General features: G+C 71.3%; 197 protein-coding genes, 3 tRNA genes and 1 pseudogene (2 of these 201 cut by a window edge). 121 read left to right on the forward strand and 80 right to left on the reverse strand.

The window, feature by feature from the left end:
- The 5 genes from gyrA to ACZ63I_RS00510 form a co-directional block, all read left to right on the forward strand.
- Positions 1-1,688 carry the 3' portion of a DNA gyrase subunit A gene (gyrA, locus tag ACZ63I_RS00490; protein ID WP_469333927.1) on the forward strand. Its footprint begins 997 nt before the window's first position, so 1,688 of the gene's 2,685 nt are visible here — the last part of the coding sequence; its start codon lies off the left edge, out of view; the stop codon is at positions 1,686-1,688.
- Between the two features lie 87 nt (positions 1,689-1,775).
- Positions 1,776-2,447 carry a DUF3566 domain-containing protein gene (locus ACZ63I_RS00495; RefSeq protein ID WP_469333929.1) on the forward strand — a complete coding sequence of 224 codons (672 nt, stop codon included), beginning with the start codon at positions 1,776-1,778 and terminating at the stop codon, positions 2,445-2,447.
- Positions 2,448-2,505: 58 nt separating this feature from the next.
- Positions 2,506-2,579 (forward strand) — tRNA-Ile (locus ACZ63I_RS00500).
- A 215-nt stretch (positions 2,580-2,794) separates the two neighbouring features.
- Positions 2,795-2,929, forward strand: coding sequence for a DLW-39 family protein (locus ACZ63I_RS00505; protein ID WP_003958712.1), 135 nt, complete (start codon positions 2,795-2,797; stop codon positions 2,927-2,929).
- Between the two features lie 284 nt (positions 2,930-3,213).
- Entirely contained in the window at positions 3,214-4,533 is a 1,320-nt protein-coding gene (locus ACZ63I_RS00510; RefSeq protein ID WP_469333931.1) for a hypothetical protein, read from the forward strand.
- A gap of 7 nt (positions 4,534-4,540) precedes the next feature.
- On the opposite strand, the gene ACZ63I_RS00515 is transcribed toward ACZ63I_RS00510, so the two are convergent.
- Together ACZ63I_RS00515 and ACZ63I_RS00520 are read right to left on the reverse strand one after the other, a co-directional pair.
- Positions 4,541-5,935, reverse strand: a complete 1,395-nt coding sequence (locus ACZ63I_RS00515; RefSeq protein ID WP_469333933.1) for a serine/threonine-protein kinase — start codon at positions 5,933-5,935, stop codon at positions 4,541-4,543.
- Positions 5,936-5,977: 42 nt separating this feature from the next.
- Positions 5,978-6,526 (reverse strand): helix-turn-helix domain-containing protein, encoded by a 549-nt coding sequence (locus tag ACZ63I_RS00520; protein ID WP_469333935.1) that lies wholly within the window; start codon positions 6,524-6,526, stop codon positions 5,978-5,980.
- Positions 6,527-6,710: 184 nt separating this feature from the next.
- On the opposite strand from ACZ63I_RS00520, the gene ACZ63I_RS00525 reads away from it, so the two are divergent.
- The 8 genes from ACZ63I_RS00525 to ACZ63I_RS00560 all read left to right on the forward strand — a co-directional run bounded on the left by ACZ63I_RS00525 (position 6,711) and on the right by ACZ63I_RS00560 (position 24,851).
- Positions 6,711-6,783 (forward strand) — tRNA-Ala (locus ACZ63I_RS00525).
- Positions 6,784-7,947: 1,164 nt separating this feature from the next.
- Positions 7,948-8,265, forward strand: coding sequence for a MerR family transcriptional regulator (locus tag ACZ63I_RS00530; protein WP_469333937.1), 318 nt, complete (start codon positions 7,948-7,950; stop codon positions 8,263-8,265).
- Between the two features lie 410 nt (positions 8,266-8,675).
- On the forward strand, positions 8,676-15,809 hold the full coding sequence (locus ACZ63I_RS00535; RefSeq protein WP_469333939.1) for an SDR family NAD(P)-dependent oxidoreductase: 7,134 nt from the start codon (positions 8,676-8,678) through the stop codon (positions 15,807-15,809).
- Between the two features lie 122 nt (positions 15,810-15,931).
- Entirely contained in the window at positions 15,932-20,650 is a 4,719-nt protein-coding gene (locus tag ACZ63I_RS00540; RefSeq protein ID WP_469335488.1) for a type I polyketide synthase, read from the forward strand.
- Positions 20,640-20,963: an acyl carrier protein gene (locus ACZ63I_RS00545; RefSeq protein ID WP_469333941.1), complete on the forward strand. Its 324-nt coding sequence runs from the start codon at positions 20,640-20,642 to the stop codon at positions 20,961-20,963. The genes ACZ63I_RS00540 and ACZ63I_RS00545 overlap by 11 nt, the downstream gene beginning before the upstream one ends.
- Positions 20,964-20,967: 4 nt before the next feature.
- Positions 20,968-21,813, forward strand: a complete 846-nt coding sequence (locus ACZ63I_RS00550) for an alpha/beta fold hydrolase (RefSeq protein ID WP_469333943.1) — start codon at positions 20,968-20,970, stop codon at positions 21,811-21,813.
- Positions 21,810-23,000, forward strand: coding sequence for a glycosyltransferase (locus ACZ63I_RS00555; RefSeq protein ID WP_469333945.1), 1,191 nt, complete (start codon positions 21,810-21,812; stop codon positions 22,998-23,000). The genes ACZ63I_RS00550 and ACZ63I_RS00555 overlap by 4 nt, the downstream gene beginning before the upstream one ends.
- A 27-nt stretch (positions 23,001-23,027) precedes the next feature.
- The gene (locus tag ACZ63I_RS00560) at positions 23,028-24,851 is read left to right on the forward strand and encodes an ABC transporter ATP-binding protein (protein WP_469333947.1); all 1,824 of its coding nucleotides are present in this window, start codon (positions 23,028-23,030) and stop codon (positions 24,849-24,851) included.
- A gap of 82 nt (positions 24,852-24,933) precedes the next feature.
- Here the strand turns inward: ACZ63I_RS00560 and ACZ63I_RS00565 are convergent, their stop codons facing one another.
- A complete protein-coding gene (locus ACZ63I_RS00565; protein ID WP_469333949.1) occupies positions 24,934-25,773 on the reverse strand; it encodes an SGNH/GDSL hydrolase family protein in 840 nt (279 codons plus the stop codon).
- Positions 25,774-25,981: 208 nt separating this feature from the next.
- Here ACZ63I_RS00565 and bla point away from each other — a divergent pair, with 208 nt between their 5' ends.
- From bla to ACZ63I_RS00580, 3 genes are read left to right on the forward strand one after another with little or no spacing between them, the layout of a single operon-like run.
- Entirely contained in the window at positions 25,982-26,914 is a 933-nt protein-coding gene (gene bla / locus ACZ63I_RS00570) for a class A beta-lactamase (RefSeq protein ID WP_469333951.1), read from the forward strand.
- 33 nt (positions 26,915-26,947) lie between these two features.
- On the forward strand, positions 26,948-28,291 hold the full coding sequence (locus tag ACZ63I_RS00575; RefSeq protein WP_469333953.1) for a sensor histidine kinase: 1,344 nt from the start codon (positions 26,948-26,950) through the stop codon (positions 28,289-28,291).
- 26 nt (positions 28,292-28,317) lie between these two features.
- Positions 28,318-28,968, forward strand: coding sequence for a LuxR C-terminal-related transcriptional regulator (locus ACZ63I_RS00580; RefSeq protein ID WP_469335490.1), 651 nt, complete (start codon positions 28,318-28,320; stop codon positions 28,966-28,968).
- A 21-nt stretch (positions 28,969-28,989) separates the two neighbouring features.
- Here the strand turns inward: ACZ63I_RS00580 and ACZ63I_RS00585 are convergent, their stop codons facing one another.
- Both ACZ63I_RS00585 and ACZ63I_RS00590 read right to left on the reverse strand, forming a co-directional pair.
- A complete protein-coding gene (locus ACZ63I_RS00585; protein ID WP_469333955.1) occupies positions 28,990-29,838 on the reverse strand; it encodes a hypothetical protein in 849 nt (282 codons plus the stop codon).
- 84 nt (positions 29,839-29,922) lie between these two features.
- Positions 29,923-30,321 (reverse strand): VOC family protein, encoded by a 399-nt coding sequence (locus ACZ63I_RS00590; RefSeq protein WP_469333957.1) that lies wholly within the window; start codon positions 30,319-30,321, stop codon positions 29,923-29,925.
- Between the two features lie 101 nt (positions 30,322-30,422).
- On the opposite strand from ACZ63I_RS00590, the gene ACZ63I_RS00595 reads away from it, so the two are divergent.
- The 4 genes from ACZ63I_RS00595 (at position 30,423) to ACZ63I_RS00610 (ending at position 33,102) form a co-directional block, all read left to right on the forward strand.
- Entirely contained in the window at positions 30,423-31,427 is a 1,005-nt protein-coding gene (locus ACZ63I_RS00595) for a helix-turn-helix transcriptional regulator (RefSeq protein WP_469333959.1), read from the forward strand.
- 44 nt (positions 31,428-31,471) lie between these two features.
- A complete protein-coding gene (locus ACZ63I_RS00600; protein ID WP_469333961.1) occupies positions 31,472-31,873 on the forward strand; it encodes a VOC family protein in 402 nt (133 codons plus the stop codon).
- Positions 31,870-32,505 (forward strand): TetR-like C-terminal domain-containing protein, encoded by a 636-nt coding sequence (locus ACZ63I_RS00605; protein ID WP_469333963.1) that lies wholly within the window; start codon positions 31,870-31,872, stop codon positions 32,503-32,505. Before ACZ63I_RS00600 ends, ACZ63I_RS00605 begins: the two co-directional genes overlap by 4 nt.
- Before the next feature lie 180 nt (positions 32,506-32,685).
- The gene (locus tag ACZ63I_RS00610; protein ID WP_469333964.1) at positions 32,686-33,102 is read left to right on the forward strand and encodes a DUF6344 domain-containing protein; all 417 of its coding nucleotides are present in this window, start codon (positions 32,686-32,688) and stop codon (positions 33,100-33,102) included.
- 76 nt (positions 33,103-33,178) lie between these two features.
- On the opposite strand, the gene ACZ63I_RS00615 is transcribed toward ACZ63I_RS00610, so the two are convergent.
- A complete protein-coding gene (locus tag ACZ63I_RS00615; RefSeq protein WP_469333966.1) occupies positions 33,179-33,934 on the reverse strand; it encodes a DUF5324 family protein in 756 nt (251 codons plus the stop codon).
- 362 nt (positions 33,935-34,296) lie between these two features.
- On the opposite strand from ACZ63I_RS00615, the gene ACZ63I_RS00620 reads away from it, so the two are divergent.
- Positions 34,297-34,824, forward strand: a complete 528-nt coding sequence (locus tag ACZ63I_RS00620) for a peptidylprolyl isomerase (RefSeq protein WP_469333968.1) — start codon at positions 34,297-34,299, stop codon at positions 34,822-34,824.
- Between the two features lie 116 nt (positions 34,825-34,940).
- Entirely contained in the window at positions 34,941-35,843 is a 903-nt protein-coding gene (locus tag ACZ63I_RS00625; RefSeq protein WP_469333970.1) for a rhomboid family intramembrane serine protease, read from the forward strand.
- A 258-nt stretch (positions 35,844-36,101) separates the two neighbouring features.
- On the opposite strand, the gene crgA is transcribed toward ACZ63I_RS00625, so the two are convergent.
- Positions 36,102-36,359 carry a cell division protein CrgA gene (gene crgA / locus ACZ63I_RS00630; RefSeq protein WP_469333972.1) on the reverse strand — a complete coding sequence of 86 codons (258 nt, stop codon included), beginning with the start codon at positions 36,357-36,359 and terminating at the stop codon, positions 36,102-36,104.
- 141 nt (positions 36,360-36,500) lie between these two features.
- Between crgA and ACZ63I_RS00635 the strand changes: the two genes are divergently transcribed.
- The 5 genes from ACZ63I_RS00635 (at position 36,501) to ACZ63I_RS00655 (ending at position 40,470) form a co-directional block, all read left to right on the forward strand.
- Positions 36,501-37,313: a DUF881 domain-containing protein gene (locus ACZ63I_RS00635; RefSeq protein WP_469333973.1), complete on the forward strand. Its 813-nt coding sequence runs from the start codon at positions 36,501-36,503 to the stop codon at positions 37,311-37,313.
- 112 nt (positions 37,314-37,425) lie between these two features.
- On the forward strand, positions 37,426-37,605 hold the full coding sequence (locus ACZ63I_RS00640) for a hypothetical protein (RefSeq protein WP_469333975.1): 180 nt from the start codon (positions 37,426-37,428) through the stop codon (positions 37,603-37,605).
- Positions 37,602-38,246 (forward strand): aminodeoxychorismate/anthranilate synthase component II, encoded by a 645-nt coding sequence (locus ACZ63I_RS00645; protein ID WP_469333976.1) that lies wholly within the window; start codon positions 37,602-37,604, stop codon positions 38,244-38,246. The genes ACZ63I_RS00640 and ACZ63I_RS00645 overlap by 4 nt, the downstream gene beginning before the upstream one ends.
- Positions 38,243-39,628, forward strand: coding sequence for a class E sortase (locus tag ACZ63I_RS00650; protein WP_469333978.1), 1,386 nt, complete (start codon positions 38,243-38,245; stop codon positions 39,626-39,628). The genes ACZ63I_RS00645 and ACZ63I_RS00650 overlap by 4 nt, the downstream gene beginning before the upstream one ends.
- Before the next feature lie 47 nt (positions 39,629-39,675).
- Positions 39,676-40,470 (forward strand): class E sortase, encoded by a 795-nt coding sequence (locus tag ACZ63I_RS00655; protein WP_469333980.1) that lies wholly within the window; start codon positions 39,676-39,678, stop codon positions 40,468-40,470.
- Between the two features lie 103 nt (positions 40,471-40,573).
- Here the strand turns inward: ACZ63I_RS00655 and pknB are convergent, their stop codons facing one another.
- The 7 genes from pknB to ACZ63I_RS00690 all read right to left on the reverse strand — a co-directional run bounded on the left by pknB (position 40,574) and on the right by ACZ63I_RS00690 (position 48,887).
- Entirely contained in the window at positions 40,574-42,604 is a 2,031-nt protein-coding gene (pknB, locus tag ACZ63I_RS00660; protein ID WP_469333982.1) for a Stk1 family PASTA domain-containing Ser/Thr kinase, read from the reverse strand.
- Positions 42,605-42,771: 167 nt separating this feature from the next.
- Positions 42,772-44,232 (reverse strand): peptidoglycan D,D-transpeptidase FtsI family protein, encoded by a 1,461-nt coding sequence (locus tag ACZ63I_RS00665; RefSeq protein ID WP_469333984.1) that lies wholly within the window; start codon positions 44,230-44,232, stop codon positions 42,772-42,774.
- Positions 44,229-45,641 carry an FtsW/RodA/SpoVE family cell cycle protein gene (locus ACZ63I_RS00670; protein ID WP_469333986.1) on the reverse strand — a complete coding sequence of 471 codons (1,413 nt, stop codon included), beginning with the start codon at positions 45,639-45,641 and terminating at the stop codon, positions 44,229-44,231. Before ACZ63I_RS00670 ends, ACZ63I_RS00665 begins: the two co-directional genes overlap by 4 nt.
- Before the next feature lie 27 nt (positions 45,642-45,668).
- The gene (locus ACZ63I_RS00675; protein ID WP_469335492.1) at positions 45,669-47,216 is read right to left on the reverse strand and encodes a Stp1/IreP family PP2C-type Ser/Thr phosphatase; all 1,548 of its coding nucleotides are present in this window, start codon (positions 47,214-47,216) and stop codon (positions 45,669-45,671) included.
- Positions 47,217-47,369: 153 nt separating this feature from the next.
- On the reverse strand, positions 47,370-47,885 hold the full coding sequence (locus tag ACZ63I_RS00680; protein WP_041987466.1) for an FHA domain-containing protein FhaB/FipA: 516 nt from the start codon (positions 47,883-47,885) through the stop codon (positions 47,370-47,372).
- A gap of 10 nt (positions 47,886-47,895) precedes the next feature.
- Positions 47,896-48,753, reverse strand: a complete 858-nt coding sequence (locus tag ACZ63I_RS00685) for an FhaA domain-containing protein (protein WP_469333988.1) — start codon at positions 48,751-48,753, stop codon at positions 47,896-47,898.
- Positions 48,741-48,887, reverse strand: a complete 147-nt coding sequence (locus ACZ63I_RS00690) for a hypothetical protein (protein WP_469333990.1) — start codon at positions 48,885-48,887, stop codon at positions 48,741-48,743. Before ACZ63I_RS00690 ends, ACZ63I_RS00685 begins: the two co-directional genes overlap by 13 nt.
- A 219-nt stretch (positions 48,888-49,106) precedes the next feature.
- On the opposite strand from ACZ63I_RS00690, the gene ACZ63I_RS00695 reads away from it, so the two are divergent.
- Positions 49,107-49,190, forward strand: a tRNA-Leu gene (locus tag ACZ63I_RS00695).
- Positions 49,191-49,293: 103 nt separating this feature from the next.
- Here ACZ63I_RS00695 and ACZ63I_RS00700 read toward each other — a convergent pair.
- Complete coding sequence (locus ACZ63I_RS00700) at positions 49,294-49,908, reverse strand: FMN-dependent NADH-azoreductase (RefSeq protein WP_469333992.1); 615 nt, start codon at positions 49,906-49,908, stop codon at positions 49,294-49,296.
- A 152-nt stretch (positions 49,909-50,060) separates the two neighbouring features.
- Here ACZ63I_RS00700 and ACZ63I_RS00705 point away from each other — a divergent pair, with 152 nt between their 5' ends.
- The 4 genes from ACZ63I_RS00705 (at position 50,061) to ACZ63I_RS00720 (ending at position 53,347) form a co-directional block, all read left to right on the forward strand.
- Complete coding sequence (locus ACZ63I_RS00705; protein WP_469333994.1) at positions 50,061-50,411, forward strand: winged helix-turn-helix transcriptional regulator; 351 nt, start codon at positions 50,061-50,063, stop codon at positions 50,409-50,411.
- A gap of 189 nt (positions 50,412-50,600) precedes the next feature.
- Positions 50,601-52,037 carry a DUF2252 domain-containing protein gene (locus ACZ63I_RS00710; RefSeq protein WP_469333995.1) on the forward strand — a complete coding sequence of 479 codons (1,437 nt, stop codon included), beginning with the start codon at positions 50,601-50,603 and terminating at the stop codon, positions 52,035-52,037.
- A gap of 31 nt (positions 52,038-52,068) precedes the next feature.
- Positions 52,069-52,959: a hypothetical protein gene (locus tag ACZ63I_RS00715; RefSeq protein ID WP_469335494.1), complete on the forward strand. Its 891-nt coding sequence runs from the start codon at positions 52,069-52,071 to the stop codon at positions 52,957-52,959.
- 43 nt (positions 52,960-53,002) lie between these two features.
- Positions 53,003-53,347 (forward strand): rhodanese-like domain-containing protein, encoded by a 345-nt coding sequence (locus ACZ63I_RS00720; protein WP_469333997.1) that lies wholly within the window; start codon positions 53,003-53,005, stop codon positions 53,345-53,347.
- A 187-nt stretch (positions 53,348-53,534) separates the two neighbouring features.
- On the opposite strand, the gene ACZ63I_RS00725 is transcribed toward ACZ63I_RS00720, so the two are convergent.
- Genes ACZ63I_RS00725 through paaA form a run of 5 tightly spaced genes read right to left on the reverse strand, consistent with a single transcriptional unit; the run spans position 53,535 to position 57,116 of the window.
- Complete coding sequence (locus ACZ63I_RS00725) at positions 53,535-54,605, reverse strand: 2Fe-2S iron-sulfur cluster-binding protein (protein ID WP_469333999.1); 1,071 nt, start codon at positions 54,603-54,605, stop codon at positions 53,535-53,537.
- The gene (gene paaD, locus ACZ63I_RS00730) at positions 54,606-55,139 is read right to left on the reverse strand and encodes a 1,2-phenylacetyl-CoA epoxidase subunit PaaD (RefSeq protein ID WP_469334001.1); all 534 of its coding nucleotides are present in this window, start codon (positions 55,137-55,139) and stop codon (positions 54,606-54,608) included.
- Positions 55,133-55,843 (reverse strand): 1,2-phenylacetyl-CoA epoxidase subunit PaaC, encoded by a 711-nt coding sequence (paaC, locus tag ACZ63I_RS00735; RefSeq protein WP_469334003.1) that lies wholly within the window; start codon positions 55,841-55,843, stop codon positions 55,133-55,135. The genes paaD and paaC overlap by 7 nt, the downstream gene beginning before the upstream one ends.
- Positions 55,840-56,130 carry a 1,2-phenylacetyl-CoA epoxidase subunit PaaB gene (gene paaB, locus ACZ63I_RS00740; RefSeq protein ID WP_469334005.1) on the reverse strand — a complete coding sequence of 97 codons (291 nt, stop codon included), beginning with the start codon at positions 56,128-56,130 and terminating at the stop codon, positions 55,840-55,842. The genes paaC and paaB overlap by 4 nt, the downstream gene beginning before the upstream one ends.
- Positions 56,127-57,116 (reverse strand): 1,2-phenylacetyl-CoA epoxidase subunit PaaA, encoded by a 990-nt coding sequence (gene paaA / locus ACZ63I_RS00745; RefSeq protein WP_469334007.1) that lies wholly within the window; start codon positions 57,114-57,116, stop codon positions 56,127-56,129. Before paaA ends, paaB begins: the two co-directional genes overlap by 4 nt.
- A gap of 113 nt (positions 57,117-57,229) precedes the next feature.
- On the opposite strand from paaA, the gene ACZ63I_RS00750 reads away from it, so the two are divergent.
- From ACZ63I_RS00750 to ACZ63I_RS00760, 3 genes are read left to right on the forward strand one after another with little or no spacing between them, the layout of a single operon-like run.
- Positions 57,230-57,967: a DUF5819 family protein gene (locus tag ACZ63I_RS00750; RefSeq protein ID WP_469334008.1), complete on the forward strand. Its 738-nt coding sequence runs from the start codon at positions 57,230-57,232 to the stop codon at positions 57,965-57,967.
- Positions 57,964-59,184 carry an HTTM domain-containing protein gene (locus tag ACZ63I_RS00755; protein WP_469334010.1) on the forward strand — a complete coding sequence of 407 codons (1,221 nt, stop codon included), beginning with the start codon at positions 57,964-57,966 and terminating at the stop codon, positions 59,182-59,184. Before ACZ63I_RS00750 ends, ACZ63I_RS00755 begins: the two co-directional genes overlap by 4 nt.
- A gap of 4 nt (positions 59,185-59,188) precedes the next feature.
- Positions 59,189-59,947, forward strand: a complete 759-nt coding sequence (locus ACZ63I_RS00760) for a TrmH family RNA methyltransferase (protein ID WP_469334012.1) — start codon at positions 59,189-59,191, stop codon at positions 59,945-59,947.
- 13 nt (positions 59,948-59,960) lie between these two features.
- Here ACZ63I_RS00760 and paaN read toward each other — a convergent pair whose 3' ends face one another.
- Positions 59,961-61,655, reverse strand: a complete 1,695-nt coding sequence (gene paaN / locus ACZ63I_RS00765) for a phenylacetic acid degradation protein PaaN (protein ID WP_469334014.1) — start codon at positions 61,653-61,655, stop codon at positions 59,961-59,963.
- A 157-nt stretch (positions 61,656-61,812) separates the two neighbouring features.
- Between paaN and ACZ63I_RS00770 the strand changes: the two genes are divergently transcribed.
- Both ACZ63I_RS00770 and ACZ63I_RS00775 read left to right on the forward strand, forming a co-directional pair.
- Positions 61,813-63,339, forward strand: coding sequence for a 3-hydroxyacyl-CoA dehydrogenase (locus tag ACZ63I_RS00770; protein WP_469334016.1), 1,527 nt, complete (start codon positions 61,813-61,815; stop codon positions 63,337-63,339).
- Complete coding sequence (locus tag ACZ63I_RS00775; RefSeq protein WP_469334018.1) at positions 63,336-63,926, forward strand: TetR/AcrR family transcriptional regulator; 591 nt, start codon at positions 63,336-63,338, stop codon at positions 63,924-63,926. Before ACZ63I_RS00770 ends, ACZ63I_RS00775 begins: the two co-directional genes overlap by 4 nt.
- 46 nt (positions 63,927-63,972) lie before the next feature.
- On the opposite strand, the gene ACZ63I_RS00780 is transcribed toward ACZ63I_RS00775, so the two are convergent.
- Entirely contained in the window at positions 63,973-64,527 is a 555-nt protein-coding gene (locus ACZ63I_RS00780) for an Lrp/AsnC family transcriptional regulator (protein ID WP_469334020.1), read from the reverse strand.
- A 174-nt stretch (positions 64,528-64,701) separates the two neighbouring features.
- Here ACZ63I_RS00780 and pdhA (ACZ63I_RS00785) point away from each other — a divergent pair, with 174 nt between their 5' ends.
- Genes pdhA (ACZ63I_RS00785) through ACZ63I_RS00810 form a run of 6 tightly spaced genes read left to right on the forward strand, consistent with a single transcriptional unit; the run spans position 64,702 to position 71,648 of the window.
- Positions 64,702-65,856, forward strand: a complete 1,155-nt coding sequence (gene pdhA, locus ACZ63I_RS00785; RefSeq protein ID WP_469334022.1) for a pyruvate dehydrogenase (acetyl-transferring) E1 component subunit alpha — start codon at positions 64,702-64,704, stop codon at positions 65,854-65,856.
- Positions 65,853-66,869 (forward strand): alpha-ketoacid dehydrogenase subunit beta, encoded by a 1,017-nt coding sequence (locus ACZ63I_RS00790; protein ID WP_469334024.1) that lies wholly within the window; start codon positions 65,853-65,855, stop codon positions 66,867-66,869. Before pdhA (ACZ63I_RS00785) ends, ACZ63I_RS00790 begins: the two co-directional genes overlap by 4 nt.
- Positions 66,869-68,239: a dihydrolipoamide acetyltransferase family protein gene (locus tag ACZ63I_RS00795; protein WP_469334025.1), complete on the forward strand. Its 1,371-nt coding sequence runs from the start codon at positions 66,869-66,871 to the stop codon at positions 68,237-68,239. The genes ACZ63I_RS00790 and ACZ63I_RS00795 overlap by 1 nt, the downstream gene beginning before the upstream one ends.
- An 18-nt stretch (positions 68,240-68,257) precedes the next feature.
- Complete coding sequence (locus tag ACZ63I_RS00800) at positions 68,258-69,145, forward strand: NTP transferase domain-containing protein (protein WP_469334027.1); 888 nt, start codon at positions 68,258-68,260, stop codon at positions 69,143-69,145.
- Entirely contained in the window at positions 69,142-70,563 is a 1,422-nt protein-coding gene (locus ACZ63I_RS00805) for a molybdopterin molybdotransferase MoeA (RefSeq protein ID WP_469334029.1), read from the forward strand. Before ACZ63I_RS00800 ends, ACZ63I_RS00805 begins: the two co-directional genes overlap by 4 nt.
- Positions 70,560-71,648 carry a potassium channel family protein gene (locus tag ACZ63I_RS00810; protein WP_469334031.1) on the forward strand — a complete coding sequence of 363 codons (1,089 nt, stop codon included), beginning with the start codon at positions 70,560-70,562 and terminating at the stop codon, positions 71,646-71,648. The genes ACZ63I_RS00805 and ACZ63I_RS00810 overlap by 4 nt, the downstream gene beginning before the upstream one ends.
- Before the next feature lie 4 nt (positions 71,649-71,652).
- On the opposite strand, the gene ACZ63I_RS00815 is transcribed toward ACZ63I_RS00810, so the two are convergent.
- Positions 71,653-72,597, reverse strand: coding sequence for a ribose-phosphate diphosphokinase (locus tag ACZ63I_RS00815; RefSeq protein WP_469334033.1), 945 nt, complete (start codon positions 72,595-72,597; stop codon positions 71,653-71,655).
- Between the two features lie 129 nt (positions 72,598-72,726).
- On the opposite strand from ACZ63I_RS00815, the gene ACZ63I_RS00820 reads away from it, so the two are divergent.
- Together ACZ63I_RS00820 and ACZ63I_RS00825 are read left to right on the forward strand one after the other, a co-directional pair.
- The gene (locus ACZ63I_RS00820; RefSeq protein WP_469334035.1) at positions 72,727-73,707 is read left to right on the forward strand and encodes an NAD(P)H-quinone oxidoreductase; all 981 of its coding nucleotides are present in this window, start codon (positions 72,727-72,729) and stop codon (positions 73,705-73,707) included.
- An 89-nt stretch (positions 73,708-73,796) separates the two neighbouring features.
- Positions 73,797-74,342 carry a bacterial proteasome activator family protein gene (locus ACZ63I_RS00825; RefSeq protein WP_469334037.1) on the forward strand — a complete coding sequence of 182 codons (546 nt, stop codon included), beginning with the start codon at positions 73,797-73,799 and terminating at the stop codon, positions 74,340-74,342.
- A gap of 131 nt (positions 74,343-74,473) precedes the next feature.
- On the opposite strand, the gene ACZ63I_RS00830 is transcribed toward ACZ63I_RS00825, so the two are convergent.
- The 5 genes from ACZ63I_RS00830 to ACZ63I_RS00850 all read right to left on the reverse strand — a co-directional run bounded on the left by ACZ63I_RS00830 (position 74,474) and on the right by ACZ63I_RS00850 (position 81,062).
- The gene (locus tag ACZ63I_RS00830; protein WP_469334038.1) at positions 74,474-77,317 is read right to left on the reverse strand and encodes an ABC transporter permease; all 2,844 of its coding nucleotides are present in this window, start codon (positions 77,315-77,317) and stop codon (positions 74,474-74,476) included.
- Positions 77,314-78,117: an ABC transporter ATP-binding protein gene (locus ACZ63I_RS00835; protein WP_469334040.1), complete on the reverse strand. Its 804-nt coding sequence runs from the start codon at positions 78,115-78,117 to the stop codon at positions 77,314-77,316. The genes ACZ63I_RS00830 and ACZ63I_RS00835 overlap by 4 nt, the downstream gene beginning before the upstream one ends.
- Positions 78,118-78,207: 90 nt before the next feature.
- Positions 78,208-78,846 (reverse strand): PadR family transcriptional regulator, encoded by a 639-nt coding sequence (locus tag ACZ63I_RS00840; RefSeq protein ID WP_469334042.1) that lies wholly within the window; start codon positions 78,844-78,846, stop codon positions 78,208-78,210.
- Between the two features lie 87 nt (positions 78,847-78,933).
- Entirely contained in the window at positions 78,934-79,368 is a 435-nt protein-coding gene (locus ACZ63I_RS00845; RefSeq protein ID WP_469334044.1) for a hypothetical protein, read from the reverse strand.
- A 65-nt stretch (positions 79,369-79,433) separates the two neighbouring features.
- Positions 79,434-81,062, reverse strand: coding sequence for a protein kinase domain-containing protein (locus ACZ63I_RS00850; protein ID WP_469334046.1), 1,629 nt, complete (start codon positions 81,060-81,062; stop codon positions 79,434-79,436).
- Between the two features lie 335 nt (positions 81,063-81,397).
- Here ACZ63I_RS00850 and ACZ63I_RS00855 point away from each other — a divergent pair, with 335 nt between their 5' ends.
- A complete protein-coding gene (locus tag ACZ63I_RS00855; RefSeq protein ID WP_469334048.1) occupies positions 81,398-83,014 on the forward strand; it encodes a protein kinase domain-containing protein in 1,617 nt (538 codons plus the stop codon).
- 426 nt (positions 83,015-83,440) lie between these two features.
- On the opposite strand, the gene ACZ63I_RS00860 is transcribed toward ACZ63I_RS00855, so the two are convergent.
- The 3 genes from ACZ63I_RS00860 to ACZ63I_RS00870 form a co-directional block, all read right to left on the reverse strand.
- On the reverse strand, positions 83,441-84,475 hold the full coding sequence (locus ACZ63I_RS00860; protein WP_469335496.1) for a phosphotransferase: 1,035 nt from the start codon (positions 84,473-84,475) through the stop codon (positions 83,441-83,443).
- Between the two features lie 54 nt (positions 84,476-84,529).
- Positions 84,530-84,964: a pyridoxamine 5'-phosphate oxidase family protein gene (locus ACZ63I_RS00865; protein WP_469334049.1), complete on the reverse strand. Its 435-nt coding sequence runs from the start codon at positions 84,962-84,964 to the stop codon at positions 84,530-84,532.
- 118 nt (positions 84,965-85,082) lie between these two features.
- Entirely contained in the window at positions 85,083-85,742 is a 660-nt protein-coding gene (locus tag ACZ63I_RS00870; RefSeq protein WP_041987537.1) for a response regulator, read from the reverse strand.
- 320 nt (positions 85,743-86,062) lie between these two features.
- Here ACZ63I_RS00870 and pdhA (ACZ63I_RS00875) point away from each other — a divergent pair, with 320 nt between their 5' ends.
- The 3 genes from pdhA (ACZ63I_RS00875) to ACZ63I_RS00885 are packed head-to-tail and all read left to right on the forward strand — an operon-like array spanning position 86,063 to position 89,693.
- Positions 86,063-87,256 (forward strand): pyruvate dehydrogenase (acetyl-transferring) E1 component subunit alpha, encoded by a 1,194-nt coding sequence (gene pdhA / locus ACZ63I_RS00875; protein ID WP_469334052.1) that lies wholly within the window; start codon positions 86,063-86,065, stop codon positions 87,254-87,256.
- Positions 87,257-87,258: 2 nt separating this feature from the next.
- Positions 87,259-88,239 carry an alpha-ketoacid dehydrogenase subunit beta gene (locus tag ACZ63I_RS00880; protein ID WP_469334054.1) on the forward strand — a complete coding sequence of 327 codons (981 nt, stop codon included), beginning with the start codon at positions 87,259-87,261 and terminating at the stop codon, positions 88,237-88,239.
- Positions 88,240-88,253: 14 nt separating this feature from the next.
- Positions 88,254-89,693: a dihydrolipoamide acetyltransferase family protein gene (locus ACZ63I_RS00885; RefSeq protein ID WP_469334056.1), complete on the forward strand. Its 1,440-nt coding sequence runs from the start codon at positions 88,254-88,256 to the stop codon at positions 89,691-89,693.
- Positions 89,694-89,774: 81 nt separating this feature from the next.
- Here ACZ63I_RS00885 and ACZ63I_RS00890 read toward each other — a convergent pair whose 3' ends face one another.
- Positions 89,775-90,914, reverse strand: a complete 1,140-nt coding sequence (locus ACZ63I_RS00890) for a hypothetical protein (RefSeq protein ID WP_469334058.1) — start codon at positions 90,912-90,914, stop codon at positions 89,775-89,777.
- Positions 90,915-91,072: 158 nt separating this feature from the next.
- Between ACZ63I_RS00890 and ACZ63I_RS00895 the strand changes: the two genes are divergently transcribed.
- Positions 91,073-91,798, forward strand: a complete 726-nt coding sequence (locus ACZ63I_RS00895; RefSeq protein ID WP_469334060.1) for a histone protein — start codon at positions 91,073-91,075, stop codon at positions 91,796-91,798.
- 6 nt (positions 91,799-91,804) lie between these two features.
- Entirely contained in the window at positions 91,805-92,734 is a 930-nt protein-coding gene (locus tag ACZ63I_RS00900) for an SRPBCC family protein (protein WP_469334062.1), read from the forward strand.
- 42 nt (positions 92,735-92,776) lie between these two features.
- Here ACZ63I_RS00900 and ACZ63I_RS00905 read toward each other — a convergent pair whose 3' ends face one another.
- Positions 92,777-93,592 (reverse strand): TrmH family RNA methyltransferase, encoded by an 816-nt coding sequence (locus tag ACZ63I_RS00905; RefSeq protein WP_469334064.1) that lies wholly within the window; start codon positions 93,590-93,592, stop codon positions 92,777-92,779.
- A gap of 48 nt (positions 93,593-93,640) precedes the next feature.
- Positions 93,641-94,816 carry an MFS transporter gene (locus tag ACZ63I_RS00910; RefSeq protein WP_469334066.1) on the reverse strand — a complete coding sequence of 392 codons (1,176 nt, stop codon included), beginning with the start codon at positions 94,814-94,816 and terminating at the stop codon, positions 93,641-93,643.
- A 60-nt stretch (positions 94,817-94,876) separates the two neighbouring features.
- Here ACZ63I_RS00910 and ACZ63I_RS00915 point away from each other — a divergent pair, with 60 nt between their 5' ends.
- Entirely contained in the window at positions 94,877-95,848 is a 972-nt protein-coding gene (locus tag ACZ63I_RS00915) for an ArsR/SmtB family transcription factor (protein WP_469334068.1), read from the forward strand.
- A 164-nt stretch (positions 95,849-96,012) separates the two neighbouring features.
- On the opposite strand, the gene ACZ63I_RS00920 is transcribed toward ACZ63I_RS00915, so the two are convergent.
- From ACZ63I_RS00920 to ACZ63I_RS00930, 3 genes are all read right to left on the reverse strand, one after another.
- Entirely contained in the window at positions 96,013-96,936 is a 924-nt protein-coding gene (locus ACZ63I_RS00920; RefSeq protein WP_469334070.1) for a BRO-N domain-containing protein, read from the reverse strand.
- 104 nt (positions 96,937-97,040) lie between these two features.
- Positions 97,041-97,415 (reverse strand): VOC family protein, encoded by a 375-nt coding sequence (locus tag ACZ63I_RS00925; RefSeq protein ID WP_469334072.1) that lies wholly within the window; start codon positions 97,413-97,415, stop codon positions 97,041-97,043.
- A 50-nt stretch (positions 97,416-97,465) separates the two neighbouring features.
- Positions 97,466-98,134 carry an SDR family NAD(P)-dependent oxidoreductase gene (locus ACZ63I_RS00930; protein ID WP_469334076.1) on the reverse strand — a complete coding sequence of 223 codons (669 nt, stop codon included), beginning with the start codon at positions 98,132-98,134 and terminating at the stop codon, positions 97,466-97,468.
- 131 nt (positions 98,135-98,265) lie between these two features.
- Between ACZ63I_RS00930 and ACZ63I_RS00935 the strand changes: the two genes are divergently transcribed.
- Together ACZ63I_RS00935 and ACZ63I_RS00940 are read left to right on the forward strand one after the other, a co-directional pair.
- Complete coding sequence (locus ACZ63I_RS00935) at positions 98,266-98,919, forward strand: GntR family transcriptional regulator (RefSeq protein WP_469334078.1); 654 nt, start codon at positions 98,266-98,268, stop codon at positions 98,917-98,919.
- A 134-nt stretch (positions 98,920-99,053) separates the two neighbouring features.
- Positions 99,054-100,349 (forward strand): MFS transporter, encoded by a 1,296-nt coding sequence (locus ACZ63I_RS00940; RefSeq protein ID WP_469335498.1) that lies wholly within the window; start codon positions 99,054-99,056, stop codon positions 100,347-100,349.
- A 46-nt stretch (positions 100,350-100,395) separates the two neighbouring features.
- Here ACZ63I_RS00940 and ACZ63I_RS00945 read toward each other — a convergent pair whose 3' ends face one another.
- Positions 100,396-101,220 carry a maleylpyruvate isomerase family mycothiol-dependent enzyme gene (locus ACZ63I_RS00945; protein WP_469334080.1) on the reverse strand — a complete coding sequence of 275 codons (825 nt, stop codon included), beginning with the start codon at positions 101,218-101,220 and terminating at the stop codon, positions 100,396-100,398.
- Between the two features lie 175 nt (positions 101,221-101,395).
- On the opposite strand from ACZ63I_RS00945, the gene ACZ63I_RS00950 reads away from it, so the two are divergent.
- Positions 101,396-102,199, forward strand: coding sequence for a carbon-nitrogen family hydrolase (locus tag ACZ63I_RS00950; protein ID WP_469334082.1), 804 nt, complete (start codon positions 101,396-101,398; stop codon positions 102,197-102,199).
- A 182-nt stretch (positions 102,200-102,381) separates the two neighbouring features.
- Positions 102,382-105,078, forward strand: coding sequence for an MXAN_6230/SCO0854 family RING domain-containing protein (locus ACZ63I_RS00955; protein ID WP_469334083.1), 2,697 nt, complete (start codon positions 102,382-102,384; stop codon positions 105,076-105,078).
- 45 nt (positions 105,079-105,123) lie between these two features.
- On the opposite strand, the gene ACZ63I_RS00960 is transcribed toward ACZ63I_RS00955, so the two are convergent.
- On the reverse strand, positions 105,124-105,624 hold the full coding sequence (locus tag ACZ63I_RS00960) for an LURP-one-related/scramblase family protein (protein WP_469334084.1): 501 nt from the start codon (positions 105,622-105,624) through the stop codon (positions 105,124-105,126).
- A gap of 122 nt (positions 105,625-105,746) precedes the next feature.
- Positions 105,747-106,439 (reverse strand): phosphotransferase, encoded by a 693-nt coding sequence (locus tag ACZ63I_RS00965; RefSeq protein ID WP_469334086.1) that lies wholly within the window; start codon positions 106,437-106,439, stop codon positions 105,747-105,749.
- Positions 106,440-106,493: 54 nt separating this feature from the next.
- Here ACZ63I_RS00965 and ACZ63I_RS00970 point away from each other — a divergent pair, with 54 nt between their 5' ends.
- Positions 106,494-108,347 (forward strand): NHL domain-containing thioredoxin family protein, encoded by a 1,854-nt coding sequence (locus tag ACZ63I_RS00970; RefSeq protein WP_469334088.1) that lies wholly within the window; start codon positions 106,494-106,496, stop codon positions 108,345-108,347.
- Between the two features lie 76 nt (positions 108,348-108,423).
- Here the strand turns inward: ACZ63I_RS00970 and ACZ63I_RS00975 are convergent, their stop codons facing one another.
- The 3 genes from ACZ63I_RS00975 to ACZ63I_RS00985 form a co-directional block, all read right to left on the reverse strand.
- On the reverse strand, positions 108,424-108,666 hold the full coding sequence (locus ACZ63I_RS00975) for a hypothetical protein (protein WP_469334090.1): 243 nt from the start codon (positions 108,664-108,666) through the stop codon (positions 108,424-108,426).
- Between the two features lie 168 nt (positions 108,667-108,834).
- On the reverse strand, positions 108,835-110,169 hold the full coding sequence (locus ACZ63I_RS00980; RefSeq protein WP_469334092.1) for a M18 family aminopeptidase: 1,335 nt from the start codon (positions 110,167-110,169) through the stop codon (positions 108,835-108,837).
- A 291-nt stretch (positions 110,170-110,460) separates the two neighbouring features.
- Positions 110,461-112,287, reverse strand: coding sequence for an acyl-CoA dehydrogenase (locus ACZ63I_RS00985; RefSeq protein WP_469334094.1), 1,827 nt, complete (start codon positions 112,285-112,287; stop codon positions 110,461-110,463).
- 180 nt (positions 112,288-112,467) lie between these two features.
- Between ACZ63I_RS00985 and ACZ63I_RS00990 the strand changes: the two genes are divergently transcribed.
- Positions 112,468-112,998, forward strand: a complete 531-nt coding sequence (locus ACZ63I_RS00990; RefSeq protein WP_469334096.1) for an SseB family protein — start codon at positions 112,468-112,470, stop codon at positions 112,996-112,998.
- Between the two features lie 101 nt (positions 112,999-113,099).
- Here the strand turns inward: ACZ63I_RS00990 and ACZ63I_RS00995 are convergent, their stop codons facing one another.
- Together ACZ63I_RS00995 and ACZ63I_RS01000 are read right to left on the reverse strand one after the other, a co-directional pair.
- Positions 113,100-113,714: a hypothetical protein gene (locus ACZ63I_RS00995; protein ID WP_469334097.1), complete on the reverse strand. Its 615-nt coding sequence runs from the start codon at positions 113,712-113,714 to the stop codon at positions 113,100-113,102.
- A 64-nt stretch (positions 113,715-113,778) separates the two neighbouring features.
- The gene (locus ACZ63I_RS01000) at positions 113,779-114,384 is read right to left on the reverse strand and encodes a hypothetical protein (protein ID WP_469334099.1); all 606 of its coding nucleotides are present in this window, start codon (positions 114,382-114,384) and stop codon (positions 113,779-113,781) included.
- Between the two features lie 389 nt (positions 114,385-114,773).
- On the opposite strand from ACZ63I_RS01000, the gene ACZ63I_RS01005 reads away from it, so the two are divergent.
- The 6 genes from ACZ63I_RS01005 to ACZ63I_RS01030 all read left to right on the forward strand — a co-directional run bounded on the left by ACZ63I_RS01005 (position 114,774) and on the right by ACZ63I_RS01030 (position 120,823).
- Positions 114,774-115,727, forward strand: coding sequence for a pirin family protein (locus tag ACZ63I_RS01005; protein WP_469334100.1), 954 nt, complete (start codon positions 114,774-114,776; stop codon positions 115,725-115,727).
- 805 nt (positions 115,728-116,532) lie between these two features.
- Positions 116,533-116,850: a restriction system modified-DNA reader domain-containing protein gene (locus ACZ63I_RS01010; protein WP_469335500.1), complete on the forward strand. Its 318-nt coding sequence runs from the start codon at positions 116,533-116,535 to the stop codon at positions 116,848-116,850.
- On the forward strand, positions 116,847-117,626 hold the full coding sequence (locus tag ACZ63I_RS01015; protein WP_469334102.1) for a class I SAM-dependent methyltransferase: 780 nt from the start codon (positions 116,847-116,849) through the stop codon (positions 117,624-117,626). The genes ACZ63I_RS01010 and ACZ63I_RS01015 overlap by 4 nt, the downstream gene beginning before the upstream one ends.
- An 875-nt stretch (positions 117,627-118,501) precedes the next feature.
- Positions 118,502-119,650 carry an LLM class flavin-dependent oxidoreductase gene (locus tag ACZ63I_RS01020; RefSeq protein WP_469335502.1) on the forward strand — a complete coding sequence of 383 codons (1,149 nt, stop codon included), beginning with the start codon at positions 118,502-118,504 and terminating at the stop codon, positions 119,648-119,650.
- Between the two features lie 5 nt (positions 119,651-119,655).
- Positions 119,656-120,324 (forward strand): FMN reductase, encoded by a 669-nt coding sequence (locus ACZ63I_RS01025; protein ID WP_469334104.1) that lies wholly within the window; start codon positions 119,656-119,658, stop codon positions 120,322-120,324.
- Between the two features lie 61 nt (positions 120,325-120,385).
- Positions 120,386-120,823: a universal stress protein gene (locus ACZ63I_RS01030; protein WP_469334106.1), complete on the forward strand. Its 438-nt coding sequence runs from the start codon at positions 120,386-120,388 to the stop codon at positions 120,821-120,823.
- Positions 120,824-120,897: 74 nt separating this feature from the next.
- Here the strand turns inward: ACZ63I_RS01030 and ACZ63I_RS01035 are convergent, their stop codons facing one another.
- On the reverse strand, positions 120,898-122,076 hold the full coding sequence (locus tag ACZ63I_RS01035; protein WP_469334107.1) for a MerR family transcriptional regulator: 1,179 nt from the start codon (positions 122,074-122,076) through the stop codon (positions 120,898-120,900).
- Between the two features lie 134 nt (positions 122,077-122,210).
- Positions 122,211-122,681: a hypothetical protein gene (locus tag ACZ63I_RS01040; RefSeq protein WP_469334109.1), complete on the reverse strand. Its 471-nt coding sequence runs from the start codon at positions 122,679-122,681 to the stop codon at positions 122,211-122,213.
- 154 nt (positions 122,682-122,835) lie between these two features.
- On the opposite strand from ACZ63I_RS01040, the gene ACZ63I_RS01045 reads away from it, so the two are divergent.
- From ACZ63I_RS01045 to ACZ63I_RS01060, 4 genes are all read left to right on the forward strand, one after another.
- The gene (locus tag ACZ63I_RS01045; protein ID WP_469334111.1) at positions 122,836-123,675 is read left to right on the forward strand and encodes a hypothetical protein; all 840 of its coding nucleotides are present in this window, start codon (positions 122,836-122,838) and stop codon (positions 123,673-123,675) included.
- A gap of 64 nt (positions 123,676-123,739) precedes the next feature.
- A complete protein-coding gene (locus ACZ63I_RS01050; RefSeq protein WP_469334113.1) occupies positions 123,740-124,273 on the forward strand; it encodes a DUF7144 family membrane protein in 534 nt (177 codons plus the stop codon).
- 129 nt (positions 124,274-124,402) lie between these two features.
- Positions 124,403-124,660, forward strand: a complete 258-nt coding sequence (locus tag ACZ63I_RS01055) for a DUF2630 family protein (protein WP_469334114.1) — start codon at positions 124,403-124,405, stop codon at positions 124,658-124,660.
- Between the two features lie 168 nt (positions 124,661-124,828).
- On the forward strand, positions 124,829-126,850 hold the full coding sequence (locus ACZ63I_RS01060) for an FUSC family protein (RefSeq protein ID WP_469334116.1): 2,022 nt from the start codon (positions 124,829-124,831) through the stop codon (positions 126,848-126,850).
- An 11-nt stretch (positions 126,851-126,861) separates the two neighbouring features.
- On the opposite strand, the gene ACZ63I_RS01065 is transcribed toward ACZ63I_RS01060, so the two are convergent.
- Positions 126,862-127,071 (reverse strand): hypothetical protein, encoded by a 210-nt coding sequence (locus ACZ63I_RS01065; protein ID WP_469334118.1) that lies wholly within the window; start codon positions 127,069-127,071, stop codon positions 126,862-126,864.
- A gap of 211 nt (positions 127,072-127,282) precedes the next feature.
- Here ACZ63I_RS01065 and ACZ63I_RS01070 point away from each other — a divergent pair, with 211 nt between their 5' ends.
- On the forward strand, positions 127,283-128,410 hold the full coding sequence (locus ACZ63I_RS01070) for an AI-2E family transporter (RefSeq protein WP_469334129.1): 1,128 nt from the start codon (positions 127,283-127,285) through the stop codon (positions 128,408-128,410).
- On the opposite strand, the gene ACZ63I_RS01075 is transcribed toward ACZ63I_RS01070, so the two are convergent.
- Positions 128,353-130,593: an ATP-binding SpoIIE family protein phosphatase gene (locus ACZ63I_RS01075; RefSeq protein ID WP_469334131.1), complete on the reverse strand. Its 2,241-nt coding sequence runs from the start codon at positions 130,591-130,593 to the stop codon at positions 128,353-128,355. The two genes, ACZ63I_RS01070 and ACZ63I_RS01075, sit on opposite strands and share 58 nt — an antisense overlap.
- Positions 130,594-130,761: 168 nt before the next feature.
- On the opposite strand from ACZ63I_RS01075, the gene aspS reads away from it, so the two are divergent.
- On the forward strand, positions 130,762-132,534 hold the full coding sequence (gene aspS / locus ACZ63I_RS01080; RefSeq protein WP_469334133.1) for an aspartate--tRNA ligase: 1,773 nt from the start codon (positions 130,762-130,764) through the stop codon (positions 132,532-132,534).
- A gap of 231 nt (positions 132,535-132,765) precedes the next feature.
- The gene (locus ACZ63I_RS01085; RefSeq protein ID WP_469334135.1) at positions 132,766-133,575 is read left to right on the forward strand and encodes a L,D-transpeptidase family protein; all 810 of its coding nucleotides are present in this window, start codon (positions 132,766-132,768) and stop codon (positions 133,573-133,575) included.
- A 78-nt stretch (positions 133,576-133,653) separates the two neighbouring features.
- On the opposite strand, the gene metG is transcribed toward ACZ63I_RS01085, so the two are convergent.
- Entirely contained in the window at positions 133,654-135,258 is a 1,605-nt protein-coding gene (metG, locus tag ACZ63I_RS01090) for a methionine--tRNA ligase (RefSeq protein ID WP_469334137.1), read from the reverse strand.
- A 177-nt stretch (positions 135,259-135,435) separates the two neighbouring features.
- Here metG and ACZ63I_RS01095 point away from each other — a divergent pair, with 177 nt between their 5' ends.
- Together ACZ63I_RS01095 and ACZ63I_RS01100 are read left to right on the forward strand one after the other, a co-directional pair.
- On the forward strand, positions 135,436-136,089 hold the full coding sequence (locus ACZ63I_RS01095; RefSeq protein ID WP_469335504.1) for a response regulator transcription factor: 654 nt from the start codon (positions 135,436-135,438) through the stop codon (positions 136,087-136,089).
- A gap of 68 nt (positions 136,090-136,157) precedes the next feature.
- On the forward strand, positions 136,158-137,378 hold the full coding sequence (locus tag ACZ63I_RS01100) for a sensor histidine kinase (protein WP_469335506.1): 1,221 nt from the start codon (positions 136,158-136,160) through the stop codon (positions 137,376-137,378).
- 11 nt (positions 137,379-137,389) lie between these two features.
- Here the strand turns inward: ACZ63I_RS01100 and ACZ63I_RS01105 are convergent, their stop codons facing one another.
- The 3 genes from ACZ63I_RS01105 to ACZ63I_RS01115 all read right to left on the reverse strand — a co-directional run bounded on the left by ACZ63I_RS01105 (position 137,390) and on the right by ACZ63I_RS01115 (position 141,792).
- Entirely contained in the window at positions 137,390-139,036 is a 1,647-nt protein-coding gene (locus ACZ63I_RS01105; RefSeq protein WP_469334138.1) for a VWA domain-containing protein, read from the reverse strand.
- A gap of 175 nt (positions 139,037-139,211) precedes the next feature.
- Positions 139,212-140,255, reverse strand: a complete 1,044-nt coding sequence (locus tag ACZ63I_RS01110; protein ID WP_469335508.1) for a hypothetical protein — start codon at positions 140,253-140,255, stop codon at positions 139,212-139,214.
- Between the two features lie 58 nt (positions 140,256-140,313).
- Positions 140,314-141,792, reverse strand: coding sequence for an APC family permease (locus ACZ63I_RS01115; RefSeq protein WP_469334140.1), 1,479 nt, complete (start codon positions 141,790-141,792; stop codon positions 140,314-140,316).
- A gap of 186 nt (positions 141,793-141,978) precedes the next feature.
- Between ACZ63I_RS01115 and ACZ63I_RS01120 the strand changes: the two genes are divergently transcribed.
- The 6 genes from ACZ63I_RS01120 to ACZ63I_RS01145 all read left to right on the forward strand — a co-directional run bounded on the left by ACZ63I_RS01120 (position 141,979) and on the right by ACZ63I_RS01145 (position 150,004).
- On the forward strand, positions 141,979-144,552 hold the full coding sequence (locus ACZ63I_RS01120; RefSeq protein ID WP_469334142.1) for an ABC transporter permease: 2,574 nt from the start codon (positions 141,979-141,981) through the stop codon (positions 144,550-144,552).
- A 121-nt stretch (positions 144,553-144,673) separates the two neighbouring features.
- Complete coding sequence (locus ACZ63I_RS01125) at positions 144,674-145,072, forward strand: RNA-binding S4 domain-containing protein (protein WP_469334144.1); 399 nt, start codon at positions 144,674-144,676, stop codon at positions 145,070-145,072.
- Positions 145,073-145,257: 185 nt separating this feature from the next.
- A complete protein-coding gene (locus ACZ63I_RS01130; protein ID WP_469334146.1) occupies positions 145,258-146,154 on the forward strand; it encodes a D-alanyl-D-alanine carboxypeptidase family protein in 897 nt (298 codons plus the stop codon).
- Between the two features lie 154 nt (positions 146,155-146,308).
- Positions 146,309-146,878: an N-acetyltransferase gene (locus tag ACZ63I_RS01135; RefSeq protein ID WP_469334148.1), complete on the forward strand. Its 570-nt coding sequence runs from the start codon at positions 146,309-146,311 to the stop codon at positions 146,876-146,878.
- A 166-nt stretch (positions 146,879-147,044) separates the two neighbouring features.
- A complete protein-coding gene (locus ACZ63I_RS01140; RefSeq protein WP_469335510.1) occupies positions 147,045-148,619 on the forward strand; it encodes a pyridoxal phosphate-dependent decarboxylase family protein in 1,575 nt (524 codons plus the stop codon).
- A complete protein-coding gene (locus ACZ63I_RS01145) occupies positions 148,616-150,004 on the forward strand; it encodes a lysine N(6)-hydroxylase/L-ornithine N(5)-oxygenase family protein (protein ID WP_469334150.1) in 1,389 nt (462 codons plus the stop codon). Before ACZ63I_RS01140 ends, ACZ63I_RS01145 begins: the two co-directional genes overlap by 4 nt.
- Here ACZ63I_RS01145 and ACZ63I_RS01150 read toward each other — a convergent pair.
- The 3 genes from ACZ63I_RS01150 to ACZ63I_RS01160 all read right to left on the reverse strand — a co-directional run bounded on the left by ACZ63I_RS01150 (position 150,001) and on the right by ACZ63I_RS01160 (position 152,415).
- Positions 150,001-151,029, reverse strand: coding sequence for an ABC transporter substrate-binding protein (locus tag ACZ63I_RS01150; RefSeq protein WP_469334151.1), 1,029 nt, complete (start codon positions 151,027-151,029; stop codon positions 150,001-150,003). The genes ACZ63I_RS01145 and ACZ63I_RS01150 overlap by 4 nt on opposite strands.
- A 113-nt stretch (positions 151,030-151,142) precedes the next feature.
- The gene (locus tag ACZ63I_RS01155) at positions 151,143-151,982 is read right to left on the reverse strand and encodes a glycosyltransferase family 2 protein (RefSeq protein WP_469335511.1); all 840 of its coding nucleotides are present in this window, start codon (positions 151,980-151,982) and stop codon (positions 151,143-151,145) included.
- A gap of 202 nt (positions 151,983-152,184) precedes the next feature.
- Positions 152,185-152,415: a hypothetical protein gene (locus tag ACZ63I_RS01160; RefSeq protein WP_469334153.1), complete on the reverse strand. Its 231-nt coding sequence runs from the start codon at positions 152,413-152,415 to the stop codon at positions 152,185-152,187.
- A gap of 274 nt (positions 152,416-152,689) precedes the next feature.
- On the opposite strand from ACZ63I_RS01160, the gene ACZ63I_RS01165 reads away from it, so the two are divergent.
- Positions 152,690-153,565: a helix-turn-helix domain-containing protein gene (locus ACZ63I_RS01165; protein WP_469334155.1), complete on the forward strand. Its 876-nt coding sequence runs from the start codon at positions 152,690-152,692 to the stop codon at positions 153,563-153,565.
- Here ACZ63I_RS01165 and ACZ63I_RS01170 read toward each other — a convergent pair.
- Positions 153,559-154,653 carry an acyltransferase family protein gene (locus tag ACZ63I_RS01170; protein ID WP_469334157.1) on the reverse strand — a complete coding sequence of 365 codons (1,095 nt, stop codon included), beginning with the start codon at positions 154,651-154,653 and terminating at the stop codon, positions 153,559-153,561. The genes ACZ63I_RS01165 and ACZ63I_RS01170 overlap by 7 nt on opposite strands.
- Positions 154,654-155,036: 383 nt before the next feature.
- Here ACZ63I_RS01170 and ACZ63I_RS01175 point away from each other — a divergent pair, with 383 nt between their 5' ends.
- From ACZ63I_RS01175 to ACZ63I_RS01210, 8 genes are all read left to right on the forward strand, one after another.
- On the forward strand, positions 155,037-155,573 hold the full coding sequence (locus tag ACZ63I_RS01175) for a GNAT family N-acetyltransferase (RefSeq protein ID WP_469334159.1): 537 nt from the start codon (positions 155,037-155,039) through the stop codon (positions 155,571-155,573).
- Positions 155,570-156,238 carry a class I SAM-dependent DNA methyltransferase gene (locus ACZ63I_RS01180; RefSeq protein ID WP_469334160.1) on the forward strand — a complete coding sequence of 223 codons (669 nt, stop codon included), beginning with the start codon at positions 155,570-155,572 and terminating at the stop codon, positions 156,236-156,238. The genes ACZ63I_RS01175 and ACZ63I_RS01180 overlap by 4 nt, the downstream gene beginning before the upstream one ends.
- Positions 156,239-156,247: 9 nt before the next feature.
- The gene (locus ACZ63I_RS01185; RefSeq protein ID WP_469334162.1) at positions 156,248-157,048 is read left to right on the forward strand and encodes an inositol monophosphatase family protein; all 801 of its coding nucleotides are present in this window, start codon (positions 156,248-156,250) and stop codon (positions 157,046-157,048) included.
- Positions 157,049-157,139: 91 nt separating this feature from the next.
- Positions 157,140-157,991, forward strand: a complete 852-nt coding sequence (locus ACZ63I_RS01190) for an ABC transporter ATP-binding protein (RefSeq protein WP_469334163.1) — start codon at positions 157,140-157,142, stop codon at positions 157,989-157,991.
- A complete protein-coding gene (locus ACZ63I_RS01195) occupies positions 157,988-158,872 on the forward strand; it encodes an ABC transporter permease (protein WP_469334164.1) in 885 nt (294 codons plus the stop codon). The genes ACZ63I_RS01190 and ACZ63I_RS01195 overlap by 4 nt, the downstream gene beginning before the upstream one ends.
- Complete coding sequence (locus ACZ63I_RS01200) at positions 158,830-160,167, forward strand: sensor histidine kinase (RefSeq protein WP_469334166.1); 1,338 nt, start codon at positions 158,830-158,832, stop codon at positions 160,165-160,167. The genes ACZ63I_RS01195 and ACZ63I_RS01200 overlap by 43 nt, the downstream gene beginning before the upstream one ends.
- Positions 160,164-160,829: a response regulator gene (locus tag ACZ63I_RS01205; RefSeq protein ID WP_469334167.1), complete on the forward strand. Its 666-nt coding sequence runs from the start codon at positions 160,164-160,166 to the stop codon at positions 160,827-160,829. The genes ACZ63I_RS01200 and ACZ63I_RS01205 overlap by 4 nt, the downstream gene beginning before the upstream one ends.
- 54 nt (positions 160,830-160,883) lie before the next feature.
- The gene (locus tag ACZ63I_RS01210) at positions 160,884-161,402 is read left to right on the forward strand and encodes a metallophosphoesterase family protein (RefSeq protein ID WP_469334169.1); all 519 of its coding nucleotides are present in this window, start codon (positions 160,884-160,886) and stop codon (positions 161,400-161,402) included.
- A gap of 10 nt (positions 161,403-161,412) precedes the next feature.
- Here ACZ63I_RS01210 and ACZ63I_RS01215 read toward each other — a convergent pair whose 3' ends face one another.
- The 3 genes from ACZ63I_RS01215 to ACZ63I_RS01225 all read right to left on the reverse strand — a co-directional run bounded on the left by ACZ63I_RS01215 (position 161,413) and on the right by ACZ63I_RS01225 (position 163,832).
- Entirely contained in the window at positions 161,413-161,853 is a 441-nt protein-coding gene (locus ACZ63I_RS01215) for a TIGR03668 family PPOX class F420-dependent oxidoreductase (RefSeq protein ID WP_469334171.1), read from the reverse strand.
- A gap of 7 nt (positions 161,854-161,860) precedes the next feature.
- The gene (locus ACZ63I_RS01220) at positions 161,861-162,688 is read right to left on the reverse strand and encodes an LLM class F420-dependent oxidoreductase (RefSeq protein WP_469334173.1); all 828 of its coding nucleotides are present in this window, start codon (positions 162,686-162,688) and stop codon (positions 161,861-161,863) included.
- A 124-nt stretch (positions 162,689-162,812) separates the two neighbouring features.
- Positions 162,813-163,832, reverse strand: a complete 1,020-nt coding sequence (locus tag ACZ63I_RS01225) for a trypsin-like serine peptidase (protein WP_469334174.1) — start codon at positions 163,830-163,832, stop codon at positions 162,813-162,815.
- Positions 163,833-164,260: 428 nt separating this feature from the next.
- Here ACZ63I_RS01225 and ACZ63I_RS01230 point away from each other — a divergent pair, with 428 nt between their 5' ends.
- Positions 164,261-164,728 carry a hypothetical protein gene (locus ACZ63I_RS01230; RefSeq protein WP_469335513.1) on the forward strand — a complete coding sequence of 156 codons (468 nt, stop codon included), beginning with the start codon at positions 164,261-164,263 and terminating at the stop codon, positions 164,726-164,728.
- Positions 164,729-164,781: 53 nt separating this feature from the next.
- A complete protein-coding gene (locus ACZ63I_RS01235; RefSeq protein WP_469334176.1) occupies positions 164,782-165,246 on the forward strand; it encodes an SRPBCC family protein in 465 nt (154 codons plus the stop codon).
- Between the two features lie 5 nt (positions 165,247-165,251).
- On the opposite strand, the gene nadE is transcribed toward ACZ63I_RS01235, so the two are convergent.
- The 4 genes from nadE to ACZ63I_RS01255 form a co-directional block, all read right to left on the reverse strand.
- Positions 165,252-166,121 (reverse strand): ammonia-dependent NAD(+) synthetase, encoded by an 870-nt coding sequence (gene nadE, locus ACZ63I_RS01240; RefSeq protein ID WP_469334177.1) that lies wholly within the window; start codon positions 166,119-166,121, stop codon positions 165,252-165,254.
- A 148-nt stretch (positions 166,122-166,269) separates the two neighbouring features.
- Positions 166,270-167,310, reverse strand: a complete 1,041-nt coding sequence (locus ACZ63I_RS01245; RefSeq protein ID WP_469334179.1) for a chitinase — start codon at positions 167,308-167,310, stop codon at positions 166,270-166,272.
- A gap of 132 nt (positions 167,311-167,442) precedes the next feature.
- Positions 167,443-168,717 (reverse strand): FAD-dependent monooxygenase, encoded by a 1,275-nt coding sequence (locus ACZ63I_RS01250; protein WP_469334181.1) that lies wholly within the window; start codon positions 168,715-168,717, stop codon positions 167,443-167,445.
- A 137-nt stretch (positions 168,718-168,854) separates the two neighbouring features.
- Entirely contained in the window at positions 168,855-172,436 is a 3,582-nt protein-coding gene (locus ACZ63I_RS01255) for a choice-of-anchor D domain-containing protein (protein WP_469334183.1), read from the reverse strand.
- Positions 172,437-172,985: 549 nt separating this feature from the next.
- Here ACZ63I_RS01255 and ACZ63I_RS01260 point away from each other — a divergent pair.
- The 5 genes from ACZ63I_RS01260 to ACZ63I_RS01280 all read left to right on the forward strand — a co-directional run bounded on the left by ACZ63I_RS01260 (position 172,986) and on the right by ACZ63I_RS01280 (position 176,216).
- Positions 172,986-173,423 (forward strand): helix-turn-helix domain-containing protein, encoded by a 438-nt coding sequence (locus tag ACZ63I_RS01260; RefSeq protein WP_469334185.1) that lies wholly within the window; start codon positions 172,986-172,988, stop codon positions 173,421-173,423.
- A gap of 83 nt (positions 173,424-173,506) precedes the next feature.
- Positions 173,507-173,983 carry a hypothetical protein gene (locus tag ACZ63I_RS01265; RefSeq protein WP_469334187.1) on the forward strand — a complete coding sequence of 159 codons (477 nt, stop codon included), beginning with the start codon at positions 173,507-173,509 and terminating at the stop codon, positions 173,981-173,983.
- Complete coding sequence (locus ACZ63I_RS01270; RefSeq protein WP_469334189.1) at positions 173,976-175,223, forward strand: MAB_1171c family putative transporter; 1,248 nt, start codon at positions 173,976-173,978, stop codon at positions 175,221-175,223. Before ACZ63I_RS01265 ends, ACZ63I_RS01270 begins: the two co-directional genes overlap by 8 nt.
- Positions 175,220-176,035, forward strand: a complete 816-nt coding sequence (locus ACZ63I_RS01275) for an oxygenase MpaB family protein (protein WP_469334190.1) — start codon at positions 175,220-175,222, stop codon at positions 176,033-176,035. Before ACZ63I_RS01270 ends, ACZ63I_RS01275 begins: the two co-directional genes overlap by 4 nt.
- 1 nt (position 176,036) lies before the next feature.
- Positions 176,037-176,216: a hypothetical protein gene (locus ACZ63I_RS01280; RefSeq protein ID WP_469334192.1), complete on the forward strand. Its 180-nt coding sequence runs from the start codon at positions 176,037-176,039 to the stop codon at positions 176,214-176,216.
- A 44-nt stretch (positions 176,217-176,260) separates the two neighbouring features.
- On the opposite strand, the gene ACZ63I_RS01285 is transcribed toward ACZ63I_RS01280, so the two are convergent.
- Complete coding sequence (locus ACZ63I_RS01285; protein ID WP_469334194.1) at positions 176,261-176,965, reverse strand: DUF998 domain-containing protein; 705 nt, start codon at positions 176,963-176,965, stop codon at positions 176,261-176,263.
- Between the two features lie 98 nt (positions 176,966-177,063).
- On the reverse strand, positions 177,064-177,741 hold the full coding sequence (locus ACZ63I_RS01290) for a type 1 periplasmic-binding domain-containing protein (RefSeq protein WP_469334196.1): 678 nt from the start codon (positions 177,739-177,741) through the stop codon (positions 177,064-177,066).
- Between the two features lie 172 nt (positions 177,742-177,913).
- Between ACZ63I_RS01290 and ACZ63I_RS01295 the strand changes: the two genes are divergently transcribed.
- The 3 genes from ACZ63I_RS01295 (at position 177,914) to ACZ63I_RS01305 (ending at position 182,539) form a co-directional block, all read left to right on the forward strand.
- Complete coding sequence (locus ACZ63I_RS01295; protein ID WP_469334197.1) at positions 177,914-179,131, forward strand: HupE/UreJ family protein; 1,218 nt, start codon at positions 177,914-177,916, stop codon at positions 179,129-179,131.
- A 136-nt stretch (positions 179,132-179,267) separates the two neighbouring features.
- Positions 179,268-181,241 (forward strand): purple acid phosphatase family protein, encoded by a 1,974-nt coding sequence (locus ACZ63I_RS01300; protein WP_469334199.1) that lies wholly within the window; start codon positions 179,268-179,270, stop codon positions 181,239-181,241.
- Between the two features lie 212 nt (positions 181,242-181,453).
- Positions 181,454-182,539: a WxL protein peptidoglycan domain-containing protein gene (locus ACZ63I_RS01305; protein WP_469334200.1), complete on the forward strand. Its 1,086-nt coding sequence runs from the start codon at positions 181,454-181,456 to the stop codon at positions 182,537-182,539.
- Positions 182,540-182,610: 71 nt separating this feature from the next.
- Here the strand turns inward: ACZ63I_RS01305 and ACZ63I_RS01310 are convergent, their stop codons facing one another.
- Complete coding sequence (locus ACZ63I_RS01310; protein WP_469334202.1) at positions 182,611-183,960, reverse strand: arabinofuranosidase catalytic domain-containing protein; 1,350 nt, start codon at positions 183,958-183,960, stop codon at positions 182,611-182,613.
- A 411-nt stretch (positions 183,961-184,371) separates the two neighbouring features.
- On the opposite strand from ACZ63I_RS01310, the gene ACZ63I_RS01315 reads away from it, so the two are divergent.
- The 7 genes from ACZ63I_RS01315 (at position 184,372) to ACZ63I_RS01345 (ending at position 192,007) form a co-directional block, all read left to right on the forward strand.
- Complete coding sequence (locus ACZ63I_RS01315; RefSeq protein WP_469334204.1) at positions 184,372-185,124, forward strand: Crp/Fnr family transcriptional regulator; 753 nt, start codon at positions 184,372-184,374, stop codon at positions 185,122-185,124.
- Between the two features lie 120 nt (positions 185,125-185,244).
- Positions 185,245-186,036, forward strand: a complete 792-nt coding sequence (locus ACZ63I_RS01320; protein WP_469334206.1) for a Crp/Fnr family transcriptional regulator — start codon at positions 185,245-185,247, stop codon at positions 186,034-186,036.
- Between the two features lie 273 nt (positions 186,037-186,309).
- The gene (locus tag ACZ63I_RS01325) at positions 186,310-186,882 is read left to right on the forward strand and encodes a hypothetical protein (RefSeq protein WP_469334208.1); all 573 of its coding nucleotides are present in this window, start codon (positions 186,310-186,312) and stop codon (positions 186,880-186,882) included.
- Positions 186,875-189,007: a hypothetical protein gene (locus tag ACZ63I_RS01330; RefSeq protein WP_469334209.1), complete on the forward strand. Its 2,133-nt coding sequence runs from the start codon at positions 186,875-186,877 to the stop codon at positions 189,005-189,007. Before ACZ63I_RS01325 ends, ACZ63I_RS01330 begins: the two co-directional genes overlap by 8 nt.
- Positions 189,008-189,229: 222 nt before the next feature.
- Positions 189,230-190,141: a hypothetical protein gene (locus tag ACZ63I_RS01335; protein ID WP_469334211.1), complete on the forward strand. Its 912-nt coding sequence runs from the start codon at positions 189,230-189,232 to the stop codon at positions 190,139-190,141.
- Positions 190,134-191,423: a DUF4407 domain-containing protein gene (locus tag ACZ63I_RS01340; RefSeq protein WP_469334213.1), complete on the forward strand. Its 1,290-nt coding sequence runs from the start codon at positions 190,134-190,136 to the stop codon at positions 191,421-191,423. The genes ACZ63I_RS01335 and ACZ63I_RS01340 overlap by 8 nt, the downstream gene beginning before the upstream one ends.
- A gap of 74 nt (positions 191,424-191,497) precedes the next feature.
- Positions 191,498-192,007 carry a Pycsar system effector family protein gene (locus tag ACZ63I_RS01345; protein WP_469334214.1) on the forward strand — a complete coding sequence of 170 codons (510 nt, stop codon included), beginning with the start codon at positions 191,498-191,500 and terminating at the stop codon, positions 192,005-192,007.
- A 90-nt stretch (positions 192,008-192,097) separates the two neighbouring features.
- On the opposite strand, the gene ACZ63I_RS01350 is transcribed toward ACZ63I_RS01345, so the two are convergent.
- A complete protein-coding gene (locus tag ACZ63I_RS01350; RefSeq protein ID WP_469334216.1) occupies positions 192,098-193,771 on the reverse strand; it encodes an esterase-like activity of phytase family protein in 1,674 nt (557 codons plus the stop codon).
- 238 nt (positions 193,772-194,009) lie between these two features.
- On the opposite strand from ACZ63I_RS01350, the gene ACZ63I_RS01355 reads away from it, so the two are divergent.
- Both ACZ63I_RS01355 and ACZ63I_RS01360 read left to right on the forward strand, forming a co-directional pair.
- Complete coding sequence (locus tag ACZ63I_RS01355; protein WP_469334217.1) at positions 194,010-195,383, forward strand: PP2C family protein-serine/threonine phosphatase; 1,374 nt, start codon at positions 194,010-194,012, stop codon at positions 195,381-195,383.
- Positions 195,380-195,814 carry an NUDIX domain-containing protein gene (locus ACZ63I_RS01360; RefSeq protein WP_469334219.1) on the forward strand — a complete coding sequence of 145 codons (435 nt, stop codon included), beginning with the start codon at positions 195,380-195,382 and terminating at the stop codon, positions 195,812-195,814. The genes ACZ63I_RS01355 and ACZ63I_RS01360 overlap by 4 nt, the downstream gene beginning before the upstream one ends.
- 209 nt (positions 195,815-196,023) lie before the next feature.
- Here the strand turns inward: ACZ63I_RS01360 and ACZ63I_RS01365 are convergent.
- Positions 196,024-196,146 (reverse strand): annotated as a pseudogene (locus ACZ63I_RS01365) (TetR family transcriptional regulator); the annotation flags it as partial.
- Between the two features lie 212 nt (positions 196,147-196,358).
- Here ACZ63I_RS01365 and ACZ63I_RS01370 point away from each other — a divergent pair.
- Entirely contained in the window at positions 196,359-197,993 is a 1,635-nt protein-coding gene (locus ACZ63I_RS01370; protein ID WP_469334221.1) for a hypothetical protein, read from the forward strand.
- Between the two features lie 19 nt (positions 197,994-198,012).
- Here the strand turns inward: ACZ63I_RS01370 and ACZ63I_RS01375 are convergent, their stop codons facing one another.
- Positions 198,013-200,403: a PAS domain-containing protein gene (locus ACZ63I_RS01375; protein ID WP_469334223.1), complete on the reverse strand. Its 2,391-nt coding sequence runs from the start codon at positions 200,401-200,403 to the stop codon at positions 198,013-198,015.
- Positions 200,404-200,461: 58 nt separating this feature from the next.
- Positions 200,462-201,313, reverse strand: a complete 852-nt coding sequence (locus ACZ63I_RS01380) for a TetR/AcrR family transcriptional regulator (RefSeq protein ID WP_469334224.1) — start codon at positions 201,311-201,313, stop codon at positions 200,462-200,464.
- A 126-nt stretch (positions 201,314-201,439) separates the two neighbouring features.
- Here ACZ63I_RS01380 and ACZ63I_RS01385 point away from each other — a divergent pair, with 126 nt between their 5' ends.
- From ACZ63I_RS01385 to ACZ63I_RS01405, 5 genes are all read left to right on the forward strand, one after another.
- A complete protein-coding gene (locus ACZ63I_RS01385) occupies positions 201,440-202,504 on the forward strand; it encodes a medium chain dehydrogenase/reductase family protein (protein WP_469334225.1) in 1,065 nt (354 codons plus the stop codon).
- A gap of 245 nt (positions 202,505-202,749) precedes the next feature.
- On the forward strand, positions 202,750-204,051 hold the full coding sequence (locus ACZ63I_RS01390; protein ID WP_469334227.1) for a TetR/AcrR family transcriptional regulator: 1,302 nt from the start codon (positions 202,750-202,752) through the stop codon (positions 204,049-204,051).
- Between the two features lie 113 nt (positions 204,052-204,164).
- Entirely contained in the window at positions 204,165-204,758 is a 594-nt protein-coding gene (locus ACZ63I_RS01395; RefSeq protein ID WP_469334229.1) for an SRPBCC family protein, read from the forward strand.
- Between the two features lie 905 nt (positions 204,759-205,663).
- Positions 205,664-207,352 carry a serine/threonine-protein kinase gene (locus ACZ63I_RS01400; protein ID WP_469334230.1) on the forward strand — a complete coding sequence of 563 codons (1,689 nt, stop codon included), beginning with the start codon at positions 205,664-205,666 and terminating at the stop codon, positions 207,350-207,352.
- Positions 207,353-207,564: 212 nt separating this feature from the next.
- On the forward strand, positions 207,565-208,743 hold the full coding sequence (locus ACZ63I_RS01405) for a hypothetical protein (protein ID WP_469334232.1): 1,179 nt from the start codon (positions 207,565-207,567) through the stop codon (positions 208,741-208,743).
- Here the strand turns inward: ACZ63I_RS01405 and ACZ63I_RS01410 are convergent.
- Together ACZ63I_RS01410 and ACZ63I_RS01415 are read right to left on the reverse strand one after the other, a co-directional pair.
- Positions 208,641-210,710 (reverse strand): tetratricopeptide repeat protein, encoded by a 2,070-nt coding sequence (locus tag ACZ63I_RS01410; RefSeq protein WP_469334233.1) that lies wholly within the window; start codon positions 210,708-210,710, stop codon positions 208,641-208,643. The two genes, ACZ63I_RS01405 and ACZ63I_RS01410, sit on opposite strands and share 103 nt — an antisense overlap.
- A gap of 51 nt (positions 210,711-210,761) precedes the next feature.
- Positions 210,762-211,292, reverse strand: coding sequence for a GNAT family N-acetyltransferase (locus ACZ63I_RS01415; RefSeq protein ID WP_469334235.1), 531 nt, complete (start codon positions 211,290-211,292; stop codon positions 210,762-210,764).
- Positions 211,293-211,379: 87 nt separating this feature from the next.
- On the opposite strand from ACZ63I_RS01415, the gene ACZ63I_RS01420 reads away from it, so the two are divergent.
- The 3 genes from ACZ63I_RS01420 (at position 211,380) to ACZ63I_RS01430 (ending at position 215,799) form a co-directional block, all read left to right on the forward strand.
- Positions 211,380-212,183 (forward strand): DUF1963 domain-containing protein, encoded by an 804-nt coding sequence (locus ACZ63I_RS01420; protein WP_469334237.1) that lies wholly within the window; start codon positions 211,380-211,382, stop codon positions 212,181-212,183.
- A 125-nt stretch (positions 212,184-212,308) separates the two neighbouring features.
- Entirely contained in the window at positions 212,309-214,777 is a 2,469-nt protein-coding gene (locus ACZ63I_RS01425) for a tetratricopeptide repeat protein (protein WP_469334239.1), read from the forward strand.
- A gap of 239 nt (positions 214,778-215,016) precedes the next feature.
- A complete protein-coding gene (locus ACZ63I_RS01430; protein WP_469334241.1) occupies positions 215,017-215,799 on the forward strand; it encodes a polysaccharide deacetylase family protein in 783 nt (260 codons plus the stop codon).
- Between the two features lie 23 nt (positions 215,800-215,822).
- Here the strand turns inward: ACZ63I_RS01430 and ACZ63I_RS01435 are convergent, their stop codons facing one another.
- From ACZ63I_RS01435 to ACZ63I_RS01460, 6 genes are all read right to left on the reverse strand, one after another.
- Positions 215,823-216,212: a hypothetical protein gene (locus ACZ63I_RS01435; protein ID WP_469334242.1), complete on the reverse strand. Its 390-nt coding sequence runs from the start codon at positions 216,210-216,212 to the stop codon at positions 215,823-215,825.
- Between the two features lie 144 nt (positions 216,213-216,356).
- A complete protein-coding gene (locus ACZ63I_RS01440) occupies positions 216,357-216,770 on the reverse strand; it encodes a hypothetical protein (protein WP_469334244.1) in 414 nt (137 codons plus the stop codon).
- A gap of 37 nt (positions 216,771-216,807) precedes the next feature.
- Positions 216,808-216,963, reverse strand: a complete 156-nt coding sequence (locus ACZ63I_RS01445) for a hypothetical protein (protein ID WP_469334246.1) — start codon at positions 216,961-216,963, stop codon at positions 216,808-216,810.
- A gap of 102 nt (positions 216,964-217,065) precedes the next feature.
- Positions 217,066-217,773 carry a response regulator gene (locus ACZ63I_RS01450; RefSeq protein ID WP_469334247.1) on the reverse strand — a complete coding sequence of 236 codons (708 nt, stop codon included), beginning with the start codon at positions 217,771-217,773 and terminating at the stop codon, positions 217,066-217,068.
- Positions 217,770-219,059: an ATP-binding protein gene (locus tag ACZ63I_RS01455; protein ID WP_469334249.1), complete on the reverse strand. Its 1,290-nt coding sequence runs from the start codon at positions 219,057-219,059 to the stop codon at positions 217,770-217,772. The genes ACZ63I_RS01450 and ACZ63I_RS01455 overlap by 4 nt, the downstream gene beginning before the upstream one ends.
- Before the next feature lie 117 nt (positions 219,060-219,176).
- Positions 219,177-219,653, reverse strand: a complete 477-nt coding sequence (locus ACZ63I_RS01460; protein WP_469334250.1) for a hypothetical protein — start codon at positions 219,651-219,653, stop codon at positions 219,177-219,179.
- Positions 219,654-220,153: 500 nt separating this feature from the next.
- Between ACZ63I_RS01460 and ACZ63I_RS01465 the strand changes: the two genes are divergently transcribed.
- Genes ACZ63I_RS01465 through ACZ63I_RS01485 form a run of 5 tightly spaced genes read left to right on the forward strand, consistent with a single transcriptional unit; the run spans position 220,154 to position 227,411 of the window.
- The gene (locus ACZ63I_RS01465) at positions 220,154-221,410 is read left to right on the forward strand and encodes a hypothetical protein (protein ID WP_469334252.1); all 1,257 of its coding nucleotides are present in this window, start codon (positions 220,154-220,156) and stop codon (positions 221,408-221,410) included.
- Positions 221,400-223,343, forward strand: coding sequence for an AAA family ATPase (locus ACZ63I_RS01470; protein ID WP_469334254.1), 1,944 nt, complete (start codon positions 221,400-221,402; stop codon positions 223,341-223,343). Before ACZ63I_RS01465 ends, ACZ63I_RS01470 begins: the two co-directional genes overlap by 11 nt.
- Positions 223,331-223,996 (forward strand): 4Fe-4S single cluster domain-containing protein, encoded by a 666-nt coding sequence (locus ACZ63I_RS01475; protein ID WP_469334255.1) that lies wholly within the window; start codon positions 223,331-223,333, stop codon positions 223,994-223,996. Before ACZ63I_RS01470 ends, ACZ63I_RS01475 begins: the two co-directional genes overlap by 13 nt.
- Entirely contained in the window at positions 223,984-224,517 is a 534-nt protein-coding gene (locus tag ACZ63I_RS01480; RefSeq protein WP_469334257.1) for an FHA domain-containing protein, read from the forward strand. The genes ACZ63I_RS01475 and ACZ63I_RS01480 overlap by 13 nt, the downstream gene beginning before the upstream one ends.
- A 29-nt stretch (positions 224,518-224,546) precedes the next feature.
- A complete protein-coding gene (locus tag ACZ63I_RS01485) occupies positions 224,547-227,411 on the forward strand; it encodes a protein kinase domain-containing protein (protein WP_469334259.1) in 2,865 nt (954 codons plus the stop codon).
- Positions 227,412-227,474: 63 nt separating this feature from the next.
- Here ACZ63I_RS01485 and ACZ63I_RS01490 read toward each other — a convergent pair whose 3' ends face one another.
- Positions 227,475-229,533: the final stretch of a CHAT domain-containing protein gene (locus tag ACZ63I_RS01490; protein WP_469334261.1), read on the reverse strand. Its footprint extends 3,149 nt past the window's final position; only the last 2,059 of its 5,208 coding nucleotides appear in the window; the start codon falls outside the window, past its right edge; the stop codon is at positions 227,475-227,477.

A 229,533-nucleotide genomic window follows, 5' to 3' on the forward strand; every position in this document is an offset into this window, starting at 1 on the left:
ACGTCCGCGACGAGACGTCGTCGCGCACCGGCCAGCGTCTTGTCATCGTCCTGAAGCGGGACGCGGTCGCCAAGGTCGTGCTGAACAACCTCTACAAGCACACCGATCTGCAGAGCAACTTCAGCGCGAACATGCTGGCGCTGGTCGACGGCGTGCCGCGCACCCTGTCGCTGGACGCGTTCATCCGGCACTGGGTGACGCACCAGATCGAGGTCATCGTCCGCCGTACGCGCTTCCGGCTGCGCAAGGCCGAGGAGCGGGCGCACATCCTGCGCGGTCTGCTCAAGGCGCTCGACGCGATCGACGAGGTCATCGCGCTGATCCGGCGCAGCGACACGGTCGAGACCGCGCGCGAGGGCCTGATGGGCCTGCTGGAGATCGACGAGATCCAGGCCAACGCGATCCTGGAGATGCAGCTCCGCCGGCTCGCCGCGCTGGAGCGGCAGAAGATCGTCGCCGAGCACGACGAACTTCAAGCCAAGATCAACGAGTACAACGCGATCCTGGCCTCGCCGGAGAAGCAGCGGCAGATCGTCAGCGAGGAGCTGGCCGTCATCGTCGACAAGTTCGGTGACGACCGGCGCTCCAAGCTGGTGCCCTTCGACGGCGACATGTCCATCGAGGACCTGATCGCCGAGGAGGACATCGTCGTCACGATCAGCCGCGGCGGCTATGTGAAGCGGACGAAGACCGACGACTACCGCTCGCAGAAGCGCGGCGGCAAGGGCGTGCGGGGCACGAAGCTGAAGGAGGACGACATCGTCGACCACTTCTTCGTGTCGACGACCCACCACTGGCTGCTGTTCTTCACCAACAAGGGCCGGGTGTACCGGGCGAAGGCGTACGAGCTGCCCGACGCGGGACGCGAGGCGCGCGGCCAGCACGTGGCCAATCTGCTCGCTTTCCAGCCGGACGAGCAGATCGCGGAGATCCTCGCGATCAGGGATTACGAGGCCGCCCCGTATCTCGTTCTGGCCACCAAGGCGGGACTGGTCAAGAAGACCCCGCTCAAGGACTACGATTCACCGCGGTCGGGGGGTGTCATCGCGATCAACCTCCGGGAGACGGAGGCGGGTGGCGACGACGAGCTGATCGGCGCCGAGCTGGTGTCCGCCGAGGACGATCTGCTGCTCATCAGCCGTAAGGCGCAGTCGATCAGGTTCACCGCGACGGACGACGCACTGCGGCCGATGGGCCGTGCCACATCAGGTGTCAAGGGGATGAGTTTCCGTGCGGGAGACGAACTGCTCTCGATGAATGTGGTCAGGCCCGGTACCTTCGTCTTCACGGCGACGGACGGCGGGTACGCGAAGCGGACCCCCATCCGGGAGTACCGCGTCCAGGGCCGTGGCGGCCTGGGCATCAAGGCTGCGAAGATTGTGGAGGACCGCGGATCTCTCGTCGGAGCGCTGGTGACCGAGGAAACGGATGAGATCCTCGCCATCACGCTGAGCGGCGGTGTGATTCGCACGCGAGTCAACGAAGTCAGGGAGACGGGCCGTGACACCATGGGCGTCCAACTGATCAACCTGGGCAAGCGTGATGCCGTCGTCGGTATCGCTCGTAACGCCGAGGCAGGCCGAGAGGCCGAAGAGGTCGACGGGACCGATGACCCGGGGACCGAAGAGGCCACAGCGGCCGATGCCGCCGAGGGCACGGAGCCTTCGGCCGGGGAGCACGAGGAGTAAAGCGTGAGTGGAGCCACGGGCGCCGGGTCGGCCGCTTCCGGAGCGAACGGTGCCCGTGGCCCTGCCACGGACTCCCAGGGGGTTACGGTGACGGACAGTCGGGGGCAGCAGCCCCCGTACGAGACGTACGGCGCTGAGCAGTCCCAGCAGGCGGGGCCTCAGCCGTACCACCCGCCGCAGGCGTACGCAGCGCCGCAGGGCGGGACTCAGGGCGGTACCCAGACGGCGGGCGGTCAGTCCGGCAGGCACGGCGGCGCCCAGCCGGCGCAGGCCGGCCCAGCGGCGGCCGGATCGGCCGGATCGGTGGGATCGGTGGGATCGGTCGGTCCCGTCACCGCGCCGCCGGCCGCGGTGCGCAGGCCGCGTACGGGAGCGCGTACGACACCGCGCACCCGCAAGGCGCGGCTGCGGGTGGCCAAGGCCGACCCGTGGTCGGTGATGAAGGTCAGCTTCCTGCTCTCCATCGCCCTCGGCGTGTGTACGGTCATCGCCGCCGCCGTGCTGTGGATGGTCATGGACGCGATGGGCGTCTTCTCGACCGTCGGCGGCACGATCAGTGAGGCGACCGGTTCCAACGAGGGCAACGGGTTCGACCTCCAGTCGTTCCTCTCGCTGCCGCGCGTGCTCATCTTCACCGGCGTCATCGCCGTGATCGATGTGGTGCTCGCGACGGCCCTGGCCACGCTGGGATCGTTCATCTACAACCTCTCGGCGGGCTTCGTGGGCGGCGTTGAGCTGACCCTCGCCGAGGACGAGTGAGGACCGGATACCGATTTTGGGGCTGGCCGTGAAGTGCGCTAATCTTCAGGGGCAGCGCGGGGCTATAGCTCAGTTGGTTAGAGCGCATCCCTGATAAGGATGAGGCCCCAGGTTCAAATCCTGGTAGCCCCACCGCGACAATCGGCCCGCACGGTATGCATACCGTGCGGGCCGATTGCATTCTCCGTTCTTATGACCGGCTGTTCCGGCCGGCTGTTCCGACCGGCTCTCCTTTCTGCCTGATGAGGCCCGGAGTTGGCGGGCGGCCAGGTCACTGATCGGTATCGGTCGGTGTGTATAGTCGGGCGCCAGAAGACTCCTACGTCAAGGAAAGACGAGGTCGCGCGGTGAAGAAGCTTCTCTTGGTCGCACTGGCCGCCATCGGCGGGCTCCTCGTGTACCGCCAGATCCAGGCGGACCGCGCCGAGCAGGATCTGTGGACGGAGGCGACCGACTCCGTGCCCGCAGGTTCGGGTGTGTGAGACGCGGCAGTCCCGATAGTCGAATGCGAGCCCCGGTCGCCGAGCGGCCGGGGCTTCGTGCTGCCTTGGGCGTGCTGCCTTGGGCGGGCTGACTTACGCGCGCCGTCTTGGCCGTGCTTCTTGGCCGCGCAAACCCGTGCCAGGTTCGGTTCGGGCGGTGCAGGATGGACCGGCACCGTGACCGGTGCGGGGCGATGAATGGGGGAAAGCGCGTGAGGCGCGTGCGGCGCTTGAAGAGGCAGCGGCAGAGGCCGGCGGGGCGACCTCGTGGCCGGGCGGGGGCGGTGGCGGCCGGGGCCCTGCTGCTGGCGGCGGTGGCGGGACAGCCGGCGGTCGCGGCCGACGGGCCGGGCTCGTACGCCTTCGAGCCAGGGGCGCAGCGGATCGCGGGCGCGGCCACGACGAGCGACGCGAAGGCGATCCGGGCCGGGTCCACATACCGCGACACGATCAGGCTGAACGGCAAGCTCATCTACCGCGTCGACCTGGACACGGGGACCAACGCCTACGTCTCCGCCGTCGCGGTGCCGGGGGCGGCAGCGAAGGTCGCTTACGGGGACAAGATCGAGGTGTCGCTGCAGAATCGTGACGGCATCAACTGCAGCAACAACACTGCCCAGTTCGGGCCGTCCACGGAGTACCCCAGGCCGCTGGCCGCCTACGCGTACCGGACGGTCGACCCGACGTCGTCGCTGTGCCAGGAGGCCGGCACGTACTACGTCGTGATCGAGCGGACCGGCGGGGACGACGCGGCCGACGATCCGTGGGAGCTGGAGATACGCGACGTCGCAGAGCCGGGGCTCAGCGCGGCCGGACCGACCAAGCCGCCGGAGAACTGGCCCAGCGCTTCCCCCGCGCCGCTCGTCTCCGAACCGCGGCAGCGGGCCGGCGGGGCCGGTTTCTCCGATGCGACGTCGCTGACGCGCGGCGAGTGGGCGACGAAGATCGAGCCGGGGCAGTCGCTGTTCTACCGGGTGCCGGTCGACTGGGGGCAGCAGCTCTTCACCAGCGTGGACCTGAGCAGTTCAGGGGGGACGGGCTATGTCGGCGGGGCGCTGTCCGTGGCGCTGTACAACCCGGCGCGCGGCCTCGTCGACAGCAGCGACTCGCTCTCGTACGACGGGAAGCAGAAGACGACGTCGCTCCCGCCGCTGCCGCCGGTGGCGTACGAGAACCGCTTCGATCCGGCGTCGGGCGACAAGGACATGCGGTTCGCCGGCTGGTACTACCTGCGGGTCAGTCTCAGCCCCGAGGTGGGCAAGACCTTCGGCGACAAGGCGTACGGGCTGACGCTGGAGACGAACGTCAAGGGCAACGCCACCGCCGGGCCGGGATACGCGGGTCCTGCGGGCGACTTCGCGGTGACCGAGGACGACCGCGATGCGGCGGCGGACGGGCGGCGCGGGGGGCCGGCGGCGGGGCCCGACGGGACGATGCTGCTGGTCGGGGTCGCCGGGATCGGCGCGGGCACCGTGCTCGTCCTGACGCTCGGGGTATGGACGCTGCTGGCGAGGCGGCGGGCGGCGGGCGCGGCCGGTCCGTCGGGTCCTTCGGGTCAGGAACCGGGCGCGGGGCAGGGGTTCGGGCCGCCGCCCGCTTGGTGAGACAGGGTCAGGCCTGGGTCAGTGCCCAGATGCCCACGGCGAAGCAGACAAGAGCGAGCAGCAGGACCGGGACCGTCACCTTCGGGGGCGGTCCCGTTCGCGTGGGGCGGGCCCGGTGGGAGGTCGGGGAGGGAACCTGCGGGCGCTGGGCGGTGTAGGGACGGGTGGCGGCCGAGTGCACGGGCGTGGAAGGCGTGGGCTGCTGCTGCGGGTACGGGGCCTGCTGCGGGAGGTGTCGCTGATCGGTCTGCCGCTGCGGCGGGGGCGGGAGGTGGAAGCTGCCGGTGTCCGACATGGCGGAGGCGTACGCGGCGGGTGTGGGCGGTGTGACGGGTGTGGCGGCCACGGTCGGCGGGTGCGCGGGCGGCGGCGGGGTCGGTGTCGGGGTGGGCGTGGGGTCCGGTGACCGGTCCGGCTGCGGGAGCGCCTGGTTCACCTGCTGCTGACCGGACTGCTGACCCGACTGCTGACCTGAGCGCGGGTCCGGCTGAGCACCTGACTGGGGGCCCATGGGGGGACCCGCCGGGGGACCGGACGGGCCGAAGGGGGCCGGCAGCGGCCCGATCTGGTCGAAGACCTCGACCGGTTCGTCGTCGGGTCCTGGCTCGGGGAGCTGGTGTACGGCCGTCGACAGGGCCTTGAGCGTGCCTGCGGCCGTCCGGAACCGGAGGTTCGGGTCCGGTTGCAGCAGGCCCGCCAGCACGTGCCACAGCGGCTCGGGGATGCCCTGCGGCGCTCCGGGGGTGCCGTGCGCCGCGAAGTACTCGATCAGGGCCTTGGCGTCGGGTTTCTGACCCTGCAACAGGTAGAGCGCGACCAGGCCGACGGCGAAGAGATCGGCGGGGAAGTCCGGCTCGGCGCCCATCATCTGCTCGGGCGCGAAGTAACCGGGCGTCCCCACCACGTAGTTGGTCTCGGTCAGGCGCGGTTCGCCCTTGCGCATGGAGATGCCGAAGTCCGACAGGCGCAGATGCGGCCGGGCCGTGCCGGTGGCCTCCAGCAGGATGTTCGCCGGTTTGATGTCGCGGTGCACGACCCCCTCGGCGTGCACGGCGGCGAGTCCGGACAGGAGTTGTTCGAGGAGCGTGCAGACGAAGCGGGGCGGCAGCGGCCCGTAGTCGCCTATGAGATGCCCCAGCGAGCCGCCGCTCACCAGGTCCATGGTGAACAGCACCTTGTCGTCGTCGGCCGCCCAACTGGCCGGCGCGAGGACATGGGGATGATCGATCCGCAGGGCCTGTTCCCTGACGAAGCGCAGCAGGGTGTGCGCGTCGCTCTGCTGGAGGACCTTGGCCGCCACGTACCGTCTGCGCCGCTGGTCCCAGGCGCGCCAGACCGCGCCGACACCGCCGCGCCCGATCGGGTCGATCAGTTCGTACCGTCCGGCGAAGACCTCACCCATCGCGCCGCGCCCGCCCCCCGTCGTCCTCGGTGTCGTCCTCGGTCAGCCCTGGTGCGCCTCGTAGTGGGCGACCGCGTCGGCGGTGCGCCCGGCGCCGTACACCCGGAGGAACTCTGCCAGTTCGGGCTGGGTCAGGGCGAGGGAGTCGGCCGCGTCGATGATGTCCCCCGCCGCGGCGACGGACCGCAGCAGGGACTGGATCTCGCGCACCACGCGGCGGACCGTCGGCGCGCCCGAGCTGTTCGTCGTCTGGCTGGTGCCGGTGAGGACGGAGCCGCCCTGCGACTTCTTGATCGCTTCCATCCGGTCCGTGGCCTCCACGGCGCCGACGCTGCCGTCGGCGACCTGTCCCGCCAGGTCCTGCAGCGCCTGGACGCGCTGGACGACGGCGGGGTTGCCGATCTTCGCCCGCTGACCGCTCATGAGCTGGGAGAGCATCGGGGCCGAAAGCCCGAGCACCGCGGCCAGCCGGGCCTGGTTGAGGCCCAGATCGTCGATGAGCCGGCGGAACAGAGCGCCGAGCGGCTCTCCGTACCAGCTTCTCTGCAGCTCTCTCGCTCTGGCTGTGGATTCCTGCTGTGCGGCGTCCATCGCGTCTCCCCATCGCATCCCCTTCGCGGCAGCTTCGCTGCTGCGAACCTCGTGGGGCATCCTACGGAGCGCGGTAGCGGACGGGGAGTCCCAATCCCTTTGCGGGATCCCCCGCAACACCCGGTACGCTGGTCCCGGTACTGCCGAGCGGCTCTCCGCAGCTCAGCCGTACCCGACCTGTCCAGGGGCCTTAGCTCAGTTGGTAGAGCGCTGTCTTTGCATGGCAGATGTCAGGGGTTCGACTCCCCTAGGCTCCACCTCGATACACCCCATCCGGCCTGCGGAAACGCGGATCGGGTGGGGTGTTTTTCCGTTGTGGTGGGCGACGGGTGGGCGGAGCCGGAGGTTCGAGCCCTTCGCCCTCATCCTCGCCCTCGCCGAGCGCGGCAGTGTCCTCCGCTTCCTGCCCCGACCCGACTTCACCGAGGACGAGGAAGAGATCGTCTTCCTCGAACGCGAAGGACGGGCGTGGATCCAAGACCCCGCTCCCTCTTCCCACGGACTGCACGGACCGCACGGACCGCACGGACTGAGTTCCGGGCCCCGGGTGTCTTTGCGTCTTTGCTGGAACTGGAGGACCAACACACCCGTTGCGTCAGGGTTCTCGTTGGGTCGGCGTTGCGGGTGCAACGCTGCTCACAGGCGTCAGGGAGACCGTGGCCCTCGGAGGCCGGGTGAGGTTAGCTCCGTCTCGGGCGACGCAAAATCTATGTCGGTCGGAGTAGACATTGGTGGGCGGTGTGGTTATGGTTTCTCTCGTAGCCGAGATCAGCAAGGCCCGGCAGGGACGAACTGCCAGGCAGTAGTACAGGTAGTAGCAGTACGCAGGACGGTGCGGTGGTGGAGTTTCGAAGCCAGGTTTTTGCAGGACGGCGACGGGGCTGACGACCGGACCGGGTGGCCCGCAGTCATCAGGGGCCGCCGCGAGCGGACCGCAACGGCGGTCGCGCAGGTGAAGTTCGCAGTACCAGCAGCGAAGACAGTGAGCAGCACCTTGGTGAAGGCGCCGGCTGCGGGCGCGCGCACCGGGAAGTTCGGCAGTGGGGTTCCAAGCCAGAGCAGACGCAGGACGGGCAACGGGGCTGGCTGCCGAAGAGCGGCGCTTGTGCCAGGTCGCCAGAGGTATCCGCAGTACGCAGTACCCGTTATGAGTAGTTGATCCAGAGGGAAGAACGGAGGAGCCAGGCGCCATCAGGATCGCCCGGGTGGATGACGTGAGCCCGGGTACCGCAGGACATCGATAGTGAGGTGGTCTCCGGTCAAGCAACCGCGATCCCCGCAGTCCCCATCCTCCCCCGGGTGGGCATGCGGACACAGAAGGCCGGCGCGGTAGTCGGCCGGCAGATGGTGTAGCAGTTCCTTCGGGGCCTTGGTGCCGTACGGCACCAAGGCCCCTCCAGCGTGTTCCACAGAGAGGCGAGATGACAGCAGACGACTCGTTCAGCCGTCTTGACGACGACGACTACCCCGCCTACACGATGGGCCGGGCCGCCGAGATGCTCGGCACCACCCAGGGCTTCCTCCGCGCCATCGGCGAGGCCCGCCTGATCACCCCCCTGCGCTCCCAGGGCGGACACCGCCGCTACTCCCGCTACCAACTGCGCATCGCGGCGCGCGCCCGGGAACTCGTCGACCAGGGCACCCCGATCGAGGCCGCGTGCCGCATCGTCATCCTCGAAGACCAGCTCGAAGAAGCGAAACGCATCAACGCCGAATACCGCCGCGCCGAAGCCGGTTGACTGTCGCGGCGGTTGTGGGGGCTTCGCCGGTGCTTTGCCGGTGGAAACGGCAGTTCGGAGGGCTTTTTTTCGTGTCCTCGGTCCGTTCCCGCTGTTCCCTCGCTACAGAGAGTGTGTGACCTGGGCCGCGCTCGGCTGGAGCGTTAAAAAAAAGCGTGATCTGCCACACAGTCCGATGAGGTCGTTGCAACATCTGTGTTGCTGCCACATGACACATTCACTCGCCGGGCGTTGCGCGGTCGCGAGGTGTTCAGGAATGTCTCAGGTGGCACCCCGCGTGCGCGGTTTTCGACGTTCGTGAGGGGGTTACCCGCGTAGAACAGGGGTGATCGTGACTGTCGGTCACGGGTTGACCGCTTGTCATGACCACAGTTGACTACGGCGGACCACTCCCCCCACAGGAGACTCTCATGCGGACGCTCGACACCCCTGCGCCCTCAGAGGCACCGACAGACGCCGTCTTCGCGGTCAACCCGCTGCACCGCCCATCCCCCCGCCTGACGGCGGCGGCCGGCCGGGCAGGCGCGCTCGGCGTGCTCGAACTGCCCGGACGCCGCCGCGAAGCCGTCGAGGTCCTGGAGCGCACCGCCCGCTGGTCCGGCGGCCGGCCCTTCGGGGTGCGGGTGCGGCCCGGATGTCCGGTCGGGGTCGCCGACCTTCCCGAGGGCGCCACGACCGTGCTGCTCGCCGATCCCGCGCTCACCGCAGCCGACTTCCCGGGGCGCCGCGTGCTCGTCGAGGTCAGCAGCCTGGCCGGGGCCGCCGACGCCGTACAGGCGGGCGCCGCAGGGCTGTTGGCGCGCGGCAGCGAGTGCGGCGGCCGGGCCGGTGAGCTGAGTACGTTCGTCCTGCTGCAAGGGGCGCTCGCCGATCCGGGGATCACCGTCCCCGTCTGGGCCTGGGGCGGCATCGGTCCGCGCACGGCCGCGGCCGCCGTCGCCGGCGGAGCGGCAGGCGTGGTGCTCGACGTCCAGCTCGCGCTGCTCGACGAGGCCGAACCGGACGCCGAGACGGTCGAGGCACTGGGCTCGCTGGACGGTTCCGAGAGCGTCCTCCTCGACGGGGTGCGCTTCCTGCGCCGCCGCGGCCCGCGGGCACCTGAGCCGCCCGCCGACAGCGCCGCCGCCGAACGCGCCTTCGCCGAAGCCGATCCCGCGCGGCGGCTGCTGCCGGTCGGTCAGGACGGCTACCTGGCAAGCTCCTTCGCCGCCAGGGCCACCACCGTCGCCGAAGCGGTACGAGGGGTGCGCGACGCGATCGGCCGGGCCACCGCAGGGGGGCAGGCGGGCGCCGCGCTCACCGAGGGGTCCGCAGGGGCCCGCGCGCTCGGCACCCGACTGCCCGTCGCCCAGGGCCCGATGACGCGGGTCAGCGACGAACCCGCCTTCGCGGCCGCCGTGGCCGCCGACGGCGCCCTGCCGTTCCTCGCGCTCGCCCTCGCCGACGCGGCGCGGACCCGGGCCATGCTGGAGCGCACCCGGGACACGCTGCCCGACGGCGCCTCCTGGGGCGTGGGCATCCTGGGCTTCGCCGACGAGCAGGTCAAAGAGGCCCAGCTCGCCGTCGTACGGGAGGTGAAGCCCAGGCACGCGATCATCGCGGGCGGCCGTCCCGCCCAGGCGGCGGCGCTGGAGGCGGAGGGCATATCGGCCTTCCTGCACGTCCCGTCGCCGGGGCTGCTGCGGCAGTTCCTCGCCGCCGGCGCCCGCAAGTTCATCTTCGAGGGCGCCGAGTGCGGCGGCCACATCGGGCCGCGCAACAGCTTCCCGCTGTGGGAGGCGCAGACCGAGGTGCTGCGCGAGTTCCTCGCCGGGCAGCACCCCGCGGCGGCCGGCGAGCTGACCGTGCTCTTCGCGGGCGGCATCCACGACGCCCGGTCGGCCGCCATGGCCGCGACCGTCGCCGCGCCGCTGACCGAAGCGGGCGCCGCCTTCGGCGTACTGATGGGCACGGCCTACCTGTTCACCGCCGAGGCCGTCGGCGCGGGCGCCATCCGGCCGCTGTTCCAGCAGCGGGTCATCGCCGCCGACCGCACCGATCTGCTGGAGACCGCGCCGGGCCACGCCACCCGGTGCGCGGCCAGCGAGGTCACCCGCGACTTCGCCGCGCTGCGGGACGACCTCACCGCCCAGGGCGTGCCGGACCGCGATGTCTGGGAGCGCCTGGAGCGGTTCAACGTCGGCCGGCTGCGGATCGCGTCCAAGGGCGTCGAGCGGATCGGCGACGACCTGCGGGCGGTGGACGAGGAACGCCAGGGCGCAGAGGGCATGTTCATGGCCGGCGAGGTCAGCGTGCTGCGCGCCGCGGCCACCACCGTCGCCGCGCTGCACCGGGAGGTGACGGAGGGCGCCGCCGGCTGGCTCGCCGAGCGCGCCGCCGCGGTCCCCGCCCCCGCCGACGCACAGGCACCGGCGCCGCTGCGCGTCGCGGTGATCGGCATGGCCGCGATGTTCCCCGGCGCCCGCGACCTGGGCGAGTTCTGGGCCAACGTGATGTCCGGCACCGACAGCGTCACCGAGGTGCCCGCCGAACGCTGGGACCCCGAGCTGTACTACGCGCCCGACGGCGACGGCGAGCGCACCCCCTCGCGCTGGGGCGGCTTCCTGCCCCGCATTCCGTTCGACCCGCTGAGCTACGGCATCCCGCCCGCCTCGCTGCCCAGCATCGAACCCGTGCAGCTCCTCGCCCTGGAGGCGGCCCGGCGCGCACTCGCCGACGCCGGGTACGAGGGGCCGGACGCCGACCACCGCCGTACGTCGGTGATCTTCGGCGCCGAGGCGGGCAGCGACCTCGCCAACGCCTCCACCCTGCGTACCGTGCTGCCCGCCTACGTCGGCGCGCTGCCTGCCGGGCTCGACGAGCAACTGCCCAAGCTGACCGAGGACTCGTTCCCCGGCATGCTCGCCAACGTCATCGCCGGGCGCATCGCCAACCGGCTCGACCTCGGCGGCGCCAACTACACCGTCGACGCGGCCTGCGCCTCCTCGCTCACCGCCGTCGACGCCGCCTGCAAGGAACTCGTCACCGGCACCAGCGACCTGGTCCTGTGCGGCGGCGCCGACCTGCACAACGGCATCAACGACTACCTGCTCTTCTCCTCGGTGCACGCGCTGTCGCCCACCGGCCGCTCGGCCACCTTCGACGCGAGCGCCGACGGCATCGCGCTCGGCGAGGGCGTCGCCTGCGTGGCACTCAAGCGCCTCGCCGACGCCGAACGCGACGGCGACCGGATCTACGCCGTCATCGACGGCGTCGGCAGCGCGAGCGACGGCCGCGGCCTCGGCCTGACGGCGCCGCGCCCCGAAGGCCAGCGCGCCGCCCTGACCCGCGCCTACGCCAACGCCCGTGTCTCACCGGCCGAGGTCGGCCTGGTCGAGGCGCACGGCACCGGGACCGTCGTCGGCGACCGCACCGAACTCGCCACCCTCACCGAGGTGTTCCAGGAGCACGGCGCCGAACCCGGCTCCTGCGCCATCGGTTCGGTCAAGTCGCAGATCGGGCACACCAAGTGCGCGGCGGGACTGGCCGGACTGATCAAGACGACGCTCGCGCTCCACCACGGCGTCAAGCCGCCCACCCTGCACCTCAGCACCCCCAACCCGGCCTGGGAGCAGGCCACCAGCCCGTTCGCCTTCCACACCTCGGCCGCCCCCTGGGCCGTCGAACCGGCGGACCGGGTCGCCGGCGTCAGCGCCTTCGGCTTCGGCGGCACCAACTTCCACGTCGTCCTGCGCGCCCACGACCAGGCGCCCGCAGCGCACTCCCTGGACGCCTGGCCCGCCGAGCTGTTCACCTTCCGGGGCCGCGACGAGGAGGCAGCCGCCAAGGCGGTCCGCGCCCTGCTCACCCTGATCGAGCAGGACGGCGGCCACAGCCGGCTGCGCGACCTCGCGCACCACGCCGCCCACCGCAGCGACCAGGCAGCCGTGCGCGGCGAACCCGTACGGATCGCCGTCGTCGCCCGCACATCGGCCGAGCTGCCGGAGCTGCTGCGCCGGGCAGCCGAGGGCGAACACGCCCCCGCCGACGGCATCCACCTCGCCGCCGCCGTGCCGCAGGAGGTCGCCGACGGGCAGCTCGCGCTGCTCTTCCCCGGCCAGGGCAGCCAGCGCCCCGGCATGCTCGCGCCGCTCTTCGCCGCCTTCCCCGCGCTCCACCGCCCGCTGCACATCGGCGCCCGCTGGGCCGGCGCGATCTTCCCGCCCGCCGCGCTCGACGCGGAAGGCGCGGCCCGCGCACAGGCCCGGCTCACCGACACCGCCGTGGCCCAGCCCGCGCTCGGCATCACCGCGCTCGCCGCCACCCACCTGCTCAGCTCGCTCGGGGTGCGCCCCGCGATGGCCGGCGGCCACAGCTACGGCGAACTCGCCGCGCTCGCCGCCGCCGGAGTCTTCACCCCCGAGGAGCTGCTCGCCGCCAGCGCCGCCCGCGCCGAGGCCATCCTCGGCCGGGTCCCGGACGGCGACGCGGGGACCATGGCCGCCGTCGGCGCCTCGGCGGAACAGGTCCAGGAGGTGCTGCGCCTCGCGGAGCTGGCCGCCGATGTCGTGGCCGCCAACCACAACTCGCCCACCCAGACGGTCATTTCCGGCCCGAGCGAGGCGGTCGCCGCCGCCGTCGCGCAACTGAAGGACGCCGGCTACACCGCCAAGCCGCTGAAGGTGGCCTGCGCCTTCCACAGCCCGCTGCTCGACGGAGCGGGCGCGGACTTCGGCGCCCACCTCGCGGGGCTCGACCTGCCGGCCCCGGCCTTCCCCGTCTGGGCCAACCGCACAGCGGCCCGCTACCCCGACGACGCCGACGGCATCCGCGCCGAACTGACCGCCCAGATCGGCTCCCCGGTCCGCTTCGCCGAACAGATCGAGGCGATGTACGAGGCAGGAGCGAGGGTCTTCGTCGAGGCCGGGCCTGGCCGGGTGCTCAGCAACCTGGTGGCGAACGTGCTCGGGGACCGCCCGCACCGCACCGTACCGCTGGCGGAGAACCGCGACGCCGGACTGCCCGCCTTCCTGACCGCGCTCGCCCAACTCGCCGTCAGCGGTACGGAACTGCGTACCCGGCCGCTGTTCACCGGCCGCGACAGCGTCGACCCCGCCACCGCCAAGGGCGTCCGGCGGGCCGGGTTCACCGTCGACGGCCACCTGCTGCGCCGCGCCGACGGCGCCTTCCCGCCGCACGCCCTGCTGCCCGCCCGACCCGTGACGGAGTTCACCGTGTCCGACCCGCGCCATCTCCCCGTGCCTGCCGCCGGTCCCGAAGCGCTTATCGCGGAATTCCTGCGCAGCAGCAGGGAGATGGTCTCCGCCCAGCGCGACGTGCTGCTCTCCTACCTGGGGGCACCCGAACCACCGCCCGGCACCACCCAGTTGGCGACGCAGGTGATCCCCGCCGCGCATGTCGTCCCGGCGCTCACCACAGCGCAGGCCGCCGCCCCCGCACCGGCCGCCGCGCCCGCCGCCTCCGCGGCTCCGGCCGGCTCGGTCCTGGACACCGTCCTCGCCGTGGTCGCCGAGCGCACCGGTTACCCGGTGGAGATGCTGGAGCCGGGTCTCGATCTGGAGGCCGACCTCAGTATCGACTCGATCAAGCGCACCGAGATCGCCGGCGAACTCGCCGTCAGGCTGGGCATCCCCGCCGAAGGCGGCGAGCAGTTGGAGGAGCTGAGCGGGGTCCGTACCGCCGAGGGCATCGCCACGCTCCTCGCCGCCCGGCTCGGCAGCAGCACCGTGGCGCTCCCGTCCGCCGCCTCCGCACCCGCCGCGACCGGCGCGCAGGACCGTACCCTGCCGGTCCTGGACACCGTGCTCGCCGTGGTCGCCGAGCGCACCGGTTACCCGGTGGAGATGCTGGAGCCCGGCCTCGATCTGGAGGCCGACCTGAGCATCGACTCGATCAAGCGCACCGAGATCGCCGGTGAACTCGGCGCCCGGCTCTCGCTGGACGCGGCCCAGGCGGACCTCGAAGCGCTCAGCGCGGCCCGTACCGTCGCCGCGCTCAGCGCACTGCTGGAAGCGGCGGTCGGCTCCGGTCCCGCGGCCGAGCCCGCCCCCGCCCTGCCGTCGGCGCCCGCCGAGACCGCCGTCGAAGGACCGCGCCCGGAGATCACAGCCCCGCAGCGGCTGCTGTTCACCGAACACCTCCTCGAACCGGTCACCGCCCGCCCGGAGCCGGGCCGCCGGGTCCAGCTCGTCGGCGGCGGCGAGACCGCCACCGCACTGGGCGCGCTGCTGGCCGAGGCCGGAGTCGAGACCGAGCTGGTCCCCGACGGCGAAGCGCCGGCCGAGGGCGCCGACACGGTGGTCCACCTGACGCCGCTGGACGCCGAAGAACCCGTACTGCCCGGCGCCTTCCCCCTCTACCAGCGGATCCTCGCCGCAGGGCCGCGCCGGCTGCTCGCCGCCGACCGGCGCGGCGCCGGGGCGCCCAGCGGGCTGCGCGGCTTCTTCCGTACGGTGGCACGCGAATACCCCGAGACGCACGCCACGCTCGCCGAGGTCCCCGACGGGGCGAGCGCCGTCGAGGCCGCCGCCGCCCTCTTCGCCGAACTCGCGGCGCCCAAGGACGAACCGGTGGTGCTGCTGGACGAGGGCGGCACGCGCCGCGCCCCGCGACTGCGGCTCACCCCGCTCGGCACGATCGCCACCAGCGGCGCGGGACCTGCCGGTGACGGCTCCGCCGAGGCCGAGGCCGTCGGACTCGACCGCGACGCGGTGGTCCTGCTCGTCGGCGGCGCCCGGGGCATCACCGCCCGGTTCGCCCGTACCCTCGCCTCCGCCGCCCGCTGCCGGCTCGTCCTCTTCGGCCGCACCCCGCAGCCCGCGCCCTTCGAGGACCCGGTCACGGCAGCCGCCACCGACCGCGCCTCGCTGCGCGGGGCCCTCGTCGCCGCGAAACTCACCACCACGCCCGCCGAGACCGAGCGCCGGGTGTCGGCGATCCTCGCCGAGCGCGAGGTGCGCGCCACCCTGGCCGCCCTGCGGGAGGCGGGCAGCGAGGTCGAGTACCAGCGGGTGGACGTGCTGGACACGGAGGCCGCGGGCGCCGCCGTCAAGCAGGTGTACGCGCAGTACGGACGGCTCGACGGACTGGTCTACGCGGCCGGGCTCATCGAGGACAAGCTGATCGCCGAGAAGACCCCGGAGTCCTTCGCCCGGGTCTTCACCACGAAGGCCGACGGTGCCCGCACCGTCCTCGAAGCGGTGGACCGGCTGCCGGTGAGCCCGCGCTTCGCCGTGCTCTTCGGCTCCATCGCCGCCGCGCTCGGCAACCGCGGCCAGAGCGACTACGCGAGCGCCAACGACACCCTGGAAGAGCTGGGCCGCCGCTGGTCGGGGGCCGAGCGGCGCGGGCTGACCGTGCACTGGGGCCCGTGGGCCGCCTCCGAGACCGGCGGCGGCATGGTCGGCCCTGAGCTGATGCGCTCGTACGCGGCGCGCGGCATCAAACTGATCGACCTGGAGGAAGGCCCGCTCAGCCTGCTGCGCGAACTCGCTTACGGCGCCCCGGACGAGCACACCGTCGTCTACACCGCGTCGGGCTGGTGACCGCGATGTCCTCCGCCGCACCCCTCGAACCCGTACCCCTTGAACCTGCACCCCCTGAACCCGCATCCCTCGTGCCCCTCGAAGAGCCCGCGGCGGGGGCCGAGCCGGTCGCCGTCGTCGGCATGGAGGTCTTCTTCCCCGGCGCCCCCGACCTGGCGACCTACTGGCGCAACATCGAGGCCGGCGTGGACTCGATCACCGAGGTGCCCGCCGACCGCTGGGACCCGCTCTTCTACGATCCGGCCCTGGCGACCGACCCGACGGCCGGGCGCCGCAGCGACCGCTTCTACTGCCGGCGCGGCGGATTCGTGGACGGGGCGGCCGAGTTCGACCCGACCCGGTTCGGGATCATGCCGAAGTCGGTGCCCGCGACCGACCCCGACCAGCTCATCGCGCTCGACGTGGCGTACCGCTCCCTGCAGGACGCGGGCGGCGACTCGGTGCTGCCCGCCCGTCGCGAACGCGCCGGGATCGTCCTCGGCCGGGGCGGCTACCTCACGCCGGGGCTGGTCCGCCTGGACCAGCGGATCCGCACCGCCAACCAGCTCGTGCAGACCCTGCGCGAGCTGGCGCCGCAACTCGACGAAGCCCAACTGGAGTCGGTACGAGCCGGATTCAGCGAACGGCTCGGGCCCGAGGAGCCGGAGTCCGCGATCGGGCTCGTGCCCAATCTGGTCGCCTCCCGGGTCGCCAACCGGCTCGATCTGCGCGGCCCCGCCTACACCGTGGACGCGGCCTGCGCCTCGTCGCTGGTCGCCGTGGACCACGCGGTACGCGAACTCACCTCCCGGCGCTGCGACGTGATGCTCGCGGGCGGGGTGCACCACTGCCACGACCTCACCCTGTGGAGCGTCTTCACCCAGCTCGGCGCGCTCTCCCCGAGCGAGCGCATCCGCCCGCTGCACCGGGACGCCGACGGTGTCCTGATCGGCGAGGGGACGGGTGTGGTCGTCCTCAAGCGGCTCGCGGACGCGCAGCGTGACGGGGACCGGATCTACGCGGTGATCCGGGGGACGGGAGTGGCCAGCGACGGCCGCTCGGCGAGCCTGTTCAACCCCGACCCCGGCGGCCAGATCCGGGCCGTACGCCAGGCGTGGGAGGCCGCCGGGCTCGACCCGCGCGCCGCCGACGCGCTCCAGCTCCTCGAAGCCCACGGCACCGCGACGGCGGCCGGGGACGGCGCCGAACTCGCCACCGTGGCCGAGGTGTTCGGCCCGGCGCCGACGGACTCCGCGACGGCCGACCCGGCAACGGCGGGCTCAGCTACGGCGGGCCCAGCTACGGCGGGCCGCGCGGTCATCGGCTCGGTGAAGTCGCAGATCGGGCACACCATGCCGGCGGCGGGCGTGGCCGGTCTGATCAAGGCGGCGCTCGCCCTGCACCACGAGACGCTGCCGCCCACCCTGCACTGCGACGACCCCAATCCGGCGCTCGAAGCGACCCGGTTCCGCACGCTCGCCACGGCCCGCCCCTGGGACGCGGTCGCCGGCGGCGCCCCGCGCCGGGCCGCCGTCAACGCCTTCGGCTTCGGCGGCATCAACGCGCACATCATCATCGAACAGCCCGCCGCACAGCCCGCCGCTGTCCCCGGCCGCCGCCCCCGGGTCACCGTCGGCGAGCCGGAGCGCGTCCTGCGGCTGGCCGCCAGGACCCCCGGCGAACTGGCCGCCCTGCTCGACGCCGACGACAGCGCCGTGCTCGCGGCGAGCCTCCCCGAGACGGGCGGGCCCGCGGCGGGACCGGTACGGCTCGGCATCGTCGACCCCACGGCACGCCGGCTGAAGCTGGCGCGCAAGGCGGTCGCCAAGGGCGAGCCCTGGCGCGGGCGCGGCGACGTGTGGTTCACCCCGCGCCCGGTCCTCGGCCCGGCGGGCGGCCGTATCGCCTTCGTCTTCCCGGGCCTGGAGGCCGAGTTCACCCCGAGGGTCGGCGAACTCGCCACCCGGCTCGGCCTGGACTGGTCGTACGACGAGGAGGCCGAGGTCGGCGACGTGGGCCGGCACGGCGCCGCCGTCTTCCAGCTCGGCCGGCTCCTCGACACCGCGCTGCGCCGCCTGGACGTGGCGCCCGACGCGGTGGCCGGGCACAGCGTGGGGGAGTGGACGGCGATGGCGGCGGCCGGGGTGCACGCGCCCGAGGAGGTGGACGCCTTCCTGGCCGGTTTCGACCCGGACGCGCTGCGGGTGCCGGGACTGGCCTTCGCCGTGCTCGGCACCGCCGCCGAACGGGTCCTGGACCGGCTGGCGGGCCGCGACGACGTGGTCCTCAGCCACGACAACGCCCCCAACCAGTCGATGATCTGCGGACCCGAGGAGGCCGTCGCCGAGCTGGTGACCGCCTTCCGCGCCGAGGGTGTCGTCGCGCAGGTGCTGCCCTTCCGCTCCGGCTTCCACACCCCGATGCTCGCCCCCTACCTGGACCCGATCCGCGAAGCGGCGGAGCGGTACACGCTGCACCCGCCGCACACCCCCGTGTGGTCGGCGACGGTCGCCGCGCCCTTCCCCGCCGAACCGGCGGCGGTAAGGGAGCTGTTCGTACGCCATCTGCTCGAACCCGTCCGCTTCCGCGAACTCGCCCTGGCGATGTACGAGTCGGGCTTCCGCGCCTTCCTGACGCTGGGCGCGGGCCAGCTCGGCTCCCTCCTGGACGACACCCTCGCGGGCCGCGACCGCCTGGTGGTCTCCGCGCACTCGACCTCGCGTGACAGCCTCGCCCAGCTCCGCCGGGTGACGACAGCGCTGTGGACGGAGGGCGCGGCCCCGGACGTCACCCCGCTGGGCGCCCCTGCCGGGACGACGACGGGGACGGAGACGGGGGTGAGGACCAGGGTGAAGGCCGCGATGAGGCTCGACCTCGGTGGCGCCCTGGTCACCTTGCCCGCCGCCGGGCACGGCCTCCTCGCCGCGCCCGCCGCCGCCCCCGCGCCCGTACCCGCCGCCGCCCTCGCCGCCGTCCCGTCCGGCAGGACCGAGGCCCACGCGGACGCGCTCGACCGGCTCGGCAGCGCCGGTGGACACCACGCGGTGGCCGCCGAGTTCTCCGCGCTGCTCACCCACTCCAACGCGGCCGCCGCGGAACTCCTCGACGCGCTCGGGCAGCGCCGCGGTCCGCGCGTACCGGCCCGGCGCAGGCCGCCGGCCGTACGATCCGCAGCCGCCGCATCGTCACCTGCCGCATCGTCACCTGCCGCATCGTCACCTGCCGTACCGTCACCCACCGAGCCTCTGTCCGCCCCGCCGCCGCCCGCCGCGGTGCCGGCGGCCGACCTCGCGACCGTCCCCGCCACCCTGCGGATCGACGTCGAACGGATGCCGTACCTGCTCGACCACTGCTTCTTCCGGCAGCGGCCCGGCTGGCCCGACGAGGCCGACCGCTGGCCGATCGTGCCCGCGACGACCGTCATCGACCACCTCGTCCGTATCGCGGAACAGGCGATGCCCGCACAGAGGCCACAGGAGACGCAGCGGGTGGCCGCCGTGCACAAGGTCCGGCTCCAGCGGTGGATCGAGGCCATGCCCGCCAGCGACGTACCCGTCGCCGTGCGCCGCTCGGCCCAGGACCGGATCGAGGTCGGGCTCACCGGATTCGCGGGCGCCGAGGTCGAGTTCGCCGCCGGCCCCGGCACCCCGCCCGCCGTCTGGCCGGTGGACCCGGCCGCCGAACGCGTCCCCGAACTGACCGCCGAACAGCTCTACTCCGAGCGGTGGATGTTCCACGGCCCTGACTTCCAGGGCGTCACCGAACTCACCGCGATCGGTGACCGGCACGTACGCGGCGTCCTCACCGCGCCCGGCGCGCCCGGCGCGCTCTTCGACAACGTCGGCCAGCTCCTCGGCTACTGGATCATGGCCAGCCTCACCGAACGCACCACGGTCTTCCCCGTCGGTATGGCCCGGATCGACTTCTACGGCCCGGAACCGGCGGCGGGCACCGCCCTGGACTGCCACATCCGCCTCACCGAGGTCACTCCCCTCACCATCACCGCCGACATCCAACTCGTCCTCGACGGCCGGGTCTGGGCCGAATGCACGGGCTGGACGGACCGGCGGTTCGACACCGACCCCGGCATCCGCCTGGTGGACCGCTTCCCCGGCCGCAACACCCTCTCCGAGGCGCGTCCCGAGGGCTGGCACGTGGTGCACGAGCGCTGGCCCGATCTCGCCACCCGCGACCTGATCATGCGCAACATGCTCGGCGGCGCCGAGCGGGAGCGCTACGCCACCCGGCCCCCGACCCGCAGGCGCGGCCATCTGCTCGGCCGGATCGCCGCCAAGGACGCGGTGCGCGCACTGCTCTGGGCGGAGGGCGCCGAGGACGTCTACCCGGCCGAGATCGCCCTGCACAACGACGCGGCGGGGCGGCCCGTGGTGTCCGGGGTGCACGGCCGCGACATCGGTACCGGCCTGACGGTCTCCCTCGCGCACAGCGCGGAGGCGGCGGTCGCGCTGGCCCGGCGCGGCCCCTGCGGCATCGACATCGAAGAGGTCACCGCCAGGCCGGCCGGCACCGTCGCCGCCGCCTGCGGCCCCGAGGAGCGCGCGCTCCTCGCCCGTACCGTCGCCGCGGGCGACGAGGGCGAAGACCTGTGGTTCACCCGCTTCTGGGCGGCCAAGGAAGCCGTCGCGAAGGAGCGCGGCACCGGCCTCGGCGGCCGGCCGCAGGACTTCCGGGTCGTCGAGGCCCGCGCGGGTCTGCTGCGGGTGGAGCACGCGGGCGGCGCCTGGGAAGTGCGCTGCGACCAGGTGGCGGCCCCCGAGGGGCTGCCCGAACGGAACTACGTCGTCGCCTGGACCACGGGCGGCACCGATCCAGTCAGTCAGGAGAGCCAGCATGACCAGTGAGGCCCCCACCCCCACGGCCACCGGCGTCGACGAGGAGACCGTCCTCGCGCAGATCGCCGCGACGCTGCGCGAGCTGCCCGAAGCCGGTCTTGAGGATGCCGAGATCGACCGCGGGACGCTCTTCCACGACGACCTGGAGCTGGAGAGCATCGACCTGGTCTCCCTCGCGGGCCTGCTGCGCGAGCACTACGGCGAGCGCGTCAATCTCGCCCTGTTCATCGCAGACCTGGAGCTCGACGAGATCATCGAGCTGACCGTGGGCCAGCTCGCCGACTACGTCGCGGCCTCGCTCCGCGCCACCGAGGAGAGCTGACCGGATGGCGAAGAAACTGACCGGCGACATCACCACCCATGTGCAGCAGCTCCCCGCGGGCGCGGCCGGCGGCTCGGCCCCGCGCCCGGCAGGCGGGGAGGAGCCCCCCGTCGTCGTCCTCGTGCACGGTCTGCTCACGGACTCGCTCGCCAGCTACTACTTCACCCTCGGCCCCGCGCTGTCCGCCGCGGGCATCGACACCGTGATGTACGACCTGCGCGGGCACGGCCGCACCGACCGGCCGCCCACCGGCTACCGCCTGGAGCACTTCGTCGAGGACCTGGCGCGGCTTCTGGACGCCCTGGGCGAGCACCGCCAGGTGCATCTGGTCGGCAACTCCTTCGGCGGCACGGTCGCCGCGGGGTTCGCCGCCTGGCACCCGGAGCGCACCGCCACCCTCACCATGCTGGAGTCCGAGCCGCCGGTCGCCGCCTGGGCCGGCCATATCGCGGACGGTCTCGCCCACGCCCGCCGTGACCTGGTCCGCGACGAGGCCATCGAGTGGATCAAGGAGCGGCACGGCGCGCACACGGCGCGGCTCTCCCGTAAGGCCGCGCACATCCTGGCGACCACCACGCTCGCCGACGACATCCCGGCGGGGCGGCTCATCGACGACGACCTGTCGGCGCTGCGCTGCCCGCTGCTCGCCGTCTTCGGCGCCGACTCCGGGCTCAGCGCCCAGGTGCCGGAGCTGGAGGCCAAGGTCGAGCGGTGCCGCACGGTGGTCCTGCCCGACCAGGGGCACTCGGTCCTGGTCGAGCAGCCCGCCCGTACCCTCGACCTGGTCCTCGACTGGGTGCGCGAGCACCACGCGCGCCGGGCGGACGCCTGGGCCGGAGCGGCCCGGTGAGCCGTTTCCTGCTGGTCGTACCGCCGCTGACCGGGCACATCAACCCGCTGGTCGCCGTGGCGGCCGAACTGACGGCGCGCGGCCACGAGGTCGAGTGGTGCGGTTACGCGGACCGCATCCGGGCGGCTGCGGGTCCCGCGGCCGTCGTCCACGAGTGCGTCCTGCCGGAGACCAGCGAACTGGTCCGGCCGCCGACCCTGAAGGGTCCTGCCGCCTTCCGCTTCCTCTGGGCGGACTTCTTCATCCCGCTCGCCGAGGCGATGGCGCCGGTCGTGGCGAGCGCGGTGGAGTCCTTCCGCCCGGACGCGGTCGTCACCGACCAGCACGCGGTGGCCGGCGCGCTGGTCTGCGAGCGCCTCGGCGTCCCGTACTTCACCTCGGCCAGCACCTCGGCCGAACTGGTCGACCCGCTGGCCGACCTGCCCAAGGTGGCCGGTTGGCTGACCGGCCGGCTGGACGCGCTGCGGGAGGCGATCGGCGACCCGGCCGCCACCCACGACCCGCGGTTCTCCCCGTACGGCGTCCTCGCCTTCACCAGCCGGGCACTCGTCGGCGACACGGCCGACCTGCCCTGGGAGCGGGTCCATCTGGTCGGCCCCGCCATCGCGGAGCGGCCGGCGGACCCCGGCTTCCCGTGGGACGCCCTCGACCCGTCACGTGAGCTGGTCTTCGTCTCGCTCGGCACCGCCAACACCGACGCGGGCGCCCGCTTCCTGCACGAGGCCGCCGCGGCCCTCGCCCTGCTCGCCGACCGGGTGCAGGGCGTCGTCGCCGACCCGGGCGGCCAGCTCACCGACCCGCCGCCCGGCGTCCTGGTGCGCGGATACGTACCCCAGCTCGAACTGCTGCCCCGGGCCAGGGCGGTGGTCAGCCACGGCGGCCACAACACCGTCTGCGAAGCCCTCTGGAACGGGCTGCCGCTGGTGCTCGCGCCGATCCGCGACGACCAGCCGATCGTGGCCCGCCAGGTGGCCGAGGCCGGCGCCGGGATCCGGGTGCGCTTCGGACGGGTCGACGCGCCGAAGCTCGCCGACGCGCTGCGCACCGTCCTGGACGACACCGGCGGCCACCGCACCGCCGCCGAGGCCATCGGCAGGTCGCTCCGCGCCGCCGGCGGCCGGCGCGCCGCCGCCGACCACATCGAACAGCTCGCCACGGCGCACCCGGTGGCATCCGCAGGCCGCTGAGCGCATCCCCCCACCCCGGAGCACCCCATGACCACCACAGACCGTCCGACGTCCGCGCCGGAGGCGCCGAACCCCGTGGCCGACGGGCCGCCGGACCCCGGCATCCGCCCGCTGCGGGCCCTGCTCCAACAGGCCCGCCCGCACCGGTTCGTCCTCCTCGGCTCGCTCCTGCTCGCCCTGGTCGCCAGCGGCTGCGGACTGGTCCAGCCGCTGGTGGCGCAGTCGGTGCTGGACGCGCTCGCCGACGGTACGACGGTCACCGGCGCGCTGGTCCTGCTCGGCGTGCTGGTGGTGGCAGGCGCCGTCCTGACCGGTCTTCAGTCCTGGTGGCAGCAGCGGACGTCGGAGCAGGTGGTCCGCTCCATCCGCCGCGAACTGGTCTTCCGGCTGATCCGGCTGAAGGTCCCCGAGCTGGACCGGCGCCCGCCCGGCGATCTGGTCGCCCGGGTCACCTCCGACAGCGCCCTGGTGCAGAACGCGGCCACCCAGGGCCTCGTCATGATCACCAACGGGCTGCTCACCGTCGCAGGCGCCGTCGTCCTGATGGCCACGGTCAGCCTCGTCCTGCTCGGCGTCACCCTCGCCGTCCTGCTCGGCACCGGTGCGCTCCTCGGGCTCGTCCTGCCGCGCATTCGCGAGGCCGTCGCCCGCGCCCAGAGTTCCGTCGGCGCCATCGGCGCCGCCCTGGACCGGTCGCTCGGCGCGGCCCGCACCGTCAAGGCCAACGGCGCCGAGGGCCGGGAGACCGCCCGCGCCGAGGCCGCCGTCCAGGAGGCGTACGAGGCGGGTCTGACCGGCGCCAAGTACGTCGCCCTGGTCCAGGTGCTCTCCGGCGTCGCCATCCAGGCGGCCTTCCTGGCGGTGCTCGGCGTCGGCGGCGCGCTGGTCGCCTCGGGGGACCTCGACGCCTCCCAGCTCATCGCCTTCCTGCTCTACGTCTTCTACCTGGCCAGCCCGATCGCCTCGCTCCTCGGCGGCCTCGGCATGCTCCAGCAGGGCCTCGGCGCCATCGTCCGTATCGAGCAGATCAGGCATCTGCCGGCCGAGGACGACGTGGACCTGCCCGAGCGGGAGGCGCCGCCCGCCGAGCGGCCCGCACCGGCGCCCCCGGTCGAGTTCGACGCCGTCCACTTCGGCTACCCGGGGCGCGGCCCCGCCCTGCGCGGCATCAGCTTCACCGTGCCGGGCGCCACCCGTACCGCCCTGGTCGGACTGTCCGGCGCCGGCAAGACGACGATGTTCGCGCTGCTCCAGCGCTTCTACGAGCCGCACGCGGGCACCATCCGGATCGGCGGCCAGGACATCGCCGGCCTGCCACGCGCCGAGGTGCGCCGCCGTATCGCCTACGTCGAGCAGGAGTCCCCGGTCATGGCGGGCACCCTCGGCGACAACCTCCGCTACGCCGCGACCGGCGCCGGTGACGAGGAGATCGCCGAGGTGCTGCGGCTGACCCGGCTCGACTCCCTGATCGCCAGGCTGCCCGAAGGGCTGGAGACCCAGGTCGGCAACCGGGGCGTCACCCTGTCCGGCGGGGAGCGCCAGCGCCTCGCCATCGCGCGCGCCCTGCTGCGCAGGCCCGAGGTGCTGCTGCTCGACGAGGCCACCGCCCAGCTCGACGCGAGCAACGAACAGGCCCTGCGGGAAGCGGTGGACCAGGCGGCGCGGCGCTGCACGGTCATCCTGATCGCCCACCGGCTGTCCACGGTCACCGACGCCGAGCAGATCATCGTCCTGGAGGACGGCGGGATTCGCGCCTCGGGCTCGCACGGCGACCTGGTCGGCGCCGACACCCTCTACCGCGATCTCGCCGCCTCCCAGATGCTGGTGGCCGCCGTGGACGACCGCCCCTGACATCCGCACGCTGCTGACTGACGGACGCAAACGAACGGTGGCGCGGATCCGAGGATCCGCGCCACCGTCATGTTTCCCGCGATCAGCCCGTGATGGCGTTCAGCGCGGGCAGGTAACCCCCGCTGTGTCCGGCCGGGTTGGGGTGGTACGACTCGTCCAGCTTGTCCCACTCCAGGCTCGTCACCCAGACGTCGTTGCCCGAGCAGATGGAGTGCGCGTCGAAGGCCGGCCTCGGGTCGAGGAAGGTGAAGCCCGCGTTCGCCGCCGCCTGCGCGAGGACGCCGTCGAGGACGTCGGCCGCCGAGTTCAGCGCGCTGCGCTCGGTGTCGCTCAGCCCGAAGATGCCGCAGTTGCCGCCGATCGTGTACAGCCGGGGATACCCGACCACGACGACCTGCGCGCTCGGCGCCGCCGCCCTGATGGACGCGTAGGTGTCGGCGAGCGTGCCCGGCAGGAGGCCGGTGGCGGCGGCCTTGGCCGCCTCCACGCCGTTGACGCAGTCCTGGTCGTCCAGTGTCAGGACGCAGTTCTCCAGGACGCTGACGAAGCCGACGTCGTTGCCGCCGGCCTGCACCGTCACCAGCGTCGTGTCCGCGGTGAGCTGCGGCACCTGCTGGGTCTTGATGTCCGCGGCGGTCGCCCCTGAGCAGGACGCCTCCACGAAGGAGTACGAGGCGGCGTGCTGCGACGCCCAGAGCCGGGGGTAGGCCAGCGGCCCGCGCCGGCAGGCGTCGTTCGGGTCGTCGTAGGTGCGGGTGCCGGGCCCGACGGCGTACGAGTCGCCGAGCGCGACGTACTTCCCGGCGGCCTCGGCGCCGGCCGGGGCGGCCTGCGCGGCCGGGGCGGCGGCGAAGGCGAGAGCGGCGGCGGCGACCGCGGAGACAAGTGCGGCCAGTGGTCTGCGTGCGCGTGTGGGACGCATGCGAACTCCCGTGTACGTGGGGGGAAAAAGTGACCACACCTGACTATCAGCCGAATGAGTCGGAATCTATAACTCCGTTAAAAATCCAGGGTATTCGGCAGACGTCGCACCGCGGGACCCGTCGCTTCCCCGGCGGGAGCAGATTCGACATGGGCGTCATGGGCGGGTTTGACTGCGGGACGAAACCGAAAAGGAGAGTCGGTACCCCATGCCCCCCACGCACACCCGGACCCCCTTCTCCCGGCGTACCGCGCTCGCCGCGCTGGCCGGGGCGGCGGCCCTGCCGCTCGCCGGCTGCGGTGACAGCGATCGCGGAGAACAGGTCGCCGCCAAGTCCTCGGCGCCGCGGCCCGCCGCTCCTCGTACGGAGGGCGCGTTCGGCGGCCTTGAGCGGGAGTTCGACGCGCGGCTCGGCGTGTACGCGCTCGACACCGGCAGCGGCAGGACCGTCACACACCGGCCGGACGAACGCTTCGCCTACGCCTCCACCTGCAAGGCGCTGCTCGCCGGCGCCGTCCTGGACCGGTACTCGCTCCGGCAGACCGAGCGGCTCGTACGCTACGACCGCGCCGATCTCGTGTCCGCTTCGCCGATCACCGAGAAGCACGTCGGCACCGGCCTGACCCTGCGTGAGCTGTGCGACGCCGCGATCCGCTACAGCGACAACACGGCGGCCAACCTCCTCTTCCGCCACATCGGCGGCCCCCGGGCCCTCCAGGACGCGCTGCGCGCGCTCGGGGACAAGGTCACGCGATGCGACCGCTACGAGGTCGCGCTCAGCGACGCGGTCCCTGGAGACGTACGCGACACCAGCACGCCCCGCGCCCTCGCCGCCGGTCTGCGGGCGTACGTACTCGGCGCCGCGCTCCCGGCGGACAAGCGCGCCGTGCTGACCGACTGGCTCAAGCGCAACACCACCGGCGCCACCACGATCCGGGCCGGCGCCCCCGACGGCTGGCAGGTCGGCGACAAGACCGGTACGGGCGGCTACGGGACCCGCAACGACATCGCCGTCCTCTGGCCGCCCGCCGCCCCTCCCGTCGTCCTCGCCGTCATGTCCCGCCGGGACACCAAGGACGCCGAACGCGACGACGCGCTCATCGCGCGGGCAGCGAGGATCGCGCTCGGTGCGATCGTCTGAGGACCGCGCCGGGGCGACATTAAGCTGTGGGGCATGGCTCAGTCGTCGCTCTCCGTGGTCGCGGGTCGGTGGCGGCCGGGCGGCCGGTCCACCGCCCGCTTCGGGCGCCGCACGCTCGTGGAATCGCTGTATCTCCTCACCGCGCCGGTCAGCGCCGTGGCCGGTCTGCTGCTGGTGACCGGCGCTCTGTGCGCCGGAGCGGCCGCCTCGCTGCTGCCGCGCGGCTCGCGCCTCGCGGCCCGCGCGCTGGCGACGGCGCGGTGGCCGGGCGATCTGGAGTGGTGGCGGATCGGCGCCGCCCGGTCCCAGGCGGGCAGGACGGGGGCGACAACAGCGGCCCGGCGGCCGGGGCCGAAGGGGACGCCCGAAGCGGCCGACCCGGGGCTGTGGCTCGACCTGGCGCACGCCGTACTGGTGCTGCCCGTCGTGCTCGTGACCTCGGCGGTCACCGCGCTGTGGTGGTTCGCGGGCGTCGCGACCGCCACGTACCCCCTGCGCAGCCAGGTCACGCCGGGATCGCTGCGGCCCATGACGCTGTACGCGGGCAGCGAGCGCTCCCACGTCGCCCTGAGCCTGGGGCTGACGTCGCCGGGCGGGCGGCTCGCCTTCGCGCTCACGCTCGCCGTCCTGCTGCTGGCCACCCTGCCGCTGGTGACCCGGGTGTGCGTGGCCGCGCAGGCCGGTCTGGGCCAGGCGCTGCTGTCCGACATGTCCGCGCTGCACCGCAGGATCAGCGGTCTTGAGCGGGAGCGGGACACCGCACGCGCGCAGGCCGTCGCAGCGGTGACGGCCGAGGCGGCGGCCCTGCGCCGGCTCGAACGCGACATCCACGACGGGCCCCAACAGCAGCTCGTCCGGCTCGCGATGGAACTGGGCCGCGCCCAGCACCACTTCGACCGTGATCCGGAACTGGTACGGGCGGCACTGGCCGACGCCGTCGTGCAGACCCAGGAGGCGCTGGACGAGCTTCGGGCGCTGTCACGCGGCATCGCCCCGCCGATCCTCGCCGACCGGGGGCTGCGGGAGGCGCTGTCGGCGCTGGCGGCGCGCTGTGTCGTACCCGCCGCACTCGACGCCGGTCCGACGGACGGCCGGCTGGACCCCGCCGTGGAGACGGCCGCCTACTTCGTGGTCGCGGAGGCGCTGACGAACGTGGCCAAGCACAGTTGTGCCGGCAGTTGCACCGTCGGCATGCGGCACGCGGAGGGCACCCTGCGGGTCTGGGTGACGGACGACGGGGTGGGCGGCGCGGCTCTGGCCAAGGGCCACGGACTCAGCGGGCTGGCCGACCGGGTGCAGGCGGTCGGCGGCCAACTCCGGGTCGACAGCCCGGAGGACGGCCCTACGACGGTCAGCGCGGCGCTGCCATGTCGCTGACCTCCGTCCCGGCCGCCCGGGACCCGCTGCGGATCGTCGTCGCCGACGACGCCGTGCTGCTGCGCGAGGGGCTGGTCCGGCTGCTCGCCGAGGACGGTCACGAGGTGGTGGCCGCCGTCGGTGACGGCCCCGCCCTGGTCGAAGCGGTGCTCGCACACCGCCCGGACGTCTCGGTCGTCGACGTACGGATGCCGCCGACGCACACCGACGAGGGGCTGCGGGCGGCGATCACCGCGCGCGGACAGCTGCCGGGCTCCCCCATGCTCGTGCTCAGTCAGTACGTGGAGGTGTCCTACGCCGCCGAGCTGCTCGCCGACGGGTCCGGCGCCGTCGGCTATCTGCTGAAGGACCGGGTCGCCAAGGTCGAGGAGTTCCTGGACGCCCTGGCGCGCGTCGCCCGTGGCGCGACGGTGCTCGATCCGCAGGTGGTCGCCCAGGTGCTGACCGGCCGGCGCCGGGACGACCCGCTGGCCGCGCTGACCCCGCGGGAGCGGCAGCTACTGGGGCTGATGGCCGAGGGGCATTCCAACACGGCCATCGCCCGCCGGCTCGTGCTGTCCAACAGCGCGGTGGAGAAGCACATCGGCAACGTCTTCGCGAAGCTCGGGCTGCCGCCCGACGACGCCCAGCACCGCCGGGTGCTCGCCGTCCTCGCCTATCTCAACCTCAGCGCCTGACCGCCTGTCACCAGCCGCCTGTCACCAGCCGCCTTCGAAGAAGGCCAGCAGGGCGGGCGCCGGATCTGCCGTGACGGTCACATTCGCCACGGCGATGACGACGAAGGGGACGGCGACCACGGCCCAGCCGAGGCCGAACGACCTGAACAGCCGCCGCGCCCGCCGGTCGGAGGCGTCCGTCCGGACAAACCGCTTCCACGCCACCACGCTCAGCGCGACAAGGACGGCCACCACCGTCGTCGCGGCGACGGCTATCACTACGTGATAGCGGGCGAAGTCGTCGACCATCACCCTGAGGGCGGGGGGAGTTCCGGCGCCGGTCTCCGGATAGTCGGCCAGCCGCCGGCGTATGTCGTGGACGGCGTCGGCGAGTGCTCCGTGCGGCGGACGGTCCAGCAGCGAAAGGAGTGAGGAGAAGGGGGCAATCGCGCCCTGGACATTGGCCATGAGCAGCACGACGGAGAAAAGCGCGAGCGCCGTGACGACTGCCCCGGCCGACGCGACAGCGGTTCTTCTCCCCTTTCCCGCAGTCCGCTGTCCCGTAGTCTGCGGAAACGCCTTCCGGAGGAGAATTCCGAGCGCGACGAGCACACCCAGCAGCAGTGCGGCGGCCACCGCCTTCACCACGTGATAGGCGGACCAGTAGTCGACGACCCTCGCCAGGTCCGGGGTGTATCGCCGGTCGCCGGAATTCCAGTAACCGACGAACGTCTCGGAGAAGCTGTCGGTGAGATCGCCCTGACTGCCGTAGTCGTGGCCGGAGACGGCGGCGGCCAGCGGGCGGGGAGCGTAGACGAACGCGGGGACGAGGGCCACAGCGAGGGCGGTGAGCACGCCGAACGTGCTGGTGGGACGGGATGGTGATCGCATACGGACGACCATGTCGCAGCGCCGCCGCCGGGTCATTGCAGTACGCCATCCACTTGGAGTGTGGCCAGCCACACCCCGACTGCCTCAGCGGTCCTGCCTGCGTACCGCGTCGGCGGTGACGGGCGTGAAGAGATTCAGCAGATTTCCGTCCGGGTCCCTGAGCAGCAGCGAACGGTTGCCCCACGGCATGGTCGTCGGGGTCTGTACCAGCTCGCAGTCGAGGTCGGTCAGCCGCCGGTATTCCGCGTCCACGTCGGCGACCCGGAATTCGATGATCACCGTACGGTTGGCGGCCGGCTCGGCGGTGCCGGCGCCGAACAGGGCCACGGTGGGGGTCCCGGCGACGGCCAGCGTGCACGACGGCGTGACGAGTTCGGCGAATTCGGGGGTCGACCACGCGGCCGGGACGGCGATGACCTTTTCGTAGAACGTGACGAGACGAGCGACGTCGTCGGTGATGACCCGGACCGATACGAAATTCATGAGTGGCTCCTGTCAGAGCTGGCGCTGAACGTGCGGACATCTCGAACGCTACGTCCGATACCGGACAGGATCCGCCCGGTATCCGAGGCAGACTTGCCGGTGTGACCACATCGACCGCCCGGGTGCTCGCCCTGCTGGAGATCCTGCAGAGCGGCGGGCTGCGCACGGTGCCCGACCTGGCCGCCCGGCTGGACGTGGACGAGCGCACGGTGCGCCGCTACGTCGGCCATCTGCTGGAGCTGGGGGTGCCCGTCGACTCGGTGCGTGGCCGCTACGGCGGCTACCGGCTCGCGCCCGGCTACCGGATGCCGCCGCTGATGCTCACCGACGAGGAGGCGCTGGCCGTGCTGCTCGGTCTGCTGGCCGGTCAGCGGGCGGGTCTGGTCACCACGTCGGCGGCGGCGGGCGAGAGTGCGGCGGCGAAGCTGCGGCGGGTGCTGCCCCGGGCGCTGGGGCAGCGTCTTGAGGCGCTGCTGGCGACGGCCGACTTCACCGCGCCGCCACGGCCCGGCGTCGCCCCCGAGACGGATGTGCTGCTGGAGCTGGCCGAGGCGGCGCGCGGGCGGCGGCCGGTGGCGATCAGCTACACCGACCGGACGGGGCAAGGCAGCGAACGCACCGTGCTGCCGTACGGACTCGTGGCGCATTCCGGGCGGTGGTACCTGACCGGCGCCGATCCGGACAGCGGTGAGGTGCGCACCTTCCGGCTGGACCGGATCGCCGCCCTGCGCGTACAACCCGGTTCTTTCGCCGTGCCGGCCGGCTTCGATCCGGCGGCCACCGTGGTGGACAGCCTCGCCAGGACCCCGTGGGCCCATGACGTGTCCCTGCGGATCAAGGGCAGCGCCGAGCACATCCGCCGCCGGCTCCCGGCCGGTATCGCCACCCTGTCCGCCGTCCCGGCGGGGCCCGACGGGGACACCGGCTGGGTCCAGGTCCGGATCAGGGCCGAGCGGCTGGACTGGATTCCCCCGGTGATCGCCGCTCTCGACTGCCCGTTCGCCGTCGAGCGCCCGGCCGAGCTGCGCGATCTCGTACGCGCGCTGGCCCGCAGGCTGGACGAGAGCGCCGGACGGGATTACGATCCGGACCGGTCCGGATCGTAATCCCGTCCGGCGGAAGCGACCACAGAGGAACCACAGGGGGAGCCATGCGCGTCAAGGACTTCGATCATCTGGTGCTCAACGTGCGGGACGTGGAGCGCGCCCTGGCGTTCTACTGCGGGCCGCTCGGCCTGGAACCCGTCCGGGTGGCGCAATGGCGGGCGGGAAAAGTGCCCTTCCCCTCCGTACGGGTCAGTCCGGTCACGATCATCGACCTGGTCGACCGGCCGCGCGGCGAGTCGAACGTGGACCATCTCTGCCTGGTCGTCGAGCCGTTGGACTGGCAGGAGGTCATCGACTCCGGGCTCTTCACCGTCCTGGAAGGACCCGTCGGACGCTACGGGGCGCGCGGCGAGGCGCAGTCCGTATACGTGGAGGACCCGGACGGCAACACGGTCGAGCTGCGCTGGTACCCGCAGGACGCCGGACGGCAGGACGCCGAGCGATGAGCCCTCCGGCGCCCGGCCGCCCCCGCGATCCGGCCATCGACGCCGCCGTCCTGGCCGCCACCCTCGACGTGCTGCGCGAGAGCGGATACGCCGGGTTCGCGCTGGAGAAGGTGGCCGCCCGCGCGGCGACGACGAAGGCGGCGATCCGCAGGCGCTGGCCCGTACGGCAGCACTTGCTCATCGACGCGCTCGCGTCGGTCCTCGTCGTCCCGCCGGCCCCCGACAACGGCTGCACCCGCTGCGATCTGATCGAGAGTGTCGAACTGCTCGCCGACGCGCTGCACGAACGGCTGCCGTCCGGGGTGCTGGCCGCGCTGATCGCGGACTGCGCCCCCGACGCCGAACTGCACGGCAGGCTGCTCGACGAGCTGCTGCGGCCCAGCCGCCAGGCCGCCACGACAGCGGTCGCCCGCGCGGTCGACCGGGGCGATCTGCTGCCCGACGTGGATCCCGCGCTGCTGGTCGACCTGCTCGCGTCGACGGTGTATCAGCGGGCCCTGTTCGGCGACGCGTCGGTCGGCAGGGGCGCGGCGGGACCGCTGGTGGACCTGCTGCTGCGCGGCGTCGCCGTCGACTTCGACCGGCTCGTACGGATCAGCCGGCAGCCCGCGCACCTGCGGCACCGGGCCTGAACCAGGGCGCCGGGACCGGCCTGACGGAGGCCCAGATCCGGATTCCCGCAAGGTCATTGGACCGTAAGAGTGGTGTTCATCCTAAGAGCTGCGCACGGGCGGCGTCGCTCCGTGGATTCCCGAAATGCGTACTCATCATAAGGAAGGTAAGTAGATCGCCCAACCCGAAAGCGAGGGGTCATGGCCGCCTTCAAGGTCAAGAGTCTGTGGACCGTCTTCCTCACCGCGTTCTTCGCGGTGCTCACCTCACTGGGGCTCACCGCCCCCGCCACCGCGGCCGGTGGCGCTGTCCAGCAGCCCGCCGAGCAGCCGGCCGACCAGCCGGTTCCCGCGCCCTTCGGCACGACCCACCGGGAGGAAGGTGCGGCCCGGTCGGGCTGGGCAGCACTGCCCGCCCCGCTGGCGCGTGACCGCTCGCTGCCGCCCACGATCAAGCAGCGCATCCGCGCCGAGGCGCACGGCTCCTCACCGTCGGTCCGGCACCTGCCCGCAGGCATCGACGACGCCGACGGTACGTCCGGTACGTCCGGTACCGCTGAGACGGCGGCGGCCGACGAGGACGCGTACGCCGCTCAGGCCGCGCTCGTCGCAGCGTGAGGCGCCGGGATACCCGCGGTCTCCCGGCGCCCTGTGAACGCGCTGTCACCGCGGCTTGTCACACCGCGGCGCACGATCAGGAACGGTCCTCCCGATCAGCCTTCCGAGCCGCAGCCTCAGCTTCCGCCTCGGCCTGCTTGGCCTGGACCTCGGGATCGAGCGGATCCACCACGTGGGCACCCGTACTGCCGTCGACGGACGTCAGCGGAGCCCGGTCGTCAGAGACCTCGGTAGCGGCGGGCGGCTCGACCAGCCAGTCCGGATTGGCCTGCTTGTCCCACCACTTCCACGCGGCGAAGGCACCACCGGCCAGTACACCGACGACGGCGAGGCCCTTGGCCAGCCGGCCGGCCCTGGCCCGGCGCTCGTGCTTGCGCACCAGCTTGTTGATCTCCTTCACCGTCACCTGTCCACGCAGCGCGGCGAGAGCGGCAGCGGAACGTGCCGCGGCCTCCTCGGCTACCGGCTGCGCGGTGGCCACGGCCTGTTCGACCCGCGGCACCGTGTAATCAGCGGCCTGACGCGTGTATTCGGCAGCCTGACGGGCCGCCTTGCGCGTACTGACCGCGGCCCGATGCGCGGCGACATCGACCTTTGGGGGCACATGGGGCGCCACCCTGGCGTCGTACTGGATACGCGCCTGCTTGGCCTGAATACGGGCCTGCTTGGCGGCCTTTGACATTGTCGGGGCGAGCCGTACGCGCGCCTCGTGCGCGTACTGAGCGGCCTGCTCCTTGGCCGTGTCGGCGTAAGGGGCCACCGCTTCCGCGGCGTGCTGCACGCTCTCCTTCGCCGAACCGGTAGCGGCGCGCACGCTGTCCATGCGGGTCACAGGATCATCCTCCTCGGTGGCGTTCGTTATGTCGCCTGTCCACCCTTTTCGAAATCATGCCTGCTGGGCTCGGCCTCGGCATGCCATACGGGCATCCGTGTCATGCCCGTGTTTCCGGCGCGACCTCGGTCACCTCTTCTGCACACCTGTCCGCCGACGGCGGACTCACACACGTCGGTGCCCCCGGAATCGCCCGCCGGCCGCGCCGCGCGTCGCTTCGGCGACCCCTCGGCGACCCCTCGGCGCCGTTCCCGCGTCCCTTCGGCGCCTCTTCGGCGACCCTTCCTGGCCATGCCCGGCCGACCGCCGCACCTTCCGTGCGAGGATCGTGAGAGTCAGTGACGACTCATGGAAGGCACATCGTGGCCGAGCAGCTTTACGCCACCCTGAAGACCAATCAAGGCGACATCGAGATCCGGCTCCTGCCGAACCACGCGCCCAAGACGGTCAAGAACTTCGTGGAGCTCGCCCAGGGCGAGCGCGAGTGGGTCCACCCCGAGACCGGCAAGAAGACCACGGACCGGCTCTACGACGGCACGGTCTTCCACCGCGTGATCAGCGGATTCATGATCCAGGGCGGCGACCCGCTGGGCAACGGCACCGGCGGCCCCGGCTACGAGTTCGGCGACGAGTTCCACCCCGACCTCGCCTTCGACAAGCCGTACCTGCTGGCCATGGCCAACGCGGGTCCTGGCACCAACGGCTCGCAGTTCTTCATCACCGTCTCGCCGACGACCTGGCTGACCCGCAAGCACACCATCTTCGGCGAGGTCAGCACGGACGAGGGCAAGAAGGTCGTGGACGCCATCATCGCCACCGAGACCAACCCGCGCACCGACCGCCCCGTGCGGGACGTCGTGATCGAGTCGGTCGAGGTCGAGACCCGCTGACCGGCCGGTGCGGGTTCGGTTCCCCGTTCAGGGGAACCATCCCGCCCTGCCCGTCCGTACTGCTTACGTACCGGACGGGACGCAGCACCGAGGACCGAGGGGAGCACGAGGGACCGATGGAGCAGCCGCCCGACGGCCATGGAGGCCAGGACCAGCCCGCCGTCAGCGACGCACCGCCCGGCTGCTACCGGCATCCCGACCGGGAGACCGGCATACGGTGCGTCCGCTGCGACCGGCCCATCTGCCCCGAGTGCATGGTCAGCGCCTCGGTCGGCTTCCAGTGCCCGAACTGCGTGCGGGAAGGCTCGGGTACGGGCCATCCGGCGGCCGCCACCCGGCCGCGCACCCTGGTCGGCGGTTCGATCACCGCCGACCCCCGGCTGGTCACGAAGCTGCTGGTCGCGGTCAACCTCGTGGTGTTCCTGCTGATCAAGGTGGTCGGCACGCGGCTGGGCGACGATCTCGGTCTCGTCGGCTACGCGGCCGACGGGCACGGCCAGCTCATCGGGGTCGCGGACGGTGAGTACTACCGGCTGTTCACGTCGATGTTCACGCACGAGGCGTATCTGCACATCGGCTTCAACATGCTCAGCCTGTGGATGATCGGCGGGCCGCTGGAGGCCGCGCTCGGCCGGGCGCGCTATCTCACGCTCTATCTGGTCTCGGGCCTCGCGGGCAGCGCGCTCACGTATCTGCTCGCCAGCCAGTACCAGCTCACGGTCGGCGCCTCCGGCGCGATCTTCGGCCTGTTCGGCGCGACGGTCCTGCTGGTGCGCAAGCTCAACTACGACATGCGGCCGGTCATCGCGCTGCTGGTGATCAACCTGATCATCACCTTCGGCTGGGCCGGGATCGCCTGGCAGGCGCACGTCGGCGGGCTCGTCGCCGGCACGCTCATCGGCATCGCGATGCTGTACGCACCGCGCGCGCACCGGGCACTCATCCAGTACGGCGCGAGCGGGCTGATGCTGCTCGTGACGGTCGCGATCGTCGTCTACAGAACCGCCGCGCTCACCTGATGTGACCGTGAGGGCCGAGCTGAGGCCAAGGTTGTCCACAGAGTGTGCCGGATCTTGTGCAAACTGTGGGGAACATCTGTACCCCTTGTCGCCGATGTGGGTCTGACCAGCGGCGACAAGGGGCGACCGGAACGGCGCGACGGCCGACGCAGTCACACCGGCGTCAACAAACCGTGGAGTTATCCACAGATCGTCTGACCTTTTCCCCTGCTTGTGGACAGTGCTGTGGATAACTCCACGTCACGCCGGTGAGGCGTGCTACTTCCACTGGGTGGAGAAGCCGAACCCGGCCGCGATGAAGCCGAAACCGACCACGATGTTCCAGTTGCCGAAGGGCTTCAGCGGCAGATCGCCCTCGGTCACGTAGAACAACACGATCCACGCGAGCCCCACCAGGAACATCGCGAGCATGAGTGGTGCTACCCAGCTACGGTTGGACAGCTTTATGGCCGTCGGCTGCGTCGCCGACGGCGGCGGCGTGAAGTCGGCCTTCTTGCGGATACGTGACTTCGGCACGAGGAACTCTCCTGTCGATGCGCTGCGTGACCGCGCAGGGAATGGAACGGGGTGCCGGGGGCGGAGAACAGGGGGAACACCGCCTCCCCCGGGCGTCCGTTAGCGTAGTGCTTCCGTGGCGCCTAGGGAGATAAGGGTACGTTGACCAATTCCGCCGACTTCCCCGAAGGCCCGGACAAGGCCCCCGACCCGGCCCCCGGCCGCGCTCCGGACCCCTCGCCCGCCCGGCGCCACCTCCGGCCGGTGCGGCTGCTCACGATCGCCGTCTTCGCGCTGGCCGGGCTGATCTTCGTGACGAGCTTCAACACGGCCAAGGGCACCAACATCCGTACCGACACCTCCCTGCTGAAGCTCTCCGACCTCATCCAGGAGCGCAGCCGCAAGAACGGCGAGCTGGACAGGTCGACCGCCACCGTCCGCACGGACGTCGACACCCTCGCCGGACGGGACGACGGCTCCACCGCTGCCGAGGACGCCAAGCTGCGCGCGCTGGAGAAGGCCGCGGGTACGCGCAAGCTCACCGGCCGGGCCGTCACCGTCACCCTCAACGACGCCCCGCCGGACGCCACGGCCAACCCCGGCTACCCCGACCCGCAGCCCAACGACCTCGTCATCCACCAGCAGGATCTGCAGGCCGTCGTCAACGCCCTCTGGCAGGGCGGCGCCCAGGGCATCCGCGTCATGGACCAGCGGCTGATCTCCACCAGCGCCGTCCGGTGCGTGGGCAACACGCTCATCCTCCAGGGCCGGGTCTACTCACCGCCGTACAAGATCACCGCGATCGGCGACCCCGACAAGCTCCACAAGGCGATCAACGCGTCGCCGCCGATCCAGAACTACCTGCTGTACGTCCAGGCGTACGGCCTCGGCTGGAAGGTCGACGACGACGGCAGGACGACGCTCCCCGGCTACTCGGGCCCCGTCGATCTGCACTACGCGCGGCCCGCGCTGTGACGAACGGCAAACCCCGGCGGCCCGCGAGCTGACCCGTCGCCGCCCACGTGTCCGCGGCGACCTTTAGTCTGGTGCGGTGCCGCCTGGTGCGGTACCGAACGGAAGGGACAGCATGTACGGCTGGTTCTGGCGACATCTGCCGGGCAACGTGTGGGTACGGGCGGTCATCTCGCTCGTCCTCGCGCTCGGCGTCGTGTATCTGCTGTTCCAGTACGTCTTCCCGTGGGCCGAGCCGCTGCTGCCGTTCAACGACGTGACGGTCGACGGCGGAGGATCGGGGGCCGCCGGATGAGCCCCGCCCGCATCCTCGTCGTCGACAACTACGACAGCTTCGTCTTCAACCTCGTCCAGTACCTCTACCAGCTCGGCGCCGAGTGCGAGGTGCTGCGCAACGACGAGGTGACGGTCTCCCACGCCCAGGACGGCTTCGACGGCGTGCTGCTCTCGCCGGGGCCCGGCACCCCCGAAGAGGCCGGTGTCTGCGTCGAGATGGTGCGGCACTGCGCGGAGACCGGCGTGCCCGTCTTCGGCGTCTGCCTCGGGATGCAGTCGATGGCCGTCGCGTACGGCGGGGTCGTCGGCCGGGCCCCCGAACTGCTGCACGGCAAGACATCGCTGGTGACGCACGAGGGCGGGGGCGTCTTCGCCGGGCTGCCCTCGCCGTTCACCGCGACGCGCTACCACTCGCTGGCGGCCGACCCCGCCGAGCTGCCGCCCGAGCTGGACGTCACGGCCTGGACGGCCGACGGCATCGTCATGGGCGTACGCCACCGCGAACTGGCCGTCGAGGGCGTGCAGTTCCACCCCGAGTCGGTGCTCACCGAACACGGCCATCTGATGCTGGCCAACTGGCTGGCGCAGTGCGGCGATCCGGCGGCGGTGGCGCGGTCGGCCGGTCTCGCGCCGGTGGTGGGCAAGGCAGTCGTCGCGTGACCGCCCTCCGCCCCGAACACGAAGCCGGGATCGGCGCCGGCATCTCCCACGGGCCGCAGCAGCCGTACGGGGACGACAACGCGTTCGAGGCGGCCGTCGACGGCCTGGCGGATCCACTGACCGACCCGCTCCCCGGGCAGCGGCCCGCGGCGCACGCCGCGCAGCCGGGCGGCGGTGGCGGGGGCGGCAAGCACGCCCGCAAGCCGGAGGCCGAGCCGATACCCGCGGCGCCCGCCCAGCCGGCGGCCCCTGCTCAGCCGGCGGCCCCTGCGCAACCGGCCACTCCCGCTCAACCGGCAACCCCTGCTCAACCGGCAACTCCGGTGCGGCCGGTGGCTCCCGCACCGGCTACCGAGCCCCTACCGCCGGTACGCGTCCAGCCCGCCGTGCCCGGCCAACCCGCCCCGCCCGTAGGGCCCGTGGCGCCCGTGCTGGACGACGAGACCGTCGGGCTGCGGACGGCCGATCTGCGCCGCGCCGTCGCGGCGCAGCAGGCGGCGGACGCGGCGAGTGCCTCCGCGGACCCTGAGCCGCGCCCTGGAGGCCGCGCGGAGCGCCGGAAGGCGGCGAAGGGTGGCCGGGGCCGCACACGGCCCCCACAGGCGGCGGCAGCCGCCGCCACGGCCGCCGGGGGCGCGGCCGCCGGGGGCGCGCCCGCCCGCCCGCTGTCCCGGGTCGAGGCGCGGCGCGCCGCGAAGGCGCTGAAGGACAGCCCGGGGGTCGTCGCCAGCCGCGCCGTCGGTGAACTGTTCATCACCTTCGGCGTGCTGATGCTGCTCTTCGTCACGTACCAGCTCTGGTGGACGAACGTGGCGGCCGACCAGTACGCGGGCAAAGAGGCGAACAAGATCCAGGACACCTGGAAGAACAACAAGGGCCATCCGGCGGGCGCCTTCGAGCCGGGCCAGGGCTTCGCCATCATGCACATCCCGAAGCTGGACGTCGTCGTGCCGATCGCCGAGGGCACCAGCAAGTCGAAGGTCCTCGACCACGGGATGGTCGGCCACTACTCCGAGGGCAGCCTCAAGACGGCGATGCCGTCCGACAAGACGGGCAACTTCGCGGTGGCGGGCCACCGCAACACCCACGGCGAACCGTTCCGCTACATCAACCGGCTGAAGCCGGGCGACGAAGTGGTCGTCGAGACGCAGGACACGTACTACACGTACGACGTGACAAGCACGCTCCCGCAGACCCCTCCGTCGAACGTCAGCGTGATCCAGCCGGTGCCGCAGGGCTCCGGTTTCACCGGACCCGGGCGGTACATCACGCTCACCACCTGTACCCCGGAATTCACCAGTACCTATCGAATGATCGTGTGGGGCAAGATGGTCGGCGAACAGCCACGCAGCAAGGGCATGCCCGACGCTCTCGTGGACTGACCGCCCGTCGACCGGGCGGACGGACGAATGGGACGGGGACGGTTGCGGTGGCAGCGACGACCGAGAGCGACGAACAGCCCGACGCCGACGCCGACGCTGACGTCGAGAGCGGCACCGAGACCGGCACCGAGACCGGCACCGACCCCGTCCGCGTGACCCGCGGCCCTGCCGCGACGGTGGTCAGCGTCTTCGGTGAACTGCTCATCACAGCGGGCCTGGTGCTCGCCCTCTTCGTCGTCTACTCGCTGTGGTGGACGAATGTCCTCGCCGACCGCGAGGCCACCAAGCAGGGCAACCAGGTGCGGCACGACTGGGAGGCGGGCGGCGGGGGCGGCGACAAGGGGCCGCCGCCGTTCAACACCAAGGACGGCATCGGCTTCCTGCACGTCCCCGCGATGAAGAACGGCGAAGTCCTCGTCAAGAAGGGCACCGACACCAAGACCCTGAACGAGGGCGTCGCCGGCTACTACGACGCGCCGGTCAAGTCGGCGCTCCCCTGGGACAAGAAGGGCAACTTCACGCTGGCGGCGCACCGCGACGGCCACGGCGCGAAGTTCCACAACATCCACCAGGTCGACGTGGGCGATCCGGTCGTCTTCGAGACGAAGGACACCTGGTACGTCTACAAGGTCTACAAGGAGCTGGAGAAGACCTCGAAGTACAACGTGAACGTGCTTCAGCAGGTCCCCAGGGAGTCCGGCAAGACCAAGCCGGGCCGCTATCTCACCCTCACGACCTGCACGCCGATCTACACGTCGGACTACCGCTTCGTCGTCTGGGCCGAGCTGGTGCGTACGGAGAAGGTCGACGCGGACCGCACCCCGCCCCCCGAACTGCGCTAGGGCCTGTCGTTTGGATCAGGCCCTGGGCCCTGTCCGGTCCGCCAGGTACGAAGAAGCCCCGCCGCCCATCAGGGCGGCGGGGCTCTCCCGTAACTGCCGGGCGTCAGTCCTCGGTGCGGTACGCGACGCCGTTCGGGCCGCCGAAGAAGCCGCCGCCTCCGCCGCCGTTGTCGTTACCGCCGTTGTCGCCTCCGCCGCCGCCCGGGGCACCCACGGTGTTCAGCGTCACCTTGGAGCCCTTGGGGGCCTGCTGGCCGGGGCCCGGGGTGCTGTTGATCACGATGGCGTTGTCGTCGCCCGGCTGGCCGGCAGCGACCTCGGGGGTCAGTCCGAGACTCCCCAGCAGCGCCTTGACCTCGCCCAGCGGCCTGCCCTGGATCTGCTGGTTGGCCGGCAGCGTGACCATTTCCTGCTTCGGGCCCTTGGAGACGTCCAGGGTGACCTTGCTGCCCTTGTCCGCCTTGGTGTTGCCCTCCGGGTCCTGCTTCACGACCTGGCCCGCGGGCTGGTCGCTGTCCACGTCGTTCCTGGCGACCTCGAAGCCGGTCCCCTGGAGCTGGGCCGTCGCGGCGTCGATCTGCTTGCCGACCACCGGCGCCACGTTGACCTGGGTCTTCTTCGCGATCTTCAGCGTGATCTCGGAGTTCTTCTCGGCCTGCGCGCCGCCCGCCGGGTCCTGCGAGACGACCGTGCCCGGGTCCTGGTCGTCCGACTCGACCTGCTTCGTGTCGACCTTGAAGCCCTTGTCCTCCAGGATCGAGGTGGCGTTCTCCTCGGTCTTCTCCGTGACGTCGGGCACCTCGATCTTGGGGGCGCCCTCGGAGACGACGACGTTGATCGTGTCGCCGGTGTTCATCTTGCCGCTCGCCGGATCCTGGCTGCAGATCGCGCCCTTGGGCTGGTCGCAGCGCTCGGAGCCGGACTGGGCGACCTCCACGTCGGCGTTGGTCGCGAGTGTCTGCGCCTCGCTGAGCGGCTTGCCGACCAGGACGGGCACCGGCACCTGCGCGGTGTCGTCCCCCTTGCCGCTGAAGACGGACTTGCCGATCAGGATCGCGCCGACGAGCACGAGGATGCCCGCGGCCACGAGCAGGATCGTGGAGGTGTTGGACTTCTTCTGGCGGCGCCGGTCGGGCCGGTCGTCGTAGCCCTGGTACCCGCCGTCGTCCGGGTTGGCCGGCGGCAGCATCGACGTCTGGCCCGCCGGGTCTGTGGGGCGCAGCGCCGTCGTCGGCTGGTCCTGGCCGCCGTAGCCGTAGCCGACGGAGCCCATGGCGGCGGTGGCGGCGACGGGCTGGCCGTCGAGGCACGCCTCGATGTCGGCGCGCATCTCGTCGGCCGACTGGTAGCGGTAGTTCGGGTCCTTGACGAGGGCCTTCAGCACGATCGCGTCCATCTCGGGCGTGATCTCGGGGTCGTAGACGCTCGGCGGCTGCGGCTCTTCCCGTACGTGCTGGTAGGCGACGGCGACCGGGGAGTCGCCGACGAACGGCGGCCTGACCGTGAGCAGCTCGTAGAGCAGGCAGCCGGTCGAGTAGAGGTCGGAGCGCGCGTCGACCTGCTCGCCCTTGGCCTGCTCGGGGGAGAGGTACTGGGCGGTGCCGATGACGGCCGCCGTCTGCGTCATGGTCATGCCGGAGTCGCCCATGGCGCGCGCGATGCCGAAGTCCATGACCTTGACCTGGCCGGTGCGCGTCAGCATGACGTTGGCCGGCTTGATGTCGCGGTGGACGATCTGGGCGCGGTGCGAGTACTCCAGCGCCTGGAGGATGCCGACGGTCATCTCAAGGGTGCGCTCGGGCAGCAGCTTGCGGCCGGAGTGGAGCAGTTCCCTGAGGGTCGACCCGTCGACGTACTCCATGACGATGTACGGGATGGAGACCCCGTCGACGTAGTCCTCACCGGTGTCGTAGACCGCGACGATCGCCGGGTGGTTGAGCGAGGCGGCCGACTGGGCCTCACGGCGGAACCGGGCCTGGAAGGACGGGTCGCGGGCCAGGTCGGCCCGGAGCGTCTTCACGGCGACGGTGCGGCCGAGCCGGGTGTCATGGGCGATGTAGACCTCCGCCATGCCACCACGGCCGAGCACCGAGCCCAGCTCGTACCGGCCGCCGAGGCGACGCGGCTCTTCCATAACGTTCCGGCCCTCTCCGTCAGTCCCGACCGCACCGGTGTGTGGTCCGGCGGTGTGCTGTTCGCGCATACGCTACCGGGCACGGCGTGTCCGTTCCGCCGGTGGCGGTGACCCGATATACGACCGGTATCGCAATGTGCAGATATGGGCGTGAGCAGTGACCCGTGTCACTTCTCGCTGTCGATGACCGCCTTCATGACGTCCGTCGCGATGGGGGCCGCGAGGCCGCCACCGGAGATGTCGTCCCTGCTGGCGTCGCTGTCCTCGACGACGACCGCCACGGCCACCGGCGATCCCGAGCCGGTCTTCGCGTACGAGATGAACCAGGCGTACGGGTTCTGGTCGTTGTTCTCGCCGTGCTGAGCGGTACCGGTCTTGCCACCCACTGTGACGCCCGGGATCTGGGCGTTGGTTCCCGTGCCCTGCTTGACGACGGTCTCCATGATCGACTGGAGCTTCTGCGCGTTCTCCTGGCTGAGCGGGCGGCTCAGCTCCTCGGGCTCGGTCTTGCTGATGAGGTCGACGTTGGGCGCGCGCAGCTCGTCGACCATGTACGGCTTCATCAGCTTGCCGTCGTTGGCGACGGCCGATGCGACCATCGCCATCTGGAGGGGGGTGGCCCGGGTGTCGAACTGGCCGATGGAGGACAGCGCCGTCTGGGACGCGTTCGGGTCCTCGGGGAAGATCGAAGCGTCGGCGCGTACCGGCGTGAACTGCTCGGCGTTGAAGCCGAACTTCTTCGCCGTTTCCAGCATCTTGTCCTTGCCGAGCTGCTCACCGAGGTGGCCGAAGACGCTGTTGCAGGAGACCTCGAGCGCCTTGCGCAGGGTGGCGTTCTTGCAGGGCAGATTGCCCTCGTTCTTCAGCTCGGTGGTGGTGCCCGGCATGATGTACGGCAGCGGCGAGTCGGTCGGCTTGTCCACGTCGGTGACCACGCCGTGCTCCAGTCCCGCCGCTGCCGTGACGACCTTGAAGGTCGAGCCAGGCGGGTAGGTCTGGCGCAGCGCCCTGTTCAGCATCGGGTCGTCGGGGTTGTTCTTCTTGTCGAGCGCGACCCAGGCCTTCTCGTCGTTGCTGCCCGCGATGGTGGACGGGTCGTAGCTGGGCGTGGAGGCGAGGGCGAGGATCTTGCCGGTCGTCGGGTCGAGGGCGGCGACGGCGCCCTTCTTCTTGCCGAGCCCCTCGAAGGCCGCCTTCTGGGCGTCCGGGTTGAGGGTGGTGATGACGTTGCCGCCCTTCTTCTCCTCGCCCGTGAACATGGACATGGTGCGGTCGAAGAAGAGCCGGTCGTCGTTGCCGCTGAGGATGCCGTCGTCGATCTGTTCGAGCTGGTTGGCGCCGTAGACCTGGGAGGCGAAGCCGGTGACGGGCGCCCACATGGCGCCGTCCTTGTAGGTCCGCTTGTACTTGAAGTCGGTGCCCGTCGTCGCCACGGAACCGGTGATCGGCTTGCCGTCGACGATGATGTTGCCGCGCGGGTGGCTGTACCGCTCGATGCCGGTACGGCGGTTGAGGGCGTTCGTGTTGAGGCTGTCGGCCTGGACGTACTGCACCCAGTTGTCCCGTACGAGCAGAGCCAGCACGAGCAGGGCGCAGAAGATCGCGATCCGGCGGAGGGGCTTGTTCACGGGCGGACCACCTGGGTCATCTCGGCGTCGGAGGTCGGCGCTGGGGCCGGTGCGGGCCTGCGCGCCGTGTCGCTGATACGGATCAGGATGCCGATCAGGCCCCAGTTGGCGATCACGGACGAACCGCCGGCCGCCATGAACGGCATGGTCATACCGGTCAGCGGGATGAGGCCCATCACACCGCCGGTGACCACGAAGACCTGGATGGCGAAGCCGCCGGAGAGGCCGATGGCGAGCAGCTTGCCGAACGGGTCGCGGGCGGCGAGGGCCGTTCTGACGCCGCGCTCCACGATCAGGCCGTAGAGCAGCAGGATCGCCATCGTCCCCGCCAGGCCCAGCTCTTCGCCGACGGTGGAGAGGATGAAGTCGGCGTTGGCGGCGAAGCCGATGAGGTCGGAGTTGCCCTGGCCGAGCCCGGTGCCGATGGTGCCGCCCGCGCCGAAGGACATCAGCGACTGGGCGATCTGGTCGCTCTGGGCGAGGGTCTTCTCGGCGAAGGGGTGCAGCCAGGCCTGGACGCGCTGCTCGACGTGCGGTTCGAACGAGGCGACGCTGACGGCGCCGACGGCGGACATCAGCAGACCGAAGACGATCCAGCTCGTGCGCTCCGTCGCGACGTACAGCATGACGACGAAGACGCCGAAGAAGAGCAGCGAGGAACCGAGGTCGGTCTCGAAGATCAGGATGAGGATGGACAGGGCCCAGACCACGAGGATCGGGCCGAGGTCGCGTCCGCGGGGCAGGTACAGGCCCATGAAGCGGCGGCTGGCGAGCGCGAGCGCGTCCCGTTTCACCATCAGGTAGCCGGCGAAGAAGATCGAGATGATGATCTTCGCGAACTCCCCTGGCTGGATGCTGCCGACCCCGGGGATGCGGATCCAGATCCGGGCGCCGAACTGGGCGGGGAAGAAGACCGGCAGGATCAGCAGCACCATCGCCACGACCATGGAGATGTACGTGTAGCGCTGCAGGATGCGGTGGTCCTTGAGCAGGATCAGCACGCCGACGAAGAGCGCGACGCCGATCGCCGAGAACAGCATCTGCTTGGGCGCCGAGGGCGAGAACGCCCCGTAGATGCTCTTGGCCCGGTCGATCAGCCGCTGCGACTGGTCGAGGCGCCAGATGAGCACGAGCCCGATGCCGTTGAGGAGCGTCGCCAGCGGGAGCAGCAGCGGGTCGGCGTAGCGCGCGAACTTGCGTACGACGAGGTGCGCGACACCGGCGAGCGCGGCGAGACCGAGCGCGTACCCGAGCACCCCCGCCGGCACCTCGCCGTCGAGCGCGAGCCCGACGTTCAGGTACGCGAAGACGGCGATGGCGACGGCGAAGGCGAGCAGGGCGAGTTCGGTGTTGCGCCTGCTCGGAGCTTCGATCGCACCGATGGTGGTGGTGTTGGTGACAACGCTCATGGTGGTGAAAAGGCCCCCTACGGCCGGCTACTGCTTCGAGCAGTTCGAGACCAGCTTCTGCTCTTCCCCGGTGAGGCTGGGGCCTGGAGAGGGAGCTGCTTTCGGCGTGGTGTCGGTGGTGTGGGTGGCGGTGTTCGCGCCGGTCGTGCCGGGTTTGGCGCTGGGCGTGGTGGTGCCGGGCTTGGCCGTGCCGGGCTTGCCCGCCCCCGCGGCCACGCCGGCTTCCTGGTCGGCCTTGCGCCGCAGCTCGTCCTTCCGGCAGGCGGATGCCTGGGTGGCGAGTTCGGCGATCTTCTCGTGCGCGTTGCCGAGGCTGCCCTCGGCGATGGTGTCCTCGACCTGCTTGCGCTGGTACGGCGGTAGGTACTTGAGTTCGATCTCACCGTGGTCGCTCTGCACCTTCGAGAGCGAGACCCAGGCGAGGTCCTGGCTGATGCCCCGGTACAGCGCGACATGCTCCCCGTTGGAGCCGACGAAGTACTGGGTCTGAGTCCAGCGGTACCCGCCGTACAGACCGCCGCCGACGACGGCGAGGACGAGGACCGTGTACAGCGACCGCTTGAGCCACTTGTGGCCCTGCCGCGGCTTGGTCAGGTCGCCCGCGTACTCGTCGCTGTACGCCCCGAAGCCGTCGCCGGACGCCGCGCCGTAACCGGCGTGCTGGCCGCCGCTGCCGGGCGGGCCGAAGCCGCCGGACGGCTGCGGCGGTACGGCCCTGCCGAGGCCGGCCGCGCGGCCGGCCGGGGTCTGCATCGACGGGTCGTCCTGGCCGCCGTTGAGCTGCTGGTTCTCCGCCACGGCGCCGACGACGACCGGGGTGTCGTTGAGCTGGGCGGCGAGGGTGTCGTTGGAGTCGACGTCGAAGACGTCGGCGACGATGCAGGTGATGTTGTCGGGACCGCCGCCGCGCAGGGCGAGCTGGATGAGGTCCTGGACGGTCTCCTGCGGGCCCTGGTAGTCGGCGAGCGTCTCCTCGATCGTCTGGTGGGAGACGACGGCCGACAGGCCGTCGGAGCAGATCAGATAGCGGTCGCCGGCGCGGACCTCACGGATCGACAGATCCGGCTCGACGTGGTCGCCGCTGCCGAGCGCGCGCATCAGCAGCGAGCGCTGCGGGTGCGTGGTGGCCTCTTCCTCGGTGATCCGGCCCTCGTCGACGAGCCGCTGGACCCAGGTGTGGTCCTGGGTGATCTGGGTGAGGACGCCGTCCCGCAGCAGATAGGCGCGGGAGTCGCCGACATGGACCAGGCCCAGGCGCTGGCCGGTCCACAGGAGGGCGGTGAGCGTGGTGCCCATGCCCTCCAACTGCGGGTCCTCCTCGACCATGAGGCGCAACTGGTCGTTGGCGCGCTGCACAGTCGTACCGAGCGAGGTGAGGATGTCGGAGCCCGGGACGTCGTCGTCGAGCTGGACCAGGGTGGAGATCACCTCCGACGAGGCGACCTCGCCCGCGGCCTGGCCGCCCATGCCGTCGGCGATGGCCAGCAGCCGGGGACCGGCGTAGCCGGAGTCCTCGTTGCCTTCCCGGATCATGCCCTTGTGCGATCCGGCGGCGAAACGCAGCGACAGACTCATGCGCACCTCTCCCGTCGGCTCGCCCGTCGACCCCGACTCCGGGGCCAGCCGGTCTCTCGATCGAGCCACACTGCCCACCCTCCGGTCGGGAGCCAGCCCTGGTCCGCTGTCGGGACCGCTGCGGCTCGCTCGCTCCGCTCGCTCATTGTCGTACTACTTCCGCAGCTCGATGACGGTCTTGCCGATGCGGATCGGAGCACCCAGGGGGATCGGGGTCGGGGTGGTGAGTCGGGTCCGGTCGAGATACGTGCCGTTGGTGGACCCGAGATCCTCGACGATCCACTGGCCGTCACGGTCCGGGTAGATCCTGGCATGCCGGGAGGACGCGTAGTCGTCGTCCAGCACGATCGTTGAATCGTGGGCGCGGCCCAGCGTGATGGTCTGCCCCTGGAGGGCCACCGTGGTTCCGGTGAGGATGCCCTCGGAGACGACCAGCTTGCTCGGCGCTCCCCGGCGCTGCCTGTTTCCCCCCTGCTGCTGGCGCTGTTGCGGCGGAGCCGCGTTCTGGCGGGCCTGTTGCGGTCTGGCGTCGCTGTTGCGGCGTGAGCCGCGCTGCGTGACGCGCGTTCCGAACAGGTCGCTGCGGATGACCTGCACGGCCACGATCACGAACAGCCACAAGACGGCCAGGAAACCTAGCCGCATGACCGTCAGGGTCAGCTCTGACATTGCCCCCGCTTCACCCTTCGGCTTGCCGATAAACGATGGTGGTTTGGCCCACGACGATCCGGGAGCCGTCGCGGAGCGTAGCGCGGGTGGTGTGCTGTCCGTCTACCACGATGCCGTTGGTGGACCCGAGATCCTGGATGGTCGAGGGCGTTCCGGCCCGGATCTCGCAGTGCCGGCGCGATACGCCGGGGTCGTCGATCCGCACGTCGGCGTCGGTGCTGCGGCCGAGCACCAGCGTCGGACGGGAGATCTGGTGGCGGTTGCCGTTGATCTCGATCCACCGCCGGACCTGGTTGTTCGGCAGCGCGCTCGGCGCCTGCGGCGGAGCGTGCCGGCCGGCCGCCGGCGGCTGGTGCCGGGCGCCGGGCGGCGGGGCCGCCGGCATGGGCGGAGCCGCGGGCACGGCGCTGGGCGGATAGCCGTAACCGCCGGGAGCACTGGCCTGCAGGCCTGCCGGGCCGCCGTTGCCGCCGCCGGGTCCCGCCTGCGACGTACTTGAGGCGAGGGTGCGGCTGCGCACCCGGTAGAGCCCGGTGTCGAGGTCGTCGGCCTTCTCCAGATGGACCTTGATCGTGCCCATGAAGGTGTAGCGCTGCTGCTTCGCGTAGTCGCGCACCAGACCGGCCAGTTCGTCGCCGAGCTGGCCGGAGTACGGGCTGAGGCGCTCGTAGTCGGGCGTGCTCAGCTCGACGATGAAGTCGTTCGGTACGACGGTCCGCTCGCGGTTCCAGATCGTTGCGTTGTTGTCGCATTCGCGTTGCAGGGCGCCGGCGATCTCGACCGGCTGGACCTCGGACTTGAACACCTTCGCGAAGGTGCCGTTGACCAGACCTTCGAGGCGTTGCTCGAACTTCTTCAGGACTCCCATGAGGCACCTCCTCGGTAGTTCTCGGCGTCGGTGGCCGGATCGGCGTTGACGCTGCCGCTGTCGTGCTTACTGATCGTATCCACGCGTCGGGAAATCGGCTGGTTCCCCTTGTCTGCCCCGTCGATGAGTGTCACCTCTCACACGGATCGTAGAGGGGGCCTCCTGACAGTGTCCCGCACCCCGGGTGCACTCAGGAGGAGTGGGGGGCGACGGCTCTCCGTTCCCTGTTCCGAGTTCGGACCGCTCAAACAATTGGATGTGAACCCACCCTCCGCTGCGTGCTAATCTTCTCGATGTCGCCAGGAGCGCGCACCGGCAAGACCGCAGGTGAAGCACCGGACGGCACACCCAATGCGCGGGTGGCGGAATAGGCAGACGCGCTGGATTCAGGTTCCAGTGCCCGAAAGGGCGTGGGGGTTCAACTCCCCCCTCGCGCACAGATGGAAGCCCCGTAGGTCATCGACCTACGGGGCTTCTTCGTGCTACCGGGGCTTCTTGGCCCTCCGGGGCCTCGTGCTCCGGGATTCTTCGTGCTGGGGATCAGGCGGCGAGCCGGGAGGCGAGGGCCTTGGCCTTCGACTCGGCGTCCTCGCGGGCCTTGGCGCGGGAGGCCTCGGCGAGCGGGATCAGCTCGGTCATCGCGGGCACGGTGTGGGCCAGCGTCAGCTCGGGGACGATGAACTCCAGGTCGGTGACGCCGAACATGCCGGTCAGGACCTTCTGCAGGTAGTTCTGGACGAACTCGAAGTCCTCGCGCGGGGTGCCGGGGGCGTACGAGCCGCCGCGGCTGGCGACGACGGTGAAGGGGGTGCCGGCGATCGGGCTGTTCTCACCGGCGTTGTGGCCGTTGATGATGACCAGGTCGAGCCATGCCTTCAGGGTGGAGGCGATCGTGAAGTTGTACATCGGGGCGCCGATCAGCACCGCGTCGGCGGCGGCCAGCTCGTCGGCCAGCTCGGCGCGCAGGGCGTGGCCCGCACCGGCCGAAACGGCGGCGACGTCGAGGTGCGGCAGCGGGGAGGCGGCGAGGTCGCGGTAGACGACCTTGCCCTCGGGGTGCTGCTCCAGCCAGCTCTTGACGAACACCGAGGTGATGTCGCGGGAGGCGGAACCCTCGGGGAAGACGGCGGAGTCGATGTGCAGCAGCGTGGCCATGGGGATCTCCATACGTGGGGAACGGCGGGAAACAGGGGGGGAACGTGGGAAAACGCGGGCTGAGCAGTGAGCGGATTTTCCGTTCGTACCTATGAATAACATAGTCGCTTACTTTTTTTCATCCCGGGTCGGGAGGCCAGTACTCTGTGGACATGACGGAGCACAGCGAGGGCGCGTGCAAGAAGGTCGACGTGGGGATCTCCCGCGTCTTCGAGCTGTTCGGCAAGCGTTGGACCGGCCCGATCGTCTCCGTCCTCATGGAGCGCGCCGTCCACTTCGCCGAGCTGCGGCGGGCGATCCCCGGCATCAGCGAACGCATGCTCTCGGACCGGCTGACCGAGCTGGGGGCCGCGGGTCTCGTGCTGCGCGAGGTGGACGAGGGGCCGCCGCTGCGGGTCTCGTACCGGCTGACGGAGGCGGGGGCCGCGATGGAGCCCGCGCTGAAGGAACTCTCGACGTGGGCGCAGTCGTATCTGCGCGAGCCGCCGCAGGCGCCCTGCTAGGCGGCGGGGGCGCGGGGGCTGCGGGACCGGTGGAGTCTGCGGGACCGGCGGGTCGGTGGACCCTGTGGACAACCGTCTCCACCGGGTTGTCCACAGGGGGCGACGGCTTTCCTTGACCGGCGGTACGGTCAGGGGCAGTTGATGTTGGTCCGGCGCAGGCCGGCCGAGTACGGGGGGAGGCGGCGCGCCATGGGCGAGGTCGGATCGGTGGGGGCCGGGCGGATCCCGGCGGTGCCTGGCTTCGCGCCGCCGGTGGCGGCGGGTTCGCCCAAGGCGGCCGGGCACGAGCTGCGCAGCAGGGTGCCCCGCTCCTCGCACGACTCGGTGGTGTTCGCGGCGTCCCGGCCCGACGCCGTGCGTGCCGTCGAGGAGTCCAGCAGGGGCCGGGTGCCGGGGCTCGCGCCGCTGCGGGTCGGCAGGATGGCGGCGTCGCCCTTCGCCTTTCTGCGCGGCGCCGCCGGGCTGATGGCCCATGATCTGGTCGGCACCCCCGTTACCGGGGTCGGCGCGCAGATCTGCGGTGACGCGCATGCGGCCAACTTCGGCCTGTACGGCGATTCGCGCGGCCATCTGGTGATGGACCTCAACGACTTCGACGAGACCGCGGCCGGTCCGTGGGAGTGGGACGTCAAACGCCTCGCCGCGTCGCTGGTGCTGGCCGGGCGGGAGGCGGGCGCGGACGAGGAGAGCTGCCGGGGCGCCGCGTACGACGCGGTGGGGGCCTACCGGCGCACGATGCGGCTGCTGGCCAAACTGCCCGCGCTCGACGCGTGGAACGCGATCGCCGACGAGAAGCTCGTCTCGCACGCGGACGCCCGCGATCTGATGGGCACGCTGGAGCGGGTGTCCGAGAAGGCGCGCAAGAACACCAGCGCCCGGTTCGCCGCCAAGTCGACCGAGGCGGTCCCCGAGGAGGACGGGTCGCCCGGCGGGCGCGGGGCGCGGCGGCGCTTCGTCGACGCGCCGCCCGTGCTGCGCCGGGTGCCCGACGCGGAGGCGGCGGCCGTGGCCGGCTCGCTGGAGGGGTACGTGGGCACCCTCGCCGACGACCGGCTGCCGCTGCTCGCCCGGTACGCGATCCATGACGTGGCGTTCCGCGTCGTCGGCACCGGCAGCGTCGGAACGCGGTCGTACGTGGTCCTGCTGATCGACCACAGGGGGGAGCCGCTGGTGCTCCAGGTGAAGGAGGCGCGCGCCTCGGCGCTGCTGCCGTCGCTGGCGGCCATCGGGTTCCGGTCGCCCGCCGTCGCGCACGAGGGTCGCAGGGTGGTGCTCGGGCAGAAGCGGATGCAGGTCGTCAGCGACAGTCTGCTGGGCTGGACCACGGTCGACGGCAGGCCGTTCCAGGTACGGCAGTTCAGGAACCGCAAGGGGAGCGTGGACCCGGCGGCGCTGGCGGACGGACAGCTCGACGACTACGGCCGGATGACCGGCGCGCTGCTGGCCAGGGCGCATGCGCACAGCGTCGACCCGCGGCTGATCGCCGGCTACGCGGGCAAGAGCGACGAGCTGGACTCGGCGGTGGCCGCCTTCGCCGTCACATACGCCGACCGTACGGAGGCGGATCACGCGGAGCTGCTGGCGGCGGTCAGGAACGGGCGGATAGCGGCCGAGCTGGGGGTGTGACCCCCGGACGGCCCCGTAGGCTGGTGCGGTGATGCAGGACGTCCCCGGGGAGCCGACGATCCGTAACGACGACAAGCAGGACGTGCCAGACGTGCCGGATGTGACGCAGCCCACGACCCCGTCCACGACGCCGTCGCCGGATGCCCCGCCCCGGCCGGAGGCCCGGCTGGAGAAGGCGGTGCGGGCGGCCGAGCAGGCGCTCATCGAGTTCGAGATCGCGCTGGAGACCTTCCGGGTCGAGGTGGAGAACTTCTCCCGGCTGCACCACCAGCGGCTCGGCCCGATGTACTCCAGGCTGGACGAGCTGGACGCGCTGATCGCCGAGGCGAAGGCGAAGCACTCCGGCGACCCGGAGGATCTGCGCAAGGCCCAGGAGGCCCGTGCGATGGTCCAGCCGATGCCCGGCGTCGAGGAGCTGTTCCACGACTGGCTGGACTCCGACGGCCTGTCGCCCGAGGCGGCCGCCATGCTGACCGATCAGCCGGTCCGGCCGCCCAAGCGGGTGCGGCCGAGCGACGAGGCCCGCAAGCTGTACCGCGATCTGGCCCGCAAGGCTCATCCCGACCTTGCGCAGGACGAGCCGGAGCGGGAGCGGCGTGAGGAATTCATCACACGGGTCAACGCGGCGTACGGGCGCGGCGACGAGCCGCTGCTGCGGGAGCTGGCCGAGGAGTGGGCGGCGGGCCCTGCCCCCGCCGAGCCCCGGCTGAGCGAGAGCGACGAGCTGTACGCCCGGCTGGACTGGCTGTCGCAGCGCAAGGAGCTGCTGACGCTGGTCGCCAAGGATCTTGAGGAGGGCGCGATCGGCTCCATGCTGCGGATGGCGCCCGACGACCCCGACCGGCTGCTCGAAGAGATCGCCGAGCAGTTGCTGGCGCAGGTCGCCGAGCGCGAGGCCGAGCTGGCGGCGCTGGTGGGTTAGGTTTTTTGCGGACGTTTTTCCCGTACGAGAGAAGGCACCACCCATGAACTTCGCCCCGCTGCCCTCGGTCGATGTCGCGGCGGTCCCGTCCGACGGTTTCCTGCTGGACGTCCGCGAGGACGACGAATGGGCGGCCGGTCATGCCGAAGGCGCCCTGCACGTCCCGATGAGCGACTTCGTGGCGCGCTTCGGCGAGGTCACCGAGGCGGTCTCGGACGGCCGCAAGGCGTACGTCGTCTGCCGGGTCGGCGGTCGCTCGGCGCAGGTCACCCAGTATCTGGTCCAGCAGGGTGTGGACGCGGTGAACGTGGACGGCGGAATGCTCGCCTGGGACGGCGCGGGACGCCCGATGGTGACGGACGACGGCAGCCCGGCGTTCGTGCTCTGAGCGCCCGTCAGGGGCCCCCAGGACACGAACGACGGCCCGGGGGCCGGTCGTTGGGACAGCGCGCGGCCCGCGTGCCGCCCGCGCCGGACGTCGCGGGCCGGACACCGGCCGCTGCCGGGATCGGTCCGACAACGAGGCCGGTTGCCGTGCCGTGCGGCACGGGCTTGCGACGCACGGCCGGACAGCCCTAGCGGTCGAAGTCCAGCTCCACCTCGGCGGTCGCCGGGTGGGACTGGCAGGCCAGTACGTAGCCCGCGTCCGTCTCCTCCGGCTCCAGCGCGAAGTTGCGGTCCATCCTGACCTCGCCCGAGACCAGGAACGCCCGGCAGGTGCCGCAGACGCCGCCCTTGCAGGCGTACGGGGCGTCGGCGCGGCTGCGGAGCACCGTCTCCAGCAGGGATTCGCCTTCCCTGACCGGCCAGTTGCCCGAGCGGCCGTCGAGCGTCGCGGTGAGCGTGCTGCCCTCGGGCGCCCGCGCCGCCGCTGTCGAGGGGGAGTCGGCGATCGCGGTGCCGCCGGCCGTCTCCTCGTCGACGTGGAAGATCTCCTGATGGATCAGGCTCCGGGGGACGCCGAGCCCGCGCAGCGCGCGGTCCGCGCCGGCGACCAGGCCGAGCGGTCCGCACAGGAACCAGCCGTCCACGTCGGCCACCGGCAGCAGCGCGGGCAGCAGTCCGGCCAGCCGCTCCTGGTCGAGCCGTCCCGAAGGCAGCCCGGTCTGCTGCTCCTCGCGTGAGACGACGGTGACCAGTTGGAAGCGGTCGGGGTAGCGGTCCTTGAGGTCGGCGACCTCCTCCAGGAACATCGTCGACGCCACGGACCGGTCGGCGCGTACCAGGCAGAACCGGGCGGCGGGCTCCCGCGCCAGCAGCGTGGCCGCGATCGACAGGACCGGGGTGATGCCGCTGCCGCCGACGACGGCGGCGAAATGCCCCGCGCGCGGCTCCAGGACGAACCGGCCGGTCGGCTCCATGACGTCGACCGTGTCGCCCGCGGTCAGTTCCTTGAAGGCGTACGTCGAGAACTCGCCGCCGTCGACCAGCCGGATCCCCACCCGCAGCAGGGGCTCGGCCCCCGCGGGCGCGCAGATCGAGTACGTACGCCGGATCTCCGCGCCCTCCACCGTCCTGCGCAGGGCGACATGCTGGCCCGGGGTGTGCCGGAACGTCTCGCGCAGCGCGGGCGGTACGGCGAAGGTCACGGCCACCGCGTCGTCGGTGAGCCGCTCGACCTCGCTGACCCGGAGCGGATGGAACATCTACAACTCCTTGAAGTGGTCGAACGGTTCACGGCAGGCCGCGCAGCGGCGCAGCGCCTTGCACGCGGTGGAGGAGAACCTGCTGAGCAGTTCCGTGTCGGTCGAGCCGCAGTGCGGGCAGCGGATGGCCAGCGAGAGCGGCACGGGGCCTGCCGCGCCCTGCGGGCGGGGCGGCGCGATGCCGGACTCGGCGAGTTTGCGGCGGCCTTCGGCGCTGATGTCGTCCGTCGACCAGGGCGGGGAGAGCACCGTGACGACGGCGACCTCCGGCATCCCGCGCGCGTGCAGCACCTGCTCGATGTCCGCGGACATCGTCTCGATCGCCGGGCAGCCGGTGTACGTCGGGGTCAGCTCGACCCGGACGGAGCCCGGTCCGCTGACCCGCACGGCGCGCAGGACGCCCAGCTCCTCCAGCGTGACGACGGGCAGTTCGGGGTCGGGTACGGCACCGGCGAGCCGGCGCAGCTCGGCCTCCAGCGCCGTCGGGGCGGTCGGGGCGGTCGCCGACGCCGTAGCCGCGGGGGGATTCACCATGACGCCCCCGGGTGGCTGCGGTGCAGATGCTGCATCTCGGCGAGCATCCGGCCGAACGGCTCGGTGTGCAGCCCCTGCCGCCCGGCGCCCGCCGTCCACGCCCCGGAGTCGGGTCCCTCCGGTACGGACAGGGTGGCCCGCTTCAGGACGTCCGTGACGGACTCGGTCCAACCGGCCCGCAGGGCGCTCCAGTCGACGTCGAGCGTTTCGAGTCCGGCCGCCGGGCGGAACATCTCCCCGGTGAAGCGCCAGAGCGCTGCCAGGCCGCGCGTCATCCGCTCGTGGCTCTCCGCCGTGCCGTCGCCGAGCCGCAGCGTCCACTGCTCGGCATGGTCCCGGTGGTAGGTGACCTCTTTGACGGCCTTCGCGGCGAGCGGGGCCAACTCGCCGTCCCCGGCGGCCAGCTCCCCGTACAGCAGGAGCTGGTAGGTGGAGAAGTAGAGCTGGCGGGCGATGGTGTGCGCGAAGTCGCCGTTCGGCTGCTCGACCAACTGGAGGTTGCGGAAGGCGCGTTCCTCCCTGAGGTAGGCCAGCTCGTCCTCGTCGCCGACGAGGGAGAGCAGTATCCGGGCCTGGCCCAGCAGGTCGAGCGCGATGTTGGCGAGCGCCACGTCCTCCTCCAGCACCGGGGCGTGGCCCGCCCACTCCCCCAGCCGGTGCGAGAGCACCAGCGCGTCGTCGCCGAGGGCGAGGGCCGCGCTCACAGGTGCTTCACCCCGTCCGGGATCTCGTAGAAGGTCGGATGCCGGTACACCTTGTCGGCGGCCGGGGCGAAGAACGGATCCTTCTCGTCGGGCGACGACGCCTCGATCGCGCTGGACGGCACGACCCAGATCGAGACGCCCTCGCTGCGCCGGGTGTACAGGTCCCGGGCGTTGCGCAGGGCCATCTCGGCGTCCGGGGCGTGCAGGCTGCCCGCGTGGGTGTGCGAGAGGCCGCGCCGGGAGCGTACGAAGACCTCCCACAGGGGCCAGTCGGTCGAGCCGCTCATGCCGCTGCCTCTCCGCCGTGCGCCCGGGGTCCCGTGTGCTTCGCCGCGTAGGCAGCGGCGGCGTCCCGGACCCAGGCGCCCTCGTCGTGCGCCTGCCGGCGCTGGGTGAGCCGCTGCTCGTTGCAGGGGCCGTTGCCCTTCAGGACCTGCTGGAACTCCGTCCAGTCGATCGCCCCGAAGTCGTGCTTGCCCCGCTCCTCGTTCCAGCGCAGGTCAGGGTCGGGGAGGGTGAGACCGAGGGACTCGGCCTGCGGGACCGCTATGTCCACGAACCGCTGGCGCAGCTCGTCGTTGGAATGCCGCTTGATGCGCCAGGCCATGGACTGCGCCGAGTGCGCCGACGCGTCGTCGGGCGGGCCGAACATCATCAGCGACGGCCACCACCAGCGGTCCACCGCGTCCTGCGCCATCGCGTGCTGGGCGGGGGTGCCCTTGCTCAGGGCCAGCAGCAGCTCGTAGCCCTGGCGCTGGTGGAAGGACTCCTCCTTGCAGATCCGGACCATCGCGCGTGCGTAAGGCCCGTAGGAGCAGCGGCAGAGCGGGACCTGATTGGTGATCGCGGCGCCGTCCACCAGCCAGCCGATCGCGCCGACGTCCGCCCAGGTCAGCGTCGGATAGTTGAAGATCGACGAGTATTTCTGGCGGCCGGAGTGCAGCTTGTCCAGCAGCTCGTCGCGGCTCGTGCCGAGCGTCTCCGCCGCGCTGTAGAGGTAGAGGCCGTGTCCCGCCTCGTCCTGGACCTTGGCCATCAGGATCGCCTTGCGGCGCAGCGAGGGCGCGCGGGTGATCCAGTTGGCCTCCGGCTGCATGCCGATGATCTCCGAATGGGCGTGCTGCGCCATCTGGCGGACCAGCGAGGCCCGGTACGCGTCCGGCATCCAGTCGCGCGGCTCGATGCGCTCCTCGGCGGCCACGGCCGCGTCGAACGCGGCCTCGAACGCCTCCGCCACTCCCGCCGCCGTTTCCGGCGCGGCCTCTGCCGTCATCAGGACTCCTACCGACCGATCGTTCGGTTCATGGACTTCAATGGTGGGTCGGCGGCCCGTAGGGTGTCAACCCTTGGACGGCTCGCGGGGGGCGCGACGGCGATCGGGGCGGGATGGTTTCGTACGACGACGAGGGTGCGCGGGACGCGCCGCCCCCGCCAGGCCCTGGCATAGCGGGGCTCTCCTTCCCCTTCCAGGTGGCCGCCGCCGTCGCGCTCGCCGTCGTGGGACTGCTCGGCTGCGCGCATCTGGCCATGGTGTTCCTGTACGTCGCCCCCTCGAACACGGTCACCAAGGAGCACGGCAAGGCCGTCGCCGAGTGGGTCAATCCCGAGTTCGAGCAGAACTGGAAGCTGTTCGCCCCCAACCCCCTCCAGCAGAACATCCACGTCCAGGCGCGCGCCGAGGTCGAGACCGCGGCGGGGGAGCGCACGCTCAGCCGCTGGATCGACCTCTCGGCCGAGGACGGCGCCGCGATACGCGGCAATCCGCTGCCCAGCCATGTCGACCAGAACGAGCTGCGCCGCGCCTGGGACTTCTACACCGGCTCGCACGACGACAAGGACCGCCCGGTCGGCACGCGCGGCCAGCTCTCCGAGGGCTACGTCCGGCGCATCGTGATGCTGCGGCTGGCCGGACACGACCTGGGCGGGACCGTGGCCCGCGTCCAGCTCAGGTCGGCCACCAGCACCGTGGCCGCCCCGCCGTGGAGCGACGAGAAGATCGACACCCGGCCCGTCCTGCACACCTACTCCTGGTGGACGGTGAACTCCGCCGACCTGCCGGCCGGCGCCGGTACGGCTGCCAGTGCGGACGGCAGTACGGGCGCCGGTACGAGGGCGGCGCGGTGAACGCGGCGCGCGCGGTCCAGCGGATCACCGGCGCCGCCCTCGGCCCGTACCAGAGCGCGGTCGTCCGGATCGGCTTCGCCGCCACCTGGCTGGCCTTCCTGCTGCGCGAGCTGCCGCACCGCCGCGAGCTGTACGGACCCGGCGGGCCGTGGAGCTGGGACATGGCGAGCCAGCTCATCGCGGGCAACGGCGCCTTCAGCGCGCTCATGTGGTCGCGGAGCACGGCGTGGTTCGAGATCGTCTACGCCGTCGCCGTCGTGTCGGGACTGCTGCTGATGCTCGGCTGGCGCACCCGCGCCATGTCCGTGGTGTTCATGCTCGGCGTGCTGTCGCTGCAGAACCGCAGCGTCTTCGCCGGGGACGGCGGCGACAACGTGATCCACGTGATCGCGATCTACCTCGTCTTCACCCGCTGCGGCCAGGTCTGGTCGCTGGACGCCCGGCGCGCGGCGCGTGCCGCGCGTGCCGCTGGGGAGCGGGGCAGCGAGCCAGGCATGGAGCAGGGCAGGGACCGGGCGGGGCCCGTGCTGTGGGCGGTCCTCGGGGCCGTCCTGATCGGCGCCACGCTGCTGGGCAAGGTCCAGGGGGAGAGCTGGCTGCGGGTCCTGCTCTGGGGGCTGTGGGGCATGGCCGCGCTGTGGTGGGCGCTGAACCGCTACGCGCCCGGCGGCCAGCCGCGCGCCCTGCTGGACGTCCTCGCCAACATCCTCCACAACACGGCCCTCGCCGTGATCATGGGCCAGGTCTGCCTCGTCTACGCCACGGCCGGCTGGTACAAGATCCAGGGCTCCCGCTGGGGCGACGGCACGGCCCTGTACTACCCGCTGAAGCTCGACTACTTCACGCCCTGGCCCGCCCTCTCCGACCTGCTCGCCGCCAACGGCACGATGGTGATGCTGCTGAGCTACGGCACCGTCATCGTCCAGGTCGCCTTCCCGTTCACGCTGTTCAACCGGCGCGTCAAGAACGTGCTGCTGGTCGCGATGATGCTGGAGCACGCGGGCATCGCCGTCCTGCTGGGGCTGCCGTTCTTCTCCTTCGCGATGATCGCCGCCGACGCAGTGTTCCTGCCGACGGGCTTCCTGCGCAGGCTCGGCGGCTGGGCGGAGACCGGCCGCGGCCGGCTGCTCACCCGGGGCCGGGCCGTACTGCCCGGTCAGCGCGGCGGCAGCGAAGAGCAGCCCCGCACGCTCGCCGACGAGCGGCCCGTAGGCTGAGGCGATGAACGACGCTGACGCCGCCGCCCGCGCCGTACGGCAGTGGCGGGAGGCCGGCCCCGAACTGGTGGTGCTCGACGGCTTCCACGCGCTGAAGCACGCGCTGCGCTTCGGCGCCGACGTACGGTCCGCCGTCACCAGCGACAAGGCGGCGGCCCTGGCGCTGGCCGCCGAACTCGCCGACGACCTGACCGAGGCGATCGGCGACCGGCTCGTGGAGGTGCCGGCCCAGGTCCTGAAGGAGCTGGTGCCCCGGGTCCACGCCACCCGGATCGCCGCCCTGGCGGTCAGGCGCGAGCGGCGCGTCAATCTGGCGAAGCTGGCCGCGCTGCCCCGCCCGTCCCCCGTGGTCGTCCTGGACAATCCGCGCAATCTGGGGAACGTCGGCGCCGTGGTCCGGCTCGCGGCCGGTTTCGGGGCGACCGGGGTGGTCACCACCGGCGATCTGGACCCCTGGCACGCCAACGCCGTACGGGCGGGCGCGGGGCTGCACTTCGCCACCGCCGTCGAACAACTGCCCCTCGACGACTTCCCTCCGGGCCCGCTGTACGCGCTCGACCCGGAGGGGGCCGACATCAGGTCCATGACCCTCCCGGACGGCGCCCTGCTCGCCTTCGGCTCCGAGCGGCACGGGCTCTCGGCCGAGGTGCGGAGCAGGGCGGCCGGACTGCTGTCGCTGCCGATGCGACCGCAGGTGTCCAGCTACAACCTCGCGACCAGCGTGGCCATGACGCTGTTCCACTGGACGGGCCCCAAGGTCTGAGCCGCGGCCGCCGTCAGGCCTGGCGGCGCACCTCCACCACCCGGAAGCGGTTCGCCACGAACGCCGCGTCGCACAGCGCCGCGTTGGCCGCGGGGTTGCCGCCCGAGCCGTGGAAGTCCGAGAAGGCCGCCGTCTGGTTCACATAGACCCCGCTGGTGAGATTGAGCGAGAGCTGTGCGCGCTCCTCCAGGCAGACGTCCTCGATCGCCCGCTCGACCTCCTCCGACGTCGTGTACGCGCCGACGGTCATCGCGCCCCGGTCGCGGACCGTGCGCCGCAGCAGCTCCACCGCGTCGTCCGTGGAGTCCACGGCGACGGCGAACGACACCGGGCCGAAGCACTCGGCGAGATACGGGACGTCCTCCTCGCTCTCCCACACCTTGCGCGCGCCGTCGCTCTTCACGATCACCGGCGTACGGACCACGGCCTCGGGGAAGTCCGGATGGGCGATCTCGCGGGACGCAAGCGCCACCTCGCCGAGACCGGCCGCCGCTTCCAGCCGGGCCTTCACGTCGGGGTTGACCAGGGCGCCCAGCAGGGCGTTGGCCCGCGCGTCGTCGCCGAGCAGCCCGCCGACCGCGGCGGCGATGTCGGCCACCACCTCGTCGTACGACTTCTCGCCCGCGTCCGTCGTGATCCCGTCGCGCGGGACGAGCAGATTCTGCGGGGTGGTGCACATCTGGCCGCTGTAGAGCGACAGCGAGAAGGCGAGATTGGCGAGCATGCCCCGGTAGTCGTCGGTCGAATCGATGACGACGGTGTTGACGCCCGCCTTCTCCGTGTAGACCTGCGCCTGCCGGGCGTGGGTCTCCAGCCAGTCGCCGAAGGCCGTCGAGCCCGTGTAGTCGATGATCCGGATCTCGGGGCGCACGGCGAGCGTCTTGGCGATGCCCTCGCCGGGCCGCTCCACGGCGAGCGCCACCAGATTCGGGTCGAAACCGGCCTCGGCGAGCACCTCGCGGGCCACCCGGACGGTGAGCGCGAGGGGCAGCACGGCCCGCGGGTGCGGCTTGACCAGGACCGGGTTGCCGGTGGCCAGGGAGGCGAACAGGCCCGGGTAGCTGTTCCACGTCGGGAACGTGTTGCAGCCGATCAGCAGGGCGATACCGCGCGGGACGGCCGTGAAGGACTTCCGCAGCTCCAGCGGGCCGCGCTTGCCCTGCGGCTTGGACCAGTCGGCCACGGCGGGCGTGCGGGTCTGCTCCTGGTACGCGTACGCCACGGCCTCCATGCCGCGGTCCTGCGCGTGCGGTCCGCCGGCCTGGAACGCCATCATGAACGCCTGGCCGCTGGTGTGCATGACCGCCTGCGCGAACTCATGCGTCCTGGCGCTGATCCGCGCCAGGATCTCCAGGCAGACCAGCGCGCGGGTCTCGGGCCCCGCCTGCCGCCAGGCGGCGCCGCCCGCGCGCATCGTGGGCAGCAGCACGTCGATGTCGGCATGCGGATACTCGATGCCGAGCGCGGGCCCGTACGGCGAGATCTCGCCACCCGCCCAGCCGTCGGTGCCCGGCTGGTCCAGCTCGAAGCGGGTGTCGCGCAGCGCGTCGAAGGCGGCGAGCCCGTCGGCGGGGGCGCTCTCGCCGTACGCCTTCGGGTGCTCGGGATGGGGGGACCAGTAGGCGCGGCTGCGGATCGCTTCCAGCGCCTGGTCGAGCGTGGGCCGGTGGGCCTCGGCGAGCTTCTGGGGGGTGAGCTGAGCGGCCATGACGGACCAACTCCTCATCGAGCTGGGGCAGGGACACGTGCAGGGACACGATCGGAAGGACAGAGTTAGAGTAACCGAACGATCGGTCGGTGCCAGGGGGCCCGCAGAATCTGTGGACAACTCACCTGTGGATCAGGCATGCGAGAGGATCGCGACCATGACAGCTATCGAGACCTCGCGGACCGTCGCGGTCGTCGGGGCGGGCACCATGGGCCAGGGCATAGCCCAGGTGGCACTGGTGGCGGGCCATCCCGTACGGCTCCACGACACCGCCCCGGGCCGCGCCGAGCAGGCGGCGGCCGCCATCGTGGGCCGCCTCGACCGGCTCGTCGACAAGGGCAGGCTCAGCGCGCGGGAGCGTGACGCGGCGCGGGACCGGCTGCGGCCGGCCGCCGACATCGCCGAGCTGGCCGGCGCGGCGCTCGTCGTGGAGGCCGTCGTGGAACACCTCCCGGCCAAACAGGAGCTGTTCGCGGCCCTGGAAGCCGTCGTCCCCGACGACTGCCTCCTCGCCACCAACACCTCGTCCCTGTCCGTCACGGCCGTCGCCGGCGCGCTGCGCCTGCCGGGGCGGCTGGTGGGACTGCACTTCTTCAACCCCGCCCCGCTGCTCCCCCTGGTCGAGGTCGTCAGCGGCTTCGCGACGGACGAGGCGGCGGCGGACAGCGCGTACGCGACAGCGGCCGCGTGGGGCAAGACACCGGTGCGCTGCGCCGACACCCCCGGCTTCATCGTCAACAGGATCGCCCGGCCCTTCTACGCCGAGGCGTTCCGGCTCTACGAGGAGCGCGCGGCCGACCCCGCCACCATCGACGCGGTGCTGCGCGAGGGCGCGGGCTTCCGGATGGGGCCGTTCGAGCTGACCGACCTGATCGGCCAGGACGTCAACGAGGCCGTGACGCGCAGCGTGTGGGACTCCTTCTTCCACGACCCGAAGTTCACGCCCTCGCTCGCCCAGCGCCGGCTCGTCGAGTCGGGCAGGCTCGGCCGCAAGACGGGCCACGGCTGGTACCCGTACGGCGAAGGCGCCCCGGCCCCCGCACCGCACACGGCCGAGCCCTGCGACCCCCCGGCGGCCGTCGGGATCCGGGGCGATCTCGGACCCGCCGCCGCGCTGCCCGCGATGATCGCGGAAGCCGGGATCAAGGTCAGTGACGACGAGCGGGAGTACGGGCCGGACAGCCTGATCGTGCTGCCCGGCGGCACGTATCTCGGCCTGGCCTCGGGGGCCTCCGCCTCGGACGGCGTCGACGGGACGTACATCCACTTCGACCTCGCCCTCGACTACCGCTCCTGCGCACGGGTGGCGCTCGCCCCGGGCGCGGGCGCCGATCCGGCGGACCTGCGGGCCGCCGTCGGGCTGTTCCAGCGGCTCGGCAAGAAGGTGAGCGTCATCGAGGACGTCCCCGGCATGATCGTCGCCCGTACGGTCGCCATGCTGATCGACTTCGCCGCAGACGCCGAGGGGCGCGCGGTGGCGAGCGCGGCGGACATCGACACCGCCATGAAGCTCGGCGTCAACTATCCGGGCGGTCCCGGGGAGTGGTCCGAGCGGCTCGGCGCGCACTGGGCGCAGGATTTCCTCACCGAACTCGCGCAGATGTATCCGGGGGGCCGCTACAGCCCGTCCCGGGCCCTGGTCAGGCGCGGCGGGAACCGGCGGCAGGGCGGTGAAGGCTCATGACCACCGCGCGGCGCGACACCTACACGCCGGAGACCCTGCTGACGGTCGCCGTGCGGGTCTTCAACGAGCGTGGCTACGACGGCACCTCGATGGAGCATCTCTCCAAGGCGGCCGGGATCTCCAAGTCGTCGATCTACCACCATGTGGTCGGCAAGGAGGAGCTGCTGCGGCGGGCGGTGAGCCGCGCCCTGGACGGCCTGTTCGGGATCCTGGACGACGAGGGGGCGACGAAGGGGCGGGCGGTGGCGCGCGTCGAGTACGTCACGCGCCGCATGGTCGAGGTGCTGATCGCGGAGCTGCCGTACGTGACGCTGCTGCTGCGGGTGCGGGGCAACACCGAGACCGAACGCTGGGCCATGGAGCGGCGGCGCGAGTTCGACCAGCGGGTGGCCGGGCTGCTGAAGGCGGCGGCCGCCGAGGGCGATCTCCGCGACGACCTGGACAGCAGGCTGGCGACGCGGCTGCTGTTCGGCATGGTCAACTCGCTGGTGGAGTGGTACCGGCCGCACGCGCCGGGCGGCTACGAGGGCCGGCAGGTCGCCGACACGGTCGTCCGGCTGGCCTTCGACGGCCTGCGCAAGCCATAAGAGGCTCCCGCGCGAGCCGTAAGGCTCCCGTGCGAGCCCTGACTGCTCAGAACGCGGGACCCGGGTCCAGGTCCGTCTCCTCGAAGACCAGCAGCGTGCGGGTCGAGAGCACTTCCGGCATGGACTGGAGCCGGGTCAGGACCAGCTCGCGCAGGGTCCTGTTGTCCGGGGTGTGCACCAGCAGCAGGACGTCGAAGTCCCCGCTGACCAGCGCGATGTGCGCGGCGCCCGGCAGCTCCTGGAGCTGTTCGCGCACCGTGCGCCAGGAATTCTGGACGATCTTCAGGGTGATGTAGGCCGAGGCGCCCTGACCGGCCCGCTCGTGGTTGATCCGGGCGCTGAAGCTGCTGATCACGCCGTCGTCGAGCAGGCGGTTGATCCGGGCGTACGCGTTCGCGCGGGAGACATGGACGCGCTCGGCGACGGACCGTATCGAGGCGCGGCCGTCCGTCTGCAGGATGCGCAGGATGTCGCGGTCGATGTCGTCCAGCGGGCGCGGCGGCTCCGGCGGACGCGGCGGCTCCGGCGCGCGCGGCGGCGCGGGTTCGGTTCGTTCGCCGCGCGCTCCGCCGTCGCCTTCGGCCATTTGTTCAGCCGCCATGTCCCCCTGCCTCTCCGTCGTGGACGCCCTGTGTCCATCCCAAGCTGTGCAGAACCGTTTGTCCACAGGCTGGCGGCCCATGTAGCCAAAATGCGCCCGCGACCGAACAATCGGTAGGTGAGACGTGCCACATCCCGGCACTGCCCTCGCCCACTCCCAAGAGGAGGTGCACGCGTGAAGAAGAGCAGTACGTCGGTCCAGGAACCGCCGGGCGCTGCCGCGTCCCGCCCGCCCACCCCGCCCCCGGCGTGGCAGCCGCGTACGGCCGCCGCGCCGCTGCTGCCGGACGCCGAGCCGTACCGCGTGCTGGGCACGCGGGCCGCAGCAGGCGCCGATCCCGCGCTGCTGCTGCGCCTCTACGCCGAGCTGGTGCGCGGCCGCAGGTTCAACGCGCAGGCCACAGCCCTGACCAAGCAGGGCAGGCTCGCCGTCTACCCGTCGAGCACCGGCCAGGAGGCGTGCGAGATCGCAGCCGCGCAGGTCCTGCGGGAGCAGGACTGGCTCTTCCCCAGCTACCGCGACTCGCTGGCGGCGGTGGCGCGCGGCATCGACCCCGTCGAGGTGCTCTCGCTGCTGCGCGGCGACCGGCACACCGGCTACGACCCGTACGAGCACCGCGTCGCCCCGCTGTCGACGCCGCTCGCCACCCAGCTCCCGCATGCCGTGGGCCTCGCGCACGCCGCCCGCCTCAAGGGGGACGACGTGGTCGCGCTCGCCCTCGTCGGCGACGGCGGGACCAGCGAGGGCGACTTCCACGAGGCGCTGAACTTCGCCGCCGTGTGGCAGGCGCCGGTGGTCTTCCTCGTCCAGAACAACGGCTTCGCGATCTCCGTACCGCTCGCCAAGCAGACCGCGGCGCCCTCCCTGGCCCACAAGGCCGTCGGGTACGGCATGCCGGGCAGGCTGGTCGACGGGAACGACGTACTGGCGGTGCACACGGTGCTCGGCGAGGCCGTGGACCGCGCCAGGCGCGGCGGCGGACCGACCCTGGTCGAGGCCGTCACGTACCGCATGGAGGCGCACACGAACGCCGACGACGCGACCCGCTACCGCGACGACAGCGAGGTGGAGGCGTGGCGCGCGCACGATCCGGTCCGGCTGCTCGAACGGGAGCTGAGGGAGCGCGGAGTGCTCGACGACGCAGGCGCGGACCAGGCGGCGCGGGCCGCCGACGAGATGGCGGCGGGGCTGCGTGAGCGGATGAACGCCGACCCGGTGCTGGACCCGATGGACCTCTTCGCGCATGTCTACGCCGAGCAGACCAGCCAGCTACGCGAGCAGGCCGAGATGCTCCGCGCCGAGCTGGACGCCGCGGGTGAGCCGCGATGACCACGGCAGCGGTGAAACCGGCGCTGAAGCCCGCCACGATGGCGCTGGCGCTCCAGCGCGCCCTGCGGGACGCCATGGCCGACGACCCGTCCGTGCATGTCCTCGGTGAGGACGTGGGCACGCTCGGCGGGGTCTTCCGCATCACCGACGGCCTCGCGGCCGAGTTCGGCGACGACCGCTGCACCGACACCCCGCTCGCCGAGGCGGGCATCCTCGGGACGGCCGTCGGGATGGCGATGTACGGGCTGCGGCCCGTCGTGGAGATGCAGTTCGACGCCTTCGCCTATCCGTCGTTCGAGCAGCTCATCAGCCATGTGGCGAAGATGCGCAACCGCACCAGGGGCGCGATGCCCCTGCCGATCACGGTGCGGGTGCCGTACGGCGGCGGGATCGGCGGCGTCGAGCACCACAGCGACTCGTCAGAGGCGTACTACATGGCGACTCCGGGGCTCCATGTCGTGACGCCCGCGACGGTCGACGACGCGTACGGCCTGCTGCGCGCGGCCATCGCCTCCGACGATCCGGTGGTCTTCCTGGAGCCGAAGCGGCTCTACTGGTCGAAGGCGTCCTGGTCGCCGGACGAGCCGCCGGCGGTCGAGCCGATCGGCCGGGCCGTCGTGCGGCGTCCCGGCAGCAGCGCCACGCTCATCACGTACGGGCCCAGCGTCCCGGTCTGTCTGGAGGCCGCCGAGGCGGCGCGTGCCGAGGGCTGGGATCTGGAGGTCGTCGACCTGCGCTCCCTGGTGCCGTTCGACGACGAGACGGTCGCCGAGTCCGTACGGCGTACGGGCCGGGCGGTCGTCGTGCACGAATCCAACGGATTCGGCGGGCCCGGCGGTGAGATCGCCGCCAGGGTCACCGAGCGCTGCTTCCACCATCTGGAGGCGCCGGTGCTGCGGGTGGCGGGGTTCGACATCCCGTATCCGCCGCCGATGCTGGAGAAACACCATCTGCCGGGCGTCGACCGGGTGCTGGACGCGGTCGCGCGGCTCCAGTGGGAGGCGGAGAGCTGATGCCCCAGGTGCTCGAATTCAAGCTGCCCGACCTCGGCGAGGGACTGACCGAGGCGGAGATCGTGCGCTGGCTGGTGTCGGTGGGCGATGTCGTCGCCGTCGACCAGCCGGTGGTCGAGGTCGAGACGGCCAAGGCGACGGTCGAGGTGCCCTGCCCGTACGGCGGCGTCGTGACGGCGCGGTTCGGCGAGGAGGGCAGCGAACTGCCCGTCGGCGCCGCGCTGATGACGGTGGCGGTGGGGACGCCGGACGGCGCCTCGGCCGAGCCGTCCGACGGCGAGGGCGAGGGCGACGCGTCGGGCAATGTGCTGGTCGGTTACGGCACCGGCGCACCGGCCCCCCGCAGGCGCAGGGTCACCCGCGAGCCGATCGGCGCCGCGAGCCGTGTCATCGCGCACCCCGCACCTGTACCCGCACCCGCGCCCGCGTCCCCGCCCGTCCCCGTGCCCGCTTCTGTGGCCGCAGTGAACGGTACGGCGGTCGGCGCTGCGACCGCGGGCGCCGGTCCTGTCGCGGTCATCTCGCCGCTCGTGCGGCGGCTCGCCCGGCAGAACGGGCTCGATCTGCGGGCGCTGACCGGTTCGGGCCGCGAGGGGCTGATCCTGCGCTCCGACGTCGAGCAGGCGATCGTCCGGGCAGCAGAGGAGCGCGAGGCGCCGCAGCCGGCCGCCCCGGCGGCGGGCCAGGTACGGATCCCGCTGCGCGGGGTGCGCGGCGCGGTCGCCGAGAAGCTCTCCCGCAGCCGGCGGGAGATCCCCGAGGCCACCTGCTGGGTCGACGCCGACGCCACGGAGCTGATGGCGGCCCGTACGGCCATGAACGCGGCCGGCGGACCGAAGGTCTCGCTCCTGGCGCTGCTCGCCCGGATCTGCACGGCGGCGCTGGCGCGGTATCCGGAGCTCAACTCGTCGGTGGACATGGCGGCGGGGGAGATCGTCCGGTGCTCCGAAGTGCATCTCGGCTTCGCCGCGCAGACCGAGCGCGGCCTGGTCGTCCCCGTCGTCCGCGACGCGCACACCCGCTCCACCGAAGCGCTGAGCGCCGAGTTCGGCCGGCTGACCGAGGCAGGCCGGTCGGGCACGCTGACCCCGGCCGACCTCACCGGCGGCACGTTCACGCTGAACAACTACGGGGTGTTCGGGGTCGACGGCTCGACGCCGATCATCAACCACCCGGAGGCCGCGATGCTCGGGGTCGGCCGGATCATCCCCAAACCGTGGGTGCACGGAGGCGAGTTGGCGGTCCGTCAGGTCGTCCAGCTCTCGCTCACCTTCGACCACCGCGTCTGCGACGGCGGCACGGCGGGCGGCTTCCTGCGCTTTGTGGCGGACTGCGTCGAACAGCCGGCGGTGCTGCTGCGCACGCTGTGACAGGACCATACTTCTGTCATGACCGCGTATGACGCCATCGTGCTGGCCGGAGGCGCCGCCAAGCGGCTCGGCGGCGCCGACAAGCCAGGGGTACGGGTCGGTGGCCGGGCGCTGCTCGACCGGGTGCTCGGCGCCTGCGCCGGCGCCAGCCGTACCGTCGTCGTCGGCGGCAGACGGCCCACCGTACGGCCGGTGAGCTGGGCCCGTGAGGAGCCGCCGGGCGGCGGTCCGCTCGCCGCGCTCGAAGCGGGCGTGCGGCACGTCGAGGCACCGGCCGCGCTGGTGCTCTCGGCGGATCTGCCGTTCCTTCGAACGGCGACCGTGGACCGGCTGATCGGGGCCCTCGCGGCAGGTGACGCCGAAGCGGCGCTGCTGACCGACGCCGAAGGCCGGGACCAGCCGCTCGTCGCCGCGTACCGCACGGAGCCGCTGCGTCGCGAGATCGCGCTGCTGCGCACCGAGTACGGCAGCCTCGCCGGGCTGCCACTTCGCCTGCTCCCGGCCGAACTTGACCTGGTACGCGTCGAAGCGGGACCGCTGGCCTCGTTCGACTGCGACACCTGGGAGGACATCTCCACGGCCCGCGCCCGGATCAGGGAGCATGGGACCGTGCTGGACGAATGGATCACCGCAGTCAAGGACGAACTCGGCATCGAGCTGGACGTCGACACGGGCGTACTGCTCGACCTCGCCCGCGACGCCGCGCACGGCGTCGCCCGGCCCGCCGCCCCGCTGACGACCTTTCTGGTCGGGTACGCGGCGGGGCAGGCGAGCGGGGACGGACCGCAGGCCGTCGCCGAAGCGGCCCGCAAGGCGGCGGCGCTCGCGCTCCGCTGGGCGGAGGAGGTCGATAGCGCCGAAGGAGCCGAAGGAGCCGAAGGAGCCAAGGGGGACGAATCCGGATGACGGCTCCGGACCGCGGGACGGGGGCCGCGGCCAGGCCCGAGCCGGCCGGTGCCGAGCCCGCCGGTGCCGAGACCGACGGTGCCGAGACCGACGGGGTCGAGGAGGCGCTGGCCCTGGTCGGCAGGCGACCACCGGACGGCCGGTCACCGGAGGGGGACGGCGCCGACCCTGAGCGGCATCTCGCCCTCCCCTGGGCGGCGGCCCGCGCCGTCGCGCAGCGCTCCGGCCGGCAGGGCGCCGCGCCGGACGCGCGAAGTCGCCGGGTGCCGCTCGACCAGGCCCTCGGCGAGGTGCTCGCCGAGCCGTTGGCCGCGCTCACCGACCTGCCGTCCTTCGACACCTCCGCCATGGACGGCTGGGCGGTCTCGGGTCCCGGACCCTGGTCCGTGATCGGCCCCCTCGGCGGTGACCACGACAGTCCCGGCCGCGACGGCATCCTCGCCGGGCGCGGCGCGTGCGAGCCGCTGCCCGACGGCCTGGCCGTACGGATCGCCACCGGCGCCCGGGTCCCGCCCGAGGCGACGGCCGTGATCCGCAGCGAACATGCCCGCACGGACGCGGGCGGCCGGCTCCACCCCGAGGGCCAGGTGGTGCAGGGTCAGGACATCCGGCCGCGCGGCCAGGAGTGCCGCTCCGGCGACCAACTGCTGCCCGCGGGAACGCCGGTGACCCCGGCGGTCCTGGGTCTCGCCGCCGCCGCCGGTTACGACGACCTGCGTACCGTCCCCCGGCCCCGGGTCGAGGTGCTGGTCCTCGGCGACGAACTGCTCACGGAGGGCCGCCCGCACGACGGACTCATCCGCGACGCCCTCGGCCCGATGATCGGCCCCTGGCTGCGGACCCTCGGCGCCGAGATTGTCGCCACCCGCCGGATCGCCGACGACGCGGGCGCGCTGTACCGTGCCGTCACGCGCTCCACCGCCGATCTCGTCATCACCACGGGCGGCACGGCGTCAGGGCCCGTCGACCATGTGCATCCCGTGCTCCGCAAGGCGGGTGCCGAGCTGCTGGTGGACGGCGTCACCGTCCGGCCGGGCCATCCCATGCTGCTCGCCAGGCTGGCCCCCGGACGCCATCTGGTGGGGCTGCCGGGCAACCCGCTCGCCGCCGTCTCCGGGCTGCTCACCCTCGCCGAGCCGCTGCTGTGCGCCCTGGCCGGGCGGCGGACACCGCAGGCGTATCGCGTGCCGGTTCGGGACGAGATCCAGGGGCACCCGTCCGACACGCGCCTTGTACCCTTCGTCCACCGGGCCGAGCGGCTCGTACCCCTGCACTTCAGCGGTCCGGCGATGCTGCGCGGTATCGCCGCCGCGGACGGTCTCGCGGTTGTTCCGCCGGGCGGCGCGCTGCCGGGCACCGAGCTGGAGGTTCTTGATTTGCCCTGGACGGCCGCAGTCGAGGGCGGGTGTTTCACGTGAAACTTCCCGGCCATGACGCGATGGCGCGGAACGCGGACGAGCATCTGGTCACCGCCCGGGTCGAACTGCCCCGCCGCCAGGTCAACAAGCCGCTGGTGCAGGTCACCCGACGGCTGGTGATGGCGCTGGTGGTGCTGTTCGTGACGGTCTTCATCGTCTGGATCGACAACAGCGGCTACCACGACAACTCCGACAACAAGGTCGACTTCCTCGACGCCGTCTACTACGCGACCGTCACGCTCTCCACCACGGGCTACGGCGACATCGTCCCGTACAGCGACTCGGCGCGGCTGGTCAATGTGCTGCTGGTGACCCCGCTGCGGGTGCTCTTTCTCATCATCCTGGTCGGTACGACCCTTGAGGTCCTCACGGAGCGCACCCGGGAGGAATGGCGGCTGAACCGCTGGAGGTCCAACTTGCGTGATCACACCGTCATCGTCGGCTTCGGTACGAAGGGCCGCTCGGCGATGCAGACCCTGTGCGCCACGGGCCTCAAGAAGGACCAGATCGTGGTGGTCGACCCCTCGGTCAAGGTGATCGAGGCGGCCAACGCCGAAGGTTTCGTGGGCGTCGTCGGTGACGCGACCCGCAGCGAGGTACTGCTGCGGGCCGAGGTGCAGCGGGCCCGGCAGATCGTCATCGCGACCCAGCGCGACGACACGGCCGTCCTGGTCACGCTGACCGCGCGCCAGCTCAACCGCCCCGCCAAGATCGTCGCCGCGGTGCGCGAGGAGGAGAACGCGCCGCTGCTGCGCCAGTCGGGCGCCGACGCCGTGATCACCAGCGCCAGCGCGGCGGGCCGGCTGCTCGGCATGTCCGTCCTCAGCCCCACGGCGGGCTCGGTGATGGAGGACCTGATCCAGCAGGGCAGCGGCCTCGACCTCGTGGAGCGCCCGGTGATAAAGGCCGAAGTCGGCCTGGGGGTACGGGAGACGGACGATCTGGTGGTGAGCGTGCTGCGCGGGCACCGGCTGATGGGCTACGACGACCCGCAGGCGAGCCCGCTCCAGCTCACCGACCGGCTGATCACCATCGTGCGGGCACAGAACCCGGCGCCGCCCGAAGAGACGAACCGAGCGAGCTGAGCCGTCAGGAGGCGTCGAAGAGCGCGCTGACCGACTCGCCGTTGTGGATCCGCCGTACCGCCTCGGCCAGCGCCGGGGCGATCGACAGGACCCGCAGCTTCTCCGTGTGCTCCTCGATCGGTATCGGCACGGTGTTGGTGCAGACGATCTCCAGCACGTCCGGCTGCTCGGACAGCCGCTTCAGCGCGCCAGCCGCGAACAGTCCGTGCGTACAGGCCACCCGGATGGAGCGCGGCCCCCGCTCACGCAGCCGGTCGAGGAGTTCCAGGACGGTACTGCCCTTGGCGATCTCGTCGTCCAGGACAATCACGTCCCGATCGGCGATGTCACCGATCACGGTGCTGATGGAGACCCGGTCGTCGGCGAACCGCTGCTTGGCACCCGCGGCCACCTGCGCCCCCAGCATGCGGGCGAACGTGGCCGCCTCCTTGGCGTTGCCCAGGTCCGGCGAGACGACCGTGGTCTGCGACAGGTCGTAGCCGTGGAAGTGGTCGGCCAGCTCGCGCAGCGCGTGCAGATGGTCGACGGGCACCGAGAAGAAGCCGTGCACCTGCGGCGAGTGCAGCGTCATCGCCAGCACCCGGCTTGCGCCCGAGGTCACCAGCAGATCGGCGACCAGCCGGCCGCCGATGGAGATGCGCGGCGCGTCCTTCTTGTCCGAGCGGGCGTACGCGTAGTGCGGCATCACGACGGTGATCCGGCCGGCCGAGGCCCCGCGCGCCGCGTCGCACATCAGCAGCAGCTCGACAAGGTTCTCCTGCACCGGTGTGACCAGCGGCTGGATGATGAAGACGTCCCGCTCCCGGCAGTTCGCCTGGAGCTGGACCTCAAGGCAGTCGTTGGCGAAGCGGCTGACCCGCGCCGGACTGAGCGGAACCCCCAGATGCGCACACACCTCCGCCGCCAACGCAGGGTGAGCACTACCGCTGAATACAGCGATGTCTCGCACGAATCCGCTCCTCGGCTGGCCGATCAGGGCGTATCTCACACTAGTGGCCCGGCCACGCGCCCGCTGCGGCGAGGTCCTGGTGCGGGCGGATCGGGTGCGGGCGGTACCCGCCGGGGTACGTTCGGGCGTATGAAGGCAATCACGATCACCGAACCGGGTGGGCCCGACGTGCTGGTGTGGTCCACCGTGCCGGATGCCGAGGCAGGTCCGGGGGAGGTCCTCGTCGAGGTGGCGGCCTCGGCCGTCAACCGGGCGGATCTGCTCCAGCGGCAGGGCCACTACGAGCCGCCGCCCGGCGCCTCCCCCTACCCGGGGCTCGAATGCGCGGGCCGGGTCGCCGCGCTCGGGCCCGGGGTGGCCGGCTGGGCCGTCGGGGACGAGGTGTGCGCGCTGCTGTCCGGCGGCGGTTACGCCGAGAAGGTCGCCGTACCGGTGGGGCAGCTCCTCCCGGTGCCCGCCGGGCTCGATCTGACCTCGGCTGCGGGACTGCCCGAGGTCGCGGCGACGGTGTGGTCGAACGTGTTCATGATTTCCCACCTGCGGCCCGGCGAGACGCTGCTGGTGCACGGCGGCGCGAGCGGCATCGGCACGATGGCGATCCAACTGGCCAAGGCGGTCGGCGCGCGGGTCGCGGTCACCGCGGGCGGCCCCGACAAGCTGGCCCGCTGCGCCGAGCTGGGCGCCGACATCCTGATCGACTACCGCGAGCAGGACTTCGTGGAGGAGATCCGCAAGGCCACGGACGGCGCGGGCGCCGATGTCATCCTCGACATCGTCGGCGCGAAGTATCTGGAACGGAACGTGCGGGCGCTCGCCGTGAACGGCCGGCTCGCCGTGATCGGGATGCAGGGCGGTATGAAGGCCGAGCTGAATCTCGGCACGCTGCTCGGCAAGCGGGCCGCCATCACGGCGACGTCGCTGCGGGCCCGCCCGGAGAGTGAGAAGGCCGCGATCATCGCCGCTGTGCGGGAGCACGTCTGGCCGCTGGTCGCCGACGGGCAGGTCCGGCCGATCATCGACCAGAAGCTGCCCATGTCCGACGCGGCCGGGGCCCATCGCGCCCTGGAGGCCGGTTCGCACATCGGCAAGATCCTGCTGGTGGCGGGCTGACGCCCGGATCCGGCGGCGCATACGCGGTGTGCCCCCTTTGTCGAGGGGGCACACCACGCCGGGTCCGGCAGGTGCGAGACAATGGCCACATGGATAAGCCGAGGAACGAACGTTCGCAGGAGAGCCCCCACGTTCTCGTGGTGGGACAGGACGGGATGGCGCTCGGCGGCGGCGACGCCGACAGCGAGCCGCGCGAGATCCCGGTGACGGAAATGGTCGAGCAGCCGGCGAAGGTCATGCGGATCGGCAGCATGATCAAACAGCTTCTCGAAGAGGTACGGGCGGCCCCTCTGGACGAGGCGAGCCGGGTCCGGCTGAAGGAGATCCACGCCGGTTCGGTGAAGGAGCTGGAGGACGGACTCGCCCCCGAACTCGTCGAGGAACTGGAGCGGTTGTCGCTCCCCTTCACCGACGAGGCCATCCCCTCCGAGGCCGAGCTGCGCATCGCGCAGGCTCAGCTCGTGGGCTGGCTGGAGGGCCTGTTCCACGGCATCCAGACGGCGCTGTTCGCGCAGCAGATGGCGGCCAGGGCCCAACTGGAGCAGATGCGGCGGGCGCTGCCGCCGGGCTCGATCCCCGAGGACGACGACGAGCAGGGCGGCCACGGCGCGCTCCGCTCGGGCCCGTACCTGTAGGCGAGCCGCACCTGTAGGCGAGCAGTACCCGTAAGCGGGAGCGGTACCTGTCACGAGCCGGTACGACGACGGCCCGGCGCACCTCGCGGTGTGCCGGGCCGTCCGCGTGTCCGTCCACGCCGCCGTGTCCGCTACGTCGCGGCCCTGCGCGACAGCGCCCCGCGCGAGCGGGTCACGAGCGCCGCCAGCACCGCCGCGCCCAGCGGGACGGCGATCAGGAGCAGCCCCAGCGTCTCCCAGGGGATGACGATCGGGATGTGCGGCACGGGCATCCGGCCCGAGCCCTGGTCGATGGACTGCTGGTAGTTGGCCAGCGCCGACCGCTTCTCGGTCAGCCGCAGCCCTATCGCGGGCAGCACCCCGGACGCGGTGCCGAGCAGCACCCCCATCGCGGCCACCACCCCGCACTGGAAGCCGCTGAGCGTCCTGCGGACCCGGGAGGGCGCTCCGACGGCCGCGAGCGTCTTCAGGTCGGCCTCGGCGTCGGCCTGGGCGAGGCCGGTGGCGATACCGGCGGCGCCGATGGTCACCAGGCCCGCGAAGATGCTCAGCGACAGCAGCACGATGCTGTTCTTGCTGACGTAGCCCTGCTCGACCTGGAGATCGACGGAGCTGCCGGTCTTGGCGAGTTCGGAGTCCAGCTTCTGCTGCTGCGCGCTGGTCGGCATCGAGGTGGTCGAGAAGTACGCGCCGAGCGGCACGGTGTCGATCCCCGCCGCCTTGGCGGCGGCCGGCGGAATCAGCATCTCCAGGCCGTAGGCGTTCGTGCCGTCGGGCGCCTGGTGCACGCTGAACTTCTTGACGGTGCCCGGCGGGTCCTCGCCCTTGGCACTGGCCTCGTCGGCCGCGGCCGTGTCGGTGATCAGCCGGATGCTCGCCTTGCCGTCCTTGCCGAGGTTCAGCTTGTTGAACGAGACCACCTGGCCCGCGTCCAGCGCCTTGACGGCCGCCGGATCGTCGATGCCGAGGACGCTGAGCACCTTCGCGTCACCGACCGCCACACCGCCGTCGATGCCGCTGTACACGGTCTGCTGGACGCAGCGCGGGTCGTCGGCCAGCTTGCGCCGCTCCGCCTTGGAGAACTTGGGTGTCTTGCCGGTGTCGTCGCTCTCCCAGAGCGGGCAGTTGTTGGCCGGGGGGACGACGACCTCGTAGCGCCCGCAGCCTTCGGCGTCGCTGTACGGGGAGCAGCCGGGTTTGCCGACGGAGAGCCGGGAGATGTCCGCCTCCACGTCCACCGGGGTCGTCTGCACGACCGCCTGGCGTGCGGTCGCCACATCACGGCCGGCGTCCTCGGTGATCATCAGGGAGATGGCGCCCCTCGGCAGGGACGGTTCGTACGCCTGCCTGGACTCGGCGTCGCTGCTCGCCGCGTACGTGGACACGGCGACCGTACCGGCGACGGCGGCGAGCACGGCGGCCACGGCGGGCGCCGTGCGGCCGCGGTTGCGTACGGCGTCGCGCAGCGCGAGCCGCGGTGAGAGCGACATCCAGCGGCCCGCCTTGCCGAACAGCCCCACCAGGGCCGGGGTCAGCGCGACGACACCCAGCTCGGCGATGGCGCTGCCGCCGGCGACGACGGCGTACTGCTTGGTCATCGTCGAGCCGTACAGCGCGAGCGCCCCGCCCAGCAGGAACGCGATCAGTCCGAGCGTCGGGAGCACCTTGCTGGTGGTGCGCACGCCGCGGCGGCCGGTGAGGGACGCCAGCACGGTCTGCCGGGAGGCGGTGACGGCGGGGACGATCGCTGCCAGCAGGCCGGTGAGTACGGCGAGCAGGGCGATGCCGAGCAGTTCCAGCGGCCGGACGTTGAAGCTGCCGAACCGCTGGCCCAGAAGGTTCTCGATGACGGGTTGCAGGGCGAGGGTCAGGCCGACGCCCAGCGCCGTACCGACGACGGCCGAGGCCACGCCGATGACCAGGCCGCCGGAGAGCACGATGGCCCGGATGTGCCGGCGGTCGCCGCCGTTGGCGCCGACGAGGCCGAGCTGCCGGCGCGAGCGCCGGGCGCCGACGGCGAAGGCGGGGCCGGCCAGCAGGCAGATCTCCAGCATCGCGAGGCCCACGACGGTCGCGGCGGCGGCGAGTTGTTCGGCGGCGGCCGAGGAGTTCCTGTAGGGGCTCCAGTCCTTCGTCTGGAACAGTGGGACATCGGCGTCGGCCGGCGGATGCAGCATGACCGCGCGAGAAAGTACTGTTATGCCGGTTTTATTGGTGTTTTGCACCATGTTCCACGTGAAACCACCGGGCACGCCGACCAGTTGTGTGGTGGACCGGTAGCCGACTTCGAGCCCCTGCGCCTTCAGGGCCTTGCCGAGGGGTGCGAGCAGCGCGCCGGGCAGAGCGTTGACCTGTTCGGCCTTCAGATCGCTCGGCAGCTCGTAGGCGCCGACGATGCGGTACTCGACGGTGAGCCCGCGCGCGGTGACCTTCGAACCGATATGCAGCCCGCTGTTCTTCAGGAACTGCGTGGTCGCCGCGACCTCGTTGATGGTCCTCGGGAACCGGCCCTTGTCGAGCCGCATGATGCCCTTGGTCATCGGGTCCGTGGTCGTCAACTCGCGGACCCGGGTGGACAGCAGACCGTGGGTGGTGCGCAGCTTCGCCGTTCCGGTGGTGTCGGTCAGCGCCCTGGCCCCGGGCGGCAGTGCCTTGCGCAGGTCGCCGTGGCCGTCGGGATACGGCTTGTTCTCGAAGTCGCCCACCGGGCTGTACTGGTTGCCGTCCGGGGACTGGAGCAGAGGTGTGCCGCCGAGTTCGGGATCGATGAGGCGCGCGTCGGCGGCACCTATATCCCGCCGCAGATTCTGCTCGGTGGAGAGGTCGGCGCTGCGGATCGTCAGATCGGCGGCGCTCACCCCGAGGATGGGCAGCGCGATCATGGCGAGGACGAGGAAGCTGCGTCCCTTGAAGCGCCAGGCGTCGCGCCTGGCGATCCGGATCGCGGCACGCCAGGAGTGGTAACCGGTCATCACCGCTGGGCCGCCTGGCTGGTGAGCAGGGAATCCGCCTCGCTGCGGACGGTCTGGTCGACGACGGCGCCGTCCCGCAGGAAGACCACCCGGTCCGCCCAGGCGGCGAACCGCGGTTCGTGGGTGACGAGGATGCCGGCGGCGCCCGCGTCGCAGCGGTTGCGCAGCAGGGCGAGCACCGATTCGCCGGTCTCGGAGTCCAGGGCGCCGGTCGGCTCGTCGGCGAGCACCAGCCGGCGGTCGCCGACCAGGGCGCGGGCGATGGCCACCCGCTGCTGCTGGCCGCCCGACATCTCGTCGGGGAACCGGTCAGCCAGGGCTTCGAGCCCCATCTCGGAGAGCGAGGCGAGCGCTTCGACCCGGCTCTTGCGGGCGGAGACGCCGTCCAGTTCGCGCGGCAGGGCGATGTTCTCGGCCGCCGTGAGGGCGGGGATGAGGTTGTAGTCCTGGAAGACATAGCCGATGCTGCGGCGGCGCAGCGCCGCTATCGCCTTGCGGCCGGCGGTGGTGATGTCCGTGTCCTCGACGATCACCCGGCCCGATGTGGGGCTGTCGAGTCCGCCGGCGATGGTGAGCAGCGTGGACTTGCCGGAGCCCGAGGGGCCCATGACGGCGACGAGTTCGCCGGGGAAGACATCGAGGTTGATGCCGCGCAGGGCGTGCACCTCGGTGGCCCCGCTGCCGTGGACGCGGGTGAGCTGCTGGAGCTGGAGCACCGGGCGCTGGGCGCTGCGCGCGCCGGCCGGACTCTGTGGCTCACGCGGCTGTTGTGGCTGCTGGGGCTGTGGTGACTGGGCAGGCATAGGGGGTCCCCCTCTGGGCGTACGTGTGGCGTGCGAATGACGTTCAGGTCGGTTGCGGGACCGGCCGCCGTGCGCGGGGCCGGTCCCGGATCAGCGCTGGTCGGCCGGCTGTCCGGCGGCCGTCCCGGTCACGGCGGCCGTCCCGGTCACCGGGGCGGCCGGCTCCGCCGCTGCCGCGGTGTCCTGGTCGGGCGGCAGCATCGAGAGCCGGACCAGCCGGGCTTCGCAGTGGTCGAGCCACCTGGCCTCGGCCTCCGTCTGGAAGATGAGCTGTTCGAGCACGAGCAGCCAGGCCACCTCGTCCCGGTTGACCGGTTCGGTCCCGAGCGCGCGGGCCTTGAGCCGGGTGTAGTCCTGCATCGCCTGGACGGTGTGGTGGCGCTGCGACTGGATGACCTCCCGGATATCGACACCGGGCGCGCCCACCGCCATGGCGAGCTTGATCGCCAGTTCGTCGCGCGGCGGGTTGCTGCGGTCGACGGGGGTGCGGAACCAGGAGTTCAGCTCCGCGCGTCCGGGGTCGGTGATCGCGTACAGCGCGTGCCCCGACCCGTCCTCCCCGTCCTGCTCGACCATCCCGTCCCGTTCGAGCCGGCTGAGGGTCGTGTAGACCTGGCCCACGTTGAGCGGCCAGGTGGCACCCGTGCGGCTCTCGAACTCCGTACGGAGCTGGGAGCCGTAGCGCGGACCGCGTTCCAGCAGGGCGAGTAGCCCGTGGCGAATCGACATACTCAGTATGTATACCGAGTATGTCGTCGCCCGCAAGCGACCTGAGAAGGAGCTGTGCGGGTAGTACTCAAGGGGGACGGAGCGCCGTCAGCGCCGCCGCAGCCGCAGTCCGAGGAAGCCGAGACCCAGGCCGAACAGGGTGATTCCGGCTCCCAGGGTGAGCACGGGCACCGGCCGTTCGGACGACTTCCCCACCGCTTGCGGGTCCGGCCGGCGGGCCGCGTCGGGCAGCGGAACATCGGGCAGCGGTGCGACGGGCGCGGCCGACCGCGTGGCGGGGGGCGTCGTGGTCGGCGCCGAGGCAGGGGCCGAGGGGGTGTCCTCGGGGCGGGAGACCTCGGGCCCCGTCGTCCTGCCGGGCCGCTCACGGCCCTCCCCCGCGGGCCGCCCGGCCAGCGAGGCACCGGCGTCGGGGGACGGGGGCGCCGACGCGTCGGCGTACGCGACGGCGGGCGGCACGGCGAGCAGCAAGGAGGCGGCGGCAGGCACCCAGCGGGCGCTGATTCGAAGCCGTGAAGTCACCGACTCAGCGTCACATGCGATAACAGACCCGGCATCTCGGACACCCCGCTCGGGCCGCGGGCGTGCTACTCCGGGTTGCCCGACGAGATCGTCAGCTCGAACTCCGTGCCCTTGGCGTCCATGGGGGAGCCGGCCGACGGGTACTGCTTGATCACCGCGTCCTGCGGGTACTGCGCGGTGTCGACGACGTCCTGCGGGTCCTTCCAGGTCCACCCGGCGGCCCGCAGGCACGCCTTGACCGAGAGCAGGTCCTTGTACCGCAGGTCAGGCGCCTCGACCTTCGTCGGGTCGCTGCCGTCCTCGATCGGGTCCTTGCACTTGTCGCTGTCGATCGTGCGGCTGCGGTCAGGACCCAGATGCCCGGCGACCGGAGTCGCGGTCTTGTCGGACGCCTTCGTGTCGTCGTCCCCGCCGGCCCGCATCGACAGCGCGACCGCGCCGCCGATCACCACCAGGGCGACCACGATCGAGCCGACGATCACCGGCATGTTCCGCTTGCGCCCGCCACCGCCCGCGCCGCCCGCGGCCGTCGCGTGCGGCGACATCGAGTACGGCGGCGGTGTCTGCCGCGGCACCTGGTAGCCGGCGGACTGCGGATAGCCGTAGCCCTGCATCGGCTGGTGCATCGGCTGCTGGTGCAGGGGCTGCTGTGTCGGCGCACCGTACGGGCCCGGCTGCTGCGGGTACGGCGTCTGCAGGCTCTGCGGCGGCGGCGCCTGCAGCGACTGGTCGACCGGCGGGAAGACCGCGGAACCGACCCCGGCCCCGCTGTTCGTCGGAGCGCCCTGGATGATCACCGGCGCACCGGTCTGATGCCCCGAGGGCAGCACCCGCGCGCACTCGTCGCGCATCGCCTCCGCGCTCGGGAAGCGCTCGTTCGGGTTCTTCTTGAGCGCCCGCGCGACGAGTGCGTCCATCGCCGGGGTCACCGAGCGGTTGATGCTGGACGGCGGGACCGGCTCCTCCTGCACATGCGCGTACGCGATCGCCAGCGGCGAGTCCGCGTCGAACGGCAGCCGGCCCGTGAGGAGCTGGAAGAGCATGATGCCGACCGAGTACAGGTCCGAGCGGGCGTCCACGCCGCGCCCCAGCGCCTGCTCGGGCGACAGGTACTGCGGGGTGCCGACGACCATGCCGGTCTGCGTCATCGACGTGACACCCGACTGCATGGCGCGCGCGATGCCGAAGTCCATCACCTTGACCACGCCGCGCTTGGTGATCATCACATTGCCCGGCTTGATGTCGCGGTGGACCAGACCCATCTCGTGGCTGGTCTCCAGCGCGGCGAGCACGTCCGCCGTCACCTTGAGCGCCTTGTCGGCCGGCATCGCGCCGTACTGGGCGATGTCCGCCTGGAGGACCGAGCCGAGCGGCTGGCCCTCCACGTACTCCATGACGATGTACGGCATCAGCGAACCGCCGAGGGCGTCCTCGCCAGTGTCGAAGACCGAGACGATGTTGGGGTGCGACAGTTTGGCCACGGCCTGCGCCTCGCGCCGGAACCGCTCGCGGAACGACTGCTCCCGGCCCAGTTCCGTATGCAGAGTCTTGATCGCGACCTGCCGGTCGAGCGCCGAGTCGTACGCCAGATATACGGACGCCATGCCGCCTTCGCCGAGCAGGTCACGAAGCTGGTACCGGCCGCCCGCGACCGAACCGCCCGCGTAGCGGCCGTGTGCGCCGTCCTGACTCATGACTGTGCTTCCCCCTAGGCCGCGACGATGCGCGAAGATCCCCCTATTTACAGGGCAAGTCTGCCGCAGGCCCCTCAGACGTCAAGCGAGGTGCCCGTTCCGTGACCGTACGCACAGCAAGCGTCTCGGAAGCGTTACAAGAACCTCAAGGAATTTGCGTGCCTGCCACGGCACCGGGTTTGATGACCGGTCTCAGTGCCGGACCGGCGTGTCACCGGAAGGCTGTAGCGTGACGTGGCATAGCACCCTTGGGACATACCGATAACACCGCGGTCCGCGCATGTGGACAGAATCCCCATGCCGACAGACGCGGACAGAAACGACGGCGAGGACTGATGTCACCCGAACCCGAAGCAGGCGGCGGCGGCGTGCCGGATGCGGCGGACTCCTGGGGCGTCGGCGGGCTGGTCGGCGACGGCCGCTACCGGATGACCCACCGCCTGGGCCGCGGCGGCATGGCGGAGGTGTTCGCAGCCGAGGACGTACGGCTCGGCCGTACCGTCGCCGTCAAGCTGCTCCGCTCCGATCTCGCCGAGGACCCGGTCTCCAAGGCCCGCTTCACGCGCGAGGCCCAGTCGGTCGCCGGGCTCAACCACCACGCGGTGGTCGCCGTCTACGACTCCGGCGAGGACACCGTGGGCGGCCAGACCGTCCCGTACATCGTGATGGAGCTGGTCGAGGGCCGCACCATCCGCGACCTGCTGGTCAACGCCGAGGCGCCGCCGCCCGAGCAGGCGCTGATCATCGTCTCCGGGGTGCTGGAGGCGCTGGCGTACTCGCACCAGCACGGCATCGTGCACCGCGACATCAAGCCGGCGAACGTGATCATCACGGACGCCGGCGCCGTCAAGGTGATGGACTTCGGCATCGCGCGCGCCCTGCACGGCGTGCAGTCGACGATGACCCAGACCGGCATGGTCATGGGCACGCCGCAGTACCTCTCCCCCGAGCAGGCGCTCGGCAAGGCCGTCGACCACCGCAGCGACCTGTACGCGACGGGCTGCCTGCTCTACGAACTGCTCGCGCTGCGGCCGCCGTTCATCGGTGAGACGCCGCTCTCCGTCGTCTACCAGCACGTCCAGGACGCGCCCGTGCCGCCGTCCGAGGTCTCGGACGTGGCGCCGCCGGAGCTGGACGGCCTGGTGATGCGCTCCCTCGCGAAGGAGCCCGACGACCGGTTCCAGAGCGCCGAGGAGATGCGCGGCCTCGTCCAGTACGGCCTGCAGATGCTCCAGCAGCAGGGCGGCCACACCGGCACCTGGAACACCGGCCCTGTGGACGCGCTCGGCGGCGCCGGCGCGGGCGCCATGGGCGGTACGGCGACGACGGCGGCGCTGGGCCACCCGCCGCACGGCGACACCGCGCAGCGCCCGCTCCTGCCGCCGGTCAATCCGGAGGACGGGGCGTACGCGTACGACGGCGGCCGGGGCGGTGGCGGCGGCCGGAACAAGATGTGGCTGTTCGTCGCGCTCGCGCTGGTCGCGATCGTGGCGGGCGCGGCGTACGCGGTGCAGAGCATCGGGGGTGACAGCGGTACGAAGGAGCCCCCCTCGGACAAGCAGTCGGCGTCCGTCTCGCAGACGCAGGACACCACGGAGCCGTCGCCCACGGACGACGAGAGCGACCAGCAGTCGACGGACCCCGACTACACCTCGGGCGATAACGACCAGCCGGACTACACGCCGAGCGCCCCCGAGGCCCCGGCGCCGTCCCACTCGCCGAAGCCGTCCGACGACCCGTCGGCTTCGAACACCGGGTCGGCGGACGGCGGTACGGACGCGGGCGGCACGGACGGCGATCCCTCGGGCCCGCCGGTCAGCGACCCGCCGACCGGCGGAGGCGACGACGGGGGCGGCACGCCGGGCACGAATGCGGGTGGCGGCGACGACGGCGGCGCGGGTGACGGCGGCGACCCGGGCGGCGACCCGGTGGGCCAGGTAACGGGCGGCTGACGGCTGCGCCGTCGCCTGGCGGTGTCGCCGTCCGGCAGGCGCGGTTTCGGTTGCGGGTTTTGGTTGCGCCGCGTCCGGCTGGTGCCGGGTTCCGGGGCCTCCGGAGGGGGGTGTCCGGACTGCTCGATCGCTAGCGCTCCTACGCTTTACGTCCGGACACCCCCCTCCTGCGACCCCGGCCCCCTCGCGCCGGTGGGTCCCAGCCCGACGTCCGCGTGGGCGCGGCTTGTGGGTGCGTGCGGGCTGAAGGGGGTCGTGCAGGGGTGGTGTCCGGAGCGTAAAGCGTGATTTGCGGCGCATGTCCGGGTGCACCGCGTGTGGGACGAGTACGCGCCGTAAATCGTGCAGCGCAGGACGCCACCCCGGAACGGCCCCCGGCGACCACCGCAACCCAGACACCCGTACCCCGCCGGACGGCGGCGCGGGTCAGTTCGCGAACGCCTCCCGTACCGCCTCGTACTCCCGCGTCCACCACACCGCCAGCGCCGACACCGCCGCGAACTGCGGGTCCGCCCTGCGGTCGTCGCGCAGGTAGCGCCAGCGCAATATCCAGAAGTCGTTGAGCCGCTCCCACCACACCCGGTGCACCGCGGCGGCCAGTTCGGCGCCGTCCGCGCCTGACGCCCCCCGGTACGCCCGCGCGTACGCCCGTACCTTCGCCAGCTCCAGCGCGCCCGTCGGCAGGACGAAGAAGATGGCGGCGGCCCGTACGGCCTCCTCGGCGCGCGGTTGCACGGCCAGCCGGTCCCAGTCGACGATCGCGGCCGGTTCGGCGCCCCGGTAGAGCACGTTCAGCGGGTGGAAGTCGCCGTGCACCCACCCGGCGGCCGGCTCGGCGCCCGGCGGCGGCCGGTGGTGCGCGTACCGCTCCAGCAGGGCGCGGCGCTCGGCGAGCCGGTGCAGGGCCAGCTCGTCGAAGGCGTTGCGGCGGGTGCGGCCTCGGGCCAGGCCGATCAGCTCGTCGATGAGGGTGAACGTGTCGGCGGGGTCGGCGCTGTCGTGCGCGAGGGCGGCGAGTGCGGCGGGGCGCGCGTCCATCACCTGCTCCAGGCAGATGTGGACGAGCCCGAGCAGACCGCCGAGCCGCCGCGAGGCGAAGGCGGTGAGCTGGCCGCCGTCGCGGTGGCGGCCCTCGATCCAGGGGTGCAGGGCGTAGCAGTGGCCGCCGACGACGGCGACGGTCTCGCCGCGCGCGTTCTCGACGGGCGGCGCGACCGGCACGCCGAGCGTCTGGAGCCGCCGGACGGCCCGGTGCTGGCGTGTGATGGCCTCCTGGTCGCCGTCCAGGTGGTGCTTGAGGAAGTACGCACCCCGGGTCGTGGCGAGCCGGTAGCCGCGGTTCAGCAGGCCCTGGGCGACGGGTACGCAGGAGACGGGCTCGCCGGCGTCCGGGTAGCGGCGGAGCAGCGCGCCGAGCGGTGGCAGTGCTTCGGGCGGCGGGGCGGGGGCCGGTAAGGCCAGAGCCGGGGCGGATAACGCCAGAGGAGTCAGAGTGTCAGATGAGCGCGGCACTCGTCAGATGATAGTTGACGCTGCGTGTCGGACCTGTCGCTCTGCCGCGTAATCGAGCGTGTGTACGGTTACGAACTGCGGGACCAGCCGCAGATAGACCGCCTCGAACGGCTCGCTGTCGACCTGGAGCGGCTCCGGCTCGGCCTCGAAGAGCGCGGTCTCGCGCGGTGTCGGCGCGGTGAGCTGGGCTGTCCCCGTGCACTGGACGGACCAGAGGTTCCGCTCGCCCGAGCCGAAGTTGTCGGCGGAGTACGTGACGACGCTGCCGCCGCACGCCCGGTGGTAGCCCAACCCCTTGTGCATGCGCAGCACCACCGAGTCGGCGCCGACGAAATGGCGGGCCGGCGCCACGAACGGCATGGCCCGCATGCTCGTCGTGACGCGTCCGAAGGGCACGCTGGTCAGGAGCTGGAGGGCGCGGTCATCATCGGTGGGCATGTCCTCCACTGTCCGTCACCGAAACGCCCGTCAACAGGGGAGACGGCCCTGGATCATGCGGGACGTTGGTCCCTGACCCGGCGTGCCGCCCGGCCTTTCCAGCGCGGCTCGTTGCTGCTCAGCGCTGTTCGGCCTGGAGTCTGGCCACATAGGCCGCCGCCTGGGAGCGCCGCTCCATGCCCAGTTTGGAGAGCAGGCTGGAGACGTAGTTCTTGATCGTCTTCTCCGCCAGATGGAGCTGCTCGCCGATGGCCCGGTTCGTCATGCCCTCGCCGATCAGATCGAGGATCTTGCGCTCCTGGTCGGTCAGGCCCGACAGCTTGTCGTTGGTCTTCGGGTTGTTGCCGTCCCGCAGCCGCTCCAGCACCCGTGCCGTCGCCTCGGGGTCGAGCAGCGAGCGGCCCGCCGCCACGTCGCGTACCGCCGTCAGCAGCTCGCTGCCCCGGATCGCCTTGAGCACGTAACCCGAGGCCCCGGCCATGATCGCGTCGAAGAGCGCCTCGTCGTCGGCGAAGGAGGTGAGCATCAGGCAGTGGATGTCCTCGTTCTGCGAGCGGATCTCCCGGCAGACCTCGACCCCGCTGCCGTCCGGCAGCCGTACGTCCAGCACGGCCACGTCCGGGCGCGTCGCCGGAATCCGGACGAGCGCGTCGGCGGCCGTGCCGGCCTCGCCGACGACCTCGATGTCGTCCTCCACGGACAGCAGCTCGTAGACGCCCCGCCGGACCACTTCGTGATCATCCAGGAGGAATACGGTAATTTTTCCCTTTTCGTCCACTCTCGCAGTCTCACACACTCGCCCCTTCCCTGCCGCAGACGGGCGGGATAACGTGCCGTTGTCCCGACGGCCTGCAAGGCTGTGACCAGTGGTTGTTCCCGACTTTTTCGATTTACTTGGAAATCCAAGCAAAATCGCAGGTCAAAGGGGGTTTCGCAGGAATGCGGCCCACTGGGTAACGTGCCTGTGACAAGGCGCTCGCCGGGGCACCTGTCACGCCTGTTCCGACCGGTCGCACCCACCCCGTGCGCACGACGGAGCAAGCGACCGCACTGGTACCCGGCGGATCCCGGGAGCCGGACAGACGGAGGAGCACGCACGTGACCGTGGAGAGCACTGCCGCGCGTAAACCGCGCCGCAGCAGCGGCGCCAAGCGCACCAGTAGCAGCGCCGCAGCGAAGAAGACGCCACCGGCGCAGCAGGGGAGCACCGAGCCCCAGCTCGTCCAGCTCCTCAGCACCGAGGGCGAGCGGGTCGAGAACCCCGAATACGAGGGGTACGTCGCCGACCTGACCCCCGAATCCCTCCGCGGCCTGTACCGGGACATGGTCCTGACCAGGCGCTTCGACGCGGAGGCCACCGCGCTCCAGCGCCAGGGCGAGCTGGGCCTGTGGGCCTCGCTGCTCGGCCAGGAGGCCGCCCAGATCGGCTCGGGACGGGCCCTGCGCGACGACGACTACGTCTTCCCGACCTACCGCGAGCACGGGGTCGCCTGGTGCCGCGGGGTCGACCCGACGAATCTGCTGGGCATGTTCCGCGGCGTGAACCACGGCGGCTGGGACCCCAACAGCAACAACTTCCACCTGTACACGATCGTCATCGGCGCGCAGACCCTGCACGCCGTCGGCTACGCCATGGGCGTCGCCAAGGACGGCGCCGACTCCGCCGTGATCGCGTACTTCGGCGACGGCGCGTCCAGCCAGGGCGACGTGGCCGAGTCGTTCACCTTCGGCGCCGTCTACAACGCGCCCGTGGTCTTCTTCTGCCAGAACAACCAGTGGGCGATCTCCGAGCGTACGGAGAAGCAGACCCGGGTGCCGCTCTACCAGCGCGCGCAGGGCTTCGGCTTCCCCGGCGTACGGGTCGACGGCAACGACGTCCTGGCCTGCCTCGCGGTGACCCGCTGGGCGCTGGAGCGGGCCCGCAACGGCGAGGGCCCGACGCTGGTCGAGGCGTTCACGTACCGGATGGGCGCGCACACCACCTCCGACGACCCGACGAAGTACCGCGCGGACGAGGAGACGGAGTCCTGGCAGGCCAAGGACCCGATCCTGCGGCTGCGCAGGTATCTGGAGCGGACGGGCGACGCCGACGAGGCGTTCTTCGCCGCGCTGGAGGAGGAGAGCGAGACGCTCGGCAAGCGGGTGCGCGACGCGGTGCGGCAGATGCCGGACCCCGAGCATCTGGCGATCTTCGATCATGTGTACGCGGACGGGCACTCGCTCGTGGACGAGGAGCGGGCCCAGTTCGCCGCCTACCAGGCGTCGTTCGAGGACGCGGGGGAGGGCAAGTAGCCATGACGATCCAGAAGCTTCCCATCGCGAAGGCGATCAACGAGTCGCTGCGGCACGCGCTCGACACCGACCCCAAGGTCCTGATCATGGGTGAGGACGTCGGCAAGCTCGGCGGCGTCTTCCGGGTCACCGACGGGCTGCTGAAGGACTTCGGCGAGGACCGGGTCATCGACACCCCGCTCGCCGAGTCCGGCATCATCGGCACGGCGATCGGCCTCGCGCTGCGCGGCTACCGCCCGGTGGCCGAGATCCAGTTCGACGGCTTCGTCTTCCCCGCGTACGACCAGATCGTCACGCAGCTCGCCAAGATGCACGCCCGCGCGCTCGGCAAGATCAAGATGCCGGTCGTCATCCGCATCCCGTACGGCGGCGGCATCGGCGCCGTCGAGCACCACAGCGAGTCGCCCGAGGCGCTGTTCGCGCATGTGGCCGGGTTGAAGATCGTCTCGCCCTCCACCCCCGCCGACGCGTACTGGATGATGCAGCAGGCCATCCAGAGCGACGACCCGGTGATCTTCTTCGAGCCGAAGCGGCGCTACTGGGACAAGGGCGAGGTCGACACCGAGGCCATCCCTGGCCCGCTGCACAAGGCGCGCGTCGCGCAGACCGGCACCGACCTCACGCTGGCCGCCTACGGTCCGATGGTGAAGGTCTGCCTGGAGGCGGCGGCAGCGGCGGCCGAGGAAGGCAGGTCGCTGGAGGTCGTCGACCTGCGGTCGATGTCCCCGATCGACTTCGACACCATCCAGACGTCGGTCGAGAAGACCCGCCGGCTGGTCGTGGTGCACGAGGCGCCCGTCTTCTACGGTTCGGGCGCGGAGATCGCCGCCCGGATCACCGAGCGGTGTTTCTACCATCTGGAGGCCCCGGTCCTGCGGGTCGGCGGCTTCCACGCGCCGTACCCGCCGGCCCGCCTGGAGGACGAGTACCTCCCGGGCCTGGACCGGGTGCTCGACGCCGTCGACCGCTCGCTCGCGTACTGAGGAGTGCCGTGACCATGACTGCTGACACTTCGACCCGCTTCCGAGAGTTCAAGATGCCCGACGTGGGCGAGGGGCTCACGGAGGCGGAGATCCTGAAGTGGTACGTACAGCCGGGCGACACCGTGACCGACGGCCAGGTGGTGTGCGAGGTCGAGACGGCGAAGGCGGCCGTCGAACTGCCCATCCCCTACGACGGGGTGGTGCACGCGCTGCGGTACGAGGAAGGCACGACCGTCGACGTCGGCGCTTCGATCATCACGGTGGACGTGGCGCCGGGGACGCCGGACGAGGCGCCTGCTCCCGCCGCTCCCGCCGCTCCCGCCGCTCCCGCCGCTGAGCCGGAACCCGCGCCCGCCGCGCCCGCTGCCGCCACCAGGACCCCGGTTCTGGTCGGTTACGGGGTGGCGGAGGCGTCGACGAAGCGCCGGCCGCGCAGGGGCCGGCCCGAGGGGCAGGAACCGGCGGTGAACGGGCACGCGGCGCCGGTGGCACCCGCCGTGGCGGAGCCGGTCGCGCCTGCCCCGGCGGCTCCCGTTTCGGCCGGGCGTCCGCTGGCGAAGCCGCCCGTGCGCAAGCTGGCGAAGGACCTCGGCGTCGATCTGGCGACGATCACCCCGACGGGCCCGGACGGGATCATCACCCGCGACGACATCCGCGCGGCGACGGCGGCTCCTGCGCCGGTGACCGCCGCCGCGCCCGCTGTCTCCGCTGCCCCTGTCGCGGCTGAACCGGCGCCGGCTGTCCTGCCGGGTGCCCGGGAGACCCGGGTGCCGGTCAAGGGCGTACGCAAGGCCACGGCGGCGGCGATGGTGGGCAGCGCGTTCAGCGCGCCGCACGTCACCGAGTTCATCACCGTCGACGTGACCCGCACGATGAAGCTCGTCGACGAGCTGAAGTCCGACAAGGACATGGCGGGTCTGCGGGTCAATCCGCTGCTGCTCGTGGCCAAGGCGTTCCTGGTGGCCATCAAGCGCCATCCGGACGTCAACGCGTCGTGGGACGAGGCCAACCAGGAGATCGTGCTCAAGCACTACGTCAACCTGGGCATCGCGGCGGCCACGCCGCGCGGTCTGCTCGTCCCCAACATCAAGGACGCGCACGACAAGACCCTGCCCCAACTCGCCCAGTCCCTGGGCGAACTGGTGTCCACGGCCCGGGAGGGACGTACCACACCCGGCGCCATGCAGGGCGGTACGGTCACCATCACCAACGTCGGCGTCTTCGGCGTCGACACGGGCACGCCGATCCTCAACCCCGGCGAGTCCGCGATCCTGGCAGTTGGCGCGATCAAGCCCCAACCCTGGGTCCACAAGGGCAAGGTGAAGCCCCGTCAGGTCACCACGCTGGCGCTCTCCTTCGACCACCGGCTGGTCGACGGCGAGTTGGGGTCGAAGGTGCTCGCGGACATCGCGGCGGTCCTGGAGCAGCCGAAGCGCCTGATCACCTGGGGCTGATCCCCGCCGCGGCGCGACGAAGCCCCCGTACCGACCGTACGTAGCGGTCGGAGCGGGGGCTTCCGCGCTGCCGGGCGGGTGTCAGTGGCGCTCGCGCCGCACGGGACGGCGGCGCGGGGCCGCGCTAGCGCCTTCGCCCTCTTCCCGGCGGTGGGTGCGCTTCGTCGCTGTCCCGGCCGACGGCTTGCGTCGCCGCGCCTTCGCCGTACCGGCGATCTCGCCGGACCGCTCGCCGGTACGCGCCGCTGTCTTGCGTACGCCGTCGGTCGCCGCGTCTGCGGACTCGCCGGCCGCACCCGCGGCCTCGGTGGCCTGGTCGGTGGCCTGCTCGGCGGTGTCGGTGGCCTGATCCGTCGCCTGCTCAGCCGTGTCTTCGACGGTTTCGGCGGCGTCCCCGACCGTGTCCGACGCCTTTCCCGCGACGTCCCCGGCGGCATCCCCCGCCTTGCCGACCGCTTCGCCGGCTTCCTCGCCGACGCCTTCGACCGCCTTCCCCGCGCCCTTGCCGACGCCCTGCACCGCCTCGCCGGCCCCCTTGCCGACGCCTTCGACCGCGCCCCCCGCGCCCTTGCCGACGTCCTGCACGGCCTCGCCGGCCCCGCGGCCGACGTCCTGGACGGCGCCTCCCGCGCCCTGCCCGACGTCCTCGACAGCGGCGCCCGCGCCATGGCCCAGTTCTCCCACGGCCTGCCGGGTGCCGCTGCCGATCTCCTCGACCGCCGATCCGACCCCGCGGGTGAGCTGCTCCAGGATCTGGGGATTGCGGTCGATCGTGGTCAGCACGCGATTGACGATCACCGCGACATGATGCAGGCGCACCTTGAGCTGCGCCTGGGCGTCGACGCCCTTGACCGTGAGCTGCACCCGGCCGAGATCCACGTCGGCGCCGACATTCAGCTTGAGCAGGTCGAGCACTTCGGCCTGGAGGGTGACCCGGGCCCGCAGGTCCTCGACCTCAAGGTTGATCTCGTCGACGTGGAGCGTGGGGACGTCGAGGAACACATCGGGAGCGCCTTGGGTGGCGCCGTCCTCGGCCATGTCGTCCTCGACAAGCTCACCTTCGCCCTCGAACGTGTCCTCGCCCTCGTAAGCGTCCTCGGCCTCTTCGGCTTCTTCGGGCTCCTCGGCGTCCTCGGCCTCGTCGTCGGCTTCGTCGGCGATCTCGGCGTCGAACTCCTCCTCCTCGTAGGGCTCGTCGGTGTTCTCTGCGTCCTCGCGCATACGAGTGCCTCCTCGGCAGTACGCTTTAAGTGCGGTTTGTTCATACTGTCACGTTTTAGGGGCATTCACCCGAATGGCGACATTGCGCCATGCCGCGCACAGTGGGACAGGAGACCGCGAGCCGAAGCACAGCGATCAGCAGGGCAGGTGCCGCACTTATGGATCAGGAAACCAAAGTCTCGCTCGCCGCGGCGGTGGCCGGCGGCTACGTACTGGGCCGGACGAAGAAGGGCCGGCTCGCCATCACCACGATGACGCTTCTGCTCGGCAGGGGCCTCGGTCTCGATCCACGGCAACTGGTCACGGAAGGTGTCCGGCGGCTTGGTGAGGTACCGCAGGTGGCCGAGTTGCAGGAGCAGATAAAGACCGAGGGCCTCGACGCGGCACGTCAGGCGGTCTCGGCCGTCGCTGGCCGTGGGGTCGGCTCCATCTCGGACGCGATCAGCAGCCGGGTGCCGGGAGTTGGCGGCGGAGCCGACGAGAACGAGGACGAGAACGAGGACGAGAACGAGAACGAAGACGACGACGACGGCGCGCAGCAGGACGAGGCCGCCGATGACGCGGAGGACTCGGAGGATTCCGAGGACGACGGCGAGTACGAGAACGAAGAGGAAGACGAAGAAGAGGACGACGAGGAGGAGGGGGACGAAGGGGACGAGGCGGAGGACGAAGCGGAAGAGGAGCCCGAGGAAGAGCCCCCGCCGCCGAGGCGCCGCAGGCGCCAGCCCGCGAAGCCCGCCCCCGCGCGGAAGTCGGCGCCGCCGAAGAAGGCGGCGAAGAAGGCACCCGCCAAGAAGGCGGCTCCCGCGAAGAAGTCGGTTGCGGCGCCGAAGAAGGCCGCCAAGAAGGCTCCTGCGCAACAGCGCTCCAACCGACGGAGGTAGCTCGCCATGGCAAGCTCAACTCTCCTCCTGTTGCGCCAGGAACTCACGAAGTACGTCGGCTCCCAGGTCGGCAAGCTGGCCGAGAAGGCCGGCGACAAGGTGGCGGGTGTCACCACGCAACTCACCGATGTCGCCGAGAACGGCGGGAAGTTGCCAGCGATCGGCGGCCCGGTGAAGGCGTTCGCGGCCGACAAGGCGAAGGGCGTGAAGGACAACGTCGTGGACAAGGCCAAGGGCGCGGTCGGAAGGGGCGACAGCGACCGGAAGGCGGGCGACGTCAAGGTGACGAGCATGATCGAGACCCTGGACGTCGGCGTCCCGCTGCGTATCGCCTACGACAGTTGGACCGAATACGAGCAGTTCGGCAGCTTCACCAAGGGTGTGCAGACCGTCTCGAAGAACGACGACGTGACCTCCGAGTGGAAGGCCAAGGTCGGCCCTTCGAGCCGCAGTTTCACCGCCACGGTCGAGGAACAGGTGCCGGACGACCGGATCATCTGGAAGTCGGAGGGCGCCAAGGGCACGACCAAGGGCGCCGTCACCTTCCACGAACTGACCCCGTCCCTGACCCGCATCGTGCTGGTGGTCGAGTACTACCCGGCCGGATTCTTCGAGAAGACGGGCAACCTGTGGCGCGCCCAAGGCAGGCGCCTGCGCCTGGACTTCAAGAACTTCCAGCGCTACGTCACGCTCACGGACGAGGAACCGGAGGGCTGGCGCGGCGAGATCCGCGACGGCGAGGTCGTCGTCACGCACGAGGAAGCGCTCGAAGCCGAAGAAGAAGAGCAGGACGACGACGGCGAGTACGAGGACGAGGACGAAGAGGACGAAGAAGAGGACCCGGAGGCGGACGAGGCCCCGGAGGCCGAGGACGCGGACGACGACACGGAGTGGGAGGACGAAGAGGAAGAGGAAGAGCCGCGCAAGGCGAGCTGACCCGCGACCGCTGTACGAAGCGTCCTGCTCGACGCGTCCCGCTCAGGAACGGCGTTGGCGGGATGCTTCGTACAGCAGGACCGTTGCCGCGTTCGACGCGTTGAGGGAGCTGGCCGAGCCCGTCATCGGGATGTGCACCGTGTGGTCGCACAGCTCGCGCCAGGCCGCCGCCAGGCCCGTCGTCTCGTTGCCGATCAGCAGCAGGACCGGCTGGGTCAGGTCGAAGGCCGACGCCTCCGCCTCGCCGTTCTCGTCCGTGCCGACCACGGTGACGGGGTTGCCGCGGGCCCGCTCCTTCGCCAGCCAGTCCGTCACCTCGTGGTGCGAGGGCGTGCGGACCACCGGCAGGGCGAAGAGTGAACCCGTCGTGGCGCGGACGGACTTGGGGTCGTAGACGTCCGCCGCGTGGCCCGTGACGATCAGGCCGTCCGCGCCGAAGGCGTCCGCCGAGCGGACGATGGAGCCGATGTTGCCCGGCTGGGTCGGGCGGTCGAAGAGGACACCGAGGAAGGTGTCGTGCACGGGGATGCGCGCCAGGTCGTCCGGGCGCATCTCGACGACGGCCAAGACCTCCGGCGCCCCGTCCGTACGCTCGCTCAGCTCGGCCAGCAACTCGGGCGCCATCGCGACGCGTTCGGTGCTGATGCCGCGCAGCAGATCCTCCGCCCAGCGGGACAGCGGGCGGCTCGCGTCGTACAGCAGGGCCCGTACGGTCCAGCCGTGCTCGACGGCCAGCGTGATCGGCCGTACGCCCTGGACCAGGAACTCGTTCTGGCGCTTGCGCTTGTTGCGGTTGCCGAGCAGCGCGTGCCATTGCTGGAAACGGGCATTGCGGGTCGTGATCCGCTGAACGGCCACCCGTCCTCCGATGCCGTGCGATCCGTCGTATGAGGTGTGTCCGCAATCCTAGGCATACGCGGCGGCCTTCCCCGGCCGCAGTCCCGGCGCCAAGGACAAGGTGACGGCCACGGAGACCGCGGCCATGGCGGTCATCGCAGCCGCCGGGGAGGTGAGTTGGGCCAGGCCGCCGCCGAGCGCCGCGCCCACGCCCTGCATGGCGAGCATCCCTGAGGAGCTGAGCCCCAGGGCGTGGCCGCTCAACTCGTGCGGCGTCAGGGCCATCAGGCGCTCCTGGAGCAGCAGGCTCGCCGAGTAGCCGACCGAGGCCAGGACGACGGCGGCGACCGCGACGGGCAGCGCCGGGTGCAGCGCGAAGACCAGGTACGGGGCGGCGAGCAGCAGCCGCAGCGGCGGGCCGAGCCGGGTGCGCCACAGCGGGGTGATGAACCGGCCGGTCAGCGTGTCCCCCGCGAGCATGCCGAGCGCGGCGCTGGCGAAGAGGAGGCCGGCGTGCCGGGGCGCGTAAGGGACGTACAGGGATTCGCAGCCGACGATCAGCCCGTTGGGCACCCAGAGCGCGAGATACACGTACCGGCGCGGGCGGTCGGACCACAGCAGCGCGTTCGTCCGCCAGGTCTCGGTGACGGACGGGCGTCCCGCGGCGCGCGGCGGCCGGGCGGCGAGGCCGAGCCTGGCGACCAGCGCGGCGGCGAGGTACAGGCCCGCGCCGGCGAGCAGCGTGCCGCGCGGCGACAGGGCGGTGACGAGCAGGGCGCCGGTGGCGTATCCGCAGATCTGCATGGTGCCCGCCGACATGTTGAGCACCGAACGGCCCAGCAGATAGCCCTCCTTGCTGAGGATCTCGTTGAGCAGCCCGTACCGCACCCCGCCGCCGACCGACGCCAGCAGCCCCTGCGCCAGCAGGACCGCGAACGCCGCCCACACGGGCAGCCCGGGGACGGCCTGTGCCGCCGTGCCGAGCCCGAAGAGCAGCGCGAGGCCGACGGTCGCGGCGCGCGGCGGCAGCCGGTCGGCCGCGGACAGGAGCGTGGTGGCGCCGAGCAGTTGGGCGAGCGACGGGCCGAACATGGCCAGCGCGGACAGCAGCGGCGACCCGGTCGCCCCGTAGATCAGCGTGCCGAGGGCGAGGCCGCTCACGGTCTGGGCCGCCACCTGGACGGAGGAGGTCAGGAAGAAGGGCGTGAACTCCGGTGTCCGGAAGACCTCGCGGTAGGTGCGCATGGACCGGAGTCTCCGGCGGCCGTTCCGCCGACCGTTAGAGTTTCGCGTGGAGGCGAAACGATGGGCTGGTGGCTGGTCAACGCGGACACGCTCGCGGGCGGCAGATTCGTGGTGTCCCCGCTGGCCGAGGCCACGGCGAGCCTGAAGACCCTGGAGCGCGGGACGGCCGCGCACCCCGGCGAGCGCGCCTGGCTCGACACGTACCGCCCCGCCTACCGCGAACGGCTGGCCGGCGACCCGGCCGCTGCGCTGCTCGTACGGATCGGTCTGTGCCGTTCCTGGAACGCAGACTTCCTCACGCCCACCCCCGCCGGTGACGGCGGCCAGTCCTTCGAGCAGGAGCTGGCGTCCATCCGCCGGACACCCCCGGCGGCGGCCCGCGCCCACCTGGCCGTCTCGCTGGGCGGCGGACCGCTCCCCGCCGAACTCGACAGGGACGATCTGCCGCGCCTGGCAGCCGAGTTGCTGGAGTGGGTGTGGACGGAGACGGTGCTGCCGGAGTGGCCGCGCCGCCGACGCGTCATCGAGGCCGACGTCGTCGCGCGGACCGAACAGCTCGGCAGGGGCGGCTGGGCGGCGGCCCTGGACATGCTCCGCCCCGGGATGCGCTGGCTCGGCGAGAGCCGGCTCCAGATCAACGCGCACGACCACCCGCCCCGCGAAATCTCCGGCGCCCAGCTCCTGTTCGTCCCGGTCACACCACGCACCGGCTGGGTCTCCTGGGACGAACCGCACCGCTACGCGGCGGTCTACCCCTGCGCCGGACCCCTGGCCGAACCGGCGTCGGCGCCGGTCCCCGAGGCCCTGGGCGCCCTGCTGGGTCCCGTACGCGCCACCGTCCTCGTCCTGCTGGACACCCCGAAGAGCACGACACAACTCGTAGCCCTGACCGGCCAGTCCCTAGGCACGATCGGCCGCCACCTGAAGATCCTCCTGACCGCCCACCTGATCCACCGCCGCCGCGCGGGCCGCTCGGTGCTGTACTACCGAACCGAAGCGGGCAACACCTTGGTCGACGCGCAGCGCGACTGAGGCAGCTCTCGGCGCCACTCTCTACCTGCGGGAATATCGAGACCATAACGTCCAGTTATGGTCTCAAGCACGCCTCGGTGGGCACCGGGGGCGCGATAGTTGAGAGTGTCGCGAGAGTTGGTGGTCCCGTAGACGCGTACCTCGCCCGTCGCACCAGCACCGTCTCAGGGCACGTTCAGCACATACACCGGTGACCCGTCGTCCGCCCCGCCCTGGGCGCGGATGCAGGCGTGCTTACGCATGAACCGCAAGCACTCGTTGACGCGCCGGACCGGCAAACCCGTGCGGACGGCGATCGATTCGAGCGGCTGCCGCAACTCGCCCCGCTCGGCCAGCACGGGAGCGATGGTCACAGCCACGGCCCAGACGTCCTCGGTGACGGACATCCGCGACTTCCAGTCGGCCAGGAGCGCTTCAGCGGTGGGACGTGACGGGACGTGAGGCTCTGCGGCTGGTGCCGTGCGACCCGCACACAGCGAGTCCAGGCGGTCGGCGATGCGTTCCAGGGCTCGAACGGACGCGTGCTGCGCCGCGAGCGATTCGCGCTGTACAGATGCGAATTCCTCGTCCAGCCGGAGGTTCCGCTCCTCCAGCCGCACGATCACGTCGGCGACCTCCGCCGGCATGGCGTAAGCCACCGGCGACGCGGGTTCGACCGGTGGCGCTTCTGCTGCGGCGAGAGTGTACGAACCGTCTCGCTGGATGCTGTGGATAACTTCCGAGACCCACTCCTTGAACGGCCGGCACGAGGGCTTCGAGGATCCGTTGACAAGCGAGATCAAGCCGCGGAGATCGATAAGGGTCAGGTCTCGGCGCCACTCTCTACCTGCGGGAATGTTGAGACCGTAACCCCCAGTTACGCTCTCGAGCGTGTCTCGGTGCGCACGGGAAACGTGATCGCCGAGAGCCTTCCGAGAGTTGCTGTAGCCCAGGTTCCGGCACACGTCCACCGCCGGGAACCAGTGGCTTCCGTCCGGCATCGTGAGCCTGCGTATCCGTACTCCCGTCGCCCCGTGGACGAAGTCCCCGACGTTGATCGCCTCTTGCTGTGCAGCCGCATCCGACGGCGGGCAGTTGAGTTCGTTCATGCGAACCACCTCCACCGCGGAACGTAAAGGGACGCAAACGGCATATGCCAGCGGAAGAGCGGATTTTCATTCGGGCGAGTGACGGCGCGTGACGGGCAACGCCCTCAGGACGCGCGTTCCTTCGCGCTGCGGACCACGCAGAATTCGTTGCCCTCCGGGTCCGTCAAGGTCAGCCAGCCCGAGCCGTCCGGGCGGCGGTGGTCGGCGGAGAGGGTGGCGCCGAGAGTGTAGAGGCGGTCGGCTTCCTCGTCGCGGGTGCGGTCCTGGGGCTGGATGTCCAGGTGGATCCTGTTCTTCGTCTCCTTCGCGTCCGGGACGGTGACGAACAGCAGGCTCGCGCCTTCCGCGGTGACCGTCGCCTCCGGGTCCCCGGCGAAGTCGTCGTCCGCCAGGGAGCCGTCGAGGGCTTCGGCCCAGAAGCGGGCCAGGGTGTAGGGGTCGGAGGAGTCGATCACGATGTGGTGGAGCAGAGATGACATGCGCGTCACTCTGAGAGACGCGGGCCGCCGTTGTCCAGCCGATAACGCGGTCAGCGGCCCGTATGGACGATCTCCCGCTGCCAGGCCGTACGCGGCTGGGTGTGCAGCCGCCAGTAGTGCTCGGCGATGTCGTCCGGGTCGAAGTCCGTGCCGGGCGCGACGGCGCCGGCCACCGTCACCGAGGCGGCGTGCACGCCCGACGGGCCGTACTGGAGGTCGAGCAGTTCCACCAGGGTCCGGACGCCCGCCTTGCCGAGCGAGAGGCTCACGTACTGCGCCTTCGGCTCCGGCATGCCGCCCGTCACGAGGAACGAGCCGCTGCCGCGCCGCGCCATCGCGGGCGCCACCCGCGCCGCCGTGGTCAGCGCGCCGACCACGTTGACCGCCCAGGCGTCCAACTGGCCGCGCGCCGACAGGTCGCCGGGGGCGTCCGGGCGGATGACCGCCGCGTTGTAGATGACGGCGTCCGGCACGCCGAACGCCTCCGACGCGGCGTCCAAGGCGGCCCGCAGCGCGTCCTCGTCGGTGACGTCCGCCGACAGGGCCAGCACCTCCGCGCCCGTGGGGGCCACGGCGTCGGCCGCCGCGCGCAGCGACTTCTCCGTACGGGCCACCAGTACGACCGGCAGCCCCTCCCGTCCGAAGCGGCGCGCCACCGACGCGCCGATCCCCGGGCCCGCTCCTACTATCACTGCCCCCGACATCGCTGCCTCCGTCATCGTTCATTTTTAAGGTTGTTGGTCGTTCCGCGAACGTCGTCGTCCCGCTCCCGCATTCCACCGCCTCCCCCGCCGGTCCACATCCCGGACGGGCGGCGCTGATGCACCTCTGTTGTATCTAAGCTGTGCGCATGCTGAACCAGCCCGTCAAGCGACCCCCCGCAGCCGAGCGCGTCTACAGCCACATCAAAGGGGCCGTGCTCGACCGCAGCTACGAAGGCGGCACCCTCCTCACCGAGGGGGAGTTGGCCGAGGCCGTCGGGGTGTCCCGCACCCCCGTACGTGAGGCGCTGCTCAAGCTGGAGGTCGAAGGGCTGATCAAGCTCTACCCGAAGAAGGGTGCGCTCGTCCTCGCCGTCTCCGCGCAGGAGATCGCCGATGTCGTCGAGACGCGCCTGCTGGTCGAGGAGTTCGCCGTACGCAAGGCCGTGCCCGCGTCGGCGCGGCTGATCGAGCGGCTGGCCGAACTGCTCGACGAGCAGCGGCTGCACGCCGCTTCGGGCGATCTCACCGCCGTGTCCGTCAGCGACCGGTGCTTCCACGCCGAGATCGTCCGGCACGCCGGCAACCAGATCCTGTCGAAGCTCTACGACCAGCTCAGGGACCGGCAGTTGCGGATGGGCCGCGCCATCATCGAGGCGCACCCCGACCGCGTCGCCAAGAACCTCGCCGAGCACACCGAGCTGTTCGAGGCGATCAGGGCCGGTGACGTCGAAGGCGCCGCGCAGTGCGTGCGCCGCCATGTCGGCCGGGTCAAGGTGCTGGTCAGGGGGGACGTGCCGTGAGCGGGAGCAGCAGCGCGGCCGGCGGGAGCAGCGCCGGCAGCGGGAGTAGTGCGGGCAGCGGGAGCAGTGCCGGCGGCGGGAGCGGTGCGGGCAGCGGGAGTAGTGCGGGCGGCGGGAGCAGTGCCGGCGGCTCTCTGGCCCTGCCCGGCGATCCGCCCGGCGGCCGGCGCGCCGCCTGGGTGTGGGGCATCGGCATCGCCGTCTACTTCGTCGCCGTCATCTTCCGTACCAGCCTGGGCGTCGCGGGACTGGACGCCGCCGACCGCTTCCACATCGACGCGTCCGCGCTCTCCACCTTCTCCATCCTGCAACTGCTCGTCTACGCCGGCATGCAGATACCCGTGGGGCTGCTGGTTGACCGGCTCGGTACGAAGAAGGTGCTGACGCTCGGCGTCGTCCTCTTCACCGTCGGCCAGTTGGGCTTCGCCCTCGCCCCCTCGTACGGCGCCGCGCTGGCCGCGCGCGCCCTGCTCGGCTGCGGCGACGCGATGACGTTCATCAGCGTCCTGCGGCTGGGCGCCCGCTGGTTCCCCGCCCGGCGCGGGCCGCTGATCACGCAGGTCGCCGCGCTGTTCGGGATGGCGGGCAACCTCGTCTCGACCCTGGTCATCGCGCGCACCCTGCACAGCCTCGGCTGGACGGCGACGTTCGCGGGCAGCGCCATGGCCGGCGTCGTCGTCCTCGTATTGCTGCTGCTGTTCCTGAAGGACCACCCCGAGGGGTACGAGCCGCCGCCCGCCGAACACGCGGGCATCGCGTACGTACGCAAGCAGATCGCCGCCGTCTGGCGGGAGCCCGGCACCCGGCTCGGGCTGTGGGTGCACTTCACCACCGGCTTCCCCGCGATGTTCTTCCTGCTGCTGTGGGGGCTGCCGTTCCTGGTCGAGGCGCAGGGCCTGACCCGGTCGACGGCGGGCGAACTGCTCACGCTGATCGTGCTGTCCAACATGGTGATCGGGCTCGTCTACGGGCAGATCATCGGCCGGCACCACGCGGCGCGGCTGCCGCTGGTGCTCGGTACGGTCGGGACGACGACACTGCTCTGGGCCGTCACCCTCACGTATCCCGGCGACAGTGCCGGGCATGCGCCGATGTGGCTGCTGATCGTCCTGTGCGCGGCGCTCGGCGCCTGCGGACCCGCCTCCATGGTCGGCTTCGACTTCGCCCGCCCCGCGAACCCCCCCGAGCGTCAGGGCACGGCCTCGGGAATCGTCAACATGGGCGGTTTCGTGGCCTCGATGACGACGCTGCTCGCGGTCGGCGTCCTGCTGGACGCGACCGGCGGCAACTACCGGATCGCCTTCTCGTCCATCTTCGTGCTCGAAGCGGTCGGGATCACCCAGATCCTGCGGCTGCGGGCGCGTGCGGTACGAAGGGAGCGGGAGCGGCTCGTGGCCAGCCGGGTGGAGGCCGTGCACGTGCCGGCGTGAGGCCGTGCTGTGCCCGCGTAAGACGCCTGACGGGGTCGCGTGCGGATCAGCGCGTTACCGCGAACTCCCGCAGGATCGCCTCTGCCAGGTCGTAGTCGCCGTCGATCTTGACCCGGTCCACCACCGAGGCGAGCCGGACCCGGCCGCAGGCCAGCCGGAAGTACGTCTCCCAGTCCATCGCCAGCGTCACGGCGGGGCCGAGCGAGGGCGCGCCGTCGATCGTCCCGCGCCCCTCCGCGTCCACCCGGATCGTCCGGAGGAACTCCACCGGGCCGTGCACGTCGAGGACGACGGCCGAACTCGGCGGCGCGCCCGCGTCCTTGGCGACCACCTTCGGCAGCGCTGCCAGCAGCGCGTCACGCGCGACCAGCGCACCGGGCGAGTCGAGGTTCCCCGGCTTGTCCAGCGCCGTCCGCAGGTCCTGTTCGTGCACCCAGATGTCGAACGCCCGGTCGCGCATGGCGGTTTCGAGGGTCTGCTCCGTGCCGAGCGGGGCGCGGACCATCGTGTCGGGCCGGCGGGTCTCGTTGCGGAGCTGGCGGTTGCGGCGGATGACCGTGTACTCCAGCTCGGAGGTCATCTCCGGAGCCGTGTGGTGCCGGCGCACATCGACCTGCATCTCCATGTAGCGGGAGATCTCGCTCTTCACATGGTAAAGATCACGCGGCAGGGTGTGGATCGGCCGCGGGTCCCCGAGCATCTCGCACTCCATGCCGATGACATGGGAGATGATGTCGCGGACCGACCAGCCGGGGCACGGCGTGCGCCGGTTCCACTCGCCCTCGCCGAGTGGCTGTACCAACTCGGTTATCGCTTCGACTGAGTGGGTCCATGCATCGACGTAGGTTTGAAGGCTGGGATGGACGGTCACGGGACCCCTCGGCGGTTCTGCGGTACGCGGGCTGGCTTGCTGGGTGGCTGGCTGGCTGCGGGCTGCGTGGGAGGTTCGGCAGCCTAAGTTACGCTGCCCGGTGGCACCCCGGCAGTGCTTTCGTGTGACGATCGTAGGCCCGTGTTGACGGCTCGAATGCCAGGACGGTGGTAGTGTGCGCGCCTCGCTCATCCAGATCGCAGTAGACCCGGACGAAACGGCCCACGCGCGCAGGCGGCGCGCGGCAGCGCTCGTACGCGAGCAGCGCGGCGCTGACCTGGTGGTACTCCCGGAACTGTGGCCGGTGGGCGCGTTCGCTTACGAATCCTTCGCCGCGGCGGCCGAACCGGTCGAAGGACCGACGTTCGAAGCGATGTCGGAGGCGGCGAGCGACGCCGGGGTCTGGCTGCACGCGGGGTCGGTGGTCGAGGGCGCGCCCGACGGCGTCCTCTACAACACCTCGCTGATCATCTCCCCCTCCGGCGCACTCGCCCGTACGTACCGGAAGATCCACCGCTTCGGCTTCGACAAGGGCGAGGCGACGCTGATGGGCGCGGGGGACGAACTCGTCACCTTCGAGCTGTCCGGCCTGACGCTGGGTCTCGCCACCTGCTACGACCTGCGCTTTCCCGAGCTGTTCCGGGGCCTTGTCGACGCGGGCGCCGAGCTGTTCGTCGTCCCCGCGGGCTGGCCGGCCCGCCGCCGCGCGCACTGGACGCTGCTCGCCCAGGCCCGCGCCGTGGAGAACCAGGCGTACGTGCTGGCCTGCGCCACCGCGGGCACGCACGCCGGGGTCGAGCAGTCGGGCCACAGCATCGTCGTGGACCCCTGGGGTGAGGTGCTGGCCGAGGCGGGCACGGAAGAGGAAGTCCTGACGGTCGACATCGACCCGGCGAAGGTGGCGAAGACCCGCCAGCAGTTCCCAGCGCTGAAGGACCGGCTGCTGGGCCTGCCGAAGCCGTCGGCGCAGGCCGGGTAGGAGCCCGGCACAGGGCGTCGCAACGGGGCGTCAAAATCCACGTGCGCGGCGGGGACCCGTCCCGATAGCGTTCTCATGTGGGGCGGCTCAGCGCGCGGTTCCTTCCAAAATTCTCTTCAAATGAACCCAACCGTGCGCACTTTCCGCCCCACCTTGCTCTGCGCACGGGGGGACCGACGCACATGACCACCGCTGGCACCGCACATCAGGACCGTACGAAGACGGGCAGCGCCCGCAGCCTCGCCGCTGTGCTCCTGGCCCGCCGAGGCGCCGTCTACCTGCCGTCGGGGACGCACTCCACCACGGCCGTCTCACCGGCCGTTCTCGCCGGGGTGACCCTCCTCGAAGCCGACCTCCTCGACCGCGGCTGTCTGCTCTCCGCCCCGCTGCGCGAGGCGCTCACCGCGCGCGGTGACGCGGCGCTCGCCGCCGCAGGACGCGCCCTGCTCGCCGACATCGACGAGGCCCTCGGCGCCGACCGCGACCACACGCCGCTGTTCCGCGACTTCCCCGCCAGTACCCCGGCCGACACGCTCGCCTTCTGGGTCGACCGCGTGCTGACCCTGCTGCTCCAGGAGCCGCACCAGCCGTGCGTGCTCTGCGGGACGGTCGACACCGTGCACGCCGTGGCGCCCTGCGCGCATCTGGTCTGCCGTCACTGCTTCGACGGCGCCGACTTCTCCGCCTGCCCGATCTGCCACCGCGCCATCGACCCGGCCGACCCGTTCCTGCTGCCCGGCCGCTACCGGGCAGCGGCCGACCGCGACCGCGCGCTGCCGGATCGGATCCGGGTCCTCGGGTACGGGGGCACGGCCGACGCCCGCGAGCGGGCGGTCGGTGACGAGCTGCGGGTCCTGCTCGGCCGTACGGCGGCGCTGTCCCCGCAGGACGCCGACGACCTCGCCACGCTGCTCGCCACCCGCAGCCGTACGGAGCTGTCCTGGCTGCCGGAGACGCTCCCGGGCCGCGAGACGAAGGCGCGGGTGCTGGCCTGGTTGCTGACGCCGTCCGGTGCCGCCGAGTCCGGTGCCGCCGAGCCCGGTGCGAAGACGGCAGCCGCCGCCGCGCCGTCCGCCGCCGCGCTCGCCGCCGTCACCGCGCGCATCGACACCGCGACCGACATCCTCCGGCTGCTCGCCGTGCTGGCCGGCGGCGACCCCGGCCTGGTGGAACCGGTCCGTACGCCGCCCGTGCCCCGGCCGCTGCGCCGCGCCCTGCTGGCGGCCCTCGACGCGCTCGACCCGGTGCTCGCCGTCGCCGACATGCGCCGTCGCCGCCCGGCCTGGATCAGTGCCGCGCACGCGCTGCACCCCTTCGAGCACGCCGCCCGCCACCCGCGCGCCGCGCTCGCCGTCGCCGCGCTGCGCGACATCCGGATCCCGGACGACCGGCTCGGCGCCGCCCTCCGTACGACCGCCACGGCGGCGCCTGACGTCGACGCGTCCGGCGCGAAGGTCACCGTCACCACCTGGGCGGGCAAGGTCGAAGCCGCCCTCGCCCGGCCGGACGTCCCCGCCGCCACCGCACTCCTCGCGCAGCGGCCCGGCGAGCTGGTGCGCCGGCTCGACCATCTGCTGCGCCTCGCGGGCCGCGCCGGCGCGGGCGCCGTACTCGACGCGCTCGCCACCGCCGTACCGCAGGTGTCGCCCGCCGTGCTGCTGTCGGCGCTCGGCGCCGTACGGAGCAGGCGGCGGCCGCAGGACGTCCGGGTGTTCTTCCCGAAGGGCGGCCGGGCCAAGACCTATCTCACGGAGGACGACCGCGAGCCGCTGCCTGCGGGCTCCGCCGACGCGGCGACCGCCGTGCTCACCGCGGAGGTGCTGCGCCGCGCCGCCGCCCAGGGCCCGGTCGAGCTCGCTGTCGTGGACGCGGCGCTGGACGGCGTCGTCGCGCCGTTCACCGAGCGCACCGCCTCGCGGGCGCTGGTGACGCTGCCGCGCGGCAGCGAGCTGGCCGTTCCCGACGGCAGGACGCTGCGGCTGTTCCTGCACTGGACGGAGAGCGAGACGTCGGGCCGTACCGACCTCGATCTCTCCGTCGCCCTGTTCGACGACACGTGGGAGCACGTCGGCACCTGCGACTACACGCACCTGCGGTTCGCCGGATCGGCCGCCGTGCACTCGGGCGATCTGACGAGCGCGCCGCCGCCGAAGGGCGCCAGCGAGTTCGTCGATCTGGATCTGGGGCGGCTGGCGGCTGCGGGCGTCCGGTACGCGATGGCGATCTGCTTCTCGTACAACGACGTGCCGTTCGTCGAACTCGCCGACGCCTTCGCCGGGTTCATGGCCAGGGACCGGCCGGGCGGCGAGGGTCCGCACTTCGACCCGCGCGCCGTCGAGCAGCGCTTCGACCTGGCCGGCGACTCCCGCGCGTGCGTGCCGCTGATCCTCGACGTGCGGGGCCGGACGATGCGCTGGCTCGACGTCTCCCAGGGGGTGACGGGCACCGACCACGCGGTGCACCGGTACGCCAGCAGCCTCGCCGTCCTCGGCAGCGGCCTCACCGAGCTGTTCGCCTCGGGCGCGCGGGTCGGCCTCGGCGAGGTGGCGACGTGGCAGGCGGCGGCACGGGCCGCGGTCGTCGCCCTCCGGCACACGGACGGTTCGGTCAGCACCTACCGGCGGCGGGACGCCGAGACCACGGCGGACTTCGCCGCCCGGATAGCGACCCCCGACCGCGACGGCACGGCGGAAGGCGGCGGTACGGACGGCGCGGCGGACGGCGGCGAGCTGGGGCGGGCCGGCCTGGCGTACGTGCTGCACGGGGATGTCGCGCTCGCCGATGACGCCCAGGTCTACGCGCTGTACTCGGGCGCGCTGGACAGCGGGAGCGTACGGCTGCTGACGGCGTCCGACGTCGTCAACAGCCTCTCCCCGTAAGCCGGTAGCGGCGGCGGTAGCGACCGTGGCGGCGGCCACTGACTGTCAGTGGTCGTCGCCCTCGCGCTCCTTCTCCGCCATCCGGATCACGCACACCGCGACCGCGAGCAGCAGCGAGTGGTCGGTGTCCTCCCGTACGACATCCACGCCGTAGGTCTCCCGCACCCGCAGCCAGCGGCGCGAGATGTCGGCCAGCAGTTCGCCCTCGTACTCGATGGCGAACTCCCGGTCCAGGATCTTGCCGCTCACATCGAGTTCGGTGCCCTCGACCAGGGTGACCCGGTAGTGGTTGCGCAGCAGCGAGAGCCGCTTCTTGCGGACGGTCGCCAGCGGCTGCTCGTCGCGCTCGATGGTCATCGCGTCCCGCAGGCTGAGCATCTTCTCGCGCAGCGTGATCAGGACGGCCCCGGAGGGGTCCTTGAGTTCCAGGGTGTCGCGCAGCCGCAGCGCCTTGCCGTCGACGAGGAAGGCCTTGCGGCCGTGCTCGTCCTCGATCCAGTAGTCGTCGCCGATCGCGAAGATTTTGTCGCGTACGAGATATTTCATGAAGGACGGGTACCCCCGCCGCACGAGCCGATGACGGCACGGGCGTAGGTGCACGCGTTCGGGTACGGCGTACGCGTACTCCAAGGTGGGTACGCCACCCGCCTGCATCAACAGGGGCGCGGTCAGCGCCCCTTCGCGCTCCGGAGCGCGAGCACCTGCGCCACCGCCTCGTCCACCTGGCTCAGCTCCCGCTCGCTCATCGTCGGGTTGGCGAGCCGGCGTGCCCGTACGTCGGCGAGGTGCCCGGGGTCCACGTCGCCGTGCGCCAGCAGCTCGGCGAGACCCACCCGGATGGGCTCGGAAGGCAGCTCGCCGGCCACCATCACCTGCGCCAGGATCAGCGCCGACATGGCCCAGTCGAGTCCGGGCGGCCCCTCCTCGGTGTTGGTCCAGTCGATCACCATGGGGCCGCTCGGCGTGAGGATCACATTCTCGGGGTGCAGATCGAGATGCAGGATCCGGTCGGTCGGATCGTCCCCGGCCAGCGGCGGTACGGCGTGCAGCCGGTGCAGCAGCCGGGCGAGCATCAGCCCGCCCTCCTGCGGTGTCGTGGTGCCTTGGAGCAGCGACTGGACCATCGTCGGCCCGGACAGCCGCCGCATCACCAGCTCGGTCCGCGCCCCGCCGCCTGTGTCCGCGGCGGCGTCGGGCAGCTTGACCTGCGGCACCGGATACCCGTGCTCCCACAGATGCGCCATCACGACGGCTTCGCCGGTCACGTCGAGGCTGTCCCTGGTGCGCCGCAGCACCCACTCGTCGTCTATCGCGTACACGTCCGCGCTCCGGCCCGAGCCGAGCAGTTCCCCAGTCCCCATGCGGGGAATCTACTCGGCGCGAGAGTTGTCGGACCCGGGTGGCACCCTTGAACCATGAACAGTGCGACTTCCTCCCAGCGGCGCGTCCGCGTCCGTGCCCCCGAGCTGACCGGCAAGGGCGGCTGGCTCAACACGGGCGACACCTCGTACACCCTCGCCGACCTGCGCGGACGGATCGTCGTACTGGACTTCTGGACGTTCTGCTGCATCAACTGCCTGCATGTGCTGGACGAGCTGCGTGAGCTGGAGGAGAAGCACCGGGACACGGTGGTGATCGTCGGCGTCCACTCGCCGAAGTTCGTGCACGAGGCCGAGCATCAGGCCGTCGTGGACGCCGTGGAGCGCTACGAGGTGCACCACCCCGTCCTGGACGATCCCGAGCTGGCGACCTGGAAGCAGTACGCCGTACGCGCGTGGCCCACGCTGGTCGTCGTCGACCCCGAGGGGTACGTCGTCGCGCAGCACGCGGGCGAGGGGCATGCGCACGCCATCGAGAAGCTGGTCGAGGAGCTGGAGGCCGAGCACGCCGCGAAGGGCACGCTGCGGCGCGGCGACGGACCGTACGTACCGCCGGAGCCGGTCGCGACCGATCTGCGGTTCCCGGGCAAGGCGCTGGTGCTGCCGTCGGGGAATCTGCTGGTGTCCGACTCGACCCGGCACCAACTGGTGGAGTTGGAGCCGGACGGCGAGAGCGTCGTACGGCGCGTCGGCAGCGGGGACCGCGGCCTCCGGGACGGTTCGGCCGCCGACGCTTCGTTCGCCGAGCCGCAGGGGCTGGCCCTGCTGCCCGACGGCCGGGTGGTCGTCGCGGACACCATGAACCACGCGCTGCGCGTGTACGACCCGGTCAGCGGCGTGACAGAGACCGTCGCGGGGACGGGCAGGCAGTGGTGGCAGGGGTCGCCGACAGAGGGTCCCGCGCGTGCGGTGGACCTGTCGTCACCGTGGGACGTGGCGTGGTGGGCGGACCGGGTGTGGATCGCGATGGCCGGCGTCCACCAGCTCTGGACGTACGACCCGGCGACCGGCAGCGTCGAGGCGGTGGCGGGGACGACCAACGAGGGCCTGGTGGACGGTCCTGCGGGTGAGGCGTGGTTCGCGCAGCCGTCCGGGCTGGCTGCGGCGGGGGACCGGCTGTGGATCGCCGACTCCGAGACGAGCGCGCTGCGTCACGTCGAGCGCAGTGAGGATGGGGCCGAGGGGTACGGCGCGGGCTTCGTCATCCGTACCGCCGTCGGGTCCGGCCTGTTCGACTTCGGCCACCGCGACGGCTCCGGCGCCGAAGCGCTGCTCCAGCACCCGCTCGGCGTGACGGCGCTGCCCGACGGCTCGGTCGCCGTCTCGGACACGTACAACCACGCGCTGCGCCGCTTCGACCCGGCGACGGGCGAGGTGACGACCCTCGCGACGGATCTGCGGGAGCCGTCCGACGCCGTGCTCGTCGGGGACGACATCGTCGTGGTCGAATCGGCCAGGCACCGGCTGACCCGGCTGCGGCTGCCCGAGGAGGCGGTACGGGTCGACGCGGTCGCCCACCGTACGCAGCGGGCGGCGACCGATGTGGCGCCGGGGGCGTTCGAGCTGGATGTCGTCTTCACCGCGCCGACCGGCCAGAAGCTGGACACCCGCTACGGGCCGTCGACCCGGCTGCTGGTGTCGGCGACCCCGCCGGAGCTGCTGGTTTCCGGGGAGGGCGCCGGCACGGACCTCAGCCGTGAGGTGGTGCTCTCCGACCAGGTCACCGAGGGCGTCCTGCATGTGTCGGCGATGGCCGCTTCCTGCGACGACGACCCGGCGAACGCGTACCCGGCGTGCCATGTGCACCAGCAGGACTGGGGTGTTCCGGTCCGGCTCGCTGCCGACGGCACGTCACGGCTCGCTCTGGTCCTGGCAGGGATGGACTCCTGACGGAGTGTCAGTCACGGCGTCAGTCACCCTGTCCGTCGTATCGACGGCTGCCGGTGACTGACGGGGACGGGGCTGCTCAGTAGCCGCCCGGACCTCCGAAGCCGCCGCCGGCGCCGCGGTCGTCCCGCTGGACGACGGTCTCGGACACCACCGCGCGCCGACGCCTGGCGATGCTGGTGAAGGTGGCGATCCCGATGATGCCGACCGCCATCATGATCACGCCGACCAGGTCGATGTTGACGCTGTCCGAATGCCAGTCGGTTGCGAACGTGAGGATCGCACCAACCCCGATAAGAGCGATACATCCGCCGATGCCCATGAATCCCGCCTCCTGATACGAGTGGTGGCCGTTCCGGGCCACTGCGTCGGGTACCCCCGACTCGATCGGGCATGCGAACATTGACGGTTGATCGGTCGTCAGGCGGGACGGACGTGTTCAGGGGCCGGCCCTGGGACCGACTCCGGGACCGCCCCTTGGACCGTCCGGTCAGCCTTCCAGGAACGCGGCCAGCACGTTCGCCAGCAGGTACGGGTCGTCGGCGCCGCACAGCTCGCGCGCGCTGTGCATCGACAGGATCGCCACGCCGACGTCGACGGTCGTGATGCCGTGCCGCGCCGCCGTGATCGGGCCGATCGTCGTGCCGCAGGGCATCGCGTTGTTGGAGACGAAGGTCTGCCACGGGACGTCGGCCTTCTCGCAGGCGGCGGCGAACACGGCCCGGCCGCCGCCGTCCGTCGCGTACCGCATGTTCACATTCACCTTGAGGATCGGACCGCCGTTGGCCCGGGGGTGGTGCGTCGGGTCGTGCCGCTCGCCGTAGTTGGGGTGCACGGCGTGGCCGGTGTCCGACGAGAGGCAGATGGAGCCGGCGAGCGCACGCGCGCGGTCCTCGAACGTGCCGCCGCGGGAGAGCACCGAGCGCTCAAGCACCGTGCCGAGCAGCGGTCCGTCGGCGCCCGTGTCCGACTGGGAGCCGCTTTCCTCGTGGTCGAAAGCGGCGAGCACGGGGATGTACGGCAGGGGCTCGTCGGCGGAGGTTCCGTCCGAGCCGGGGGTGTCGCCGGGGGCGGGGTTGGCGACGGCGGCCAGGGCGGCGGTGGCCGCGTGCACCGAGAGCAGGTTGTCCATCCGGGGTCCTGCCACCAGCTCGCGGTCGCGGCCGAGATAGCCCGGCGGCTCGATCGGGTACGGCATCAGGTCCCAGCCGGTGATCTCGGCGGCGCCGACGCCGCTCTCCTCGGCGACGAAGCGGATCAGATCGCCTTCGTCCGGCTCCCCGAGGCCCCAGATGGGCTGCATGTGCCGCTGCCGGTCCAGCTTGAGCCCGTCGGTGTTCACCGAGCGGTCCAGATGCACGGCGAGCTGCGGGACGCGCAGCACGGCGCGGTCGACGGCGACCAGCCGGTGGGTGCCGTCGCGCAGCGAGATCCGCCCGGCGATACCGAGGTCGCGGTCGAGCCAGGTGTTGAGCAGCGGTCCGCCGTAGATCTCGACAGCGACCTGACGCCACCCGTAGGCGCCGATGTCGGGCTGCGGCTTCACGCGCAGGCTCGGCGAGTCCGTGTGCGCGCCGATGATCCGGAAGGGCGTGTGCGCGGCGGCGCCCTCCGGCACGAACCAGGCGATCAGGGCCCCGCCGCGCAGCACGAACTTCCCGCCTGCCGCGCCGTCCCACGCGTCGGTCTCCGACACCTGCCGGAAGCCCGCCTTCTCCAGGCGCGCCGCGGCGTTCGCCACGGCGTGGTACGGCGACGGGCTGGCCGCCAGGAAGGTCATGAGGTCGTCGGTGTGGCCGCGGTCGAAGCGGGGGGAAGAACGCATGCCTTCACCTTAACGACGGCTTATGACACCTGCTCTACGCCTGCCAAGAGCCTCGATCGGCGGCCCTGCCGATGGGTGGAGGTTTGGTGCGACAGGCGTCAAAGCGGTCGGGCGGGCGGCCTGTCGGCCGCCATTGTCGCGGTCGCCGCCGCACCTGCCGCGCGACCCTGCGCGGCTGACACATGGCTGTGGGGCGTTCCTCCGGTCCATCAGAAAGGAGCGCCCCACAGCTACTGACATGCAGAGGTCAGACAGAGGTCAGCAGAGGTCAGACAGAGGTCAGGCAGGGGTTCAGAACGCCGACTCGTCCAGCTCCATCAGCGAGCTGTCCACCGACTCCGCCAGCGCCCGCTCCGCCGAGACCCCCGGCAGCACGTTCGCCGCGAAGAACTTCGCAGCGGCGATCTTGCCCTGGTAGAACGCGACGTCCTTGGCGGCGGCCGTCTCCAGCTTCTCCGTCGCCACGGCGGCGCCGCGCAGCAGCAGGTAGCCGACGACGACATCGCCCGAAGCCATCAGCAGGCGGGTCGTGTTGAGCCCGACCTTGTAGATGTTCTTGACGTCCTCGCCGGTGGAGGTGAGGTCGGCCAGCATCCGCCCGACGATCGCCTCCAGGTCGACGGCCGCCTTCGCGAGCGCGTCGCGGGCCGGCGCCAGCTCCGTACCGCCCGTGCCGACGGCGAGGAACTGCTTGATCTCCTCGGCGAGTGTGTTCAGCGCCACACCCTGGTCGCGGACGATCTTGCGGAAGAAGAAGTCCTGGCCCTGGATGGCCGTCGTGCCCTCGTAGAGGGTGTCGATCTTGGCGTCCCTGATGTACTGCTCGACCGGGTACTCCTGCAGATAGCCGGAGCCGCCGAAGGTCTGCAGCGACTGCGCGAGCTGCTCGTACGAGCGCTCCGAGCCGTAGCCCTTCACGATCGGCAGCAGCAGGTCGTTCAGGCCGTTGAGCGCCTTCACGTCCTCCTCGGCCGCTTCCTTGACCGCGATCTCGTCCTGGAGCGCCGCCGTGTACATCACCAGGGCGCGCATGCCTTCCGCGTACGCCTTCTGCGTCATGAGCGAGCGGCGTACGTCGGGGTGGTGCGTGATGGTGACCTTGGGCGCCGTCTTGTCCATGAACTGGGCGAGGTCGGGGCCCTGCACGCGCTCCTTGGCGTACTCCAGCGCGTTCAGGTATCCGGTGGAGAGCGTGGCGATCGCCTTCGTGCCGACCATCATCCGGGCGAACTCGATGATGCGGAACATCTGCCGGATGCCCTCGTGCTTGTCGCCGATCAGCCAGCCCTTGGCGGGGTGCCGGTCGCCGAAGGTCAGCTCGCAGGTGTTGGAGACCTTCAGACCCATCTTGTGCTCGACGTTCGTGGCGTAGACGCCGTTGCGCTCGCCCAGCTCGCCGGTCTCGAAGTCGAACTCGTACTGCGGCACGAGGAAGAGGGACAGGCCCTTCGTGCCGGGTCCGGCGCCTTCGGGGCGGGCGAGCACGTAGTGAAGGATGTTCTCCGAGAGGTCGTTCTCACCGGACGTGATGAACCGCTTCACGCCCTCGATGTGCCAGGAGCCGTCCTCCTGCTCGACGGCCTTCGTCCGGCCGGCGCCCACGTCGGAGCCCGCGTCCGGCTCGGTGAGCACCATCGTCGACGTCCACTGCTTGTCGACGGCGATCTCGGCGATCTTCTTCTGCGCCTCGTTGCCCTCCTCGAAGAGGACGCCGGCGAAGGCGGGCCCCGAGGCGTACATCCACACGGCCGGGTTGGCGCCGAGCACCAGCTCCGCGTAGGCCCAGATCAGGGAGCGGGGCGCGGTCGTGCCGCCGATCTCCTCGGGCAGCCCGAGCCGCCAGTACTCGGCGTCCATGAAGGCTTTGTAGCTCTTCTTGAAGGAGGCCGGGAGGGGCGCGGTGTTGGTGTCGGGGTCGAAGACCGGGGGGTTGCGGTCGGCGTCGGCGAAGGACTCCGCGAGATCGTTCTCCGCGAGGCGGGTGACCTCGGCGAGGATGCTCTTCGCCGTCTCGGCGTCCATCTCGGCGAAGGGACCGGTGCCGTACAGCTTGTCGCGTCCGAGGACCTCGAAGAGGTTGAACTCGATGTCGCGGAGATTCGACTTGTAGTGCCCCATGGCGACGGCTCCGTAAGGCTCGTGTGACCAAGGCCCGTGTGGCTCGTGTGTCAACTGTCCAGAGTATGGCTACGTACGATGATGCTACCCATGGGTAATAAGACGCAACCCCGGCAGGTCATCTGTGACGAGGCTCCCTAGGAGCCCATGGAGAGCCCATTCGTCAGTACTCTTGCGTGCATGTACGGCTACGACCAGACCCCGGGCGGACAGCAGCAGTACGCCGCCCCGCCCCAGCAGCCGATGGGTGGCCAGCCCATGGGCGGCCAGCCGATGGGTGGCCAGCCCATGGGCGGCCAGCCGATGGGCGGCGTCGGCGGGTACGGCGAGCAGCCGCTGTATCCGGAGCCGTCGCCCCCTTCGCTCGGTGACGCCGTCCGGGCCTTCACGACGGGTTCGCTGGCCGCCGAGGACTTCCAGCAGATCTTCGCTACGTCGAAGGTCTACTGCCCGCGCGGCGACAATCCGGGGTTCCTGGCGCTGCACAACACGCAGCAGCCGGTGATCCCGATGTTCAGCACGCTGAAGGAGCTGCGCAGGTACGCGGGCAAGGAGTCCAAGTACTTCGTGATCACGGGCGCCGAGGTGATCGACCTGCTGCCGACGGGGTACGGCTTCGTCCTGGACATGGAGGGCGACCACCGGATGGTCTTCGACGCGAAGGCGGTCGAGCAGATGGTGGACTTCGCGATGCGGCGGATGTACGGCTGAGGTTTTGACGTACCGCTGAGGTTTTACTGACGGCAACGGCCCGGCCCCCGCGTACAGGTACGCGGGGGCCGGGCCGTTCGTGCGGGGAGGCGGGGCAGGGGTCAGGCGCAGTGTTCCGCGCGCTCCTGGTCCGTCATCGCCCGGGTGTGCTGGGTCTTGGTGCTGGGCGCGTCGGGCAGCGGGCCGGTCGCGTCGAACGGCACGTACCAGTAGTAGTGGCCGTAGAACGGGTCACCGAAGTGCAGCTCGTAGGTGCCGGAGACGTGCTGCATCTGGGCCTCGCGGGTGATCCAGCCGACCTCGCCGGGACGGACGTCGACGTTCGTCTGCTCGGACTCGGTGTGGGAGCTCTCCCAGGTGTGCTGGTAGCTGGTCTCGATGGTCACCTTGAAGACCTCGGAGAAGCCGTACTCCGCGCTCAGGGAGACCCCGAGGCTGTTCGACTCGCCTGTGGTGTCCGACCAGCCGACGGTGGAGCGCTGGAGGTCGGCGGTGCAGTTGTAGGCGCTGTCGCCGACCTGGTGCGCCTCGCCCATGGAGACCGTGGGGGGTCCGTCGGGGTGGAAGACGCAGAGGTCGCTGCCGTTGTCGCACTTGTCGAGCAGTTCACGTGAGGTGGGGGTCTCCTCGGCGGAGGCCGTGCCCGTGGAGAGGGCGGCGCTGCCCGCTGTCGCGAGGGCCACCAGCAGCATGGACAGGCGTGCTCTTTTCGTCATGGATTTCTCCGAACGGTGTGGGGGGATGCGTGGGGGTTCGGTCGGTGTGATTGACGTGTACGCGTCAACTAAAACCGACGGACTGGGCACGGTCGTTCATGTACGAGCCCACGTCGGCGGTGTTCTCGTCGAACGGACCGTCCCTGTCACCGGTGAGGTTCGGCTCCGGGTAGAGCCAGATCCAGCAGTCGGCCCAGGGCTGCACGGACGACACGCGGTTCTTCCAGTCGTCCGGGAAGTCGTACTGGTACTCGATCCAGCCGTCCTTGACGCAGGGCGCGGTGCCGGTGATCGTCAGGGACGATCCGCCGAACTGGACCTCGTCGAAGAAGGTCCCCTGGACGACCGAGCCGTCGGCGGCCGCGAGGGTCGACGACCGCGCCGATTTCGACTGGGCTGACTTCGACCGCGTAGGCGCGTTGAAGCGCTTCATCTCCGTACGGAACGCCTGGTCGCCGGCGGCCGCCTTGGCGGAGGCCGGGGTGTCGGCGACCTGTCCGCCGGTCGCCGCCTCGATGGCGTCGGGGAAGTCGGCGAAGCAACTCTCGGCGCCGGTGGCGCTGTTCACGACGCAGTGCCGGCCGGAGGTGCCGGCCGCGGTGTCGTCCGGGGCCGCGGCGCCGGCGGACGGCGCGGCGAGCGCGCCGGTGACCAGGAGCGTCGCAGCCACAAATGCGGTGGTACGGGCGGTTCTTACCACGATAAGCAACTCCATTCTTTCGAAAGGTAGTTGGTCGAAAGGCGCCTGCTCGGAACGCCGGAAGGGCAAACCGGAAGCCCGTTATTGCCCGCTATTGGGGCGTGAAGTGCCTGGTGGGGCTGGAGTGCATGCCCGATCGCCGTGGCTTTTCCGGGCGGGGCTACGCGCGTCACGTGGCGGGGGTGTGCGTCATCCGGCGGACATTTGGGACGCGGGGGCGGCGGGGGCGGCGGGGAACGAGGGCGGGGAACGAGGGCGGGGAATGAGGGCGGGGAACGAGGGCGGGGAATGAAGTGCGCCTTGCGGGATGTTCACCGTTCAACTAAATTGGAACGCGAAGACTCCCGAGGAGGGCCCTCATGCCTGCTGTGACCGTCGAGAACCCGCTGACTCTGCCGCGGGTGTCCGCCGCGGCCGACGCCGTGGCCCGCCCTGTGCTGGCCGTGACCACCGCGCCCGGCGGATTCGAGGGCGAGGGCTTCCCGGTGCGCCGCGCCTTCGCCGGGATCAACTACCAGCACCTCGACCCGTTCATCATGATGGACCAGATGGGCGAGGTGGAGTACGCGGCGGGCGAGGCCAAGGGCACGCCCTGGCACCCGCACCGCGGCTTCGAGACCGTCACGTACCTGATCGACGGCACCTTCATCCACCAGGACAGCAACGGTGGCGGCGGCACCATCCAGAACGGTGACACGCAGTGGATGACGGCGGGCTCCGGCCTGCTGCACATCGAGGCGCCGCCGGAGGCGCTCGTCATGGCGGGCGGGCTCTTCCACGGGCTGCAACTCTGGGTGAACCTCCCGGCGGCCGACAAGATGATGGACCCCCGGTACCAGGACATCCGCGGCGGCCAGGTCCAGTTGCTCACCTCGCACGACGGCGGCGCGCTGCTGCGCGTCATCGCGGGCGAGCTGGACGGCCACGAGGGTCCGGGCATCACGCACACCCCGATCACGATGATCCACGCAACGCTGCGCCCCGGCGCCGAGGTCACGCTGCCGTGGCGCGAGGACTTCAACGGCCTGGCGTACGTCCTGGCCGGCCGCGGCTCGGTCGGCGCGGACCGGCGCCCGGTGCACACGGGCCAGACGGCGGTCTTCGGCGACGGCGCGTCGCTCACGGTGCGCGCGGACGAGTCCCAGGACGCGCACACCCCGGACCTGGAGGTCGTCCTGCTGGGCGGCCGCCCGATCCGCGAGCCGATGGCGCACTACGGCCCGTTCGTCATGAACAGCCAGGCCGAACTGAAGCAGGCATTCGAAGACTTCCAGGCAGGCCGCCTGGGAACGGTGCCGGTACCCCACGTATGACGGGGCCGCGCCCTGGTCCCGGCCCCGGTCCCGGCCCCGGTCCCGTCCCTGCCACGCGGCAGTTGCATGGGGGGACTCGGGCTGGCTTAGCGTCCGCCCCGGTGGGTGGTCGGCTGGGGCGCATGCCCCGCTGGTCGCTCTGGGTCGGCGGGTGCGGGTCAGTGCGCATGGGCCGGGGGCTGTGTGGGCCGGAAGGATTAGCCGCCCGTGGGGCCGCCCCCTGAGGTTTGAGTGTCGCGGCTCCGGTCCGGGCGTCAAGGGCGCTCCTTCGTCGCGTCGGCTACGCCGATTGCGCTGCGCTCCACCCTTGACCCCCGGTCCTCCACCGCAAGTACCTCTTTTTGGGGGGGGCGGCCGGGGGGACCACGGGCAGGCTGGGTTCGCGGTGGCGGGTGCTCGGCCGGGTGCGGGTGCCACGCGGCAGTTGCATGGGGCGACTCGGGCCGTCTCGGCGTCCGCCCCCACCGGGTAGCGGTTGCGACTCATGCCCCGCTGGTCATTCCGAGTGGGTGGGTGAGACGGGTGTGACTGGGGTGCACCTGTGTGGTTGGTGGGGCGGCCCTTGGGCGTCTTTTGCGTCCCGTGTTGCGTTAGACGCGCCGCAGGGCACATCAGGCGGGTGAACTGCCTGGCGCCGAGGGCAGGGATGGGCTCGTGAGATGCCCGGTGGCCATGTCTTGCGTGGGTAGTTGCGTTCCGTGCGTCGCCTGCCGCCATGGGACCGATTACGGCGACGGGGCGACGTTCGAAGGTCCCGGCCTGATCCCTGGTCGATACCCCGAACGACGTTCTGCGTCGTGAGCTTCTGAACGGCGAGGAGAATCCTGCCGACAAGGCGGCCGATCGACGGGCCGGAGTTCTGATGCCGCTTATCGAAGCCGAGCTGGTCGCTGCCGGGGACAAAGTCCAGCACCACCAGTCGAGACTGAAGCGGACCCATGAAGCCATCATCACCGCTGACGGCTGGATCGAAATCCCGGGTGGTCAGGCATTCCCGCAGCCCTCCCCTGCGCTGAAGGCGCAGACCGGGATCGAAATCAACGGGTGGGGTCAGTACACGCACATCCGCAGTGGGCGCCGACTGCAGGAGTTGCGTGAAGAGGTCGCGAAGCTCAAGGCTTGACCTTCGTCGGTGAGCCGCGAGGAGCCGGGACCATTACCTTTCGATCCGTCGCCGGCCGCCTCCCGCCGCCCGATCGGCGGCCCTTGGGGGAGACGGTTGACCCTCAGTCATTCGACCGGTTCGCCCTCGACTACGACCGCTTCGTGAGCCTGCTGCCCGAGCAGAACACCGGCTGGTTGCTCGGCCTGGGGCCGGGTGGCGGGCGCGCTTTGGATGCCGGTTGTGGTTCCGGGCATGCGGTGGCCGCCCTGGCGGACCGCTTCGAGGAGGTCGTCGGGCTGGACCTGAGTGGGCCCCTGATCGAGATCGCCGAGGCCAAGAGGGCACGTCCCAACGTGCGTTACGTGGTGCAGGACCTCTTCGACCTGGAGGACGGCGGCTTCGATCTGGTCTACAGCCATACGATGCTGCACCACCTGGCGGACTACCGCGCGGGACTGCAGCGCCTGAAGAGTCTCGTGCGGCCCGGCGGCACCGTCGCGATCATCGACAACGTCTGCGATCTCTATCCGACCCCGCCACGCAGGGCCTACACCTGGCCCGCGCTGTGGAGCTTCCCCCGCCAGATCCGCCGCCTGGGGCTGCGCGACGCATGGTTTCACCTGCGCTTCTGGCACAGCCGACCGTGGTTGGCCCACCTGCTCTCGGACCGCTACCTCTCGCGCGAACAGTTCCGGGAGCTCTACGGAAGCGTCTTCCCGGGCGCCCAATTCGACGACCTCGGCTTCGCCCTGGCCATGACCTGGACGGCCCCCGTCGCGGATGCCCTTCCGTAGGCCGGTTATCCGATCGACTCGGACAGCAACTTCCGTCCCACCGGCCTGATGTGCCCTGCGGCGCGTCTAACGCAACACGGGACGCAAAAGGCCCGGGGCGGCTGCCCCACAAGCCACCTGCCGTAACACCAGTCACACCTGTCCCACCGTGTCCCCACCCACCGGCCCGACACCCGGCCACTACCCCCGCCGGGGCACCCTCTCGGCCTCCGCCCACCCCCAGTGACCAGCGGGGCATGAGTCGCAACCACTACCCGGTGGGGGCGGACGCCGAGACGGCCCGAGTCGCCCCATGCAACTGCCGCGTGGCACCCGCACCCGGGCAAGCACTCGCCACCGCGATCCCAGCCTGCCCGTGGTCCCCCCGGCCGCCCCCCCAAAAAAGAGGTACTTGCGGTGGAGGTTCGGGGGTCAAGGGTGGGCGCAGCCCATCGCGGAGCGACGCGACGTAGGAGCGCCCTTGACGCCCGGACCGGAGCCGCGACACTGAAACCTCAGGGGGCGGCCCTACGGGCGGCTAATCCTTCCGGCCCGCACAGGTTCGGGCTCATGCGCCCTGACCCGCACCCGCCGACCCAGAGCGACCAGCGGGGCATGCGCCCCAGCCGACCACCCACCGGGGTGGACGCTTAGCCAGCCCGAGTCGCCCCACGCAACTGCCGCGTGGCACCCGCACCCGGCCAAGCACCCGCCACCGCGAGCCTTGCTCTCCCGTGGAGCCCCCGGCTCATGCCGCCCTGACCTGCACCGGACGCCGAGCCAGCCTGACTCCCCTCCCTCCTCCGTGCGAGCCCCCCGTCGGAATACAACCCCGCCCCCTCCCGTTACACCCACCAAGGAAGGTTTAACATTCAACAACACGAGAGGTGAGCGCGATGCAGTTCGGGATCTTTACCGTCGGTGATGTCACCGCCGACCCGACCACCGGACGTACGCCGACCGAGCACGAGCGGATCAAGGCGATGGTTGCCATCGCGCGGAAGGCCGAGGAGGTCGGGCTCGATGTCTTTGCCACCGGGGAGCACCACAACCCGCCCTTCGTCCCCTCGTCGCCCACCACCATGCTCGGCCACATCGCTGCCACCACCGAGCGGCTGATCCTCTCCACCTCCACCACCCTCATCACCACCAACGACCCGGTGAAGATCGCCGAGGACTTCGCGATGCTTCAGCACCTGGCCGACGGGCGGGTCGATCTGATGATGGGGCGCGGCAACACCGGGCCCGTCTATCCGTGGTTCGGTCAGGACATCCGCCAGGGCATCCCGCTCGCCATCGAGAACTACGCCCTGCTGCACAAGCTGTGGCGCGAGGACGTCGTCGACTGGGAAGGTACGTTCCGTACGCCGCTCCAGGGCTTCACCTCGACGCCCCGCCCCCTCGACGGCACCCCGCCGTTCGTCTGGCACGGCTCCATCCGCTCCCCCGAGATCGCCGAGCAGGCCGCGTACTACGGCGACGGCTTCTTCGCCAACAACATCTTCTGGCCCAAGGGGCACTTCCAGAAGCTGATCCGCCTCTACCGGCAGCGGTACGCGCACTACGGCCACGGCACCCCCGAGCAGGCCATCGTCGGTCTCGGCGGTCAGGCGTTCATCCGCAAGAACTCGCAGGACGCCGTCCGGGAGTTCCGGCCGTACTTCGACAACGCGCCGGTCTACGGCCACGGCCCCTCGCTGGAGGAGTTCACCAAGGACACGCCGCTGACCGTCGGCAGCCCGCAGGAGGTCATCGAGAAGACGCTGGCCTTCCGCGACGCCTTCGGTGACTACCAGCGTCAACTGTTCCTGATGGACCACGCCGGCCTGCCGCTGAAGACCGTGCTGGAGCAGCTCGACCTGCTGGGCGAGGAGGTCGTGCCCGTACTGCGCAAGGAATTCGCGAACAACCGTCCGGCGTCCGTGCCCGACGGTCCCGTCCACCCGTCCGTCGCCTCGACGTCCGCCGCGTCGTCCGTCGCCTCGACGTCCGCCGCGCCGACATCCGTCGCGTCGTCCGACGCCAACTCCGCGAAGGGAGCTTGAGTCCCATGGAGACCCTGAAGCTCGTCGTCGTGTCCGCAGGGCTCGGCAAACCCTCCTCCAGCCGGCTCCTCGCCGACCGGCTCACCGAGGCCGCCACCGGCGCGCTCGCCGACGGCGACCGCAAGGCCGAGGTACGGGTCGTCGAACTGCGCGACCTGGCCGTCGCCGTCGCCAACAACCTCGTCACCGGCTTCCCCGCGGCCGACCTGCGCGACGCGCTGGCAGCCGTCGGGGATGCCGACGGGCTGATCGTCGTCACGCCCGTCTTCGCCGGCTCGTACAGCGGGCTGTTCAAGTCGTTCTTCGACCTGATCGAGCCGGACGCCCTGACCGGTACGCCCGTCCTGCTCGCAGCGACCGGCGGCACCGCGCGCCACTCGCTCGTCACCGAGCACGCGCTGCGCCCGCTCTTCTCGTACCTGCACGCCCTGACCGTCCCGACCTCCGTCTTCGCCGCCACCGACGACTGGGGCGCCGGGGCCGACACCCACGCCGGCGGTCTGCCCGCTCGGATCCGGCGTGCGGGCGAGGAGCTGGCGGGGCTGCTGGGTGGCGCCCCCAGAGCAGCGACAGCCGATGCGGCGGACGAGGCGGACGAGGCGGACGAGGCGGACGATGCGGACGACGACGCTCTCGCGGTCGTTCCGTTCGAGCAACTGCTCCGCGGGCATTAAACGGCCTCCGCGCCGGTTGCCTGGGTAGACGCTTGAATGATCGATCAAAAGGGAGTGCGCCATGGGCAGGATCGTTGTCGGGGTCGACGGCTCGGAATCGTCGTTGAAGGCGCTGCGCTGGGCCGCACGGCAGGCCGAGGTCACCGGGGACCGCATAGAGACCGTCATCAGTTGGCAGTACCCGGCGACCAGTTGGGCCTCGATGACCCCCGGCGTGCCGGCCGAGTTCGACCCGGAGAAGCTGGCGCGGACGATCCTCGACGAGGCCGTCGAGAAGACACTCGACGCCGAAGGCGCCGCCGCTGTCGACCGTCAGGTGATCACCGGCCACCCCGCGCAGGTCCTGGTGGACCGCTCGGAAGGCGCGACGCTGCTGGTGGTCGGCGACCGCGGGCACAGCGACCTCGCCGCCGCGCTGATCGGTTCCGTGAGCCTGCATGTCTCGCAGCACGCGAAGAGCCCGGTCGTCGTGGTGCGTGGCGAGATCGCGGAGGACTGAGCATTTTTCTCCCGGTCGCGGAGGCCGACCGTCCCACCACGGACGCCGACCTCCGCGACCGGTCCGCGTCGCCCTTACGCGAACGTCAAGCGCGTCGCCCCCACCTCCCGCGCCTGCCTCGCTCCCGTCACGTCCGCCACCACGCACGCGATGTTGTCCGGGCCGCCGGCCGCGCGCGCCAGCTCGACCAGTTCGCGTACGGCGGCCGCCGGTTCGTCCGTGTCCGTGACGACCCGCCGTATCTCCGCCGTGTCCACCACCCTGGACAGGCCGTCCGAGCACAGCAGATAGCGGTCCTCCACCCGCGCCTCGCACATCCGGAGATCGGGAGCCACCGGGCTCGCGTCGCCGTCCAGCGCCTTGAGCAGCATCATCCGCTGCGGGTGCGACAGCGCCTCCTCCTCCGTGAGCGTGCCCGCTTCGATCATCGACCTGACCACGGTGTGGTCCTGCGTGAGCTGGAAGAACTCCCCGTCCCTCAGCAGATACGCACGCGTGTCCCCGATGTGGACGAGCCCCAGCTCGGCGCCCGTCCACACCATCGCCGTGAGGGTCGTACCCGAGTCGGCGAAGCCGTCGACCGCGCGGTTCGCCCGCTCGAAGGAGTCGGCGAGCGCGCCGAGCAGATCGCCGCTGCCGACGGTGCCGAGGGTGCCGCCGCTGCCGCCGCTGCCGACGGTCTCCGGCAGGGACTTCAGCGCGTCGACCGCCGCCGTACTGGCCGGGGCGCCTTCCGCCCCGAAACCGTCGGCGACGGCGAGCAGCCGGGCACCGGCGTACGCCGTGTCCTGGTTGGTCTCGCGGACAAGTCCGCGGTCGGACAGCGCCGCGTAGCGCAGTCCCAGAGGGTTCGAAGACATGGCTGGCACAGGGGGAACTCCCTTTCCTACCTGGTCTGTCGGTCCCGCCGACAGATGGCCGATGAGGAAGGTCGCCAGCTCACGCCGCGCCGCTGTCTCGGCTTCCACCCGCGCCCAGTACGCCCTCAGTTCGCGGGCGGCGGCTGCCGTGTCCGTCTCGTACAGGTCGCATACGTGGCGAATCGTGGCCAGCGGCATCCCGACGCGGCGCAGCCAGGCGACCAGCCGGGCCCGCTCCAACTGCGTCTCGTCGTAGTACCGGTATCCGGTGTCCGCGTCGACCCGGGCCGGCGGCAGCAGCCCCAGCTCGTCGTAGCGGCGCAGCGCCTTCGCCGACAGCCTGGACAGGCGGGCGAAGACGCCGATCGTCAGTCCCGTCGCCGGCGAATCCATGGCTGCTTCCCTCCTCGTACCGGGCCCTTCGCCCGGTACTGCCTGATGCTGGGGCTTCCCCGCGGAGGAAGGTCAAGCAGCGGACGCCGCGCCTTTCGGCGCGGCGTCCGCACGGGGAGGGAGCGGCAGAAGAGTCACTGTTCTCTCATGTAGAACGCGTAGAACGTCGCCACGATCGTGCCGATCCCCACGAAGAATCCCACCGCGCACGACCGCAGCACGCTCTGGTCGGTGAGGCTGTACAGGAAGCCGATGGAGCCGCCGACCAGGATGCCCCAGGCCGCGGCGCGCAGTTCGCGGGGGAGGGCGGGGGCGACGCGCAGCAGGCCGAAGACCAGCAGGGCCATGGCGACGCCGGAGATCAGTGCCAGGGCGAGCTGTCCGTAGGTGGCGGGGCCGCCGCTGCGCGCGATGAACGACGCGTAGGCGCCGTACGCGATGCCCAGCAGGACCGGTACGGCGACGGCGAGCCGCGAGATGTGGCGGTGATCGTTCCGGCGGTTCTGCCCGCGCCCCAGCCCGCGCCCCTGCCCCTGCCCCTGCCCCTGCCCGTGGTCCTGACGGTAGCGGTGTCGGCGTCGCGTCGGTATCGCTGCGTGTGCCATGGCAGGCGCTCCTTCCGTCGTACCCCCGTCGCACCCCCGTTCGTTCCAGAGCACACCCGCACGCCCTGCGCGGCAACCCGTGGCGACCGTCGCGACCGTGGCGATCGGACGCGGTCCGATCGCGGCCCAGGTCCCCGCCCCGTTCACTTGAGGGGTGCGGACCTTGCGGAACTCCCTCTCCATGACGCTGATCGTCCTGTTGGCCCTGCTGACGCCGGTCAGCGCCATCGCCGCGTGGGCCCGTCTCGAACTCGGCGACTCCGACCGCTTCGTCGCCACGATGGCGCCGCTCTCCTCCGACATGGACGTGCGGAACGCGGTCACCGACCAGGTCACCGACGAGGCCCTGCGGCAGCTCGGTCCCGGGCCGCTCCGCGACGCGGTGCGCGCGCCGCTGCACGACGCCGTGCACACCTTCACGACGAGCAGCGCCTTCGCCACCGTGTGGAAGGCGCTCAGCCGCGCCGTGCAGAGCACCACCCAGCAAGCACTGGAGGGCGACACCGACAAGTCGGTGACCATCGATCTTGCGCCGGTGAGCCGGGCGGTGAAGCGGCAGCTCGTCGCCGACGGGGTGCCGTTCGCGGGCCGGATCCCGGTCCGGCACGCGAGTATCACCGTGCTGAACCCCGCCGATCTGGGTGTCGCGCGCGAAGCCGTACGCGGGTTGCAGCAGGCCGGGATCTGGCCGGGGGTCGCCGCGCTCGTGGTCGCCGTCCTCGCCGTGCTGGTCGCCGTACGCCGGCGGCCGGCGACCATCCTCGTCGGTGCCGCCTTCGCCGTGGGGGCCGTCCTGCTGATCCTGCTGATCACGGTGGGCCGCGGACTGTCCCTCGACGCGCTGCCGTCCGACATGGACCGCTCGGCGGGCGGGGCCGTGTACGACGCGCTGACCGGCTCGCTGCGTACGGCCTCGTGGATCGTCCTCGTCTGCGGACTGGTGCTGGCAGCCGCTTCTTGGCTGGTGGGAGCCTTGCGAGGACGTCTTTACTGAATCTTTATACCCAAATGCTTCGTCTCAAATGTCGTAATTGCACCATTCGGAGCACAGTGGAGGCATGAGCCAGAACACAACGCATCGCCCCCCTTCCACGGGCATGGGCGCAGGCACCAACCAAGGCACCGGAAACGGCAACGGCAGCATGAACGGGATGGGCAGCAGGGCGGGGACCGGCACCGGTTCCGGGACCGGCTCCCATACGACGAGGAACGCCGCCTGGGCGATGGGTGGCACTCTCTTCGCCGGTGTTCTGATGCTGGTCTCCGGTGCGACCGACATCCTCCAAGGCATCGTCGCGATCAAGAAAGATGCTGTGCTGAACAGCACCGGGAACTACGCGTACGCCTTCAACATCACGTCGTGGGGCTGGATCCACCTCGGCCTCGGCGTCCTGATCGCACTGGCCGGGCTCGGCATCCTGACCGGAAACCGGATAGCGAGGTACGTCGGCATCGCCCTCGCCTCGCTGAACATCGTCGCGCAGTTCATGTATCTGCCGCACCAGCCCGTCTGGGCGGTCGTCGGCATGGCACTGTCGGCGTTCGTGATCTGGGCACTCGCCTCCAACCACTACGTGCCGAAGCCCCAGTGACGAAAGTTCCGGCGACGAGAGTCCCGGTGACCGACCGTCAACAGCACACTCCCTCCACACCGTCCTTGCCCCCGTCGCGTCCCAGCGGCGGGGGTGAGGTGCGAGCCAGGACCGAAGGAGGAGGCAGCCATGAGCGCCCCCAGTGACAACGGTGACATCCTCGCCAACATCGACGCCCTCGTCGCCGAGGAGCACAGCCTGCGCTCGCGGTCGACCGGGAATCTCGGTCTCGACGCCGACGAGCGGCTGCGGCTGCGCGCGGTCGAGGTGCAGCTCGACCAGTGCTGGGACCTGCTGCGCCAGCGCCGCGCCAAGAGCGAGTTCGGCGAGAACCCCGACGAGGCGCGGGTGCGCCCGGAGGGCGAGGTCGAGGGGTACCAGGGCTGACAGGCCGGGGGTACCAGGGCTGACACCCCCTGTCGGTGGGCACCTCCCTGCCGGTGGGCACTCCCGCGCCCGCCTCCGCAGGCGTTCCCGCGCCCGCGCCCGCCTCCGCAGGCGCTCCCGCGCTGTCAAAGCTGACGTCACCCCGCCGGGTAGGCCAAGGTGGCGGCCATGGGAGACCGAGACCGAGACCGAGTACGCACCGACGCGCGCGCCGGCCTGCTGGCACCGCCCGCATGGCTGCTCGCCGGGCTGCGGCCCAAGAAGGCGCCCGTCCCCTGGGCCGCCGCCGCCCGCGCCTCCGTCGCCATGGCCGTACCGATCGTCGTCGGCCTCGCCACCGACAAGCCCGCGTACGGCGCGCTCGTCTCCATGGGCGCCCTGACCGGAGTCATCGGCGACACCGCCGACGCCTATCGGATGCGGGTCTTCAACATTGCCGTCCCCCAGTTCTTCGGCGCTGTCGGTGTCACGCTCGGCACCCTCGTGTACGGGGAGGGCTGGCTGGCCGTCGGGATACTGACCCTCGTCGCGCTCGTCTCCGGCATGATCTCCTCGATCGGTGCCGTCGCCTCCGTCTCCGGGCTGCTGCTCCTGCTCAACGCCGTGGTGGGCGCGGGCCTCCAGATGCCGGAACCCTGGTGGAAGGCGCCGCTGCTGCTCTCCCTCGGCGGCCTTTTCGTCCTCGCGCTGTCCCTGCTGGCCTGGCCGCTGCGCGGCCGGGTGCCCGAGCGCGGCGCCGTCGCCGCGACGTACAGCGCGGCGGCCGATCTGCTCGCCGCCGCGGGCACCCCGGCGTACGAGACGCGCAGACAGGCCGTCACCCAGGCGCTGAACCACGCGTACGACCTGGTGCTGGCCCGCCGCGCCCACGACCACGGCAGGCGCAGCTCGCTGGTCCAACTGCTCGCCCAGCTCAACGTCGTCATCCCGCTCGTCGAGGCGGCGCCTGCCGCGCATCTGCACGGCAGTCCGCTGCCGGACGCGATCCCCGCGGCGGTACGGGGACTCGCCGCGGCCGTGGCCGAAGGGCGCGGCGGCGACCCGACGCTCGAACTGCCCGCGCCCGCCACCCCCTCGCAGCGCGCCGTCGACGTCGCGCTGCGGTACGCGTCAGCCGTGGTGCACAACGCCGACGCCGACCCGCCCACCACCGGCGACGACCCGCTCGGCCGCCCGGCGGCGCTGCGTGTCCGGGCCCGCCGCGCGACCCGCGACGTGCTGCTGTCGGAGGCGTCCTGGCGCTACGGGCTGCGGCTCGCGCTGTGCATCGGCATCGCGCAGAGCCTGGTGTCGCTGATCCCGGTGCCGCGCTCGTACTGGGTGGCCCTCACCATCACCTTCGTACTCAAGCCCGACTTCGGCTCGGTCTTCTCCCGCGCCGTGCTGCGCGCGCTCGGCACGGCGGCGGGCGTCGTGGTGGCGGCGGCCGTGCTCGCCGAAGTGCCGCGCGGCTGGTGGGACGTGGCGGTGATGGCCGTGCTCGCGCCGCTCATCCCCGCGCTGTCGGTGAAGGGGTACGCCTTTCAGACGGCGGCCATCACGCCGGTGATCCTGCTGCTGTCGGACATCCTCAACCACCAGGGCTTCGACCTCGTGGTGCCCCGGCTGCTGGACAGCCTGATCGGCTGCGGCATCGCGCTGGTCGCCGGCTATCTGCTCTGGCCGGAGAGCTGGCACACCAGGATCGGCGACCGGCTCGCCGACGCCGTCGACGACGCGGCGGACTACGTGAGGTACGCCTTCGGCCCGGCGGAGGCAGGCAGCGGCGAAGGCGCCGACGGCGCCGACGGCGCCGCCGACGGCGCGGACCGGGCCGAGCGCGTGCGCAGGCGGCGGCGCATCTACCGCGACCTGTCGCTCGTACGCTCCGAGTTCCAGCGCGCCCTGACCGAACCCCCGCCCACCGGCCGCAGGGCGGCGGCCTGGTGGCCGCTGGTCGTCGCCGTCGAACGCGTCGTGGACGCCACGACGGCGGCCCGCGTCCGCGTCAACCACGGAGCGCCGCCGCCCGCGCCCGCCGAGGTCGCCGCCATCGAGCGGCAGTTGCGCGGGATGGCGGAGGGCGTGCGGTCGAGTACGACGCTGACGCAGGTACGGGCCGAGCTGACCGGCGACGAGAGCGGCGTACTCGCCCCGCTGCGCCAGGAAGTGACGGCGGCCCGCGCGATCACCTCGAACGAAAGACCCTAGGCCCTGGACGGCTAGGTGTTCTCGGCGCCGCGCCTGTGGTGTGCCCGCCACGCCGCCCACAGCAGGTAGCCGCCGATCAGGGCCACCACCACGCCCAGCAGGGCGTACTGGGAATGCCCGGACATCGCCGAGCCCTTCACCGACCCCGTCCCCTGAGCGATCCAGAGCGCGCCCAGCGCCACCAGTACGATCCCGCCGATTCCCCGGCCCCAGACCTGCATACGTACGCTCCCGCTCCGCGGACGGCGGCCCCTCGCGGTACGCGTACGGCCGGCCGGCTCCAGCTTCGCGCAGTCCCGGCAGGCGGATGCGGTGGAAGTTCTTACGGATTACGAACGCCATGACGGCACCCGAAGCGTCACGTCACCCGCCCGGCGGTGCACAAGCGATCAGGACGGGACAAACGGCCCCCCGGCGTGGTCGGGTGGGCCCGTGCCCCAGCCCACGCCGCCGTCCCCTTCGCTGCCGTCCCGGTCGACCCCGCCGTCCCCGCTCCTGCCCGTCGGCGTCCGGCGCTTCGCCGCCTGGTGCGGGGTGCTGCTGCTCGCCTCGGGGGTCGTGGCCGTCGCGGTCTGGCTGTGCGTCACGTTCAAGACGGCCGTCACGCCCCTGCTGCTCGCGCTGCTCGGCACCGCGCTGCTGGGGCCGCTGCACCGGCGGCTCGTCGCGCTGCGGCTGAACCGGTCGCTGGCCGCCGCGCTCACCTGCGCCGCCGTCGTCGCCGTGGTCGGCGGGGCCGGGTACATCGTCGTCAACGCGATCGTGGACAGCGGCGACCAGATCGTCTCCTCGCTGAAGGAGGCGGCGAAGGACGTGTCCAGGCACTTCGGCGCCGCGGGGACCTCGCTGGACGACATCGCCAGCAACGCCAAGGACCTGCTGGGGAAGTTCGGCGCGACTGCGGCGTCCGGCGTGGTCACCGGGATCAGCGTCATCGGCGAGCTGATCGCCACCTCCGTGCTGGCGCTGCTGCTGATGTTCTTCTTCCTGCGGGACTCCGACAAGGCGGCGGGGGCGCTCAGGTCGCTCGCGCCGCGTGCGACGGGCGAGGCCGTCGAGGCCATGGCGCGCCGCGCCTACCACGCCGTCGAGGGGTTCATGCGCGGGACGACCGTGATCGCCCTGATCGACGCCGTCTGCATCACGGTGGGCCTGCTGATCCTGCGGGTGCCCGGCGCCCTGGGGCTCGGCGCGCTGGTCTTCGTCGGGGCGTACATCCCGTACCTGGGCGCCCTCATCTCGGGCGCCGTCGCCGTGCTCGTCGCGCTCGCCGACCGGGGCTGGCCGATCGCGCTGTGGGCGCTCGGTGTGGTGCTGGCCGTGCAGGTGCTGGAGGGGCATGTGCTCCAGCCGGCGGTGCAGAGCCGTACGGTCCAGATGCATCCGGCCGTGGTGATGGTGACGATCACGGCGGGCGCCGCCGTCGCCGGGATCCTGGGGCTGCTGATGGCCGTACCGCTCACGGCGGCCGTCTTCGGGGTGATCTCCGAGCTGCGGGGCCGCTACAGCGCCCCCGAGGAACCCGGGGCGCCGGACGGCGCGTCCTCGCCGTCCTCGTAGAGCTCGAACCAGATCGACTTGCCCTCGCCGCGCGGATCGACGCCCCACGCCGTCGCCAGCACCTCCATCAGCACCAGCCCGCGACCGCTGGACGCCAGCTCCCCCGGGCGCCTGCGGTGCGGCTGCTCGTCGCTCGCGTCGGTGACCTCGACGCGCAGCCGCCGCTTGCCGCGCTTGCCCGCGGCCTCGGCCGTCAGCAGCGCGTCGCCGTCGGTGTGCACGAGGACGTTGGTGACCATCTCGGACAGCATCAGCACGGCGGAGTCGATCTGGTCCTCGTCGGCCCAGTCGTGCAGCAGGTCCCTGAGCTGCTGCCGGGCGTCCGCGATCCGCTCGGGCTCGGCCTGGGCGATGCTCAGCGCGGTGCGCCGGGTGACGGGGGTACGGGGCCGGTCGGGCGAGTCGTTGCGGGCGAGCAGCAGCAGCGCGATGTCGTCCTCGCGCCGGTCGGCCAGCGGCCCCGTCGTGTAGTGCGACGTCGGGCCGATGACGGATTCGACGAGCGCGTCGGCGAGCTTCTCCATGGAGCCCTTGGTGCCTTCGAGCACCGGCTGGAGCCTGCCCCAGCCGGTGTACATGTCGTGGCCGCCGGTCTCGATGAGGCCGTCCGTGCACAGCATCAGCAGCTCGCCCCTGCCCAGGACGAGCCGGGTCGTCGGATAGTCCGAGTCCGTCTCGATGCCGAGCGGCAGCCCGCCCGCCGTCTGCCGGATGACGGCTGTGCCGTCCGCCATGCGCAGCACCGGGTCGGGGTGGCCGGCGCGGGCGATGTCGAGCGTGCCGGTCGCCGGGTCGACCTCCAGGTAGAGGCAGGTCGCGAAGCGCGGGGCGCGCGCGTCGTAGTCCTGCGTCGCGTTGTCGGACGAATGGGTGACGCCGAAGGGCGGCCGTTCGTCGGACTCGGTGTCCGGGTCGGGTCCGGTGCCCGGGTACTGCTGGAGGCCGGCCAGGAAGCGGGAGGCGCGGGAGAGCACGGCGTCGGGGCGGTGCCCCTCTGACGCGTAGGCGCGCAGGGCGATCCGCAACTGCCCCATCAGCCCTGCCGCCCGTACGTCATGGCCCTGGACGTCGCCGATGACCATGGCGAACCTGCCGCCCTCGCCGCCCTCACCGTGCGGCCCGGGGCCGGGGAGCGGGATCATGTCGTACCAGTCGCCGCCGACCTGGAGGCCGCCGCCGGTCGGCACGTACCGGGCGGCCACGGTCATGCCCGGGATGTCGGGCCCGATGGTCGGCATCATCGAGCGCTGGAGCCCGAGGGACAGCTCGCGCTCGGTCTCGGTGATCTCGGCGCGCGCCAGCGCCTGCGCGAGCATCCGGGCGACGGTGCTCAGCACGGACCGCTCGTCGGGCGAGAACGTGACGCGGTGCTTGAAGGCCGCCATCCAGGCGCCGAGCGTATGTCCGGAGACGATCAGCGGGAGGAACGCCCAGGAGCTGCGCCGGAAGGGCTCGACCGACGGCCAGATGGCCGGGTAGCGGTCCGCGTACGCCTGGGGCGTCGGCAGGTAGATCGCCCGGCCGGTGCGGATGACCTCGGACGCCGGATAGTCGGAAGCGACCAGCAGCTCGGGGAAGTTCTCGGCGTCGAGCGCGGTGTTCCCGTGCATCCCGATGATCCGCAGCCGGTCCCCGTCGGTGCCGAAGAGGGTGAGCGCGTCGGGCGAGAAGCCGGGCATCGACAGGGAGGCGGCGACCCGCAGCACCTCGGCGGTCGATCTCGCCTCGGCCAGCGCACGCCCCGCGTCCAGCAGGAACGCCTCGCGGGAGCGCCGCCAGTCGCCCGTGATGGCGGTGCCGTCGACGGTGGTGCCGGGCTGCGGCTCGGCGACCTCCTGGAGGGTGCCGACCAGCTCGTAGTAGTGCTTGCCCGCCGCGTCCGTACGGGTGTACGGCTTCGACCGGGACCGTACGGTCCGCAGCACCCGGCCGCGCCGGTCCACGATCCGCAGCCGGGCCTCGGCGAGCCCGCCCTCGGTCAGGGCGAGCTGCACGATCCCGTCAATCTCGTTCCAGTCGACGGGGTGGAAATGGGCGCGGACCTCCGCCGCGGTGAGGACCGCGGCCTCCTCGGGCCGTCCGAGCAGGCGGGCCGCCTCCGCGTCGACACTGACAGTTCCTGAACTGTCGTCCCAGCGCCACAGGCCTGTCGCGATCGCGGCCAGGACGTCCTCGGTGCGCATTTTCCCACTGTATGAACAGGTGACGAACCCTCGCCACCGAGAGTGGCGCCGGAACCGGGCGCTAACCTGGTGTCTCCGTGTACCACCCCGGCTCCACCCAGCTCCACCCGAACCAGCTCCACCCAGCACCACACCCAATCCCGACTTGCTAAGACTGGATGAACGACGATGCATCGGTACAGGTCCCACACCTGCGGCGAGCTCCGCGCCTCTGACGTCGGCACCGACGTCCGGCTGAGCGGCTGGCTGCACAATCGCCGAGACCTGGGCGGCATCCTCTTCATCGATCTGCGCGACCACTACGGACTGGTCCAGTTGGTGGCCAGGCCCGGCACGGCGGCCAACGAGGAGCTGTCGAAGCTCACGAAGGAGACCGTCGTCCGGATCGACGGGCGGGTCTCCGCGCGCGGCGCCGAGAACGTCAACCCGGAGCTGCCGACCGGCGAGATCGAGATCGAGGTCTCGGAGGTCGAGGTCCTGGGCGCCGCGGCCCCGCTGCCCTTCACCATCAACACCGAGGACGGGGTCAACGAGGAGCGCCGGCTTGAGTACCGCTTCCTCGACCTGCGCCGCGAGCGCATGCACCGCAACATCATGCTGCGCTCGGCCGTCATCGCCGCCATCCGGTCCAAGATGGTGGCGCTCGGCTTCAACGAGATGGCGACCCCCATCCTCACGGCGACCTCGCCCGAGGGCGCCCGCGACTTCGTGGTGCCGTCCCGGCTGAACCCCGGCAAGTTCTACGCGCTGCCGCAGGCGCCGCAGCAGTTCAAGCAGCTCCTGATGATCTCGGGCTTCGACCGCTACTTCCAGATCGCGCCGTGCTTCCGCGACGAGGACGCCCGCGCCGACCGCTCGCCCGGCGAGTTCTACCAGCTCGACGTCGAGATGAGCTTCGTCGAGCAGGAGGACGTCTTCCGGCCGATCGAGAAGCTGATGACGGAGCTGTTCACCGAGTTCGGCGGCGGCCGCGAGGTCACCTCGCCGTTCCCGCGCATCCCGTTCCGCGAGTCGATGCTGAAGTACGGCAACGACAAGCCGGACCTGCGGGCCACGCTGGAGCTGACCGACATCTCGGACGTCTTCGAGGGCTCCGAGTTCAAGGCGTTCGCAGGCAAGCACGTACGCGCGCTGCCCGTGCCGGACACGGCGGGCCAGCCGCGCAAGTTCTTCGACGGGCTCGGGGACTTCGCCGTCGAGCAGGGCGCGAAGGGCCTGGCCTGGGTGCGGGTCGGCGAGGACGGCACGCTGAGCGGCCCGATCGCGAAGTTCCTCACCGAGGAGAACGTGAAGGTCCTCTCCGAGCGGCTGTCCCTCGCCCCCGGCCACGCGATCTTCTTCGGCGCGGGTGAGTTCGACGAGGTCTCGAAGATCATGAGCGCGGTCCGCGTCGAGGCGGCGAAGCGCGCCGGCCACTTCGAGGAGGGCGTCTTCCGGTTCTGCTGGGTCGTGGACTTCCCGATGTACGAGAAGGACGAGGAGACCGGCAAGATCGACTTCTCGCACAACCCCTTCTCGATGCCCCAGGGCGGCGTGCGCGACCTGGAGGAGAAGGACCCGCTGGACATCCTGGCGTGGCAGTACGACATCGTCTGCAACGGCATCGAGCTGTCGTCGGGCGCGATCCGCAACCACGAGCCCGAGGTCATGCTGAAGGCGTTCGAGATCGCGGGCTACGACCGCGAGACGGTCGAGCACGAGTTCGCCGGCATGCTCCGCGCCTTCCGGCTCGGCGCCCCGCCGCACGGCGGGATCGCCCCGGGCGTCGACCGCATCGTGATGCTGCTGGCCGACGAGCCGAACATCCGCGAGACGATCGCCTTCCCGCTCAACGGCAACGCGCAGGACCTGATGATGGGCGCGCCGACGGAGCTGGACGAGTCGCGGCTGCGCGAGCTGAACATCGCGCTGCGCAAGCCGGTCGCCAAGTCGGGCGAGTAGCACCGCACGGAACGGCGGAGGCCCGGAACCGGTCGGTTCCGGGCCTCCTTCGCTTTCGGCGCCATGGCGTGTATGTCGCCCTTTCCGTGCCGGTGGCTGGATAAGCTCACGGTGCGACTGCCCGGACGCTGGGGGAGACTGGAGCAGCCCGAAAGACGCCTCCAGCAGGACCGGACCGCGAGGTTCGTGGGCCGGACAGGACCTCGTCGCGTCAACCGAAGGGCCCACCCCATGTCGTCCGTCCGTTCCCTCGGCCCCACCGCCGCGCTGCTGACCGCCGGTCTGCTGCTGACCGGCTGTGCGGGCGCGGCCGGGACCGCAGGACACGCCGGGCCGCCGCCGAAATCCGCCGCCACGACCTCGGCGAAGGACCGGGGGCAGCTCGGCGCGCCGGGCCCGCAGGCCCGGATCCTCGGGCCGAAGGAAATCCCCGCGCTCGGCCCGCGCACCCGCGCCGAGATCCCGGAGGACAGCCGGCAGGCGGTCGTGGTCACCGGCGCGGGCAAGGACGCCAACCGCTCCACGGTCCGGGTCTACGAACGTGACGCCTGGGCCTCCGGCACTTCCGGAGAGGCGCCGCCCGTCGGCTGGCGGCCGGTCGCCGGACCCTGGCCCGCGCACAACGCCCTGGACGGCTGGACCGGGCACCACGTCCAGAGCGACCGGCGCTCACCGATCGGGGTGTACGGCCTCACCGACGCGGGCGGCTCGCTGCCCGATCCGGGTACGAAGCTCCCGTACGACAGGTCGGACGCCTTCTACGCCGACGGCACCGGCTTCCACGGCGAGTCGCTGGAAGGCTCCTTCGACTATGTCGTGGCGATCAACTACAACCGCGAGCCCGGCACCACACCCCTGGACTGGACCCGCCCGCTCGGCGGCGACCGGGGCGGCGGCATCTGGATCCATGTGGACCACGGCGGCCCCACCCAGGGCTGTGTCTCGCTCCCGCGCGACCGGGTGAGGCAACTGCTGGAGCTGCTGGACCCGGACAAGGAGCCGGTGGTCGTGATGGGCGACGCCGCCTCGCTGGCACGCTGAGCAGTACGTCCGCACATACGGCGGCAGGCCCGGAACCGTGGCGGTTCCGGGCCTGCCGTACGTGTCACACGGAGGCGGTCACGCGGGCTTCTCCTCCAGGCGCGGGAACAGCACCGCGCCCTTCGTCACCTTCGCGCCCGGGGCCAGTCGGCCCCACTCGCCCGCCGACTGGACCCGCTGGTCCGCCAGCGCGCCCAGCGACTCCTCGGCGCCCAGCGACTCCCACAGCTTCTGCGACGTCTCCGGCATGACCGCGTTCAGCAGGACGGCACAGGCGCGCAGCGACTCGGCCGCCGTGTAGAGGATCGTCGCGAGCCGGGCCCGGCCCGCCGCCGACTCGTCCTTGGCGACCTTCCACGGCTCCTGCTCGGTCAGATAGCCGTTGACCTGCTTGACGAAGTCGAAGACCGCGGCGATACCGCCCGCGAAGTCCAGCTCCTCACCGATCCGCCGGTCCGCCTCGGCGACCGCCTTCGTCAGACCGTCCCGTACCGCCTGCTCGGCCGCACCGGCGGCCGTCGCCTCCGGCAGCGCACCGCCGTAGTACTTGCCGACCATGGCGGCGACGCGCGACGCGAGGTTGCCGAAGTCGTTCGCCAGCTCGGAGGTGTAGCGGGCGCTGAAGTCCTCCCAGGAGAACGAGCCGTCCTGCCCGAAGGCGATGGCCCGCAGGAAGTACCAGCGGTAGGCGTCCACGCCGAAGTGCGTGGTCAGGTCCTGCGGCTTGATGCCGGTCAGGTTCGACTTCGACATCTTCTCGCCGCCGACCAGCAGCCAGCCGTTGGCGACGACCTTGCCGGGCAGCGGCAGCCCCTGCGCCATCAGCATGGCGGGCCAGATGATCGCGTGGAAGCGCAGGATGTCCTTGCCGACGAGATGCACGTCGGCCGGGAACGTCCCGTCGAACTTCTCCTGGTTCGCGCCGTAGCCGACGGCCGTCGCGTAGTTGAGGAGAGCGTCGATCCACACGTAGATCACATGCTTCTCGTCCCACGGCACCGGGACGCCCCAGTCGAAGGTCGAGCGGGAGATCGACAGGTCCTGGAGCCCCTGCTTGACGAAGTTCACGACCTCGTTGCGCGCGGACTCGGGCTGGATGAAGCCGGGGTTCGCCTCGTAGTGCGCGAGGAGCTTCGGGCCGAACTCGCTGAGCTTGAAGAAGTAGTTCTCCTCCTTGAGGATCTCCACCGGCGTCTTGTGGATCGCGCAGAGCTTGACGCCGCTCTCGTCCTCGATCAGCTCGCCGGGGAGCTTGTACTCCTCGCAGCCCACGCAGTACGGGCCCTCGTAGCCGCCCTTGTAGATCTGGTCCTTGTCGTACAGGTCCTGCACGAACTCCCGCACCCGGTCGGTGTGGCGCTTCTCCGTCGTCCGGATGAAGTCGTCGTTCGCGATGTCCAGGTGCTCCCAGAGGGGCCGCCAGGACTCGTCCACCAGCTTGTCGCACCACTCCTGCGGGGTGACCCCGTGGGCTTCGGCGGTGCGCATGATCTTCTGACCGTGCTCGTCCGTGCCGGTGAGGTACCACACCTTCTCACCGCGCTGGCGGTGCCAGCGCGTGAGCACGTCCCCTGCGACGGTCGTGTAGGCGTGGCCCAGGTGAGGAGCGTCGTTGACGTAGTAAATGGGGGTGGTGACGTAGTACGCCTTCCCACCCTGCTCTTCGGATCCATTGGCCGCCATGGTCGAAATCCTAACGGCCCTGCGGAGATCACTTCACCCGCATAAAAGCCGGTGGATACCCGGCGGAGAGCTTTGCGAAACACCCCGTGCCGTAGGACGGGCGCATCCTGGGAGGAGAAGGACGTTATGTACGAGGCAGGGCGCAAGGAGTCGGTACGCGAGGTGGGGGACGAGAGCATGCGGGTACTGGTCGCGGAGGACGAAGAGATACTCGCCGAGCTGGTCGCCACCGGACTGCGGCGCGCGGGTTTCGCCGTCGACACGGTGTACAGCGGTGACGCCGCCCTCGCCTACCTCGGACTGCACGACTACGACGTGGTCGTCCTCGACCGGGACCTGCCGCGCGTCCACGGCGACGACGTGGCACGCAAGCTCGTCGCCGAGGAGTCCCGCACCCGGATCCTGATGCTCACCGCCTCCGCCTCCACGGAGGACCGCGTCGAAGGCCTCGACCTCGGCGCCGACGACTATCTGGGCAAGCCCTTCGAATTCCCCGAGCTGGTCTCCCGGGTCCGCGCGCTGCGGCGGCGCAGCGCCAGGCCCGTACCGCCGCAGTTGGAGCGGGAGGGGATACGGCTCGACTCGGTGCGGCGGACGGCCTGGCGGGACGGGCGGGCGCTCGACCTGTCGCCGAAGGAGTTCACCGTGCTCCAGATACTGCTGGAGGCCGACGGTGCGCCCGTGTCGGCCGAGGAACTGCTGGAGCGGGCCTGGGACGCGCACGCCGATCCGTTCACCGGCGCCGTCCGGGTCTGCCTCAGCAAGCTGCGGGGCAAACTGGGCGAGCCCGCGCTGATCCGTACGGTGCAGGGCGTGGGATACGCGCTGTGACCGCTCGTCGTACGCGGCGCGGGTCCGCCAGTCCCGCACGGGCCTTCGGTGGTCCCTTCGGCGGTCCCGTGCTGGGGCCGGGATCCACCATCCGCACCCGTATCGCGCTGATCTACGGTGTCGTCTTCGTCGTCCTCGGCGCGTGTCTGCTCGCCGTCGTCAACCTGCTCGCCGGCGCCGGCACCCAGGACCGGGCGGACCACATCGCCGCCAGCGCCCAGTACGCACCCGCCGAAGCCGCCGGCACCCGGGCCGAGCACGGTCTCGCGATGCGGCACGAGCTGTTCCTGCTGCGGGAGAGCCGGCGGGAGCGTGCGCTGTCGACGGCGAGCGTCCACCGGCTCACCGCCAACGTCACCGACGCCGCCTCCGACCAGATGCTCTTCTGGTCGGTCGCCGCGCTGCTCGTGATGGCGGCGCTCGCCGTCGGCGTCGGCTGGTGGACGGCGGGCCGGGTGCTGCGGCCGGTGCACGCCATGACGGCGAAGGCGCGCAGGCTGTCGGAGCGCAATCTCCACGAGCGGATCGGCGCGAGCGGGCCCGACGACGAACTCAAGGAGCTGGGCGACACGCTCGACGCGCTGCTCGGCCGGCTCCAGAGGGCGTTCGACAGCCAGCGCCGCTTCATCGCCAACGCCTCGCACGAACTGCGCACCCCGCTGGCGACGCAGCGCGCCGCGATCCAGATCGGCCTGGACGAGGGCTGCTCCGCCGCCGATCTCGCCCGTACGAAGCAGACCCTGCTCGACAACAACCGGCGCAGCGAACAGCTCATCGAGGGGCTGCTGGTGCTGGCGCGCAGCGAACGCGGCCCAGGGGCAGGTGCTGGAGCCGAGGGCGAGGACCAGGAGGAGCTGGAGCTGGGCACGCTGGTCACCGACGAGGCGGCCGGGCACGGGGTGCGGGTGGCGGTGACGGGCGCGGGCGCGGTCCGCGGCAGCCGGCTGCTGCTGGGGCGGCTGGTGGCGAATCTGCTGGCCAACGCCGTGACGTACAACGTGCCCGGCGGGACGGTCGATGTGAGCGTCGACGGCACGACGCTCGTGGTGCGCAACAGCGGGCCCGTGGTGGCGGCTTCGGAGATCCCGGCGCTCTTCGAGCCGTTCCGGCGCGGCGAGGGCCGCGACCGGATGGGCCCGGGGGCCGGCCTCGGGCTTTCGATCGTCCGCTCGATCGCCGTGGCGCACGGCGGTTCGGTGAGGGCGGTGCCGGGCGGCGCGCGCGGCGGCCTGGAGGTGACGGTGGAACTGCCGCCGGCCGGCACCGAAGCGGTGCCGGCCGGCGGATGAGCGGGGTGGCTTCAGTTGGTGGCTTCCGGCTTCCAGACGGCGAGCAGCTCGCGGTACACGTCGGCGTGCGGCAGCTCGGCCGGCGTCGGGCCCGCGTGGAAGAACCCGACGTGGTCCAGCTCCTGCTCGGTCTTGCGCAGGAAGTCGAACGCCTTCGAGTCGTACGGGCCGAACGCCACGAACGCCCAGAACAGGCCCTTGCCGGCGACCTCGTTGAGCGCCAGCCGCGCGGTCTGCTTGGCGTCGGGGGCGCCGTCGGTCTGGAAGACGACGAGCGCGGGCCCGGTGGCGCCGGACTTCTCGCGGTGCGCGACGACCTCTTCGACGGCCCGGTGGTAGCTGGTACGGCCGAGGCGGCCGAACCCGGCGTGCGCCTTGTTGACGGCGTCGGAGAAGTCCGTGAGGGTCAGGTCGGTCGTGCCGTCGATGTCGGTGGAGAAGAACACCGTGTGGACGACCGGCTCGTCACCGAGATGCGCGGCGAGCGCGAGCGTCTGCTCGGCGAGATGCTGGACGCTGCCGCTCCTGTAGAACTCCCGCATGGAGCCTGACCGGTCGAGCACGAGGTACACGTCGGCCCGCTCGCCGGTGAGCCCCCGCGCCTTGAGCGCGGCGTCGGCGGCGTTGTAGGGAGCGACGAGCGCGTCGGGCACGGTCCCGGGGACGCCGGGCGTCTCGACGGCGGGCGCGGGCGCCTCGGCGGCGGGTTCGGGGGCTGCGACGACCGGGTCGGCCTCGGCCTGCGGGGTGGCGGCGGGCTCGGCGACGGCGGGTGCGACGGGCGCGGCCTTCTTGGCCGCCGTGGTCTTCTTCGCGGGGGCGGCCTTCTTGGCGGCGGCCTTCCTGGGCGCTGCCTTCTTCACCGGCGCGACGGGCGCGGCCTCGGGCTCCGGCAGCGTCGCGGGCGCGGGCAGCGCCGCGGGCTCGGGTTCCACGACTGGTGTCGGTTCGGCGATCCGGGCTGCCTCGGCGGTCGGCGGCTCCGGTGTGGGCTCGGGCTCGACAACGGGCTCGGGCTCTACGACCGGTGTCGGTTCGGCAGCCGCCGGTTCGGGCGTCGGCTCGGGCTCTACGACCGGCTCGGGTTCGGCGATCCGCGCTGCCTCGGCGGTCGGCGGTTCCGGTGTGGGCTCGGGCTCTACGACCGGTGTCGGTTCGGCAGCCGCCGGTTCGGGCGTCGGCTCGGGTTCCACGACCGGCTCGGGTGCGGCGGCCGGTGTCGGCTCCGCCTTCTCCGCCACCGGTTCCGGTTCCGGCGTCGGCGTCGCCACCGGCGTCGGTTCCGTCGTCGTCTGCGCCGGGACCGTCGGGGCCGGTTCCGCCGGGGCGGGTTCCGTCGGGCGGGGGGCCTTCGCCTGGGCCGGGACGCTTCGGGGGGTGGGGTTGTCGAACGACTCGGCCACCAGCTTGGCCGCCGCGTCCTCGTGCGGCGCAGGACGCCGCTCCGGGGCGGGCGCGGGCGCCTTCGCCGGGACCGTGACCGTGACCGATTCCGAGACCGGTTCCGTCACCGACTCCGCGGCCGGGTCCGCCGTCGTGGCCGATTCCGCGCCGGACGACGAACGGTCGGCCTGGGGCGGTACGGAGGCTGCCGCCGACTCGTTACGCTCCTCGCGGTCGCGACCGAACACCTTGCGCAGCAAGCTCCGAATGCCCATGGGTGAGCCTTTCAGACGAGTTGGGTGCCGTGTATGTCCATACCTGGGAACACGGGTCCGGGAGACGTTCCCCGCGACAACCCCGCATCCCTGGCCAGGGCGGATACGTAAGGTTAGCGGCCGTCCGGGACGATCACCGGCAGGGGCGCCCCAACAGATGGCCCGTCACGGCCGGTCAGGACAGCCGCGCCGCCTTGCGGTACGAGGCGAACTGCTCGGCCGGGTCGCCCGTGTACGACCACGGCACGCGCGCCGCACGCCACCCGAGCAGCCGGAACAGCTCGCGCGCCTCGCCGTCCAGACCGGCGTAGCAGGCCGCGTGTGTCAGGTAGTTGAGTTCGCTGACCTCTTCGGGGCGTACGGGTCCCGCCGGGCGCCAGCCGATCCAGCGGTCGAAGGTGCGGCGCACCTCGGTCACCGCCAGTTCGTGGTGCCAGTGCTGCTCCTGGCCGAAGTTGCGGCCGACGAGGTCCCTGGCCCGGCGCCGTTCGTGTGCCGTCTCCGCGACATGGCGGTACTCCTCGACGCGGGCTATCTGCACCAGGACCGGCAGCGGCGAGCCCTTGGGCGCCACGCCCGCGGCGTCGCGCGCGAAGTCGTACATCCGGCCGTGGGTGCCGTGCCAGCGCGCGGAGAGGTAGCGCAGCAACTGCACATGGCCCTCCATGTTGTACGGGTCGCGCCTGCGCAACTCGTCCCACCAGCGCTGCAGCTCGCCCCGGCTGACGCCCTTCTCGTAGAGCCGGGCGACGGTGAGCAGCGAGACCCAGGGCATCGGGTCGTCGCGGCGGGCGCGGGCCGCGTTCACACAGGACAGCACGACCGCGTCGAGCCGGGTCTCGTCGATCATCCCGGCGCCGCGGCCGGCGGCGATGGCCTGGTTGAAGACGCGGACGACCTCGGTGGCCGCGCGCAGCACCGCCGCGTCGGGGCAGTCGGGTTCGGCGGCCCGCCAGGTCTCGGCGGCCGAGCTGTCGGCGGCGGCGTGGGAGAGGATGCGCAGCCGCTGGGTGCGCAGCGGCCAGTTGTCGCCGGTTTCGCGCAGCAGGTCGCGTACGCCCTGCCAGCGGCCGATGACGATGTCCTGGCGCGCCGCTGTGAGCTGTCGGTCGCCGAAGTCCGGGTCGAAGTCGGGGCCTTCGTTCTTCCCCGGCTGGCGCTCCGGACGCTCGGGGCGGTCCGGGGCGCTCTTCGGTGCCCGGTGCCGGTGTGCGGTGATCGCGGCCCCCCTCCCTCGGACGTGCGTACAAGCTCAACGGACGTGGCGCCGACATGGCTCAGAAGTCGGTCGCCATGGCCTCCTCGGGGCGGCCGGCCCCCGCCGTCAGCCCCGTGTCGGCGTACGCCCCGTCGTCGGCGGCGGAGCGTGTGGCGTCCAGTGTCGCCGGACGGTAGTACGAACTGCCCTTCCGCCAATACCAGAACATCGGCACCAGTCCGGCGGCGAGCCCGCCGATCCCGATGCAGAGGGCCGTCGTCGTCAGTTCGCCCAGCGACTCGAAGAAGATCCAGAACATGAAGACGGCGCCGACCAGGGGCCACAGGCCCGCGAGGAGGAACGTCCGGAACGAGCGCAGCAGCAGCTTGCGGTACGCGACGACGACGGCGAGCCCCGCGAGGCCGTAATACACCGACACCTGGAGGGAGATGGCGGTGACGGCGTCGGAGATGATCTCGGTGACCGAGCCGAGCACGGTGGCGGCCGCGAGCATGCCGATCCCGGCGCACCCGACGACGGTGATCGCCACCCAGGGGGTGTTCCAGGTGCGGTGCACCTTGCCGAGTGCGGCCGGCAGGGTCCGGTCGCGGCCCATGGCGAACAGCGAGCGCGTCACCTGAATGAGTGTCGTCTCCAGCGTCGCCACGGTGGACAGCAGCACGGCGACGATGAGGAACTTGCCGCCGACGCCCGGCCAGATGACATCGCCGAGCACGCCCAGCACGTTGGCGCTGCCCGCCGAGATCTGCCGCTCCGTCAGGATGATGTTGGTGGCGATGGTGAACGCCTCGAAGAGCAGGAAGACGATCCCGACGCCGACGAGCGCGGCGAACCCCGAGTTCCTGCGGCTGTTGCGGGTCTCCTCACTGAGGTTGCTGGTGACGTCCCAGCCCCAGTAGTAGAAGGCGGCGACCAGCGCGCCCGAAGCGAACCCCGCGGGCCCGTCGAAGTGGCTGAAGCCGAGCCAGGACCAGTCGAAGGCGTGCGCCGTGCCGTCGTGCAGGAGGGCGGCCAGCAGGAAGACGACCAGCAGCGTCACTTCGACGCCGGACAGCAGCAACTGCGCCCGTACGGTGAGCCGTGCGCCGCCGAGCACGATCAGCACCATCAGCGCCAGCCAGCCGGCGCCCACGAGCGCGGCGAGCGACGTGCGGGTGGCGAGGCCCGGGTCGAAGATCGCGAGGGTCATGGCACCGGCCGGCAGCGACCCGGCCACCATGAAGATCGTCGTGGAGATGACCAGCGCCCAGCCCGATATGAAGCCGAGGAACGGGTGCAGGGTGCGGGCCACCCAGGAGTAGGCGGCGCCCGCGTTGGGGTCCAGCCTGCCGAGCCTGCCGTAGGCGAGCACGATCCCCAGCATGGGTATCGCGCAGTACAGGAGCGCGGCGGGGCTGGCGAGTCCGACCGTGGCGACGAGCACGGCGGTGGTGGCCGCGATCGAGTAGGCCGGCGCACTTCCTGCGACCGCCATCACCACGGTGTCGAACCTGCCGAGGACATTCGGCTGTAGCCCTCTGCGGGAATTGCTGCGCATGGCGTTCACTGCTTCCGTGTTTGGAAGGAAGCCTTCTTAAAAGAAGATCGAGCCGCATGGTAGCGGTGTGCGGCCCGCCCTGCGGGGGCGAGCCTGCCGGCCGGCGCCCACCTGGGGTTTGCCCCACCCCGAGGCCGCCGGGAGGCCCCATGGGCCGGGGCTGCCCGGCTCCGTAGCGTCGTAGCCATGACTAAAGGCGGCGGTACGGGGCGGTTGGCGGTACGGACTCTGAGGTTCCGGAAGAGTGGCTTCCTCGCCACCTTCGTCGCGCTCTTCTTCGGCACGGCCATCGTGATGGCCTGCGGCGGCCTGCTGGAGACCGGGATCCGCGACAACGTGCCGCCGCAGCGGCTCGCCGGTGCCACGGCCGTCGTCGTCGGCGACCGGTCGTACGAACTGCACCCGGGCAACTCCGAGGACAGCGAGCGCGCCGTCCTGGCGGAGGGCGTGCCGCTGGATGCCGCGCTGGCCGGGCAGCTCGCGCGGACGCCTGGGGTGGAGCGGGTCGTCGGTGACGTCACGTTCCCGACGACGCTACTCGGTGCGCACGGTCCGGCACAGACGAAGGCCGAGGGTCACGGCTGGGATTCCGCGTCCCTCGCGCCGTACACGCTCGACGGCGGCCGGGCGCCGACCGGGCCGCGCGAGGTCGTCCTGGACGCCGGGACCGCCGCGCGGGCCGGGGCGGCCGTCGGTGACACCGTCACGGTCGCCGCGCACGGCGGCTCCGCCGGGTACCGGGTCAGCGGCATCGCCACCGCCCGTGGCACGTCCCCGGGGCCCGCGCTGTTCTTCGCCCCCGCCGAGGCGGCCCGGCTCGGCGGCCACCCGGGCACGGTCGGCGCTTTCGCCGTCGTGGCGAAGCCGGGCACCGACGTGGCGCGGCTGGGGACCGCGCTCGCGGCGGCCGTGCGGACGGGCGGCACTCCCGTCACGGTCCTCACCGGCGACGACCGCGGCCTCGCCGAACACCCGGACGCGGTGGCGCAGCGCGAGGACCTGATCGCCGTCGCCGGTGTCTTCGGCGGTACGGCCGTGCTGGTCTCCCTGTTCGTCACGGCGGGCACGATGACGCTCGCCGCCGCCCGGCGCAGGCGCGAGCTGGCCCTGCTGCGGGCGATCGGCGCCACCCCGCGCCAACTGCGCGGGATGCTGCTGATCGAGACCCTGGCGGTCGCCGCCGGCGCGATCCTGCTGGCCTGGCTGCCCGGGAAGTGGCTGGGCCGTGCGCTGTTCGACCGGCTGGCGTCGGGCGGGGTCACCGACCGGGCCGTCGAGTTCAGCCAGGGGTGGATCCCGGTGGCCGCAGCGGGCGGTGCGCTGCTGCTGACGGCGCTCGGCGCCGGATTCGTCGGCGCGCGCCGCGCGGTCAAGGCGAAGCCCGTCGAGGCCCTTGCCGAATCGGCGCTCCAGCAGAGCTGGTTCAGCGTGACCCGGCTGCTGTTCGCCCTGGTGTTCCTGGCGGGCGCCGCCGCCCTGTCCGCCGTCACGTGGGCGGTCATGGACGGTCCTACGGCGGCCAGTACGGCCGTCCCGACCGTCATCTGCGCCGTCATCGGCCTCGCGCTGATCGCCCCGGCCCTGACGAAGGTCTGCGCGGCGCTGCTGCACGGGCCCGTGCGCGCCCTGACCGGTGTCTCGGGACGGCTCGCGATGCTCAACTCCCGTGCCCGTACGGTGCACATCGCGGGCGCCGTGGCACCCGTCCTGCTCGCGGTCGGCTTCACCACCGCCTCCCTGTACGTGCAGACCACCACGACCGAGGTCAGCGAGCGGTCCTTCACCGAGAACCTGCGCGCCGACGCCGTCCTGACCTCCGCCTCCGGCACGGTCGACGCCGGACTCGCCGACCGGGCGGCCCACCTGCCCGGCGTCGCCGCCGCCAGCGCGTACACCACCAGCGTCGGCTACCTCGAACTGCCGGACGGAAAGGGCTCGCAGACCGACGAGGACGGCATGCCGCTGCAAGGCGTCAGCGCCGGTGGCGCAGCGGGTACGACGGCGGCCGCGGCGAGCAGCGGAAGCTTCGACCGGCTGCGCGGCGACACGATCGCGCTGCCCGAGGACGCCGGGCACCGCACCGGCGACCTGGTCACGCTGCGGTTCGGGGACGGCGGTACGGCGCGGCTGCGGGTCGTCGCGACGTACCGGCCGAAGGGGATCTCGGAAGCGGCGCTGCTGCCGGCCGGGCTGCTGGCACCGCACACGACGGCCGGTCTGCCGCAGCAGGTCCTGGTGACGGCGGAGCCGGGCGCCGATGTCGTACCGGCCCTGCGGAAGCTCGCGGCGGCCGAGCCGGGGCTCGCGGTCGCCGACCGGGACGCGCTGGTCGCGGCCAACACGGAGAACAGCGACACCCAGGCGGCGGTCAACTACCTGATGGTCGGGGTGATCATCGCGTACACCGCGATCTCGGTGATCAACAGCCTGTCCCTGTCGACCGGCGGCAGGCGCGGCGAGTTCGGGCTCCAGCGGCTGACCGGCGCGACGAGGGCGCAGATCATGCGGATGATGACGATCGAGGGTCTGGTCGTCGGCGCGATCGGGGTACTGCTCGGCACGCTCGCTTCCCTGACGACCCTGGTGCCGTACGCGCACGTGGCGGGCGGCAGTCGTGGGTGGCTGCCGTCGGGGCCCGGCTGGATCTACGCGACGGTGGTGGGCGCCGCTGTGCTGCTGTCCCTGTCGGCGACGCTGGTGCCGACCTGGCGGGCGCTGCGCGTCCGGCCCGCCGAGGCGGCGGGCGCGGCGGCCCGGTAGCCGCCGGGGGCCCGGCGGGGGGTCCGGCGGGGGTCTCGCCGGGGATCCCGCCGAGAGGCGTCGGGGGTCCGCGTCCGAATATCACGAGCCGCGTCCCCGGCGCTGTCGTTACCCTCGGAGTATGGCTGCAGAGGGAACGAGCGAGGGCACGGCGCGGGTCGACACCTGGATCTGGTCCGTACGCCTGACCAAGACGCGCTCCCAGGCTGCGGCGGCCTGCCGCGCCGGCCACGTCCGCGTCAACGGCGAGCGGGTGAAGCCCGCGCACCCCGTCAAGGCGGGCGACGAGGTCCGGGTCCGGCACGCGGGCCGCGACCGGGTCGTGGTCGTCTCCCGGATCGTCCGCAAGCGGGTCGGCCCGCCGGTCGCCGTGACCTGCTTCGTCGACAACAGCCCTCCGCCGCCGCCCCGCGAGTTCGCCCTCCCGATCGCGATCCGCGACCGGGGCGCCGGCCGTCCCACGAAGCGCGACCGCAGGGAGCTGGACCGGCTCCAGGACCCGGGCTCCCACCGGCCGTAGAACGAGCCGCCGACGTCTCCCCTGCCTTTGAGCGCGTGGATGCGCGGCCGGGCATGGGGTACAACATGGCTCGTACACCGGGAAAATTCTTACGAAACGCACATCCATTGGTCCCTCTCGCGTATCTCATGAGCAAGCGGCGACCTCAGACAGCCGCACCGCTTTGGGTATTTGGAGTATTCATCTTGAAAACCGGCATTATGGGCATCCGGCGTCTGTCCGCTGTCGTCGTGGTCACCGCGGGATCCGTCGCGGCCGCCGGGGCGTTCGCCCTCCCGGCGCAGGCCGCGGCCGCGCCCAAGACCCCGACCATCGTCGCCAAGGGCGGCTTCGTGATGAACGACGGCACCGGCAAGAGCCTTTACACCAAGGCCGCCGACACCCGTCGTTCGACCGGGTCGACCACGAAGATCATGACGGCGCGTGTGGTGCTCGCGCAGAAGAACCTCAACCTGGACACCAAGGTCACGGTCCAGAAGGCGTACAGCGACTACATCGTCTCGAAGAACGCCTCGTCGGCCCGGCTGATCGTCGGCGACAAGGTCACCGTGCGGCAGTTGCTGTACGGGCTGATGCTGCCGTCCGGCTGCGACGCCGCGTACGCGCTGGCCGACAAGTTCGGCACAGGCTCGACGCGGGCGGCGCGGGTGAAGTCGTTCATCGGGAAGATGAACTCCACCGCCAAGACGCTCGGTCTGAAGAACACGCACTTCGACTCGTTCGACGGCATCGGCAGCGGCGCGAACTACTCGACCCCGCGCGACCTGACGAAGCTCGCCAGCAGCGCCATGAAGTACTCCACCTTCCGCGCGGTCGTGAAGACCAAGTCGACCAAGCAGAAGGTCACGACGAAGACCAACGGCTACCGCTACATGACGTGGACCAACACCAACAAGCTGCTGGGCACTTACTCGGGCACCATCGGCATCAAGACGGGCTCGGGCCCCGAGGCCAAGTACTGCCTGGTCTTCGCCGCGACCCGGAGCGGCAAGACCGTCATCGGTACGGTCCTCGCGTCCTCCTCGGAGGCCAACCGCACGGCGGACGCCAAGAAGCTGATGGACTACGGCTTCAAGAAGTAGCACTGCGTCAACTCCCCTGCGCGGCACCGCATTCGCACACCCGGGCGATCTCCGGATCGCCCGGGGCCGGGGTTACCGCGATCCGCTGCGGCCTGCGACGATAGGAGCAGGCGCGCCGCGGGTGGGCGCACGTGTACAGCGGGCGGGAGGGCACGTGGCAGAGGTGTTCATGCGGCGCCTGAGTCGGTGGCAGGCGGAGCAGCAGCGGGAAGCCGTGGCCGACGTGTACGTCGAGGCGTACCAGCGGGTGCACGGCGAGGAGTTCCACGACCGGCAGCGGTTCCTTGAGGCCTTCGCCAGGGACGTGCAGCGCCCCGGCTTCGACATGATGGTGGGCAGCGGCAGCGGGGGCGCCGAGTCGGCCGGTTACGCGTACGGGTTCCTGCTGGACAGGGCGGGCGAGTGGTGGCGCGGCATCGGCCGTGACACCCCGTGGGACGTGGAGGAACTGACCGTCTCAGGGCAGGTGTTCGCGCTCGCCGAGCTGATGGTCGTGCCGGCGTTCCGGCGGGACAAGGTGGCGACACGGCTGCTGGAGCAGTTGCTCGTACGGACGGACGCCTCGCTCGTGACGGCGAGGGTCGACCCGGGCAACGCGGCGGCGGTCGGCGCGCTCAGATCCTGGGGCTGGGTCCCGCTCGGGGCCGTCACCGGCACGGTCTCGTCGGTCCCCTCGCTCGGCTCGGGCACGGCGACCGAAATCTGGGGCCGCGCGCTCAAGTAGTGCGCGTTTCCCGCTGGGCGGCCGTGTGGCTTAGGCTCACCTAAGTCTGGTGGCCGGTGCGTACGGGGGACGTGAGGGGGCTGCCGCGCGCCATCTCCGTCGTCAGTCTCCGTACCGCACATTCCGGAGTCGAGCCATGACCCTGTCACCCATCACTCTGCCCGCGATGCTCCAGGAGGCGGCCGCAGGCTCGGCAGCCGTCGGCCCGGGAGCCGAGCTGGCCGGCGGCACCGGCGGCGCGGCGGCGCTGGAGCCGCTGGTGCGTACGGTGCTGGACGCGCTCGCCGAGGGCGCCGCGCGGCGGGCCGGGCCCGTCCAGGGCGGGGAGCCCGAGGAGATCGCCACAGCGGTCGCGGACGCATTCCGGAACGCGGCGGGTTCGGGTACGGGCACGGGTACGGGCACAGGCGCGACGAGCGCCGGGAGCGCCGACGCGGGCGCGCTGCACCGGCTCACCGAACTGCTCGCCTACGGCAGCGCCGACCCCGCCGACCCGGCCTGCGCGGCCCATCTGCACTGCCCGCCCCTCGCCGTCGCTGTCGCCGCCGATCTCGCGGTCTCCGCGCTCAACCCGTCCCAGGACTCCTGGGACCAGGCGCCGGCCGCCACCACCATGGAGACCCTGCTCCTCGCCGAGCTGGCACAACTCGTCGGCTACGAAGCCGAGTCGGCGGCAGGCGTCCTGACCTCCGGCGGCACCGAGTCCAACCTCATGGGCCTGATGCTGGCCCGCGACCGGGTCGTCGGCGGCTCGGCGGGACGCCAGGTCGAACTCGCCGGGGTACCGGGCGCGGGACAGGGGCCCAGGCCCCGGATCCTCGCGTCCGCGGCGGCGCACTTCTCCGTACAGCGCGCCGCCGCGCTGCTCGGGCTCGGCGAGGACGCCGTACTGCCGGTGGCCGTCGACCACCAACAGCGCATGGAACCGGCCGCGTTGGAGGCCGCCCTGGCGGGCTGCGCGCTGCGCGGCGAACTGCCGGTCGCCGTCGTCGCCACCGCCGGTACGACCGACACCGGCGCGATCGACCCGCTGCGCGCGTGCGCCGCGCTCGCCGCCGCGCACGGCGCCTGGCTGCATGTGGACGCCGCGTACGGCGGCGGTGCCCTGCTGTCCGACCGGCTCGCACCGCTCCTCGACGGGCTGGCGCTCGCCGACTCGATCTCGCTCGACTGGCACAAGCTGGGCTGGCAGCCGGCGGCGGCCGGGGTGTTCCTGGTGCGCCGCGCCGAGACGTACGCCTCGCTCGCGCGCCGGGCCGTCTATCTGAACCCGGTCGACGACGAGGAGGCCGGCTACCCGAGCCTGCTCGGACTCTCGCTGCGCACGACGCGCCGCGCCGACGCGTTCAAGATCGCGGTCACCCTGCGCACACTCGGCAGGGAAGGGCTCGGCCGGCTGGTCGACGCCTGCCACGACCTCGCGTGGTCGGGCGCGCGCGCCGTCGCGCAGCACCCCCGGCTCGAACTGCACGCCGAACCGGTGCTGACCGCCTTCCTGTTCCGGTACCTGCCCACGGGCCCCGCTGACCCGGCACGCACCGACGACATCAACGCCTCTTTGCGGCGGCGGCTGTTGCGCGAGGGCCGCGCCGTCGTCGGCCGTACCGAACTGCCCGGCGAGGGCCCCGGGCGGGTGCGCCTCAAACTGACCCTGCTCAACCCGCACACCACCCCGGACCAGGTGGCGGCGCTGCTGGACGCGGTCGTGGCCGCGGGTGGCGCCGAGGAGGACGCGCGGTGACCAACTCCCCAGCCGTGGAAGCCGTCGACGAAGGGCAGACCATGTACGACCTGGTCGGTATCGGGATAGGCCCGTTCAACCTCTCGCTGGCCGCACTCTGCGACCGCGCGCCCGAGCTGCGTACGCTCTTCCTCGACGCGAAGCCCGCCTTCTCCTGGCACCCCGGGCTGCTCATGGAGGGCACGGTCCTCCAAGTGCCCTTCCTCGCCGACCTGGTGACGATGGCCGACCCGACCAGCCCCTGGTCGTACCTCAACTACCTGCACGCGCACGACCGGATGTTCCCGTTCTTCTTCTCCGAGCGGTTCCACATCCCGCGCCGCGAGTACGACCACTACTGCCGGTGGGTCGCCGACGGACTGGCGAGCTGCCGCTTCGACGCGCGGGTCACCCAACTGGACTGGGACGACGAAGCGGGCGCCTTCGCCGTCACGCACCGCTCGGCCAAGGGCGGCACGACGCGGTTACTCGCACGCCAGATCGTGCTGGGTGTCGGCACCCTCCCGGTCGTCCCCGAACCGCTGCGCCCGCTGCTCACCCCGGCGCACGAGGGCCGCGTCCTGCACAGCGCCGACTACCGCACCCACCGGGCGCGGTTGGCTGCGGCGGACGACGTCACCGTCATCGGCGCGGGCCAGTCGGGCGCCGAGGTCGCCCTCGACCTGCTGCGCCACCAGGACGGCGACGGCGCGGGCGGCCCGTACGTCCGCTGGCTCGCCCGTACCCCGGCGTTCGCGCCGATGGAGTACTCCAAGCTGGGACTTGAGCACTTCACCCCCGACTACATCCGCTACTTCCGCACCCTGCCGGCCCCCCGGCGCGACGAACTCGTGCGTGAGCAGTGGCAGTTGTACAAGGGCGTCAGCGAGGAGACGCTGGCCGAGATACACGACGAGCTGTACGAGCGCACCATCGGCGGCACGGAGCCGCGCGCCGCGCTGCACCCGGGACTCGAAGTCACCGGTGTCGTACCGGCGGACCCGGATCGTCCGGACGGCGCCGGCGGCTACGTACTGACCTGCCGGCACACCGAGCAGGACACGGTCATCGAGATCCGCACGTCCGCGATCGTCTCCGCCACCGGTTACGCGGCGGCCAGACCCGACTTCCTCGACGGTGACGGCGACGGGCTGGCGAAGCTGATCGACTGGGACGACCGGGGCCGCTACCGGATCGACGGGACGTACCGGGTGGCCCTGGACCCCCGGGTGCGGGGCGCGCTGTACGTGCAGAACGCCGAGCTGCACACGCACGGCGTGAGCGCCCCCGATCTGACGCTCGGCGCGTGGCGCGCGGCGACCATCCTCAACGCGGTCGCCGCGCGGACCGTGCTGCGGGTGCCGGAGCGGGCGGCGTGGACGACGTTCGGGGCGCGGAGGTCCTAGCCCGCCTTCGCCGACAGGTCCTGCTGGATCTCGTCCAGCACCTTGTTGGCGCCGGTGTAGCCGATGCCGAGCATCCACAGGTTGTCGTCGACCTTGAAGGCCGTGCCCTTCCGCACCGCGTCGAGCTTCTTCCACAGCGGTCCGGCGACGGTGTCGGTCTCCTTGGCCTTCTTCGGGTCGCCGTACGCGGAGTAGAAGATGACGCCCGCGTCGGCCTTGTCGATCTGCTCGGGGCTGACGTCGAGCGAGAAACCGTCCTTGTCCTGGTTGGCCGGCCTGCCGACCTGGAGGTCCTTGAAGACGGAGCCGACAAAGGTGTCGTTGAGGTAGAGCCGGGTGTCGGCGCCCTCCACGAACCGTACGAAGCCGAAGGTGGTCCCCTTCGCCTGCGCGGCCCCGCCGAGCGCGTCCGTCACCCGCCCCACATGGGCGGTGTAGTCGGCGACGACCTGCGCCGCCTCGTTCTTCTTGCCGAGCGCGTCGGCGTGCAGGTCGAAGTTCTTGCGCCAGGTCGGGCCCGTGGTGTCGGTGAAGACCGTCGGAGCGATCCGCGACAGCGACGCGTAGTTCTTCTCGTCGCGCACCTTGCTGCTGAGGATGAGGTCCGGCTTCAGCGCGGCGATGGCTTCGAGGTTGGGCGCGCCGATCAGTCCGACGGGCTTGACGCTCTTGACGGCGGCGGCCGGCAGATAGGTGGAGACGGGCGCCTTGTCGACCACGGTCGTGGCGCCGACCGGGGTGACGCCGAGCGTGACGGCCGAGTCGAGCGCGTCGGTGTCGAGCACGACCACGCGCTCGGGAGCGTTGCCGACCTTCACGTCGCCCATGACCGTGGACACCGTGTGCGTACCGGCGCTCGCGCCGTCCGACGTGCCTCCGCCGTCCGCCTGCCCGGGGTCGTCGCTGCCGCATGCGGCGAGCGAGAGGGCGAACGCGGTGGCGGCGGCGGCGACGGTGACCCGGCGGGTGAGGGTCCTGGCCATGGGCGCGGACGTGGGCACGGACGTGGTCGTGGTCGTGGACACGTGAAGCGGCCTCCCCGAAGTCACCCGGAGACGTTCCGGGCAAGATAAGGGAAACCTAACCTCACTGACCGTCAGGCAACAAGTCCGTTTGGAGAGAGATCACTTGAGCGCCGTCAGATGACGGGGGGCCGCCCCAGCGCCGTCATGCGCCGGACCGTACGCCAGTGCATCGGGCGCCGCGCGCCGCACGCCGTCCGTACGCCTTCGAAGAAGCCGCCGAACCAGGCGCGCAGCCCGCTGAGCGAGCGCGTGCGGGCCACGGTCAGCAGGATCCACGTGCCGAGGTAGAGCGGCACGAGCAGGGCGGGCAGATGACGCCGCGCCAGCCATACGCGGTTGCGGGCGGTCATCCGGTAGAACTCGGCATGCCGCGCCGGGGACGTACGCGGATGCTGGAGCACCAGCTCCGGCACGTAGCGGATCTTCCAGCCGGCGTCGAGCGCGCGCCAGGCGAGGTCCGTCTCCTCATGGGTGAGGAAGAACTCCTCGGGCCAGCCGCCGGTCTGCTCCAGCATCGGCATGGACAGGGCATGCCCGCCGCCGAGGAAGGTGGTCACCTCGCCGCCGCGCATCGGGTCGTCGGCGCGCAGCCGAGGGACGTGCCGCCGCTGGGTGAAACCGGTCTCGTCGGCGATACGGAAGCTGACGATGCCGAGCTTCGGGTCCGCCTCGTACAGATCGGCGACCCGGCTGATCACGTCGGCCTCGATGAGCAGGCCGTCGTCGTCGAGGTCGACCAGGATGTCGATGTCACCGGCCTCCTGGAGCTTGCGCATGGCCACGTTGCGCCCGCCGGTGACGCCGAGGTTCGCCGGGAGTTCCACACCGACGACGCCCTCGGGCAGCTCGGGCAGCGGCGCGCCGTTGCCGACGACCACGATCCGGTGCGCGGACTCACGCTGCTTGGCCACGGAGTCCAGCAGTGCCCTCAGCTCGACGGGCCTGGTCCCCATGGTCAGTACCGCCACACCCACACGCGGTCGCGTCACTCCAGATCACTCCAGCTCTCGATAACGTCAGAGGCTGATTCTATCGGCCTCATCCATCAACCGGTCACTGGAAGGTACCTCTCCTGATGCCGGAGGTTCACTTTGGTGTCTTGTGCCGCCGCTCTTTGTTCACGCTTGCGCCGGACCCGTCCTGGAATGAGGGTCTTCACCCCGGAAGGTCCCGGAAGAGCATGGAACACGCGTCTTCCGCCTCCACCTCGACCACCCGGCCCCACCGCTCGCTCAGCGCCCGGCCGACCTCGCGCAGCATCGTGCGCTCCTCGGGGGTGCAGGCGGGGCAGCGCGCCCAGCCCTTCTCGGCGATCTCGCTGCTGATCCGGCTGAGCAGCGCCCCGCGCAGCCGCTGCTCGTCGTCGGTGTTCATGTCGCGATCCACGGAAGCTCCTCTGCCGGTGCGGAGTTGCGGAGTTGGGGTGTTGCGGAGTTCGGAGTGACTGAATCGAAGGTTCTCAGGATGCATGGTCCCACCGGCCGGCAGGACCCGATGAGGTGATGATCGTGCGCCCGGTATGACTGAGGCATATTCCTAATGGCTTGAAAGCGGTTGCTCGGCCCATTTCGGTTCACAATTCAAGAACCGCCGACAACAGAGGGTTCGTGTTGATCTCCCTGTGGCAGACTGCGGCCATGGCGGTGCTGGGGGGTGGGGTGTGAGCGAAGCCAGATCGGCCCCGACAATAGGTCAACTCGTACTCAGCAGGCAGCTTCGCGCCCTGCGGGACAAGGCGGGTCTCAGCCGTGAGCAGGCCGCGAAACTGCTGCATGTGACGGCCGCGACGGTCCGGCGCATGGAGATGGCCGAGGTCGCGCTGAAGATCCCGTATCTGCAGATCCTGCTGCCCGCCTACGGGGTTCCCGAGGCGGACGTCGGCGCGTTCCTGCAGATGACGGACGAGGCGAACAAGCCAGGCTGGTGGCAGCGCTTCCACGACGTACTGCCGGACTGGTTCAGCGGCTACGTCAGCCTCGAAGAGGCGGCGAAGACGATCCGCTGCTACGAGCCGCACTTCGTGCCCGGCCTGCTCCAGACCGAGGCGTACGCCCGCGCGATCCTCACCAGCGGTGAGGTGGGCCGGGCCAATCCTGGACGTATCGACCGTACGGTCGCGCTGCGCCTGGAGCGCCAGGCACTGCTCACGCGCGAGGAGAACCCGCCGACGTTCTGGGTGGTGATGGACGAGACGGTGCTGCGCAGACCCGTCGGCTCGTCACCCGACATCATGCGCGCGCAGGTGGAGAAGCTGCTGGAGGCGACGGAGCTGCCGAACGTGACGCTCCAGATCGCCGAGCTGGCCGCAGGACACCACCCGGGCACTTACAGCCCGTTCGTCCTGTTCCGCTTCGATGTTCCCGAAGTGCCCGACATGGTGTACATCGAGTATCTGACCGGGGCGCTCTACCTCGACGAGGTGAACGAGGTCAGCGAGCACAAGGAGGCCATGGACCGCATGGTCGCGCTGGCCGAGTCGGCGTCCAACACGAAGAAGATCCTCATGGCGGCCCGCCGCCACCTGCACCACTACTGAGCTGCCGCCGGTACGGGACGGGCCGCCGCCGCTTTCGCGCGTCGGCTGTGCCGCCGGGTCAGCGGGCGCTCGACGAGGTAGTGGGAGGCCGTCGCCGCGGCGAAACTGGCGGCCAGCGTGGCGTACAGCAGCCAGGTGTCGCGGACGCCGAGGTCGGACAGGAGCCGGCCGAGCGGGTAGTGCCAGAGGTAGAGCCCGTAGCTGAGATTGCGGCCGACCCAGGCGACGGGCGCGAGGGAGAGGCCCCGGGACAGCCAGGTGCGCGGCTGGAGTTCCAGCGAGGCGACCACCGTCGCCGACAGCACCGCCGTCACCAGGAAACCGATCGTGTACCAGGCCTGCGTCCAGCCGTTGGCGCTGGTCATCGGGATCTGCCAGACGATCAGCCCCAGCACGGCCAGCGCCGGCCAGGCCAGCCGCACGGACCACTTGCGCAGCGCGATCAGCCGCCGGTCCTCGGCGTGCAGCCGGGCCACCACCACGGCCAGCAGCGCGCCGGCCAGGAGCTGGTCGGCGCGGGTGTCGGTGCCGTTGTAGATGCGGTGCGCCGCCGTCGGACTCCACAGCTCCCACCGCCACACCACGGGCAGCAGACACAGGGTCAGCGTCCAGAGCAGCACGGTACGCGGCCTGACCTTGCCGAGCAGCACCCGCAGGATCGGCGGCCACAGCAGGTAGAACTGCTCCTCGACCCCCAGCGACCAGTTGTGCGCGAGCAGGGAGGTGCTGTCGGAGTAGAGACCGGGCTGTACGGCCCGGACGATGTTGACGAGGAAGGTCGCGGACAGGGCGATCGACGCCCACGCGCCGTCGAAACCGGGCAGCCCGGTGAAGGCGAGCACGGCGCAGACCACGCAGAGCGTCAGCAGCGCGGGGACCAGCCGGATCCAGCGCCGCCAGTAGAAGGGCCGCATGGCGATATCGCCGGTGCGCGCGAACTCGGCGACGAGGAGGCGGGTGATGACGAATCCGCTGATCGTGAAGAAGACATCGACCCCGAGGGCGCCGCCGGGCAGCAGCTCCGGCTCCTGGTGGTAGACGATGACGAGCAGAACGGCCAGCGTCCGCAACCCGTCAACCCCACGCACCCGCCCCCGCCCCCGCAGCGCGGAGGGATAGCCCCGGCCCCCGGTAACGGTCGGCGAGGCGGTGGGCACCGGCCGCGGCGGGGCGAGTACGGAGCCTTCGGCGGCTCTTCCGGAGTGTGCTGGAGAGATACCTTCCACTTCGAGCCCGTGCCCGGGATTCGGTTTTCCACGCGAGGCTTAAGCCAATACTCATAAACCGGCGGGGGTCTGGGCGGTATGTGCCCTGAGGTGCGCTTGACGCAACGGGGGACGCAAAAGGTGCGGGATGGCCGCCCCATAAACCACCTCCTGTCACACCAGTCACACCTGTCCCACCGACCGGCCCGTTCCCCGGCCCGCCAATTCGGTTGCCGCAGGTCAGCTCCGTCGGATAGGAAGCCTGCATGCTGACGGGCAAGAACGTCGGGCTCAGGGCCCGACATGACGAGGACATTCCGATTCTGCAGGCGCAGCTCTACGACGACGTGGTCAACGCCGCGCGGTCCGAGGGGCAGCCGTGGCGGCCCATCACGCCCGGGTCGAAGGAATCGCCTGCCGTGGTGGACGACGAGGAGCAGAGGAACATCTCCTTCTCCGTCGTGGCGCTGGACGGCGGCGCGCTGCTCGGTGCCGCGTCGCTGTGGGGCATCGACAACCACAACCGGTACGCGCACGTCGGGCTCGGGCTGCTGCCGTCCGCCCGTGGCAAGGGCTTCGGCACCGACGCGGTCGGGGTGCTGTGCCAGTACGGGTTCGTCGTGCGCGGCATGCAGCGGTTGCAGATCGAGACGCTGTCGGACAACACCGCGATGCTGCGCTCCGCCGAGCGCAACGGCTTCGTCCGCGAGGGCGTGCTGCGCTCCTCCGCGTGGGTGATGGGCGAGTTCATGGACGAGGTGCTGCTCGGGCTCCTCGTCAAGGAGTGGAAGCCCGCCTCATGACCGACGCCCGCCATCTCGTTGCCACCCGCGACTCCTACGACGCCGTCGCCGACCGCTACGCCACGCTCTTCCGCGACGCCCTGGCCGGCGCCACGCTGGACCGGGCCATGCTCGGCGCCTTCGCCGAGTTCGTGCGGGCCGGGGGCGGCGGGCGCGTCGCCGATCTGGGGTGCGGGCCCGGCCGGTTGAGCGGGTATCTGCGGGATCTCGGGCTCGATGTGTGCGGGGTCGACCTGTCGCCCGCCATGGTCGCGCTGGCCCGGGAGGCGCATCCCGGGCTGCGGTTCGACGCGGGGTCCATGACCGCGCTGGACATCGAGGACGGCGCGCTCGGCGGCATCGTCGCCTGGTACTCGGTCATTCACACCCCGCCCGAGGAACTGCCCCTCGTCTTCGGCGAGTTCGGGCGGGTGCTGGCCCCGGGCGGTCATCTGCTGCTCGGTTTCTTCCACGCCGACGACGAAACGTCCGAGCAGCCGCAGGAGTTCGACCACGCCGTCACCACCGCGTACCGCTGGTCGGCCGGGCGCCTCGCCGAACTGCTGCGCCCGCACGGTCTGGTCGAGGTCTCCCGGCTGGTGCGGGTGCCCGGGGAGGGTGAGCGGTTCCGGCAGGGGTGTCTGCTGGTCCGGAAGCCGTCGGACGTCGTGGACACCCGCCGTTAACCTGCGGCCATGGTTTCTGATGCCCAACTGGCCTTCGCCGCCGCCCAGGCAGGCGCCTGCGTCGTCCGCGATCTGTACGGGACGCCGTTGGAGCGGTTCGACAAGTCCGGCGGTGACTTCGCCACGGCCGCCGACCTCGCCGCGGAGCAGGCGATCCTCGACGTCCTGCGAGCCGCCCGGCCCGACGACGCCGTCACCGGCGAGGAGAGCGGCGACACCGGCGCGGCCGGTGCGCGGCGCAGGTGGCTCGTCGATCCCCTGTGCGGCACGCTCAACTACGCCGCCCGCACCATGCTCGTCGGCGTGAACGTCGCCCTGCGCGTGGGGTCCGACGTCACGGCTGCCGCGACCGCCGACCCCTTCAGCGGCGAGGTGTTCTGGACCGACGGCGTACGCGCCCGGGTGGGAAAGGACGGTGCGGACGCGGAGTTGGTGCCTGCCTTCGGGGCCGGGCTCGTCGACGTCAACCTCGATCCGCCCTTCCCCAACGCGCCGGACTTCCGCGCGGCCCGGCTTCTGACCGCTCCCGAGTTCGCGGGGCAGCTCCGGCCGCGCGTCGTCTCCACCACGCTGGCGGTGGCCTGGGTCGCCGCCGGGCGGCGGGCCGCGTACGTCACCGACGGACTGCTGCGCGACAGCGTGCACTTCGCCGCCGGGATCGCCCTGTGCCGGGCCGCCGGCTGTGTGGTGACCGGTATCTACGGCGAGCCGGTGCACACCGGCGCCGGCGGGCTGATCGTGGCCGCCGACCGGTCGACGCACGACATCCTGCTGAAGGCCGTCAGGGACCAGGTGCCCGCCGACCGGTGACCGACCTCCGACCGGCTGTCCTCCGATCGGAGGACAGCCGGCCGTCCTGTCGGCCGTCCCGGCGCCGCCGCCGCCCGGGGAATCTGGAGGCATGACAGAACAAGCGGTACACGTCAGGGGGTTGAGCAAGTCGTACGGGGACTTCGTCGCCGTCGACGGGCTCGACCTGACCATCGCCCGGGGCGAGGTCTTCGGCATCCTCGGGCCCAACGGCGCCGGTAAGAGCACCACGGTCGAGATCCTTGAGGGGCACCGCGACCGGGACGCCGGCGAGGTGCTCGTCCTGGGCGAGGACCCCGGGCGCGCGGGGCGGCGGTGGCGGTCGCGGATCGGGATCGTCTGGCAGAACGAGGTCACGCCGGGCGAGCTGACCGTCGCCGAGACCGTACGGCACTTCGCCCGGTACTTCCCCGACCCGCGCGACCCCGACGAGGTGATCGAGCTGGTCGGTCTCGCCGACAAGGCGGGGTCCCGGCTCGACGGGCTGTCCGGCGGGCAGCGGCGGCGCGTCGATGTCGCCCTCGGCGTCATCGGCGACCCCGAGCTGATTTTCCTCGACGAGCCCACCACCGGCTTCGACCCCGCCGCCAGGCGGCAGTTCTGGGAGCTGATCCGGCTGCTCGCCGACGGCGGTACGACGGTGCTGCTCACCTCGCACTACCTGGACGAGGTCGAGGCGCTGGCCGACCGGCTCGCCGTCGTGGTCAGGGGCCGGGTCGTCGCCGTCGGTGAGCCCGCCACCCTCGGTGGACGCGCCCAGGCCAGGGCGACCGTCTCGTGGACCGGGCCCGAGGGGCGCCAGGAACGGCAGACGGACGCACCGACCGCCGTGGTGGGCGAGCTGACCGCGCGGTTCGGCGGCGAGATCCCCGAGCTGTCCGTCCGGCGCCCGTCCCTGGAGGACATCTATCTCGGCATGATCAAGCAGGAGGCAGCGGCATGACCGGCGGCACCGAACTCACGGCCGTACCGTCCCCCGACACCCGCCGTCCGTCTCCCCGTGCGTCCGGCCCCGGAGCCCGCGCCCTGCCCGGTGCGTTCCGGCTCGGGCTGCTGCGCGGCGGGATCGAGATCCGGCAGTTCTTCCGGGCCCGCGAGGCCGTCGTCTTCACCTTCGCGCTGCCCGCCGTGCTGATGTGCCTGTTCGCCTCGATCTTCCAGGACCAGGTCGAGGGCACGGACATCACCGTCTCGCAGTTGTACGTGTCGGCGATGCTCGGCGCGGGCCTGATGGCCACGAGCTTCCAGTCGCTGGGCATCGGCATCGCCTCCGAGCGCGACGAGGGCGTGCTGCGCAGGCTGCGCGGTATGCCGATGCCGCGCAGCGCGTACTTCCTCGGCAAGTTCTGGCTGGTGCTGGTCAGCGGGATCGCCGAGACCGTCCTGCTGCTGGCCGTCGGGGTCACCCTGTTCGATCTTGAGCTGCCGACCGATCCCCTGAAGTGGCTGACCTTCGGCTGGGTGTTCCTGCTGGGTCTCGCCGCGTGTTCGCTGCTCGGGATCGCGGTGAGCAGCGTGCCGCGCGGTGCCAAGAGCGCGAGCGCCGTGATCACCCTGCCGTTCCTGGTGCTGCAGTTCGTCTCCGGTGTCTACATCACCATCGACAGCATGTCAGGACCGCTGCTGAAGGTGGGCGCCCTCTTCCCGCTCAAGTGGATGTGCCAGGGTTTCCGTGGTGTGTTCCTGCCGGACCAGGCGAAGGTGCTGGAGCAGGCGGGGGCGTGGGAGTACGGCCGGATCGCCCTGGTCCTGGGCGCGTGGTGCATCGGAGGGCTGCTGCTGTGTCTGAAGACCTTCCGCTGGAAGAGCCGGCGGGACGGATGACGGCGCCGGGCGGGGCCGAGGGCCGGGCCGGCCATGTGTGGCAGCGGGACGCCCGCAAGTGGAACGTGTACTTCGTCGTCGTCCTGGTCCTCACCGAAGCCTCCGTCGCGCTGTCCGGCGGGTTCAGTACGGCGGCGCGGCTCACCTCCGCCGTACTGGTCCTGCTCCTGCTGCCGCTCTATCTGCTCACGGGGCGCAGGGAGTTGTTCCGCGACGGTACGGAGAACTCGCCGCGCAGCGCGGTCTACTTCGTCCTCGCCGCCGTGCTGCTCGTCCCCGCGGCGGTGCTCTGCCCGAACGCGTCCAACGTGCTCTTCGCCATCGGGCCGCAGCTCTGCATGCTGCTGAGCAGGCGGCGGGCGATGGTGGCGATAGCGGGGAGCGGACTCATTCCGCTTCTCGGCGGTCTGGTGAGCGGCAACGACTCCGACGGGTTCCGGCAGACCGTGGTCTTCGCCGTGCTGATCACCGCGTTCTCCGCCGTCATCGGCGGCTGGGTGCAGCGCATCGTCGACCAGAGCATGGAACGGGCCGCGCTCATCGCCAAGTTGGACGCCAGCCATGAGGAGATCGCCCGGCTGTCCGCCGCGCACGGCGCGCTCAGGGAGCGGGAGCGGCTCGCCAGGGAGATCCACGACACGCTGGCGCAGGGCTTCACCAGCCTGGTCATGCTCAGCGAGGCGGTGGAGTCCGAGTTCGACCGGGACCCGGACCAGGCCCGCCGCCATATCGGTCTGATCAAGCGGACCGCCCGGGAGAATCTCACCGAGTCCCGCGCCCTGGTGGCCGCGCTCACCCCGGCCCAGCTCGACTCCGGGTCGCTGGAGGACGCCGTACGGCGGCTGGTGGCGCGGCTCGCCGAGGAGCTGGGCATCGAGGGGTCCGTCGAGGTCGGTGCCGGGAACGGGGTCGACGGCGCGGTCGCCGTCGACCGGAGGCGGCTGCCGCCCGCCGCCGAGGTCGTCGCGCTGCGCGCCTGCCAGGAGGCGCTGGCCAACATCCGCAAGCACGCGCACGCGGGACGGGTCGCGGTGACGATGACGTACTCCCCCCAGGCCCTGGAGCTGACGGTCGCCGACGACGGGCGCGGCTTCGATCCCGAGGTGGCCGCCAGGAGCGGCGGTTACGGTCTGGCCGGCATGCGCGCACGCGCCGCCGAGATCGGCGGAACGGCCGTCGTGTGCGGTACGCCGGGCGAGGGCACCGCGCTGACCGTACGGCTGCCGCTGGCACCGGAGGCGGCGGGCGCCGATGACGGCACGACCCCCATGACCCGGTTGGAGGCCACCGCATGAGCCAGGCCATGGATGCCACGGGCCGCCCCACGATCCGGATTCTGCTCGTCGACGACCACCCGGTGGTACGGGAGGGGCTGAGCGGGATGCTCGACGCCGAGCCCGGCCTGGAGGTGGTCGGCCAGGCGTCGTCGGGCCCCGAGGGGCTCGCACTGAGCGGCCGGCTGGCGCCGGACATCGTCCTGATGGACCTGCGGATGCCCGGCGGTGACGGCGTCGAGGCCACGGAGAAGATCCTCGCCGCCCACCCGGCCGTCCGGGTCGTCGTGCTGACCACGTACGAGACGGACCGTGACATCCTGCGCGCCGTCGAGGCGGGCGCGGCCGGCTATCTGCTGAAGGACGCCTCACGCGGCGAACTCGCCGACGCCGTACGGGCGGCGGCCCGCGGCGAGACGGTGCTCGCACCGTCCGTCGCCAAGACGCTGCTGTCCCGGCTGCGCGGCGGCGCGCCCGAACGGCCGCAGCTCTCGGAGCGCGAGCTGGAGGTGCTGCGGCTGGTCGCGCGGGGCCATACGAACGCGGCGATCGGCCGGCGGCTGTTCATCAGCGGTACGACGGTGAAGACGCACCTGGAGCGGGCATTCGCCAAACTGGGCGTCTCCGACCGCACGTCGGCCGTCACGACGGCCATGCGGCACGGGCTGCTGCCGTCGGACTGACCGAGCGCGGTTCGCCTCGCTCGCCGTGTCCGCCGTACTCACTAAGGTGCGTACATGCGGCTGCTGATCATGTCCGACACCCATCTCCCCAAGCGGGCCAAGCGCCTGCCCGCCGCGTTGCTCGACGCGATTCCGCAGGCCGACGTGGTCATTCACGCGGGGGACTGGGTGGACACCGACACCCTGGACCTGCTGGAGGCGCGGTCCGCGCGGCTGATCGGGGTGTACGGGAACAACGACGGCGCCGAACTGCGCGCCCGGCTGCCCGAGGTGGCGTACGCGACGCTGAACGGGCTCCGGTTCGGGGTGGTGCATGAGACCGGCCAGGCGCAGGGGCGGGAGCGGCGCTGCGCCGAGCGGTTCCCCGATCTCGATGTGCTGGTGTTCGGGCACAGCCACATTCCGTGGGACTCGTACGCCGACGACGGGCGGCTGCGGCTGCTGAATCCCGGCTCGCCGACGGACCGGCGCCGGCAGCCGTACCGTACGTACCTCACGGCGGAGGTGGCGGCGGCGACGTCCTCGGCGGGGCCCGCGTTGAGGGACGTACGCCTGCACCGGCTGAGCGACTGAACCTTGGGAATCAGTCCGCGTCGCTCGCCGTCCAGCCGCTCCAGGCGCTGACCGCGACCTCCACCACCGGTCCGGCCGGCGGCCGATCGGCGTACTGGCGTGGGTACTTGGCCACCAGCAGGGCCACCTGCCCCGCCGAAACGGCGCTCTCGGACGCCGGTGGCAGCTCCCGGGCCAGACCGTCGGCGCGGGCCCACCACAACTGGTCCCAGTCCTCGTCGTAGCCGTCGGCGAGCAGGCACACGGCCGGATTGGCCGCGATGTTGGCGAGCCGCTTCAGCCGGGTGGTGCGCTTCGGTTTGTGGTCGACCGCCAGCACCAGCGTGTCGCCGGCCAGGGCGAAGACGACGGGCACCAGGTGCGGGCGGCCTTCGGCGTCGGCGGTGGCGAGGCGCAGGACCCGGCTCACCGCGAGCCGGTCCCTGGCCTGCGCGCTCGTCAGTGTCGGCACCCGCAGGTCACAGGGCGGTGGCGGCCGCGACCGCCGCCATCTCGTCCAACTGCGACAGCGTCTCGTCCTCGGGCCGCGGCTGGAGTTCGAACAGCAGCCGCTCCACGCCGAGTTGGCGGTAGGCGGCGATGTCCTCCGGTTCGTACGTGGTGTCGAAGACCGTCACCGGCACCTCGCGGCCCGCTGTCTCGCGCATCCGCTCGATCTGCGCGCCGAGGTCGGCGGGCGGTACGGAGTTGGCGAGCCAGGCGTCCCCGAACTCGGCGACGCGCGGGAACGCGGCGGGGCCGCCGCCGACGTAGATCGGCGGGTGCGGCTGCCGTACCGGCTTGGGCCAGGCGTACACCGGGTCGAAGTCCACGAACTCGCCGTGGAACTCGGCCTTTTCCTCCGTCCACAGTGCGCGGATGGCGGCCAGCCGCTCGTTCACCAGCCGGCCCCGGCTCGTCGGGTCCGTGCCGTGGTTCGCCATCTCCTCGCGGTTCCAGCCGACGCCGACGCCGAACACGGCGCGTCCCGCCGACACGACGTCGAGCGAGGCGACTTCCTTCGCCGTGTGGATCGGGTCCCGCTGCGCCACCAGCGCGATGCCGGTGCCCAGCAGGATCCGGTCGGTGACGCTGGCGGCCGCGGCCAGCGCGACGAAGGGGTCGAGGGTGCGGTAGTACTTCTCCGGCAGCTCGCCGCCGTTGGGGTAGGGGGTCCTGCGGCTGGCCGGGATGTGCGAGTGCTCGGCGATGAGCAGCGAGTCGAAGCCGCGTTCCTCGATCGCCCGAGCCAGGGTGGCGGGCGCGATGCCCTGATCGGTGATGAAGGTCGAGATGCCGAATTTCACTGCGCCTCCTGGGAGCGGACGGGACGGGCGGCGGTGCATCCCGACGGTACGGGTGCACCGTCCGCCCTCCCTACCCGGCGCTCCGGGCCGTATGCCCGGATTGCGCATCAGGCCCTGGGGCCTGTCAGGCCGCGCCGGCCTGCCGGTAGACGTCGAGCGCCTCGTTGCCCAGCGTCGGGTGGTACTCGTTCGCCCCGGCGCTGACGCTGATGTTGCCGATGAGGGCGCCCGCGCCGGCGGCCGTGTCGAAGTCGGCCAGGAAGCCGCCGCCGCTCGATCCGCCGCTCTGCACGCAGTCGATGCCCCACATCGTGGAGCCCGGCCGGCCGCCGTCGATGAACTCGTCGCCCTCGCAGTGGTTCAGCCGCTCGCCGCTGCCCTCGGCGGCGGAGCCGCCGTAGCCGAAGGAGTGCACATGCCGGCCGGTGGCCGAGTTGAAGGCGATGCCCTGCGCGCCGACGGTGTCGACGAGCGAGCGTCCGTTGACCTGTCCGACCCGGGCGAAGGCGAAGTCCCAGTTGGCGTTGCCGCCCGAGGAGACGTACTGGTCGAGGTGGAAGAGCTGGGTGGCGGTGAAGGTGCCGAAGGGCCGGTTGCCGTTGGCGTAGCCGGGGATGAAGACCCAGTTCCGGTAGACCTCGCCGGTGCCCGCGTCGACCACGCAGTGGCCCGCCGTCAGGACGACGGACTTGTTGTCGCTGTTGGCGACGGTGGCCGAGCAGGTGAACGTACCGCCGTCGGCGCGCTGGAAGAACACCTTGCCCGCCGTGGTGCTGATCAGTCCGCCGCCGGTCCAGGCGGTCGGCGCGGAGGCCGCGACGGACTTCGCCGACCGTACGGCAGCGTCGGCGGGCGCGGCGGCCGGCGGTACTTCGGTGAACGGCCGGGACACCGCCGCGGACGCCTGACCGGCGGACGACGGCACCGACGCGGCGGCGGGAGCGGCGGCCGGGGCGGGCATGTCCCGCGCGCCGTGCAGCCGGTCGGCGGTCCAGAACCGTACCGCCGCGCGCTGGTCGGCGGCCGATACGGAGGTGCTGTGCGAGCCGGTGGGGGCGGGCGCGGGGGCGGCTTGGGCGGTGCCGATCAGGCAGCCGGTGGCGGCGAGGGCGAGTGAGCCGAACAGGATGGCGGCGCGTCTCATGGAGGCAGCTCCTACTCTCCGGAGAGGTACGTCCTCCCCGGGTGGGGGGTGAGTACGTAAGGCCGTGCGGGCAGGTCGGGTCGACCAGTGTGGACAACGTTGTCGGCCACCACCCGCACGGTCTGTGCCGCCGTCAGAGTCCCACGCCCGTAATGGCATGTCCATGCTGCACGCGCCCACCGGCTTCGGCGTCGGTCCGGAGAGATCGGCCTGACGTGCTGTTACATCTTTCGCAGCCGACGCGTGTCGGCCGTCCGCCTGCCGGGCGTCTGCGTGCCGGGCGTCCGCGTGCCGGGCGTCCGCGCGCCGACCGTTCCCTTGCCGACCGTTCGCCCTGCTCCGCTCCGAGAGGTGGCGCCGTGCCCGCCAGTCCCCTGACCGACGACAGCTCCGCCCGCTCCGAAGAGCCGGTCCGGCGCGAGGAGCCGTTGCAGCGCCTGCTGTTCGGCGGTGTGTACGGCACGGTGCTCGCCAGCGCGCTGGCGGCGGCCCTCGGCCATGACGAGGGCCCGGCCGACCCCGGTTACGACGCCGTGTGGGTGCTGCTCGCCGCCGTCGCCTCGGCGGCGGCGCACGGCTACGCCCACGCCATCGCGCACCGCGCGCCCGCCGACCTGAAGGCCACCGCCGACACCGTACGGTCCGTGCTGACCGAGTGGCCGCTGGTGGCGGCCGTGCTGCCGACCGTGGCCGCGCTGCTCGGCGCGTTCATCGGCTGGTGGAGCGAGGACGTCGGGATCGAGGTGGCGCTGGTCATCAATGTGGTCGCGCTCTTCGGCTGGGGCTTCTGGTCGGCGCGGGTGGCCAAGCGCGGCCGGTTCGCTGCGTGCCGGGTCGGCGGGGTGGATGTGCTGCTGGGGCTGCTGATCATTCTGGCGAACGTGCTGAGCAAGTAGCGCGCGCAGGTGCGCCCCTCGCCCGGAGCGGCGGCCGTGCGAGGGTGGTGGCCATGACGAATGAGCGATTTGAGGTCCGGCGGGAGATCGCGGCGGCGCCCGCGAAGGTCTTCGACGTGCTGTGCGAACCCACCGGGCACGTCGCGATCGACAGCTCCGGAATGCTCCAGTCCGCCGAGGGCGAGCGGGTCAGGAAGGCGGGCGACGAGTTCGTCGTGCACATGGACCGCGAGTCGCTGAACGACCTCCCGATGGGCAAGTACGACGTCACGGTGATCATCACCCGCTTCGCGCAGGACGCGGAGATCGAGTGGACCATCTCCGGCACGATCCAGCCGCCGATCCGCCATCTCTACGGCTACCGGCTCGAACCCAGCGCCACCGGGACGCTCGTGACGTCGTACTACGACTGGAGCCAGATCGCCGAGCGCTACCGCGAGGCGGGCATCTTCCCCGTCATCCCCGAGTCAGGGCTGCGCGCCACGCTCGGCATCCTCGCCCGTACGGTCGAGGGCTGAGGCGGTCACACGCCCGCATCCGCCTGGTCAGGGGCGATCGGCAACTGGCGCTTGTGCTCGGTGAGGCGGTAGCGGCGCACGATCGACTCGTAGGCCGCCTCGCTGACCTCCTTGCCCTCCAGGAAGTCGTCGATCTGCTCGTACGTGACACCGAGCGCGTCCTCGTCGGCCTTGCCGGGGGTGAGGGTCTCCAGGTCGGCCGTGGGGATCTTGTGCACCAGCTCGTCGGGGGCGCCGAGCCGCGCTGCCAGCGCCCGTACCCGGCGCTTGGTCAGGCCCGTGAGCGGTACGACATCGGCGGCGCCGTCGCCGAACTTGGTGAAGAAGCCCGAGACGGCCTCGGCCGCGTGGTCGGTGCCCACGACCAGCCCGTCGTGCGCGCCCGCCACGGCGTACTGCGCGACCATGCGCTGGCGCGCCTTGATGTTGCCCTGCACGAAGTCCTGGTGGTCCGCGTCGCGGAAGGCCACGTCGGCGGCGAGGCAGGCGTCGAGCGCCGCGTCGCTCGCGGGCCGTACGTCCACGGTCAGCAGCCGGTCGGGGCGGATGAACCGTACGGCGAGCTGCGCGTCGTGCTCGTCGGCCTGGACTCCGTACGGCAGCCGCATGGCGAAGAACGTGGCGTCGTGGCCAGCCGCCCGCGCCCGCTCCACGGCGAGCTGGCAGAGCCTGCCGGTCGTCGTCGAGTCCACGCCGCCGCTGATCCCCAGGACCAGGGCGCGCAGCCCTGTCGAGGTCAGCCGCTCGGTGAGGAAGGCCACCCGGCGCTCGATCTCCCGATCCGCTTCGAAGGTCTCGGACACCTGGAGATCGCGGGCGATCTCCTTCTGCACGGGGGTGGGGTTCCGCACGGGGGTGGGAGCCGGCTCGTTCACAGTGCTTCCTCCTGGTAGGGCTGGGTGCCAGGGGGAGGCGGACCGCGCCGCTCCCGGCCCCACCGACCCTATGCGCCGGGCGCGGGCGGGTGGAGGGGGCCGGGAGTGGCGCCGGTCTCCTATCGGTCAGGCGCTGATCAGCGGTGGGTCAGGAGCCGAAGATGTCGGTGAAGGCCAGTGGGTTCTGCGCGACACCGCTGCAGGTGGGCGACGCGGCGGCGCCGACCGATCCGGCCCCGCAGGACTGGTCGCGGTTGACCGACCAGTACGACAGCCGTCCCACGCCGTTGGCCGACGCCCAGTCCTTGACCGTGGACGCGTTGTCCGTCGTGAAGACCGAACCGTCGTCGTTGACCCCGATCATCGGCGTGATCCCGAGATTGCCGTAACCGTAGCCCGGGTCGACGGACTTGAGCTGGGCGAGGGTGCTGGTCGCCGCGCTGATCGCGGCCTGGCCCATGTCCTGGGAGCCCTGGTAGTAGTCCATCGTCATGATGTTCACGACGTCGATCGTGACGCCCGCGTCCTTGGCGGCCTTGATGACGGTGACGCCGTCGGCGGTCAGTCCGTCCGGCAGTACGGGCAGGGTGACCGAGAACGTGAGACCGGGGTTGGCCGCCTTGAGGTTCTTCATCGCCGTCATGTTGCGGGCGGCGGCGGCCGTGTCGGCGATGGCCCCGCCCTCGATGTCGAAGTCCAGGGAGCTGGGGTGGTACGAGTCGATGATCTTCTGGTAGCCCGCTTCGATCGCGCTCTGGTCCGTACAGCTCCAGGCGAGCGGCAGCCCTGCGGCGCCGCCCGAGGAGACGATGACGGAGGCGCCCTCGGACTGGGCCTTCTCGATGAGCGGGTCGGTGAAGGAGTCGTCGCCGACGGGGAGCGTGTCTCCCCAGATCTGGTTGCAGCCCGAGCCGATGACGAATCCGGCGGTGAAGGTCTTCACCCCGTGCTCGGTTATCGCGGTGTCCAGCAGCCCTTCCTGCGAGTTGGACATGTCGGTGTACGGGGCGAAGCTCGCCGCCGCGTCCGGCCCTGCGGAGGCGGCGGCGGGGGCGGCGGCGGGGGCCGCCGAAGCGGCTCCGGTGGCGGCGCCGGCGAGGGCGAGTACGGCCGCGGCTGCGGCCAGGCGCGCGGCGGTGCGGGACGTGGCGATCGTCCGGCGTGACGTGGTGGGGGTACGTCGACGCATGATCTTGTCCTCTCGATGACAGTGGGGGGACGCCATCAAGGCAGACGCCTTGACGGCGCGCCCCCGAGATTGGACTAGACCAGGACCGGAGTCAAGACCCTTGGCACTGCCACGGAGTTCGGCCGGCTCGGCTCAGTCGGCGCGCGACACCTCGGCGGTCTCGGTCGCCATCGGCTGCCGGCTCGCGGGGATCGCGCGCCGGGCGTGCACGGTCCGCGCCAGCCGCGGGCCGAGCCAGCGCTTGAGTCGGCGCAGCGGACCCAACTGACCTGCCAGTCTGTCGAGTCGGTAGTACAGCCGGGGCGGTACGTGCGGCAGCAGCGGGGAGTGCCGCTGGCCGAGCAGCGCGAACATCTGCCGGGGCGGCAGGGTGAGATAGCGGGGCAGGTTCTCGTACCACTGGGCGCTGTAGCGGGCCGCGCTCTGTACGGACAGCAGGGCGGCCCGGCGCTCCCGCTCGTACCGGGCGAGGGCGGGGGCCAGTTCGGCCTCGCCATGCGGTCCGTCACCACGCAGCGCGTCCGCCAGGGCGATGGCGTCCTCCAGCGCGAGGGTGGTTCCGGCGCCGATCGAGTAGTGGGTGGTGTGCGCGGCGTCGCCGAGCAGGACGAGCCGGCCGTGCGACCACGCCCGGTTGGTGAGCGTGCGGAACGTGAGCCACTGCGCCGTACCGTCGGTGTGCTCCCGGCCGATCAGCCGGTGGCCTTCGAGGGGGCCGGCGAACAACTCCTCCAGTACGGCGAGACCTTCGGCCTCGGTCGCCCGGTCGAGCCCGAGGCCCGTCCAGGTCGCGGGGGAGCACTCGACGATGAAGGTGCTCCGGTCGGCGTCGAACCCGTAGCCGTAGCACCAGATCCAGCCGTGCGGCGTCTCGACGAAGGCGAAGGTGAAGGAGTCGAAGACCTTGGTTGTGCCGAGCCAGGTGTAGACGTTGCGGCCCGGCGACGCGGCGGGGCCGAAGTGTGCGGCGTGCTGCTCGCGCAGTGCGCTGTTGACGCCGTCGCCCGCGACCACCAGATCGGCGTCGGGCACCTGCGCCAGGTCGGTGATCTCGCTCTCGAACTCGACCCGTACGCCGAGGTCCCTGGCCCGTTCGGCGAGGATGTCGAGCAGGGTGCGGCGGCTGATGCCGAAGCCCTCGTCGCCGTGGTGGACGGTCCTGACGCCGCCGACATGCGCGACGCCGTCGCTCCAGCGGACCGAGTGCTCGCTGATGGTGCGCGCCGACTCCGGGTCGTGGACGTGCAGTTTCTCGATGAGCCCCGCCCAGTAGGTGACGCCCCAGCCGTAGGTGGAGCCGGCCGGGTTCCGTTCGTGGACGGTGATGTCGTGGGACGGGTCCTGCCGCTTCATCAGGATCGAGAAGTACAGGCCGGCGGGCCCGCCGCCGACGCAGACGACCTTCATACACTCTCCCGCTCGTCACGCAAGGTAATCAATTGGCGACGAAGGGTAGCAGTAGGGCGCGTGCGTTCGGCGGCGGGTGTCAAGCGCGTCGGATCAGAGCCGGATCAGAGCCGGATCAGGACCCGGCCCGGGTCCGGTCAGGTGTTCCAAACCTGGAACTCCGAAAGCTGTCCCGCCGGCCATTCGGTGTTGGCCGTGACCGTTACCCGGAAGTAGCGCTGGGTGGTGGCGGGGAAGGTGATGGTCACCTTGTTGTCGGTGGTCGGGTTGAAGGAGTAGGTGGCCGAGGCCTTGATGGTGGTGAAGGTGGTGCCGTCGGTGCTGCCCGACAGGGTCAGCGTCTGGTTGCGGGCTCCCCAGGCGGCGGGGAGTTCGAGTACGACGCGGCTCGCGCTCTGTGCGGAGCCGAGATTCACCTGCGCCCACTGCGGGAAGGCGTTGTTGGCGCTCTCCCAGTAGGTGCTCTGGTTGTTGTCCGTCACGTTCGACGACGGGTAGACGTCGCTGTGGCTGGACTCGGTGGTGGCCTTGCCCGCGGCCAGGTTGGTGCTGACCGTGCCGGTGCCGGTGCCGGTCAGCGCCACGGTGGTGGGGCTGTTCGACGCGTTGCCGGTGATGGTGAGGCTGCCGGTGCGGGTGCCCGCCGCTGCCGGGGTGAACTTGACGGCGACGGTGCAGGTGCCGCCGGCGGCGATGGACGACCCGCAGGTGTTGGTCTGCGTGAAGTCACCCGACGCGGCGACGGAGGAGACGGCCGCCGCCGCCGTGCCGGTGTTGCTGACGGTGACCGTCTGCGCCGCGCTGGTGGTGCCGGGTGCCTGGCTCGCGAAGGTGAGCGAGGAGGGACTCGTCGTCAGCGTCGCCGGTGCGGACGTACCGCCGCTGCCGCTGGGGAACACCTCGATGTCGGACAACTGGGCCGCCGCCCAGCCGGTGTTGGCGCTGATGTTCACCCGCAGATAGCGGGCGGTGGTGGCGCTGAACGGGAGGGTGACCGTGTTGTTGTTGGCGCTCGGGTCGAAGAGGCGCCCGGCGGATGCCACGATCGTGGAGAAGGACGAGCCGTCCGTCGAGCCCTGCACCGACAGGGTCTCGGTACGGGCGGACCAGGCGGCGGCGGGCGGCAGTTTGAGGACGACCTTGCCGACGCTGTAGTTCTTGCCGAGGTCGACCTGGGCCCACTGCGGGAGCGAACCGCCGCTCTCCCAGTACGTCGAGGCGTCCGGGTCGGTGAGGTTCGCCGGCACGTACGGGCTGCTGCTGGAACTGGCCGAAGCGGGCTGCCCCGCCGCGATGTTGGTGGAGCTGTCGATGCCGCTGCCGCTCAGTCCGACGGTGGTCGGGCTGTTGTTGGCGTTGCTGGTGACGGTCAGGGTGCCCGAACGCGCGCCGCCCGCCGTCGGCTTGAACCCGACGGTCACGGCGCAGGAAGCGCCGACCGCCACGGTGGAGCAGTTGTTGGTCTGGCTGAAGTCACCGGTGACGGCGACGTTCGAGACGGTCGCCGATGTGGTGCCGGAGTTGGTGACCGTCACCGTCTGCGCCGTGGCCGACGAGCCGACCACCGTCGCGGCGAACGAGAGCCCGCCCGGGGTGGCGCCCAGCACCGGGCCCGGCGCCGTGCCGGTGCCGGACAGGGTGACCGTGTTGTTGTTCCCGCCGGCGTTGACCGTCAGGGTGCCGCTGCGGGTGCCGGTCGCCGTCGGGGCGAACTTCACACTGACGGCACACGAGCCGTGCGCGGCGATGGACGAGCCGCAGGTGTTGGTCTGCGTGAAGTCGCCCGAAGCGGCGACCGACGAGACACTGGCGGCCGAGCTGGTCGGGTTGGAGACCGTCACCGTCTGCGCCGTGCTGGTCGAACCGGTCGCGACCGAACCGAAGTTCAGCGCGCTCGGGGTGGCCGTCACGCCTTCGGCCGGGTACGGCGGGAAGACCGGCGCGGGCCACGGGCCGCAGATCGGCGTCCCGCTGATGCCGGAGTTGCCGCCGCCGTCGGTCACCACGAAGTTGCCGCCCTCGCAGCTATACACCGGGGAGGGCGCGCCGACCCCGGTCGCTGTGACGTTGGTGAACTTGGCGGCGCCGCCGGTCTGTTCCTGCAGGGCGAAGGTGCCGGTGCCCGCGATGGTCACGTTGTTGAGGTTGACCCCGCTGATCGTGCCCTCGACCCACTGGACCGCCTCGTACGGGCTCTGCTCGATCAGCGCGTTGGTCACGTTGATCGGCCCGGTGATGGCGCCCTGGCTGCCGTCGAACCACAGGGCGCCGACGCCGAACTGCCAGTTCGGGTCGAGCCCGCCGTCGCGGATCAGGGTGTTGTTGGCGATGGTGGTGGTCCCGACGGGCGTCGAGGTGAACCGCTGCCCGACATGGATGCCGCCGCCCTGGGCGAGTCCGGTGTCCTGGACGAGATTGCCGCTGACGGTGTTGTCGTGACCGCCGTAGATCGCGATGCCGTTGGCGAGGATCTGCGTCTCCACCGTGTTGTCGGAGATCGTGATGTTGGCGTCGGCGCCGAGGGCGGAGTCCGCCCAGGTCGCGATGCCGTCGTCACCGGTGTTGCGCAACTCGCTGTTGGTGACGGCCGAGTTGGTGACGCCGCCGTGGAAGTTGATGCCGTCGGCCGTGGTGTCGCGGATCCGCATGCCGCTGAAGGTCAGCCCCGTCATGGGCCCGTCCATCCAGGCGCCGACCTTCAGGTGGTCGATCCACAGGCTCGACACGGTGGAGCTGCTCATCGCCCCGCCGATGCCGTTGACCTGGGCGCTGTCGTTCCGCTCCTGGACATCGCCGAAGATCGCGAAGTCCTTGAGGTGGACGTTGGTGCTCGGGTTGGGCGCCGAGTTGCCGTAGAAGCCGGGCGCCGCGCCGGTGACGGTCGAGTACCACATACCGGCGCCCGCGACCGTCACGTTGTTGACGCTGATATGGCCGGGGATCTTGTACGTGCCCGGCGGTATCCATACGGTGCCGCCCGACCCGGCGGCGCTGATGGCGGCGTTGAAGGCGCTCGTCGAGTCGGCGACGCCGCTCGCGTCGGCGCCCTTGCTGGTCACCGAGACCGAGCCCGAGGGCTGCGGAAGGGCCGCGCCGACCTGCTCGAAGTCGGCGAAGTCGATCGTGTACGAGGACGCGGTGTCGCCCGCGTCGACCTGCAACGTGAAGGTGGTGCCCGCCGGGTACGACGTCGGGAGCAGCCGGTGCGCCTCGTCGTAGAAGTGGTGCGGGTTGCTGCCGGGGGAGTTGGTGAACGGGTAACTGCCGTAGTACCAGCTATACGCGTTCGTCAGGCTGAAGTCCGGCTGCTTGGTGCCGTTGATGTACAGCGACAGGGGTGCGCTGTACACCGAACCGCCCGAGGTGTCCGGGATGCTGTAGCGGAAGTCGATGGAGTTGGTGGCGACGGGGGTGGTGAACGTGACGTACTTCCCGGTGCCCTGGAGGGTCACCGCCTTGCGGTACGACGCTTCGTCGGCCAGTTGTCCTGCCGCGTAACTCGGTCCGATCGCGGTGCCGTTGGTGGCGGAGTTCTCCGCCTGCACCTCGGCGTACGGCAGGCTCGCCCCGCCACCGCCGGTCGCCGCGGCTGTCGCCGCCGCGAACGCCGGCTGGACCGCCAGGGCGATGAGGCCGACCGCGGCCACCATCGCCGACGTGACGACCAGGACGAGGACACGTCGTAGCTCTCGGAGTGGTTCTGGGATGGAACGGAACACCTTCTGCTCCTTTCGGCACGGAATGCCGGACTACGCCGTGTTTGACACAGGTAGGGGCTGGCGGCGCAGGGTGGACCGTAATCTCAGCGACATAGGAGCGCAATAACTTGATACATCCTTGTCGAATCTATACTTTTCCTTGCAAGATCCAATGCGTGACAGGGCGTCAGTGATCCAGGGCGCGCGGAGGGCGGGGCGGGATGCGGTGGGCTGCTCGGACCAGGAGGATCTTCGCCTCGACCGGTCGGGGGGCATGTGAAGCAGAGGGTCGTGTGAACACGACGCGGCACGGCCTCCGAAAGGAAGCCGAAATGCCTTGGCGCCGGGCGCTGTTGCCCACCCCCGTGGGGCAGCAGACGCCCAGCGTCCACAGGTGCCGATCCTCCACTCGGGCCCGAGGTAAAGTCAACTAAAGTTGATTATTTTACGGATCCAAGGTATCGATTCGGCGGCCTATGTGACCTTTGGTCGATTTATTCGCAACGATCGTGTAGATCATCGGGGATGCGGGATCCCCCTCGGCGGAGGAAGAGTTCTATGATCCGGCACATGGACACCGATTCTCCACGCCCGGACGCGGCAGAAGCGTCGGATCCGCTGGACTTCGCCGCCCGCTTCCGGCGGGTGATTTCGGTGATCTACCCGAAGGATCTTGGCCGGCCGTGGCGCGATACGGAAATCGCGGACGGAACAGGGCTGAGCGGCACATACATCGGCAACCTCCGTAAAGGCACCCAGAAACCCAGCCTGGAGAATGCGGTGAAAATCGCCAAATTCTTCGGAATTCCGCTGGATTACTTCAGTGACTCCGCCACGGCGCAGGCCGTCGAGCGGGACCTGCGGAAAATTGAGACACTGCGGGATGCCAAAGTGGAGCGCATCGCGATGCGGGCCGCCGGGCTGCCGCCCGAAATGCAGGACGCTGCCCTCACCGTGGTGGAACAACTGCGAAAGGCAGTCGGGCTGCCCGACGCGCCCGAGACGTGAGCGACTACCGGCGGACGCGGTTGGGGCACTGGCAGCCGGTTGATGGGGATGACGTGCGAGATCTTGGACGTACCCGCCGCCGAATGCGGGCCATGGTCAAGGAGTTGGATCTGCCACGCCTCGGCACGGTCGAGGAGCTGTGCGCCGTCGTCGCCGAGCGGGCAGGACGGCCCGTCCGGCTGGTCCCGCGCCGGATGCGGGTCGGCGAGCCGTCGGGCTTCGTCGAACGCCGCGCCGACACCGACTACATCTACTTCGAGCAGGAGACCTCGGGGCTGCACCGGGCCCACATCATCTGCCACGAACTGGCCCATCTGCTCTGCGGTCATCTGGCAGTCGCCCCCGAAGGTCCCGCCGACGAGGGAGAGGTCGAACTGCCCACCATCGACGCCGACATGCTCCGGCTCGTACTCGGCCGCTCGCACTACGACGGCACGGCGGAAGAGGAAGCGGAGATCCTGGGGGCCGAGTTGACCCGGGCCCTGATGCTGGCGCCGGGAGCCGGTACGACCTCCCAGCTCGCGCCGGCGCTGGAGCACCGTAAAGGACAGCATGTCTGACATACCCGACACACCGTTCAATGTCGTCTACCTCGGCATCGGAACGGTGGCCGTGGCCGTTGCCGTGCTCAAACTCCGCGCCTGGTACCGCGATCCGTCCCCCGGGCTGCTCGTCGTCGCCCTGACGATCACCGCGCCCGCCCTCGCCTTCGTCGTGGCGTCGCCCCTGCTCTACCGGCTGATCGACCGGGCCGCGCACCGCGGCAACCTCGCCACCCTCTTCGTCTACCTGGGCATCACCGGCTTCTCCGCGGGCGCCGTCGCGCTCGCCCGGATCTGGACGCCGCCCAAGGACCGTCCCGACGAAGGGCTCTGGGACGCGGCCACGGTCGTCACCTGGCGCCAGGTGCGCAAGCGCCTCGCCGTGTTCGCCGTGCTGGCCGCCGCCATGACCGTGCTGTTCCTCACCGGCGGCGCCCACAGCCCCGAAACCCCCCTGACGTTCGACACCACCTTCGCCACGAGCGGGCCCATCGCCGCGTTCCTCGTCCTCTACCAGGCCGGGTTCGGGTTCGCGCTGATCGACATCGGCCGGGTCTGCCTCGGCCACGCCGCCCGGCTGCCGGCGGGACCGCTGCGCCGTGGCATCCGGCTGATCGCCCTCGGCGCCGTCGTCGCCTGCGGATACGTGCTCTGCAAGCTCGTCGCGATCACGACGGCCGCCGCCGGTGTCACCGGCACGGACTGGCTCAGTACGGCGCTCGGCCCGGTCTTCGCCGCGCTCGGCGCCGCCCTCATCACCGCGGGTTTCGCCAGCCCCGCGTACGCCGCCTGGACCCGGCGCCGCCGCGACTACCAGGCCCTGCGGCCGCTGTGGGACGTGGCGTATCTGGCCGACGAGCGGCTGGCCCTCGAAGCGCCCCCGTCCGCCTGGACCGAGCGGCTGGCCTTCCGCGACCTGGAGTGGCGCACGGCCCGGCGCGGGCTCGAGATACGCGACGGCCAGTTGACCCTGCGGCCCTGGGTCGACCCGGCCGTGGTCGGCGCGGCGACCGAGGTCGCCGACCGGGCCGGGCTCGACGAGGCGGACCGGGCCGCGCTGATCGTGGCCGCCGCGCTGCGCGCCGCCGCCGACGCGCTGAGCGCGGGCCGCCCGCCGCGCCCCCGCGAGGACCAGGCGTCGCTGCCCGGTCTCGACGCGGAACCGGCCGGCGAACGGGCCCACCTGGTGCGGGTGGCCCGCTATCTGAACGCCCCGCTGACGGGTGAGGCGCTGGCCGTCGCCGCCGCTTCCGCATGACGGGCGCGAACGGGCCGGGGGCGCAGGGTACGGGGGCGAAGGGGCCCGGCGCGAAGGGCAGGGGCGCGAAGCGCGCGGGGCAGGCGTACGCCGCGTCCGACCCGTACGCGCGGCTCGTCCTGCGGACCATGCCCGAGGAGTCCCGCACCGGGCTCACCCTCGGCTTCGTACGGACCTTCGGCGTGCCGGAGATCGCCCGCGTCCTGTACGGCACCGGCCGGATGACCAGCGCGCCGCGCGCCCGTGCCAAGGCGACGGGGGCCGCCATGTTCGGGCTGATCGGGCACGGCGTCGACAGCCCCGAGGGGCGGAAGATCGTCGAGGCGCTGCGGGCGGTGCACGACCTCCCCGGCATCACCCCGGAGCTGATGCGCTACGTGCTGGCCTGCTTCACCGTGTGCCCGCTGCGCTTCATCGACCGGCACGGCCACCGCCAGGTCACCGGCGAGGAGCGGGACGCGGCGTACGCCTTCCATCTGAGCCTGGCGCTCGCGCTGCGGCTGCCCGAGCCGCCGGACGGTCAACTGGCCGATGTGGAGCGGTGGATGGCCGACTTCGAGCGCGCCGCGTTCGCGCCCAGTGCGGCGGGCGCGGCGCTGTGGCGCTCCGCCAGCAAGGGCCTGCTGGCGGCCCGGCTGCCGGCCGCCCTGGCCCCGCTCGCCTCCGCCGTGGCGGCGTCCCTGCTGGACGGCCCGCTGAGCGCGGCGCTCGGGGTGCGCCGCCCCGCCGCGCCCGTGCGGGCCGTGGTGACCTACGCGCTCAGAGCCCGTTCCGGGCAGGTGAGGCGTAAAATGGCGGCAGAGAGGGGTTGAGATGACGCACTCAGAGAAGCCCGAAGACACCGCCGAGGCGGCCCGGCAGGCTCGGTACGGCAAGCTTCCGGAGCGTGTCCGCCCGGAGGACACCACCGAGGAGACCCCGGCGACCACCCCGGACCCTGCGCGTGACCGCTACGACGACGACGATTGGCTCATCCGCAACGTAGCTCCGTAGCTCCGTAGCCCTCACGGGGATCAGGCCGCGCCGGTGCGGTGCGGCTACCAGCGCCCGGCCTTGGCCGGGCGCTGTTCGTGGTGCGGGTGGTAGAGGCACGACGTGACGACGAACAGCGGCCACACGGTCTGCGCGGTGGTGAGGACGCGCTCCGCGACGCCGTCGGGGCCGTTCGTCTGCAGTGTGATCACGAACCACAGTCCGCTGAGCCACATCAGCGCGCTCGCCACGACCGCCACCCGGCTCCGCAGCGCCCACGGGTCCGCACCGTTGTGATCGCCCAGAGCGCCCTGCCGGCCCCAGCCGCTGAGGTGCGCCCAGCCGCCGTGCCCGCTCCAGGCGCTGATGCTCGCCCAATTGCCGTGCCCGACGGCCAGCACCGGCCATACGGCGAGCAGGGCGAAGCCCACCGCGACCACCGTGCCGTGCGGGAACGAGCCGCCGCTGGGCGGGGCGGGAAACACCGTCAGCAGGATCGCGCACACCCCGCCCGCCGCGAGCGCCAGCCGGCCGAGGGGTGCGGCCGGGTGCAGTCCCAGGGCGGTGATCACATGGCAGGTGCCGAGGCCGAGCATGGCGGAGGTCATCACCCAGTACCCCGGGGCGCCGTAGGCCGCCAGGATGCTGATCGTCTTCTTGACGGGGTCGTACGTGGGTCCCTGGATCGCACCGGCGATCGTCCAGCCGGCGGTCAACAGGACGGGAGCAGTCCCCGAAGAGAGCAAGGCCCACCAGGGTACAGGTCGCATCACATCACCATAAGACGACCCGTCGCCCAACTCGTGCGCACACGCGGAACACGCACCCGCGGAACGCGCACATGCGGAACACGTCGTGCCTGACGGCGTCACACGGCGTCGAGCCAGATCACGATCCCGGTCAGCTTGTTGAGTACGGCCGCCACACCGGCCCTGACGGCTGCGGCGCAGCGCGCCGCGGTGAACGAACCGGGGTCGTACGTCGAGGACGCGCCGAGCCCCTCGCCGCGGAACGAGGCACCGGTCCAGTCCACGGATGTGACGTTGTGGGTGGGCTCCGCCAGCTCGGCGCCCACGACGAGGAACTGCTGCGACAGGTGGTTCGGTGTGACCGTGGCGAGCGGGTCGACGAGGTCGTTGCCCGCGCTGATGATCAGGTCGGGCTCCATCTTCAGGGCCTTGCTGGCGCTGGCCACCAGGGCGGTCGGGTCGTCGGCGACCACCGTCCGCATGTCGACGTCCTCGTCGTCGGCCCACTTCTCGACCGCTTTCACGAGCGCCTTGGTGGGGCGGTCGTGGCCGGCCGTCAGCAGGACGACGCGGTAGTCCTCGGGCGGTCGCACCCCGTCCCACGAGCCGGGCCGCGGTGTGGTGGTGGCCTCGGGGGCCGGCGGGGACGCGCGGTTGACGAACGCGGCCCCGAGTGTGCCGACGGGGGTGGGTTCGGGGTGCGGCCCTGACCAATCGTCGCCGGAGCCGCAGCCGGTGACCAGGGTGGCGGCCGCGGCCACGGCCAGCGCGGCGACGGCCCGTAGCGAGGGGCGCAAGACGATCGTCCTCCGAATGGTGGTGGATGGTGCCCCTCCATCCTGCTATCCCCTTTTCGGTCTTTTTCCTTCACACCGGTCGTTCGGGAGCTTGTTGTTCCAGGGTTCGCCGTTGGGTCCGTTGCTGTTCATCCGTGCCGTGGAGCGTGCGCTGGCAACCATGAGGAGCAACATGTCATCACAAGTCCGCCGCGCCGTCGTCGTCACGGTCACGGCACTGATCGCCTTCCTGGGCCTGGGCGTCATCGGCCAGTCGGCGCAGGCACACGGGTTCTCCTCCGTCGTGTACGTCCACGTCACCGCAGGTGACAACGGTCATCTGCGGACGGAGCTGAGGCTGGAGTACGACCTCTTCGTCATATCCACCGCTGACTACGAGAACGACGACCCCCTCTACCGGACCGGCAACGCCGCCTTCGACGACCGCGACACCGAACGGATGGCGGCGGCCGTCAACGCGCACGCCGCCTCCGCCGTCACATACGTCACCCAGCGCTTCAAGGTCACATCGAACGGCGCCGCCTGCACACCGAAGCAGGACGGCAAGTTCACGATGGGTGTGGAGGAGGGCGTCCCGTACACCACACTGCCGCTCGACTGGGCCTGCGCCGAGGACAGCGGCGACCACGAGCTGCGCAGCGGGCTGTTCCCCGACTCCGAGACGTACGTCACCGGAACCAAGACCATCGTCACGTACGACGTCGACGGCCACTCCGGCAGCGGCGCGCTCGACGCGGCGCATCCGACGCTCTCGATCAGCCAGGCGTGGTACGAGCGGTTCTGGGAGTTCTTCCGGCTCGGCGCCGAGCACCTGCTGAGCGGGATCGACCACATCCTGTTCCTGCTGGCGCTGATCGCCGGGTCACGGCGGCTGCGCGAGATCGTCCTCGCGGCGACGAGCTTCACCCTGGCGCACTCGGTGACACTGCTGCTCGCTGCCCTGGGTCTTGTCGATGTGCCCAGCAGGATCGTGGAGCCGGTCATCGCGCTGTCGATCGCGGTGGTCGCGGGCTGGTACCTGTGGCGGCTCTGGCGGCGCGGCGGCCATGCCACCGATCTGGAGGCCCTGGGTGAGGGGCACTTCAGCCTGGACCGGGCCGGCTGGGCCAGGCTCGGGGTGGTGTTCTGCTTCGGTCTCGTGCACGGCCTGGGCTTCGCCGGCGCGCTCGGCGTCCACCAGGCGTTCTCCTGGACCCTGCTGTGGTCGCTGCTGGTGTTCAACATCGGTATCGAGGGTGTGCAGTTGGCCATCATCGCCGTTGTGTTCCCGCTGCTGACCGTGTTGCGGCACCGCACACCGACAGCGGGCCTGTGGGCGACCGGCGCCATCTCCGCCGGTGTGTTCGTCATGGGCATGGTGTGGTTCGTCCAACGCGCCTTCGGCCTCTGAAACCTGCTCCGCCCCTGGTGAACGACCGGATGTTCAGCTTAAGCAACGGTCGCGTTTGCGAGTGATTTACCGAGCGATGGGAGGTTGATAACCCCACACTTCGCACTGATCCGTCCGCAAAAGGAACAGAAAACTGATGAGATCCAGCAGACCGACGCAGGCCATGGGGCCTGTGCCGCGCCGTGTGGCAGCAGGTGCCACCGCCGCGTTTCTGGGCCTGACCCTCGCTCTCGGCAGCGGCCTGACGTCGGCCGCCGTCGCGGCCGAGGCCACCGCACCCACCGGCGTCATCCTCGGTGTGGGCGCCAACGAGACCCAGCGCACCGTCACCTGGTACACCACCACCGACACCGCGCAGAAGATCCAGGTCGCCCCGACCGCCGAGCTCGTCAACGGCGAGTTCCCGGCCGGCGCCGCCACCTTCGACGCCGCAGGCGGGGCGAACATAGCCACCAGTGGCGGCTTCAACCGGCACGCCACGATCACCAACCTGCGGGAGAACACGCAGTACTCCTACCGGGTCGGTGCCGAGGGCGCCTGGTCCTCGGCGTACTCGTTCAAGACGCAGGACTTCGAGGGCGAGTACGACTTCCTCTTCTTCGGTGACCCGCAGATCGGTTCGTCCGGTGACACGGCGAACGACGGAGCCGGCTGGAAGGACACCCTGGACGTCGCGCTGGGTGCCAACCCCAACTCGGAGCTGCTCGTCTCGGGTGGTGACCAGGTCGAGACCGCCAACACCGAGTCGCAGTGGAACGCGTTCCTCGCGCCGGACAAGCTGCGCCAGTACCCGTGGGCGGCCACCATCGGCAACCACGACGTGGGCGGCAAGGCGTACGAGCAGCACCTCTACACCCCGAACACCGACCGCTCGGCGCCGTTCTACGCGAACGGCAACCCGGCGTCGAACACCTCGGGCGGTGACTACTGGTACATCTACAAGGATGTCCTGTTCATCGACCTGAACAGCAACAGCTACGACCCCGCCTCCGGCGGTGGCGGCGACGCGGCGCACACCAAGTACGTCGAGGACGTCATCAACCAGCATGGTTCAGAGGCGAAGTGGAAGGTGCTCACGTACCACCACTCCATCTACTCGCCCGCCGACCACGCGAAGGACAGCGACAACAAGAAGCGCCGCGTCGACTTCCCGACCACGTTCTCGAAGCTCGGTGTCGACCTGGTCCTCCAGGGCCACGACCACAGCTACTCGCGCAGCTACGAGATCAAGAACGGCGAGAAGGCCAACCCGGCCGAGAAGCCCGGTGCCGCCGATGTCTTCGCCGGTCCCGGCGGCGTCGTCTACGTGACGGCCAACTCCGCCTCGGGCTCGAAGTACTACGACATCACGGCCCCGGACAACAGCGGTACGAGCGGTGCGGGCAACGGCGCCGACCCGCTGAACATCAAGAACTACTGGTACAACTCGGTGCAGAACCAGGAGCACGTCAGGACCTACGTCAAGGTCCAGGTGCGCAACGACAAGCTCGTCGTCGAGAACCTGCGCTCCGGCACCTGCGCCGCGCCCAACTCGGCTGTTGAGCACGGTTCTTCGTGCACCAACACCCCTGAGGGCCAGCCGGTCGGCTCGACCGTCGACAAGGTCACCGTGCACCCGTACCACGGCTCGGGCCAGGACCTCCAGGTCAACGTTCCGAAGGCGGCTCCGGGCGAGTTCGGCTGGACCATCGACGGCTACAACGGCCTCGTGGACCTCGGTACGGCGAAGGAGGCCGGCGACCACTTCCAGGCCAACGGCAAGATCAACCCGATCGCCGTCACCGACAGCCGCCGTTCGCTGGCGCCTTGGTCGATCTCGTCCAGCGTGAGCGACTTCAAGGACGCCCAGAAGACCTTCTCCGGTGCCTTCCTGGGCTGGTCCCCGCGCGTCCTCCAGGACGGTGCGGGCGCCAAGGCGAGCGACTCGGTCGCCTCCGGCTTCGACGACAACGGCAAGGGCCTGTCGGTCTCGCGCAGCCTCGGTTCGGCTGTGCAGGGTCACCCGAGGGGTACCGCGAAGCTCGGCGCCGACCTGGATCTGAAGATCCCGGACAGCGTCGACAAGGGTGGCTACCGCGCCACGCTGACGATCACGGCGCTGAGCAGCTAAGCGTTCCGTTCCACCGCACCACGCACCACGCACCACGCATGACGCATGACGCATGACCGCGTGAACGGGTGGGGCGGGCACTTCCGGGTGTCCGCCCCGCCCCCGCCCCGCACCTTCCTGCACCTTCCTGCACCGCCCTGCACTTCCCCGAACCCCCTCCCGGCCGGCTGACCGGGCCGTCCGACCGTCCCACCGCGCCAGGAGACCCAACCATGTACGCGCCCGCAACCCGCCGAAAGGCCAGAGCCACCGCGCCCGTCCGCGCCTTCGTCCTCGCCCTGCTCGCCGCCCTCGCGATCGTCGGCCTGCCCGCCGGTCCCGCCCAGGCCGCGGACGGCGGCGACGTCACCTGGACGGTCCGGACGGCCGGGAACGGGTACGGCGCCGACCGGTCGAGCTTCAGCTACACCGTCAACCCGGGTGCCACGGTCAAGGACAGCATGGTGGTGGCCAACCGCGGCAAGACCCCGCTCACGCTCGCGGTCTACGCGGCCGACGGCTTCACCACGGACACCGGCCAACTCGACCTGCTCCCCAAGGAGAAGAAGTCCGTCGGCATCGGCGCCTGGGTGCACGCGGCCCGCTCCAGCGTCACGATCCGGCCGGGGAAGACCGCCGACGTCCCCTTCACCGCGACCGTTCCGGACAACGCCACGCCCGGCGACTACGCGGGCGGCATCCTCAGCTCCCTGAAGCAGTCCGACGAGGCCGAGGGCATCAACGTCGACCGGCGGCTCGGCATCAAGATCAAGCTGCGGGTCAGCGGGGCGCTCAGGCCGACCCTCGCCGTCGAGAACCTCCACACGGACTTCAACGGTTCGCTCAACCCGTTCGGTACGGGTGACGCCACCGTCACGTACACGATCCACAACACCGGCAACGCGATCCTGTCGGCCAGGCAAGGCGTATCCCTCGCGGGCCCGTTCGGCTGGCTGAAGAAGGACGCGGGCGCCGTCGCCGCGCCGCCGGAGCTGCTACCGGGCGAGAGCTGGCCGGTGAAGGTGGCCGTGCACGGCGTACGGCCCGGTGTCAGCCTGACGGCGACCGTGAAGATCACGCCGCTGCTGACCGACGCGGCGGGTTCCACCACGCCGCTGAAGGTGGTCGAGGCGACCGCCCACGGCTGGGCCGTGCCGTGGACGCTGCTGCTGCTGGTCGTCCTGGTGATCGCGGCGGCCGTCGGGTCGTACTTCCTCAGGCGCCGAAACCGTACGCGCCGCAAGGCACTTGAGGAGAAGCGCGTACGGGAGGCCGTGGAGCAGGCGCTCAGCGGCCAGGGGAGCGCGGGCGTCCGCTGAAACGCGGGAGGACCGGCCCGCGGGGAGACGGACCGGTCCTCGTACAGCACCCGGCTCTCGCCGGACATGGCTCAATGCAGGGTGAACTTCTGAGCCCCTGAGCCGTTGCAGTCATAGATCTGCAGCCGCGTCCCGTTGGCCGTGGCGCCGCTCGGTGAGTCGAGGCAGCGGCCGGACTGGGGATTGAACAGCGAGCCGTCGGAGCGCTGGTTCCAGACCTGGCCGCCCACGCCGTTGCAGTCCCACAGCTCGACCTGGGTGCCGTTGGCGGTGCCGTTGCCGTTGATGTCGAGGCAGCGGCCGATCGTGCTGAGGGACCCGTTGGTGTGCTGCGTCCAGAACTGGTCCTCGGCGTACGACTGGCAGTTCCAGAGCTGGACGGGGGCCAGGTTCACCCCGGTGTCGTCGGCGGCGACGTCGACGCACTGGCCGCCGGGACCGGTGATCTGGCCCTGCGGTCCGTTGGGCACGTTCGTCTCACCGGAGTAGCCGACGGAGACGACGTTGGACTGAACCGCGTTCTCCGCGGCGTCCGTCGGATAGCCGGAGACCATCACGCCCTCGAAGAACGTGCCCATGTTCCAGTTGCTGTTGTCCCCGCCGGTGCCCAGGATGATGCCGCCCTCCTGGTGCATGGGCGCGTAACCGCCCCTGGTCGGCAGGGCGCCGTTCCACCAGGTGGTCAGGGCGCCGGACTGCGAGTTGCCGCCCTTGAGCGCGTAGGTGGTCTGCCCGTTGTTCTTGAGCACGGCGGTGACGAACGCGCTCTTGTTGCCGGTGTTGGCCGTGTTGGAGCCGTTGTTGCCCTGGAACATCCCGTTCTCCAGGTCGGCCTCGACCCATGGCCCGGTGCCGGTGCACGGCGCGAAGTAGCAGGTGGTCGCGATACTCACGGCGTCCATATGGCCGTTGCCGGTGTCGGCGGGCGTGCTCTCGGCGTTGCCGTAGTCGAAGCAGCAGGCGGAGCCGACATGCGTACCGCTCGCCACCATGTAGGCGCCCTCGGCCTGCCCGTTGACGGCGACCCCGGCAGCGCGCCCGGTCGAGCGGTAGCCGACCCCGGGCGAGATCCAGATGCCGTACACCTTGTGCCCGCCGGCCGTGACCGACAACTCAGCGGCGTCGGCCCCCCGGTCGGCCCCCATCCCGGCGGTCCCGGCGGGCCCGGGGGTGAGGTCGTTGTGGCGTGAGGTCTGGTCGTAGACCTTGGAGATGCTGCACGTGGTGTCCGCGCAGAACGAGTCCTGCTGCGCGGCGTTCGCGTAACCCCCTTGAGCCAGCAGCCCGATGTCGGCAGTCCCGCCGTTGGACGCCCGACGCACCTGGTAGAGGGGCCCGTTGTACGAGGAGAACAGGGCGCGCGTCGTACTGTGCGCGGCGACGCACGGCGTCCCGGCGGCGGCGTAGATGTCACAGGGCAAAGACCCAGCAGCCTGCGCGGCCCCCGGCCCGCCGACAAACGCCCCGAGGACGAGCCCGAGGACCGCGAAGACGGCCATCAGACCCCGCCGATACCGAAGAGCCGAAGATCTCGTTCTGCGCATGGTGTGCTCCTGAGTGGGAGGAGGGAGCTCTAACTCGTCTGCGCGGCAGTGCGGTTCGCACTACAGGGTGACGGCAGGGAAGCTACGACCGCTGTTCGGTTGCGTCAATAACTGTTGCTTTCAATTTTATACAACCTTGTAAATCAGTCTGGATCTGTTGCTTTCCAGAAAGTCGATCTTGTGTCGCATGTCGTGAATCAGTCGGTCTCGCCGGATGCCGGAGCGAGGGGAGGGGACGATGGTGTCCGACATGCGCATGCAGCTTCCACGGGGTGGACGGAGGAAGGCGTGAGCTCTGCATGGGACGCCGGCACGGGGGACACCGCGAAGATCAAACGGCAGGTCTGGTCGCTTCAGCCCGGTTGGGCGCGGACCAGCTTCCTGGGAGGGCTCGAAGAGAAAATCCTGGCTGCGCTGGTGGACATCGCCGTGCCCGCTCGCTTCGACCGGGACGAGGTGCTGATGACGGAAGGACACGTCGGATCGCACGTCTTCCTTTTGCTGACGTCCTACGTCAAGGTCACGACGCTGCTCCCGAACGGCTCCCGGGCGCTCCTCGCCGTACGGGTCGGCGGTGATCTCGTCGGCGAGCTGGCGGCGCTGGACCACGGGAGGCGAACCGCGACGGTGGTCGCATGCGGTGTGGAGCCGGTGGAAGCATTGCGTATCGACGCGGAGGCGTTCGTCCAAGAGCTCTCCTCGTCCCCCAAGGCCATGCTCGGCTTGACGGAGTCGGTGGCGCGCAAGTTGCGCAGTGCGACGCGGCGACGGATCGACCACCAGGGCGGGCAGGCCTCGGTCAGGCTGGCCCGGGTGCTGCTGGAGATGGCCGACGACTACGGATCCAGCACATATCGAGACAACGTGGTGATCAGTATCGATGTCACTCGCCTTGAGTGGGGCAGCCTCATCGGCGTCAGCAAGCGGACCGCCGAGCGTGCGATCGCGACCCTTCGGCGGGCGGGGCTCATCGCCTCCGGAATGAAGCGGATCACCATCCATGACATGGAGGGACTGAGAGCGCTGGCGCACTCTGAGTGAGGGAGGCCGCCAATTGGCGGCGGTCTGGGGGCAGTTCTCCTCTGCTGCTCATACTGCTGGCCCCAACCCTCAATGAGCCGGGCGCTGTCGCGCAGGCTCGTGCTACTCAGGGAGCACAACGTGGCCACGCAGCCCAGCAGATCCGACGCGTCCGGCAAGCTCGCCGCGCGGCATGTCCGTGCCGTGGTCGCGGGTGAGGCCGCGAGGAGCGACTGGTCATCGGCGACCTTTCTCGGTCGGCTGCCCGGGGGCACAGCCAAGCGTCTTCTGGAGCAGTGCACGCCGATGCTTTACCCGAAGCACCGCGTGATCCTGCGGCAGGGTGACGAGGGGACTCATCTCCTGCTGCTCACGCGCGGCGTCGTCAAAGTCGTGGCCTCGTCGGAGAGCGGCACGGATATGCTTCTCGGTATTCGGGTGGCAGGCGACCTGGTCGGCGAGATGGCAGCCTTCGAGGAAAGGCCGCGTTCCGGCTCGGTGATCGCTTGCGGTGAAGTGGCGGCGAGCATCATCGCTTTGGCGGACCTTGAGCGCTTTCTCGCTCGGCACCCCGAGGTGACAAAGGCATTGATGGCCACGCTGAGCGCGCGACTGCGCTGGGCGAACCAGCGGCGTCTCGACTCACGCGCCTATGACGCGCCCGTGCGGTTGGCGCGGGTGCTTGTGGAGCTGGGGCGGGCGTACGCGCAGCCGGCCCGCGATGGCGACGGGCGGTGCCAGGTGCTCGGCGTCATGATCAACCAGTCCGAATTGGCCTCCCTCTCCGGCCTTGCACTCCCGACCGCGGAAAAGGCACTTGCCGCGCTCTCCCGAATGGGACTGGTGGAGTGCAGTTACCGTCGGATAACACTCCGCGACATGCCGAACCTGATCTCGTTCGCCAAATTCGCGGACGAGATTCCGTACTGGTAGGGAATGTGCCTGCCGAGGGCCGCCTAGCCTCCACAGGAACGCAGATATTCCAGGACAGAGAGGCATGGTCACGTGTCCGAATGGGCCGGGTTCCATCCCTGTACGTGTATAGCCGTTGACGCCCAGGCATATGGGCGCAACGACGACCGCAGGCAGTCCGAAATTCAGAATGATCTTCCGCGGCTCCTTTCCCGTGCGGCCCGGGGCGCCGGCCTCGACCGCTCGCAGTGGCACGTCCAGCCAAAGGGTGACGAGGAGCTGGCGGTCTACCCGATGGACGGGACCGAGCCTCGCCTGGTCGACGACTTCGTACGGCACCTGGTGTGGGAGTTGGCGGACTACAACCAGACCCGCATCCCCACCGCCCGGATGCGACTGCGGCTCGCTGTCGACAACGGCCTGGTGGAGCTGGCGTCCAACGGCTTCGCCGGCGCGGCCGTGGTGGCGGTGTCGCGGCTGCTCAACTCCCCGCACCTCTATGAAGCGTTGCGCGAGAACGAGCAGGCTGACCTCGTTGTGCTGCTCTCCGATCACGTCTACCGCTCGACGGTGGGCTGTGGTCACACCACTTTGTCACCTTCCGACTTCCGCGAGGTCGCGGTGCAGGTGAAGGAGTACGAGTCCGCTGCATGGCTCCGGGTGCCCGGGCGGGCCGGCCGTACGGACGAACTCCCTTCTGCCGGTGGGAAAGAGACCTCCCCCGTCGGACCGGAGAAGTCGGACGGGCCTGCTGCCACGAGCGGGGTCACCCACCGCTACCAGGCCCGACAGCTCAACGTGAACAACTTCGCCGGACCGGTCGACTTGAGCCACGGCGTCGTAGGATTCGGCGGCTCCCATGGCTGACGACGGCGAACCTCCGGCCGCGGCCGAGACACCGCCCGAGGCGTCCTCGAATCCGCCGCACCCGCCGCACCACGACGCTGAACAGCGCAGTGCCGAAGCCGAGACTCAGCGCGCCGAACGGGACGGAGACGCCCGGGGGTACGACGACCTGAATCAGGCATTCAGCCAGCAGGTCCACAACCACTTTCACGCAGGGGTCCAGGCGTCCGACGCCACCTTCGGCTTCGGCACCCCGAGGACACCCGGTCTCGCTCCTGGCTATGTGCGTCCGGAGGAGGTTGCCCGAGCGCTACGGCACTACCTGTGTCCCGAGGCGTGTTTCGAGGAAGCACTCGCCAAGGTCACCGACGAACACCTTGTGGTGCTGACCGGCCAGGAGGACATCGGGCGCCGAGCGGGGGCCTTCGCGCTGCTCCGCCGGCTGACGGGGCCTGACACCGGGTTCCGGAGCCTGTCGCCGGCCAACTCGCTGGCCGACCTGGCTGCTTCGAACGCCCTCAAAGCGCGTCAAGCATTCGTGATCCTGGACTACGTCGGTGAAACGAACGCCGAAGCCGTGCAGTTCTACGACATGGGCCGGCTTGCGGAAGAACTGCGGCGCAAGCACAGCTATCTGGTGATCACCGCCACCGAGAACAATGTGCGCCGACTCGCCTTCAGCGGTCACTGTGTGCCATGGCGGGCCCCCGATCCGCTGGAGCTCTTTCGCCGCATCACAGGCGACCCTCCGGCCGCGGCGGCGCCCGAGGAACTCGTGAAGCGGGTCGGCGAGCAGCGCCGTCCTTCCGACGTGGTCGCGGCGGCGGCGAGCTTCGCCGACGGCGGCGCACCCGCCGCGATGAAGGTGCTGAGCGGCAGCGACGAGGATGCCGTCAGGGACTGGTTCGGAAGACAGCCTCTCCTGGAGGATCTGCTCCCGCTGGTGGCGCTCGCCTTCCTGGAAGGCGTGCCTGAGCGCACCTTCGAGGCACGCCTGGCGCTCCTGGACCGGTTCGTGCGCGACTGGGAGCTGACCGGGGAGAACGGTCCCGGCGACCGCGACGCCACGGCGACTCCTGGTCCGGGACCGACGACACTCCGGCAGAGCCGGGTGCTGTGGGGTGAGCGGGCGGTCGGACTGGTGCGCGTGGAACGGCACGCCGCGCCGGGAGAAAGCACGGAACGTAGCGAACGCCGCATGATCTTCACCTCGCTGCACATCCGGGACCTGATCATCCGCGAACTGTACGACCGGTACGGGTACGACCTGTGGTACCCGCTGCGGCAATGGCTGCGCGACCTGTCGCAGGACCAGGACCTCGACGTCCGGTCCGAAGTGGCGCGTGGTGCCGCCCTGCTCGCCCGCCACGCCCTGACCGAGGTCGACGTGACGCTGCTCCAGGAGTGGGCGGACGGGCTGGCCGCCCAGCGGGTGACGGCCGCCCTGACACTCCAGTACATGGCGGAGAGCGACCGGCTGGCCCCCGCAGCTCTGAACGTGGCCTTGAGCTGGGCGGAGAACAGGGGCCCGGCACGTGCGATCACGATGGCAATGGCGCTGGCGGGCACACTCGGCTCGCTCTACCGGCTCGAAGTCCTCAACTGGTTGTGGCGCCTCACCGAGCGGGGCGAGCGGATGGCTGCCGCCGCCCGTCGTTCTCTCGTACTTCTGCTGCAGACGGCGGAGCAGGATCCCGACCGGGCATTGTTCACCGTGCGTTACATGCGCACGCGTATCGCCAATTCCCGCCGGGGCTCGCGCGACGAGTTCCGGGCCGTGGCGACCGCGGCTCAGATGGTCGCGGCGGACCGGCTCGCCGGCCAACCGGGCACCCTGGCCGGAGTCCTGATCCAGAAGAACCCCGAAATCGCCCGGCAGATGGGCCGGTTGTGGGCGCGGCTGCTGCTCAGTCGTGGGCGGCGCACGGCGTTGGACGCGCTCTGCCGGACCCTCGTCGCCGTCCGCGACGAACCGTCGGCCTCCGAGGCCGTACGGCTCCTGGGCGAGGCGATGCGTGCCGAGATGACCCCGGCCAAGTGGCAGACGCTGCGTTCGCAACTGATGGGCGCGCTCCGCCACCCCGACCTGGCCATGCCGGGCACCCGCCGACTGGCCCAGGTGCTCCTCGGGACGTTGCAGACCTAGCTCCGTCCGCCTCAAGCGATGACGCCATCGGCGTCGTCACCGCCATCACACCTAAGGAGATTGTGGGAAGTGAACTACCCAGTTGTGTCAGAGCATGTTCTCAACGCCGTCAGCGGTCGGTGGTGGGCACGCCGTCGCCGTGACGATGTACCGCCGCTGGTGCCGGGCACCGTTCATGTGTTCCGGGTCGGCGGAGACTACCGCCAGTACCCGGAAGGACTGGTGTTCGATCCCGGTCACGAGGATGTGCTCCACGCGTCCTCCGTCTCCGTGGTCGACACCAGGGTCCGTGTCGTCGAAGTACGCCGCACGGTGGCTTCCGTGAGCGAGGCGGACCAGTTCACCGTCAGCGCGTCCTTCTCGTGCCAGGTCACCGATCCGGCGCTGGTCGCCCGGCACGGCGTGGTCGATGTGACCGTGCCACTCCGCGCCTACCTGGCCGGCGAGGACGAGCTCCCGCGGGCGAGCGCCGGATACCGCGTCGAGGAGGTGAACGCCGTCCGTGCGGAGGCGGCACGGTGGATGACCGCGTACAGCACCGTCGTCCCCCCGCGGGTGGTCGGCATGAGCGTGGAGTTCGTCGGCGTCGAGGTACATGTCGCCGAGGACCTCCGCGCGTGGGAGCAGAAACTGCGCGAACAGCGCCGCACCCAGGAACTGCTGCGCGGCCAGAGCGACTTCGAGTCGCACGACACGCAGCGGATCGCCGAGCTGCTTTCGCACGGCTCGGACTACGCCGATGCGCTCGGCATCGTGCGCGACCGCATCGACGTGGCCCAGGCGGCGGGGCGTATCCACGAGACAACCGCCGCGCAGCAGGCGAGGGAGGCCAAGGTCGCCGACGAGGCACGCGCACGAGCTGACGCACGGGACATGATGAACGCCCAGATGCGACGGGACCTGGTACTCGCGCTGGTGAACCAGATGAGCGCGGAAGGCGCCTACTCCGATCCGCAGCAACTGCTGGAGGAACTGGTGCGCCAAGGGGGCCTCGGCACCGACGCAGATCCGGTGCAGATCGCCGGCACGCCCCGGTCTCCGGGCGACGAGACGCGGCCGGCTTCCCGCGCCTTGCGGTCCGCCGGCGGTCCGCAGGACGGCTTCGTCAAGGATGAGGACGATCTCGTTGACTGACAAGACCCCGGCCGGCCGTCTCGACCTGGGACGGTGGCTGCGCACCCTGAGCGGAGTCGACGAGGAACTGCTGGCCGAGGTGCGCCATGAGCGCAGCAAATACACCTCACTCGGCGGAGTGGTCCTCGGCACCGGCGTCGTCGCCGCCTTCTCGATGTGGAACTTCGCCACCGAGGCGCTGGGCAGGGTGTCTTTCATCGCGCTGCTGCCCACGGTCATCTGGCTGCTGGTCATCCTCAACCTCGACCGGTGGCTGGTCACCCCCACTCCGAACCCGCGGCGCAGGATCGGACCTGTCCTGCTGCGGATGCTGATCGCCCTCCTGCTCGGCGTCGTGGTGGCGGAACCGCTCGTGCTGCGCATCTTCTCCACGGCCATCGAGGAGCACATAGCGGACGACCGTACGGCCGTCCTCGACGATCTGCGCGGCAACCTGCTGCGCTGCAATCCCGTGCCGTCAGGCACCGCGTCCGCCGTCCCGGCAGGATGCGGTCAGTACGTCCTGGTCTTCGCCGCGACGCCCGGTGAGCAGGCCGACCAACTGGCCACGTTGCGCGAGGACGCGGCCGTGCTGCAGAAGCGGGTCGACCAGGACAACCGCCAGATGGAGGCACTCGACTCCCAGGTGCGCGACGAATGCCGACAGTTGATCCGCAATGCCTCCACGGGCCTGCTGGAACGGACCTCCGAGTGCCAGCGGCTTCGCGGGAAGGCGCGCGACTTCCGGTCGACGCACGCTCTTGGAGCCGAGGAGAAGCGACTCGGTGCGATGAACAGCCGGATAGCCACGCTGGAGAGCGGGGTCGCGGGCTCCCGGGGATCCTTCGTCAAGGCCCGTGCGGCGGCAGTCGACGCGCGGATGGTGCAGGAACGGGCCAAGCAGAGGTCGATCGGCGTCCTGGAGCGTATGCAGGCCCTCGATGAACTGGCCGCCGGAAAGCCGGTGTTGTTCTGTGGGGTTTGGCTGATCAGGGCACTGTTCGTCCTCCTCGACATCCTCCCCGTGCTGGCGAAGTTTCTCGGCGGTGAGAGCACTTACGAACGGATGCTCAGCCACGAGAGCAACAGCTCGGTCAAGGTCCACGGCGAACGCGTCCGGGTGGCGGAACTGCGGGCGTTGGCGGACACCGAGATCGCCCAGCACGCCATCGAGCAGGAAGTCCGCCGCAGCCGCGCCGAGTCCGAGGCCGCGTACCGCGAGGTCATCGCCACGACGAACATCCGCACGAGGCAGGCGGTCAATGCCTTGGAACAGGAGTTGCGCCGCACCTCGGCGCACTGACCGCGACGTATCCGGCACTGTCGGGCGACCTCGGCGGAGGTCGCCCGACAGCCGACAGGAGCGAAGGTGGGAAGATGCCCGACCGTGACAGAGCAACCGACCAGGAGACCGCCTTACTGCGGGTCCTGACCATGGAGACCAGAGAGGAGTTGGTCAAGGCGGACACGAAGGCGGCTCTCGTGCTGTCGTGTCTGGGCGCCGCCCTCGCGGCCCTGCTGGCGGCTCTCGGGTCCGGAAGTGTCGAGCCGCAGCTCTATTCGTCGCTGCCGAGAATCCTCTTCTGGATCGGCTGTGCCACATGGGTGCCCAGCATTCTTGTACTCGGGCTGGCCATGGCCCCGCGTCCTGGCCGACCTCGGCCGACGCGGGCGTACTACTTCGGAGACGCGAGCACCGCCCCGTCCGCCGGACTCCTTGCGGGGAGTATTCGGCACACCGACATCAAGGACCGCGATCTCCACCAGTTCCTGCGGCTGTCCCGCATCGTGCTGATCAAATACCGTTGCGTGCAGTACGGGATGCTGTGCGGAGCGGCGTTCACGGTCCTCACCACGACCGGCTTGCTCATCGGCACTTCCGGCTGAGCCGCCCGGCACCGGCCCCGAACACGCCGTCGGGCCCGTCCAGTTGTGTGGGCGGGCCCGACGGCGGGGAGTGTGGCGGTACGCGGCTGGTCAGCGCACGCGGATCGTTACCGTGACGGTCTTGAGGACCGCCGGGAGCTTGGTCGTGTCGACCTTCAGGATCTCGCCGTTGTCGGTCTTGCCCGTGGACGGCAGCACCTTCTGGTGGACGGTCCACTTTCCGTCGGGGTCGACGGCGATCGTGTCGATGCCGAAGTCGTCGTCGTTGGACAGGTACAGCGTCTTGCCCGCGTCCGTCGTGGCGATGCCCTCGATCTTGTCGTGGGCGAAGAACCCGCCGGTCGGGTCGAGTTGGCTGACCAGTGAGCCGACGTTGACGTACGGCTGCTTCTGGGCGACGTTGACGCCGGCGCCGGTGAGCGCGGCCAGTGCGGCGTTGGTGGTCGTGGCGCCGACGAAGGCCTCGGGGGACTTGCCGCCGATGGTCAGGCCGCTGACGTCGGTCGCGCCGTTGGTGTCCAGTTCGTAGAGGCTCTTCTGCGCGAACGGCTGGAACTTGCCGTCGCGTTCATCGATGAGGAACTTCGTGCTGGACAGCGCGGTGATCTCGCTGTTGGCGTTGCCCGTGGTGCCCGGGTCGTCCAGCAGGTACAGGTACTGCTTGGACCGGTACGTGCGCAGGTCGATCGCGACGATACGGGTGGGGGGGACGCCGGCGGCCTTGGTGGCGCCGAGGTCCGGCTGCTGCAGCGCCGACTGCATGACGCCGACCAGGGTCTTGCCGTCAGGGGTGACCGTCAGGCCCTCCATGCCCTTGTTCTTCACGCGGTTGGCGAGTTCGGCGGGCAGGTAGCCGACGATCTTGTGGTGCGCGTTGTCCGGGCTGTCCCTGTACGGGGTCAGCCGGCCCAACTCGTAGCCGTTGGCGTCGAAGTGCGTGACGTACGGGCCGTACTCGTCCGACACCCAGAACGTACCGTCGCGCAGCGCGACGAGGCCCTCCGAGTCGTAGCCGTACGCGTCCTTCGTGACGGGCACCGGCGTACCGCCGTTGGCGTTCGTCGCCGCGACGTCGTCGATGACCTCGCTCGTGTCGTGCGGCGGCCGGCCGCTGTACTTCGTGCCGCCGAGCTGCTTCGGCCCCTTCAGCGTGACCGTCCTGACCAGCCGGGCCTTGCCGTCGACGAGCTTGAACTCGCCGATCTCCGGCGTGAAGTCGAGCAGCATCTCGGACTTGTTGCCGTCAGGCGCGTCGGCGTTGGGGCCGCGGTCGGTAAGGCCGTAGAAGCGGCCGGACTTGCCGGGCACCGGGGCGAGCGACGAGCCGAAGCCCTCGCCGGAGAGTTCGGTGGTGGTGCCGCCGGGGCCCGCGATGTGACCGAGCGGCGGCAGCGGAGAGCCGTTCGACTGGGCGTCCTTGAACAGCTCCACGGCGTCGGTGGTGGTGTAGGTGAAGGTGTCCGTGCCCTTGAAGCCGGGCTTCGGTGTGTACGTGAACGAGCCGTCCGCCTCGACCGTCGCCGTACCGTCGGACGGGGCGGTGTGCCGTACGACGGCGGTAGCGCCGCTGTCGTTGCGCAGCACGTTGCCGGTCAGCTTGCCGTGGCCGGAGAAGGAGTCGGCGGTCGCGCGGAAGTCGTGCGTGGGTGCCGACAGCCAGCCGGCGGCCTGAGCCGCGGCCGTACCTGCGCCCGCCACGGCAACGGTGGCGGCGATCGCGACGGCGATCCGGGTGCGCTTGCGTGAGAAGGGTCTTGAAGCCATACCCCTGAACTTGGCGGTCGGTGGTGAACGCCGGGTCGGTCTTCGGTGAACCCTCGGTGCCAAAAGAAACGGTTCTGCGGAGGCAGTCCATACCTTCGGGAGGGGGTCGCCGTACTTGCGCGCGGGCTACTGTTGCGGGTGGCGGACCCGGCCGGGCAGGTGCGCGGGCCGGTGGGCGGGCAGGTGACCCGTGGCCCGCCGGCAGTCGGGGCGGGGGGAGGATCCTGCGGTGCGGAGTGTGACGTTCCCCAGCGGGCTGCGCGGCGACGGCCTGCCCGCTGCCCTGTCCGATCAGCGGCGGCTGGCGGCGGTGAAGGCGACGGGGCTGCTGGACACCGCACCCGCACCGGAATTCGACGATCTGGCGCGGCTGGCCGGTGCGGTGACCGGCTGTGCGCGCGCCTTCATCACCCTGGTCGACGACCGCCGTTCGTTCTGGAAGTCGTGCGTGGGCGTGGACATCCAGCAGATCGCCGGACGGCAGAACGCGGTCCGGGAGAGCTTCTGCTACTTCCTTGTCGGCCTGGAGGGCGCGCCGTTCGCCGTGGCGGACGCGGCGACCGACCCGCGCACCCGCGACCACCCCTCGGTGGCGCCGATGAAGATCGGCGCGTGGGCCGGCTACCCGATTCTGGCGCCGGGCGGCGAGGTGGTGGGCAGCATGTGCGTGATCGACGAGAACCCGCACCCCTGGCAGCCCGCCGAACTGGCCACGCTGGCGACCCTGGCCAGAGCGGTCAGCAACGAGATCAACCTGCGCACGTCGCTGGAGAACACCCGCGCCGCGCTGACGACTTCGAACAGACTGGCCCGCAGCCTCCAGGACAGCCTGCTGCCCCCGGCCCTCCCCTCGATACCCGGCCTGGACGCCGCCGCGTCCTACCTCCCCGCCGCGGGCGGCTCCGCGGTCGTGGGGGACTTCCACGACCTGTTCCAGGCGCGCGGGCCGTGGTGGTGCACGGTGATGGGCGACGTCTGCGGCAAAGGCACCGAGGCCGCCAAGGTCACGGCGCTGGCCCGCTACACGCTGCGCGCGCAGGCAACCGAGCATCTGTCGCCCGCGACCGTCCTGGACAACCTCAACACCGCGCTGCTCGAACAACGCAAGGGCGAACGCTTCCTGACCGCCGCCTACGCCACGTTCCGCACGACCGCCAAAGGCGTCTCGGGCCGGCTGTGCACGGCAGGACACCCACCGGCGCTGATCCTGCGCGCCGACGGCCGCGTCCAGCGGACCGGACGCCGCGGCAGCCTGCTCGGCGTCCTGCCCCAGGTGAATCTGACGGACGTACGCTTCCGCCTGGCCCCCGGCGACACCCTGCTGCTCTACACCGACGGCGCCACGGAGGCCCGCCCCCGCCCCATCGTCCCGGGCGGCCCCCGCCCGGTCTTCGGCGACAAGGCCCTCGCCACGACCCTGGCCGCCTGCCACGGCCTGGACGCCGCCGGCACCGTACGCCACATCGGCCACGCCCTGGCTACCCACAACGGCAACTGGGCAAGCGACGACACGGCGCTCCTGGCACTACGCGTACGGGACCGCGCCCCGGCGCCGGCGGTGCCGCGAGCGCCGGCACGGACCCCGGCCCCCACACCGGCGCCACGCGCATGAAGATCCGCCGCACCGCACGCGCGCTGCTCCGCGACGGCGACCACCTGGTCTTCCTGCGCCGGGGATGGCCGGGCGGCGCGCCTTTCTGCACAACGGTCGGCGGAGGGGTCGAACCCGACGACGCGGACCTGGAAGCGGCCCTGCGCCGCGAGGTGATGGAAGAACTCGGCGCCACGATCGGCCCCGCCACCGAGATCCTGACCGTGACGGAACCGGGCGAGCGGACCACCGTCGTACAGCACTACTTCCGCGCCGACCTCCTGACGACAAACCCCCACCGCCGCAGCGGCCCGGAGCTGACCGACCGCGACCTGGGTGACTTCACACCGGTCCGGATCGCACTCGACGTACCGGCGCTGGAAGCGCTCGGACTCCAACCGCCCGAACTGGCGGAGTACGTGCGCGAACACCTCACGTCCTGGACCGTCTGAGAGCTGCCGAGGGGCCAACGCCCGTACTCCAGCAACTCGTTGTTGTCAGTCGAGCAGTTCGCGGGTCATTGCGTTCTGGAGCCGGGCGCGGTACTGCTCCACGCTCCAGCCGCGGTGGCGGCGGAGTGGTTGGTGCATGTGGGGGGGAGCCCAGGGCGTGGCTGCGGCGCCGGCGGTTGCTCGCAGCCGAGGGTGTGCGCGAAGAGGTCGGCCTTGGTCGCGAAGGTGTCGTACAGGGTCCGTTCGCCGGCCCCGGCCGCCGCCGCGACCTGGCGGAGGGCCGTGGCGGCGTAGCCGCCCTCCACGAACAGCCGCCCGGCCGCCTCGCGGATGCGGGCGCGGGTCGCCGCCGCCCGGGGTGGTCATCCGGCCGCGCGGGAAGCTGGCTTGGGGCTGTTTTCCGGCCGGTGGTGCGCACGCGGCGCTGAAGTCGCGCCAGGTGCAAACCTGTTGTCGGCGGAGGGTGGCGAGCGGGTGCACTGAGCGCTCTTCCGGCCCGGTGTGGTGGACTGCATCCAGACTCGACAGCCGGGGGTGGGAGTCCATGAGAGAGACGCCGTACGACCAACGGGTCGCGGCCCTGGTCGAGGTCCGCGGCGGATCGTACGACTGGGAGGAAGCCGAGCGGCGGTTCGAGGCGCACGGGTGGCCCGTACGCGCAAGCCATCCGACCGGTAGTGGACCGACGGCGGGCGTTCTCCCGCCCGATCCCGCCTCGCGGATCTACGAGGTGGAGGTGCGGCTGCCCGGTGCCGCCCGGGGGAGTGCGCGTGGGGCCGCGTACCGCGTGGCCAAGATGCTGCGCGGCGCGTGCCTGGAGGGGTACGTAAGGCGGACCGAGCGCATCGTCCGTGACCGGGAGACGGTGTCCCAGTGGCAGGTCTTCCGCACCGCGCACCGTACGCCCCCTCCGACCACCGGAAACCAACGCCGGGCGCGGCGCTGGATGGAGCGGTCGCGTCGTTACGACATCGGCGCGAGCGTCGCCGGCCGGCCCGGGCAGGCGTTGCGGCTGGCCCGTACCTCGGCTGCCGGCGGTTACGACGCCTCGGCCCCGTTCGCCGTGCGTCCGCTGGACGGCCGCTGGCGCGAACTCTCCCTGTACTGGCCCGAGGACGAGACCGATCGCCGGCTGCGCGTCGTGCTGCTGTGGGCCTTGACGGTCGGGGTCTCGCTGGCCTTTGCGCAGGGCAGGGGCGTACCCGGCCAGGTGTGGTGGTACGCGGTGGCCGCCTGCGCGCTTGGCAGGGCGCTGTGGTGCGGCTCCCGGCTGTTCCGGCCGGTGTCGGTACGGCCGGTGCCGGTACGGCCGGTGCCGGTACGCGCCAGCGGTGCTGCCAACGGCTCCGGGACGCCTTCTCGTACCGGCGCCCGCTCCAGGTTCAGCACCCAAGTCCGCGGCGCCACCTTGGCGTTGTTGGCCTGCGTCATCTTCACTCTGATCGCGCTCAGGGGAACAGGCAGCGGAGAAGCGCACGTTCGCGGCCAGCTCGCCGTCACTATGGTGCTCGTCGTCGTCGCGGGCGGGCTGTGGCTGCTGATGCGGCAGTGGACCTGGGGCGAGTGGGCGGCCTGGGTGATACCGCTGGTCGTCACCCTCGCCACGTCGTCCCTCCTCACGGCGGGCTCGCTCCTGCACTCCCTGTACGCCGACGGGTTCGGCCTCTCGGCCGACGAGTTGGACGTACCGTCCATCTGGCAGCTCGTGGCCACGGCCAAACTGGTCCAGCTCTTCAGCCTCGTGCTCACGCTCCCCGCCGCCTGGGGCTATGCCCGGCACTTCCACTACTCGCGCGCCACTCCCGGCGACGGTTTCAACGGAATCGGCTATCTGCTCCTCCTGGTGCTCCTGCTGGTTGGCGGTGCGGGTCTCGCGCTCGACTCGGCCGCCACCGCCGTCAACCGTACGGAAGCCGCCGCTCGCGACCACGCGGACGCGCTGCCCTCGTACTTCGGCGTCCAGCCCGAATGGACATGCGCGCAACCCGTCGTGCCGAACGCCCAACTGGCCAGCCGTGGGCCGCGCTTGGACCCCAGCCGTCCCTACGTCCTCTTCGCGGTCACCGACGACACCGCGATCCTCTGGGACCCGGCGTCCGGCAAACCCTTGAAGCTGCCCGCGGGCCAGGTGCGTCTGGTTCTTTCCAAGTCGGCCTCGCAGCGATGTGTTTCGGGGTGAGTACGCGGCGGGCGCGGACTCAGTCCTCGTCGTCCAGGGGCTGTTCGGCCCAGATGGTCTTGCCGTTCGACGACCGGCGGGTGCCCCACTTGTGAGTGATCTGCGAGACGATGAACAGCCCGCGACCGCCTTCGTCGGTCACCCTGGCGTGCCGGAGGTCGGGGGTCACGGTGCTGGAGTCGCCCACCTCGATCGTCAGGGACTGGTCGAGGATGAGCCGCAGGGTGATGGGCGGCGTCCCGTACCGTACGGCGTTCGTCACCAGCTCGCTCACCAGCAGGCCCGCCGAGTCGACGCTGTCCTCGGAGAGGGGATGGGGAAGCCCGGTCAGCCAGCGCCGGGTCAGCCGGCGGGCCTCGGAGGCGGCCCGGTCCTCCTGCGGCAGCTCCCACACGGCGGTGTTGTCGGGCGACAGTTGGTGGGTACGGGCCAGCAGCGCCGTGCCCGTATGGCGCGGACTGGCGGCCAGCCGGGTGAACAGGCCGTCCGCCAGGTCCTGCGCCGTGTCGTACACGGCCAGGAGCCGGCTGACGACTTCCGTGCTGAGCGCCTGGTCCAGGTCGTCCCCGGCGAGGATGAGGGTGGTACCGCTCTCCAGGGTCCGGCCGGCCATCGCGAACGGCGCCGTGTCGGGAGCCCCGAGGCGAGGACCGACCGGTGCGTCGATCCGGTCGACATGGCCGTCGGGGCCGATCATCCGGGGCGCGCGCTGTCCGGCACAGGCGACGAGGCAGGCCTGCGCCACCGGGTCGTAGAGGGCGAAGGTGCAGCTCGCGGTCAGTGGGTCGGCGGGGCCCGTCGTCCGCTGGTCCTCGGACAGCCGGGTCACGGTGTCGCTGAGCCGGGCGAGCAGTTCGTCCGGCTGGAGTTCCAGGTCGGCGAGGGCGCGCAGGGCCGTACGGAGATGTCCCATGACGGCGAGGGCATGCGGCCCCGCGCCGTCGACCTCGCCCACGGCCAGCGCGCACCGGGCGCCCGACAGCGGGATGACGTCGAACCACGTGTGGCTCTCCGAACTGGGTGACAGCGCTACGTATGCGGTGTCGAGGCCCAGTTGGGGGCTGGGCCGCTTGGGCAGGAGCTTGCGGTGCACGGTCGAGGCCAGGGCGCGGTCGTGCGCGGCGCGCCGCGCGTTGTCGAGGCAGAGTGCGGTGTGTGTGACGCTGTCGGCCACGGCAGCGAGATCGTCCCTGGTGAAGGGCTCGGAGTCGCCGCAGCGCAGCAGCCGCAGCAGTCCCAGCACCCGGCCGCGTACGGTGAGCGGGGCGACGATCATGGTGTGGGCGCGGTCTTGGGCCGGGGCGTTGGGGTGGGCCGGGGCGTCGGGGTGGGCCGGGGCCTGGGGGCTGCCTGGTCCGACACCGCCGTCGCTGTTGTCGGTCCGGGTAACGGCGTCGCCGTCGGCGCCCACCCGTACGAGTACAGGGCGCTCCTCGCGCAGCGCCCTGTTGACCGCGGCCTCGTCCCCGACGGCGTTCACCTCACCGATGCCCGCGTCCGGGTCGGCAGGACCGCTCGTACGGAAGGCGGCGCGGCGCAGGAGCAACTTCTCGGTGTCGACGGGCCGCAGAGGCGGGTAGTCGCCGCCTGCGACCTGTTCGGTGAGGGTGACGAGGGCGATGTCCGCGAAACCGGGCACCAGCGCGTCGGCGAAGTGCTGGCAGCTCTCCATCACTTGGAGGGAGCGGCCGACGAGTTCGCGGACCCGGGAGACGGTGTCCGCCCGCTCGCGGTCGCGTTCCCTGCGGGTCACTTCCAGCAGTGTCATCGCCAGTCCGATCGGCTGTCCTTGCGGTCCGGACAGGCGGAAGGCGGAGACGGAGTAGTACTGCCGCCTGCGAGGGCGGACCGTGGTGAAACTCGTGACCAGCCGGGAGAACACCGGTGTCCCCGTCTCCAGCACCTCGCGGGCTGCCGCGACCTCCCGCTCGGCGTTCTCCAGGTCGTACGCCTCGTCCAGCCGCCTGCCGAGGAGTTCGTCGGCCGAGTCGCCGTACATGGCGCGGGCCGCCGCACTGACCCGTACGAGCCGCAGGTCCTGGTCGAGGACGATCAGCCCGAGTTGCGACTCGGCGAACAGCGCCCGTACGAGGGCGCCCTCCAGGTCGGGTGGGCGCGGGTCGGGGGCGGAAGGGCCGCTGGAAGGGCCGCCGGGAGGGCCAGGTTCCCCTTCATCGTTGGGTCCCGGGCGTCCGACTTCGTACGGGTAGACGTCCCACCCCCCGGCATCCGGCCGGGGCACCGCGCGCAGCGGTACGCCGGATCTGGCGGCGGCGTCCGCCGCGCCACGGTCGCGTACCTGGTCCGCCGGACTGCCGAAGAGCTGGGCGGCGGCGTCGCTCCAGGACGTGACGCGTCCGGCGTCGTCCACGGTGAACAGCGGCTTCAGCGTCTGGTCCAGCGATTCCATCGATGCCTGCCGATCTCGCGTCTGATGCCCACGCCGGTGGCTTGCCCGTCCCCTCACATCATCGCCGCGAACGGGTCGTCCGTCCTGTTAGGCGGGCGCGGGCGGAGGCGGGCCGGGGGCGGTTCGGTGGGGCGGCCGGGTGAGGCGGCTCGGCCAGTACGCCGGCGGACGTGCGTACGTCGGTGAAGTGCGCGAGCGCGGTGATGAGCCGCTCGGCGATGTCCGGTGGCCAGGGGAAGGCGGGTGCGACCGCCTGCTGGTGGGCGAGACCGTGCAGGCCGACCCAGAGCGCGACCGCGTCGGCGGCGAGGTCGGTGCTGGTCGCGCAGCCGGCGGCGACACAGCTCCCGAGGGCGTCGGCGAGCCGCCGCATGCTGGTCCGGCCGAGGGCTGCCACGTCCTGCTCGGTCACGGAACCCGCGTCCAGATCGGGTGTCCAGAGCCCGCCGAACATGGCGCGGTAGCGCCCGGGGTGCGCTCGGGCGAACTCCAAGTAGCCGTGGCACAAGGCTGTCAGGCGTGCCCGGGGCGCGTCGCGAAGGGCGCCTGTGGTGGTGTCGGGGCCAGTGCCAGCGGGGGTGTGCACGGCAGTGTCCGCGACGGCGACGGCGCCCGCGCCCGCGGCAGCGTCTACGGCGCCCAACTGCCCGTCCAGCTCGGCGAAGGCGGCGCGGACCACGGCCAGCATGATGGCGGGCTGGTCCGGAAAGTGCCGGTAGATCGACGGGGCGGCGATCCCGACCCGGCGGGCGACGGAGCGCAGCGTGACGGCGCCCGCGTCACCGGCCTCGTCGAGCAGGTCGGCCGCCGCGGTCACGATCTCGTCGCGCAGCCGATCGCCTTGCCCGCGGCGATTACGAACGCGGCTCCGCGCCGCTGCTGACGCTGCTTCTGCTGTGTCGGGTCTCATGACTTCACCTTACGTGCAGAAACTTACGGTCGTTGCCTCTTGTGCACGCCCCCCTAACATGCGTAGCCTTACGATCGTAAGTTCAAGCGGGACCGACCGGGCCCCGCCCAGCCGATCGGACCTCACATGAACGCCATGGACACAAAGACGCTCGTCACCCACGCCACCGAGATCGTCCTCCCGGGTGCGGTCGAGCCGGACGGTCTGCGCGTCACCACCCGCGAACTCCCGGAGCCCGCCGCCGGGGAGGTCGTGCTGCGGATGGAGGCGACCGGCGTCGCGTTCGCCGAGCAGCAGATGCGGCGCGGCAAGTACTACGACCAGCCGCCGTTCCCCTTCGTGCCCGGGTACGACGTGGTGGGTACGGTCACCGCGACGGGGCCCGGAGTGGACACCGCCCTCGCCGGACGCCGGTTCGCGGCCGTCACGAAGACCGGCGCGTGGGCCAGCCATCTGGTGATCGACGCCGCAGATCTGATGCCGGTGCTCGACGGTGTGTCCCCGGCTGCCGCCGAGACCGTACTCGTCAACGGGATCACCGCCTGGCAGATGCTGCACAGGACGGCCAAGGTCCGCACCGGCGGGACCGTCGTCGTGCTCGGCGCCAACGGTGGCGTCGGCTCCACCCTCGTCCAACTGGCCCGGCACGCGGGCATCACCGTGATCGGCACGGCCTCGCCCCGCCACCACGCCACCGTGCGCGAGCTGGGCGCGACCCCGGTCGACTACCGCGACCCCGACATGTACGCCAAGATCCGGGAGTTGGCGCCCGACGGTGTGGACGCGGTCTTCGACCACGTCGGCGGCGCCGGCCTGGAAGAGTCGTGGCGGCTGCTGCGCCGTGGCGGAACGCTCGTCTCGTACGGTACGGCGGCGACGAAGGACGACGAGGGCAACTCCCAATTGCCGGTGCTGAAGCTGTTCGCGCGGCTCGCGGCGTGGAACTCCCTGCCCAACGGCAAGAGCGCGCACTTCTACAACTACTGGGCGGGGCAGCGCTGCCGGGCGACGTGGCAGCGGCGCCTGAACGAAGACCTCGCCCAGGTACTGCGGTTGGTGGCCGACGGCGCCCTGGTCCCGCAGATCGCGGCGGAACTGCCCCTGACCGAGGCGGCGTCGGCGCTGACGCTCGCGGAGTCCCGTACGGTGCTGGGCAAGGTCATCCTCGTACCTGACGCGCGCGAGGCGTGAACGCGGAGCCGGACGGGGAAGCGGACGCGGCGGCAGAGGCAGCCCCAGCCCCGGACGCAGCCCCGGCCCCGGCCACGGACCCAGGCGCGGCCCCGGCCACGGACCCAGGCGCAGCCATGGACCCAGCCCCAGCCACGGACCCGGACCCAGCCCCAGCCACGGACCCGGACCCAGGCGCAGCCACGGACCCGGACCCAGGCCCGGGCGCAGGGATTGCCGCCGAACCGCCCCGCCCCCGAGCCAGGTTGCGGAACCGACGGGGCGAGGGCGGCAGGCTACGCGCCGACATCCTCGCCGCCACGGCCGCACTGCTCGACACCGAGGGCGACGAACGCGCCGTCACGCTGCGGGCCGTAGCCCGCAAGGCCGGAATCGCCGCCCCCTCGATCTACCCGCACTTCCACGACAAGCCCGCCCTCATGCTCCAGGTGGTACGGCAGGCCTTCGCCGAACTCTCCCACCGGATCAGCTCCGCCCTCGACCGCGCGGACGGCGATCCGCAGGAGCGGCTGAGCGCCGCGTGCCTGGCCTACCCCGCTTTCGCCCGCGACCACCCCGAGCGGTACCGCATCATGTTCGGCGGGTCGCTGAACCCCCTCGCCGACTGCGGGAGTGAGAAAACGCCCGGCGTCGGCGAGGAGCTGATGCGGATCCTCGCCGGGTGCATCGGCAAGTGCCTCGCCGCAGGGCAGTGCACCAGCACCGACCCGGCCGCCGACGCGGTCGCGCTATGGCTGGGCCTGCACGCACTGGCCCAACAGCGGTCCGTCGCCGCCGCGTTCCCCTGGCCGGCGGACATCGTCCGGCGCGTCGCCGTCCCTGTCCCACCTCGTGTGAACCCTCGCCCCTGCCCAGGAGACACAGCCATGATCGCCACCACTCCCAACACCCCCACCACTCCCAACACCCCCACCACTCCCAACACCCCCACCACTCCCAACACCCCCACCACGCCCGCCGCCACCGGCCGCACCGACCTCGTTCGCACCGGCCCCCACCCGGGCCGGATCGACAACCGCGCCACGTACATCAGCTTCGGGCTCGCCTACATCCTCGGCCATGGTGCGGCAGCGCTCTCCCGAGGCACCGACCCCCTGGTCGGGCTGCCGGAGTGGCTGCCCACAACACTGCTCGGCATCGGCATCGCGATCGGCACGGTGTACGCGACGATCGCCGCGCTCCGAGCCCAACGCGGCGCCGATCAGAGGGAAGTGCTCAGCGGCAGGCTTCTCGGCCTGGCGTGGATCGTGGCCTTCGCCGCGCTGTACCTGGCCATCACGGGCCTCACCGCCACCACCGATGTGCCCGACCTGGCCGACCTGCTCTGGCCCGCCGGGTCCGGCCTGATCGTCGGCCTGATCTACATCGCGGAAGGCTCCGCGCGCCGCAACGTGCTCCACTACGGCCTCGGCACCTGGCTCGCCCTGACCTCGTCCGCCGCCCTGCTCCTCGGCACACCCGGCCTCTACTTGGTCCTCTCCGTGGCGGGTGGCGGCGCCTATGCGGTCGCCACGTTCCTGGAACACCGCCGCCTGGCTGCGGCCTGACCGGCATCTCCGACGTCCTTACCCCGCAAGGCAGTTATGCCGGCACATGTTATGTTTACGCTCGTAGCCTTTCACGTGTAACCCAAATCCAGACGCGACGAAAGAAGCGAACAATGTTGATCACCACACGACGCAGGCTCCTCATGGGCATCAGCGCGGCGGCCCTCGGCGCGACCGCGACGCTGGCCATCCAGCCGGCCGCGGTGGCGGACGAGGCGCGGTCGAGCGCCCGTACCTTCCAGGAATGCCGGGGAATGACCGTCGACAAGCACGCCCCCGTGATCAGCAAGGCGAGCGTCTTCATCAAGGCGTCGCCGAAGACGGTCTGGCGTCTGCACACGAACATCGACAACTGGTCGGCGTGGATCCCGGAGATCACCCCGGCCCAGAAGAAGACCCCAGGTCCGCTGCGACCGGGTTCGGTCTTCGCATGGTCCCCGCAGGGCATGCACGTGACGTCAACGGTCAAGAAGATCAAGACAGAACGCTGCACCGCGTGGACCGCGCCGGTGAACGGCATAGACGGCGTGCACCTGTTCACCTTCAAGCCGGTCAGGGGCGGTGTGATCGCCACGACGGAGGAATCCTGGTCGGGCGCCCCGGTGGAAGCCGACATCCCGGGCAACCAGGCAAGCCTCGACACGGGCCTGAGGGACTGGGTGAACCGCCTGAAAGAAACAGCCGAAACCCACCACCCCTGCCGCTGACCCGCCACGGTGGTCGCCAACGAGAAGCCCCGGTCCACGATGGCCGGGGCATCTTCGTCTGACGAGACGGCTTGCCCAGCGCGAGGGTCAAGGGCTCTGCGCTGCCGCTAGTTGGCGACGGACTCGGCTTTGACCGTGAGCCCTTCCTCGGTGTGGCCTGCCTGGCATCCGATGGCGAATTTCGCGCTATTTGCCGGGATCACAGGAGTAGGCTCAAACAGCCCACACAACGAAAGAAACCCCCAGCTCAACGAGCCTGCTCCCCGCACGCGCAGGGATGGACCCGTGTTCAGCGGCGCGGGCGACCCGGCCGGTCTCTGCTCCCCGCACGCGCAGGGATGGACCCGGACAGGTTCTTCAGGTCGGTCAGACTCCAGGCTGCTCCCCGCACGCGCAGGGATGGACCCTTTCGAACGGCAGGCGACCATTCGGTGTAGGTCTGCTCCCCGCACGCTCAGGGATGGACCATTCCGCTGGGGTCTGAGCGTGGACACGGCGGACTGCTCCCCGCACGCGCAGGGATGAACCCACCATCAACGTGGTGAAGGCGAACAGGAGTGGCTGCTCCCGGCACGTGCTGGGATGAACCCGCGTCGATCCTGAGCGCGCCGTAGCCCCAGGCCTGCTCCCTGCACGCGCAGGGATGAACCCGCCGACCGGGAAGAGTGGAATTTCTGGTCGCACTGCTCCCCGCGCACGTAGGGATGAACCCCACATCGGCGACCCCACCGCATCGAACGCGATCTGCTCCCTGCGCCCGCAGGGATGAACCCCTGCTCCCGATGGAGTGCTCGGACACCCGGGCCCGGCCGCTCTCGCGGCCCCCGCCCCGGCCCCCTGACCTCGCGATCCTGCCCGTTAGGCTGCTGCCGTTGGCCCATGCGTCAGAACGGGGGAGCAGGCCGATGAATCACGCGACGAATGTTTTCCAGCCGCTCCAGGCGGGTGACCCGCTGGTGGTGGCCGGTTACCGGATCGCCGCCCGGTTGGGCGCCGGGGGCATGGGCCGGGTGTACCTCTCGCACACGCAGGGCGGCCGGCCCGTGGCGATCAAGGTCGTACGGCCGGAGCTGGCGGACGACCCGGGCTTCCGGCGGCGGTTCGGCCGGGAGATCAGGGCGGCGCAGCGGGTCCGTGGGGCGTACACCGCCGAGCTGATCGACGCCGACGCCGACGGCGTACCGCCCTGGCTGGCCACGTTGTACGTCCCCGGGCCTTCCCTGACCGACGCGGTGGCCCGGAGTGGTCCGCTGCCGGTGCCCACCGTGCTGTGGCTGATGGCGGGCGTGGCCGAGGCGTTGCAGGCCATCCACGCCGAGGGCATCGTGCACCGGGACCTGAAGCCGTCGAACGTGCTGCTGGCGGCCGACGGGCCGCGCGTGATCGACTTCGGCATCGCGCTCGCCGCCGACGGAACCGCGTACACCGCGACCGGAAACGCCATCGGCACTCCCGCGTACATGGCCCCGGAGCAGGCGTCCGGGGACGAGATCACGGCGGCGACCGACATCTTCGCCCTCGCCCAGACGGCGGCGTTCGCCGCGCTGGGGAGGCCGCTCTACGGTGACGGTTCGGGCGTCCAGGTGATGTACCGGATCGTCCACTCCGAACCCGAACTGGCCCTGCTGCCTGAGCCGTTGCGCCCGCTGTTCGCCCGCTGTCTGGCCGCGGATCCGGCGGAGCGGGCCACCCCGGCGGAGGTCGTGGAGTGGTGCCGTCAGCGGTTGGCGGGGGCCGACGCGGGTGGTGGGCCGGCCGTGTGGCGGGAGATCACCGGGCCGGAGATCGCGGTGCCGCCACCGGTGGCCGCCCCCACCCCCGTGCACCCGCAGCCGTTCACCGGATCCCCGTACCCCCCGGCGGGATGGGCGCCGCCGACGCTGGAGGAGCCGAAGGCTCGCAGACGACGCACCGCGCTCACGGCCCTCGGCGTGACGGGCGGCGCGCTGCTGGTGGTGGCTTTGGCCTGGGGGGTCATGGACGTGACCGGCCGGGACGACGATCGCCGGAACGCCGCCGACTCGTCGGCGTCCGCCGGGGGATCGGCCGCAGGGGCGTCGGGGTCCTCGCCGGATTCCGCGCGCGGGACGTCGTCGGACTCGTCAGGTTCGTCGGATTCGGCAGACTCCTCGGATTCCTCGGAGTCCTCAGGCTCGGAGGCCGTGGGCGCCGGTGACGATACGGCCGGGAGTGCGCCGTCCTCGCCGTCGGAGCCGCGACCCGAGGGGTACGGCGAGGTGATGCTGGACCCGAAGAAGGCGTTGAGCCTGAAGGATCCGCTCAACAAAGTGAAGGCCGACAAGGGAGACATCCATTTCGGCTGCAAGTCGGTCGGCTGCGAACTGGAGAGCGAGGCAAGCGTGTTCGTCCAGATCTTCGGCAAGCCGGGCACCACTCTCGACGAGTGCCGTCTCATCGTCAACCACTCGAAGCAGCACCGCCTCCCACTCGCCGCCGCGGCGCGCGGCACCGAGATCTGCATCAAGAACCCGGCCGGGGACATCGCGCTGTTCGTGGTCGGGACGAAGTCGACCGCCATCCCGGACCTCGCTCTCCTCGACGGCGACCTGACGATCTGGCGAGGCGCGGCCTGAGCACGCCCGCTCCGTCATCGGCGCGGCCACGTCGCACGGCGCAGGCCACATGTGTGGCCGCCTGCGCGCGGTACGCTGGCCACGAAGGTACGGCATCACTTCTGAAGTGATCACAAGGAAAGCATGTCTGTGCTTGAAGAGGTCAAGGATTGGGCGCGGAGACCTCACGCCGGGGTCATTCAGTGACCCCTACCAGGTCCGTCCTTGTCGTTGTGCACACCATGGTCTACGGCCAGCGCCTGCGCGAGTTGTATGTGCCCGTCACGTCCGACCCCAGGATCAGGCTCACGTTCACCGTGGCCCCCCACGAGTTCAGCGAGGGGGCACAACAATTCGTGCGCGGCGATGATCGGCACGCGATCCCCTGGGAGCAGGCGATACGCACTCGTTTTGATCTTGCGTTGGCCGCAGGTTCACGAGGCATCGAACAGCTCTCTGCTCCAGTGGTTTTGGTGCCACACGGCGCCTCTCACATCAAGTTGGCACGGACACCTGACGTGCGGCCCGAACCGGGCGAGCGTACGGTCCATGGGCTTGACCGCGATTCCCTGATGCGCGACGGGCGTGTGGTACCGAGGATCATCGTCCTGGCCCACGAAGAGGAACGTGCCGTATTGGGGCGATGCTGCCCGGAAGCGGTGGCGGCCGCAGAGGTCGTCGGCGATCCGTTTCTCGATCGGATCATGCTCAGCCTGCCGCGTAGGTCGGAGTATCGGCGAGCTCTCGGGCTCGGTGCCAGCGAAAAGTTGATCGTTGCCAGTTTCACCTGGCGGCCCGAACTGTCGTCAAGCCTTCTGAAGCCGCTACTCACCCGACTCAAAGATGAGTTGAGGCCGCCTGGCTACCGCACAGTGCTCCTGATCCATCCAAATACCCGAGAGGGAGCGGACGGGCGGATTCTGCAGGAGCTGCTTGACGAGTACCGGCCTCATGGCCTTGAACCCATAGGCCCGGAAATCGACTGGCGACCATTTCTCGTCGCTGCGGACTGGGTCATCGGTGACCATGGATCCGTATCTCTGTACGCGACCGTCGGCCGGGCCCCGATCGTGCTGAGCCACTTTCCGTCTGCCGGTGTCAGCTCGGTCTCCCCTGCGGCCGAACTCGCCCGCGTGGCGCCCAGGTTGTCGACGTCTCGTCCGCTACCGGAGCAGTTGGCCGCCGTCAGTGCCAGTTACCGGAGGCAGACCTATGCGGCGATCGCCGCACGGATCGCGTCCGAGCCTGGCCGCTTCCATGACAACTTTTCTCGGCTGTTTTACCGACTTCTCGCGCTGGACCCACCCGATCAGCAGCTCGCGCTGGAGCCGCTGTCACCGCCGCCAGGTTTGTCCAACCCACAGATCCGGTCTTCCAGCCGCTTTGTGTCACGGGGACTTATCCCTTTGTAAAGACCGAGAGACTGCTCGTACCAACCTCGTGCGACAGCGATGCCGCCACGACGCTGCTCTACCTGACCGAGCATCTCCGATGTGAAGGCCACCCATGGAATAGAGCCCAACGTTACGAAGGTGTGCTGGGCCTGTAGCAGGTGTCGCCGCGCCGCCTCGATGTCGCCTGAATCAGCCCAGGTCATACCGAGGAACGCAATTGCCCGAGCCGCATCGTGGGAGTCTCCCTCGGCCTGTAGGTCTGCGTGGGCCTGGTCGAGAAGATCGTGGGCCTCGCCGAATTGGCCGGACCGGCGGGCAATATCACCCAGGATGATGCGGGTCAGGGCCTTGCCGCGCCGGTCACCGAGGTCATCACGTAGTGCGAGGGCCCCGATCAGGGATTCTTTGGCCGAATCCAGTCGGTTGGCCAGCCAGTCTGACTGGCCTATGCCGTGCAATGCTTGGGCTTCGTCCCATTTGTAGTGGTGGCGTCTGGCGAGGGCCAGCGCGTCAGCGAACCACTCCGCCGCCTCATCGAGCCGACCTGCATTCTGCAGCCCTATTCCACCCGATGTGCGCATTCGGATGATTCCGTCGTAATCGCCGGCCGCAACGGCACTGTGCAGGCCAATTTCGTGTGCCTCGATCCATGAATTATAAGGTCGTAATCGCACGAAAATCGGCCACATGGCATCCGCCATCTGCCAAGCCGTCCGATGCCTGTCACCATCGGCGGCGACGGCACGTAGCGTCTCCATCAGCCAACCGGACCGCTTCTTCAGCCAGTCGAAAGCCCCGTCGGCGTCGGTGAAGGGCAGTGGTCCCGGCTGGAGGGCCGCATAGTCCCTTCGGAGGATCCGGCGGCCACGGCAAAGAGATGCCTCTGCTCCTGAGAGAGTTGCCAGGCACCAATCGAAAAAACGCCACCGGGCGATCCGTCTCTCGGTCGGTGTTTCCTGATACTCAGCCTGCCGTCTGGCATGTTGGAACACCAAGTCATGGAAACGATAACGACCTTGACCTGAGTCCTCGACAAGATACATCTCGACCAGAGCGTCGAGCGTTTCGGCTGCCTTATCGAGTGACTCGCCACAAAGAGCCGCCATGACAGGCTCGTCAAAGTCTGCAATGGGTAGGAGAGCAAGCAACCGGTAGGAGCGAGCGACGTCCTCGGGAAGGCTACGGTACGCTCCGTCGAGGAGAGCCCGTAGCGCGTCATTGCGCTCGATGACTCCCTCACTGCGCAGTCCGCCATTACTGTGCGACGCCTCAGTCAAGGCCTCGGCCAACGCTGCTATCGATTGCTTGGACGTGAAGGTCGTCACCAACGCCGACGCCAAGCAGATCTTCAAGGGCACCCCTGCGCAGGACGACATCACCTGACGCACGGCCCGCTGCTCGCGCGCGACCCTTCGCCGCCCTTTTCGGCCGAGTCCACGCTGGAACGTTTCCAGAGCCGTCTCCGCGTCAAGCGGGCCCAACTCGTGCGAAATTATGCAGTCTTTTGTCGGGTCCGCTATCTTGTGACGACTTGTGATGATTACTTTCAGACCTCCCCCAGGGCCGGGCAGTAATGGCCGTACCTGGGCGATGTCAAGCGCGTTGTCGAGCAGCACTGCACCCCGTAGCCCCTCGGTCAACGAATGCCAGAGCTGACGCTGCTCCCATGGTTCCGACGGCACCGCGGCTCCGAACTCCTGAATGAGCTGCTCCCGGACTTCTTGGGGACGCTTCGATCCGCTCCGGGAGTTGCCGCGTAGATCCACGTAGAACTGACCGTCCGGGAACTCGTCCGCGTGCATTCTCAGCCATCTGGAGGCAAAAGTCGTTTTGCCGATCCCTGGCGGGCCGCTGAGACAGATGGACTTCCCTGCGGCGCCGTGGAACAACATGTCTAGGCGTGCCAATGGCTCCTCGCGGCCGGTGTAGACCTCGGGCGAGGGCGGCAACTGCTGCGGCGCGCGTGACAAGGAAGTGGCGGACACGTAGAGGGAGACGCGGACATCGGCCTGGAAGTTCCTGGAGGGACACGCTGTTCAGGCCGTCTTGTGGTCCTCAGCCGGGCGCAGGTCGTGGAGGTAGATGTGGAACGGGTCGCGGGTGAAGCCCTCGGCCTCGTAGAGGTGTTGCGCCGCGTGGTTGTCGTACGCGGTGTCGAGTTGCACCCCGCTCATCCCGGCTTCGCGGGCGCGCTGGATCACGTCACGCAGCAGCGCCCTGCCGATGCCGCGGCGGCGGGCGGCCGGGGGTACGTACAGGTCGTTGAGGAGCCAGGACGGTCCCAGGTCGAGTGAGGAGAGCATCGGGTACACCTGAGCGAACCCGAGCGCTCCGGTGTCGGGTTCGGATCCGGTGCCGGACTCGACGGCCAGCAGGATCAGGGAGTCGCGGTTCCCGAGCCGCTCCGCGATGAAGGCGCGCGGGCGGTCGGGGTCCTGCGGCCGCACCTCGTAGAAGTCGAGGTACTGACGGAACAGTTCGGCTGCGGCGTCGAGGTCCGCTTCCTCCGCTACGCGGATCGCGACTCCGGGAGCGACTTCCTCGCCCCGCCCTGACTGACCGTTCACACTCAACCTCCACGTCGAAGCACCACATGATACGGAGGAAGCGGCGTTGTCAGTGCCCGGCGGTACGTTTCTCGCGTGAATCCAGAGATGTTGGACAAGCTCAGCCCATTCCGCGAAGAGGCGATCGCCCGGGGAATTCCCTCCGACGACGTGGAACGATGGTTAGGCATCGCGCGGCCGTGCGCCACGCTGTCTGCGGCCGGAGACGAACCGGTCGTCGCGCGGTTCGGGGGCCCTCTGATGCTGCCCGTCGACGCCCCGGATCCGCGGTTTCCGTTCGTTGCCTCTCTCGACTGTGCCGCCCTGCCCGAGGGCGTGACGGATCTCCCGCTGCCCACCGACGGGCAGTTGCTGCTGTTCGCCTTTCCCGACAACGAGGACAACGCCTCCATGGGAGAGGTGCTCTACATACCTGCCGGCGCGGCCGTCGAGGAGCGGGCGAAGGATTCGCACTTCTTCGCCACGATTCCCGACTATCAGGCGGTCTGCGAGGCTTTTCCGGAGGGTCCGCTGAGTGTGACGGCCGATGTCTCCCTGCCGTACCACTGCTGGACGGAGATCCCCGCCGATCCCTGGTACACACCGCTCCCCGGGCACCCGCGCTCCGAGCAACTGCTCGCGGTGTGGCTGGACAAGGGGGAGGAGATCGCCGCACCCGGGTTGCTGCAGGTCGGCGGATACGCCTGGGACGAGTACAACGAGTTCGACCCGGTCGCGGCGGCGGCCGCGCTCGCAGCGGAGCAGGCCGTCGGGGACTGGGTGTTGCTCGCCCAGTGGGATCCGAGCATCCGCGGCCGGGAGGGCACCCGCGTCCACTGGGCGATCCGCCGGGACGATCTGGCCGCGCGGCGCTTCGACCGGGTGCAGGTGGGTGTGTTCTGGAATCCCTGACAGCCGGGGTCAGATGAGGTCGGCGCGGGTGTATCTCCGCCGGACCCGCGCCGCCACCGGACCCGCCGCTCGACTCGCCCCTCGCCACCTGTCCCACCCGCCGCCCTCCTGCCAGACTGAAGCGCATGGCTGGGAGTGCGCGTCCGTCGATGCAGGAGCTCATCAACATCCGCCGGCACGCGGGATTCGTGGGACGGCGTACTGAACTCGCCCTGTTCCGGTCGAACTTCGACACGCGGCCGGACGACCTGGAGCACCGCTTCGTCTTCCACGTCCATGGCAACGCCGGTGTGGGCAAGACGACTTTGCTCCGCGAGTTCGTCCGGACCGCGCGCGAGCGCCAGGCGCTCGTCGTCACGGTCGACGAGTCCGTCAACAGCGTGCCGGAGGTGCTGGAAGCGCTGGCCGACCAGTTCGCGCGGCTGGGGTATCCGCTCAAGGCTCTCGACCGCGTACTCGCGACCTACCGCCGTCGGCGGGACGAGGCGTCAGCCTCGTCTCTCACGCAGCCCGAGCAGGGGCCGACGGCAGGGTCGCTCGCCGCAGCGCAGGCCGGGCTGGTCGGCCTCGGTATGGTTCCCGCCGTCGGCGCGCTCGCCGGGGCCGTCGACCCGGCGCAGCTCGCCCGCGGCGCCGACCACGTACGGGCCGCGATCAGCGCCCGTACGAACAGGCCGGAGGACGCGCGGCTGCTCACCGACCCGCTCCACGTCCTCACGCCGACCCTGGTCGCCGAGCTGGACCGCGTCGCGTCCCAAGTCCCTTGGCTCGCGCTCTTCTTCGACACGTACGAACGCACCGGACCGTTCCTCGACACGTGGCTGCGCGATCTCGTCATCGGCGGACCGTACGGCTCGCTGCCCGCGAACGCCCTGGTCACCCTGTCCGGTCAGGGCGCGCTCGCCCCCAACTGCTGGGCGGATTGCGCCGATCTGGTCACCGAGATCCCGCTCACGCCCTTCACCGAGTCCGAGGCGCGGCAGTTTCTCACCGCGAAGGGGGTGGTGGACGACACGGTGGTACGGGATGTGCTCAGGCTGTCCCGGCGGCTGCCCGTCCTCCTCTCGACCCTCGCCGAGAACGCCGCCCGGCAGGGCGGTGTGGACGACCCCAGCGCCACCGCCGTCGAGCGCTTCCTGAAGTGGGAGCGCGAACCGGCCCGGCGCGCGGCGGCTCTTGCCGGGGCTTTGCCACGGCGGTTGAACGAGGACATCTTCACGTCCGCCGTCAGCGACGCGGGCAGCCCCGGCCCTGGCAGCCCCGGCCCAGACAGCCCCGACCCGGGCAGCCCCGACGCGGGCAGCCCCGACGCGGGCAGCCCCGACCCGACCGCTCTCTACGGATGGCTGCGCACCATGCCCTTCGTGAGCGAGAGCGGAGGCTTCGCCCACTACCACGACGTGGTGCGCGACCCGATGCTCCGGCTCCAGCGTTCCGTGTCGCCCGACCGGTGGCGCGCGGCCCACGGCCGGCTGGCGGAATCGTTCGGACAGCGGCGGGAGTCGGCCGAGGCCGGGCTGCGACCCGGGGAGCAAGTGGAGAGCGAAGCCTGGTGGGTTGAGCGCCTGGAAGAGACCTACCACCTGTTGTGTGCGCAGCCGCGATCGGCCTTCGCGCAAGCACTGGGAGACGGCCCAGCGGCATGCGGCGAAGGAGCGGAATCGGCACGGCGGTGGGCCCGCGTGTTCGCCGAGGCAGGCGAGGCGGTGGCGGACGACGCGTTGCGCGACTGGGGAACCGACTGCCTGGCCGCGTTGGGGGACGAACAGCGCGGTGTCGAGAAACTGCTCACAATTCTCCTGTCCCGGGCGGAACTTGACGACGGGTCCCGCGCCCGCGCCTTCATGCTGCGTGGCGAGGGACGCACCGACGAGGGAAGGTACGCGGACGCCGTCGAGGACTTCGACCGGTCGATCGCCCTGGCCCCGCACCGGGCTCGTCCGTACACCGGCCGAGCGCTCGTCCACCGTGCGCTCGGCCAGTACGAGAAGGCACTGGAGGACCACGACCGGGCCGTCGAACGGCGCGTGACCGGAGTACGCGCCTTCTGGAACCGGGGCGAGACGAACCGGCTGGCGGGGCACCCCGAGGCGGCGATCGCTGACTTCGACCAGGTGCTCGGCATCGATCCCGGTCATGTCCCGGCACTGGCCAGCCGCGCGCAGACGGCACACACCCAGGGACGGTCCGCCGCTGCGCTGGCCGACCTCGACCTCGCCCTCGACATCAAGCCCGACCACATCTGGTCCCTGGTACGCCGCGCCCAGGTCCGGCGCTCCCTGGCGGACACCACCGGCGCACGGGCCGACCTGGACAAGGCGGGGGCGCTGTCACCACGTAATCCCTGGATCGTGGGGGAGCGCGGCGAACTCCTGCGCCAGGAGGGCCGGTACGAGGAGGCGATCGCCGCGTACGACCGGGCGCTCGCCCTCGATCCGGGTTACGCCTGGGCCCTGGGCAGCCGGGCGATGGCGAACGAGGCGCTGGGCAGACGGGCGGAGGCCCTGGCCGATCTCGACCGGGCGCTGACCATGAACCCGTCGTACCGGTGGGCCGCCAACCAGCGCGAACGGATCCTCGCCACCACGCCGTGACGGATCGGTGTGCCCCGCCCGCCGTGCCTGTCGTGCCCGCCGCGCCTGTCGTGCCTGCGTGCCGTGCCTGTCGTGCCCGCCCGCCGTGCCTGTGTGTCGTGGAACCGCTGGGTTTGTCGCCGCCCCCCTGCGGGTTCGTCCGTGATCGGTAACAGAGGGGACCGGTGCGGGTGTTCGTGTGTCTTCATGGGTGCACGGCGGCAAGGGCATCGGCGGACACAGCAAAGGGGCGGCCCGACATGGCGAGTCACAAGAGAATGGGATGGCACAGCCGGGTCCTCGCGGCAGCGCTCGGTGTGACAGCCCTGGCCGTCGGTACGTCGATGTGGACCGCGCAGGCCGACTCCGTCGGCGGCCGGCAGCCGGCGGCCCACGCCTCGGCGCCGGCCGCCGGGCACCAGGACCAGACGGTGGCCAAGGTGTCGGAGGAGATCGCGCACGCCTCGGACCGCGGCGCCCGCGGCGTCAACATCACCATCGACGACGGCCCTGACCCGACCTGGACGCCGCAGGTCCTCCAACTGCTCAAGGACAGCGGCGTGAAGGCCACGTTCTGCATGGTGGGCACGCAGGCCCAGGCGTACCCGGACCTGGTCAAGGCGGTCGTGGCCGGCGGGCACCGGCTGTGCGACCACACGGTCTCGCACGACACCACGATGGACAAAAAGTCCGAGGCGTACCAGTCCCAGCAGATCCTCGACGCCGAACGGATGATCACCAAGGCCTCCGGAGGCGTCCGCCCGCAGTACTACCGCGCTCCGGGCGGCGCCTTCACCCCGTACAGCCGCCACCTCGCGGCGTCCCGCGGGATGCGCCCGCTGGGCTGGAACGTCGACACCAAGGACTTCGAGCACCCCGGCGTGGAAGCCATCGTCGCCACCGTCAAGAACGAGATCGCCGACGGCCCGACCATCCTCTTCCACGACGCGGGAGGCGACCGCGCCCAGACCCTGGCGGCCCTGCGCGAGGTGCTGCCGTGGCTGAAGGAGCAGGGCTACTCCTTCGGCTTCCCCGTACGGTGAGTCTCACCGGGCCTCAGGCGCCGTCAGGAGAGGACATCCGCATTCCGTAGCGAAGGGTCGGCGGCGCGCAGGCGTTCGACCACGGCGTTCGCCTTCTCCTGGCTGGCGGCTCGGGAGACCGTGTGCTTCAGGCCGCCGACGGCCCGTCCCAGGGCGGACGAACCCAGGGCGACCAGTTCGACGACTCGGGTGTCCTGCTCGTCGAGGATGTAGATCTGGACGACCCAGCCCCCCGTCAGCGTTTTCAGCGAGGCGAAAGCCTTGAAGTCGACGGGCTGGTCGAAGGGGTTGGAACTGTCCTCCACCGAACCGAACTCCACCTTGCGGGAAATCGGTTGGAGGGTCGAGCTGAAGATCCCCTTCACCTGCTCGACGGAGAGCGCGGTACGGATCGTGGTGGAAGAGATGGCCATCTTTTTCTCCTTTGCGGATGGCCGGTCGGTTCGCCGGCCTGCGGAACGAAACGAAGTGAGGCGGTGGCGGGCCCCACGGCCTGTGTGGGGCCCACGGCCCGTGCGAGCCCCACGGCCTGTGTGGGGCCCGCCCGATGCGGGCCGTCAGCCGGTGTGCCAGGCGCCGATCGTGACCGATGCGGCCTTGAGAGCCATCAGCACACCGGCGTTGAGGCCGATGGTGTTGCCCATCCACCGTTCGACCTGCCGGTTCGGCCGGTCGAAGTAGGCGTGCCCCGCACAGCCGTCGGCCGTGGCGCTGAGGTCGACCCGGAACTCGAAATACGTCTCCACGGTGTTGCCCGCTGTGACCGTGATGCCGTCAGGTCCGAGCCGGCTGATGAAGATCGCCTCCATCGGTGCCGGCGCGGACACCGCGAACTCAGGGGTGGACAACTGGCCGGCCAGCCCCTTGTAGACGACCTGGAGTGTGTCCTGAACGGAGTGCGGCGAGACGAACCGTCCCACCTCACCGGAATCGCGGCCCGATGACGACCCTTTGTTGCTGAAGAGGCCCATGAGGGCTCTCCTTCCTCGGCTCACGTTCCCGGTGGGGTCACTTGCCGTTGACGACGCGGCGTGCCCGGTTTCCGCGTGAACCGCTCTCCTTGTAGAGCACGTTCAGGAGTTCCATCTCACGCTTGTCCAGGGAGCCGAGCCCCATACCCTCGGCCTTGTTGAGCACTCGTTCGTATTCCGATGCATTGGCCATCTTTCCTCCTGTGTGGTGTGACCGGCTTCTCTTGTCTATTCTTCCGCCGGAAAAACGAGGCGAGTACCCGTGAAATCGGGGGGTCTTCGCCGTGGAGCCGTGTCAGGACCGGCCGGGCGGCTTGGGCTGCCAGTCGGCGAGATCGGCGGGCTCCAGACCGAGGTAATGCTCCAGGTCGGCCGGAGAATGGTGGCGCAGATAGTCGGCGAATTTCGCCTTGACGGAGTCCATGTAGCCGACAGCGGTCTGCGGAGAGATATACAGGCGTTTGCCGATACGGGGAAAGGACTCCCCGCGGGCCCGGCCGGCCAGCACGTCCCGCTCGCGTGGCGCGAGCCCGGGGAGCAGGTGGCGGCGCTCGGCCAGTTCGGCGAGGCCGGTCAGTTCCTGGGTGATGACGATCCGCCCCTGGGCGACCGCGTGGGCGGCCCTGGCGAGCGCGTCGACCGGCTCCGCCTTGTGGACGATGCCGCCGGCCCCGGCCGACAGGCAGCTCACGAGAATGGCCCGGCGCACTTCGTTGGTGTAGACGAGGACCTGATACCCGGCCTGCACGATCGCGCGGACCGCGTGCGGGCCGCTCAGCCGGGGCGCCTGTCCTGTGCCGCTCAGTTTCAGGTCGACGAAGACCACGTCGGCCTGCGGCGCGGCGCTCAGCAGGGACTCGGCGTCGTTGAACGCGGCGACGACGTGCAGTTGCCGCATCAGCAGGGGCAGGCCGTCCCGGATGACGGTGTCGTCGTCGACGGTCGCGACGCGCAGCCGCGATCCGTCGCCGGAGGGCGTCGAGCGGTGGTCGGTGGCTGTCACGGAACTTCTCCCTGCGGACCGCGCAGGACGACGGCGGTGCCGTCTCCGGGGTGCGCGTCCAGGTCGACGTGGATGTGGTGGCGGGCGAGCGTGTCGATCACCTGGACCCGCAGCCCGAAGCCGAACGGCGTCGTCGCGGGATCGAAGCCGACCCCGTCGTCGCGGACACTGATCTCCCATTCCCGTCCGGCTTCGTCCGCGTCGGCGTGCAGGACGACGTTCCGCGCGGACGCGTACAGCCGTACGTTGTGCAGCAGCGTCGCCAGCGCGGCATGGACGGCTGCCGCCGTCCGCGCCGGGAGCAGGATGCCGTCCGCGAGGTCGAGGCTGAGCACCATCGGCAGATCCCGGAAGCCCTCGGCCGCCTCTCGCACCACCGAGGTCAACGCGCGCTCAGCGCCGCGTGCTTCGGGACCGTCGCCGGCTTCGGCCGGCGGCGGCGGGGGCGCGGCAGGCTGCCGGGCCTCGTTGAGGAAGGCGCGCACCTTGTTGGCCAGCGAGACCGCCTGGTCGCGCAGCGTCTCGTCCAGCCCGGCCGGCAGATCGCTGCGCGCGAGTAACCGCAGCACGCTGATGTTGTCGTGCAGCAGGGTGCGTTGGCGGTCGATCTCCTGCAACCGGGCCGCCTCTGCCGCTGCTTCGGAAGCCGCCTGCCGGGCTTCCTCGGCCTGGGCGCCCAGCCGGCGCAGGAAGCCCACCAGCAGCCTGGTCAGCAGGGCGAAACCGGCGTAGGACACGGCGTTGGCCAGGACCGTCGTGCGCGTCGGGCCGGTCGCCAGGGGCAGGTTGCCGAGCAGATACGCGGCGGTCATGGCGGCCACCGCCAGCGCGGTGTGCCGCGGTCGCCTGAAGACGATGGCCGCTCCGCAGGCGCTGCCGAGCGTGCAGGCGAACCCCCACGCCGTCCAACTGCCGGTGACGTCTCCCGCGTGGATGAACGTGGGCTGCACGAGCAGGACGCACACGGCGGTCAAGGTGTCCGCCCGCCCCCAGCGCTCGTCGCGGTACGCCCTCGCCCGCGCGACGGCGGCGGCCAGCAGCCCCGATTCGACGACGTAGCAGGCCAGCACGGTCAGGAACAGTCCGCGCGACGTGGTGTGCCGCAGGGCGGTCGGCAGGAACAGCAGCAACTGGCAGACGTTGATCACGCGCACGCCGAGGAAGACCATCAGCGCACAGATCTCCACCCCGGCGGGTGTGGCGGGCAGACTGCCGTTGCCGGACTGCCACCCGGCCAGGACCCGGCCGAGCACGCTGTCGGGCCACACCAGGGCACTTGCTCTCATGGCCGGCAGCCTCACGGGCGCCGAGCCCTTCGCGGTACCCGGTGTTTCGGGGGTACCGGCCTCCGCGGGCATCGCCGTACCGTCCCACTCGTCCTGGTCGTACCGCTTGTTCCCGGCCTAGGGCCTGAGTTGGTTCGAGCAGTCCAGCAGGACGTCACCCGCGGTGACGGTGCCGGTCGGGTGCTCGACGAGCACGGTCCCGGCCGGGAGACGGGGTAACGCCCGGACCGCGGTGGCGTAGATGCCGCGCAGGACTCCCTGCGGCGGATTGTCGAGCCGCATTTCGAGGTGGTTGCCGAGAGCCATCCGGGGAGAGAGGGCCGTGACGAAGAACCGTGCCATCAGCGCTATTCGAGCCACCAGCAGGTCGTCGCCGGTGCTGTCCGCCCGCTCGGCGACAGCGGCGAGCCACCGCCAGGGGCGGTGCACGCCGCTGGAGGGCGCCTTCCCCGCGGTCATCTCGACGAGAGTGGGCGCTCCGCTGGCGGTCGCTATCCGGCTTCCGGCGAAGTGCAGCGCCGGATCGTTGCCGACCGCGGCGAGGAAGGCGGGGACGAGCTGTCCGGCCTGGGCCAGATCGGATGCCGTGATCACGATGGGTGGCTCCGACGGCGGCCGGGGTGCCGGTCTCTTGCTGAACAGGCCCATGGCTTCTCTCTTTTCGGCACAGGTGTGTCGCGTGGTGCTGGAGGGACGGGTAATCACTGGTGAGCTTCTGCGCCCGGCCGGCCGGGTGAACTCTCTCTTTCGACATGGCTTCTCGCAATCGCGCCGCTCCCCTGCGGAATCGGGAGAACTGCGGGAAGCTCGAAACGTGGGGCGGGGCGGGGCGGTTGACCCGTGTCCGCGTCGATGCACATTCGGCTGCGCAACACCATACGCACCTCGGGAGGAATTCCGTCAACCGTTCCGCGTATATGCGGAGAGGAAATACGTAATCGGGCGGCGTTTCCCGGGTCGCGCCCGGAAAATACCCATGAATATCCCGGAGAACGCCCGGCGCGTGAGCGCATGATGGCGGTTGAATGGCTGGGACCGGTTGAGGATCTAGGGGGCGCCTGGTGAGTTCGGGGACTGGATACGACTATTCCTATGTGGACCGGGAAGCCGAGCGGCGCCGTGCCGTCCGCGCCGAACTGGTTTCCCTGGCCGAGCGGGTGAAGGGATTCAACGCGCAGGCGAAGGCTGTGCAGCGGGCGTACCGGACCCGGCGGATCCGGGTCGCGGCGGTGTCGGTCCCCGCGTCGGCGGACACGGACACGGACGCGCTGACCGCGCTCGCGGCGGCGGCACGGGACGAACTGGCGCGAGGGGAAGCGGAGTTGTCCCGGCGGATAGCCGAGTCCTGGACGGCTTCCCCGGCCGGCCGGGAGCGGGAAGCCGCGACCGGCGTCCGCCCGGTCGCCGCTGAAGCCTCCACGGCCCGGATCGCGGCACCCGCCGACCGCACGCCGAAGGTGCGCGCGGAGGCGGTGGCCGCGGCCGAAGCCATGCTGGAACGGGACTCACCTGTCTGCGATCCGGCTGATCTGGAGCGGTTCGCACAGCAGTTGGAGCTGATACGCCGGGCGCGCACGGTGGACGACGTCCGTACGGTCTCCACCGATCTCCACGCCTCGGTCACCCGCTCGGTCGTCCGCCGCTCCCGGGCCGAACGCGTCTCCGTGACCCGGCAACTGCTTCTGGACCAACTGGAGACCGCAGGGTCCGCAGGGTCCGCCGGGTCCGCCGGATCCGCCGAGGACGACTCGGACGACGCGGAGACGAGTGCCTTGCGGGCCAGGGTCATGGCCGCACCCGATCCCTCGTCGCTGGAACGGGAGGTCGGGCAGGTCGTGGCACGGGCGGAGCTGCGCGACAGCAGGATCCCGGTGGCCCGCGCCGTCCTGGACGCCCTGCGGACGATGGACTACGAGGTGGGAGACGAGTTCGAGGACCTGCTGACCGGCTCGGGCGAGGTGATCGTGCCCTTCCGCCCGGACGCGGCGCCGGAGGAACAGGCGGGGGTCGTGACAGACGGCTACGGCCTGCGGGTGACGCTCTCCACCGATCACGCGCGGCTGACGACGGCCGTGGTGCGCCGGGACTCGGCGAGGCCGCCCGAGGAGGCCCGGCAGAGCGATCTCCAGGTCCAGCAGTGGTTCTGTGAAGGTCAGTTGGGCGGCATCGAGGACGGCATGGCAGTCGGCGGGGTGGCTCTGCGGCGCACCAGTGTGCTGTCCCCCGGCACGCTGCCCGCCGCCACGGTGGAGGAGGCCCGCTGGCCGTCCCGCGGCAAGCGCCGGTCCGGCCGCAAACAGTCCGCGGTGACCCGCCAGGCGGCGAACGAGGAGCGACAGCGTGAACGTTGACCCATATCCCCGGCCCGCCTGGGTGCGGGAACTCGACATGGCGCTGACGGTCTACCCGCAGATCCTGCTGACCGGGAACGTACGCGACCGCTATCTGCTCCCGGACGAGACCGATCCGCAGGGGCGCGGGCTGGTGCCGTACAGCATGGTCGATGTGATCGAGTCGGTCTGCCGGCGCCGCGGGTACGGGGCGCTGGCCAGCCACGACGTGATCACCGAACGGATGGCGATCTGGCCGCTCGGATCCGCGGACGCCGACGCGCCGGCCCTGCCGCCGGCGCTGGTGGCGATGGCCGCTGCCGACGCCGGCCGCCCTGGCCGGGACCGGACGGGCCGTCAGCCGGACGACGGTGACGAGGGCGACGAGGACGAGCCCGGCTTCGACCGGCTTCGCCGGGTGCTGGTCGAGGTGGTCCGGCACCGCGGCCCCGCGATTGGGCTGCTGATCCCCTACGCGGGCCGGATGGGCTCGCCGCGCGGCGCACTCGACGACGAGGGCGGCCGGTTCTTCGCGGCGGCGGAGGCCCTGGGGCACACCGCCGTCCAAGTGCCTGGCCCCCGCGCGATCATGCCGTTCAACACGGTGTTCTGGGTGGTGGAGAAGGAGGAGGAGCTGCCGGTCGAGTTCGCCGTCGGCAGCCGGGCCTTACGGGTGATCACCGTACCGTCCCCGCCGCACGACCAGCGGTTCGCCGCCGCCCAGCACGTGGTGCGGGGCCTCGTCCGGCAGCAGGCCGTCGAACACGGCAGGACCGTCACCGACGAGGAGGCGGAGCGGGCGGCCGAGACGCTGGCCAGGGCGTCGCACGGCATGGGCAGTTCCGAGGTGATGGCGATCGGGCGGATGGCGGCGGACCGGGGCATCCCGCTCGCCCGCCTCGACGAGGCCGCACGGCTGTACCGGGTGGGGGTCATCGACAACCCGTGGGCCGCGCGGTCGCTGCGCGAGAAGATCGCCAACGGGGAGGAGCATCTGAACGCCCAGGTCCTGGGACAGCCGCATGCGGTCGGCCGCGTGATCCAGGTCTTCAAGCGCTCGGCGGCCGGGCTGACCGGCGCGCAGTCGTCCAGCTCCCCCAACCGCCCCCGGGGCACGCTGTTCCTCTCCGGCCCGACGGGCGTCGGCAAGACCGAACTCGCCAAGGGCGTCGCCACGATGATCCTCGGCTCCGACGCCCGGCCGATCCGTTTCGACATGAGCGAGTTCGCCGAGGAGCACGCCAGGGAGCGGCTGATCGGCGCACCGCCCGGGTTCGTGGGCCACAGCGCGGGCGGCGAGCTGACCAACGCGGTGCGCGCGAATCCGATGAGTGTGCTGCTCTTCGACGAGATCGAGAAGGCCCACCACCGGCTCTTCGACCTCTTCCTGCAGATCCTGGAGGACGGGCGGCTGACCGACGGCCGCGGCGCCACGGTGTATTTCACCGAGTGCGTGCTGATCTTCACGTCCAACCTCGGGGTGTCCCGCGGCCCGGACCCGGCGGCGCGCCGCATGTCCCGGCAGGACGATCCGGAGACGGTACGGGCCCAACTGCGCAAGGCCTTCGACGTGTTCTTCGACGAGGGCATTCGCAGGCCCGAACTGCGCAACCGCTTCGGCGACACCTTCGTACCGATGGACTTCATTCAGGAGAAGACCGTCCCCGCGATCCTCGACAAGGCGCTCGCCTCGGTGACCGGCCGGGTTCTCGAGGTCCACGGGGCGGTGCTGAAGATCGCGCCCGAGGCGTGGCAGACGCTGTACGCGGAGGCCGTGGAACGGCTGGACCACGGCGGGCGCGGGCTGATGACAGCCGTGGAGTCCGCCCTGGTCAATCCGCTGTCCCGGGAGCTGTTCGACCTCGCCCCCGAACCCGGCGAGACGATCACGGTGGACGAGGTCTCACGCGACGGCGACGTGTACACGGTGGGGGTGAGCCGATGCCACGGGTGAGCGACGTCTTCGGCGGGGTGACCTCGCTCGGGCCCGGCCGGCGGCTGGGGGTCTGGTTCCAGGGGTGCGGGTTCGGCTGCCCGGGATGCATGTCACGGCACACCTGGGACCCCGCCGGCGGCCGCGACCTGCCGGTGGACCGCTTCGCCGCCCTGTGGCAGGCGGCACTCGACGACGGGGTGGACGGGCTGACGGTCAGCGGCGGCGAACCCCTCGATCAGCCGTCCGGCCTGGCCGAGTTGCTGTCCGCGGCCCACGAACTGCGGGTCGGTGCCGGGCGGTCCGCCGAGCGGGTGCCGGACTTCCTTGTCTACACGGGCAGGGAGCCTGCGGAGATCGCGGAGGACCGGGAGCTCACCGACGCGCTCCGCCTCGCGGACGTGGTCGTCACCGGCCGCTACGACGTGGCGCGACCCACCGATCTGGTGTGGCGCGGCTCCGCCAACCAGCGGATGACCGCCCGCACGCCACTCGGCGCCGCCCGTTACGGACCGCATCTGGAGCGCCGCACCGACCGTCCCGCCCTCCAGCCGATGGTCGCCGACGGGCGGCTGCGGCTGATCGGCATTCCGCGCAGAGGCGAACTCACCTCCCTGGAAAGGGAGCTGCGCCGCCGCGGCGTGTTCTTCGAGGAGACCTCATGGCGTCCGTGACGTACCAGTGCCCCATCGCCCCCGACACGTGTCCGCGGTCCGCCACCCGGGACTTCTGCTCGGTGCACTGGACCGAGCAGTTGGTCGCGGTCCAGGAGACCGCCACGGCCCCGACCGCCGCCCCGACCGCCGCCCCGGCGGAGCCCGCCACCGCCTCACCGCCCACCGTCGCCTACCGCCCCGCCGCCGGCCGGGCCGGCGGGGCGCCCCGGATCGCCCTGCTGCTGTACGGGGTGCTCCTGCCGGTAGGGGCCGGCGGGCTGCGCCTCGGCCGGGAGGAGGACGACTGCGCGAGCGTTCCCGGCCTCTCCGAACTGCTGCAACTGTCCCGTGCGCACGCGCGGTTGAACTGGATCGACACCACCTTGCACATCGTGGACGTGGGCTCGACGAACGGGACCTTCGTCGACGACAAGCGCATCACCACGCCGACTCCCCTGTGGCCGGGCCGGGCGCTGCGGCTCGCCCAGGACGTCGAGGTGCTGGTGGTCGAACTGGACGAGTACGGAGTACCGCGCTGACCGCGCACCGGCACCGAGGGAGCACCGCCATGAACGAACCGACACCACGCCACGAACCGACGCCACGCCACGAGCCGAGCCCGCCCACCCGCGTGCAACAAGCCGCACCCGCCGCTTCCCCGCCGACCCGTGTGCAACAGGCCGCACCCGCCGCTTCCCCGCCCACCCGCGTACAAGGCGGCGCATCCGCAGCGTCCCCGCCGACCCGCGTACAGGGCGGCGGATTCCCGCGTGGCCCCGACGGGTTCCCCGGCTGGCTGCTCGACCGGTACGAGCCGCTGGAGGAAGCAGGGCGGGGCAGCGAGGGGAGGGTCTGGCGGGTACGGGTCCGCGCCGACGGCACGGAGGCGGCGGTGAAGGTCGCCCATGCGGGCGGCCCGGTCGAGGCGGAGCTTCTCGGCCACCTTCGCGACCCGGACTTCCACCGGCACGTACCGAAGATCCTCGACTTCGGCGGCGAGCCGGCGGGCTGGCTCGCGATGGAATACCTGCCCGACACCCTGGCGTCCGTGCTGGGCGGCGCGGGCGAGCCGCTGGGAGACGGTGCCCGAGCCGCCGCGATCATCACCGAACTCGTCGACCTGCTGGAGTTCTGGCAGGACCGCGTCCAGCGCAACCCGCTGGACCTCAAACCGGCCAACATCCTCGTCAGACCCGGCAAGGGAGTCGGGCAGTTCGTCATCGCCGACTTCGGGGGAGTCGCCCGCTTCACCGCCAGCCAGCGCTTCACCGACGCCCAGATCACCATCGCCTACATGGCTCCGGAACAGCTCTACCGGCACAACCACACCGCGACCCCGTGGTGGTCGCTGGGCAACGTGCTGTACGAACTCTTCACCGGCCGGCGCCGCTTCACCGACGAGACCGGGGAGTTCCTCACCGACGAAGCACTGCAGCGCGACCTTGTGATGCGGGACGAGCCCGACCTGTCGGCCGTCACCGACGAGCGCCGACGGCTCCTGCTGCGCGGGCTGTTCACCAAGGACCCCGACGACCGCTGGACGGGCGGCGAGGTCAGGGCGTGGCTGGCGGGCGGCAGCCCCGAGGTGGTGCGCCCGGTCGCGGCTCAGCCGCAGGGCCCCGCGGCCGGCCACCGGGCGGCGCGCCCGCTCACCTTTCGCGGTGTGTCGTACTGGGAGCCCGCCGTCCTCGCCGAGGCGATGCTCGCCCGGTCCGAGGCCGCCGAGGAATGGCTCGTCGGGGCCGGTGCCGCGCGACTGAGCGACTGGCTGCACGAGGACGTCCGGGACGCCGACTTCGACCTCGGGCACCTGCGGCACCGGGGCGCCGCCCTGACCCGCGAGGGCGCGGCGCAGGCCGTCCTCGCCTTCGGCGCCGTGTTCGCGCCGCACGCCGAGCCCCGCTACCAGGGACGCCGGGTCGACGCAGGCGGCATCGAGCGGATCGCCGCGGGCGCGTACGGCGCCGCGGCCGTACGGGCACTGCTCGCGGCCGGCGTCCCGAACATCGCGGCGGGCTACCGGTGCGGCCACCCGGCCTGCGGCCCCCGCTGCCTGATACTCACGGCGATCGGGGACGAGGTGCCCGACGTGATCGCGGCCGTACGCCGGGAGGCCGCGGCCGGCGCCCCGCTCACCTCGGACGAGGAGGAGAGCGCGTACGCACTGGCCGTGCGGCTGACCGCCCACCCGGAGCAGAGCGGCGCCGTCCTCGGCCGGCTGCCCGGTGCGGGGCCGCGGCTGGTCCGGCGGCTGACCGGTGGCACGTCCCCCGAGCGCAGGAGCTGGGAATCGCTTGCCGCCAGGGCCCGCAGCGCGGATCCGGGCCGGGTCGAGGGCCGCGCCGAGGTGGTGGCGGCGGCCGTGCTGCACGGCCGGGTACTGCGCCAGGACGCCGAGCGGACGGACCGGACCCGGCGGCGGATCGCCTCGGACGGCGCGGCCTGGGCCCGGTTCCTGCGGGCGCGGGCCGGCGCTGCCGGGCTGGTGTTCGTCATGCTGGCGCTGGTGGTGTGGGCGGGCGCGATGCTCCGGATGAGCATGGACGTCGGCAACGGCATCGACTTCCGCACCAGCGGCGCCTTCGGCGGCCAGTTGCTGCACGCAGGCGAGGCCGCCGCCCACGACCAGTTCGTCCTGCTCGCCGCCGCCTTGGTGGTCGCCCTCGCGGTGGCCGCGTACCCCTCGGCGCCGACCGGGCGGGCGCTGCTGCTGGTCGCGGGAGCCGCGGCCACCGTGGGTTACCGGACGCCCCTGCTGCCCCCGTTCACGACCCTTCAGCCGCCCGGCTGGGTGCTGGACCGCCTGACCCAGGCCGAGGGCACATGGGGCCGGTGGAGCGGGGTGGTCGCGCTCCTCGTCGTACCGGCGCTGGCCGTCCTGCTCGGCCTGGGCGCGCGCCCGCTGCTGGCCAGGCCCGTACCGGCGGAGCTGGCGCAGGCCGACCGCACCGGCGGGTACGGTGCCCCCGACCCCGCCCGGTGGCGGACCGGGCGCGGCGGGCTGAAGGATCGGGCGGCCTTCGTCGGCTGCGCCGTGGTGGTGCTCCTCGGCCTGCTGTGGACAGCGGTCGAGGTGCGGCTGGCGTTCAGTTCGACGCTGCCCGAGCAGGACCGGGTGGCCGGTGCGGAGGGCGCCCACTACCAGAGCGGTTTCGTGCTCGCGCTGGCCGCCCTGGCGCTGCTGGCCGGAGCCCTGCCGCCGCGCGGTGCCCGGCGGCTGCTCGGCTGGGCCGTCGCGGGAACGCTGGCGCTCGGCCTGTGGCCGCCGCCCGTGCGGCCCGCCGAGGCGCTGCGCATTCCGGTCGGCGACGGGTTCTTCACCGCGGTGGCCGGGTGGTGGGGACATGGAGCGTTCTGGGCGGCGCTGCTGCTCGCCGTTCCCGTCGCGGTCTACAGCGCCTGGTACGCCGTGCGGCGCTCCCGGGCCGTCTGACCGGCCCGCGCCCGTACCGCCGTCACCGCCGAGGCCGGCCCGTACGAACCAGCGTCGTACGGGTCACCGGCCGTGGTGGGTGAAGGAGGCCCAGATCTCCAGCTCGTCCCAGGGGCTTTCGGGGTCGTCGGGCACGGCCGCCGCGATGTCGGCGAGTCCGGAAGGCACCGCGCGCCCGGGGTCGAGCATCCACAACTGCGCGGCACGCAGAGCCTCGCGGGGCAGCGCACCCTCCTTCAGACGGTGGTGGAACAGGCACATCAGCAGAGTGGTCCTGGGGTCGTCGAGGATCGCCCAGCGGGACCCGACCACGGTGGCCGCGCCCGCCGCGAGCATCGCTGTCGACAGGGTGAGCGCTTCGTCGTGGTCGCTGAGCGCCAGGTCGCTGGTGCAGTTGGCGAGGACGACGACGCCGCCGGGCGCGGCGGAGTCCCGATGGTGCGGGCCGGCCAAGAGGTCGGCGACGGTCAGCGGATTCGACCGGTCCAGCTTGAGCACCGAGTCGGCGGCCGTAAGCCCCGTGTCGGCGTGGCAGTTGATGTGGGAGAGCGCCGCGCTGGTGGTGCCGCGGCCCGGCAGATAGGGGCCGATCGCGGCGCGAGTGGCGGGCAGCGGCGGCGGACCCGTCCACGGCCCGTGCCGGGTGGTGTCCCAGCCGAGGTCGCCGACGACGACCGCTTCCGGATGGAACCGGCTGCGTACGAGCCGCGCCTCCCGGTGCATCGCGGCCGATCCTGCCGGGTCGACCACGAGCAGTGTGGTACCCGTGTCCAGCGGTGTCCGGGGCCGGGCCGCCACCTCCAGGAGCTGCCGGGCGGTGGCGCAGTACGACACTTCGGCCCGCTGCACGGCGTACCGGGCAGCGCCCGTCCGGCCGGAGGAGCGCGCCGCGTGCCAGGGCACCACGCCCAGTCCGCCGACGGGGGCGAGCACCAGTCGGGGGAGGCGGCCCGGCCACCACTTCTCGGCCCGGTCGATCAGCTCGTCCATGACGGCTGTCCCCGCCCAGTCGGAGAGCGCCGCCAGGCATTGCTTCCAGTGCTCTTCCTTCTTGGCGAGCTGGCGCAGGTGCAGGGTGTGCAGCACCGGCGGGTCGGTCCGCGCGGGCTGCCGCTCCGGGCGCCCCGCGCTCTGGAAGTCCCGCAGCGCGCTGTTGTACGCGCCGAGCGGTCCGCCGTCCAGACCGCTGAGGCCGGGGAGTTCGAGGTGGTGGACGACTCCGGTGGCGGTGACCACCAGCGCGTGTCCCGGGCCGTCTTCGCCGGGGACCAGATGGGCCAGTGCGTCGGCACCCACCCGGCGCAGGGCCCTGCCGACCTCGGCGGGTGCGGGCGCCGACAGCAGACGCTGTTCGGCGGGACTGCCGGTCAGCGCCTCCAGTACCCGACGGCGCAGACCGTCCGGGACCGCGACCGGGCCGTCGCCGCGATCCACCGGTGTGTTCGTCTCCCACTCCGCTGCGAGGCCGGGCTGCCCGGATGTACGCAGCAGATCGGGCACGGTGGCGTTGACGGTGGCCGCGTTGAGAACCAGGCCGCGCCCCAACTCGACCGCCTCGACGGCCGATTCGGGCAGCCCGTCGGCGAGGCACCAGCGGACCAGCCGGGACATGTCGGCGCCGACCGCGCGGGCGGCGTCCAGTCCCCGGTGCGCCCCGGTCTGCAGCAGCACGGAGCGGCCGTGGGCGGCCAGCACCGATTTGGCGGTCTCCCGGGACCGGCGCCGCGTGTCGTCCCGCTCGCCGTAGGCCCGGTACACCAGGGCCAGCGCGCGAGTGAGGATGATGGAGAAGGCGTCCCCCCGACTGGGCTCCAGCGCCAGCCGCGCTTCCTGGAGCGCGGTCGCCGCGGCGTCCAGGTCCGCCGGCTCGCCGGACCGCCGGTGACGGGTGTACAGCAGCAGACCGATTCCGTACAGACAGCGTGCCCCGGCCCCCTGGTAGCTGTACCGGCCCTCCTCGGCGGCCTGCCGCAGCAGCGCGACGGCCTTGTCCAGCCGGGCGGCGTCTTCGTCGGCCGGCGCTGTCGGTCCGGTGTCGCCGCGGGCCGGGCAGAGGGCCGCTGCCGCCCGCAGCAGCAGGGCCGTCCGGTGGGGGTGGTCGAGCGGACAGGAGGCGGCGCCG

Source organism: Streptomyces sp. NPDC087906, from assembly GCF_055584925.1.

Bases quoted from the DNA above. Each gene is read 5' to 3' on its own strand.
- ACZ63I_RS00515 (WP_469333933.1), bottom strand. From the start codon at position 5,935: ATGGGTGAGGTCTTCGCCGGACGGTACGAACTGATCGACCCGATCGGG.
- ACZ63I_RS00520 (WP_469333935.1), bottom strand. From the start codon at position 6,526: ATGGACGCCGCACAGCAGGAATCCACAGCCAGAGCGAGAGAGCTGCAG.
- ACZ63I_RS00530 (WP_469333937.1), top strand. From the start codon at position 7,948: ATGACAGCAGACGACTCGTTCAGCCGTCTTGACGACGACGACTACCCC.
- ACZ63I_RS00535 (WP_469333939.1), top strand. From the start codon at position 8,676: ATGCGGACGCTCGACACCCCTGCGCCCTCAGAGGCACCGACAGACGCC.
- ACZ63I_RS00540 (WP_469335488.1), top strand. From the start codon at position 15,932: ATGGAGGTCTTCTTCCCCGGCGCCCCCGACCTGGCGACCTACTGGCGC.
- ACZ63I_RS00545 (WP_469333941.1), top strand. From the start codon at position 20,640: ATGACCAGTGAGGCCCCCACCCCCACGGCCACCGGCGTCGACGAGGAG.
- ACZ63I_RS00550 (WP_469333943.1), top strand. From the start codon at position 20,968: ATGGCGAAGAAACTGACCGGCGACATCACCACCCATGTGCAGCAGCTC.
- ACZ63I_RS00560 (WP_469333947.1), top strand. From the start codon at position 23,028: ATGACCACCACAGACCGTCCGACGTCCGCGCCGGAGGCGCCGAACCCC.
- ACZ63I_RS00565 (WP_469333949.1), bottom strand. From the start codon at position 25,773: ATGCGTCCCACACGCGCACGCAGACCACTGGCCGCACTTGTCTCCGCG.
- bla (WP_469333951.1), top strand. From the start codon at position 25,982: ATGCCCCCCACGCACACCCGGACCCCCTTCTCCCGGCGTACCGCGCTC.
- ACZ63I_RS00575 (WP_469333953.1), top strand. From the start codon at position 26,948: ATGGCTCAGTCGTCGCTCTCCGTGGTCGCGGGTCGGTGGCGGCCGGGC.
- ACZ63I_RS00585 (WP_469333955.1), bottom strand. From the start codon at position 29,838: ATGCGATCACCATCCCGTCCCACCAGCACGTTCGGCGTGCTCACCGCC.
- ACZ63I_RS00590 (WP_469333957.1), bottom strand. From the start codon at position 30,321: ATGAATTTCGTATCGGTCCGGGTCATCACCGACGACGTCGCTCGTCTC.
- ACZ63I_RS00600 (WP_469333961.1), top strand. From the start codon at position 31,472: ATGCGCGTCAAGGACTTCGATCATCTGGTGCTCAACGTGCGGGACGTG.
- ACZ63I_RS00605 (WP_469333963.1), top strand. From the start codon at position 31,870: ATGAGCCCTCCGGCGCCCGGCCGCCCCCGCGATCCGGCCATCGACGCC.
- ACZ63I_RS00610 (WP_469333964.1), top strand. From the start codon at position 32,686: ATGGCCGCCTTCAAGGTCAAGAGTCTGTGGACCGTCTTCCTCACCGCG.
- ACZ63I_RS00625 (WP_469333970.1), top strand. From the start codon at position 34,941: ATGGAGCAGCCGCCCGACGGCCATGGAGGCCAGGACCAGCCCGCCGTC.
- ACZ63I_RS00640 (WP_469333975.1), top strand. From the start codon at position 37,426: ATGTACGGCTGGTTCTGGCGACATCTGCCGGGCAACGTGTGGGTACGG.
- ACZ63I_RS00645 (WP_469333976.1), top strand. From the start codon at position 37,602: ATGAGCCCCGCCCGCATCCTCGTCGTCGACAACTACGACAGCTTCGTC.
- pknB (WP_469333982.1), bottom strand. From the start codon at position 42,604: ATGGAAGAGCCGCGTCGCCTCGGCGGCCGGTACGAGCTGGGCTCGGTG.
- ACZ63I_RS00670 (WP_469333986.1), bottom strand. From the start codon at position 45,641: ATGAGCGTTGTCACCAACACCACCACCATCGGTGCGATCGAAGCTCCG.
- ACZ63I_RS00675 (WP_469335492.1), bottom strand. From the start codon at position 47,216: ATGAGTCTGTCGCTGCGTTTCGCCGCCGGATCGCACAAGGGCATGATC.
- ACZ63I_RS00680 (WP_041987466.1), bottom strand. From the start codon at position 47,885: ATGTCAGAGCTGACCCTGACGGTCATGCGGCTAGGTTTCCTGGCCGTC.
- ACZ63I_RS00685 (WP_469333988.1), bottom strand. From the start codon at position 48,753: ATGGGAGTCCTGAAGAAGTTCGAGCAACGCCTCGAAGGTCTGGTCAAC.
- ACZ63I_RS00700 (WP_469333992.1), bottom strand. From the start codon at position 49,908: ATGGCCACGCTGCTGCACATCGACTCCGCCGTCTTCCCCGAGGGTTCC.
- ACZ63I_RS00705 (WP_469333994.1), top strand. From the start codon at position 50,061: ATGACGGAGCACAGCGAGGGCGCGTGCAAGAAGGTCGACGTGGGGATC.
- ACZ63I_RS00710 (WP_469333995.1), top strand. From the start codon at position 50,601: ATGGGCGAGGTCGGATCGGTGGGGGCCGGGCGGATCCCGGCGGTGCCT.
- ACZ63I_RS00715 (WP_469335494.1), top strand. From the start codon at position 52,069: ATGCAGGACGTCCCCGGGGAGCCGACGATCCGTAACGACGACAAGCAG.
- ACZ63I_RS00720 (WP_469333997.1), top strand. From the start codon at position 53,003: ATGAACTTCGCCCCGCTGCCCTCGGTCGATGTCGCGGCGGTCCCGTCC.
- ACZ63I_RS00725 (WP_469333999.1), bottom strand. From the start codon at position 54,605: ATGTTCCATCCGCTCCGGGTCAGCGAGGTCGAGCGGCTCACCGACGAC.
- paaD (WP_469334001.1), bottom strand. From the start codon at position 55,139: ATGGTGAATCCCCCCGCGGCTACGGCGTCGGCGACCGCCCCGACCGCC.
- paaB (WP_469334005.1), bottom strand. From the start codon at position 56,130: ATGAGCGGCTCGACCGACTGGCCCCTGTGGGAGGTCTTCGTACGCTCC.
- paaA (WP_469334007.1), bottom strand. From the start codon at position 57,116: ATGACGGCAGAGGCCGCGCCGGAAACGGCGGCGGGAGTGGCGGAGGCG.
- ACZ63I_RS00750 (WP_469334008.1), top strand. From the start codon at position 57,230: ATGGTTTCGTACGACGACGAGGGTGCGCGGGACGCGCCGCCCCCGCCA.
- ACZ63I_RS00760 (WP_469334012.1), top strand. From the start codon at position 59,189: ATGAACGACGCTGACGCCGCCGCCCGCGCCGTACGGCAGTGGCGGGAG.
- paaN (WP_469334014.1), bottom strand. From the start codon at position 61,655: ATGGCCGCTCAGCTCACCCCCCAGAAGCTCGCCGAGGCCCACCGGCCC.
- ACZ63I_RS00770 (WP_469334016.1), top strand. From the start codon at position 61,813: ATGACAGCTATCGAGACCTCGCGGACCGTCGCGGTCGTCGGGGCGGGC.
- ACZ63I_RS00775 (WP_469334018.1), top strand. From the start codon at position 63,336: ATGACCACCGCGCGGCGCGACACCTACACGCCGGAGACCCTGCTGACG.
- ACZ63I_RS00780 (WP_469334020.1), bottom strand. From the start codon at position 64,527: ATGGCGGCTGAACAAATGGCCGAAGGCGACGGCGGAGCGCGCGGCGAA.
- ACZ63I_RS00790 (WP_469334024.1), top strand. From the start codon at position 65,853: ATGACCACGGCAGCGGTGAAACCGGCGCTGAAGCCCGCCACGATGGCG.
- ACZ63I_RS00795 (WP_469334025.1), top strand. From the start codon at position 66,869: ATGCCCCAGGTGCTCGAATTCAAGCTGCCCGACCTCGGCGAGGGACTG.
- ACZ63I_RS00800 (WP_469334027.1), top strand. From the start codon at position 68,258: ATGACCGCGTATGACGCCATCGTGCTGGCCGGAGGCGCCGCCAAGCGG.
- ACZ63I_RS00805 (WP_469334029.1), top strand. From the start codon at position 69,142: ATGACGGCTCCGGACCGCGGGACGGGGGCCGCGGCCAGGCCCGAGCCG.
- ACZ63I_RS00820 (WP_469334035.1), top strand. From the start codon at position 72,727: ATGAAGGCAATCACGATCACCGAACCGGGTGGGCCCGACGTGCTGGTG.
- ACZ63I_RS00825 (WP_469334037.1), top strand. From the start codon at position 73,797: ATGGATAAGCCGAGGAACGAACGTTCGCAGGAGAGCCCCCACGTTCTC.
- ACZ63I_RS00835 (WP_469334040.1), bottom strand. From the start codon at position 78,117: ATGCCTGCCCAGTCACCACAGCCCCAGCAGCCACAACAGCCGCGTGAG.
- ACZ63I_RS00840 (WP_469334042.1), bottom strand. From the start codon at position 78,846: ATGTCGATTCGCCACGGGCTACTCGCCCTGCTGGAACGCGGTCCGCGC.
- ACZ63I_RS00850 (WP_469334046.1), bottom strand. From the start codon at position 81,062: ATGAGTCAGGACGGCGCACACGGCCGCTACGCGGGCGGTTCGGTCGCG.
- ACZ63I_RS00855 (WP_469334048.1), top strand. From the start codon at position 81,398: ATGTCACCCGAACCCGAAGCAGGCGGCGGCGGCGTGCCGGATGCGGCG.
- ACZ63I_RS00865 (WP_469334049.1), bottom strand. From the start codon at position 84,964: ATGCCCACCGATGATGACCGCGCCCTCCAGCTCCTGACCAGCGTGCCC.
- ACZ63I_RS00880 (WP_469334054.1), top strand. From the start codon at position 87,259: ATGACGATCCAGAAGCTTCCCATCGCGAAGGCGATCAACGAGTCGCTG.
- ACZ63I_RS00885 (WP_469334056.1), top strand. From the start codon at position 88,254: ATGACTGCTGACACTTCGACCCGCTTCCGAGAGTTCAAGATGCCCGAC.
- ACZ63I_RS00890 (WP_469334058.1), bottom strand. From the start codon at position 90,914: ATGCGCGAGGACGCAGAGAACACCGACGAGCCCTACGAGGAGGAGGAG.
- ACZ63I_RS00895 (WP_469334060.1), top strand. From the start codon at position 91,073: ATGGATCAGGAAACCAAAGTCTCGCTCGCCGCGGCGGTGGCCGGCGGC.
- ACZ63I_RS00900 (WP_469334062.1), top strand. From the start codon at position 91,805: ATGGCAAGCTCAACTCTCCTCCTGTTGCGCCAGGAACTCACGAAGTAC.
- ACZ63I_RS00910 (WP_469334066.1), bottom strand. From the start codon at position 94,816: ATGCGCACCTACCGCGAGGTCTTCCGGACACCGGAGTTCACGCCCTTC.
- ACZ63I_RS00915 (WP_469334068.1), top strand. From the start codon at position 94,877: ATGGGCTGGTGGCTGGTCAACGCGGACACGCTCGCGGGCGGCAGATTC.
- ACZ63I_RS00920 (WP_469334070.1), bottom strand. From the start codon at position 96,936: ATGAACGAACTCAACTGCCCGCCGTCGGATGCGGCTGCACAGCAAGAG.
- ACZ63I_RS00925 (WP_469334072.1), bottom strand. From the start codon at position 97,415: ATGTCATCTCTGCTCCACCACATCGTGATCGACTCCTCCGACCCCTAC.
- ACZ63I_RS00930 (WP_469334076.1), bottom strand. From the start codon at position 98,134: ATGACGGAGGCAGCGATGTCGGGGGCAGTGATAGTAGGAGCGGGCCCG.
- ACZ63I_RS00935 (WP_469334078.1), top strand. From the start codon at position 98,266: ATGCTGAACCAGCCCGTCAAGCGACCCCCCGCAGCCGAGCGCGTCTAC.
- ACZ63I_RS00955 (WP_469334083.1), top strand. From the start codon at position 102,382: ATGACCACCGCTGGCACCGCACATCAGGACCGTACGAAGACGGGCAGC.
- ACZ63I_RS00960 (WP_469334084.1), bottom strand. From the start codon at position 105,624: ATGAAATATCTCGTACGCGACAAAATCTTCGCGATCGGCGACGACTAC.
- ACZ63I_RS00965 (WP_469334086.1), bottom strand. From the start codon at position 106,439: ATGGGGACTGGGGAACTGCTCGGCTCGGGCCGGAGCGCGGACGTGTAC.
- ACZ63I_RS00970 (WP_469334088.1), top strand. From the start codon at position 106,494: ATGAACAGTGCGACTTCCTCCCAGCGGCGCGTCCGCGTCCGTGCCCCC.
- ACZ63I_RS00975 (WP_469334090.1), bottom strand. From the start codon at position 108,666: ATGGGCATCGGCGGATGTATCGCTCTTATCGGGGTTGGTGCGATCCTC.
- ACZ63I_RS00980 (WP_469334092.1), bottom strand. From the start codon at position 110,169: ATGCGTTCTTCCCCCCGCTTCGACCGCGGCCACACCGACGACCTCATG.
- ACZ63I_RS00985 (WP_469334094.1), bottom strand. From the start codon at position 112,287: ATGGGGCACTACAAGTCGAATCTCCGCGACATCGAGTTCAACCTCTTC.
- ACZ63I_RS00990 (WP_469334096.1), top strand. From the start codon at position 112,468: ATGTACGGCTACGACCAGACCCCGGGCGGACAGCAGCAGTACGCCGCC.
- ACZ63I_RS00995 (WP_469334097.1), bottom strand. From the start codon at position 113,714: ATGACGAAAAGAGCACGCCTGTCCATGCTGCTGGTGGCCCTCGCGACA.
- ACZ63I_RS01005 (WP_469334100.1), top strand. From the start codon at position 114,774: ATGCCTGCTGTGACCGTCGAGAACCCGCTGACTCTGCCGCGGGTGTCC.
- ACZ63I_RS01020 (WP_469335502.1), top strand. From the start codon at position 118,502: ATGCAGTTCGGGATCTTTACCGTCGGTGATGTCACCGCCGACCCGACC.
- ACZ63I_RS01025 (WP_469334104.1), top strand. From the start codon at position 119,656: ATGGAGACCCTGAAGCTCGTCGTCGTGTCCGCAGGGCTCGGCAAACCC.
- ACZ63I_RS01030 (WP_469334106.1), top strand. From the start codon at position 120,386: ATGGGCAGGATCGTTGTCGGGGTCGACGGCTCGGAATCGTCGTTGAAG.
- ACZ63I_RS01035 (WP_469334107.1), bottom strand. From the start codon at position 122,076: ATGGATTCGCCGGCGACGGGACTGACGATCGGCGTCTTCGCCCGCCTG.
- ACZ63I_RS01040 (WP_469334109.1), bottom strand. From the start codon at position 122,681: ATGGCACACGCAGCGATACCGACGCGACGCCGACACCGCTACCGTCAG.
- ACZ63I_RS01050 (WP_469334113.1), top strand. From the start codon at position 123,740: ATGAGCCAGAACACAACGCATCGCCCCCCTTCCACGGGCATGGGCGCA.
- ACZ63I_RS01055 (WP_469334114.1), top strand. From the start codon at position 124,403: ATGAGCGCCCCCAGTGACAACGGTGACATCCTCGCCAACATCGACGCC.
- ACZ63I_RS01060 (WP_469334116.1), top strand. From the start codon at position 124,829: ATGGGAGACCGAGACCGAGACCGAGTACGCACCGACGCGCGCGCCGGC.
- ACZ63I_RS01065 (WP_469334118.1), bottom strand. From the start codon at position 127,071: ATGCAGGTCTGGGGCCGGGGAATCGGCGGGATCGTACTGGTGGCGCTG.
- ACZ63I_RS01075 (WP_469334131.1), bottom strand. From the start codon at position 130,593: ATGCGCACCGAGGACGTCCTGGCCGCGATCGCGACAGGCCTGTGGCGC.
- aspS (WP_469334133.1), top strand. From the start codon at position 130,762: ATGCATCGGTACAGGTCCCACACCTGCGGCGAGCTCCGCGCCTCTGAC.
- ACZ63I_RS01085 (WP_469334135.1), top strand. From the start codon at position 132,766: ATGTCGTCCGTCCGTTCCCTCGGCCCCACCGCCGCGCTGCTGACCGCC.
- metG (WP_469334137.1), bottom strand. From the start codon at position 135,258: ATGGCGGCCAATGGATCCGAAGAGCAGGGTGGGAAGGCGTACTACGTC.
- ACZ63I_RS01095 (WP_469335504.1), top strand. From the start codon at position 135,436: ATGCGGGTACTGGTCGCGGAGGACGAAGAGATACTCGCCGAGCTGGTC.
- ACZ63I_RS01105 (WP_469334138.1), bottom strand. From the start codon at position 139,036: ATGGGCATTCGGAGCTTGCTGCGCAAGGTGTTCGGTCGCGACCGCGAG.
- ACZ63I_RS01115 (WP_469334140.1), bottom strand. From the start codon at position 141,792: ATGCGCAGCAATTCCCGCAGAGGGCTACAGCCGAATGTCCTCGGCAGG.
- ACZ63I_RS01120 (WP_469334142.1), top strand. From the start codon at position 141,979: ATGACTAAAGGCGGCGGTACGGGGCGGTTGGCGGTACGGACTCTGAGG.
- ACZ63I_RS01125 (WP_469334144.1), top strand. From the start codon at position 144,674: ATGGCTGCAGAGGGAACGAGCGAGGGCACGGCGCGGGTCGACACCTGG.
- ACZ63I_RS01140 (WP_469335510.1), top strand. From the start codon at position 147,045: ATGCTCCAGGAGGCGGCCGCAGGCTCGGCAGCCGTCGGCCCGGGAGCC.
- ACZ63I_RS01155 (WP_469335511.1), bottom strand. From the start codon at position 151,982: ATGGGGACCAGGCCCGTCGAGCTGAGGGCACTGCTGGACTCCGTGGCC.
- ACZ63I_RS01175 (WP_469334159.1), top strand. From the start codon at position 155,037: ATGCTGACGGGCAAGAACGTCGGGCTCAGGGCCCGACATGACGAGGAC.
- ACZ63I_RS01180 (WP_469334160.1), top strand. From the start codon at position 155,570: ATGACCGACGCCCGCCATCTCGTTGCCACCCGCGACTCCTACGACGCC.
- ACZ63I_RS01185 (WP_469334162.1), top strand. From the start codon at position 156,248: ATGGTTTCTGATGCCCAACTGGCCTTCGCCGCCGCCCAGGCAGGCGCC.
- ACZ63I_RS01190 (WP_469334163.1), top strand. From the start codon at position 157,140: ATGACAGAACAAGCGGTACACGTCAGGGGGTTGAGCAAGTCGTACGGG.
- ACZ63I_RS01195 (WP_469334164.1), top strand. From the start codon at position 157,988: ATGACCGGCGGCACCGAACTCACGGCCGTACCGTCCCCCGACACCCGC.
- ACZ63I_RS01205 (WP_469334167.1), top strand. From the start codon at position 160,164: ATGAGCCAGGCCATGGATGCCACGGGCCGCCCCACGATCCGGATTCTG.
- ACZ63I_RS01210 (WP_469334169.1), top strand. From the start codon at position 160,884: ATGCGGCTGCTGATCATGTCCGACACCCATCTCCCCAAGCGGGCCAAG.
- ACZ63I_RS01225 (WP_469334174.1), bottom strand. From the start codon at position 163,832: ATGAGACGCGCCGCCATCCTGTTCGGCTCACTCGCCCTCGCCGCCACC.
- ACZ63I_RS01235 (WP_469334176.1), top strand. From the start codon at position 164,782: ATGACGAATGAGCGATTTGAGGTCCGGCGGGAGATCGCGGCGGCGCCC.
- ACZ63I_RS01245 (WP_469334179.1), bottom strand. From the start codon at position 167,310: ATGCGTCGACGTACCCCCACCACGTCACGCCGGACGATCGCCACGTCC.
- ACZ63I_RS01250 (WP_469334181.1), bottom strand. From the start codon at position 168,717: ATGAAGGTCGTCTGCGTCGGCGGCGGGCCCGCCGGCCTGTACTTCTCG.
- ACZ63I_RS01260 (WP_469334185.1), top strand. From the start codon at position 172,986: ATGGACACCGATTCTCCACGCCCGGACGCGGCAGAAGCGTCGGATCCG.
- ACZ63I_RS01265 (WP_469334187.1), top strand. From the start codon at position 173,507: ATGCGGGCCATGGTCAAGGAGTTGGATCTGCCACGCCTCGGCACGGTC.
- ACZ63I_RS01270 (WP_469334189.1), top strand. From the start codon at position 173,976: ATGTCTGACATACCCGACACACCGTTCAATGTCGTCTACCTCGGCATC.
- ACZ63I_RS01275 (WP_469334190.1), top strand. From the start codon at position 175,220: ATGACGGGCGCGAACGGGCCGGGGGCGCAGGGTACGGGGGCGAAGGGG.
- ACZ63I_RS01280 (WP_469334192.1), top strand. From the start codon at position 176,037: ATGACGCACTCAGAGAAGCCCGAAGACACCGCCGAGGCGGCCCGGCAG.
- ACZ63I_RS01285 (WP_469334194.1), bottom strand. From the start codon at position 176,965: ATGCGACCTGTACCCTGGTGGGCCTTGCTCTCTTCGGGGACTGCTCCC.
- ACZ63I_RS01295 (WP_469334197.1), top strand. From the start codon at position 177,914: ATGTCATCACAAGTCCGCCGCGCCGTCGTCGTCACGGTCACGGCACTG.
- ACZ63I_RS01300 (WP_469334199.1), top strand. From the start codon at position 179,268: ATGAGATCCAGCAGACCGACGCAGGCCATGGGGCCTGTGCCGCGCCGT.
- ACZ63I_RS01305 (WP_469334200.1), top strand. From the start codon at position 181,454: ATGTACGCGCCCGCAACCCGCCGAAAGGCCAGAGCCACCGCGCCCGTC.
- ACZ63I_RS01325 (WP_469334208.1), top strand. From the start codon at position 186,310: ATGGACGGGACCGAGCCTCGCCTGGTCGACGACTTCGTACGGCACCTG.
- ACZ63I_RS01330 (WP_469334209.1), top strand. From the start codon at position 186,875: ATGGCTGACGACGGCGAACCTCCGGCCGCGGCCGAGACACCGCCCGAG.
- ACZ63I_RS01345 (WP_469334214.1), top strand. From the start codon at position 191,498: ATGCCCGACCGTGACAGAGCAACCGACCAGGAGACCGCCTTACTGCGG.
- ACZ63I_RS01350 (WP_469334216.1), bottom strand. From the start codon at position 193,771: ATGGCTTCAAGACCCTTCTCACGCAAGCGCACCCGGATCGCCGTCGCG.
- ACZ63I_RS01360 (WP_469334219.1), top strand. From the start codon at position 195,380: ATGAAGATCCGCCGCACCGCACGCGCGCTGCTCCGCGACGGCGACCAC.
- ACZ63I_RS01370 (WP_469334221.1), top strand. From the start codon at position 196,359: ATGAGAGAGACGCCGTACGACCAACGGGTCGCGGCCCTGGTCGAGGTC.
- ACZ63I_RS01375 (WP_469334223.1), bottom strand. From the start codon at position 200,403: ATGGAATCGCTGGACCAGACGCTGAAGCCGCTGTTCACCGTGGACGAC.
- ACZ63I_RS01380 (WP_469334224.1), bottom strand. From the start codon at position 201,313: ATGAGACCCGACACAGCAGAAGCAGCGTCAGCAGCGGCGCGGAGCCGC.
- ACZ63I_RS01385 (WP_469334225.1), top strand. From the start codon at position 201,440: ATGAACGCCATGGACACAAAGACGCTCGTCACCCACGCCACCGAGATC.
- ACZ63I_RS01395 (WP_469334229.1), top strand. From the start codon at position 204,165: ATGTTGATCACCACACGACGCAGGCTCCTCATGGGCATCAGCGCGGCG.
- ACZ63I_RS01400 (WP_469334230.1), top strand. From the start codon at position 205,664: ATGAATCACGCGACGAATGTTTTCCAGCCGCTCCAGGCGGGTGACCCG.
- ACZ63I_RS01420 (WP_469334237.1), top strand. From the start codon at position 211,380: ATGTTGGACAAGCTCAGCCCATTCCGCGAAGAGGCGATCGCCCGGGGA.
- ACZ63I_RS01425 (WP_469334239.1), top strand. From the start codon at position 212,309: ATGGCTGGGAGTGCGCGTCCGTCGATGCAGGAGCTCATCAACATCCGC.
- ACZ63I_RS01430 (WP_469334241.1), top strand. From the start codon at position 215,017: ATGGCGAGTCACAAGAGAATGGGATGGCACAGCCGGGTCCTCGCGGCA.
- ACZ63I_RS01435 (WP_469334242.1), bottom strand. From the start codon at position 216,212: ATGGCCATCTCTTCCACCACGATCCGTACCGCGCTCTCCGTCGAGCAG.
- ACZ63I_RS01440 (WP_469334244.1), bottom strand. From the start codon at position 216,770: ATGGGCCTCTTCAGCAACAAAGGGTCGTCATCGGGCCGCGATTCCGGT.
- ACZ63I_RS01445 (WP_469334246.1), bottom strand. From the start codon at position 216,963: ATGGCCAATGCATCGGAATACGAACGAGTGCTCAACAAGGCCGAGGGT.
- ACZ63I_RS01455 (WP_469334249.1), bottom strand. From the start codon at position 219,059: ATGAGAGCAAGTGCCCTGGTGTGGCCCGACAGCGTGCTCGGCCGGGTC.
- ACZ63I_RS01475 (WP_469334255.1), top strand. From the start codon at position 223,331: ATGCCACGGGTGAGCGACGTCTTCGGCGGGGTGACCTCGCTCGGGCCC.
- ACZ63I_RS01480 (WP_469334257.1), top strand. From the start codon at position 223,984: ATGGCGTCCGTGACGTACCAGTGCCCCATCGCCCCCGACACGTGTCCG.
- ACZ63I_RS01485 (WP_469334259.1), top strand. From the start codon at position 224,547: ATGAACGAACCGACACCACGCCACGAACCGACGCCACGCCACGAGCCG.